General features: G+C 70.4%; 185 protein-coding genes, 5 pseudogenes and 1 riboswitch (1 of these 191 running past the window's edge). Of the genes and pseudogenes, 79 read left to right on the top strand and 111 right to left on the bottom strand.

Going from position 1 to position 230,686, the window contains the following annotated elements; translation table 11 throughout:
* On the top strand, positions 1-1,833 hold the 3' portion of the coding sequence (locus OG798_RS38440) for a S8 family peptidase (protein ID WP_267063028.1). Its footprint begins 1,830 nt before the window's first position; the window shows 1,833 of its 3,663 coding nt (coding positions 1,831-3,663); its start codon lies off the left edge, out of view; the stop codon is at positions 1,831-1,833.
* 68 nt (positions 1,834-1,901) lie between these two features.
* Positions 1,902-2,906 (top strand): LuxR C-terminal-related transcriptional regulator, encoded by a 1,005-nt coding sequence (locus tag OG798_RS38435; protein WP_328758450.1) that lies wholly within the window; start codon positions 1,902-1,904, stop codon positions 2,904-2,906.
* Between the two features lie 78 nt (positions 2,907-2,984).
* Here OG798_RS38435 and acnA read toward each other — a convergent pair whose 3' ends face one another.
* A complete protein-coding gene (gene acnA / locus OG798_RS38430; protein WP_121418281.1) occupies positions 2,985-5,699 on the bottom strand; it encodes an aconitate hydratase AcnA in 2,715 nt (904 codons plus the stop codon).
* Positions 5,700-5,913: 214 nt separating this feature from the next.
* On the bottom strand, positions 5,914-6,417 hold the full coding sequence (locus OG798_RS38425) for a GNAT family N-acetyltransferase (RefSeq protein ID WP_120987405.1): 504 nt from the start codon (positions 6,415-6,417) through the stop codon (positions 5,914-5,916).
* A 154-nt stretch (positions 6,418-6,571) separates the two neighbouring features.
* Between OG798_RS38425 and OG798_RS38420 the strand changes: the two genes are divergently transcribed.
* From OG798_RS38420 to OG798_RS38410, 3 genes are all read left to right on the top strand, one after another.
* Positions 6,572-7,432, top strand: coding sequence for a helix-turn-helix transcriptional regulator (locus OG798_RS38420; protein ID WP_328758449.1), 861 nt, complete (start codon positions 6,572-6,574; stop codon positions 7,430-7,432).
* A 118-nt stretch (positions 7,433-7,550) separates the two neighbouring features.
* Positions 7,551-7,748 (top strand): DUF4236 domain-containing protein, encoded by a 198-nt coding sequence (locus OG798_RS38415; RefSeq protein WP_067375410.1) that lies wholly within the window; start codon positions 7,551-7,553, stop codon positions 7,746-7,748.
* 125 nt (positions 7,749-7,873) lie between these two features.
* Entirely contained in the window at positions 7,874-9,403 is a 1,530-nt protein-coding gene (locus OG798_RS38410; RefSeq protein ID WP_120985539.1) for a helix-turn-helix domain-containing protein, read from the top strand.
* A gap of 94 nt (positions 9,404-9,497) precedes the next feature.
* On the opposite strand, the gene OG798_RS38405 is transcribed toward OG798_RS38410, so the two are convergent.
* Complete coding sequence (locus OG798_RS38405; RefSeq protein WP_121414774.1) at positions 9,498-9,944, bottom strand: DUF6299 family protein; 447 nt, start codon at positions 9,942-9,944, stop codon at positions 9,498-9,500.
* Positions 9,945-10,218: 274 nt separating this feature from the next.
* Between OG798_RS38405 and OG798_RS38400 the strand changes: the two genes are divergently transcribed.
* On the top strand, positions 10,219-10,413 hold the full coding sequence (locus OG798_RS38400; protein ID WP_095852133.1) for a DUF5999 family protein: 195 nt from the start codon (positions 10,219-10,221) through the stop codon (positions 10,411-10,413).
* Positions 10,414-10,459: 46 nt separating this feature from the next.
* Here the strand turns inward: OG798_RS38400 and OG798_RS38395 are convergent, their stop codons facing one another.
* Together OG798_RS38395 and OG798_RS38390 are read right to left on the bottom strand one after the other, a co-directional pair.
* On the bottom strand, positions 10,460-10,858 hold the full coding sequence (locus tag OG798_RS38395; protein ID WP_054234033.1) for a RidA family protein: 399 nt from the start codon (positions 10,856-10,858) through the stop codon (positions 10,460-10,462).
* Positions 10,859-10,880: 22 nt separating this feature from the next.
* Positions 10,881-12,251 (bottom strand): acyl-CoA dehydrogenase family protein, encoded by a 1,371-nt coding sequence (locus tag OG798_RS38390; RefSeq protein ID WP_121414775.1) that lies wholly within the window; start codon positions 12,249-12,251, stop codon positions 10,881-10,883.
* A gap of 177 nt (positions 12,252-12,428) precedes the next feature.
* Between OG798_RS38390 and OG798_RS38385 the strand changes: the two genes are divergently transcribed.
* The 4 genes from OG798_RS38385 (at position 12,429) to OG798_RS56635 (ending at position 16,008) form a co-directional block, all read left to right on the top strand.
* Positions 12,429-14,111, top strand: a complete 1,683-nt coding sequence (locus tag OG798_RS38385) for an AMP-binding protein (protein ID WP_328758448.1) — start codon at positions 12,429-12,431, stop codon at positions 14,109-14,111.
* A gap of 15 nt (positions 14,112-14,126) precedes the next feature.
* Positions 14,127-14,948, top strand: a complete 822-nt coding sequence (locus tag OG798_RS38380; RefSeq protein ID WP_121414777.1) for a PaaX family transcriptional regulator — start codon at positions 14,127-14,129, stop codon at positions 14,946-14,948.
* A 113-nt stretch (positions 14,949-15,061) separates the two neighbouring features.
* Positions 15,062-15,613: an adenylyl-sulfate kinase gene (gene cysC, locus OG798_RS38375; protein ID WP_328758446.1), complete on the top strand. Its 552-nt coding sequence runs from the start codon at positions 15,062-15,064 to the stop codon at positions 15,611-15,613.
* Positions 15,610-16,008 carry an elongation factor 1-alpha C-terminal domain-related protein gene (locus OG798_RS56635; protein WP_443053953.1) on the top strand — a complete coding sequence of 133 codons (399 nt, stop codon included), beginning with the start codon at positions 15,610-15,612 and terminating at the stop codon, positions 16,006-16,008. The genes cysC and OG798_RS56635 overlap by 4 nt, the downstream gene beginning before the upstream one ends.
* On the opposite strand, the gene OG798_RS38365 is transcribed toward OG798_RS56635, so the two are convergent.
* Both OG798_RS38365 and OG798_RS38360 read right to left on the bottom strand, forming a co-directional pair.
* The gene (locus OG798_RS38365) at positions 15,994-18,303 is read right to left on the bottom strand and encodes a bifunctional salicylyl-CoA 5-hydroxylase/oxidoreductase (protein WP_443053952.1); all 2,310 of its coding nucleotides are present in this window, start codon (positions 18,301-18,303) and stop codon (positions 15,994-15,996) included. The two genes, OG798_RS56635 and OG798_RS38365, sit on opposite strands and share 15 nt — an antisense overlap.
* Positions 18,288-19,115 (bottom strand): enoyl-CoA hydratase family protein, encoded by an 828-nt coding sequence (locus OG798_RS38360; RefSeq protein ID WP_067375395.1) that lies wholly within the window; start codon positions 19,113-19,115, stop codon positions 18,288-18,290. The genes OG798_RS38365 and OG798_RS38360 overlap by 16 nt, the downstream gene beginning before the upstream one ends.
* Before the next feature lie 342 nt (positions 19,116-19,457).
* Between OG798_RS38360 and OG798_RS38355 the strand changes: the two genes are divergently transcribed.
* A complete protein-coding gene (locus OG798_RS38355) occupies positions 19,458-19,910 on the top strand; it encodes an ATP-binding protein (RefSeq protein WP_097224550.1) in 453 nt (150 codons plus the stop codon).
* On the opposite strand, the gene OG798_RS38350 is transcribed toward OG798_RS38355, so the two are convergent.
* The 3 genes from OG798_RS38350 to OG798_RS38340 form a co-directional block, all read right to left on the bottom strand.
* The gene (locus OG798_RS38350) at positions 19,870-21,339 is read right to left on the bottom strand and encodes an amino acid permease (protein ID WP_328758445.1); all 1,470 of its coding nucleotides are present in this window, start codon (positions 21,337-21,339) and stop codon (positions 19,870-19,872) included. The two genes, OG798_RS38355 and OG798_RS38350, sit on opposite strands and share 41 nt — an antisense overlap.
* Before the next feature lie 112 nt (positions 21,340-21,451).
* Positions 21,452-22,486 (bottom strand): ornithine carbamoyltransferase, encoded by a 1,035-nt coding sequence (gene argF, locus OG798_RS38345; protein WP_095852141.1) that lies wholly within the window; start codon positions 22,484-22,486, stop codon positions 21,452-21,454.
* A gap of 171 nt (positions 22,487-22,657) precedes the next feature.
* Positions 22,658-23,887, bottom strand: coding sequence for an arginine deiminase (locus OG798_RS38340; RefSeq protein WP_183127135.1), 1,230 nt, complete (start codon positions 23,885-23,887; stop codon positions 22,658-22,660).
* Between the two features lie 167 nt (positions 23,888-24,054).
* Between OG798_RS38340 and OG798_RS38335 the strand changes: the two genes are divergently transcribed.
* Both OG798_RS38335 and OG798_RS38330 read left to right on the top strand, forming a co-directional pair.
* A complete protein-coding gene (locus tag OG798_RS38335) occupies positions 24,055-25,104 on the top strand; it encodes an SPFH domain-containing protein (RefSeq protein ID WP_121414781.1) in 1,050 nt (349 codons plus the stop codon).
* Complete coding sequence (locus OG798_RS38330; protein ID WP_121414782.1) at positions 25,101-25,994, top strand: hypothetical protein; 894 nt, start codon at positions 25,101-25,103, stop codon at positions 25,992-25,994. The genes OG798_RS38335 and OG798_RS38330 overlap by 4 nt, the downstream gene beginning before the upstream one ends.
* A 212-nt stretch (positions 25,995-26,206) precedes the next feature.
* On the opposite strand, the gene OG798_RS38325 is transcribed toward OG798_RS38330, so the two are convergent.
* Positions 26,207-28,753, bottom strand: coding sequence for a polynucleotide kinase-phosphatase (locus tag OG798_RS38325; protein ID WP_328758443.1), 2,547 nt, complete (start codon positions 28,751-28,753; stop codon positions 26,207-26,209).
* Positions 28,750-30,231 carry a 3' terminal RNA ribose 2'-O-methyltransferase Hen1 gene (locus OG798_RS38320; RefSeq protein WP_267063023.1) on the bottom strand — a complete coding sequence of 494 codons (1,482 nt, stop codon included), beginning with the start codon at positions 30,229-30,231 and terminating at the stop codon, positions 28,750-28,752. Before OG798_RS38320 ends, OG798_RS38325 begins: the two co-directional genes overlap by 4 nt.
* 231 nt (positions 30,232-30,462) lie before the next feature.
* On the opposite strand from OG798_RS38320, the gene OG798_RS38315 reads away from it, so the two are divergent.
* Positions 30,463-31,386, top strand: a complete 924-nt coding sequence (locus tag OG798_RS38315; RefSeq protein WP_095852147.1) for an LLM class F420-dependent oxidoreductase — start codon at positions 30,463-30,465, stop codon at positions 31,384-31,386.
* A gap of 179 nt (positions 31,387-31,565) precedes the next feature.
* Here the strand turns inward: OG798_RS38315 and OG798_RS38310 are convergent, their stop codons facing one another.
* The 4 genes from OG798_RS38310 to OG798_RS38295 all read right to left on the bottom strand — a co-directional run bounded on the left by OG798_RS38310 (position 31,566) and on the right by OG798_RS38295 (position 34,383).
* Positions 31,566-32,042 (bottom strand): DUF6099 family protein, encoded by a 477-nt coding sequence (locus OG798_RS38310; RefSeq protein WP_095852148.1) that lies wholly within the window; start codon positions 32,040-32,042, stop codon positions 31,566-31,568.
* 305 nt (positions 32,043-32,347) lie between these two features.
* Positions 32,348-32,686: a nucleotide pyrophosphohydrolase gene (locus tag OG798_RS38305; RefSeq protein WP_183127137.1), complete on the bottom strand. Its 339-nt coding sequence runs from the start codon at positions 32,684-32,686 to the stop codon at positions 32,348-32,350.
* Positions 32,683-33,840: an ATP-binding protein gene (locus OG798_RS38300; protein ID WP_121414785.1), complete on the bottom strand. Its 1,158-nt coding sequence runs from the start codon at positions 33,838-33,840 to the stop codon at positions 32,683-32,685. Before OG798_RS38300 ends, OG798_RS38305 begins: the two co-directional genes overlap by 4 nt.
* A gap of 153 nt (positions 33,841-33,993) precedes the next feature.
* Positions 33,994-34,383: a cell division protein SepF gene (locus OG798_RS38295; RefSeq protein WP_095852150.1), complete on the bottom strand. Its 390-nt coding sequence runs from the start codon at positions 34,381-34,383 to the stop codon at positions 33,994-33,996.
* A 193-nt stretch (positions 34,384-34,576) separates the two neighbouring features.
* Between OG798_RS38295 and OG798_RS38290 the strand changes: the two genes are divergently transcribed.
* The 4 genes from OG798_RS38290 to OG798_RS38275 all read left to right on the top strand — a co-directional run bounded on the left by OG798_RS38290 (position 34,577) and on the right by OG798_RS38275 (position 43,570).
* Entirely contained in the window at positions 34,577-38,722 is a 4,146-nt protein-coding gene (locus OG798_RS38290; RefSeq protein WP_328758440.1) for a bifunctional nitrate reductase/sulfite reductase flavoprotein subunit alpha, read from the top strand.
* Between the two features lie 133 nt (positions 38,723-38,855).
* Positions 38,856-39,275: a TOBE domain-containing protein gene (locus OG798_RS38285; protein ID WP_121414787.1), complete on the top strand. Its 420-nt coding sequence runs from the start codon at positions 38,856-38,858 to the stop codon at positions 39,273-39,275.
* A gap of 178 nt (positions 39,276-39,453) precedes the next feature.
* On the top strand, positions 39,454-41,169 hold the full coding sequence (locus tag OG798_RS38280; RefSeq protein ID WP_267063931.1) for a hypothetical protein: 1,716 nt from the start codon (positions 39,454-39,456) through the stop codon (positions 41,167-41,169).
* A gap of 187 nt (positions 41,170-41,356) precedes the next feature.
* Positions 41,357-43,570, top strand: a complete 2,214-nt coding sequence (locus OG798_RS38275) for an MMPL family transporter (protein ID WP_328758437.1) — start codon at positions 41,357-41,359, stop codon at positions 43,568-43,570.
* A gap of 110 nt (positions 43,571-43,680) precedes the next feature.
* Here the strand turns inward: OG798_RS38275 and OG798_RS38270 are convergent, their stop codons facing one another.
* Positions 43,681-45,147: a WGR domain-containing protein gene (locus tag OG798_RS38270; RefSeq protein WP_120985514.1), complete on the bottom strand. Its 1,467-nt coding sequence runs from the start codon at positions 45,145-45,147 to the stop codon at positions 43,681-43,683.
* A gap of 276 nt (positions 45,148-45,423) precedes the next feature.
* Here OG798_RS38270 and OG798_RS38265 point away from each other — a divergent pair, with 276 nt between their 5' ends.
* The gene (locus OG798_RS38265; protein ID WP_257016551.1) at positions 45,424-45,552 is read left to right on the top strand and encodes a hypothetical protein; all 129 of its coding nucleotides are present in this window, start codon (positions 45,424-45,426) and stop codon (positions 45,550-45,552) included.
* Between the two features lie 386 nt (positions 45,553-45,938).
* Here OG798_RS38265 and OG798_RS38260 read toward each other — a convergent pair whose 3' ends face one another.
* Complete coding sequence (locus tag OG798_RS38260; protein WP_095852156.1) at positions 45,939-46,610, bottom strand: enoyl-CoA hydratase-related protein; 672 nt, start codon at positions 46,608-46,610, stop codon at positions 45,939-45,941.
* A 277-nt stretch (positions 46,611-46,887) separates the two neighbouring features.
* Here OG798_RS38260 and OG798_RS38255 point away from each other — a divergent pair.
* Positions 46,888-47,022, top strand: a pseudogene (locus OG798_RS38255) (IS256 family transposase); the annotation flags it as partial.
* A gap of 445 nt (positions 47,023-47,467) precedes the next feature.
* Here OG798_RS38255 and OG798_RS38250 read toward each other — a convergent pair.
* From OG798_RS38250 to OG798_RS38220, 7 genes are all read right to left on the bottom strand, one after another.
* Positions 47,468-48,697 carry a CaiB/BaiF CoA transferase family protein gene (locus OG798_RS38250; RefSeq protein ID WP_267063020.1) on the bottom strand — a complete coding sequence of 410 codons (1,230 nt, stop codon included), beginning with the start codon at positions 48,695-48,697 and terminating at the stop codon, positions 47,468-47,470.
* Between the two features lie 5 nt (positions 48,698-48,702).
* Positions 48,703-49,917: an acyl-CoA dehydrogenase family protein gene (locus OG798_RS38245; RefSeq protein WP_267063019.1), complete on the bottom strand. Its 1,215-nt coding sequence runs from the start codon at positions 49,915-49,917 to the stop codon at positions 48,703-48,705.
* 1 nt (position 49,918) lies between these two features.
* On the bottom strand, positions 49,919-50,899 hold the full coding sequence (locus tag OG798_RS38240; protein ID WP_267063018.1) for a 3-hydroxyacyl-CoA dehydrogenase NAD-binding domain-containing protein: 981 nt from the start codon (positions 50,897-50,899) through the stop codon (positions 49,919-49,921).
* Positions 50,896-51,642 carry an acetoacetate decarboxylase gene (locus tag OG798_RS38235; protein WP_095852161.1) on the bottom strand — a complete coding sequence of 249 codons (747 nt, stop codon included), beginning with the start codon at positions 51,640-51,642 and terminating at the stop codon, positions 50,896-50,898. The genes OG798_RS38240 and OG798_RS38235 overlap by 4 nt, the downstream gene beginning before the upstream one ends.
* Position 51,643: 1 nt before the next feature.
* Positions 51,644-52,411, bottom strand: coding sequence for a crotonase/enoyl-CoA hydratase family protein (locus OG798_RS38230; RefSeq protein WP_328758430.1), 768 nt, complete (start codon positions 52,409-52,411; stop codon positions 51,644-51,646).
* A 31-nt stretch (positions 52,412-52,442) separates the two neighbouring features.
* Positions 52,443-53,603 (bottom strand): CaiB/BaiF CoA transferase family protein, encoded by a 1,161-nt coding sequence (locus OG798_RS38225; RefSeq protein WP_328758428.1) that lies wholly within the window; start codon positions 53,601-53,603, stop codon positions 52,443-52,445.
* A 256-nt stretch (positions 53,604-53,859) separates the two neighbouring features.
* Positions 53,860-54,768: a LysR family transcriptional regulator gene (locus tag OG798_RS38220; protein ID WP_328758426.1), complete on the bottom strand. Its 909-nt coding sequence runs from the start codon at positions 54,766-54,768 to the stop codon at positions 53,860-53,862.
* A gap of 888 nt (positions 54,769-55,656) precedes the next feature.
* Between OG798_RS38220 and OG798_RS38215 the strand changes: the two genes are divergently transcribed.
* The 9 genes and pseudogenes from OG798_RS38215 to OG798_RS38175 form a co-directional block, all read left to right on the top strand.
* Positions 55,657-57,507 carry a dynamin family protein gene (locus OG798_RS38215; RefSeq protein WP_328760126.1) on the top strand — a complete coding sequence of 617 codons (1,851 nt, stop codon included), beginning with the start codon at positions 55,657-55,659 and terminating at the stop codon, positions 57,505-57,507.
* Positions 57,504-59,132 carry a dynamin family protein gene (locus OG798_RS38210; RefSeq protein WP_097224565.1) on the top strand — a complete coding sequence of 543 codons (1,629 nt, stop codon included), beginning with the start codon at positions 57,504-57,506 and terminating at the stop codon, positions 59,130-59,132. Before OG798_RS38215 ends, OG798_RS38210 begins: the two co-directional genes overlap by 4 nt.
* Positions 59,129-61,429, top strand: coding sequence for an Hsp70 family protein (locus OG798_RS38205; protein WP_328758423.1), 2,301 nt, complete (start codon positions 59,129-59,131; stop codon positions 61,427-61,429). The genes OG798_RS38210 and OG798_RS38205 overlap by 4 nt, the downstream gene beginning before the upstream one ends.
* Positions 61,426-62,385 (top strand): hypothetical protein, encoded by a 960-nt coding sequence (locus OG798_RS38200; protein ID WP_328758421.1) that lies wholly within the window; start codon positions 61,426-61,428, stop codon positions 62,383-62,385. The genes OG798_RS38205 and OG798_RS38200 overlap by 4 nt, the downstream gene beginning before the upstream one ends.
* A complete protein-coding gene (locus tag OG798_RS38195) occupies positions 62,382-64,451 on the top strand; it encodes an Hsp70 family protein (RefSeq protein WP_121414799.1) in 2,070 nt (689 codons plus the stop codon). The genes OG798_RS38200 and OG798_RS38195 overlap by 4 nt, the downstream gene beginning before the upstream one ends.
* Complete coding sequence (locus OG798_RS38190) at positions 64,444-68,133, top strand: CHAT domain-containing protein (RefSeq protein WP_328758419.1); 3,690 nt, start codon at positions 64,444-64,446, stop codon at positions 68,131-68,133. The genes OG798_RS38195 and OG798_RS38190 overlap by 8 nt, the downstream gene beginning before the upstream one ends.
* A 7-nt stretch (positions 68,134-68,140) precedes the next feature.
* Complete coding sequence (locus OG798_RS38185) at positions 68,141-68,908, top strand: hypothetical protein (RefSeq protein ID WP_121414801.1); 768 nt, start codon at positions 68,141-68,143, stop codon at positions 68,906-68,908.
* 540 nt (positions 68,909-69,448) lie between these two features.
* Positions 69,449-69,769: a hypothetical protein gene (locus OG798_RS38180; RefSeq protein WP_413253659.1), complete on the top strand. Its 321-nt coding sequence runs from the start codon at positions 69,449-69,451 to the stop codon at positions 69,767-69,769.
* A gap of 157 nt (positions 69,770-69,926) precedes the next feature.
* Positions 69,927-70,076 (top strand): annotated as a pseudogene (locus OG798_RS38175) (IS256 family transposase); the annotation flags it as partial.
* A gap of 63 nt (positions 70,077-70,139) precedes the next feature.
* On the opposite strand, the gene OG798_RS38170 reads toward OG798_RS38175, so the two are convergent.
* The gene (locus tag OG798_RS38170; protein WP_099920251.1) at positions 70,140-71,054 is read right to left on the bottom strand and encodes a LysR family transcriptional regulator; all 915 of its coding nucleotides are present in this window, start codon (positions 71,052-71,054) and stop codon (positions 70,140-70,142) included.
* Positions 71,055-71,224: 170 nt separating this feature from the next.
* Between OG798_RS38170 and OG798_RS38165 the strand changes: the two genes are divergently transcribed.
* Together OG798_RS38165 and dctA are read left to right on the top strand one after the other, a co-directional pair.
* Entirely contained in the window at positions 71,225-72,343 is a 1,119-nt protein-coding gene (locus tag OG798_RS38165) for a PrpF domain-containing protein (protein WP_099920252.1), read from the top strand.
* Positions 72,340-73,725 (top strand): C4-dicarboxylate transporter DctA, encoded by a 1,386-nt coding sequence (gene dctA, locus OG798_RS38160; protein ID WP_121414802.1) that lies wholly within the window; start codon positions 72,340-72,342, stop codon positions 73,723-73,725. Before OG798_RS38165 ends, dctA begins: the two co-directional genes overlap by 4 nt.
* Positions 73,726-73,896: 171 nt before the next feature.
* Here dctA and OG798_RS38155 read toward each other — a convergent pair.
* The 5 genes and pseudogenes from OG798_RS38155 to OG798_RS38135 all read right to left on the bottom strand — a co-directional run.
* Positions 73,897-74,055: pseudogene (locus OG798_RS38155) on the bottom strand (transposase); the annotation flags it as partial.
* A gap of 360 nt (positions 74,056-74,415) precedes the next feature.
* Positions 74,416-74,814 (bottom strand): PIN domain-containing protein, encoded by a 399-nt coding sequence (locus tag OG798_RS38150; protein WP_099920255.1) that lies wholly within the window; start codon positions 74,812-74,814, stop codon positions 74,416-74,418.
* The gene (locus OG798_RS38145) at positions 74,811-75,086 is read right to left on the bottom strand and encodes a hypothetical protein (protein ID WP_099920256.1); all 276 of its coding nucleotides are present in this window, start codon (positions 75,084-75,086) and stop codon (positions 74,811-74,813) included. The genes OG798_RS38150 and OG798_RS38145 overlap by 4 nt, the downstream gene beginning before the upstream one ends.
* Positions 75,087-75,383: 297 nt before the next feature.
* On the bottom strand, positions 75,384-76,712 hold the full coding sequence (locus OG798_RS38140) for a class I SAM-dependent RNA methyltransferase (protein ID WP_267063011.1): 1,329 nt from the start codon (positions 76,710-76,712) through the stop codon (positions 75,384-75,386).
* A gap of 139 nt (positions 76,713-76,851) precedes the next feature.
* The gene (locus OG798_RS38135) at positions 76,852-78,903 is read right to left on the bottom strand and encodes an APC family permease (RefSeq protein WP_095852169.1); all 2,052 of its coding nucleotides are present in this window, start codon (positions 78,901-78,903) and stop codon (positions 76,852-76,854) included.
* Between the two features lie 400 nt (positions 78,904-79,303).
* On the opposite strand from OG798_RS38135, the gene OG798_RS38130 reads away from it, so the two are divergent.
* A complete protein-coding gene (locus OG798_RS38130) occupies positions 79,304-79,975 on the top strand; it encodes a potassium channel family protein (protein ID WP_095852170.1) in 672 nt (223 codons plus the stop codon).
* A complete protein-coding gene (locus OG798_RS38125; protein WP_054237132.1) occupies positions 79,975-80,652 on the top strand; it encodes a potassium channel family protein in 678 nt (225 codons plus the stop codon). The genes OG798_RS38130 and OG798_RS38125 overlap by 1 nt, the downstream gene beginning before the upstream one ends.
* 111 nt (positions 80,653-80,763) lie before the next feature.
* Here the strand turns inward: OG798_RS38125 and OG798_RS38120 are convergent, their stop codons facing one another.
* The 9 genes from OG798_RS38120 to OG798_RS38080 form a co-directional block, all read right to left on the bottom strand.
* Complete coding sequence (locus tag OG798_RS38120) at positions 80,764-81,531, bottom strand: DUF3159 domain-containing protein (RefSeq protein WP_095852171.1); 768 nt, start codon at positions 81,529-81,531, stop codon at positions 80,764-80,766.
* Positions 81,532-81,534: 3 nt separating this feature from the next.
* Complete coding sequence (locus tag OG798_RS38115; protein ID WP_095852172.1) at positions 81,535-81,933, bottom strand: OB-fold nucleic acid binding domain-containing protein; 399 nt, start codon at positions 81,931-81,933, stop codon at positions 81,535-81,537.
* A 117-nt stretch (positions 81,934-82,050) separates the two neighbouring features.
* Complete coding sequence (locus OG798_RS38110; protein WP_054237129.1) at positions 82,051-82,734, bottom strand: response regulator; 684 nt, start codon at positions 82,732-82,734, stop codon at positions 82,051-82,053.
* The gene (locus tag OG798_RS38105) at positions 82,731-85,268 is read right to left on the bottom strand and encodes an ATP-binding protein (RefSeq protein ID WP_120985504.1); all 2,538 of its coding nucleotides are present in this window, start codon (positions 85,266-85,268) and stop codon (positions 82,731-82,733) included. Before OG798_RS38105 ends, OG798_RS38110 begins: the two co-directional genes overlap by 4 nt.
* A gap of 193 nt (positions 85,269-85,461) precedes the next feature.
* Positions 85,462-86,160, bottom strand: coding sequence for an ABC transporter ATP-binding protein (locus OG798_RS38100; RefSeq protein ID WP_328758415.1), 699 nt, complete (start codon positions 86,158-86,160; stop codon positions 85,462-85,464).
* An 86-nt stretch (positions 86,161-86,246) separates the two neighbouring features.
* Complete coding sequence (locus OG798_RS38095) at positions 86,247-87,425, bottom strand: alginate lyase family protein (protein WP_095852175.1); 1,179 nt, start codon at positions 87,423-87,425, stop codon at positions 86,247-86,249.
* A 192-nt stretch (positions 87,426-87,617) separates the two neighbouring features.
* Positions 87,618-88,379 (bottom strand): DUF3710 domain-containing protein, encoded by a 762-nt coding sequence (locus OG798_RS38090; protein WP_054229932.1) that lies wholly within the window; start codon positions 88,377-88,379, stop codon positions 87,618-87,620.
* A 1-nt stretch (position 88,380) separates the two neighbouring features.
* Positions 88,381-88,905 (bottom strand): dUTP diphosphatase, encoded by a 525-nt coding sequence (gene dut / locus OG798_RS38085; protein WP_095852176.1) that lies wholly within the window; start codon positions 88,903-88,905, stop codon positions 88,381-88,383.
* On the bottom strand, positions 88,902-89,486 hold the full coding sequence (locus tag OG798_RS38080) for a PaaI family thioesterase (RefSeq protein ID WP_267063009.1): 585 nt from the start codon (positions 89,484-89,486) through the stop codon (positions 88,902-88,904). The genes dut and OG798_RS38080 overlap by 4 nt, the downstream gene beginning before the upstream one ends.
* A gap of 58 nt (positions 89,487-89,544) precedes the next feature.
* On the opposite strand from OG798_RS38080, the gene OG798_RS38075 reads away from it, so the two are divergent.
* Positions 89,545-90,006, top strand: coding sequence for a DUF3093 domain-containing protein (locus tag OG798_RS38075; protein ID WP_328758414.1), 462 nt, complete (start codon positions 89,545-89,547; stop codon positions 90,004-90,006).
* Positions 90,007-90,220: 214 nt separating this feature from the next.
* Here OG798_RS38075 and OG798_RS38070 read toward each other — a convergent pair whose 3' ends face one another.
* From OG798_RS38070 to OG798_RS38055, 4 genes are all read right to left on the bottom strand, one after another.
* Positions 90,221-91,192: a hypothetical protein gene (locus OG798_RS38070; protein WP_267063008.1), complete on the bottom strand. Its 972-nt coding sequence runs from the start codon at positions 91,190-91,192 to the stop codon at positions 90,221-90,223.
* Positions 91,193-91,205: 13 nt separating this feature from the next.
* Complete coding sequence (locus OG798_RS38065; RefSeq protein ID WP_003997302.1) at positions 91,206-91,502, bottom strand: DUF4193 domain-containing protein; 297 nt, start codon at positions 91,500-91,502, stop codon at positions 91,206-91,208.
* Between the two features lie 392 nt (positions 91,503-91,894).
* Positions 91,895-93,139: a sensor histidine kinase gene (locus OG798_RS38060; protein WP_095852179.1), complete on the bottom strand. Its 1,245-nt coding sequence runs from the start codon at positions 93,137-93,139 to the stop codon at positions 91,895-91,897.
* 6 nt (positions 93,140-93,145) lie between these two features.
* Positions 93,146-93,799 carry a response regulator transcription factor gene (locus OG798_RS38055; RefSeq protein WP_010983842.1) on the bottom strand — a complete coding sequence of 218 codons (654 nt, stop codon included), beginning with the start codon at positions 93,797-93,799 and terminating at the stop codon, positions 93,146-93,148.
* Between the two features lie 416 nt (positions 93,800-94,215).
* On the opposite strand from OG798_RS38055, the gene OG798_RS38050 reads away from it, so the two are divergent.
* Positions 94,216-94,389: a hypothetical protein gene (locus tag OG798_RS38050; protein WP_165854003.1), complete on the top strand. Its 174-nt coding sequence runs from the start codon at positions 94,216-94,218 to the stop codon at positions 94,387-94,389.
* Between the two features lie 137 nt (positions 94,390-94,526).
* On the opposite strand, the gene OG798_RS38045 is transcribed toward OG798_RS38050, so the two are convergent.
* Together OG798_RS38045 and OG798_RS38040 are read right to left on the bottom strand one after the other, a co-directional pair.
* The gene (locus OG798_RS38045; protein ID WP_095852180.1) at positions 94,527-95,342 is read right to left on the bottom strand and encodes an inositol monophosphatase family protein; all 816 of its coding nucleotides are present in this window, start codon (positions 95,340-95,342) and stop codon (positions 94,527-94,529) included.
* 8 nt (positions 95,343-95,350) lie between these two features.
* Positions 95,351-96,478 carry a ferrochelatase gene (locus tag OG798_RS38040; protein WP_120985502.1) on the bottom strand — a complete coding sequence of 376 codons (1,128 nt, stop codon included), beginning with the start codon at positions 96,476-96,478 and terminating at the stop codon, positions 95,351-95,353.
* A 197-nt stretch (positions 96,479-96,675) separates the two neighbouring features.
* Here OG798_RS38040 and OG798_RS38035 point away from each other — a divergent pair, with 197 nt between their 5' ends.
* On the top strand, positions 96,676-97,914 hold the full coding sequence (locus OG798_RS38035; protein ID WP_097224575.1) for an MFS transporter: 1,239 nt from the start codon (positions 96,676-96,678) through the stop codon (positions 97,912-97,914).
* Positions 97,874-99,193, top strand: coding sequence for a D-arabinono-1,4-lactone oxidase (locus OG798_RS38030; protein WP_267063007.1), 1,320 nt, complete (start codon positions 97,874-97,876; stop codon positions 99,191-99,193). Before OG798_RS38035 ends, OG798_RS38030 begins: the two co-directional genes overlap by 41 nt.
* Here OG798_RS38030 and OG798_RS38025 read toward each other — a convergent pair.
* Entirely contained in the window at positions 99,117-99,884 is a 768-nt protein-coding gene (locus tag OG798_RS38025) for a hypothetical protein (protein WP_097224577.1), read from the bottom strand. The two genes, OG798_RS38030 and OG798_RS38025, sit on opposite strands and share 77 nt — an antisense overlap.
* A gap of 438 nt (positions 99,885-100,322) precedes the next feature.
* Between OG798_RS38025 and sepH the strand changes: the two genes are divergently transcribed.
* Positions 100,323-101,411: a septation protein SepH gene (gene sepH, locus OG798_RS38020; RefSeq protein WP_095852185.1), complete on the top strand. Its 1,089-nt coding sequence runs from the start codon at positions 100,323-100,325 to the stop codon at positions 101,409-101,411.
* Between the two features lie 151 nt (positions 101,412-101,562).
* Here sepH and OG798_RS38015 read toward each other — a convergent pair whose 3' ends face one another.
* Positions 101,563-102,414, bottom strand: a complete 852-nt coding sequence (locus OG798_RS38015; RefSeq protein ID WP_121414810.1) for a sulfurtransferase — start codon at positions 102,412-102,414, stop codon at positions 101,563-101,565.
* Positions 102,415-102,738: 324 nt separating this feature from the next.
* Between OG798_RS38015 and OG798_RS38010 the strand changes: the two genes are divergently transcribed.
* Positions 102,739-103,542: a VOC family protein gene (locus OG798_RS38010; protein ID WP_095852188.1), complete on the top strand. Its 804-nt coding sequence runs from the start codon at positions 102,739-102,741 to the stop codon at positions 103,540-103,542.
* A gap of 20 nt (positions 103,543-103,562) precedes the next feature.
* Here the strand turns inward: OG798_RS38010 and OG798_RS38005 are convergent, their stop codons facing one another.
* The 4 genes from OG798_RS38005 to OG798_RS37990 form a co-directional block, all read right to left on the bottom strand.
* A complete protein-coding gene (locus OG798_RS38005) occupies positions 103,563-104,210 on the bottom strand; it encodes a thymidine kinase (RefSeq protein WP_095852189.1) in 648 nt (215 codons plus the stop codon).
* A 62-nt stretch (positions 104,211-104,272) separates the two neighbouring features.
* Positions 104,273-105,460 carry an alkaline phosphatase family protein gene (locus tag OG798_RS38000; protein WP_097224581.1) on the bottom strand — a complete coding sequence of 396 codons (1,188 nt, stop codon included), beginning with the start codon at positions 105,458-105,460 and terminating at the stop codon, positions 104,273-104,275.
* Positions 105,460-106,047: a DUF5998 family protein gene (locus OG798_RS37995; RefSeq protein ID WP_179436417.1), complete on the bottom strand. Its 588-nt coding sequence runs from the start codon at positions 106,045-106,047 to the stop codon at positions 105,460-105,462. The genes OG798_RS38000 and OG798_RS37995 overlap by 1 nt, the downstream gene beginning before the upstream one ends.
* 149 nt (positions 106,048-106,196) lie before the next feature.
* Positions 106,197-109,016 carry a bifunctional acetate--CoA ligase family protein/GNAT family N-acetyltransferase gene (locus tag OG798_RS37990; protein WP_328758411.1) on the bottom strand — a complete coding sequence of 940 codons (2,820 nt, stop codon included), beginning with the start codon at positions 109,014-109,016 and terminating at the stop codon, positions 106,197-106,199.
* A 178-nt stretch (positions 109,017-109,194) separates the two neighbouring features.
* On the opposite strand from OG798_RS37990, the gene OG798_RS37985 reads away from it, so the two are divergent.
* The gene (locus OG798_RS37985; protein WP_054229914.1) at positions 109,195-109,476 is read left to right on the top strand and encodes an HPr family phosphocarrier protein; all 282 of its coding nucleotides are present in this window, start codon (positions 109,195-109,197) and stop codon (positions 109,474-109,476) included.
* A gap of 183 nt (positions 109,477-109,659) precedes the next feature.
* Here the strand turns inward: OG798_RS37985 and OG798_RS37980 are convergent, their stop codons facing one another.
* The 4 genes from OG798_RS37980 to OG798_RS37965 form a co-directional block, all read right to left on the bottom strand.
* On the bottom strand, positions 109,660-110,355 hold the full coding sequence (locus tag OG798_RS37980; RefSeq protein ID WP_095852192.1) for a GntR family transcriptional regulator: 696 nt from the start codon (positions 110,353-110,355) through the stop codon (positions 109,660-109,662).
* A 212-nt stretch (positions 110,356-110,567) separates the two neighbouring features.
* Entirely contained in the window at positions 110,568-111,332 is a 765-nt protein-coding gene (locus OG798_RS37975) for a M23 family metallopeptidase (protein ID WP_097224582.1), read from the bottom strand.
* Between the two features lie 12 nt (positions 111,333-111,344).
* A riboswitch (cyclic di-AMP (ydaO/yuaA leader) is annotated at positions 111,345-111,505 on the bottom strand.
* A 246-nt stretch (positions 111,506-111,751) separates the two neighbouring features.
* Positions 111,752-113,140 (bottom strand): M16 family metallopeptidase, encoded by a 1,389-nt coding sequence (locus OG798_RS37970; RefSeq protein ID WP_095852194.1) that lies wholly within the window; start codon positions 113,138-113,140, stop codon positions 111,752-111,754.
* The gene (locus OG798_RS37965) at positions 113,137-114,477 is read right to left on the bottom strand and encodes a M16 family metallopeptidase (RefSeq protein ID WP_095852195.1); all 1,341 of its coding nucleotides are present in this window, start codon (positions 114,475-114,477) and stop codon (positions 113,137-113,139) included. Before OG798_RS37965 ends, OG798_RS37970 begins: the two co-directional genes overlap by 4 nt.
* Positions 114,478-114,756: 279 nt before the next feature.
* Between OG798_RS37965 and OG798_RS37960 the strand changes: the two genes are divergently transcribed.
* Positions 114,757-117,216, top strand: a complete 2,460-nt coding sequence (locus tag OG798_RS37960) for a DNA gyrase/topoisomerase IV subunit A (protein ID WP_095852196.1) — start codon at positions 114,757-114,759, stop codon at positions 117,214-117,216.
* A 1-nt stretch (position 117,217) separates the two neighbouring features.
* Here the strand turns inward: OG798_RS37960 and OG798_RS37955 are convergent, their stop codons facing one another.
* On the bottom strand, positions 117,218-118,357 hold the full coding sequence (locus OG798_RS37955) for a CobW family GTP-binding protein (protein WP_328760125.1): 1,140 nt from the start codon (positions 118,355-118,357) through the stop codon (positions 117,218-117,220).
* A 410-nt stretch (positions 118,358-118,767) separates the two neighbouring features.
* Here OG798_RS37955 and OG798_RS37950 point away from each other — a divergent pair, with 410 nt between their 5' ends.
* The 3 genes from OG798_RS37950 to OG798_RS37940 all read left to right on the top strand — a co-directional run bounded on the left by OG798_RS37950 (position 118,768) and on the right by OG798_RS37940 (position 120,297).
* Entirely contained in the window at positions 118,768-119,274 is a 507-nt protein-coding gene (locus tag OG798_RS37950) for a DUF6082 family protein (RefSeq protein WP_095852198.1), read from the top strand.
* A gap of 302 nt (positions 119,275-119,576) precedes the next feature.
* Positions 119,577-119,717 (top strand): hypothetical protein, encoded by a 141-nt coding sequence (locus OG798_RS37945; protein ID WP_179436418.1) that lies wholly within the window; start codon positions 119,577-119,579, stop codon positions 119,715-119,717.
* Positions 119,718-120,060: 343 nt separating this feature from the next.
* Entirely contained in the window at positions 120,061-120,297 is a 237-nt protein-coding gene (locus tag OG798_RS37940) for a hypothetical protein (RefSeq protein WP_054229908.1), read from the top strand.
* A gap of 180 nt (positions 120,298-120,477) precedes the next feature.
* Here the strand turns inward: OG798_RS37940 and OG798_RS37935 are convergent, their stop codons facing one another.
* Entirely contained in the window at positions 120,478-121,656 is a 1,179-nt protein-coding gene (locus tag OG798_RS37935; protein WP_095852199.1) for a citrate synthase/methylcitrate synthase, read from the bottom strand.
* A gap of 98 nt (positions 121,657-121,754) precedes the next feature.
* Here OG798_RS37935 and OG798_RS37930 point away from each other — a divergent pair, with 98 nt between their 5' ends.
* From OG798_RS37930 to OG798_RS37915, 4 genes are all read left to right on the top strand, one after another.
* Complete coding sequence (locus OG798_RS37930; protein ID WP_443053948.1) at positions 121,755-123,068, top strand: citrate synthase; 1,314 nt, start codon at positions 121,755-121,757, stop codon at positions 123,066-123,068.
* A 98-nt stretch (positions 123,069-123,166) separates the two neighbouring features.
* Complete coding sequence (locus OG798_RS37925) at positions 123,167-124,111, top strand: sucrase ferredoxin (protein ID WP_328758409.1); 945 nt, start codon at positions 123,167-123,169, stop codon at positions 124,109-124,111.
* Between the two features lie 119 nt (positions 124,112-124,230).
* Entirely contained in the window at positions 124,231-126,099 is a 1,869-nt protein-coding gene (locus OG798_RS37920; protein ID WP_328758408.1) for a sensor histidine kinase, read from the top strand.
* Positions 126,096-126,776, top strand: coding sequence for a response regulator (locus OG798_RS37915; RefSeq protein ID WP_095857726.1), 681 nt, complete (start codon positions 126,096-126,098; stop codon positions 126,774-126,776). The genes OG798_RS37920 and OG798_RS37915 overlap by 4 nt, the downstream gene beginning before the upstream one ends.
* Before the next feature lie 156 nt (positions 126,777-126,932).
* Here the strand turns inward: OG798_RS37915 and OG798_RS37910 are convergent, their stop codons facing one another.
* The 3 genes from OG798_RS37910 to OG798_RS37900 all read right to left on the bottom strand — a co-directional run bounded on the left by OG798_RS37910 (position 126,933) and on the right by OG798_RS37900 (position 129,836).
* Positions 126,933-127,997: an ABC transporter substrate-binding protein gene (locus OG798_RS37910; RefSeq protein ID WP_095852202.1), complete on the bottom strand. Its 1,065-nt coding sequence runs from the start codon at positions 127,995-127,997 to the stop codon at positions 126,933-126,935.
* Between the two features lie 158 nt (positions 127,998-128,155).
* Complete coding sequence (locus OG798_RS37905; protein ID WP_121414816.1) at positions 128,156-129,031, bottom strand: ABC transporter permease; 876 nt, start codon at positions 129,029-129,031, stop codon at positions 128,156-128,158.
* On the bottom strand, positions 129,021-129,836 hold the full coding sequence (locus OG798_RS37900; protein ID WP_054229902.1) for an ABC transporter ATP-binding protein: 816 nt from the start codon (positions 129,834-129,836) through the stop codon (positions 129,021-129,023). The genes OG798_RS37905 and OG798_RS37900 overlap by 11 nt, the downstream gene beginning before the upstream one ends.
* A gap of 161 nt (positions 129,837-129,997) precedes the next feature.
* Between OG798_RS37900 and OG798_RS37895 the strand changes: the two genes are divergently transcribed.
* Positions 129,998-130,690, top strand: a complete 693-nt coding sequence (locus OG798_RS37895; RefSeq protein WP_054229901.1) for a response regulator — start codon at positions 129,998-130,000, stop codon at positions 130,688-130,690.
* A gap of 123 nt (positions 130,691-130,813) precedes the next feature.
* Here the strand turns inward: OG798_RS37895 and OG798_RS37890 are convergent, their stop codons facing one another.
* The 6 genes from OG798_RS37890 to OG798_RS37865 all read right to left on the bottom strand — a co-directional run bounded on the left by OG798_RS37890 (position 130,814) and on the right by OG798_RS37865 (position 137,874).
* Positions 130,814-132,406 carry a solute symporter family protein gene (locus tag OG798_RS37890; protein ID WP_121414817.1) on the bottom strand — a complete coding sequence of 531 codons (1,593 nt, stop codon included), beginning with the start codon at positions 132,404-132,406 and terminating at the stop codon, positions 130,814-130,816.
* The gene (locus tag OG798_RS37885; RefSeq protein ID WP_257016552.1) at positions 132,403-132,891 is read right to left on the bottom strand and encodes a DUF485 domain-containing protein; all 489 of its coding nucleotides are present in this window, start codon (positions 132,889-132,891) and stop codon (positions 132,403-132,405) included. The genes OG798_RS37890 and OG798_RS37885 overlap by 4 nt, the downstream gene beginning before the upstream one ends.
* A 104-nt stretch (positions 132,892-132,995) precedes the next feature.
* Entirely contained in the window at positions 132,996-133,679 is a 684-nt protein-coding gene (locus OG798_RS37880; RefSeq protein ID WP_097224585.1) for a response regulator transcription factor, read from the bottom strand.
* Complete coding sequence (locus OG798_RS37875) at positions 133,676-134,827, bottom strand: sensor histidine kinase (RefSeq protein ID WP_328758407.1); 1,152 nt, start codon at positions 134,825-134,827, stop codon at positions 133,676-133,678. Before OG798_RS37875 ends, OG798_RS37880 begins: the two co-directional genes overlap by 4 nt.
* Entirely contained in the window at positions 134,824-135,348 is a 525-nt protein-coding gene (locus OG798_RS37870; RefSeq protein ID WP_121414819.1) for a DUF1453 family protein, read from the bottom strand. The genes OG798_RS37875 and OG798_RS37870 overlap by 4 nt, the downstream gene beginning before the upstream one ends.
* A gap of 402 nt (positions 135,349-135,750) precedes the next feature.
* Entirely contained in the window at positions 135,751-137,874 is a 2,124-nt protein-coding gene (locus tag OG798_RS37865; RefSeq protein ID WP_095852209.1) for a DNA gyrase/topoisomerase IV subunit B, read from the bottom strand.
* A 441-nt stretch (positions 137,875-138,315) separates the two neighbouring features.
* Here OG798_RS37865 and OG798_RS37860 point away from each other — a divergent pair, with 441 nt between their 5' ends.
* A complete protein-coding gene (locus tag OG798_RS37860; protein ID WP_075030622.1) occupies positions 138,316-138,546 on the top strand; it encodes a DUF7455 domain-containing protein in 231 nt (76 codons plus the stop codon).
* A gap of 400 nt (positions 138,547-138,946) precedes the next feature.
* Here OG798_RS37860 and OG798_RS37855 read toward each other — a convergent pair whose 3' ends face one another.
* The 7 genes from OG798_RS37855 to OG798_RS37825 all read right to left on the bottom strand — a co-directional run bounded on the left by OG798_RS37855 (position 138,947) and on the right by OG798_RS37825 (position 149,892).
* Positions 138,947-139,765, bottom strand: coding sequence for a serine protease (locus OG798_RS37855; RefSeq protein WP_267063002.1), 819 nt, complete (start codon positions 139,763-139,765; stop codon positions 138,947-138,949).
* Positions 139,766-139,898: 133 nt separating this feature from the next.
* Positions 139,899-141,434: an RNA polymerase sigma factor gene (locus tag OG798_RS37850; protein ID WP_060894398.1), complete on the bottom strand. Its 1,536-nt coding sequence runs from the start codon at positions 141,432-141,434 to the stop codon at positions 139,899-139,901.
* A gap of 453 nt (positions 141,435-141,887) precedes the next feature.
* A complete protein-coding gene (locus tag OG798_RS37845; RefSeq protein WP_159064415.1) occupies positions 141,888-142,775 on the bottom strand; it encodes a FadR/GntR family transcriptional regulator in 888 nt (295 codons plus the stop codon).
* A gap of 162 nt (positions 142,776-142,937) precedes the next feature.
* Positions 142,938-144,851: an ATP-binding cassette domain-containing protein gene (locus OG798_RS37840; RefSeq protein WP_328758405.1), complete on the bottom strand. Its 1,914-nt coding sequence runs from the start codon at positions 144,849-144,851 to the stop codon at positions 142,938-142,940.
* Between the two features lie 111 nt (positions 144,852-144,962).
* Positions 144,963-145,721: an NUDIX hydrolase gene (locus OG798_RS37835; protein WP_067375254.1), complete on the bottom strand. Its 759-nt coding sequence runs from the start codon at positions 145,719-145,721 to the stop codon at positions 144,963-144,965.
* Between the two features lie 131 nt (positions 145,722-145,852).
* Positions 145,853-147,988 (bottom strand): glycogen debranching N-terminal domain-containing protein, encoded by a 2,136-nt coding sequence (locus OG798_RS37830; RefSeq protein ID WP_328758403.1) that lies wholly within the window; start codon positions 147,986-147,988, stop codon positions 145,853-145,855.
* 377 nt (positions 147,989-148,365) lie between these two features.
* Positions 148,366-149,892 (bottom strand): DUF4192 domain-containing protein, encoded by a 1,527-nt coding sequence (locus OG798_RS37825; RefSeq protein WP_328758402.1) that lies wholly within the window; start codon positions 149,890-149,892, stop codon positions 148,366-148,368.
* Positions 149,893-150,025: 133 nt separating this feature from the next.
* Here OG798_RS37825 and OG798_RS37820 point away from each other — a divergent pair, with 133 nt between their 5' ends.
* Entirely contained in the window at positions 150,026-152,224 is a 2,199-nt protein-coding gene (locus OG798_RS37820; RefSeq protein ID WP_267063000.1) for a RecQ family ATP-dependent DNA helicase, read from the top strand.
* Positions 152,225-152,447: 223 nt separating this feature from the next.
* Positions 152,448-153,083, top strand: a complete 636-nt coding sequence (locus OG798_RS37815; protein WP_095852214.1) for a hypothetical protein — start codon at positions 152,448-152,450, stop codon at positions 153,081-153,083.
* A gap of 472 nt (positions 153,084-153,555) precedes the next feature.
* Here OG798_RS37815 and OG798_RS37810 read toward each other — a convergent pair whose 3' ends face one another.
* The 3 genes from OG798_RS37810 to OG798_RS37800 all read right to left on the bottom strand — a co-directional run bounded on the left by OG798_RS37810 (position 153,556) and on the right by OG798_RS37800 (position 155,817).
* Positions 153,556-154,182: a hypothetical protein gene (locus OG798_RS37810; protein WP_095852216.1), complete on the bottom strand. Its 627-nt coding sequence runs from the start codon at positions 154,180-154,182 to the stop codon at positions 153,556-153,558.
* A gap of 68 nt (positions 154,183-154,250) precedes the next feature.
* The gene (locus OG798_RS37805; RefSeq protein ID WP_054229885.1) at positions 154,251-154,952 is read right to left on the bottom strand and encodes a ribonuclease HII; all 702 of its coding nucleotides are present in this window, start codon (positions 154,950-154,952) and stop codon (positions 154,251-154,253) included.
* Between the two features lie 220 nt (positions 154,953-155,172).
* Positions 155,173-155,817 carry a TetR/AcrR family transcriptional regulator gene (locus OG798_RS37800; RefSeq protein ID WP_079065350.1) on the bottom strand — a complete coding sequence of 215 codons (645 nt, stop codon included), beginning with the start codon at positions 155,815-155,817 and terminating at the stop codon, positions 155,173-155,175.
* A 196-nt stretch (positions 155,818-156,013) separates the two neighbouring features.
* Between OG798_RS37800 and OG798_RS37795 the strand changes: the two genes are divergently transcribed.
* A complete protein-coding gene (locus tag OG798_RS37795; protein ID WP_177324199.1) occupies positions 156,014-157,546 on the top strand; it encodes an MFS transporter in 1,533 nt (510 codons plus the stop codon).
* 536 nt (positions 157,547-158,082) lie between these two features.
* Here OG798_RS37795 and OG798_RS37790 read toward each other — a convergent pair.
* From OG798_RS37790 to OG798_RS37780, 3 genes are all read right to left on the bottom strand, one after another.
* Positions 158,083-158,988 carry an ADP-ribosylglycohydrolase family protein gene (locus OG798_RS37790; protein ID WP_095852217.1) on the bottom strand — a complete coding sequence of 302 codons (906 nt, stop codon included), beginning with the start codon at positions 158,986-158,988 and terminating at the stop codon, positions 158,083-158,085.
* Complete coding sequence (locus tag OG798_RS37785) at positions 158,978-159,661, bottom strand: histidine phosphatase family protein (RefSeq protein WP_095852218.1); 684 nt, start codon at positions 159,659-159,661, stop codon at positions 158,978-158,980. Before OG798_RS37785 ends, OG798_RS37790 begins: the two co-directional genes overlap by 11 nt.
* A gap of 106 nt (positions 159,662-159,767) precedes the next feature.
* Positions 159,768-160,373, bottom strand: a complete 606-nt coding sequence (locus tag OG798_RS37780; protein ID WP_267062999.1) for a YdbC family protein — start codon at positions 160,371-160,373, stop codon at positions 159,768-159,770.
* A gap of 156 nt (positions 160,374-160,529) precedes the next feature.
* On the opposite strand from OG798_RS37780, the gene OG798_RS37775 reads away from it, so the two are divergent.
* The gene (locus tag OG798_RS37775) at positions 160,530-161,063 is read left to right on the top strand and encodes a TerD family protein (RefSeq protein WP_097224591.1); all 534 of its coding nucleotides are present in this window, start codon (positions 160,530-160,532) and stop codon (positions 161,061-161,063) included.
* Positions 161,064-161,189: 126 nt separating this feature from the next.
* On the opposite strand, the gene OG798_RS37770 is transcribed toward OG798_RS37775, so the two are convergent.
* Complete coding sequence (locus tag OG798_RS37770) at positions 161,190-164,087, bottom strand: vitamin B12-dependent ribonucleotide reductase (protein ID WP_097224592.1); 2,898 nt, start codon at positions 164,085-164,087, stop codon at positions 161,190-161,192.
* A gap of 152 nt (positions 164,088-164,239) precedes the next feature.
* Positions 164,240-164,824: a transcriptional regulator NrdR gene (nrdR, locus tag OG798_RS37765; protein ID WP_095852222.1), complete on the bottom strand. Its 585-nt coding sequence runs from the start codon at positions 164,822-164,824 to the stop codon at positions 164,240-164,242.
* A gap of 517 nt (positions 164,825-165,341) precedes the next feature.
* Here nrdR and lexA point away from each other — a divergent pair.
* Positions 165,342-166,118 carry a transcriptional repressor LexA gene (gene lexA / locus OG798_RS37760; protein ID WP_054229877.1) on the top strand — a complete coding sequence of 259 codons (777 nt, stop codon included), beginning with the start codon at positions 165,342-165,344 and terminating at the stop codon, positions 166,116-166,118.
* An 823-nt stretch (positions 166,119-166,941) separates the two neighbouring features.
* Here the strand turns inward: lexA and OG798_RS37755 are convergent.
* The 5 genes from OG798_RS37755 to OG798_RS37735 all read right to left on the bottom strand — a co-directional run bounded on the left by OG798_RS37755 (position 166,942) and on the right by OG798_RS37735 (position 175,672).
* Positions 166,942-168,945 carry an ATP-dependent DNA helicase gene (locus OG798_RS37755; RefSeq protein WP_095852223.1) on the bottom strand — a complete coding sequence of 668 codons (2,004 nt, stop codon included), beginning with the start codon at positions 168,943-168,945 and terminating at the stop codon, positions 166,942-166,944.
* Positions 168,946-169,039: 94 nt separating this feature from the next.
* Entirely contained in the window at positions 169,040-170,995 is a 1,956-nt protein-coding gene (locus OG798_RS37750; protein ID WP_413253658.1) for an IucA/IucC family protein, read from the bottom strand.
* Positions 170,996-171,162: 167 nt separating this feature from the next.
* Entirely contained in the window at positions 171,163-171,900 is a 738-nt protein-coding gene (locus OG798_RS37745) for a GNAT family N-acetyltransferase (RefSeq protein WP_095852224.1), read from the bottom strand.
* A gap of 109 nt (positions 171,901-172,009) precedes the next feature.
* Positions 172,010-173,974: an IucA/IucC family protein gene (locus tag OG798_RS37740; RefSeq protein WP_328758399.1), complete on the bottom strand. Its 1,965-nt coding sequence runs from the start codon at positions 173,972-173,974 to the stop codon at positions 172,010-172,012.
* Positions 173,975-174,202: 228 nt separating this feature from the next.
* Entirely contained in the window at positions 174,203-175,672 is a 1,470-nt protein-coding gene (locus OG798_RS37735) for a diaminobutyrate--2-oxoglutarate transaminase family protein (RefSeq protein WP_435863977.1), read from the bottom strand.
* A 284-nt stretch (positions 175,673-175,956) separates the two neighbouring features.
* Here OG798_RS37735 and OG798_RS37730 point away from each other — a divergent pair, with 284 nt between their 5' ends.
* Both OG798_RS37730 and OG798_RS37725 read left to right on the top strand, forming a co-directional pair.
* A complete protein-coding gene (locus OG798_RS37730; protein WP_328758398.1) occupies positions 175,957-177,186 on the top strand; it encodes a trypsin-like serine peptidase in 1,230 nt (409 codons plus the stop codon).
* Positions 177,187-177,386: 200 nt separating this feature from the next.
* Positions 177,387-177,722 (top strand): annotated as a pseudogene (locus tag OG798_RS37725) (hypothetical protein); the annotation flags it as partial.
* Between the two features lie 88 nt (positions 177,723-177,810).
* On the opposite strand, the gene hflX reads toward OG798_RS37725, so the two are convergent.
* From hflX to miaA, 6 genes are all read right to left on the bottom strand, one after another.
* The gene (gene hflX, locus OG798_RS37720; RefSeq protein WP_328758397.1) at positions 177,811-179,307 is read right to left on the bottom strand and encodes a GTPase HflX; all 1,497 of its coding nucleotides are present in this window, start codon (positions 179,305-179,307) and stop codon (positions 177,811-177,813) included.
* Between the two features lie 214 nt (positions 179,308-179,521).
* Positions 179,522-181,003, bottom strand: coding sequence for a M1 family metallopeptidase (locus OG798_RS37715; RefSeq protein ID WP_328758395.1), 1,482 nt, complete (start codon positions 181,001-181,003; stop codon positions 179,522-179,524).
* Between the two features lie 67 nt (positions 181,004-181,070).
* Complete coding sequence (locus tag OG798_RS37710; RefSeq protein WP_328758394.1) at positions 181,071-183,383, bottom strand: RelA/SpoT family protein; 2,313 nt, start codon at positions 183,381-183,383, stop codon at positions 181,071-181,073.
* Positions 183,384-183,634: 251 nt separating this feature from the next.
* On the bottom strand, positions 183,635-184,504 hold the full coding sequence (gene dapF, locus OG798_RS37705) for a diaminopimelate epimerase (RefSeq protein ID WP_328758393.1): 870 nt from the start codon (positions 184,502-184,504) through the stop codon (positions 183,635-183,637).
* Positions 184,505-184,568: 64 nt separating this feature from the next.
* On the bottom strand, positions 184,569-185,162 hold the full coding sequence (locus OG798_RS37700) for a hypothetical protein (protein ID WP_267063927.1): 594 nt from the start codon (positions 185,160-185,162) through the stop codon (positions 184,569-184,571).
* Between the two features lie 108 nt (positions 185,163-185,270).
* Entirely contained in the window at positions 185,271-186,209 is a 939-nt protein-coding gene (gene miaA, locus OG798_RS37695) for a tRNA (adenosine(37)-N6)-dimethylallyltransferase MiaA (protein WP_097224602.1), read from the bottom strand.
* A 285-nt stretch (positions 186,210-186,494) separates the two neighbouring features.
* Here miaA and OG798_RS37690 point away from each other — a divergent pair, with 285 nt between their 5' ends.
* Positions 186,495-186,686, top strand: coding sequence for a gliding motility protein (locus OG798_RS37690; RefSeq protein WP_328758392.1), 192 nt, complete (start codon positions 186,495-186,497; stop codon positions 186,684-186,686).
* A gap of 24 nt (positions 186,687-186,710) precedes the next feature.
* Positions 186,711-186,974, top strand: a complete 264-nt coding sequence (locus OG798_RS37685; protein ID WP_095852235.1) for an antitoxin — start codon at positions 186,711-186,713, stop codon at positions 186,972-186,974.
* Between the two features lie 236 nt (positions 186,975-187,210).
* Here OG798_RS37685 and OG798_RS37680 read toward each other — a convergent pair whose 3' ends face one another.
* Positions 187,211-187,930: a class III extradiol dioxygenase subunit B-like domain-containing protein gene (locus tag OG798_RS37680; RefSeq protein WP_267062992.1), complete on the bottom strand. Its 720-nt coding sequence runs from the start codon at positions 187,928-187,930 to the stop codon at positions 187,211-187,213.
* A gap of 51 nt (positions 187,931-187,981) precedes the next feature.
* Complete coding sequence (gene miaB, locus OG798_RS37675) at positions 187,982-189,511, bottom strand: tRNA (N6-isopentenyl adenosine(37)-C2)-methylthiotransferase MiaB (RefSeq protein ID WP_079089595.1); 1,530 nt, start codon at positions 189,509-189,511, stop codon at positions 187,982-187,984.
* Between the two features lie 179 nt (positions 189,512-189,690).
* Between miaB and OG798_RS37670 the strand changes: the two genes are divergently transcribed.
* On the top strand, positions 189,691-191,640 hold the full coding sequence (locus OG798_RS37670) for a protein kinase domain-containing protein (protein ID WP_328758390.1): 1,950 nt from the start codon (positions 189,691-189,693) through the stop codon (positions 191,638-191,640).
* Here the strand turns inward: OG798_RS37670 and OG798_RS37665 are convergent.
* Complete coding sequence (locus tag OG798_RS37665) at positions 191,637-192,131, bottom strand: GNAT family N-acetyltransferase (protein ID WP_095852238.1); 495 nt, start codon at positions 192,129-192,131, stop codon at positions 191,637-191,639. The two genes, OG798_RS37670 and OG798_RS37665, sit on opposite strands and share 4 nt — an antisense overlap.
* A gap of 151 nt (positions 192,132-192,282) precedes the next feature.
* Here OG798_RS37665 and OG798_RS37660 point away from each other — a divergent pair, with 151 nt between their 5' ends.
* On the top strand, positions 192,283-192,897 hold the full coding sequence (locus tag OG798_RS37660) for a DUF6817 domain-containing protein (protein ID WP_097227427.1): 615 nt from the start codon (positions 192,283-192,285) through the stop codon (positions 192,895-192,897).
* Between the two features lie 332 nt (positions 192,898-193,229).
* Entirely contained in the window at positions 193,230-195,089 is a 1,860-nt protein-coding gene (locus OG798_RS37655) for a M1 family metallopeptidase (RefSeq protein WP_267062990.1), read from the top strand.
* A 137-nt stretch (positions 195,090-195,226) separates the two neighbouring features.
* Here the strand turns inward: OG798_RS37655 and OG798_RS37650 are convergent, their stop codons facing one another.
* Positions 195,227-196,234: a LysR family transcriptional regulator gene (locus OG798_RS37650; RefSeq protein WP_121418290.1), complete on the bottom strand. Its 1,008-nt coding sequence runs from the start codon at positions 196,232-196,234 to the stop codon at positions 195,227-195,229.
* Positions 196,235-196,278: 44 nt separating this feature from the next.
* On the opposite strand from OG798_RS37650, the gene OG798_RS37645 reads away from it, so the two are divergent.
* The 3 genes from OG798_RS37645 to OG798_RS37635 all read left to right on the top strand — a co-directional run bounded on the left by OG798_RS37645 (position 196,279) and on the right by OG798_RS37635 (position 198,980).
* Positions 196,279-197,178 (top strand): serine hydrolase, encoded by a 900-nt coding sequence (locus OG798_RS37645; RefSeq protein WP_267062989.1) that lies wholly within the window; start codon positions 196,279-196,281, stop codon positions 197,176-197,178.
* An 83-nt stretch (positions 197,179-197,261) separates the two neighbouring features.
* Positions 197,262-198,266 (top strand): MBL fold metallo-hydrolase, encoded by a 1,005-nt coding sequence (locus OG798_RS37640; protein ID WP_267062988.1) that lies wholly within the window; start codon positions 197,262-197,264, stop codon positions 198,264-198,266.
* A 237-nt stretch (positions 198,267-198,503) separates the two neighbouring features.
* On the top strand, positions 198,504-198,980 hold the full coding sequence (locus OG798_RS37635; protein ID WP_120985462.1) for a hypothetical protein: 477 nt from the start codon (positions 198,504-198,506) through the stop codon (positions 198,978-198,980).
* A 66-nt stretch (positions 198,981-199,046) separates the two neighbouring features.
* Here the strand turns inward: OG798_RS37635 and OG798_RS37630 are convergent, their stop codons facing one another.
* Positions 199,047-199,739, bottom strand: coding sequence for a response regulator (locus tag OG798_RS37630; protein WP_267062987.1), 693 nt, complete (start codon positions 199,737-199,739; stop codon positions 199,047-199,049).
* A 35-nt stretch (positions 199,740-199,774) separates the two neighbouring features.
* Positions 199,775-200,830: a HAMP domain-containing sensor histidine kinase gene (locus OG798_RS37625; protein WP_328758389.1), complete on the bottom strand. Its 1,056-nt coding sequence runs from the start codon at positions 200,828-200,830 to the stop codon at positions 199,775-199,777.
* 244 nt (positions 200,831-201,074) lie between these two features.
* On the opposite strand from OG798_RS37625, the gene OG798_RS37620 reads away from it, so the two are divergent.
* Entirely contained in the window at positions 201,075-201,560 is a 486-nt protein-coding gene (locus OG798_RS37620; protein WP_121414837.1) for a cation:proton antiporter regulatory subunit, read from the top strand.
* A 4-nt stretch (positions 201,561-201,564) separates the two neighbouring features.
* On the top strand, positions 201,565-202,824 hold the full coding sequence (locus tag OG798_RS37615; RefSeq protein ID WP_121414838.1) for a cation:proton antiporter: 1,260 nt from the start codon (positions 201,565-201,567) through the stop codon (positions 202,822-202,824).
* Between the two features lie 24 nt (positions 202,825-202,848).
* On the opposite strand, the gene OG798_RS37610 is transcribed toward OG798_RS37615, so the two are convergent.
* The gene (locus OG798_RS37610) at positions 202,849-203,310 is read right to left on the bottom strand and encodes a MazG nucleotide pyrophosphohydrolase domain-containing protein (protein ID WP_267062984.1); all 462 of its coding nucleotides are present in this window, start codon (positions 203,308-203,310) and stop codon (positions 202,849-202,851) included.
* Positions 203,311-203,597: 287 nt separating this feature from the next.
* Here OG798_RS37610 and OG798_RS37605 point away from each other — a divergent pair, with 287 nt between their 5' ends.
* Positions 203,598-204,596, top strand: coding sequence for a TAXI family TRAP transporter solute-binding subunit (locus OG798_RS37605; RefSeq protein ID WP_095852247.1), 999 nt, complete (start codon positions 203,598-203,600; stop codon positions 204,594-204,596).
* Positions 204,597-204,665: 69 nt separating this feature from the next.
* On the opposite strand, the gene OG798_RS37600 is transcribed toward OG798_RS37605, so the two are convergent.
* Positions 204,666-206,075, bottom strand: a complete 1,410-nt coding sequence (locus tag OG798_RS37600; protein ID WP_067375181.1) for a sensor histidine kinase — start codon at positions 206,073-206,075, stop codon at positions 204,666-204,668.
* A gap of 9 nt (positions 206,076-206,084) precedes the next feature.
* Positions 206,085-206,771 carry a response regulator transcription factor gene (locus tag OG798_RS37595; protein ID WP_267062983.1) on the bottom strand — a complete coding sequence of 229 codons (687 nt, stop codon included), beginning with the start codon at positions 206,769-206,771 and terminating at the stop codon, positions 206,085-206,087.
* 297 nt (positions 206,772-207,068) lie between these two features.
* Between OG798_RS37595 and OG798_RS37590 the strand changes: the two genes are divergently transcribed.
* From OG798_RS37590 to OG798_RS37560, 8 genes are all read left to right on the top strand, one after another.
* Positions 207,069-207,845 carry an amino acid ABC transporter ATP-binding protein gene (locus OG798_RS37590; RefSeq protein ID WP_121414840.1) on the top strand — a complete coding sequence of 259 codons (777 nt, stop codon included), beginning with the start codon at positions 207,069-207,071 and terminating at the stop codon, positions 207,843-207,845.
* Positions 207,846-208,068: 223 nt separating this feature from the next.
* Positions 208,069-208,905: a glutamate ABC transporter substrate-binding protein gene (locus tag OG798_RS37585; RefSeq protein ID WP_121414841.1), complete on the top strand. Its 837-nt coding sequence runs from the start codon at positions 208,069-208,071 to the stop codon at positions 208,903-208,905.
* 74 nt (positions 208,906-208,979) lie between these two features.
* A complete protein-coding gene (locus OG798_RS37580) occupies positions 208,980-209,645 on the top strand; it encodes an amino acid ABC transporter permease (RefSeq protein ID WP_095852251.1) in 666 nt (221 codons plus the stop codon).
* Entirely contained in the window at positions 209,642-210,544 is a 903-nt protein-coding gene (locus tag OG798_RS37575; protein WP_267062982.1) for an amino acid ABC transporter permease, read from the top strand. The genes OG798_RS37580 and OG798_RS37575 overlap by 4 nt, the downstream gene beginning before the upstream one ends.
* Positions 210,545-210,720: 176 nt before the next feature.
* Entirely contained in the window at positions 210,721-212,589 is a 1,869-nt protein-coding gene (locus OG798_RS37570; RefSeq protein WP_267062981.1) for an FAD-dependent monooxygenase, read from the top strand.
* 8 nt (positions 212,590-212,597) lie between these two features.
* Positions 212,598-212,849: a putative leader peptide gene (locus tag OG798_RS56630; RefSeq protein ID WP_413253590.1), complete on the top strand. Its 252-nt coding sequence runs from the start codon at positions 212,598-212,600 to the stop codon at positions 212,847-212,849.
* Positions 212,850-212,937: 88 nt separating this feature from the next.
* Complete coding sequence (locus tag OG798_RS37565) at positions 212,938-213,474, top strand: cysteine dioxygenase (RefSeq protein ID WP_095852254.1); 537 nt, start codon at positions 212,938-212,940, stop codon at positions 213,472-213,474.
* Positions 213,471-213,866 (top strand): rhodanese-like domain-containing protein, encoded by a 396-nt coding sequence (locus OG798_RS37560; protein ID WP_443053942.1) that lies wholly within the window; start codon positions 213,471-213,473, stop codon positions 213,864-213,866. Before OG798_RS37565 ends, OG798_RS37560 begins: the two co-directional genes overlap by 4 nt.
* A gap of 102 nt (positions 213,867-213,968) precedes the next feature.
* Here OG798_RS37560 and OG798_RS37555 read toward each other — a convergent pair whose 3' ends face one another.
* From OG798_RS37555 to recA, 4 genes are all read right to left on the bottom strand, one after another.
* Positions 213,969-216,521: an FtsX-like permease family protein gene (locus OG798_RS37555; RefSeq protein ID WP_267062980.1), complete on the bottom strand. Its 2,553-nt coding sequence runs from the start codon at positions 216,519-216,521 to the stop codon at positions 213,969-213,971.
* On the bottom strand, positions 216,518-217,249 hold the full coding sequence (locus OG798_RS37550; protein WP_267062979.1) for a winged helix-turn-helix domain-containing protein: 732 nt from the start codon (positions 217,247-217,249) through the stop codon (positions 216,518-216,520). Before OG798_RS37550 ends, OG798_RS37555 begins: the two co-directional genes overlap by 4 nt.
* A gap of 471 nt (positions 217,250-217,720) precedes the next feature.
* On the bottom strand, positions 217,721-218,644 hold the full coding sequence (gene recX / locus OG798_RS37545; RefSeq protein ID WP_121414846.1) for a recombination regulator RecX: 924 nt from the start codon (positions 218,642-218,644) through the stop codon (positions 217,721-217,723).
* Positions 218,645-218,647: 3 nt separating this feature from the next.
* The gene (recA, locus tag OG798_RS37540) at positions 218,648-219,772 is read right to left on the bottom strand and encodes a recombinase RecA (RefSeq protein ID WP_060897132.1); all 1,125 of its coding nucleotides are present in this window, start codon (positions 219,770-219,772) and stop codon (positions 218,648-218,650) included.
* Positions 219,773-220,098: 326 nt separating this feature from the next.
* Between recA and OG798_RS37535 the strand changes: the two are divergent.
* Positions 220,099-220,939 (top strand): annotated as a pseudogene (locus OG798_RS37535) (hypothetical protein).
* Between the two features lie 22 nt (positions 220,940-220,961).
* On the opposite strand, the gene OG798_RS37530 reads toward OG798_RS37535, so the two are convergent.
* Both OG798_RS37530 and OG798_RS37525 read right to left on the bottom strand, forming a co-directional pair.
* Positions 220,962-222,176: an AI-2E family transporter gene (locus tag OG798_RS37530; protein WP_095852260.1), complete on the bottom strand. Its 1,215-nt coding sequence runs from the start codon at positions 222,174-222,176 to the stop codon at positions 220,962-220,964.
* A 60-nt stretch (positions 222,177-222,236) separates the two neighbouring features.
* Positions 222,237-222,431, bottom strand: a complete 195-nt coding sequence (locus OG798_RS37525) for a DUF3046 domain-containing protein (protein ID WP_095852261.1) — start codon at positions 222,429-222,431, stop codon at positions 222,237-222,239.
* Between the two features lie 80 nt (positions 222,432-222,511).
* Between OG798_RS37525 and OG798_RS37520 the strand changes: the two genes are divergently transcribed.
* Positions 222,512-223,465, top strand: coding sequence for a hypothetical protein (locus tag OG798_RS37520; RefSeq protein WP_095852262.1), 954 nt, complete (start codon positions 222,512-222,514; stop codon positions 223,463-223,465).
* A 59-nt stretch (positions 223,466-223,524) separates the two neighbouring features.
* On the opposite strand, the gene OG798_RS37515 is transcribed toward OG798_RS37520, so the two are convergent.
* The 3 genes from OG798_RS37515 to OG798_RS37505 are packed head-to-tail and all read right to left on the bottom strand — an operon-like array spanning position 223,525 to position 225,463.
* Complete coding sequence (locus OG798_RS37515) at positions 223,525-223,833, bottom strand: AzlD domain-containing protein (RefSeq protein ID WP_095852263.1); 309 nt, start codon at positions 223,831-223,833, stop codon at positions 223,525-223,527.
* Entirely contained in the window at positions 223,830-224,570 is a 741-nt protein-coding gene (locus OG798_RS37510) for an AzlC family ABC transporter permease (RefSeq protein WP_257017275.1), read from the bottom strand. The genes OG798_RS37515 and OG798_RS37510 overlap by 4 nt, the downstream gene beginning before the upstream one ends.
* Positions 224,468-225,463, bottom strand: a complete 996-nt coding sequence (locus OG798_RS37505) for an AraC family transcriptional regulator (RefSeq protein WP_257037911.1) — start codon at positions 225,461-225,463, stop codon at positions 224,468-224,470. Before OG798_RS37505 ends, OG798_RS37510 begins: the two co-directional genes overlap by 103 nt.
* A gap of 280 nt (positions 225,464-225,743) precedes the next feature.
* On the opposite strand from OG798_RS37505, the gene OG798_RS37500 reads away from it, so the two are divergent.
* A complete protein-coding gene (locus tag OG798_RS37500; protein ID WP_267062977.1) occupies positions 225,744-230,681 on the top strand; it encodes an ATP-dependent helicase in 4,938 nt (1,645 codons plus the stop codon).
* Positions 230,682-230,686: the final 5 nt, after the last annotated feature.

Below are 230,686 nucleotides of genomic sequence, written 5' to 3'. Positions count from 1 at the left end.
GGCAAGCCGACCAAGTCTTCGTCGATCTTCATGCTGCAGGAGCTGAACGGCGCGTATCCCGACACCTACGGGTTCATCGGCAGCGGCTACATCTTCAAGGTGCCGGCCGGTACGTACTCCACGGCGTCCTGGATCTCGCAGCGGGACGCGGCCGGACTGGAGGTCAACACCTCGGTCGTCGGCGATCCGGAGATCAAGGTCGACCGTGACACCGAGGTCGTCCTCGACGCCCGCAAGGCGGTCGAGATCAAGCCGAAGACCAAGGAGGACTCCGAGTTCCAGGGCTTCAGCACCAACTGGCACCGGGAAGGCCCGGGCACTGCCTTCGGGGTGACCTACAGCCAGGGCTGGTGGACCGACCACATCTATGTGGCGCCCACCGAGAAGGTCACCCAGGGCATGTTCGAGTTCTCCTCGAAGTTCCGGCTGTACGCCAAGGAGCTGACGGCGAGCGTCACCGGCCCGGAGAAGTACGCGCTGCCCCTCGACTACGCGCAGACGTACAGCGGCCTCCCCGTGAAGGTCAGCGGTGATCACACGGTGCGGGCGGTGGACGCGGGCGCCGGAACCGCTGCCGACTTCAAGGGACTCGACGTCAAGGGCAAGGTGGCGGTCGTCCGGGTGGGCGCCGGTGCGACGGCGGACGAGGCGCTGGCCAACGCGACCGCGGCCGGGGCCGGTTACGTCCTCGCCTACCGCGAGACGCCCGGATACTGGCTCGGCTCCGTGCAGAGCATGACTGTCCCGCTGATGCTCGCCACCGGCGAGGACGGCGCGAAGCTCGGCGCCCTGCTGAAGAGCGGGAAGAAGGTCAAGCTGAAGCTGGCCGGCACTCCGGTCAGTCCGTATGTGTACAACGTGATGTTCCCGCAGGTGGGAGCCGTCTCGGCGAACCAGACGTACAACCTGGACAGCTCCAACACGGTGAAGCAGACGGTTCGTTACCGCGGGACCGGGGCCGGGGATGTCGGCAAGGACGCCGTGTACCGGTACCGCCCCTGGCAGAGTGCCGACATCGCGACCACCACCAACGTGCGGCTCGGCACGGAGCGCACCGAGTACTACAACGTCTCCGACAACCGGATCTGGCACGCCGTCTATCCCAACTGGAAGGCGAACCAGCCTCAGTGGGGTCCCGTGCGGACCTTCGACAAGGCGGGCAAGCAGCCCACCGAGGACTGGCTGGGCCAGGTCGTCCGCCCGGCAACCGCTCAGCAGTCCGGCCTCTCCCAACGCACCGGTGACAAACTCACCTTCCGTATCCCGGAGTTGAGCGATGCCACACCGGGCCACTACGGATACGCGGACAACGTTCTGGACACCGCGAAGGGCAAGCTGTACGCGGACGGGCAACTGATCGGCGACACCGCACTCGGCGGCTACGGCACGTTCACCGCGCCGGCGGCGAAGTCCTCGTACCGCCTCGTGGTCGACACGCAGCGCACGGCCGACTGGGCGACGTACTCCACCGCCACCCACACCGAATGGACCTTCGCCTCGGCGCACACGGACCAGCAGACGGCGCTCGGGCTGCTCTCGGTCGACTACGACGTGGCCGGGCTCGACCTTCTCAACAGCGCTGAGGCCGGACACACGTCGAAGCTCGGCCTCTCCGTCCGGAACCAGTCGGGCGGCGTCACCGCCAGCTCCCTGAAGGCCTGGGTCTCGTACGACGACGGCACCTCGTGGAAGGAAGTGAAGGTCAAGCACGGCAAGGCGGAGCTGAAGCACCCGAAGAAGGGCGCCCGGTTCGTGTCGCTGCGGGTGCTGGCCTCCGACACCGCCGGAAACCAGGTCGACCAGACCGTGCTGCGGGCGTATGGCCTGAAGTAGGCCTGAAACAGGATCACTGCTCACAGCGGTGCAACAGGCTTAACAAAGATCCTCTACCGTGCCGGGCCATGGCGAACACGGCTTATGAACCGGCACTCGGACGGACCCCTGTCGCGAGCCCCTGGGCCGCGGTGGGGGTTTCCGCCTTCGACGAACGCCTCTACCGGGCGGTCCTGCACCAGCCCGACGCGGGTACGGCGGGCTGGGCTCTGCTGACCGGCGGCTCCCGGTCCCAGGTCCGGGACGCCTGCGAACGGCTGCTGGCTCTGGGTCTGCTGCAGCCGCCGGACTCGGTCGGCGGACTGCGGGCCGTCGACCCACGGGTGGCGATCCGTGCCTTGATCCGGCGCCGCGAGACCGAGTCCGAGCTGCTGGCCGCCACCGCGCAGGAGATGTCCACGGCGTACGACGCGGGGCTGCTGCGCGAGCGGCCCGCCCGGCTGGTCGAGGTGGTGGACGGCGAGGGCGCCAACGCCGCGCGGCTGGAGGAACTGTACGCCCGCGCCGAACACGAGGTGTGTGTCTTCGACTCCCCGCCCTATCTCGCCCCGCGCACCCCGCAGTTGGACCTGCAGGCCGATCTGCTGAGCCGCGGCGTGTCCTACCGCGCGGTCTACGCGGCCACCGCGCTGGAGGATCCGGACGTCCTGTGGCACGCGTTACGGATGGTCGAACTCGGCGAACAGGCACGGGTGTTGCCCACCGTGCCGGTGAAGCTGCTGGTGGTCGACGGACACACCGCGATGCTGCCGCTCACCGCCGCGGACGCGGGCGGCTACTGCGCGGTACTCATCCGGCACTCGGCGGTGACCGACGCCTTGCAGCGGCTCTTCGAGCTGGCCTGGCAGCAGGCGACGCCGCTCGGCCAACCGGTCTCCGACGGTGAACTCACCGAGGGGGAGCGGACATTGACCCGGCTACTGGCCGCCGGGATGAAGGACGAGGCGGTCGCCCGTCACCTGGGGGTGAGCCTGCGGACACTGCGCCGCCGGGTGAGCGATCTGCAGGAGCGGCTGGGCGCGGCGAGCCGTTTCCAGCTGGGGATGCGGGCGGCTCAGCGCGGCTGGGTGTAGGCACGCGGACGTGCCGTCGCATGCGAAGGGCCGCACACCTCCAAGGAGGAGTGCGGCCCGGCCGCCGTACCGGATCGCCTACTTGCGGATCAGGCTGCGCAGCACGTACTGCATGATGCCGCCGTTGCGGTAGTAGTCCGCCTCGCCGGGGGTGTCGATGCGGACGACCGCGTCGAACTCGACGCCGGTGTCGGTGGTGACCTTCACCGTGCGCGGGGTGGTGCCGTTGTTGAGCTCCTCGACGCCGGTGAAGGAGAAGGTCTCCTCGCCGGTGAGGCCGAGGGTCTCGGCGGTGGCGCCCTCCGGGAACTGGAGCGGCAGGACGCCCATGCCGATGAGGTTCGAGCGGTGGATGCGCTCGTACGACTCGGCGATGACGGCCTTGACGCCGAGGAGCGCGGTGCCCTTGGCGGCCCAGTCGCGGGACGAGCCGGAGCCGTACTCCTTGCCGGCCAGGATGACCAGCGGGGTGCCCTGCGCGATGTAGTTGCGCGAGGCGTCGTAGATGAACGCGACGGGCGCGCCCTCGACGGTGAAGTCGCGGGTGTAGCCGCCCTCCGTGCCCGGCGCGATCTGGTTGCGCAGGCGGATGTTGGCGAACGTGCCGCGGATCATGACCTCGTGGTTGCCTCGGCGCGAGCCGTAGGAGTTGAAGTCACGACGCTCCACACCGTGCTCGGTGAGGTACTTGCCGGCCGGGGTGTCGGCCTTGATGGCGCCGGCCGGGGAGATGTGGTCGGTGGTGACCGAGTCGCCCAGCTTGGCCAGTACACGGGCACCGGCGATGTCGGTGACCGGGGACGGCTCGTGCGCCATGCCCTCGAAGTACGGGGGCTTGCGGACGTAGGTGGACTGCGGGTCCCACTCGAAGGTGTTGCCGGTCGGGATCGGCAGCGCCTGCCACTGGGCGTCGCCCGCGAAGACGTCCTGGTAGGACTTGTTGAACATGTCCTCGCCGATGGCGTTCGCCACGACGTCGTTGACCTCGGCCTCGGAGGGCCAGATGTCGGCCAGGTAGACGGGCTTGCCGTCCTGGTCGATGCCCAGCGCGTCCTTGGTGATGTCCACCTTCATGGAGCCCGCGAGCGCGTACGCGACGACCAGCGGCGGGGAGGCCAGGTAGTTCATCTTGACGTCGGGGTTGATGCGGCCCTCGAAGTTCCGGTTGCCGGAGAGGACCGAGGTGACCGCGAGGTCGTGGTCGTTGACGGCCTTGGAGACCTCCTCCGGCAGCGGGCCGGAGTTGCCGATGCAGGTGGTGCAGCCGTAGCCGACGAGGTTGAAGCCGACCTTGTCGAGGTAGGGGGTGAGCCCCGCCTTGTCGAAGTAGTCGGTGACGACCTTGGAGCCCGGGGCGAGGGTGGTCTTGACCCACGGCTTGCGGGTCAGGCCCTTCTCCACGGCCTTCTTCGCGACGAGCGCGGCGGCGACCATGACGTACGGGTTCGAGGTGTTGGTGCAGGAGGTGATGGCCGCGACCGTCACCGCGCCGTGGTCGATCTCGTAGGTCGAGCCGTCGGGGGCGGTGACCGTGGTCGGACGGGTCGGTACGCCGTTGGTGGTGGCCGGGGAGTCGGAGGCCGGGAAGGACTCCTTGCCCGCCTCGTCGTCCTCGTCCACGTAGTTGCGGACGTCCTGGGCGAACTGCTGCGCGGCGTTCGCGAGGACGATGCGGTCCTGCGGGCGCTTCGGGCCGGCGATCGACGGGACGACCGTCGAGAGGTCCAGCTCCAGCTTCTCGGAGAAGTCGGGCTCGGCGGCCGGGTCGAGCCAGAGGCCCTGCTCCTTGGCATACGCCTCGACGAGCGCGAGCTGCTGCTCGCTGCGGCCGGTCAGCTTGAGGTACTTGATCGTTTCTGCGTCGATCGGGAAGATCGCGGCCGTCGAGCCGAACTCCGGCGACATGTTGCCGATGGTGGCGCGGTTGGCCAGCGAGGTGGCGGCGACGCCCTCGCCGTAGAACTCGACGAACTTGCCGACGACGCCGTGCTTGCGCAGCATCTCGGTGATCGTGAGCACCAGGTCGGTGGCGGTGGTGCCGGGGGTGAGCTCACCGGTCAGCTTGAAGCCGACGACGCGCGGGATGAGCATGGAGACCGGCTGGCCGAGCATCGCGGCCTCGGCCTCGATGCCGCCGACGCCCCAGCCGAGCACACCGAGGCCATTGACCATCGTGGTGTGCGAGTCGGTGCCGACGAGCGTGTCGGGGTACGCCTGGCCGTTACGGACCATGACCGTGCGCGCCAGGTGCTCGATGTTCACCTGGTGGACGATGCCGGTGCCCGGCGGGACGACCTTGAACTCGTCGAAGGCGGTCTGACCCCAGCGCAGGAACTGGTAGCGCTCCTTGTTGCGGCCGTACTCCAGCTCGACGTTCTGCGCGAACGCGTCGTTGGTGCCGAACTTGTCGGCGATGACGGAGTGGTCGATGACCAGCTCGGCCGGGGCCAGCGGGTTGATCTTCGCCGGGTCGCCGCCGAGCTCCTTGACGGCCTCACGCATGGTGGCGAGGTCGACGACACAGGGCACGCCGGTGAAGTCCTGCATGATCACGCGGGCGGGCGTGAACTGGATCTCCTGGCTGGGCTGCGCCTGGGAGTCCCAGTTTCCGATGGACCGGATGTGGTCGGCGGTGATGTTCGCGCCGTCCTCGGTGCGGAGCAGGTTCTCCAGCAGCACCTTCAGGCTGTACGGAAGGCGAGCCGAGCCTTCCACCTTGTCCAGCCGGAAGATCTCGTACGACTCGTCGCCCACCTGCAGCGTGCTGCGGGCGTCGAAGCTGTTCGCCGACACGACAGTCTCCTTCATTGATGTGCGCGTTCCCACCGCATCCTGCCGCCACGACGTCTTGGCCGATCCGCTAAGGTAAGGCTAACTTAGGTAAGCCTTACTGCCAGACCTGATGACAACGTGCGGCTGCGGTGCACCTCGGCAGATATCTCGATGTCGAGATAACTCTAGTACATGGGCGCCCCCGGGTCATGCCCGGCATGCTGTCGACCTGCCGTCAGTGACTCCGGCGTGCCCGGGGCAGCGCGCGCGTGAGCCACACCAGCTCGCCGCGGTCGTCGGCCGAGACGTGGTCGCGCTCGAACCCGAGCTTTTCGAGGACACGGAACGACGGAGCGTTCCAGGTGCGCACGGTCGCCCAGACCCGCCCGCGCCCGGTCGTGCTCGCGGCGGCGAGCACCGCGGAGGCCGCCTCGGTCGCATAGCCGTGCCCGTGCGCGCCGCGGAACAACTCGTACGCGATCTCGGGTTCGTCGAGGGAGGCCCGGCCGACGAGGAGCCCGCAGTAGCCGATGAAGGTGCCCGTGTCGCGGCGGTCGACGGGCAGCAGAGCGATGCCGGTCGACGCCGCCGCGGCGAGCTGGGTCGCGATGATCTCGCGGCTCCGTTCGACCGGGAGCGGCCCGTCGCCCCGTTCCGCGAAGAGCGCGCTGTGACTCTCGGCATCGGAGTCGGACCACGGCCGCAGCGTCAGCCGGGCGGTCTCTAGGCGTGACGGCATCGGCGGATACGCGGGCACGGCGACACCCTATCGACGGCGCCCGGAGCGGGGAACACAGCACTCGGGGCGGGGTGGGCGGTCACGGGTCCGCCCCGCCTGTTCCTGGCACTGCCAGTACCAGGCACGGACGCGCGGACCGGTGCACAGTGGGGGGATGGCGAGTACGGAGTTCGGACGGACGGTCCGGCGCTGGCGGGACCGGGTCTCCCCCGAGGCGGCCGGGCTCCCCGTCGGTGGGCACCGGCGGGCGGCCGGACTGCGCCGCGAGGAGCTGGCTCTACTGGCCGGGATCTCGGTCGACTATGTGACCCGTCTCGAACAGGGGCGGGCGAGCAACCCCTCGGAGCAGATCGTCGAGGCGCTCGGCCGGGCGCTGCGCCTGTCCGGCACCGAGCGCGAACACCTCTTCCATCTCGCCGGACTGGCCCCGCCGGGACGCGGCACCGTGCCCGCCCACATCACTCCCGGCGTGCACCGGATGCTGGACCGGCTGACCGGAACGCCCGTCGCGGTCTTCAACGCGGCGTGGAACCTGCTGCTGGCCAACCCGCTGTACGCGGCCCTGATGGGTGACCCGTCCGGATGGCGCGGCAACGAGCGCAACGCGGTGTGGCGCAACCTCGTGGGCCCGGGCACCCACGTCCGCCACACCCCCGAGGCCCGACGCGAGTTCGAGATCACCGTCGTCGCCGACCTGCGCGCGACCGCGCGCCGGTATCCGGCGGACCAGCGGCTGCGGCGCCTGGTCGAGGAGTTGCGCGCGCGCAGCGACCGGTTCGCCGAGCTGTGGGAGTCCGAGGCCGTGGGCCACCACGAGACCTCGCGGAAGACCATCGACCATCCGCAGCTGGGTCCCCTGACACTCGACTGCGACGTACTCAACGTCGCGGGCAGCGACCTGCGCATCATGGTCTACACGGCCGAGCCGGGAACGCGGGACGCCGAACAGGTCGCCCTCCTCGGGGTCATCGGCACCCAGACACTCGTGGAGCACGGGGCGGCCGAACGAGGCTGAACGCGCCCGGAGTTCACAGGCAACCATCGCCCGCTTCGGGGTACTCGGAACGGGACGCGCCACAGTCGGCGCCGCGAAACGACAGGAATGCCGTGAACTGCCCCAAGGGGGACCAACCATGCCTCTCACGTTCCGCAAGAGCTTCCGCATCCTTCCCGGGGTGCGGCTGAACATCAACCGGCGCTCGTGGTCGATCACCACGGGCGGCCGGCACGGACCGCACCACACCCGCAGCAGCAACGGGCGCCGCACCACGTCGATGGATCTACCGGGTCCCTTCGGCTGGCGGCGCACGACGCGTCGGCGGGAGCGCTGACCGAAGTCGCCGTGCCGCCACGGCGCCGCACCCGAACTCCCCTGCGGGTGCGGTGTGCTGTAGCCCACTACCCGGACGGATGCGCTCCGTTTCTCTTTATCTCACATCAGATATACGGTCGCGCCATGGCAGACGACTACCTCGTACGCATCGGCAAGCTCATCCGTGACGCCCGGCAACACCGGGGCTGGACACAGTCGCAGCTCGCCGAGGCACTCGGCACAAGTCAGAGCGCCGTCAATCGCATCGAGCGCGGCAACCAAAACATCAGCCTTGAGATGATCGCTCGAATCGGTGAAGCCCTGGACAGCGAAATCGTCTCTCTGGGCTACGCGGGTCCGATGCATCTGCGCGTGGTCGGCGGACGTCGTCTGTCCGGCTCGATCGATGTCAAGACCAGTAAGAACGCGTGTGTCGCGCTGCTGTGCGCGACGCTCCTGAACAAGGGGCGCACGGTGCTGCGCCGGGTGGCCAGGATCGAGGAGGTCTACCGCCTTCTGGAGGTGCTCGGCTCGATCGGCGTCCGCACCCGCTGGATCAACGACGGGGTCGACCTCGAGATCGTCCCCCCGAGCGAGCTGGACATGGAGGCGATCGACGCCGAGGCCGCCCGCCGGACGCGGTCGATCATCATGTTCCTCGGCCCGCTGCTGCACCGTATGGACACCTTCAAGCTGCCGTACGCGGGCGGTTGTGACCTCGGCACCAGGACCATCGAGCCGCACATGATCGCGCTGCGGCGGTTCGGGCTCGACATCGCCGCCACCGAGGGGCTCTACCACGCCCAGGTCGACCGGGCCGTCTCCCCCGGCCGGCCCATCGTGCTGACCGAGCGCGGGGACACCGTCACCGAGAACGCGCTGCTCGCCGCCGCCCGCCACGACGGCGTGACCGTCATCCGCAACGCCTCCTCCAACTACATGGTCCAAGACCTGTGCTTCTTCCTGGAGGCGCTCGGCGTACGGGTGGAGGGCGTCGGCACGACCACGCTCACCGTCCACGGCGTGCCGAACATCGACGTGGACGTGGACTACTCGCCGTCCGAGGACCCGGTCGAGGCGATGAGCCTGCTCGCCGCCGCGGTGGTCACCGAGTCGGAGCTGACGGTGCGCCGGGTGCCGATCGAGTTCCTGGAGATCGAGCTCGCGGTACTGGAGGAGATGGGCCTCGACCACGACCGCACGCCGGAGTACTTCGCCGACAACGGCCGTACGCGGCTGGTGGACCTGACCGTACGGCCCTCCAAGCTCGAGGCGCCGATCGACAAGATCCACCCGATGCCGTTCCCGGGCCTGAACATCGACAACGTGCCGTTCTTCGCGGCCATCGCGGCCTCCGCCCAGGGCAAGACCCTCATCCACGACTGGGTCTACGACAACCGGGCCATCTACCTGACCGACCTCAACCGGCTCGGCGGCCGGCTGCAGCTCCTCGACCCGCACCGCGTGCTGGTCGAGGGCCCGACCCGCTGGCGCGCCGCCGAGATGATGTGCCCGCCCGCGCTGCGCCCGGCCGTGGTCGTGCTGCTGGCGATGATGGCGGCCGACGGCACGTCCGTGCTGCGCAATGTGTACGTCATCAACCGCGGCTACGAGGACCTGGCCGAGCGGCTCAACTCGATCGGAGCACAGATCGATACGTTCCGGGACATCTAGGGCGCCTGAAAGGTAGTGGGGCTCGCTGGGGACGACTTCGCGTCGTCCTCCGGCGAGCCCGCCGTGTGCCGTCCCGTCCCGCCCGTGCGCCGGCTCAGCCCTCCATGAGGGTGATGTCCTGCTGCTGCAGCGCGTGGAACAGCGGCAGCGGCAGACCGCCCAGGGCCGGGCTCAGTTCCATCAGGGTGGCCTCGACATGGGCGGCGCCCGGGGCGAGGGTGCCGGGTGTGCGCTTCTCCGAGTTGGTCCAGCGGTGCTCCGCCCCGTCGCAGACCGCCGCGCTGCCGCCGATGCCGTAGCGGATCCGGGAGTCGCCCTGCGACACCGACGAGGAGACGAGCACCGGCCCCGTACCGCTCAGACAGCGGTAGGTGCCGGAGAGGGTGACGGTTCCGTCGGCGGCGAGGTGACCGGTCGGGTCGACGGTGACCGTCTCGGACGGGGTCGACAGGGCGCCGACGGACACGGCGACGGCGGACGGGGCGAACAGCAGCAGGAGCACGGCGCCGGTGGCCGCGCCGAAGACCTGGCGCAAGGGCATGAGGTACCTCCTGGAACGTGGGGGGCTCCACAGGTACCGGGCGCACGGGCCCGAGGCGGTGACCCTCACCCCTTTGGTGGCGAGTCCGCCACATGGCGGGTCCGGTCCGTCGGGGGTCGAGTCCGTGCGTCATGGGAACGTTCGAGAGTTGTCCGCGTGTTGTCACGCTTCTCGACCGGCGGTTCCGATGAGTTCGCCGCGGGAGCATGGTCTTACGTATGCGAGGCGGCGACAGCGCCGTCGACACTCATCGCATCCGACGTGGAGGTGCGTCATGTGTTCCCACCAAACTCTGTGCCCGTCCGCGGACTCCAACGCTCCGCACATCGTGTCGGCCCACCCCGAGCAGGGCTGGAGCCTGCTGTGCAACGGCGCGATCGTCTTCGACGACAGCGGTGAACTGCTTCCCGACGGCAGCGTGGTCGCTCCGCACCGGGTGTTCGCCGAGCGGCTGGCAGTCGCCGCCTAGTCCCTCCGGGAGTTCAGGGAGTTCCGGAAGTTCCGGGGGCGGGGTGCTACGGCAGCACCGCGAAGCCGTCGAGTTCGACCAGGGCCTGTTCGTCCCAGAGGCGGGCGGCGCCGACGACGGCCATCGCGGGATAGTCCCGTCCCGCCAACCGCCGCCAGACGCGGCCGAGTTCGGGGGCCCGCGCACGGTAGTCCGCGACATCGGTGGCGTAGACCGTGACCCGCGCGAGGTCGGCCGGGGTGCCGCCCGCGGCCCGCAACGCCGTCAGCAGATTGGTCAGCGCCTTCTCGAACTGCTCCGGGAGGGTCGCGCCGACCACCTTCCCGTCCGTGTCCAGCGCGGTCTGGCCCGCCAGGAAGACCACGCGGGTGCCGGTGGCGACGACGGCGTGCGAGAAGCCGGTGGGCGGGGAGAGCTCGGGCGGGTTGACGCGCTCGGTGCTCACAAAACCTCCAGGCTCTCGACGCTCACGGGGCCTCCACCGACGCGTACAGCTCCTTGGCGATGACCGCCCGCTGGACCTCGCTGGCGCCTTCGTAGATACGGGGCGCGCGGACCTCCCGGTAGAGGTGTTCGAGGAGATGGCCGCGGCGCAGGGCACGGGCGCCGTGCAGTTGGACGGCCGCGTCGACCACGTACTGGGCCGTCTCGGTCGCCAGCAGCTTCGCCATCGCCGCGCGCCGGGGCACGTCCGGGGCCCCTTCGTCGTACGCCGCTGCCGCCGCGTAGACCATCAGGCGGGCCGCCTCCGTACGCAGCGCCATCTCGGCGACCTGGTGAGCCACCGTCTGCAGGTCCTTCAGCCTGCCGCCGAACGCCTCACGCCCGGCCGTGTGCGTGAGCGTCGCCGCGAGGGCCGCCTCCGCCATGCCGACCGCGAAGGCGCCCACGCTCGGGCGGAAGAGGTTGAGGGTGTGCATCGCGACCCGGAAACCGCGGTCGGGCTCGCCGAGCACGTCGTCCGCGGTCACCGGTACGGCGTCGAAGGCGAGGGCGCCGATGGGGTGCGGGGAGAGCATGTCGAGCGGGGTGCCGGTGAGGCCCGGACGGTCGGCGGGCACCAGGAAGGCGGTGACGCCCCGGGCTCCGGCGCCCTGGGTGGTCCGCGCGAAGACGGTGTAGAAGTCGGCCTCGGGCGCGTTGGAGATCCAGCACTTCTCCCCACTGAGCCGCCAGCTCCCCCAGCCGTCACGCTCGGCAACGGGCGTCCCCTGCCCCTCGGCGACGGACGGCACGGGGTCCGCGGGCACGGCTCCGGCGGCCCCGGGAGCGACCCCAGAGGCCGCAGGCGAGGAACCAAGGTCGGCGGGCAAGCCTCCGGGGGCCGCAGGCGCGACTCCGGGCGCCGCTCCAGAGGCCGCGGATGAGGCCCCGCTGGCCGCGGGCGCCGCTTCGCCGGGCGCCGGTGCGGAAGTGGGCGCCCGGGAGGCGTCTCGGTCCGCGCGGAGCGCCAGCGCCGCCGCGTCCGAGCCCGCGCCCGGCTCGCTCAGCGCGAACGCGGCCACCGCACTGCCGTCCGCGACCCGGGGCAGCCAGCGCTCGCGTTGCGCCCGGGTGCCGTACGCGTGCACCGGATGCGCACCGAGGCCCTGCAGGGCGAGTGCCGTCTCGGCCTCGGTGCAACCGTGCGCCAAGGACTCCCGCATCAGGCACAGATCGAGCGCGCCCGAGGTGAACAGGCGGGCGAGCAGCCCGAGCCGGCCCAACTCGGCGACAAGGGCACGGTTGACGTGACCCGGCTCGCCCTTCTCCGCCAGCGGGCGCAACCGCTCCTCGGCCAGCGCGCGCAGCTCGGCACACCAGGCGGTCTGTGCCGGATCGAGCGAGAATGCGGGCATTGCCGGTTCCCTCTCCGCCGTCGGACTGCGGGACCCCAGGCTATCGCGGGACGTTGACTGTCGTCACCAACACGATACGCTCCTTGTGCGAGACGCGAGCCCAGAGCACCGAGAGCTGAGCACCGAGAGTCACGAGCTGAGCGCTGCGAGCCCACCACGACAAGGGGGCGAACCTCCATGGACGGCGACACCCTGGAGCCGACGACCTCGGCCCACGTCGACACCTTCGCCCGCGACCACCTCCCGCCCCCCGAGCAGTGGCCCGAACTCCCCTTCGACCTGCCCGAGCTGCACTACCCCGAACGGCTGAACTGCGCCGCCGAACTCCTCGGCGGCAAGCCACCGCAGCGCCCCGCCTTCCGCACGCCGTCCGGCGACCTGTGGACGTACGGGCACCTCCTCACCCGGGTGGACCGGATCGCCCACGTCCTGACCACCGAACTGGGCGTCGTGCCCGGCAACCGGGTGCTGCTGCGCGGGCCCACCACACCCTGGCTCGCCGCGTGCTGGTTGGCGGTCCTGAAGGCGGGCGGGGTCGCCGTCACGGTGCTCGCCCAGCAGCGCCCGCACGAGCTGACCACCATGTGCGCCATCGCCCACGTCACCCACGCGCTGTGCGACGTACGGTCGGTCGACGACCTGGCGAAGGCGGAGATCCCGGGGCTGCGGATCACGACGTACGGCGGGGACGCGCCCGACGACCTGCTGCTGCGCATCACGGGCGCCCCGGACGAGCCGTTCACGGCGGTCGACACGGCCGCAGACGACGTCGCGCTGATCGCGTTCACCTCCGGCACCACCGGCCGCCCCAAGGGCTGTGTGCACTTCCACCGCGATGTGCTGGCCATAGCGGACACCTTCTCGAAGCACGTGCTGCGGCCGCACGAGGACGACGTCTTCACCGGCAGTCCCCCGCTGGGCTTCACGTTCGGGCTCGGCGGCCTCGTCGTCTTCCCGATGCGCGCCGGCGCCTGCTCCCTGCTGCTCGAACAGGCGGGCCCCAAGCAACTGTTGCCCGCGATCACCGAGCACCGCGTCTCGGTGCTGTTCACCGCACCCACCGCCTACCGGGCGATGCTGGCGGACCTGGACGAGTACGACACGACCTCGCTGCGGCGCTGTGTGTCCGCGGGCGAGAACCTGCCCGCCGCGACCTGGCGGGCCTGGCACCACCGCACCGGACTGCGCATCATCAACGGCATCGGCGCCACCGAGCTGCTGCACATCTTCATCTCCGCGGCCGACGAGCACATCCGCCCCGGGACGACGGGCGTCCCCGTACCGGGCTGGCAGGCGCGGGTGGTCGACGCCGAGGGGACGCCGGTGCCGGACGGCGAGCCCGGACTGCTCGCGGTGCGTGGCCCGGTCGGCTGCCGCTATCTCGCCGACCCACGGCAGCGGGAGTACGTGCGCGGCGGCTGGAACATCACCGGCGACACCTATGTGCGCGACCCCGACGGCTACTTCCGCTATGTCGCCCGCGCCGACGACATGATCGTCTCGGCGGGGTACAACATCGCCGGGCCCGAGGTCGAGGACGCCCTGCTGCGCCACCCGGACGTGGTCGAGACGGCGGTCGTGGGGCGGCCCGACGAGGCACGCGGGCAGGTGGTGGTGGCGTACATGGTCCTCAGAGAGGGGGCACGCAAGGACACCGAGGCGCTGCGCGCCTTCCTCAAGTCCGAGCTGGCGCCGTACAAGTGCCCTCGCGAGTTCGTCTTCCTGGACTCGCTGCCGCGCACGGCGACCGGAAAGCTGCAACGCTTCCGGCTGCGCGCGGACGCCCCGCCGGCGAGCGGGCAGACCCCGTCGCCGCCCGCGCCGGAGGGTGAGTTGTCCACCGGCAGCGGTCCCAAGTGATCTTCGCGCACTAGAGTGATCAACGTGTCAGAGCAGCACGCCCCCCGGTCCCTCATCGTCACGTTCTACGGCGCGTACGGCCGTTTCATGCCCGGCCCCGTGCCGGTGGCCGAGTTGATCCGGCTCCTCGCCGCGGTCGGCGTCGACGCGCCCTCCGTACGCTCGTCGGTGTCCCGGCTCAAGCGCCGCGGACTGCTCGAACCGGCCCGTACGGCGGCGGGCGGCGCGGGGTACGCGCTGTCGCCGGACGCCCGCCAACTGCTGGAGGACGGCGACCGGCGGGTGTACGCGACGGCGCCTCCCGAGGAAGAGGGCTGGGTGCTCGCCGTCTTCTCCGTGCCGGAGTCCGAGCGGCAGAAGCGGCACGTACTGCGCTCGCGCCTCGCCGGTCTCGGCTTCGGGACGGCGGCCCCCGGCGTCTGGCTCGCCCCCGCGCGGCTCTACGAGGAGACCCGGCACACCCTGGCGCGGCTGCGGCTCGACCCTTACGTGGAGCTGTTCCGCGGGGAGCACCTGGGCTTCGCGGCGACGGCGGAAGCGGTCGCGCGCTGGTGGGACCTGGCGGCGATCGCCAAGCAGCACGAGGCCTTCCTCGACCAGCACGCGACCGTGCTGCGCGACTGGCGGCGGCGCGCGGACACCCCGCCCGAGGAGGCGTACCGCGACTATCTGCTCGCCCTGGACACCTGGCGCCACCTCCCGTACGCCGACCCGGGGCTGCCCGCCGCGTTGCTGCCCGAGGACTGGCCGGGCGCCCGCTCGGCCGCCGTGTTCCGGGCGCTGCACGAGCGGCTGCGGGACGCGGGGGCGAGATTCACCGAACCCACTGACGTGTGACCTCGGTTACATCATGAGGCGCTAAGGGAACCCTCAGCCCCTTCCGTCCCTCTTCTCATGCTTCTTACCTAGCGTCGTGAGCCGCACGCCAGGACAGGAAGAGGACCGCACGTATGACCACCACGGCAAGGGCTCAGGGAGCCACCGTCTGGCTCACGGGTCTGCCGAGCGCGGGCAAGACGACCATCGCCCGGATACTCGGGACCCGTCTGAAGGCGGAGGGGCACCGGGTGGAGGTCCTCGACGGCGACGAGGTCCGCCGGTTCCTCTCCGCGGGTCTCGGCTTCTCGCGCGAGGACCGCAACACCAACGTGCAGCGCATCGGCCTGGTCGCCGAGGTGCTCGCGCGCAACGGCGTCCTCGCCGTGGTGCCCGTCATCGCGCCGTACGCCGACAGCCGCGACGCCGTCCGGGAGCGGCACGAGGCGAGCGGGACGCCGTACATCGAGGTGCATGTCGCCACCCCCGTCGAGGTGTGCAGCGAGCGCGACGTGAAGGGGCTGTACGCCCGGCAGGCCGCGGGCCGGCTGACCGGGCTCACCGGCGTCGACGACCCCTACGAGCCGCCGTTGGACCCGGCGCTCACGCTGGAGACGCATCTGCAGACCCCGCAGGAGTCCGCGGACTCGGTGCACGCGGTGCTCGCGGCGCGGGGGCTCGTATGACCTCCACGGCGGTCGAACAGGACTTCACGCTGTCGCACTTGGACGCCCTGGAGTCGGAGGCCGTCCACATCTTCCGTGAGGTCGCTGGCGAGTTCGAACACACGGACTGGTACGAGGGTCCGGCGCTCCTGGAGTTCCTGGAGACCGTGCCGCGAGATCGCCGGCATCGACGTGCTCGGCAGGGACGCCGGACTCGCGTACGCGCCGCAGTGACGAACGACCTCGGGCGCATCACCCTGCGCACCGCCGAGCCGCTCGCGCTCGACGACTACGCGGACGTACGCCGCACCGGCGCTTTCCTCCTCGTCGACCCGGCGGACGGCTCGACACTGACGGCGGGCATGGCCGGCCTCTCCCGTCAGGACCGCTGTCCCGCGCCCTCAAGTCCCCAGTGAGAGACGGGGCTTGGGGGCGTCGATGCGTCCGGTCTGCGGGCGGCGGCTGCCCGCGCGGTACGGCTTGGGCCAGGCGACGCCCGGACCCTCGTACCCCTGCTCGGCCGCCGCGTGCAGCGTCCAGTGCGGGTCGTAGAGATGCGGCCGGGCGAGTGCGCACAGGTCCGTACGCCCGGCCAGGATCAGGGAGTTGACGTCGTCCCAGGAGGAGATCGCGCCGACGGCGATCACGGGGAGGCCGGTCTCGTGGCGGATCCGGTCGGCGAACGGGGTCTGATACGAGCGGCCGTACTCCGGCTGTTCGTCGGCGACCACCTGCCCGGTCGACACATCGACCGCGTCGGCGCCGTGCGCCGCGAAGGCCCGAGCGATCGCCACGCCCTCGTCCCCGGTGTTGCCGCCCTCGGCCCAGTCGGTGGCGGAGATGCGGACGGTCATGGGCCGCTCCTCCGGCCACACGGCCCGTACGGCGTCGAAGACCTCCAGCGGGAAGCGCAGTCTGCGTTCCAGCGAGCCGCCGTAGACGTCGGTGCGCCGGTTGGTGAGCGGTGAGAGGAAGCCGGACAGCAGGTAGCCGTGGGCGCAGTGCAGTTCGAGGAGATCGAAGCCGCAGCGGGCGGCACGCCAGGCGGCGGCCGCGAACTGCTCGCGGATGTCGGTGAGTTGGGCGCGGCACAGCTGCCGGGGGGTCTGGCTGCGCGGTCCGTACGGGATCGGGGAGGGGGCCACGAGCGGCCAGTTGCCCTCCTCCAGCGGCTCGTCCATGCCCTCCCACATCAGCTTCGTGGAGCCCTTGCGGCCGGAGTGTCCGAGCTGGACGCCGATCGCGGTGCCGGGTGACTGGGCGTGCACGAAACGGATGATCCGCCGCCAGGAGTCGGCCTGCCGGTGTGAGTAGAGGCCCGCGCAGCCGGGTGTGATGCGGCCCTCGGCGCTCACGCACACCATCTCGGTCATCACCAGGCCCGCGCCGCCGAGCGCCCGTGCGCCCAGGTGGACGAGGTGGAAGTCGCCGGGGACGCCGTCCACGGCCGAGTACATGTCCATCGGTGAGACCACGACCCGGTTGCGCAGGGTCATACCGCGCAGCCGGAACGGGGTGAACATCGGCGGTGTGCCGGGCGGGCAGCCGAACTCGCGCTCGACCGCCGCCGTGAAGTGCGCGTCCCGCAGCCGCAGGTTGTCGTGTGTGACGCGGCGGCTGCGCGTGAGGAGGTTGAAGGCGAACTGCCGGGCGGGCTGGTGGAGATACAGCCCCAGGTTCTCGAACCACTCCAGGCTGGCCCGCGCCGCCCGCTGGGTGGACGCGACGACGGGGCGCCGCTCCTCCTCGTACGCGGCGAGTGCCTCGTCGAGGGTGGGCCGCTCCTCCAGGCAGGCGGCCAGCGCGAGCGCGTCCTCGACGGCGAGCTTGGTGCCGGAGCCGATGGAGAAGTGGGCGGTGTGCGCGGCGTCGCCGAGGAGGACCAGATTGCCGTGGGACCAGCGGTCGTTGACCACCGTACGGAAGGTGGTCCACGTCGACTTGTTGGACCGCAGCTGCCGTCCGCCGAGCGCGTCCGTGAAGATCTTGCCGCAGAGCTCGACGGACCCCTGTTCGTCGAGGTCCGCGAAACCGGCCGCCCGCCACACCTCTTCGCGCATCTCGACGATGACGGTGGAGGCGTCGGCCGCGTACGGGTAGCCGTGCAGCTGCATCACGCCGTGCTCGGTCTCGGCGATCTCGAAGCGGAAGGAGTCGAAGGCGAAGTCGGCGGCGAGCCAGATGTAACGGCACCGGTGCTCCTCGACCGACGGTCCGAAGACCTCCGCGTACGCCGCCCGGGTCGGGCTGTGCACCCCGTCGGCGGCGACGACCAGGTCGTACGCCGTCATCAGTTCGGCGACCGGCGGGGCCTCGGCCCGGAAGCGCAGCTCGACGCCGAGCGAGCGGCAGCGCTCGTGCAGGATCTCCAGGAGTCGGCGCCGGCCGAGCGCCGCGAAGCCGTGGCCTCCGGAGGTGTTGCGTACGCCCCGGTGCACGATGTCGATGTCGTCCCAGCGCACGAACTCGTCCTGGAGCGCCGCGTACACGACCGGGTCGGCGTGCTCGATCCCACCGAGCGTCTCGTCGGAGAGCACGACACCGAAGCCGAAGGTGTCGTCGGGGGCGTTGCGCTCCCAGACGGTGACCTCGCGGCCCGGGTCGAGGCGCTTGAGGAGCGCGGCGGCGTACAGTCCGCCGGGACCGCCGCCGATGACGGCGACACGCACAGACGCGCCCGTCCGCGTCGCCACGGCTATCGCCCCCGCCACTTCGGCGCGCGCTTCTCCGTGAACGCCGCATGGAACTCGGCGTAGTCCTCGCCGGTCATCAGGAGGGCCTGGGTCGAGGCGTCGAGCTCGACGGAGGCGGCGAGGGGCATGTCCAGTTCGGCGGTGAGCAGGGCCTTGGTCTGGGCGTACGCGAGAGCCGGGCCCTCGGCCAGGCGGCGGGCCAGCCGCTGGGCGGCCTCGTCCGCGCTGCCCTCGTCGGCCAGCTCGCTGATCAGGCCGATCCGCTCGGCCTCGGGCGCGCGCACCGGTTCGCCGAGCATCAGCAGCCGGGTCGCGTGACCGAGCCCGACGACCCGGGGCAGCAGATAGGCGGCGCCCATGTCGCCGCCGGACAGTCCGACGCGGGTGAAGAGGAAGGCGAACCGGGCGCTCGGGTCGGCCACCCGGAAGTCGGCGGCCAGGGCGAGGACGGCTCCGGCGCCCGCCGCGACCCCGTGCACCGCCGCGATCACCGGGAACGGGCACTCCCGTACGGCCCGCACGACCTGCCCGGTCATCCGGTTGAAGTCGAGGAGCTGGGCGGTGTCCATGGACAGGGTCGCGCCGATGATCTCGTCGACGTCGCCGCCGGAGCAGAAGCCGCGCCCCTCCCCCGCCAGCACCAGCGCCCGCACCGACCGCTCACGGGAGAGCTCGGCGAGCAGATCGCGCAGGTCGGCGTAGGCGCCGAAGGTGAGGGCGTTGAGTTTCTCGGGGCGGGCCAGGGTGACCGTGGCGACCCCGTCGGCGACCGCGCACCTCAGGTGCTGCCAGTCGGAGGTGCGGGCGGCGGAGCCGGTGAAGGGACTCATGACGGGCGGCCTCCTCGGACGGGGGCGGCGGTCCGCGCGGGGCGCCGGACAGCGGGCGTCGTTACTCCACGAAGTTATCACCATTCTGTGACTGTCGTCACGACCACGCAATAGACCGGTCGTGAAGTGACCGTTTCCCGTCATCTAGTCACGGGTTCTCGATAGCCCCGTAACGGCGGGAGCACCTCGCGGGAGACCAGGTGTTGAGCTGGGTACGGGGCCTCATGCCGAGCCGAACGTCCTGGGAGGGCGCCCACCGAATGTCCTGGAACGCGCCCGCCCGACGTCTGCGCCCGGCCGCGCCGTACCATTCCTCACGTTGAAAGCAGGACAGCCTGCTCCATGAACGGACCCGCCTTGCACGACACCCCCGCCCCCGCCTCCTGGCGCATCGCGCTGCCGCACACCGCCGCGGCCGTGCCGGTCGCCCGCGCCCTGGTCCGCACCGCGCTGGCCGAGCTGAAGCACGCGGCCGACAGCGACACCGCGGAACTGCTCACCGCGGAACTGGTCGCCAACGCCGTGGAGCACACCGCGGGGGACGGTCCCATAGAGCTGGTCGTGGAGCTCATGCCGACCGGCTGTCAGGTCGAGGTGCACGACCCGGACCCGGAGCCGCCCGGCAACCTCACGGTCCCGGAACCGCCCGGCGAGCCCGACCCCTGGCAGGAGCACGGGCGCGGCCTCCTCCTGATCCGCACCCTCAGCTCCTCCTGCGGCCACCGCCCCACCGGTTCCGGCAAGGCGGTCTGGTTCAGACTGCCTGTGGTGCCCGCTCAGCGGCGTCCGGTGTGACCTCGGCGCCGGAAACGGCTCCGGGAACGGCCGCGGCCGCGGCCAGCCGGGAGTTGCGGCGCCCGTAGAACACGTACACGAGGAAGCCGGCCGCCAGGAAGCACACGAACTGGATCCAGGTCGTCCAGCCCGTCTCGTACATCAGGTACAGACAGAAGCCGATGCCGAGCAGCGGCACCACGGGGTAGAGCGGCACCCGGAACGTCCTGGCGAGACCCGGTTGGCGGCGCCGCAGCGCGATCACCGCGACGTTGACGGCGGCCATGGTGGCGAGCGTGCCGATCGTCGTCAGGTTGACGACGGCGTCGAGCGGGGCGAAGGCCGCCGGGACGGCGAAGACGATGGCGACGATCAGGGTCCCCGCGACCGGGGTCGAGGTCTTCGGCGAGATCTTCTCGAAGACCCGCGGCACGAGCCCGTCGCGGGACATGGACATGAGGATGCGGGTCTGTCCGTACATCACCGCGAGCACGACCGAGGCGATGGCGACGACCGCTCCGAACGCGACGACCCCGGCGCCGACCGTGGAGCCGGTGACCACGTTGACGACGTACGACAGCGCGGCGGGCCGCCCGGCGACCGCGTCGCCGCCGACGGCGCCGATCGCCGCGAGGGCCACCGCGCAGTACAGCAGGGTGACCAGACCGATGCAGACCAGGATGGCGATCGGGATGTTGCGGCGGGGGTCCTTGGCCTCCTCGCCGGCCGTGGTGATCGCGTCGAAGCCGATGTACGAGAAGAAGGCCGCCGTGGTGCCCGCGCCGATACCGCCCAGGCCGGCCGGGGAGAACGGCGTGAGGTTGCCGTGCTGGAAGGCGCTGAACCCGATCGCGCAGAAGGCGACGAGCACGACGAGCTTCAGCACGGCCATGGCCGCGGTCGCCCGGGCGCTCTCGCGCACCCCGCGGATCAGCAGGACCGAGGCCAGCGCGATCACGATGACCGCGGGAAGGTTGACGATCCCGCCGTCGGACGGGCCGGCCGAGAGCGCGGCGGGCAGCTGCACGCCCGTGAGGCTGTGCAGCAGCTCGTTGACGTACTGGCTCCAGCCGACCGCCACGGCCGACACGGAGACGCCGTACTCCAGGAGCAGACACCAGCCGACGAGGAAGGCCGTGCCCTCGCCCAGTCCCGCGTAGGCGAAGGAGTACGAGGATCCGGAGACCGGGATCGCGCCGCCGAGCTCGGCGAAGGAGAACGCGGTGAAGACGCAGGTGATCGCCGCGAGGATGAACGACACGACCACGGCGGGTCCGGCCTGGGCGACCGAGTCGGAGAGTCCGACGAAGATTCCGGTGCCGACGATCGCGCCGACGCCGAAGCAGATGAGCTGGAAGAGACCCATGGTCCGCTTGAGGCCATGGCCTTCGCGGTCGGCGCCTGATTCGGCCATCAGCAGCTGGGGGGACTTGATGCGTGGAGCGGACATGCGGGTGGTGCTCATTTCCGGTGGTGCGGGGTGCGACGGTGTCGGTCGCACGGCGGTCGCGGAAGGGGTGGCTCCGGACCGCCGGTCAGGATAAGGCCCGCGGGGACCTCCGTCAGGCCAGGACCTCGGGGATTCCCGCTCGGCCCAGGGTGGCGACCATGATCGCCTTGATGGTGTGCAGCCGGTTCTCGGCCTCGTCGAAGACGACCGAGTGCGCCGACTCGAACACCTCGTCGGTGACCTCCAGCGAGTCGAGGCCGTGGGTCTCGTGGATCTCGCGACCGACCTTGGTGCCCAGGTCGTGGAAGGCCGGCAGGCAGTGCAGGAACTTCACGTCCGGGTTGCCGGTGGCGCGCAGCACGTCCATGGTCACGGCGTACGGGGACAGCGCGGCGATGCGCTCGTCCCACACCTCCTTGGGCTCGCCCATCGAGACCCATACGTCGGTGGCGACGAAGTCGGCACCGTGGACGCCCTCGCCGAGGTGCTCGGTGAGGGTGACGCGCCCGCCGTTGCTCTCGGCGAGCTTGCGGGCCTCGGCGACGATCTCCGCGGCGGGCCAGTAGGCCTCCGGAGCGACGATCCGGACGTCCATGCCGAGGAGCGCGCCGGTGATCAGGTAGGAGTTGCCCATGTTGAAACGGGCGTCACCCAGGTAGGCGAAGGCGATCTCGCCGAGCGGCTTGTCGCAGTGCTCGGTCATGGTGAGCACGTCGGCGAGCATCTGGGTGGGGTGCCAGTCGTCGGTCAGACCGTTGTAGACGGGCACTCCGGCGTACGCGGCCAGCTCCTCGACGGAGGCCTGGCTGTCACCCCGGTACTCGATCGCGTCGAACATCCGGCCGAGCACACGCGCGGTGTCCTTCACGGACTCCTTGTGGCCTATCTGCGAACCGGACGGGTCCAGATACGTCGTCGACGCGCCCTGGTCCGCGGCGGCGACCTCGAACGCGCAGCGCGTACGGGTCGAGGTCTTCTCGAAGATCAGCGCGATGTTCCTGCCCCGCAGGTACTGCGTCTCTGCCCCGGCCTTCTTGGCCGCCTTGAGCTCGGCGGCCAGCTCGATCAGACCGCGAAACTCCTCCTCGGTGAAGTCCAGCTCCTTGAGGAAGTGGCGTCCGGCGAGGGCGGTCGGGACTGTCGCCATGGGGGCGCTCCAGGGATGCGAGAACGGGGACGAACAAAGGGGCGAGTGGAAGTCTATACGATGCTCCACATTTCTATACGGGACCTCTTTGCGGACCTCGGGGACAGCGCGCCTTCGCCGGCGCGGGGAACTGCGCGCCCAGCCACACACAACCCGCACCCGACACCCCGATCAAACCCCCACCCCGTCCCTCTCCACCGGACAGCTCATACACCGAGGCCCTCCCCGCCCCCGTCCCAGCTCACTCCCCGGAATCTCGATCACCTCGATACCCTGCTTGCGCAGATGCGTATTGGTGGTCACATTCCGCTCATAGGCGACGACGACCCCAGGCTCCACCGCGAGGACGTTGCACCCGTCGTCCCACTGCTCCCGCTCCGCCGCGTGCACATCCTGCGTCGCGGTCAGCACCCGGATCTCGCTCAACCCCAGCGCCGCCGCGATCGCCCGGTGCATGTGCTCCGGCGGATGGTCGGTGACCTTCAGCTCCTTGTCCCCCGAGCCCGGTTCGATGGTGTACGAGCGGAGCATGCCGAGCCCCGCGTACTGGGTGAAGGTGTCGCCGTCGACCATCGTCATCACGGTGTCGAGGTGCATGAGGGCCCGCCGCTTGGGCATGTCGAGCGCCACGATCGTACGGGCCGACCCGGCGGCGAACAGCTTGTGCGCGAGCATCTCGACGGCCTGCGGCGTCGTCCGCTCGCTCATGCCGATGAGCACCGCGCCATTGCCGATGACGAGCACGTCACCGCCCTCGATGGTGGACGGGTAGTCCGCCTGCCCCTCCGACCAGAGATTGAAGCCCTCGTCGCGGAAGAGCGGATGGTGCCGGTAGATCGCCTCGAAGTGCACGGTCTCCCGCTGCCGCGCGGGCCAGCGCATGGCGTTGATGGAGACCCCGTCGTAGATCCAGGCGGAGGTGTCCCGGGTGAAGAGGTGATTGGGGAGCGGGCCGAGAAGGAAGTCGTCGAGGTCCATGACATGGAAGCGCACGGAGGTCGGCTCCATGTGCGCGTCCAGGAACTCCCGCTTGGTCATCCCGCCGACCAGCGCGGCCGCCAGTTCCGGGGCGGGCAGGGTCTCGAAGGCCGCCCGGAGGTGGTCGGTGGCGAGCGGCCCGTACTCCTTCTCGTCGAAGACCCGGTCCAGGACGAGCGATCTGGCCACCGGGATCTCCAGGGCCTCGGTGAGCAGGTCGCCGAAGAGATGGACGGTGACCCCGCGGTCGCGCAACACGTCCGCGAACCCGTCGTGCTCCGCCCGGGCCCGGCGCACCCACAGCACGTCGTCGAAGAGCAGCGCGTCCTTGTTGCTGGGGGTGAGCCTCTTGAGCTCGAGGTCGGGTCTGTGCAGGATGACGCGGCGCAGCCGCCCGGCCTCGGAGTCGACGTGGAATCCCATGCCTCCATCCTGACCATCCGGACGCCTGTTCACCCGTGGATCGACGGGAGACGGGCGAGTTGATTTCGTCCTCTTGACGATAAGGGCGCCTCTTCGTTATCGTCACTGCGACGACAAAAGCGCATCACAGCGGGCCGCCGGGATCGCCCGGCGGCGAGGGGGTACCCATGGCCGACATCACCCGGCGTCTCGGCTGGCGCCATCTGCGCGGGGCGCCGACCGCCCATGTCCGGCACCACCGGTCGGGCCGACTGGCGCACGACGGCCCCGGACTCAGTTTCTGGTACCGCTCCCTGACCGCCACGCTCTCCGAAGTCCCGGTCGACGACCGCGAGTTGGCGATGACCTTCCACGCCCGCACGTCCGACTTCCAGGACGTCGCGGTGCAGGCGACCGTCACTTACCGGATCGTCGATCCCGGGGTTGCGGCCACGCGGCTCGACTTCTCCATCGACCCCGACACCGGCTCCTGGCGCGGCACGCCCCTCGAACAACTGGGCTCGCTGCTGACCGAGACGGCCCAGCAGCACGCGCTGGACGTACTGGCCCGTACGACGCTGGCGGCGGCCCTGGTGGACGGCGTCGCGTCGGTACGGGAGCGGATCGCCGGCGGGCTCGCCGCCGAACCCCGGCTGCCCGCGACGGGGATCGAGGTGGTGGCCGTACGGGTCGTCGCACTGCGCCCGGAACCCGAGGTGGAGCGGGCGCTGCGCACTCCCGCCCGCGAGCAGATCCAGCAGGAGGCGGACAAGGCGACGTACGAACGCCGGGCCGTCGCCGTCGAGCGGGAGCGCGCGATCGCCGAGAACGAGCTCGCCAGCCAGATCGAACTCGCCCGGCGGGAGGAGCAGTTGGTCGACCAGCGCGGTACCAACGCGCGGCGCGAGGCGGAGGAGCACGCGGCGGCGGACGCGGTGCGGGCCGGGGCGGAGGCGGCGCGGACCGTGCGGCTCGCGGAGGCGGAGGGCAGCCGGGTCGTACAGCTCGCCAAGGCCGAGGCCATGGCCGCGCGCGAGGTCGGCGAGGCGCGGGCTGCGGCGCAGGCCGCCTGGCTGCGGGTCCACGAAGAGGTGGACGTCGCCACGCTGCACGCCCTGACGGGCACACGGCTCGCGGAGAACCTGCCGCGCATCGACAGTGTCACGGTGTCGCCGGACGTCCTGACGGGCCTGCTCGCACGGCTGGGCAACGGGGCCGCCGGGGGGCCGGAGCAGTGAGTCTCGCGCCCCGGGTCGTCCTCGTCCATCGCACCACGGAGTACGAGGAGTTGGTGGCCCGGCACGGGACGCACGGGCAGGCGGCGTTCTTCCTCTCCTCCCGGGGGCGGGACATCGCGGAGGTGGCCGAGCGGCACCGGCGGGCGCGGGAGGCGCTGGCGGAGGTGGTCTCGGCGGTGCCGCTGACCTGGCGTCAGGCGCGCGTCGAGCGGGGCGACCTGGACCGCTTCCTCTTCGCTCCGGAGGATGTGGTGGTCGTGGTCGGGCAGGACGGGCTGGTGGCGAACGTGGCCAAGTACCTGACCGGACAGCCGGTGGTGGGGATCGACACCGACCCCGGACGGAACCCGGGGGTGCTCGTCCGGCACCGGCCGCGCGACGCGGGCGCGCTGCTCGCCTCGGCGCGCGGGGGCCGGGCCGACGCGCTGACCATGGTCGAGGCGGTCGCGGACGACACGCAGCGGCTCCTCGCACTCAACGAGATCTATCTCGGAACCGCGAGCCATCAGACGGCCCGCTATCGGCTGGGGCTCGACGAGTACGGGGGTGCCGTCGAGCCCCAGGCCTCCTCCGGGGTCCTGGTGGGTACCGGAACGGGCGCCAGCGGGTGGCTCCGCTCGGTGTGGCAGGAGCGGGGCGGTGAGCTGCCGCTGCCCGGACCCGCGGAGGAACGCCTTCTCTGGTTCGTCCGCGAGGCCTGGCCGTCGCCGGCCACCGGCACGTCCCTCGTCGCCGGCTCCCTCACCGCCTCCGACCACCTCTCCCTCACCGTCGAGTCCGACCGCCTCATCGCGTTCGGCGACGGCATGGAGAGCGACGCGGTGGAGCTGGTGTGGGGGCAGACGGTACGGGTGGGGGTGGCGGGGGTGAGGCTGCGCCTGGTGGGCTGAGGGTTGTCTCGCCCCCGCCGCCCCTACCCGTCCCCTCCCCACTTGGGAGCTCCGCCCCCAAACCCCCGACCGACCTGAACGGCCTCGCCCTCAAACGCCGGACGGGCTGAAGATGCGCGCAGCGCCCCTCCAGGGGCGCGGGGAACTGCGCGACCAGCCCCCACCCACCCGCAGCCGAAGAACGCACCCCGGGGATCTGGGGGCGAAGAACGCTACAGACGTGGGTCCACCGGCTCCGACTCCAGCGCCAGCACCCCGAACACCGCCTCATGCACCCGCCACAACGGCTCCCCCTCCGCCAGCCGGTCCAACGCCTCCAGCCCGAGCGCGTACTCCCGAAGCGCGAGCGACCGCTTGTGGTTCAGGAAACGCCCCCGCAGCCGGGCGAGGTTCTCAGGACGCGTGTACTCCGGGCCGTAGATGATCCGCAGATACTCACGGCCCCGGCACTTGATGCCGGGTTGGACAAGACGCCCCTGCCCGCTCCGCACCACCGCCCCGACCGGCTTGACGACCATGCCCTCACCCCCGCGCCCGGTCATCTCCAGCCACCAGTCCACCCCGCCCCGCACGGACTCCGCGTCCCCGGTGTCCACGAACAACCGCCGAGTCGTCTGCAGCAGCCCGCTCCCGTCGTGCTCGACCAGCCGGTCGATGAGCGCGAGCTGTTCGTCGTGCGGCACCGCGGCGAGACTGCGGCCCTGGACCGCGAGGATCTGGAAGGGAGCGAGCCGCACCCCCTCCAACCCCTCCGTCGGCCAGCAGTACCGCCGGTACGCCTCGGTGAACGCCGCCGCGTCGGCGGCCCGCTCCCGCTGCTTGCCGAGCAGCTCCCGGATGTCGACCCCACGCTCCGCGACCCCTTCGAGCGCGGCCAGCACCCCCGGGAACGCCGCCCCGGCCGCGGCGCCGACCGCCGCGTACTGGCTGCGCAGCAACCCGGACGCCTTGAGCGACCACGGCATCAGCTCGGCGTCGAGCAGCAGCCAGTCCGTACCCAGTTCCTCCCACAGACCGGCCGCCGTCACCGCTTCCCGCACTCGCCCGAGGATCTCCTCGGTGACGGCGGAGTCGTCGAAGAAGGGCCGGCCGGTACGGGTGTACAGCGCCCCCGTGGGCCCCTCCGCGACACCGAACCGCTCCCGCGCCACCCCCGCGTCCCGGCAGACCAGCGCCACCGCCCGCGACCCCATGTGCTTCTCCTCGCACACGACGCGGGCGACGCCGTCCTCCTTGTACTGGGCGAAAGCCTCGGCAGGGTGTTCGAGGTAGCCCTCGACCTGGGAGGTCGCCGTGGGCGCCATCGTCGGCGGGAGGTAGGGCAGCAGGCGCGGGTCGACCGCGAACCGGCTCATGACCTCGAGGGCCGCCGCCGCGTTCTCCTCGCGCACCGCCACCCGCCCGGCGTACCGCGTCTCGACGACCCGCCGCCCGTGCACGTCGGCGAGGTCGAGCGGCCGCCCCTCGTGTCCGCCGGGAGCCTCGGAGGCCAGCGGCTTCGTCGGCTCGTACCAGACCCGTTCGGCCGGTACGTCGACGAGCTCGCGCTCCGGCCAGCGCAGCGCGGTGAGCTTGCCGCCGAACACGGCACCGGTGTCGAGGCAGATGGTGTTGTTCAGCCAGGTGGCCGTGGGGACCGGGGTGTGACCGTAGACGACGGCCGCCCGGCCCCGGTAGTCCTCCGCCCACGGATAGCGCACCGGCAGGCCGAACTCGTCCGTCTCTCCGGTCGTGTCGCCGTACAGCGCGTGCGAGCGCACCCGGCCCGACGTACGGCCGTGGTACTTCTCGGGCAGTCCGGCGTGGCAGACGACGAGCCGCCCGCCGTCCAGGACGTAGTGGCTGACCAGCCCGTCGACGAACTCCCGCACCCGCGCGTGGAATTCTTCGCTCTCGCCGTCCAGCTGCTCGATGGTCTCGGCCAGTCCGTGGGAGTGCTGGACCTTGCGGCCCTTGAGGTAGCGGCCGAGCTTGTTCTCGTGGTTGCCCGGCACGCACAGCGCGTCACCGGCCGCGACCATGGACATCACGCGGCGCAGAACTCCGGGCGTGTCCGGGCCGCGGTCGACGAGGTCGCCGACGAAGACGGCCGTACGGCCCTGAGGGTGCGCGCCATCGACGTAACCGAGCTTGCCGAGCAGGGTCTCCAGCTCCGAGGCGCAGCCGTGGATGTCACCGATGATGTCGAAGGGGCCGGTGAGGTGGGTCAGGTCGTTGAACCGCTTCTCCGTCCGCACCTCGGCGCTCTCGATCTCCGCCACGCCCCGCAGGACGTGCACCTTGCGGAAGCCCTCGCGCTCCAAGTGCCGCAGCGAACGGCGCAGTTCACGGATGTGGCGCTGGATGACGCGGCGCGGCATGTCGGCGCGGTCGGTGCGCGAGGCGTTGCGTTCGGCGCACACCTCCTCCGGCACGTCGAGCACGATCGCGATGGGCAGCACGTCGTGCTTCTTGGCGAGTTCGATCAGCTGGCGGCGGCTCTCCTGCTGCACGTTCGTGGCGTCCACGACGGTGCGGCGGCCGGCCGCGAGCCGCTTGCCCGCGATGTAGTGGAGGACGTCGAAGGCGTCGCCGCTGGCGCTCTGGTCGTTCTCGTCGTCGGCGACCAGGCCGCGGCAGAAGTCGCTGGAGATGACCTCGGTCGGCTTGAAGTGCCGGCGGGCGAAGGTGGACTTGCCCGAGCCGGACGCGCCGATCAGGACGACGAGGGAGAGGTCGGTGACGGGCAGGGTGCGCCCCTGGGTGGTGTCGCCGGTCATGCGGCCTTCTCCTCCTTCGTGGTGGTCGGGGTGGCGGTGGTGGCGAGGGTGAAGGCGGCCATCTGGGTCGGCGGACCGACCTCCGGGTCGTCGGGGCCGACAGGCGTGAACTCCACGTCGTATCCGTGCCGCCCGGCCACCTGACGAGCCCAGGTCCGGAACTCCTCCCGGGTCCACTCGAACCGGTGGTCGCCATGGCGGGAGTGTCCGGCCGGGAGGGTCTCCCAGCGGACGTTGTACTCGACGTTCGGCGTCGTCACCAGGACCGTACGGGGGCGGGCCGAGCCGAAGACGGCGTACTCCAGGGCGGGCAGCCGGGGCAGGTCGAGGTGCTCGACGACCTCGCTGAGCACGGCGGCGTCATACCCCTTGAGGCGGTTGTCGGTGTACGCGAGCGAGCCCTGGAAGAGCCGCACGCGCGCGGCCTGCCGCTCGCCCATCCGGTCCAGCTTGAGCCGCCGCGAGGCGATGGTGAGCGCGCGTATCGACACATCGACACCGACGATCTCGGTGAACCGCACGTCCTTGAGCAGCGCCTGCACCAGCTGCCCCTGACCGCAGCCGAGGTCGAGCACGCGGGCCGCGCCCGACGCGTGCAGCGCGGCGAGGATCGCGTCCCGGCGCTGGACAGCGAGCGGGATCGGCTTCTCCTCCGTGTCCGCCTCCTCGTCGACCGCGTTGTCGATCTCCTCGACCTCGGTGTCGTCGGCCTCCGCGAGCCGTACGAGCTCCAGCCGCTCCATCGCCTCCCGCGTCAGCGACCACCGGCGCGAGAGGTACCGGTCGGCGATCAGCCTCTGCTCGGGGTGGTCCGGCAGCCAGCCCTCGCCCGCCCGCAGCAGCTTGTCGACCTCGTCGGACGACACCCAGTAGTGCTTGGCGTCGTCGAGCACCGGAAGCAGGACGTAGAGGTGGCGCAGGGCTTCGGCGACGGTCAGGCCCGACGCCTCCAGTTCCAGGCGTACGTAGCGGGAGTCGCCCCACTCGGGGAACTCCGCGTCCAGCGCCACGGCCTCGACCGTCACCGTCCACCCGAGCGGCTCGAACAGCTTGCGTACGAGGTCGGCGCCGCCCCTGGCGGGAAGCGCGGGCACCTCGATCCGGAGCGGCAGCGGCCGCGCCGGCAGGTCCGGCTTCGCGGCGCACTGGCCCTTCATCGCGCTGGAGAACACCGCGCTCAGCGCCACGGCGAGCAGGGACGAGGCGGCGTACGGGCGGTCGTTGACGTACTGCGCGAGCGCGGCGTCGGGTGCGCCGCCGCGGCCCTTGCCCTTGCCGCGCCGGACCAGCGCCACCGCATCGACCTCCAGCAACAGTGCGGCCGTGCACCGCTCGACGGACGCCTCGGGGTAGAGGACGTGCGCCGTGCCGTAGGAGGTCGAGAACGCCTGCGCCTTGTCGGGATGCTTGTGCAGCAGGAAGCCGAGATCGGTGGCGGGGCGCTCTGGGGTACCGGTGGTACTGATCGTCAGGAACACTGGAATCTGCCTCGAAACGTCTTCTGAGCTGTGCATACCTCACCTGCGCCGAGCGCCGGTGAACCACAGCGGGGGGAGAGCGCGCCGGGGGATCACTGCTCCCGGCCTGTCGTCGGCGCGCCCGCCCCAACGTATAGCGAACGCCCCTGGCAGACCCGAGAATTTTCCCGCCGAGCTCCGCGGCAGCGGTTCCCGGTGGGGCGGCTGATGTGACCGGTGCATGATGGATGCATGGATCTTCGAGTCTTCACAGAACCGCAGCAGGGAGCGACCTACGAGACGCTGCTCCGCGTCGCCAAGGCCGCCGAAGACCTCAACTACGGAGCCTTCTTCCGTTCTGACCACTACCTGCACATGGGATCCGTCGACGGGCTTCCCGGGCCCACCGACGCCTGGATCACGCTGGCCGGTCTCGCCCGTGAGACGAGCCGGATCCGCCTCGGCACGCTCATGACGGCCGGCACCTTCCGTCTCCCCGGCGTCCTCGCCATCCAGGTCGCGCAGGTCGACCAGATGTCGGGCGGGCGGGTGGAACTCGGTCTGGGCTCCGGCTGGTACGAGGCCGAGCACGAGGCGTACGGGATTCCGTTCCCCAAGGAGAAGTTCGGGCGGCTGGAGGAACAACTCGCCATCGTCACGGGCCTGTGGGAGACGCCCGTCGGTGAACGGTTCAACTTCGAGGGGAAGTACTACCAGCTCAAGGACTCCCCCGCGCTTCCCAAGCCCGCGCAGCCGAAGGTGCCGGTCCTGATCGGTGGCCACGGTGCCAAGCGGACGCCCGAGCTCACGGCGCGGTACGCCGACGAGTTCAACATCCCCTTCGCCTCCCTCGCGGACACGGAGCAGCAGTTCCAGCGGGTGCGGGCGGCGGCCGAACGGGCCGGGCGCAAGGGTGACGACCTCGTGTACTCGAACGCGCTCGTCGCCTGTGTCGGCAGGAACGACGGCGAGGTGAAGCGGCGCGCGGACGCCATCGGGCGGGACGTCGACGAGCTCAAGGCGAACGGACTCGCGGGCTCTCCGGCGGAGGTCGTCGAGAGGATCGCCCAGTACCAGGCTGTCGGGTCGCAGCGGATGTACCTGCAGATGCTGGACCTCGATGACCTGGACCACCTGGAGTTGATCGCCGCGGAGGTCATGCCGCAGCTCGGCTGAGATCGCGTTCCTCGGGCCCGCCGCCCCTACCCAAGACGCGCAGCGCCCCTTGAGGGGCGCGGGGAACTGCGCGACCAGCCCCCACCGGCCCGCAGCCGCAAGACCACCCCGCGAGGTCCGGGGCGGAACCCCAGGAGGATGGGACGGGTAGGGGCGGCGGGGGCGAGGGAAGGCCCCGTCTACCCGGCCGCCCGCCCCCGCTCCACCACCCCCTGATCCCGCGCCGCCAACCGTCTCAGCATCTCCAGGACCCGGTCCCGGGACTCGTCCGCCGCGTCGATCGCCTCCATGCACTGCCAGTACGTCCCCTGATCGTCCGCCGCGCAGGCGATACCGACGAGGGCGATACCGACCTCGCCGAGGAGACCCCCGAGGCACAGCAGGGACTCTCGCGCATCTCCCAACTCGGTGAGCTGAGCGGCGCGCAGGTCGGCCATGTCGGGGGGCGGCGCGTCCAGCACACCGCAGCCCCGACCCGCCAGCTCCGTCAGTCCAAGCGCCTCGCCCCGCAGTTCCGGCGGCCCCGAGACGGCGAAGCGACTCCCTATGGCCTGAGCCAAGGCCTGCGCCTGCCACGCCTCCGCCACCACCTCGATCGTGTCCCCGCTCCCCGCGAGAGCGCGCCTGCTCGCCCCGATGAGCCGCACCGCGTCCATGCGCTGCCCCCGTCTGTCCCGACGCGCTCGTCGCACGTCCGCCCGAACTCCCCTGTTCACTACCCAGAGTGATAGCCCGTGAGCCGAAAAGCCAGAGGAAGACCGAAATCTGTGGACACAGAGTTGAATGTGGACAACTCAACGACCCCGGAGAGTGACAATCGGACTCGCCGCTTCCCCGTCACCCTCACCACGCCCCCTCCGCGAGGCACCGCGCACCCCACCACGGGGCCCGCCCGTCCCCGTCCCCCGCGCCACAGCGCACCCCGCACCGCGGCACCCCACACCGCCGGGCCCCGCCCCCCTTACGCCCCCTCCCCCACCGGAAACCTCCGCTCGTTCCGGTCGATCTTCGCGTCGAGCGCCGCCAGCGCGTCGATGCCGAGCACCTCGCACAGCTGGAGCAGATACGCCAGCACGTCCGCCACCTCGTCCGTGACGCGGTGCGCGGTGTCCGCGTCGTCCATGACCCGCGCCGACTCCTCGGGCGTCAGCCACTGGAAGATCTCGACCAGTTCGGACGCCTCCACGCTGAGCGCGGCGACCAGGTTCTTCGGCGTGTGGTACTGCCGCCAGTTCCGCGCGGCCGCGAACTCGGCCAGCCTGCGCTGCAACTTCGCCACATCCAGTTCACTTTCACTCACGGCGTCAGGTCTACCACCGTGACCCCCGGCACCTCGCACACCCGGACGGCGTCGCCCACCGCACCCACCAGCCGGATGTGCCCCCGCTCGCACATCCGCGCCGCCAGCCGCACCAACTCCCCGGCCTGCCGCGCGTCCAGCCCCCGGTCGAGGCCGTCGGCCAGCACCGTCAGCGTCTGCAGCGCGGCCGGGACCTCCCCCGCCGGGTCGACCTCCAGCACGCCGGGCCCGGTGAGCAGCACCAGGGCCAGCGCCAGATACCTCAACTCGCCGTCCCCGAGCAGCCCCAGGTGCGTACGGACGCCGTCCCCGCGGTCGAGGAGCGCGCGGACGGTGCCGTCGCCGAGCGGCTCGGCCAGGACGTCCGTGACGGGGCCCGCGCAGCCGGCCCGTACCGCCGTGACCAGGTGCGCGTAGCGGTGGCCGCACTCCGACCGGGTACGCCACAGCACCTCGGCGAGGTTGTCGCAGCCCCGGAGCAGCCGCCCCGCGCCGAGCGGGGCGGCGGCGCGCATCCGTCGGGGGCTCGGGTCGCAGGCGTACACGGACCGCAGGGCGACCACCATCTGCTCGGCCGCGGCGAGGACCCGGCGCTCGCCGTCCGTCCGGCCGGAGACGCGCAGCGGCAGCAGCGCGGTGCCGAGGCGGTCGTCGGGGAGCGGGCCCCGGGTCACCGGCGACGAGCCCGCCGTGTGCCAGGCCGCCTGGACCACACGGCGGCCGGGGTCCCGTAGCGCGGTCTCCAGGAGGGTCAGCCCGCCCGCGGTCAACCGCTCGCCGACGATGCGCAGTTCGGGCTCGGCCTGGACGGCGACGTCGAGCCGTACGGGTCCCTCGGGGCCGTCGGCCGTGCAGCCGATGCGGAACCCGCGCCGTCGCTGGGCGTCGGGCAGGGCCCGCTCGGGCACACAGGCGTCCGGGTCCGGGAACACCTCGTCCAGCGCGGCGCCGCCGCCGAGCCGCGCCAGCGCCTCGTACGCCCGCAGGGCAGTGGTCTTGCCGCTGCCGCTGGGGCCGGTGAAGAGGGTGAGCGGTCCGAGCGGGAACCGGGCGCGCCGGTGTGCGGCGAAGGCGGCGAGCCTGAGCTCGGTGGCGCCGGGCCGGTCGGGGCGCGCCTCGGCCTGCGCGGGGGCCGCCAGAGATGACACGGTCATATGTGGACGGTAAGGGCCCCCCGCCGGGCGAACCGCAGGCGAACCGTTACACCCTGTTGACCTTCCTACGATCGGGGGACCGGCGCGCGCCCGCGCACGGGGCCCGGTCCTGGCCGCCCCGGTCGGATCCCAAGAACCCCCGCCCTCCCCCGGTCAGATCCCCGGCACCCCCGCTCCCTCCATCAGCCCTTGCACCTGGGTGCCGCGCGGTGTCAGCAGGAACACGTTCCGGTCGACCCGGTGCATGCCGCTCGCCAGACCGAAGACCACCCCCGTGCTGAAGTCCAGCACCCGCTTGGCGACCTCGGTCTCCGCGCTGGTCAGGTCGAGCAGGACGGGGATGCCCGACATCAGCGTCTCGGCGACGTCGCGGGCGTCCGCGAACACATTGACCCGCAGGACCACGAAGCGGCGCCGCGCCTCGGTCACGGCCTCGGGTATCGACCGGTGATTCACCGCCGAGGGCCAGGCGTCCCGGCCCCGGAGCGGAACGACCTGGGCGAGCCCTTCCCACTGCTCGTCGGTGACGTCGTGGCTGTTCACTGGCCCACCCCGTCCTGGCTCGCACTCATTGTCTGCACCGGCCAATTCTTACGCATGGTCACCCGTTCGGCCCAACAGCGACACGGTCCGCGACACCCTCACATCGCCCGCCGGCCGGTTGTGCAGCGGGCGTAACCCTCCAAGATCAGACCATGTGACATCCGCGTAACGGGCAATTCGTACTGTCGTCAGCATGACCACGACCCCCCGCCCGGAGCAGGTCCGGACCGTCTGCTCGTACTGCGGTGTGGGCTGCGGCATGGTCCTCGACATCGGCCGGGGACCGGACGGACGGCGTACGGTCCTGAAGGCGTCCGGGGACAAGCGGCACCCCGCCAACTCCGGCCGGCTGTGCACGAAGGGCGCGACCACGGCCGACATGCTCGCCGCGCCCGGCCGGCTGACCACGGCGCTCGTGCGCGAGGACCGCGGCGAGGAGCCACGTCCCGTGCCCGTCGACGCGGCCCTCGCCGAGACCGCCCGGCGTCTGCGCGCGATCATCGACGAGCACGGACCGGACGCCGTCGCCTTCTACGTCTCCGGGCAGATGACCCTCGAAGCGCAGTACCTCGCCAACAAGCTGGCCAAGGGCTTCGTCAGGACGAACCAGATCGAGTCGAACTCACGGCTGTGCATGGCGAGCGCGGGCACCGGATACAAGCTGTCGCTCGGCGCCGACGGACCGCCGGGGTCGTACGACGATCTCGACCGCGCGGACGTGTTCCTCGTCATCGGGTCCAATATGGCCGACTGCCATCCGATCCTCTTCCTGCGGCTCATGGAGCGGGTGAAGGCCGGGGCCAAGCTGATCGTCGTCGATCCGCGGCGCACCGCGACGGCGGCGAAGGCCGATCTGTTCCTGCAGATCAGGCCCGGCACCGACCTCGCGCTGCTCAACGGACTGCTGCACCTGCTGCACGAAGGCGGCTACACGGACCCGGACTTCATCGCCCGGCACACCGAGGGCTGGGAGGCGATGCCCGCGTTCCTCGCGGACTATCCGCCCGCGGCCGTCGCCGAGATCACCGGCATCCCGGAGGACGACCTCCGGGCGGCGGCGCGGCTGATCGGTGAGGCCGGGGAGTGGACGAGCTGCTGGACCATGGGGCTCAACCAGTCCACGCACGGCACCTGGAACACCAACGCGCTCGTCAATCTCCATCTCGCCACGGGCGCCATCTGCCGGCCCGGCAGCGGACCGTTCTCCCTCACCGGTCAGCCCAACGCCATGGGCGGGCGCGAGATGGGGTACATGGGTCCCGGGCTGCCCGGGCAGCGGTCGGTGCTGGTGGACGAGGAGCGTGCCTTCGTAGAGGAGTTGTGGGGGCTGCCGGTCGGGAGCATCCGCAAGGACGGGGTGGGGCACGGCACCGTCGAGATGTTCCGGAAGATGGCCGAGGGGGACATCAAGGCCTGCTGGATCATCTGCACCAACCCCGTCGCCTCGGTCGCCAACCGCCGGACCGTCATCGAAGGGCTCGAAGCCGCCGAGTTCGTCATCACCCAGGACGTCTTCGCCGAGACCGAGACCAACGCGTACGCCGATGTCGTGCTCCCCGGCGCGCTGTGGACGGAGGCCGAGGGCGTCCTGGTCAACAGCGAGCGGACGCTGACCCTGGCACGGGCCGTCGTCGACCCGCCCGGGGAGGCGCGGGCGGACTGGCGGATCATCGCGGCCGTCGCCCGCGCCATGGGATACGAGAAGGAGTTCTCGTACGACAGTGCCGAGCAGATCTTCGAGGAGATCAAGGAGGCGTGGAACCCGAAGACCGGGTGGGATCTACGGGGTGCCTCCTACGAGCGGCTGCGGGGCGGACCCGTGCAGTGGCCCGTCGCGCGGGAGGACGGGCCCGCGCGGAATCCGATCCGGTACGTGAAGTCGGCGGGCGACGGTGAGCTGTCGTTTCCCACCGCGAGCGGGCGGGCCGTCTTCTACGCACGGCCCCATCTGCCGCCCGCCGAGATGCCCGACGACGACTTTCCGTTCGTGCTCAACACCGGGCGTCTGCAGCACCAGTGGCACACGCTGACCAAGACGGGGAAGGTGGCCAAGCTCAACAAGCTCAACCCCGGGCCGTTCGTGGAGCTGTATCCGCAGGACGCGGCCGCGCTCGGGATCGCGGAGGGGGACTCGGTGGAGGTCGCCTCCCGGCGGGGGCGGGCCGTGTTGCCGGCGGTGGTGACGGACCGGGTGCGGGTGGGGTGCGTGTTCGCGCCCTTTCACTGGAACGACCTGTTCGGGGAGTATCTGAGCATCAACGCGGTGACCAGTGACGCGGTGGATCCGGTGTCGTTCCAGCCGGAGTTCAAGGTGTGCGCGGTGTCGCTGGCGCGCGTTGCCGCCCGAAGGGCTCTTCCGGAGACGCCCGACGGGTCGAAGGCGCCCGGCGGGTCGCAGATGCCAGACGGGTCGCAGATCCCAGACGGGTCGAAGATGCCCACCCGAGTCGCGACGGCGCCCGAAGGCTTCGGTCTGGAGCCCGCTCCCCCGCCCGTGCTCTCCTCCGTCGAGCGGCAGTACCTCAGCGGCTTTCTCGCCGGGCTCCCCTCCGGGCTCCCGGGCGTGCCCGTCCTCCCTCCGGACGCCCCCTTCGACCCCGAGCACGCCCTCTGGGTGAACGGCGTGCTCGCCGGGATGTACTCGCGCTCCGCGCCCCCGGCGGCTCCCGCGCCGGAGTCCGCGGGCCGTGAGGTGGTGGTGCTGTGGGCCTCGCAGACCGGGAACGCGGAGGAGTTCGCGACGGCCACCGCCGAGCGGCTCGCCGCCACCGGGCACCGGGCGCGACTGGTCGGCATGGACGAGGCGGACGTCGGCGCGCTCGCCCGCAGCGCCGATCTGCTCTTCATCACCAGCACCTTCGGGGACGGTGACGCGCCCGACAACGGGTCCGGCCTGTGGGACACCCTGTCCGGGCAGGAGGCCCCGCGGCTGGACGGCGTGCGCTATGCCGTGCTGGCCTTCGGCGACTCCTCGTACGACGACTTCTGCGGACACGGGCGTCGGCTGGACGCGCGCCTGGACGAGTTGGGCGCCGTACGCCTGGCTCCTCGTACGGACTGCGAACCGGACTACGAGCCGAACGCGGACGCCTGGCTGGAGCTGATCCTCACCGCGCTCGGCGGACGGACCGAGACACCCAGGGCACCCGATACACCCGATGCACCCGAGACATCCAGGGCGTCCGAGTCGCACCGGACCGCCAAGCCCGCCAGGCCCGCGCCGGCCGCCGCCACCGCCCGTCTCACCGGCAACCGGCTGCTCAGCCTGCCCGGCGCCGGCAAGGAGGTGCGCCGGTTCACCTTCGACACCCGGGACAGCGAGAGCCCGCTGCCGTACGAGGTGGGAGACGCGCTCGGCGTACGGCCCGTCAACTCGCCCGCTCTGGTGGCCGAATGGCTGGATACGGTCGGTGTCGACGACTCAGCGGCCGTCGATGTGACGGGTGTTGGTGAGGTCGCCTTCGGCGAGGCCCTGCTTCGGCACTTCGACATCACGCGGATCACCCCGGATCTGCTGCGCTTCGTCGGCGAACGGACCCGTGACGGACGCGAGTTGAGGAAGCTGCTGCGTCCGGACAACAAGGGAGAGCTGGCGCGCTGGTCGTGGGGGCGGCAGGCCGTGGACGTCGTGGCCGAGCATCCGGTCCGCGCGTCGGCGGTGGAGTGGGCCGAGGTGTTCAAGCGGTTGCAGCCCCGGCTGTACTCGATCTCGTCGAGTCCGCTCGTCGACCCGTACCTCGTCTCGCTGACCGTCTCCGTGGTGCGGTACGAGAATCCGGGCGGCCGGACGAGGGGCGGGGTCTGTTCGCCCTTCCTCGCCGATGCCGAGCCGGAGGCGGAGGTTCCGGTCTTCGTGCAGCGGTCGCCGCACTTCAGGCCCCCGGCGGACGCGACGACACCCATGGTGATGGTGGGGCCGGGTACCGGAGTCGCGCCGTTCGTCGGATTCCTCGAGGAGCGCCGGGCGCTCGGCCATCGGGCGCCGAACTGGCTGTTCTTCGGCGAGCAGCACCGCGCCACCGACTTCTACTACGAGGACGAGCTGACCGGCCTGCTCGACGACGGCACGCTCACCCGGCTCGACACGGCGTTCTCACGCGACCAGCGCGCCAAGGTCTACGTCCAGGACCGGATGCGTGAGCACGGGCCCGAGCTGTGGCACTGGCTCCAGGACGGCGCCCGCTTCTATGTGTGCGGAGACGCCTCGCGGATGGCCAAGGACGTCGACCGGGCGCTGCGGGACATCGCCGTCACGCACGGCGGTCTGGGCGAGACGGAGGCCACCGCCTACGTCAAACAGCTGGCGGCGGAGAAGCGGTATGTACGGGACGTGTACTGAGACACGGGAGACACGGGGTGTGGTGAGCCCTCCGAGAGCCGCGAGTTGCACATAATTGGCGAAACTCGGCTATTCGTAGCGCACCGGCATCCGTCGTTCGCTGTCCCACCGCACCGCACATTGAGGCGTACCCATGAGCCTGAGCATCCGCAACCAGCTCCCCGGAACCGTCACTTCCGTCACCCCGGGCGAGGCGATGGCGACGGTCAAGGTCCGCCTCGACGGCGGTCAGGACCTCACCGCGGCCATCACCACGGAGGCGGTCGAGGATCTGGGTCTCGCCACGGGCTCCTCGGTCCGCGCCCTGGTCAAGTCGACGGAGGTGTCCCTGGCCACCGGGCCGGTCGACGGGGTGAGCATCCGCAACCAGTTCCCCGGCACGGTGACGGAGGTCTCCACGGGCGGGGCCATGGCCCGCGTCAAGGTCGAGGTCCCGGGCGGTGAGCTGACCTCCGCGATCACCAAGGACGCGGTGACGGAGCTCGGCCTTGCGGCGGGATCGACGGTCGTCGCGCTCATCAAGTCCACCGAGGTGTCCCTCTCCAACGCCTGAGACACCCCCGTATATCCCGTCAAAGCATGAGACACACTTATATGAGATGCTCCCGCACGACACGCCCCCACATCGGCCGTAAACACTCTTCTTACCACCCTCATACCGGACTCTTCACGTCCGGCATCACGGCCTTCATCTGCGGGAATTACCGTCCAATCCCGTGTACTTGGCAGAAATGAGGCCGTCGACCACCGGCCAGAAGGCCCTCACGAAGGCGTCGCCCGACGAGACGCCCGCACAGTGGCACCGCGTCCTGACCCTGCTCGCCGACATCAGCCTCTTCGTCGGTACGCGTCCTATGTGGACGGCGGCCGCGAGCCACCGGCTCGCCGTCGCGGCGGTGATCTCGGTCTGCTACGCCTCGATCCTGGTGACGGGCGTCCTGACGCTGACCGTGCGCCGGACCCGCTCGCTGGCCCGCCTCGATCTCGTGATCCTGGTGACGGCCGTGACGCTCGCGGTGTGCGGGTTCGCCATGTACCACGACGGCGGTGACGAGTCGGTCCTCACCGCACAGGCCGCCCGTGAGTTCGTCGCCGGGCACCAGGTCTACGACCAGCCGTGGCCCTGGCTCTTCGGGCAGCACGGGGTCGCCCTCACCCCGACGATGACCGGCGGCTACGACTACACGTACGGCTATCCGCCGCTGCCCCTACTGCTCACCGCGCCGCTGCTGTGGGTCGGACACGGGGCCGCCCCCGCGGTCCTCGCCGCCACCGGCGCCCTGATCGTGGGCACGATCGTGATGTGGCGGATGCTGCCGACGCAGTGGCGGTCCGCGGCCACGCTGGTCTGCCTCGGCTTCGGCCTGCTGACCGCGTACGCCCGGCTCGGCTATCCGGCCATCGTCGCCTGCGCCTTCCTCATCCCGGTGGTGGTGGGCTGGCCTCGGATGGGCTACGGCGGGTGGAGCGACTGGGCGCGGGCGGCGTGCCTGGGCGCGGCCTGCGCCTCGCAGCAGCTGCCGTGGTTCCTCACGCCGTTCCTGCTGGCCGGGGTCTACGCCCTGCGCCGCGGCGACCTCGGAGCGCGCGCGGCGGCGGCCGCCGTGGGCCGGATCGTGGGGGTGGCCACCCTGACCTGGCTGCTGATCAACGCGTACTTCATCGTGAGTGAGCCACGCAGCTGGCTCTCCGGGATCGCGCTCCCGCTCACCCAGAAGGCGAACCTGCACGGCCAGGGCCTGGTCGGTATCTCGCTGTACTTCACCGACGGCAGCGACCGGCTGTCCTGGTACTCGCACGCGAGCATGCTGCTGGCCGCGGGGCTGCTCGTGCTCTTCGTGTTGTTCGTGCGGCTGCTGGGACCGGCCGCGGTGGTCCTGCCGTGGTGCGCGTTCTTCCTGGCGACGCGTTCGCAGGACGGCTACTACCTGATGATGACGCCGCTCTGGCTGGCCTCTGCCGTGACCGCGCCGCCATCGGCCTTCACCACGGCATGGCAGCCCCGGCCCGCCTTCCTGCGCGGCCCGCACCGGCAGCGGGCGCGCATCGCCACGGGCGTGCTGCTGATCGTCCCCGCCCTGGTCGCGTCGACCCTGGCGGTGACGGGCTCGCCGCCCCTGAGGATGCAGCTGGTCGGCGAGACCCGGACCACCACCGCCAAGGCCGTGACCGCGCTCACCGTCCGCGTCACCAACCTCGGCGACACGGCCCTCACCCCGCACTTCACCCTGACCACGGGCCAGGGCATGGGCCGCTACTGGTCCATCAGGTCCGGCCCCGCCACACTCGGCCGGCGCGCCTCGGCCAGCTACGAACTCCTGCCGCCCTCCGGCAAGTTCACCCTTCCCCGTGCCGGAGTACGCATCCGGCTGCGGGCCGTCTCGGCCACGCCGATGACGCTGTCCAGCACGGATCTGCACCTGAAGGCCCCGGCAAGCACCCGCTAGGCCCCCGTGACGTACGCCGCCGGTCGCGGTTCTCCGCGGCCGGCGGTAGACGTCAGGAGGATGATCCGGCAGCGGCGTACTGCGTTCTCAGTAGTCGGAAATGTCGGCACGTGCACGACGACGGGAGGGGTCTGCCACGGGGAACCTGATGGGGTTCCCGAGATCGGACGAGTGGAGACCTCAGCCCGTGGCTACTTTCCTTTATCGACTGGGCCGTACGGCCTTCCGGCGACGTTGGTACGTCGCCTTGATCTGGGTGGCGGTGCTCGGCGCTGTCGGCTTCGGTGCGGCCACGGCTCCCGCCGCTCCTGATCCGAACAACTCCATGCCGGGGATCGAGTCCCAGAAGGCGTTCGACCTCATGGAGCAGCGCTTCCCCGGGGCGAAGGCCGACGGGGCGAACGCCCGGATCGTCTTCGTCGCCCCCGACGGCCAGAAGATCACTGCCGCCGAGAACAAGAAGACCATCGACAAGCTGGTGGACCAGGCGGCCGACGGCGCGCAGGTCGCGAGCGCGGTCAGCCCCTTCCAGGCGAACGCGATCAGCAAGGACGCGACGACGGCGTACGCGACCGTCACCTACAAGGTGAAGGCCGACGACCTCACCGACACCAGCAAGAACTCCCTGAAGGACGCGATAGCGCAGGCCAAGAAGTCCGGCCTGACGGTCGAGGTCGGCGGCACGGCGCTGGCGACCCAGCCCGCCGCGGGCAGAGCGGCAGAGGGGATCGGCATCGCCATCGCCGCGCTCGTCCTGATCATCACCTTCGGTTCACTGACCGCCGCCGGGCTGCCGCTGCTCACCGCGCTCATCGGCGTGGGCGTCTCGATGGCCGCGATCATGGCCCTGTCCAGCGCGTTCGGTCTCTCCTCGACCACCGGCACGCTCGCCACCATGCTCGGCCTCGCCTGCGGCATCGACTACGCCGTCTTCATCGTCTCCCGCTACCGCGAGGAACGCGCCAAGGGCCACACCCCGCAGGAAGCCGCGGGCCTCGCCACCGGAACCGCCGGATCCGCCGTCGTCTTCGCCGGCCTCACCGTCGTCATCGCCCTCGCCGGCCTGTCCGTCGTCGGCATCCCCATGCTCACCAAGATGGGCCTCGCCGCCGCCGGAGCTGTCATGGTCGGCGTCTTCATCGCACTGACGCTCGTCCCGGCCCTCCTCGGCTTCTGGCCCAACGCCGTACTCTCCCGCCGCTCCCGCAAGCGCGGAGAGATCAAGGAAGGCGGCAAGAACAACGGCGGCAGCCGCTGGGCACGCTTCGTCCTGCGCCGCCCCCTCCCGGTGCTCCTGCTGTCGGTCGTGGGCCTGGGAACGCTCGCCGTACCGGCGATGGACCTCCAGCTGGGCATGCCCGGAGACGAGGCCAAGCCCACCTCCACCACCGAGCGCCGCGCCTACGACGACCTCGCCAACGGCTTCGGCCCCGGCTTCAACGGCCCCTTGTCGATCGTGGTGGACGCCAAGGGCGCCGCGAACCCCAAGGCCGCGGTCACGACCATCGAGAAGAAGATCAAGGCCACCGACGGAGTCGTCTCCGTCTCCCCCGCCCGGTTCAACCCCGCGGGTGACACCGCGGTCTTCTCCGCCGTCCCCTCCACGGCGCCCACCGACAAGAAGACCCAGGACCTCGTCAAGACCATCCGGAACGAGCGCCCCGCCACCGAGGCCTCGACCGACGGCGCGAGCTTCGAGGTCACCGGCACCACCGCCCTGAACATCGACATGGCGGAGAAGACCCAGAAGGCCCTGATCCCCTACCTGATCGTGGTGGTCGGCCTGGCCATCCTGCTCCTGATGGTGGTCTTCCGCTCGATCCTGGTCCCGATCAAGGCGGCCGTCGGCTTCCTCCTGTCGGTGCTCGCCGCGCTCGGCTCCGTCGTCGCCGTCTTCCAGTGGGGCTGGCTGGCCTCACTCCTCGGCGTGGAGACCACCGGTCCGATCATGAGCATGATGCCGATCTTCCTGGTGGGCATCGTCTTCGGCCTCGCGATGGACTACGAGGTGTTCCTCGTCGCCCGGACGCGGGAGGCGTACGTCCATGGCGACGACCCGCGCCAAGCGGTCGAGAGCGGCTTCCGCCACAGCGCCCGCGTCGTGGTCGCCGCCGCGCTGATCATGATGGCCGTGTTCTCCGGGTTCATCGGAGCGAGCGAGTCCATGATCAAGATGATCGGCTTCGGCCTCGCGATCGCCGTCCTGTTCGACGCGTTCGTCGTCCGCATGGCCTTCGTACCGGCGGTCCTGGCCCTGCTCGACAAGGCCGCCTGGTGGATGCCGCGCTGGCTGGACCGGATCCTGCCCAAGGTCGACGTGGAGGGCGAGGGTCTCGTCCACCACTCCGCCGTAGCCCCGGCGCAGAACGACCCGGCCGCACGGGAACCGTCCCGCGTCTGACCGTCCCGCGTGCCGGAGTGCCGCCCGTGCCGAGCACGGGCGGCCCTCCGGGCCGTTCGTCGCCCTGGTCGCGGGCGGACCGGCAGCCGCGCCGCTCTGGTCGGTGAGCGTCACACCAGACGTCTGATCTCTCCGCGCACCCGGTAGAAGCCACCCACCGAGGAGTGCAGCGCGTCCACCACATAGCGGGCGCCGGGCTGGCGTATCGCACGCGGGAACTGGACGTTCCAACTCGGCTCATAGCCCTCGGAGACCACGTGCACGCGCACTCGGCCTCCTTCCTGAGTGCACTCCACGACGACCCCGCTCCCCGGCGCGGGGACGGCGCTGACCGTGGCGACGGAGGCGGCGGTGGTCAGCGGTGCGTACGTCGGCAGGGCGGCCGCCAGTTTGACGTCCGCGGCGACCGGGACGGTGCCCGACTGGGCGGCGTTGATCGCGGCCTCGCTCGCGTCGATGCAGGCGAGCGAGCCGTCCGTGGAGACGATGTACAGCCTTTCGTCGTGGTACTGCATGGACAACGCCGAACCGCCGCCCGTGCCGAGCTTCCACAGCCGGGAGCCGTCGGCGGTGAAGCAGTAGACGGAGGAAGCGGAGTCGCCCGCGAAGACGTACCGCCCGCCGGGGGACGTGGCGCACGAGTACACCGCGGCGTCGCACGAGTAGGAGGCCTCGATCCGCCCGTCGGACTTGGCGAGCCGCTGGACGACCCGCCGCCCCGTCCCGGCGTAGACGGCGTTCTCCTCCTGCCATCCGAAGAGCACATTGCCGTTGGTCGCGGTGTGCCAGAGCTGGCGGGTGCCGTCCGCCGCGTACGCCGTCACACCGCGGCTGTGCCCGTGGTACACGGCGTGGTCGTCGGCCCGCACCATCCACGCGTTGTCCCCGGACGAGTTGCGCGACCACTGGAGCTCGTCCTCGTGGTCGATGACCGTCAGACCGCCGTTGCGGTCGGAGACGTTCAGCACGCCCGCATGAATGTCCAGCCAGAAGATGTCCACCTCGGCCGCTATCTCGTAGGCCGCGAACGGTACCTTCGAGGAGAGGTCGTACACCCGGCCGTCGTCACAGCCCGCATAGATCCAGAAGTCGTCCGCCACCAGGCACTTCACACCGTCCGGCAGGGAGTAGTGCGCCAACACCTCACCGTCGTGGCTCAGGTTGTAGACGCTGCCGTGCTGGTTGCCCACCCAGCAGCGGTCCTCGTCGACATGGATGCCGAACGCCGAGGCGCCCGTACGGAACCGCCACAGCACCGGCGCCGTCGCCCGCGCCGTGGACGGGGCGGACGTCACCTGACGGCGCGTCACAGGCCGGGCCGCGCGCTGCCCCTGGACGGCGGGCGCATACCCCTTGCGCACCTTCTCCGCTATCTTCTTCGCCGCCGCCGCGTTCGCCTTCTCGACGGTCGGAAACGCGGAGGTCTGACGCTGCCCGTCCACACCGATCCGTCCGTACCGCACGGAGACGGTGGTCCCCTCGACGGTCACCTCGTAGAACTTGTGGGCACCGCCGCTCTCCTGGGACAGCTCCAGATACGTCGTGTTCCCCGACTGTCGTGCCTGCGCAGCGGACACAGCACACCCCTCCCCAATGGCCCGGTCGGCCGCTTCGGCCGTCTTCCAGTGACTCCAAACTAATGGCCACCACTGACAACGACCGGCCGGGCCAGGACCGATGAGACTGACCTTCGACAACGCGTGGCGCGCGACGGTGACGGACGATCCGCTGCGCATCACCCCCCGCTTCACAAGCGACTCTGTGGACGTGGGGCAGTACGCGGACGCGAAGGAATGTGAGCCGGCCGGAAGCTGGTCGGGGTCGAATTCCAACTACCGGGAGAATCCGCTTCGGTGGAGGACTCCGCCCGTGTTCCCGACACCCCCGCGGTACGCCCGGCTGGGCTTCGCGCCGACGAGGTCCAGGACTTCCGGCTGGAGATGTGCGCGGTGCTGTGCCGCACCCCGGGGATGCCGTGCTGACCGGCCTGCGCGATCTCGACGTCCTCGATGAGCCGTTGGAGGACCGCGTCGGCATCGCGCCCGATGTGGCGCTCCTCGTCAAGCACGGCGCAGTCGTCGGGTGGAGCCTCACGGATCCCGCGCGCTATCTCACCATCGGATTCGCCGCCCCCGATGCCGACCCGCCGTCCGACGCCACCCGACGGCTGCTCACCGAGGGCCTGGATCTGGTCACCCAGCCGGTGATCCTCGACGTGGAGGACTGCGAGCCGACCGCCCTCGCCCGACTAGTGGCCGCAGCCTGCGCTGGCGTGTCCGGGGTCAACGGGCCCGGTATTGACGTAGCGCTTGGGGGTTGCTGGAGGCCCTGGGGGCGCCGCCGGGGTGGTCTTCGTGAGCGTCCTGGGTCAGTCAGCCAGGCTGTCCGTGCGGGGCAGGGTGGCCAGGACCGAGGCGTACATGCGTGCCTTGATGGTGCCGAGGGTGTCGCCGGCCTTGCTCAGCTGTGCCTCGGCGATCGCCATGGCCGTGGAGCGCACGGCGTCCTCGGCGACCGCCTGGTCGACGATGCCCACGGCGGCGGCATCCGACCCGCCGTAGCGGCGAGCAGTGACCATGGCCTCGTGCGCGGTCTGCGGCGCCAGGCGGGACTGGATCAGGGCGCACATGCCGGGAGTGAAGGGGATCTTGATGTCGGCCTCGGGCAGACACCAGAAGCCGCGGTCCGCGCGCATGACACGGAAGTCGTGCGCGAGGGAGAGCATCGCACCGGCGGCGAAGGTGTGCCCCTGCAGGGCGGCCACGGTGATCACCGGCAGAGACAGCACGCGGGCGAAGAGCTTGTGGACAGAGGTGGTGTAGCTCTCGTGCTGGTCGGGGTGGGCGCTCAGCCACTCCAGGTCCAGGCCGTTGGAGTAGAACTTGCCAGTCGCGGCGGTCACCAGGGCCCGTGGCCCTTCTGCCTTGTCAACCTCGTCCAGAGCGGCGTCGACGGCGGTGAGCCAGTCGGGGTGGAAGCGATTCTCGCCGTCTCCGAGATCGAGTACGAAGACGTTTTCCTGACGGTGGAGGGTAGGCATGCGCTGCTCCTGGGGGTAGTGCCGACCCCACGGCGAAGTCGGACTCGATGACTCCACCCTGCGCGCTTCCCGCGCGGGACGGAATTACCGAATCGCTTCCACCGGTATGACCGCAGCAGTCAAACCCATGCCCTCGGTCACCTGCCTGGTTGTGCCGGGGTGCACGGGAGCTCTGGTTCGGCGGTATGGGGAGAGGTCGGCTTCGCCGACGGGCTGCAACACCCTCAGCCCGGACGCCGGCCTGATCCGGGGGTTTGCTCCGGCGTCAGGGTGCGGTGTGCCCCTGCACGCCCTCGTCGAGGACAACCTCGCCGTGGCGAGTCCCGGTCCGCTCCGCGCGATGGTCAAGACGTTCACCGATGCGCTGATGTCCGCCGAGGCCGACGCCGTCTGCGGTGCCGAATACGGGCAGGCAGGTGCCGCCGCGGCCGTCGCGGCTTTCGGTGCGCGGTCATGGGGGTGCGAGGCGTCGGTGCCCACGACGGACCTCCGGTGCGCTGTTGGCGGCCTGCAGCCGAACGTACGGACCCCGGAACCCATCCGCCCAATGCACAAAAGCACAGCGATCGTTCCACTGGTGCATCAGTGGAGCTGAGCAACAGGGCACCGCCCGTCCACGTGCTCGCACTTGGTGCCGCGAGCCCTTACGCTCGGCGTGAGCACGGCAACGGCACCTCGCCGCCTCATCGTGCGGGGAGGTGCCGTTGGCTCTTCCTGCCGGCCTTGTTGGTCAGCTGAGTCTCGTGCGCCGCCCGGCCGAGGAGCCATGGGCGGCTACCGGGCGGTGCCGGTGTTCGTCGGCAGGCCATCGCGGCGCTGGTGGCGCGTGACACCGGCCGCTTCGGGCGCCGTGCTCGTCACGCGGCTTCCGCTTCCGGCCTCCCGGGGACCGCTCCCTTGGCGCGCAGCAGAGCGATGTCGGCGGGAGCGAATCCCAGCTCGGCGAGGATCTCGTCGTTGTGCTCGCCCAGCTCCGGGGCCCGCTTGGCCGGGACCTTCGGCACCCCTCGGAGGCTGACCGGGTTGCTGACGGTGTACTCCAGCCCGCTGACCCCTTCCAGCGGTACGACGATGTCGTTGGCGCGCAGCTGCGGGTCCCGCGCGGCCTCTTCCGGTGTCTGGATGAGGCTGTAGGTGATGCGTTCCCGGGCCAGGGCGTCCTCCCAGTCGGCAAAGGGGCGGGAGCGGAACTCCGCGTCGAGCAGCTCGCTGAGCGCGGCGGCGTTCTTTACGGCACCCTCGACATCCTTGAAGCGGGGATCCTCGATCAGCTCGGGGCGTTCGATGGCCCGCGCCAGTGCCGGCCAGTGCACGGCTGAGGTCGCCAGCATGATCCACCGGCCGTCCGCGGTCCGGTAGGGGTTGGTCAGCGCGTTCACTGGGGCCTTGCGGTCGTGCAGCTCGAACGGCGTGCCGCCGGCGAGGGCGCCGGCCACCAGTGTCCCCGTGGCCCAGACGCCCGTGGCGAGCAGCGACGTGCCGACATTGGCCCCTTGTCCGGTCCGCTCGCGGTGGTAGAGGGCGGTGACGATCGCTGCGTAGATGGCGACCGCCGTCGTGTAGTCGCCGCTGCCCCAGACCGGCACCGTCGGCGGGGCTCCCGCGTCCCGGGTGGAGGCCAGCAGCCCGCTGCGTGACCAGAAGGCGGTCAGGTCGAAGCCCGGCTGCCGGGCGTCGGGGCCGGCATCACCGAAGCCGGTGATGTCCGCGTAGACGACCCGCGGGTTCCAGCCCGCGACCTCCTCGTAGCCGAGGTGCAGCTTCTCGCGTGTGCCGTGCGGGAAGTTGGTGATCACCACGTCGGCCCACTGGACGAGCCGCTTGAGGACCTCGGTGGTGGCCGGGGACTTCAGGTCGAGCACCATGCCCCGCTTGTTGCGGTTGGCGAGGTGCCAGCCGTAGTTGGCCTCGGCCCGGGGGCTGGGCGGCACGAAGCTCAGCCGCCGCTGGGGGTCGCCCGTCCCCGGCGGCTCGATCTTGATGACGTCCGCGCCGAAGTCGGAGAGCATGGTGGCCGCGGCGGGCGCCGCGATGAAGGTCGACGCGTCGAGGACCTTCAGGCCGGTGAAGACGGATTCGGTGGTCATATGCGTCACCCCACGAAGGCGCTGTGGCCGGTGATGGACTTGCCGACAATGAGCGTCTGCATCTGGTGGGTGCCCTCGTAGGAGTAGAGGGCCTCGGCGTCGGAGAAGAACCGGGCGATGTCGTACTCGACGACGATGCCGTTGCCGCCGAAGAGTTCGCGGCTCCAGGCGACGACCTCCCGCATGCGGGCCGCGACGAACTCCTTGGCGAGCGCGGAGTGTTCATCGCGGAAGATGCCCTGGTCCTGCAGCCGGGCGAGCTGCACCAGCATGCCCCAGCAGGAGGTGATGTTGCCGAGGCTCTTCACCAGCAGGTCCTGGACCAGCTGGAACTTGGCGATCGGACGGCCGAAGGCGACGCGCTCCTTGGCGTAGTCGAGGGCGAGTTCGTAGGCGCCGATCATGACACCCAGGGCCTGCCAGGCCACCCCGCTGCGCGTCTGGCGCAGGACCTCACCGACGTCCCGGAAGCCCTTCATGTTCTGGAGCCGGTTCGCCTCCGGCACGCGGACGTCGGTCAGGGTGATCTCGGCGTTCTGGACGATCCGCAGCGCGATCTTGCCCTCGATCTTCACCGGCTCGAAGCCGGGGGTGCCCTTCTCGACGACGAAGGCCTTGACCTTGTTGTCCGCCACGTCGCGCGCGAAGACCACCACGTAGTCGGCGAAGGTGGCGTTGCCGATCCACTTCTTGGCGCCGTTGAGGACCCAGGTGTCGCCCTCGCGCCTGGCGGTGGTGCGCATGCCGCCGGAGACGTCGGATCCGCCGTCGGGTTCGGTCAGGGCGAACGCGCCGATCTTCTCCATCGTGGCCATGGCGGGCAGGAACCGGTCGCGCTGTTCCTGGTCGCCGCCGTAGTAGATGGAGTAGAAGCCCAGCCCGTTGTGGACACCGAAGAAGGTGGCGCACGAGGCATCGACGCGGCCCAGCTCCATGGCGAGCATCCCGCTGAGCAGGTGGCTGACGGCCGGCTGGTGCTCGCCGTAGCCCTCGTAGGCCAGGGCGACCAGTCCGCTGCCGCGGAACTTCTCGATCAGTTGCTGGGGCAACTCGGCCTTGCTCCAGGCGTCGTTGACCAGCGGCTTGACCTCCTCACGCATGAACGTGCGGGCCTTGAGCAGTATCTTGCGCTCCTCATCCGGCAGCAGCGACTCGTACAGGTAGAAGTCGGCGGTGAGCTGGTCGTCCAGCTGAGCAACGGGTGCGGCGGTGGTGGTCATCTCAGTTCTCCTTGTCCTTACGGTTCTTGTGCTGGTTCTGGTTCTGGTTCTCGTTCTGGCGGATGTCTTCCAGAGCGGACAGGACGGCGAGTTGCCGGCGGTCGCGGGCTTCGGCGAGGTCGGTGTACGGCGTGGAGGCGTATGCCTTCTCCACGGCTTGGATGACTCGCTCCTGGTCCTCGGGGTCCTGCGAGGGCTCACCGAGGGTCATCTGCTGCATGGACTTGCCGATGTGCTCGGTGATGTGGCGGTAGCCGCCGGGCCCGCCGCCCAGGTGCCCGCCGAGGAACGGACCGACCGTCGCCCAGCGGATGCCGAGCGAGTGGGTCACGACGGTGTCCAAGTCCTCGGGGGTCACCACGCCCTGCTGGACGAGGTGGACGGCCTCGCGGTTGAGCGCGCTCTGGAGGCGGTTGCCCACGAAGCCGGGCATCTCCCGGCGTTCGACGACGGGGGTGCGGCCGACGGCGGTGTAGAAGTCGACGGCCGCCTGCACGGCCTCCTCGGCGGTGCGTTCGCCGGGTACGACCTCGACGAGCGGCAGCAGGTGGGGCGGGTTGAAGGGGTGTCCGATCAGGACACGGTCGGCGCCCTCGAGATCCGTCGTGAAAGCGGTCGCCGGGATCGCCGACGACGAGCTCAGCAGCAGTGCGTGTCCGGGGGTCTCCCGGACCAGCTGGGCGAACAGCTCCTTCTTGAACTCGACGCGCTCGGGCCCGTTCTCCTGGACGATGTCCGCGTCCCGGACGGCTTCGGTGACGTCGGCCTCGAGGTGGACGCGGTCGGCGAGGCCTTCGGTGTCCAGGCCCTGGGTGGCCAGGTGCGGACCGAACGCGGCGAGCGCCTCGGCGACCGCCTCCGGCAGGTCGGGGCGGGGATCGCTGACACGGACGGTCAGACCATGTGCGGCGAACAGCGCCGTCCAGGAAAGTCCGATGGTGCCCGCGCCGATCACCGCGGCGGTACGGAACGGGTGCGTCATCGCGCGTCTCCCTCGAGGTAGTCGAAGACCGGCTTGACCGGAGCGAGGGTCAGGTCGGTGAGGATGTGGCTGGCGGAGACGATCTCCAGGACGGGCAGGTCGGCCAGCGGAGCGAGCACGTGCTGGAACAGCTGCAGCCTGGCCGGGCCGGTGTAGGCGGCCTTGACGACCACGTCGGTGATCTCGGTGCGGACCAGCTCCAGGACGCGCGGGGCGCCGTCGTAGCCGGGGATGGCCTTGACCATGAAGGTCGGCACGGTGATCTGCTGTTCGGCGTCGTACGTGTCGCATGCGTGGTGCTTGTAGCCCATGGTCGCGGTGGCGACCCGCAGCGTGCCGTAGTCGAGGGTGCCGACCAGCACGTCGTTGTCGACGTACAGCTTCGGTGTGCCGAGAACCTTCGGGTAGGCGCTGACCTCGCGTCCGGCCGCGGTCGCCGGGAAGTTGTCGAGGTACATCGCGTGCAGGTACTCGCCCTGCTCGCCGTCGAAGCCGACCTGGATCGCCTGGCCGCCCTCGGTGTAGGGGCCGAACCCGGTGACGTCGTTCATCTTCATGATCTCGAACCGGACCAGGGGCTCCTCGATCCGCAGCGGCTCGGGAACGACGGCCCGCAGCGCCTCGGGGTCGGTGCGGTAGACGATATTGAGGTACTCGCGGTCGGTGAACCTGGCGGTGGAGCGAGGAAACGCCGGGCGGGTCAGCGGGGTGGTGGCCTGACGGCGCACGTCTTCGATCCTCAAGTCACTTCCCCGTCCACTGCGGGGCACGGCGCTCGGCGAAGGCGGTCATGCCCTCGCGTGCGTCGGCCGAGGCCATCAGCGTCCCCATCGCCTTGCGCTGTACGTCGAACGCGTCCGACTCCGGCACGCCTTCGGCGGCCTTCACCACGCTCTTCACCGTGGCCAGCGCGAGCGGCGCGTTGGCGGCGAGCTTCTCGGCGAGTTCGAGGGCGACGGCCACTGCCTCGCCCGGCGGGGTGACCCGGTTCGCCAGGCCCAGCTCTCCGGCACGGCCACCGCTCACCGGCTCACCGGTCAGCAGGAACTCCATCGCCAGGTGGTACGGGATGCGCTTGGGCAGCCGGATGACGCCACCACCGCCGGCGATCAGACCGCGCTTGACCTCCGGCACGCCGAACCGCGCGTCCTCGGCGGCGACGATCAGGTCGCAGGCCAGGGCCAGTTCGAAACCGCCGCCCATGGCCCAGCCCTCGACGGCGGCGATCAGCGGCTTCGTCAGTTCGGCTTCGGTCAGGCCGCCGAACCCGCGGCCCGGGATCGCGGGCGACTCGCCGATCAGGGCGGCCTTGAGGTCCATACCGGCACTGAAGGTGCCCTTCGCTCCGGTCAGGACACCGGCCCGCAGCGCGGGATCGGCCTCCAGTTGGTCCAGTGCCGCGGCGAGTCCCGCCGCGACCGCGGCGTTCACCGCGTTACGCGCCTGGGGGCGGTCGATCGTGATCAGCAAAGTAGAGCCCACCTGCTGGACACGCACTTCCTTGGTGCTCATGACTGTGTTTCTCCTGATGCTTGGTGAGGGCTCAGCGGGTTGCTGCCAGCTCGGCGAGGACCTCCGCGGTGTCCTGGCCCGGCACGGGAGCCAGGCGGCGGATCGAGGCGGGGGTGGCGGAGAACCTCACCGGGATCCCGGTGGTGCGGACCGGACCCTCGGTCCGGTGCACGACGGTCTCGATCAGGTGGCCCTCGCGGACGTAGGGATCCTCGTGCGCATGGTTCAGCTCCAGCACCGGTCCCATCGCGATGCTGTGCTTCGCGCATGTCTCGGCCCACTCGGCCGTCGTCAGCGCCGGGGCGCACTCGTCGACCAGGACGGACAGGTCGTCGGCGTCGAGCGGGTCGACGACGGTGCCGTTGACCCGTGGGTCCGCGACCAGGTCGGGACGGCCGGCGGCGGCGAAGAGGTCGCGGTAGTTCTGCGGGCTGGACGGGATCAGGGCGGCCACGCCGTCCTTGGTGCGTCGCGGTGTGTGGTGCTCCGCCAGCGACCGCAAATAGCCAGTGGGTCCCGACGCCGGCTCGAACGTGTGCCCTGCGAGATGCTCGACCAGGTTGAAGGCGATCATCGTGTCGGTCATCGGGATCTCGATCTGCTGGCCATGGCCGGTGTTGTTCCGGTGCACCAGGGCGGCGAGCACGCTGTAGGCGATGGTCAGGCCGCAGACCTTGTCGGCGAGGATGGTCGGCAGGTAGAGCGGCGTGCCCAGCGTGCGGTTGACGATGTCCACCAGCCCGGAGGCGGCCTGCACGGTCTCGTCGTAGGCGGCGATGTCGGCCCGGTCCGAGTCGCTGCGGAACCCCGCTGCGTGCGCGTAGACGAGGCCGGGGTTGGCGGCGGCGAGGTCTTCATAGGTCAGACCCAGTCGGGCGAGCGCGCGGGGGCGCATGTTGGTGATCAGCACATCGGCGGTGTGGATGAGCCGCACGGCCTGGGCGTGCTCGCTGTCGTCCTTCAGGTCGAGGTTCACGCTGCGCTTGTTGCGGTTGACGTTGAGGTGCAGCGGGGTCATGCCCGGGGTGTTGCGGTACTCACCCACCCGAAGGGAGTCCGCAGGGGATTCGATCTTGATGACATCGGCGCCCAGATCTCCGAGGATCCGGGCGGCGTACGGACCCATCACCACGGTCGAGAGGTCGATGACCCGCACGCCGGCGAGCGGCCCGGAGGTCTCTGTGTCCGCCATTTTCGCGTCCTTTCGTGCCTTGGTTGGCCATGGCAAAGAACGCTAGCCGCGAATAACGGATCACGGAATTATCGAGTTGCTAATATCGGTGTGACCGCAGCGGTCACACCGATTTTGGTGGCCACTGGGGTGCGATTCGAGGCGACCTGGCGGAGATCGTCTCAACCGTGAAAGGCGGCGCAGATCCCCGGCGTTCGAGGGTTATTCCTGGGCGACGAGCGCGGAAACGGTGCCTCACGTGCGCAGGCCACTCGGTTCAGAGGTGAAGCGGGGCGCCGAAGACCTCGCGGGCCGTTTCGACGAGTTCATCGAGGTCGCCGCCGCGGGCCCGGTCGCGGCGCCAGATCAGGGCGGTCTCCAGTCGCGGCTCGAAATCTGTCAACGGCAGAACCTTCGTGTTCGCCTTCGCGTAGCCGTGCATAGGACTTTCCGCGTCGATTATCGTGAAGTAGAAGGCAATCCCGCTGGAAACAATTTCAGCGACTCCACCGTACCCGGTATCGGTCAAGGTGATGCGTTTTTTGATACCCAGCTCGGCCATTTCCCGGTCGAGCTGATCGAAATAGGCGAGGCCGATCTCCTTGGGCGGGACGACGAAACGAAGGTCGGCCAGTTCGGTCAACGCCACGGAGTCCCGCCCGGCGAACCGATCGGCCGGTACCAACGCTCCCAGCCGCTCCGACAGGACGGAGAGCTGTTCCAGTGCCGGATCACTGATCGGCAGATGGACCAGCGCGAACGGGAGTCTGCCCTCGCGCACACCGACGACCAGGGCCTTGGAGCTGCCGGGCCAGCGCAGGAGCTCGCACGTCTGGCTGACGCGCTCGGCGAGCGTGTCGACGAGCGACCTGAGTGCGGGGTGCACCCCGGGCGGGATGCCCACGAACATGGTGCTGCGCTCGGTCCGGGTCACCTCGCGCAGCCGCCACGGAATGGAGTTGATCTCATCCAGTACGTTCCGGGCGATCGGCAGCAGCGCCTCACCCACGGGCGTGAGCGAGACGCGATGCGTGTCGCGCTCGAACAGCCGCTGGTCGAGCTCCCGCTCGAGGTCCCTGATCCGCTGGCTCAGTGGCGAGGTGGCCATGTGCAGTCGGCGGGCCGCCGCGGAGAAATTCAACTCCTCGGCAACCGCCACGAAATATCGCAAATGGAACAGCTCCACCCAGTCACGTTACCCCCTATCGCCGGTCCGTTTCCGGGGGTAGCACTTCGAGGCGGCGGTCCGTGCGGTGCGCACTGTTTCCGGGCGCCGGCTGCCGAACGGCTCAAGCCGTGAGGACCGGAAGAGGCAGGCCCCGTCGGCAACGACGGCAAAATCGACCTCTACACCCACATCAACAGCACCAGCGGAACCGCCGCCCTGGTTGTGGACCTCACCGGCCACTTCACCAACGACGCACCCTTCACCGGAGGCCAGACCTACACACCGCTGACCAGCGCGGTCCGTGCCCTGGACACCCGATTGAACGTCGCCCACACCCCCTCGCCGCGGAACGCGTCCGAGGCCGTGGCTGCCCCACCGAAAGCACGCGAACGGTCCTGCGCTGGAGAGCGAGGGCTGATCAAGAGACGTGACGCGGCAGCAGACACGTCGCGATCGTCAGGCGGACGGCCCTACCTCAAGCAGGCGAACACCTCAGGAGGTCCCCAGTGCGACCACGAGTGAAGCTGGTGTCAGCGTGGGCACAAGCGACGTTCCACATGTGGATGACTCCCCCACCTCACCGAGGCCCGCAAACCCAGCGTCGACCGACCAGTCATGTCACAGAATGCCACCCTTTGGCCTTTCATTGGCGATTTCTCGTAATGGTCGTATATTCCCCTGGCAGGTAAGAGTCGACCGTGGGTAGCCCATGTGACTGCGCCGCGGCCGACCTGGGGGGCCAAGGGGGGCCGGTCGGTGGTCAGCCATGACGAGCGCGAGCGGGAGATCTTGGCGCTCTTTCCGGAAGTCGTTGGGGCAGCGCTGAGCGTGGGGTCCCAAGCGAGCGTTGAGCGCCTGCACGAGGCGGAGCGCGGGCTGCACGAGAAACAGACGACTCTCGTGGTGATGGGTGAGTTCTGCCGGGGAAAGTCCTCATTGATCAATGCATTGCTGGAGGAACCAGGGCTGCTTCCGGTCGACTCCTACATGTCCACGCGGGCCGTCACGACCCTTCGCCGTGGTGCCGAGGAAGTCATCACCGTCAACCTCGCCACGCGCGGGGAACGCCGTGCCGAGGAGCGCCGCATCAGCCGGGAGGAGCTCCGCTCCCATCTCTGCGAATCCGTGGTGGCGGACGGATACGGGGCACCGGACGCGGACCGCGTGTCCGCGGTGTCCATCGAGCTGCCGAACCCCAAACTCGAGAACGGAATGCTGCTCGTCGACACGCCAGGCGTCGGCGGGGTGTACCGGAGTCACAGCACCGCGGCCCTGGGCGTGCTGCCCATGGCCGATGTCGTGCTGTACGTCACGGACGCACTCCAACCCCTTCTCGCGTCAGAGCTGGCGTTCATCGATGTGATCGCACGTGCAGTGGACACATCGACCCACGCGGACCGACTGCTTTTCGTCGTCACGAAGTGCGATCAGTCGTCCGACGCGGAAGCGGCCGTACTCGACCTTCGGACACGGCTGCGGGTGGTACCGCGACTTGACCCCGAGCGGCTGACCGTCGTGCCGGTCTCCAGCCATCTACGCCTGGCCCACCTGGCGGAGGGCGACCCGGAGGACTTCAAGCTGAGCAACTTCGGCTCCCTGGAGGAAAAGCTCTGGCCGACGCTGACGCGGTCCGGCGCCCGGCTGCTCCAGGAGGCGGCTCTCGCCGAACTGGATCGAGTGACAACGTCGCTGCTGGCACCGGTGGAAGCGGCCCTGAGGGTGATGAACACCGAGGACCGCTCCGCGAACGAGAGGCTCGCCGCGGCCGCCGAAGCCCAGGGAAAGGAAGCTGCCGCCCTGACCGACGGCTCCGCCGTGTGGCCGGATCGACTCGCCGAGGAAATGAACGCTGTAACCGTCGAGCTGAAGCAGCGGGTGGACACCGATCTAGCCGAGATGTGGCGAACGCTCCGTCACGCGTACCGCGGCCGACAGGAGCTGCTCGACGACCCTCAACTGCTTCTCGACCGTGTGGCGCAGGGGCTGGCCCTGCTGACCGCTGAGTGGAGCCAGCTCGTACGGAAACGGGCGGCCGAAGTTCACAAGGCGCTCGAAGCGCAGACCAGGGTTCAGCTGAGGGACACTGCGCCGGGCGGTCTGACCACGCCACCGCTGCCCACGGCGCCGGCTGACGTACGGACCCGGCGGCCGGAACCCTCCTCCCCCTTGCTCACCGAGTTGCTTGTCGCCCTGGACGCAGCGGCGGAGGGAGCCCGGCGGGGCGCGGAAGCGGGTGGGCGGCTCGGACAGGTGGCCTGGGATGTGGCTCTACGGAAAGCCCTACCGGCCGAGCAAGCCGAACGGGGCGTCACCCGAGTCCTGAAGGCGGGCGAGGGGCCGTACGAATCACCTGCGGCACTGGTAGGACGGGTGGTCGGCGGCGTCGTGGGCGCCACGCTGTCCTTCACCGGGCAGCTGCGATGGCTCCGTGAACTCGCCCACAGCGAACGGGTCCACGCCTTTGACCAGGCGTTCGAGTCCTGGGAACCGGAGCAGAAGGAGTTCCTCCAAACGGCTCTCGCGGAGGTCGTCGAGGCCCACACGCGCCAAGTGACGGAGGACTTGCGTCGTCGCATCGAGGAGCGCCGTACGGAATGCGCCGCCACGGCGAGGGCAATCGCGGCCGCACGCGCAGCCGTCGGTCAGGACAGGGCAGTTGAACGCGCCGCAGCCGAGCAGCGCCGCACCGCACTGCTGACGCTGCAGGAGCGCATCCACCGACTGGCCGAAGACTTGCGGACGCAGGGAGCCTCTTGAGCTCGGACTCCGTGCGGACCGAGTTTTCAGTACCCATCGGTCCGCAGACGACCGGGTCCCCCCTTCGGCTGCGAGCCGAGCGGGCGCTCGACCTCGCCCTGCACCGCATACCGCCGGACCCCGACACCGATCACGTCCGCCACGTGCTGGAACAGGCCAGGCGCGCACTGCATACGCCGATGCGCATAGCAGTGGCGGGAGTCGTCAGTTCCGGAAAGTCGACGCTGGTCAACGCTTTGGTCGGCGGCGAACTGATGGTGACCGGCCTCAATCCCGTCACCTTCACCGTCAGCGTCCTTCGCTACGCGGACGAACAAGCCGTCACGGTCCACTTCCGGGACGGCCGGCCCTCCGAGCACCACCCGATGACGTCACTGGCACGGTTCACCGCCCGCACGCCCGACGGCCGTGGCTGCGTGGATGCCGCGTGGGTGGATGTCCACGGCCCCTTCCCGTACCTGCGGTGGTTCGACCTGGTGGACACCCCGGGGTTCGGCTCGCAGTTCGAGGCGGACGCACTGGCGGCCCTCACGGCTCTCGGGCTCACCGCCGAAGGCGTCAGTGCCGCGACCGCCGCCCAACTCAGCCGTGCCGACGCGGTACTCGCCGTCCTGAACGCAGGCGTGTCCCGCAGTGACGCGGATCTGCTGGCCCGCTTCCGGGGCAACGACCTCACTCTGTCCCCGGTCACCTGCGTCGGGGTGATCACCAAGGTCGAACTGGCCTGGCTGGGGGAAGCCGGCCGTCCCGTGGGCGATCCGCTGGTGGCGGCACGGAAAACCGCCGAGCGGATCATCGCTAACCCGGACATGTCCCGTCTGTTCCACGATGTGCACCCGGTGTGCAGCAAGGTCGCTGCAGCGGCCGCCGGCATGGGCGACGAGGAGTACGCCGATCTGGTCTCACTCGCCCGAACCGATCGCAGACTGCTGGAGAAGCGCCTCCGCGTGCACCGTGCCTTCGCCACCAGCCCCTACGGCGACCTGCCGCTACCCCCGGAGCGGCGGGCACCGCTCGTGCGGCGGTTCAGCCCGTACGGGATCTTCCTGGCCACCGCTCTGATCCGGGAAGGCGTCGACAAGCCGGACGACCTGAGGGCCGAGCTCGACCGACGCAGCGGGATGGCAGCGCTGCGCCAGGCGCTCGTTCGGCATTTCGGCCGCCGCCGCGACCTGATCAAACTGGGCCGCATCCTCGACTCGGTCCACGCCGTGGACGTCGACGGGCCGGACGTCTGCGGCAATGATCCCCGAACCCGCGCCGCCGTCCGGGACGCCCTGCGACAGATCACCGATCTCGAACGAGACGAACTCGCCTTCGTGGAGCTGCGCACGCTGAGGCGTTGGTACGAGGGTGAGATCGCCCTGTCCGAGGCGGAGGCGGCGGAGCTGCGCACGGCGATGGGCGAACGGGGCGCATCCGTCGCCGAACGTCTCGGGCTGCCCCCGGTCACCGTGCTGGCGGAGATGGAGCGGACGGCGCTGGAGCGGCTGGGTCACTGGCGTACATCTCCGGTTGCGAACCAGCCGGGCGGGCGTGCCCTGGCCCAGGTGATGGAGCGCCGGTACGAGCAGCTGTGTCATCGAGTCCGCACCGCCCGGGCGTTGCTGGAGGAGCAGGAGTGACCCCGCCTCCGGAGCCCGCCGGGCGACCGCCTGCGCAAGCCGTACTCGTCGTGGACCTGGGAACGACCACCTCGTCGTCGATCCTGCTGGCCGGAGGAGAACGGCGTCTGGTGAAGGACCCTTCGACGGGCCGGGACTGGTGGCCCACCAGCGTCTTCGACGACGGGGGACGGTTAGTCGTCGGCTCGGCGGCCGAGGACCGCAAGAGTGACAACCCCCGTGCGTACCTCACAGAGTTCAAGCCCCGTCTGGGCAGCGACGCGCCCGTCCTCCTGGACGGACGGTCCTATCCGGTGGTGGAACTGGCCGCGGCGGTACTCCGAGAACTGCGCTCCGCCGCACGCCAGCTCGGCTTCGACCCGGACCGACTGCTGATCACGGTCCCGGTCTCCGCCGACGAGAAGCAGCGGGCCGCGACACTCGACGCGGGCCGACTGGCCGGATTCATCGATGTGGAGGTCCTGGAAGAGCCCATTGCGGCCGCCCACTCCCAGACAGTGGGCAGCCACTGGGCCGACGGCGACGTCGTGCTCGTCTACGACCTCGGCGGCGGCACTTTCGACGCGGCACTGGTCCGCATGGCGGACGCCGAGCAGCCCAAGGTACTGGCCCAAGGGGGACTGGCCGAGAACCACGGCGCCCGGGAGGTGGACGCGGCGCTGGTCCAGGACTTCCGCCCCCGAGCGAGGGCGTGGCTTGCCGGGCATCAGGGCCGAGCTGACGAACGCGACCTGATGGACCAGGCCATGGCCCAGGCCGCTGTCACCCTCAAACACCGCCTGACCGCGGCCGAGAGCGCTCGCGCGTACGTCTCACTGGGGCTGCCGCCCATGGCAGCCGACCGCGACCGGCTGCGGCAGATCACCGAACCTCTGTTGCGCGGAACGGTTGACTGCTGCCTGACCCTGCTCGACGAGGCGCATCTCACCCTGGACGACATCACCGGCATACTCCTGGTCGGCGGCGGCAGCAGAATGCCCGTGGTCGCCCCGTACCTCGCCAACCGCATGGGGAGGCCGCTGCATCCGGCGGCCGATGCGGTCCTCGCCGTGGTCGAGGGCGCAGCGCGGTGGGCGGCCGGGATGGCGGCGCGGCGCACACCGTCGGACGTACCGCCCGATCTGGTAAGGCCCCTGCGCTGGACGCTGCCGCGCGGTGACCGGGCAGTCCTCGGCCGCTGGCTCGTGGAGCCCGGTGACGCCTACTCGGCAGGCTCCACGCTGGCCAGGGTCCGGCTGGTCGACGGCGCGCTGCACGACCTGTCCGCCCGGGAGCCGGGACGGGTGGTCCAGCGGCACCTGAGCGAGGACCAGGAATTCTTCACCGGCGACTGGATCCTCACGTCCCTGCGCCCGCCGACACCTGCCGAGGTGCACGGCAGTCCCCGTATGGTGCGTTCCTGGGCCGCTCGGGTCACCGCACTCGCCTGCAGCCCCAACGGCCGCAGACTGGCAGTTGCGGAACAGGAGTCGCCAGACCGCTGCACCGTACGCGTCGTGGACGCGCACTCCACGAGGGAGATCTGCCGCCGTCCGGAGAGGGGACGGGTCCGCGCCCTTGCCTGGACTCGGGACAGCGCGCACCTGGCTTTCGGGCTCTCGTCGCGGGAACAGTCCGTGCAGCTCCTGGATCCGGAGAATCCGGCGATCGCCGCATGGACGTCTCGGCTCCCGGGAGCCGCGCAGGCACTGGAATTCCTGCCCGGAGGCCAGTACCTGGCCATCGCGTGCGGCCAGGGATCACTGCGGCTGATCGACGCCGGCACGGGCCGGACACATACGGCCACCGAGATTCCGGCGTGGGCAGCGGCGTTGTCCGTGCATCCGGACGGCCGAACACTCGCGGTCGGTGGTGACGACGGCGAGTCCGGCTCGGGTGTCACACACGTCATCGACCTCGACGACGAGCAGAGGTCCCGCACCCTCACCCACACCGCGCCTGTCCGCGCCGTGCGGTTCAGCCCGGACGGCCGGTCACTGGCCGTGGCCGGTGGCGAAGCCGGAGGCCGGGGTTACCTGCACGTGTACGACACCTCCGTATGGTCCGTGATCCTCGCCTCCACTCATCGGCCCAGCATGCGTGCCGTGGCCCTCTCACCCGACGGCGCCCTGGTGGCCGCGGCGGGCAGCGATGCGAGTGTGCGGGTGTGGAGCGTCCATGACCGGGGGCTGCGGGCCCAGGCGACAACGGCCGGAGATCCCACGGCCGTCGCCCTCACATCAGACGGGCACCGGCTCGTCGTAGGGGCGCAAGCAGGGGTCCACGTATGGGCTCTGACACATGAGGGGGAAGCATGACGGAACATGACTCCGGGCGGAGCGGTCGCACCGGCCCTCCCAGGGACCGCGCAGAACCACGGGTCGCGCCGCAGCCACCGATGATCGGCAAGGGGCAACTGGTCAGGCTCCTCGACGACTGCGAGCCGGCCGGCAGGGACTTGCGGGGCTGCGGGCCGAACGAGGTCGCAACGGCGGTCGATTCCGTGTTGTGGGCCCTGCGGACCAAGGCAGTCCAGGAGATGCGAGCCGGCCGGCAGGCTCGGGAGCAGCTCCTGGACGTACTCGACGTCCTCATCGTCGCTGTCAAGAAGATGCTCGAAGGGGTGTCGCCCTCCGTCTTCCCGCAGGCGGTGACGCACGCCCCCGGAAAACAGCTGGACGACCGCCGAAGCCAGCACCCCGGCCTCATCGGCAAGGCACTGGGAGACGTAAGGGATCGGCTGAGGCCTCACGGCAGCCACCCGGCCGCCGATTCCGAGCCCCCGCCGGTCAAGGACACGCGTGCCGCCCAACTGTACGAAGCCGCGATGATGGCGGCACGCGCGGCACTCGGGCCCGTAGAGGATGCCTTCAGCCGATCGCCGCAGCCCCCGGAGGCGCCGGCCCGGCCCTTGCACAAGGACACATCGCTGATGAGGCTCGCCCAGGACCTGGCCGGGGCTGCCCGGCAACGCGATGAGGCACTGGCCTGGGAAGCGATCGACCGGTTGTGCTCGGAACTGGAGACGCGAGGTATCCGGGTCATCCACTTCGACCCGGAACTCGAACCCGAGCGACAGACCCACCTCTTCAAATTTCACGGCGCAGGCGACGACCCGTCCCCGCAGCTCGAGGAACTCAGGCCCGCGATCGCGGTGGAGGTGACGACCGGGGCACACCGCAGCGTCCTGGCCGGCGAGGTGCGCTGTTTCTCCTCGGCCGGCGCGCGGGGTGACGAGGCCGACGAAGAGGAAGAAGGTGACACGCCTTCATGACCAGCCACGCATCGGGTGACGGGCGGGTACTGCTGATCGGCTTCGATCTGGGGCACGGCGAGACAGCCATCTGCGCCGCCTGGTCCGAGTCCAGGGACGAGCCGCGAGTAGCAGAACTGCCACACAGCGGTAAGTCCTACCCCACGGCGGTCGCGCTGCTCACCGACTCGTCGCGGCAACATCCCACCCGCACAGTGATCGGTGGTCGCTGCTTCGCCCCCCGGCCCAGGAAAAGGGTGCTGGAGTTCCACTCCACGTTCAAGAGCGCCGACCTCGAAGACGGTGGCCGTACCCGACGAGCGATTGAGCTCTTCGTGAGCCAGGTCGTGCGGGAACTCATCGGCATGCCCGAGACGGACGACGCACCACACGACGTGATCGTCATCTCGGCTGATACGCCCACCCGTTGGCTCTTCGGTACACCGTCGGGCTGGAGCACGCTGCAGCGGGAGGCGTACCGCGATCTGCTGGCCGGTCTGTGTCCGGGCGAGGTGGAGGTCCTTCCGGAGTCGCGGGCGGCCCTGCTGTACGGGCGTGAGTCGCGTGACCTGCCCAACCCGCTGGGTCTGCTGGAGGGCGACACGGTCGCATGCCTCACCTCCGTGGTCATCGACCTCGGGTCGTCGACGGCGGACTACACCATCGTGACCGGACTCTCCGCGCGCCCGCTGGACACGGGCAACAACACGCTCGGCGCTTCCCTGATCGACAAGGAGCTGATGCGGCGAACGGTCGAGGGCCACAACGACCGGGATCGCCTGCTGGAGGCCCTGGAGGAGCCCGGTTCCCGAGCGCATCTGGAGTTCCGCTGCAGGCTCTTGAAGGAGCAGTTCTTCACCGAGGTGGACCCGCTCGAACCCGACCTCACCATCGCGCGGAGGACGGAAGAGGTCCGGACATCCGCGGGCGAGCGCATCGATGTGGATATCCGGCTCACGTCCGATGTGCTGGACGACATCACGAACGCTCCGCTGTCCGCGCTGAACGGGGCGTCGTGGCGCGAAGCGTTCCGCGACGACCTCGAGAGGGTGAAGGCCGCGCTCGGCGACGACGGTCCGGACCTCGTCATGATGACCGGCGGGGCTTCCCGGATGCACTTCGCACAGGACATCGCCCGCGAGGTCTTCGGCGAGAGCCGGGTGGTCCTCGGCGCCGAGCCCCAGTACGCCATCGCCAAGGGACTGGTGATCGCGGGCAGGACCCGGACACGTGTAGAGGGTTTCCGGAAGGACCTCAAGGACTTCGCGGCTTCCGGGCGGATCGAAAGCATCGTCGACGAGAAGCTTCCGGAACTCGCCAAGACGCTCGGCACGATCATGACCGAGAACCTCGTCGAGGAACACGTCATCCCCGCCGTCCTGCGCTGGCGCAACGGAGAGCTTGATCTGGTGTCGGACATCGAGACGGAGGTGGCGCGTACCCGGGAGAAGTACCTGTCCTCGCGCGCCTTCCGCAGCCGCGTCGAGTCCGAAGCGGAAGACTGGAGCAAGCGTGTCAGTGCCCTGGTGGACACCCGGACCGCCGAGATCTGCCGCACATGGGACATCCCGCCTGGGGCCCTGAGCCTGTCCCGGCCGTTCGTCCCGCGCAGCGCCTCGCCCGTGGGCTCGTACTCCGACCTGGCCGTGGAGAATCTCAACACCATCGGGAAGGCAGCCGTCGGTGCGGTCGCCTACGTGGCGGGAGTCATCGGCATGGTGGCCGTCGGGGTCTCGCTCAACCCGGTGGGAGCCGCCGTGGCCGCCGTCGTCGGCGTCGTCGTCCTCGTCATCGCCGCGGTACGCGGCAAGGAAGAGGCGATGAGGTACGCCAGGACCCGCAGGATGCCGGGCCCCTTGCGCAAGCTTGTCAGCGAACGGCATCTGCTCGGCAAGATCCGTGCCAAGACGGCGGAGGACTCCACGGAGGAGACCGCCGCGGCGGAGTTCGCCAGGACGTTCCTCTCCGAGCAGCGTGACGAGATCATCCGACTCGTCGGCGCGACGGTCCGCGAGCATCTGGAAGCGGCGGCACGGTACACGGAACTGCTGATCCAGCCGGAGGAGGGTCCGGTCGCTCATGAGTGACGAGCTCTCCGCGCTGGTTCGGGCCGTCCTGGCCGTCCGCGGCCCCGATGAGTGGAACGGCACGCTGGAGCGGTTCGGAGCACGGCTGATGGCCGATCCGCACCTGAGGCAGCGGCTTGCCGCGCTGATCCCCAAGATCCACGGTTTGGGCCGTGAGGACGAAGCGCGCACCCTGCAGCGGTGGTACGACGAGATGACGTCCCACCGCGTCGAGACGGAACGGTTCGGGCAGGCTCTTCGGGACGCGGAGAGCGACGCGGACATCGACCGGGTCCTGGGGAACCACCCTTCTTACGTGACCCCGCAGCTCGTGGACGAAAGCCTCACCGAGATCCGCCGCCTGCTCTCCGATGAGACCCCCATCCCCCCTGACATCGCCGTTCCGGCAGTCCGGCGCCTCCTGGGCGTGAGTCTTCGTATCGCCGTGTTCCTTCGGGACGAGGAGCTCGAAGCCCGGTGCCGGCTGGAGAGTTGTCGTCTCGCCTTCGCTCTGCGGCAGCCGGAAACGGCTGCGACGGAACTGCGCGCCGCGGCCCGCCTGTGGCGGTCGGTCGGCAACATGGTCGAGCTGGGCCGCTGTCTCAGTCTTGTCGGAGACGCCATGGTGCGTCTGGACCGCAGGGACGAGGCGCTCACCGCCCTCAAGGAAGCCGTCGAGGTGCTCCGTGAAGCAGGTGAGGGCGGCGACGCGCTGCTCGGTCCCACCTGCCAGGACATCGCGACCCTCCTCAGCGCCCGGGGAGACATGGATCAGGCGCTGGAGTTCTTCGACAAGGCGATCCGGCACCGCCTCAGCGCAGGCCAAATCGAGCGTGCGCTTCCCCTGCTCCCGCTCGTGATAAGCACCTATGCCGCCCGTGGAGACACCGGCAGCGCCCTGCCGCACGCGGAGATCCTGATCGATCTCCTGCCGTCGAGGACATCGGGCGACGAAGTCGTCGTTTCCGACCTCGTCACCCTGTCCCGCGCCTGCCTGGCGACGAAAGTCAGCCACGCACTGGCCGAGGGGGCATTCCTGAGCACGGACCGAAGCGTCGGTCCGCGGGGCGACAAGGCAGAGCCGGGAGCGCTCACGCTGCCGTCTGCGGGCGGGGCCCGGTACGAGGAGTACATCGACCGGGATGCGCTGGCCGAGGCGGAACGCTGGTACGCCGTCGCGGACCGCGCACACGCCCTCGCGCCGACGGCGGAGGGCTCCGCCGCCCTCGACCTGCTGGGAGCCCATCTCGGCGTACTGACGGGCAACGTCGACAGAGCGGCCGGACAAGCCCGTGCTGCTCTGCGCCACTTCGAACAGCGGAACCTGCGGGCGGAGACCGCCTCCGCGCTGTCCGCGCTCGCCCAGGCCGAACGCGGGCGGGGACGCCTCGAGTCGGCTGTCGCAGCGTGCGACCGCGCCTTACGCCATACAAGCCCTGACTCCGAGTGGGGCCGACGGCCCACCTGGCTCATCACGCGCGCCGAGTACCAACTGCTGCTCGGCAGGCCCGAGCAGGCCCTGGAGTCGCTGCGCGAGGCGATTCGGCTCTGCGAGGGCGGGACGAGCCGGGAGCAACAGGCCGACTGCGGCTCGGCCCATCACATGCTCGGCATGACATACGCGTATCTCGGCGACGTACAAGCGGCACTCACCAACCACCATCAGGCCTGGGCGTACTGCCGGTTGCTGGGGCACCGGCGCGGTGAGGCCGCGACACTGCACGCCCTGGGCGTTCTCCTCGGCCGCCTCGGACAAGGCCGGTTCGGCAAGCCCCGTGCGGAAGACCTGGTCGCGCTCCAGCACACGTTCGTCTCCATGGACCCCACGTTCGCCTCCACGCCGATCGACGGTTGGATCTCCAGCACGGCAACCCGCCTTCTCCACCGCGCGGAGACGACGTACCAGGAGATCAACGGCCAGCTGGGCCGGACGAAGGTCATGACGGACCTCGCCAACTTCCTGCCCCCCGAGGAGAACCCCCGCCGGATCGACATCCTCACCGAGGTACTGGCCCGCAAAAAAGCGGTGGGCGACGAACTCGGTACGGCCGTGGTGCTCGCCAATCTGGGGTCGTTGTACCACGCTCTTGACCTGCAGGACGAAGCCGCGCAGGCCTTCGAGGACAGCCTGCGCGTCTCCCGCGGAGCCGAGTTCTTCGAGTCCGCAGCCGACGCGTCGTACAAGCTCGGGCTGTTGCGGCAGGAACAGAACCACCCGGCCGTCGCGGAAGCCTGCTACTCCGAATCGGTCCGCATGATCGAGGCAGCGCGGTGCGACGTGCCGCTCACCGATCGGTACCGGGTCAACTTCGTCCGCGACAAAGCCCGGCCCTATGGCAGGCTCGTCGACATTCTCGTCGCCAGGGAATGCTACGACGAGGCGTTCGAGCTCGTTCAGCGAGCCAAATCCCGTGCCCTGCTGGAGATGGCGGGAACGACGACCCTGCAACCGGTGGCTCCGCGCACCGGCAGGTTCGCCGAACTCCTCGGCGAGGAAGAGGAGTGCTTGTCGCGCCTACGAGCCGACCGGTTCCGCAGCACGTCCCGCGCCCCCGGCTCCTTCCCGGCCACGACCGCCTCGGTACGCAACCGGCTCGACGCCCTGTACACGGAAATGACGGCATTCGACCCGGACTATGTGTCGCTGCGTCGCGGAACACCGTCGACGGTGGCGGAAGTGCGTACGTGGCTGGCGGCCCAGCGCCGGCCCATCCTGCTCGTCGACTATTTCCTCAGCGACGAACGGCTGACCCTCTTCTTCCTGCGAGCCGAGTGGGACAGCGTCCGCGTCGCGACCCCGCCCATGACGCCCGGGCAACTGAGCGAGGGCTGCTGTGACTTCCAGCGCCAAGTCGTGGACTACCGCAACACGGGAAGTGCGAGCTGGACCAGGTTGTCCACCTCCCTCACCGAGCCGCTCGCCCCACATGTCCGCTCCGGCGACCTCGTCTATCTGGTACCCCATGGGCCCCTGCACGGCCTGCCGCTGCATGCCCTGCCCTTCGGCTCCGCCCCAGCTCTAGCCGCTGCCCACCCTGTCGCCTACACCCCGACCGCCGGTCTGCTCCCGCTCGCCCAGAACCCGGCCAAAGGGACGGGCAAACTGGAGTCCTGTGCCGCCTTCGGCGTCGTCTTCGAACAGGAGGCACGGGAAGTAGCGCGCCTGTTCGGCGCGGAGGCGATCGTGTCCGACGCTCTCCGGGTGGATGACGTTCCCCGGCTGTGCCGAGGAAAGGACATCTGCCACTTCTCCTGCCATGGCTATTTCAACAGCCTCGACCCGCTCTCCTCCGGTCTGTTGCTCGCCGACGAGGACCCCGGATCCGCATCCGGGCCCATGGCAGACGTCATGACGGCCCGCCACATCATGAACATGGAGCTGCGGGCGGAGCTGGTGTGCCTGAGCGCCTGCCAGAGCGCGGTGAGCGACATCAGTACGGGCGACGAGCTGGTGGGGCTGATCCGTGCCGTCCTCTACGCCGGGGCCGCGTCGATCGTCGCCAGTCTCTGGTCCGTCGACGCGCACACCACCCGGGAAATGATGACGGTCTTCTACCGGCATCTGCGGGACCACTACCGCCACACCGGCACGATCGACAAAGCGAGCGCGCTCCAACAGGCGCAGCGGGAGATGATCCGTCAGGTGGGGCCGCGGTCGTCCTTCCAATGGGCACCGTTCGTACTCATCGGAGACTGGCGATAGGGAGCCAATGACCAGCGCCGACGACCTGGACAGCACCACCGTCGAACTCGCACCGATCGCACTGGGCGGCCGCCCCGTCAAGGCGCCTGGAGAGGATCAGGCCGACCTCGTGACCGTGCTGGGAAAGCGCAACCGCGTCCGCCTCGGCGCGCCACGGTACGGCGACTACGTGGCCGAGCTTCTCTCCCGTTCCTCCACACTGCCCCGCGAGATCGAGGAGCTGGTACAGCAGGGCTTTGACCTCCATCGGGTACGGCCGAGCTTGACGCTTCTCCCTGATCTCGACTGCGTTTTCGTCACTGCCGAGCTCAGCCTCGAACTCCTCACCACCCCCCGGGTGGACGACGGCGCCCACGTGGCGCCGCCGATCGCCTACGAGGTGAAGCCCACCGTTGTCCTGCAGGAGGCGTACAACGAGACCTCCACCACCAGCAGCGAGTTCGGCACCGACATCGGCAAGCTGCTCGCCAAAGTCACACAGGCGAACGTAGAGGAACGAAACGGCGTACGTCACATCCAGCGAATCACCGGACACGGAGTGAACTACTCGGAAGTGGGGTGGCGCCTACGGGCGACTCCGGACCACGAACTACTCGGAGACGTATTGGGCCTGGAGGCCATCATCCGAACCCCTGCGGGTGCACAACTTTCTGGGCAGTTCCGCATCACTGCCGACATCGCCGTGAAGACGGGCCTCGACAAGTGGCTGACCCAGCACTTCGGCCCCCGCGGCAACACACCAGCACTCAGCGTGACCTACCCCCTTTCGGGTTGACGCTTGGCGCTGCCGGATGCCGACCACAATCGGGTCCCACCGGCCCATGTGGGCGCATCGTCTGGCGAACTCGCAGGTCAAGCCACTTCGCAGCCATGCCGTCCGCCTGACCCGTTGCTTGCCCGGAAACAGGTCGAGCAGGCCGACAACATACCCAGAAGTGCAGGTCAGACGCCCTTCTCCGCAGGCTCCAGAATCGCCACGCACTCCACATGATGCGTCATCGGGAAGATGTCGGCCTGAGCGAGTCACGGAAAAGCCCAGGTCGCAGCCGTTTTCTCGTCTCACGGCCTTGCGTGCGGGCGCCCAGAGCGTCAATCGAGCGTCACGGCCGCAGTCCGTCCCTCTCGCTCAGGGCAGAACAGGCTGCGACAACCAGCTCACCCGGCAGGATCTGCCTCCGCACACTCCGGACGTCAGCTCGCAACATCGTGCCCCGCAGCACTTCTCCGGCCGCCCTAATAAAGCCAGCCCTCCAACCCCAAGCGCCGCGCACCCACGCCGAGGGACCTCTCGGGAGCGGTCGCCGAGGACCTCGCGCTGTACCGGGAGAAGTCCCGGCGACGCCTACCGAAGTCGCTGGACGAGTTGCAGGGCCCCACTCAGGCGGTCGTGGAGCTGCCGCTGCACATGGACTGGTCCGGGATGGCCTCGTACGACATGGCCAAGCCTCGCCAGCGCATGGGCCTGTACCGCACCGTCCGGCACGAGGGCCTGCACGACGATCTGCCTTGCTACCTCAACCGGGGCCTGCTCCTCCAGATGTGGCCGGTGCTGTGCACTCTCGTCGGTCGCACCGTGCGCGCCGTGTGGGAAGACGCCTTCCCCCAGCTCGCCTCCCGCACCCGGGCAGCCGCGTGACGGACATGCCGGAGCTGCACACGCGGCTCCTGGCGGATGTGATCGCGCTCGGCTCCCCGTATCCCCTGGTCCTCACCGGCGGGTACGCACTGCGGGCGCACCGCCTCGTGAACGCCCCAGCCAGGATCTCGACGTCGCCACCGAGAACCCGGCACCCGAAGCCGCCGCCCTCAAGTGCGTCTACATGGCGCTGATGAGCATGGACCCGACAGGGAAGGGCCACAAGAGGTGGACCATGCGCTGGAGGGCCCCCTTGAACGCCTTCCAGATCGCCTTTGAAGGCCGCCTCACTCCCACCAACCACTGACCGCTTCAACAACCAAGATCAGCCTTTGAATTGACACACCCTTCACCGGGAGTCAGCGCATTGTCAGCGGGTGGGTTCGAGCCGGGCCGCGGTGGTGTCGAGCAGGAGTTCGGTGAAGGTGCTGGCGGCGGGGGTGAGTGCGTGGTCGGCCATGCGGACCAGGAGGATACGGCGCACCGGAGCGGGCGGCAGCAAGGGCAGGACGCTGACGCCGGGGCGGATGCCTTCCAGGGCGAGAGTGGGGGCGAGGGCGACGCCGATGCCGGCGGCGACCATGGCCTGAGCCTCCTGGTAGTCGTGGGCCTCGTAGGCGATCTGGGGTTCGAAGCCGGCGGCGCGGCAACTGCGGTCGAGGGCCTCGGCCACGGGGTGGTGCTCGGCTCGCGTGATCCACGGGTCGTCCGCCAGGTCGGCGAGCGTGGCCGAGTCGCGCCCGGCGAACGGGTGCTGGTCGCTGACGAGGAGGGCCGGCGGGTCGTCGAGGAGTGGCGTGACGACGACGTCCTCGCGGTCGATGCGGCTCCAGTCGTAGTCCCACATCAGGGAGAGTTCGATCTCCCGGTTCTCCAGCATCGACCACAGGCCGGCGATGCGGGCGCTGCGCACCGTGAGCCGTACGTCGGGATGCGCCGCCCGGAAGGCGATGACGGCCCGGGGAAGCAGTGAGGCGCCGACGGTGGGAAAGGTGCCGATACGCAGGGTGCCCGCGCGCAGGCCGGCGAAGTCGGCGAGCTCGTTCTCCGCGGCCGTCAGTTCGCGTTCGATCCGGACCGCCCGGTCGGCCAGGGCGCGCCCCGCGCCGGTCAGCGTGACCCCTCGCGCGTGACGCTCCAGAAGGGGCTGGCCCGCCTCCGCCTCCAGGCGGCTGACCTGCTGCGACACCGCCGACGGGCTGTAGTTGAGGGCACGTGCGGTCGCGGTCACCGAACCGCGGCGGGCAACCTCCGCGAAGAGCAGAATACGCCGGACGTCGAGCACTGCCTCACCTCAAGACTTAACCCCAGCTTAATGCCTGTATAGATTTTTGAGATTGTACTTCACGCCGACGTAACTCACCGTGGATCCCACCACCGGGAAGAGAAGCCTCCGGCGGATCCGGAGTTCCCGGCCATTTTCACGTCTATGTCCGCATTCATGGGGAGTTTGTTGTGTTGCGTCTGCAGGGCGAGATGATCCGCGGAGGAACCAGCAAGTGCTGGATCTTCGCCCACCACGACGTGGCGGCGACCGGCGTGGACGTCGACTCCGTCCTGCTGGCCGCCTTCAATGCCGCCGACCCTCGCCAGATCGACGGCGTCGGCGGCGCCACCTCCACCACGTCGAAGGCCGCGATCGTCCAGATCTCGGCCGAGGCCGACGTCGACATCGAGTACGCCTTCGCCCAGGTCGGCGTCGGTGACGAACGCGTGGAGTGGGCGAGCAACTGCGGTAACTGCGCCACCGCGGTCGCCCTCTACGCCGTTCACCACGGCCTGGTGCCGATCGCCTCGGACACCACCACCGTGCGCATGCGCAACGTCAACACCGGGGCCCGGCTCACCGGCACCATCTCCACCCCGTGCGGTATCGCCCCGGACGAGGGCATGGCGCTGGTGCCTGGCACGGCCGCGCCTGGTGTGCCGGTCCTGCTCGGCTTCGAGGACCCGGCGGGCTCCACCACCGGGCGGGCGCTGCCCACCGGCCACGCCGTGGACACCCTGACCGGCCCCGAAGGTCCCGTCGAGGCGACCCTCGTCGACGCCGGCGCCCCCGCCGCGCTCTTCGAGGCCAAGGCTTTCGGCCTCGACGGCACCGAGTCCCTCACTCAGTTCGCCGCCGCCGTCCCCGCGCTCACCGTGCTGCGCCGCCAGGCGGCCCTCGCGATGGGCCTGGCCAAGGAGAACGACCCGGTCAGCCACGCGGTCCCGAAGGTCGGCATCGTCGCCCGTCCCGCCTCGTACCGCACCACCCATGGCATTCTGGTCGATCAGGACGAGTACGACCTGGCCGTCCGGATGGTCTCCATGCACGCACCCCACCCGGCGATCGGCCTCACCTCCGCCGTCGCCCTGGCCACCGCCGCCGCCACCCCCGGCACCCTTGCCCACCGTGTCGCCCGGCAGACCGCCGACGGAACGCTGCGCCTGGGCACCCCCGCGGGCGTGATCACCGCCCAAGCCGTCCCCGCACCGGACGGCGCGTCCCCCACGGTGCTGCTGCACCGCGCCGCCCGGCGTATCGCCCGAGCCGAACTCCTCGTTCCCGTCCTGGAAGGACGCCCCGCATGAGCCGCAACGACGCTGCCCCGGGTACCGTCACCGCTCCACCGAGCCGCCTGCGCCGGCTGCTCTCCCACCTCTACATCCAGTGCCTGATCGGCATCATGGCCGGCGCCGTGGTGGGCTGGCTGTGGCCCACCTTCGGCGCCGAGCTCAAACCCCTGGGCGACGGGTTCATCGCACTGGTCAGAATGATGATCGCGCCGATCATCTTCTGCACGGTCGTACACGGCATCGCCTCCATGGACAACCTGCGCGCGGTCGGCCGGGTCAGCCTCAAGGCGCTGATCTACTTCGAGGTTCTCACCACCGTCGCCATGGTGATCGGCCTCGTCGTCGTCAACATCGTCAAGCCCGGCAGCGGACTGCACATCGACGTCGCGTCGCTCTCCACCAAGGGCCTGCCACCGGCCGCGACGGAGCATGAGGGCTTCGTCGAGTTCGTCCTGGCGATGATCCCGGCCACGCTGGTCAGCGCCTTCACCGGCAACGACATCTTGCCGGTGCTCCTCGTCTCGGCGCTGTTCGGCTTCGGCCTGCACGCCAGCGGCGAGGCCGGCCTGAGCATCGCCCGCGGTATCGAGAAGTTCTCCACGGTGCTCTTCACGCTGATCCGCTGGATCATGCGGCTCGCCCCGATCGGCGCATTCGGCTCGATGGCCTACACCATCGGCAACTACGGCCTGGACACACTGAGCCATCTCGCCCTGCTCGTCGGCTCGTTCTGGCTCACGGCGCTCTTCTTCGTCCTGGTCGTCCTCGGCGCGGTCATGCGCCTCAACGGCCTGCGCATCCTCCCCTTCCTGCGCTACATCAAGGAGGAGCTGCTGATCGTCCTGGGCACCTCGTCCACCGAGCCCGTTCTGCCGCGCATGATGGCCAAGCTACAACACGTGGGCGCCTCGAAGCCGGTCGTCGGCATCACAGTGCCCGCCGGCTACTCCTTCAACCTCGACGGCACCGCGATCTACCTGACCATGGGCTCGGTGTTCCTCGCCCAGGCCCTCGGCATCGACCTCAGCCTCACCCAGCAGCTGTCCATGCTCGCGATCATGCTGCTCACCTCCAAGGGCGCGGCCGGCGTCACCGGCTCCGGATTCATCGCCCTCGCCGCCACCCTCAGCGCCGTCCCGCACGTTCCGGTCGCCGCCCTCGCCCTGATCTTCGGCATCGACCGCTTCATGTCCGAGGCCCGCGCCCTCACGAGCCTCGTCGGCAACGGCGTCGCCACCCTGGCCGTCGCCCGATGGGAGGGTCAGCTCGACGAGGACCGCGCCAAGGCCGTCCTGCGCGGCGAGATCCCCTACGTCCCCGTCCCGGTGACGCCCGCGCCCAAGCCGAAGGCCGTGACGCCCGAACCGGCCCTGGAGCCGGTGCCCTCCATCGGCTGACACAGCCGCGGATCCAGGAGGCCGGTCCGGAGCACCCGCTCCGGACCGGCCCTTTCCCACGACAGGAGTGTGTACGTATACGACCGGGCCCGGGGACGTCATCGCGGTCGGCGGCAAAAGCGCCGGCTTCAGCGCCGCACAGTCCGCCCGCGGGCAGGGCGTACGCTTCCTGACCTGGGAATTCGGCGGCTGGGTGACGCCGAGGGACTCCGCGAGTTCCTCGCCCCTGCGGGTGGACACACTCAGCGGACAAGCAGTGGCCACCACACCGATCAGGGCTTGCGCGGCCCGGCGGCGCCGTTCCAGGAGCCAGTGGGGGAAGTACCGCCCTGCCGCAGCTCACGCACACCGGGTGGCGGGTCGTGGTCATCCCACGCCGCTGCCATAGCTCGTCAGCTGGGCCGGGTAGGCCGTGGGAGAGGCTCAGTGGGTGCTTCCCGCAGCGCAGCTGAGGCAGACCTGTCTTACCAGCGACCTCGGCAGCCCGCTGGACGACGAGGCGGCGCTGAACCTGTGGCACACGGCGTGTACGGAGGAGGGGGGCTACGACTTCGACGCGGAGCTCCTGGACTCCGAGTTCAAGCACGTGATCCTGGCCCAGGGGTGCGGCTCGAGAGAACAGTACCCCGCACGAGAGTGGGCGCCTCAGCGCCCACGTGCACTTCTTTCCTGCGAGGTCGCGAGGAGCTGCTAGACCTTCTCAGCCACCACCCGGGCGTGCTCGACCGTAAGCATCTCGACGTCCTCTACGTCAGAGGTCAGGATCGTCACCCGACCTGGTTGCGCCAGCGCCGTCGCACACAGCATGGCGTCAATGGCGTACTTGTGCCCGTGCAGCCCGGCACCCCGCAGTAGGACTGCCGCCGACTGCGCGACAGCCTGGGTGACCGGCTCGACGCGGAGGCGGGAAAGGGTCCACTTCAGCGCGGCGTCATTGATCCTCGGGTGGATGACCTCGACCAGTACCGCGGCCGAGGTGATCACAGGGAGATCCGCGTCACGAGCTGCCGTCAGCCACTCGTGAACCTCTTGATCCCGCTGGACGGCCTTGGCCAGACCCTCACTGTCCAGAACCAGGGCTCCACTCACGCAGCAGCCCCGGACTCGGGCGCAGAGCCGGTGAGCTTGGCCCGCTTGGCAGCCACGGCCTCCGCATCTGCCGGACCGTGGGCCTCTTCGAAGTCTGCGATGAGCTCGTCCAGGTTGTCGCGCTCGATCTGGCGCTGCGCAGCCCGCTCTAGATACGCGGAGACACCACGCCTACCCACCCGCTCGCGGATCGCCTGCAGAGTGCCGGCGGTCAGCGACACGGAGATACCGCTACTCGGACCGTCTCCCGGGAGGAAGTCATCATCAGCCATGGAACTATTTTGGCATTCGAAATGCCAAAATGCCACCCGCCTACGGCGCGGCACGACTCCCGGAATCAACGGACCCAGTCACGCACGCATACGCGTCCCGGGAGTGTGATACGGCGTCAGAACGTGCGTCGTTTGAGCGTCAGCAATCCAAGGACTGCGCCGCTGCCGCTGACGCAGCAGTCGACGCCCCTGCCTGATGCCGCAGGTAAGACGGTATGCGGGCAGCAAATCCAACGATTCACCCGTTGGATAGACGGAAACAGGTCGAGCTGACGCACCGACCCAAGAAGATGCAGGTCAGTGCGCCTTCGCCACCGGCTCCAGGACCGCCACGCACTCCACATGATGCGTCATCGGGAAGAGATCGAACGCCCGCAGCGTCCGCACCTTGTACCCGCCGTCGCGGAAGTACCCGAGGTCGCGGGCGAGCGCCGCCGGGTCGCAGGCGACGTACGCGATGCGGCGGGCGCCCAGGGAGGAGAGGTGCTCGACCGTCTTCTTGCCCGCGCCGGCGCGAGGCGGGTCGAGGACGATGAGGTCGACCTCGGTGATGCCGGTGCGCGGGAGGACCGACTCGACCTTGCCCTGTTCGATGCGGACCCGCTCGAAGGCGGTGAGGTTGTGCCGGGCGTCCTCGACCGCGCGCTTGCCCGACTCGATGCCGAGGACCGCGCCCTTGTCGCCGAGGCGGTCCGCGAGGGCGCCCGCGAAGAGGCCGACGCCGCAGTACAGGTCGAGCGCCATCTCGCCCTTGCGCGGCATCAGGCCCTGCATGACGGCCTTGACCAGGGTGTCGGCCGCCATCGGGTGGACCTGCCAGAAGCCGCCGCTGCCGACGCGGTACGTACGGCCGTCGGCCCGCTCGCGCACGAACGCGCGGCCGTGGACGCGGTGGATGCCGCCGTCGTGCTCCTCGACGCGCATCACGGAGACGGGCTTGTCGAGTTCCACGAGGGGCAGGCGGGCGCCGGGGCGGGGCTCCAGGATGACCATGCGGTCCTGGGAGCCGGTCGCGGCGATCGCGTCGACCGAGGCCATGCCGGACCAGTCGCGCTCCTCGATGCCGAGTTCGCTCACGCCCGGCGCCGCGATCATGCAGTGCTCGATCGGCTCGACCTCGTGCGAGCGGTGGCGGCGCAGTCCGGCGTTGCCGTCCGCGTCCACGGCGTACTGGACGCGCGTGCGCCAGGCCGGGACCTCGCCGGCGGGCAGCTTGTCGCCCTCGGCGGGCATCACCGTGCCGTCCCAGCCCGCCTCCTCGGGCGTGAGGCCCGCGAGCCGCTGCAGCTGCTCGGCGATGACCTCCCCCTTGAGGCGGCGCTGCGCGCCCGGCTTGGCGTGCTGCCAGTCGCAGCCGCCGCAGCGGCCGGGGCCGGCGTAGGGGCAGGGCGCTTCGACGCGGTCCTTGGACGCCGAGAGGATCGTCACCGCGTCCGCGCGCAGGAAGCGCGCGCCCTCCTCGCCCTCCGTGACACGCGCGACGACGCGCTCGCCGGGCAGGGCGTGCCGGACGAAGAGGACCTGGCCCTCGGCCGTACGGGCGATGCAGTGCCCGCCATGGGCCACGGGGCCGATCTCGACCTCGTACTCCTCCCCCACCAGCGATTTCTTCGGTTCTGCCTGCATGGCGGGGTGACTCCAGATGCGAAAGGGGATGAGAAAGGGGTCGCGGAACCGCGAACGGCCGGACAACAGCCCACCAGTCTACGTGGACGTTGCCCGGCCGCTCACCACGAAGCCGTCAGCCCCTGCGGTCGCAGGGCGGTCAGCCCTTGGTGTTCGAGGACTCCTTCGGGCGCTCCTCCGCCGGACCCCGGCGCACCGCACCCGGCGCGTTCCACTCCTGCCGCTTGCGGGCCCGGTTCCTCGCGGCCTCCGAGGACTCCAGCTGGTAGGGCACGGAGGTGACCATCACACCGGGCGTGAACAACAGCCGGCCCTTGAGCCGCAGCGCGCTCTGGTTGTGCAGCAGATGCTCGTACCAGTGGCCGACCACGTACTCGGGGATGATGACCGACACCGCGTCGCGCGGGGAATCCCGGCGCAGGCCCTTCACGTACTCGATGACGGGCCGGGTGATCTCGCGGTACGGCGAGTCGAGGACCTTCAGCGGTACGTCGATGCCGCGCCGCTCCCACTCCTCCCGCAGGGCCTTGGTCTCGGCCGGGTCGACGTTGACGCTGAGCGCTTCGAGGGTGTCGGAGCGCATCAGCTTGGCGTAGGCGAGGGCGCGCAGGGTCGGGCGGTGGATCTTGGAGATCAGGACCACCGAGTGGACCCGGGAGGGGCGGACGCTGTCGTCGGAGGGGCCCTCGGGTGCGGCGATCTCCTCCGCGACGCGGTCGTAGTGCTTACGGATCGCGCTCATCGTCGCGTAGAAGATCACCATGCCGAGCAGGGCCACCCAGGCGCCGTGCGTGAACTTGGTGACGAGGACGACGACCAGCACCAGGCCGGTGAAGAAGGCACCGAAAGCGTTGATCGCGCGGGAGCGGATCATGTGGCTGCGCTTGGCCGGGTCCTTCTCGAGGCTCAGGTGGCGGTTCCAGTGCCGGACCATGCCGGTCTGGCTGAGCGTGAAGGAGACGAAGACACCGACGATGTAGAGCTGGATCAGCCGGGTCGAGTCGGCGCCGTAGATGACGACCAGGAGTGTGGCGGCGCCCGCGAGCAGGACGATGCCGTTCGAGAAGGCGAGGCGGTCGCCGCGGGTGTGCAGCTGGCGCGGCAGATAGCGGTCCTGGGCGAGGATCGAGCCGAGCAACGGGAAGCCGTTGTAGGCGGTGTTGGCCGCGAGGAACAGGACCAGCGCGGTGGCGGCGGCGAGCACGATGAACAGGAAGCTGCCCTTGCCGAAGACCGCCTCGGCGACCTGCGAGATCACCGGGTTCTGGACGTAACCGGAGCCGATCGGAACGCCGTTGTGGATCAGGTCGGTGGCCGGGTTCTCGGCCATCCGGACCTTGGTCGACATGGCCAGGGCGATGATGCCGCAGAACATGGTGACGGCGAGCAGGCCCATCGCCGCGAGAGTGCTCGCGGCGTTCTTCGACTTGGGCTTGCGGAAGGCGGGGACGCCGTTGGAGATCGCCTCGACGCCGGTCAGCGCCGCACAGCCGGAGGAGAAGGCACGCAGCAGCAGGAAGACGAGCGCGAAGCCCGCGAGCCCCTGGTGCTCGGCCTTGATGTGGTAGTCGGCGGTCGGCGCGCGCATGGTGTCGTTCAGGACGAGCCCGCGGAAGGCGCCCCACGCGATCATGATGAAGACGCCCGCGACGAAGACGTACGTCGGAATCGCGAAGAGCTTTCCGGACTCCTTGACTCCGCGCAGGTTCATCAGCGTGAGCAGCACGATGACGACGACGGCGCACAGCACCTTGTGCTCGACCACGAAGGGGATGGCGGAGCCGAGGTTCTCGATGCCGGACGAGATCGACACGGCGACGGTGAGGACGTAGTCGACGAGCAGCGCGCTGGCGACGGTGAGGCCGGCCCTGGGGCCGAGGTTGGTGTTGGCCACCTCGTAGTCGCCGCCACCACTGGGGTAGGCGTGCACGTTCTGCCGGTAGGAAGCGACCACCGTGAACATCAGCACGACGACCGCTAGCGCGATCCAGGGGCTGAAGTGGTAGGCCGACACGCCCGCGATGGAGAGAACCAGGAGCACTTCCCCGGGTGCGTAGGCCACGGAGGAGAGCGGGTCGGATGCGAAGACGGGGAGTGCGATGCGCTTCGGCAGGAGGGTTTCCCCGAGCCGGTCACTGCGCAGTGCGCGCCCGATCAAGATCCGTTTGGGCACGTCGGTCAGTTTGGACACGCAGAGGATCGTAAGCGTTCGAACGGGGGGTCGCCCACCCGCCGCTCGACATCTGCTCTCCGAGTGAAAACGGGGAGGGGCTCCGTTGCGGATTCCGCGGCCTCGGACGTCCGCATGCCTATATGACAAAGCCCTCGTTCATCCCACTATGCCCTGTTGATCCCACCATGGAGGTTCCATGCACGTGACCGCTGAACTCATCGGCGCCACCGCAGGACTCGTCAGCCTCGGAATCCTGACTCTTCTCAGCGTGCGCAGCTTCAATCGCCACTGATCCGCGAGAACGCACAGGCGAACGTGCACAAGGGTGCCCCTGATCGACCGCGCGTGTGTAGCTTGGGCGGCGGTCTGAGACCCTGTTTAGCCTGAGCCGTAACCATTTACATTCGGAAGGACGGTCGTGCACATCGTCATCATGGGCTGCGGAAGAGTGGGTTCCGCTCTGGCCCAGACCCTGGAGCAACAGGGGCACACGGTCGCTGTGATCGATCAGGACCCCACCGCCTTCCGACGACTGGGCTCCGGCTTCGGCGGCCGTCGTGTCACCGGAGTCGGCTTCGACCAGGACACCCTGCGCGAAGCGGGCATCGAGGAGGCAGGCGCCTTCGCCGCCGTCTCCAGCGGTGACAACTCGAACATCATCGCCGCCCGGGTGGCCCGCGAGATGTTCGGCATCGAGAACGTCGCGGCGCGCATCTACGACCCGCGCCGCGCCGAGGTCTACCAGCGCCTGGGCATCCCGACCGTCGCCACCGTCCGTTGGACGGCCGATCAGATGCTGCGGCGGCTGCTCCCCTCGGGTGCCGAGCCCCTGTGGCGCGACCCCACCGGCGGGGTGCAGCTCGCCGAGGTGCACGCCTCCTCCGCCTGGGTCGGCCACAAGATCAGCCGTCTCCAGGACGAGACCGGAGTGCGTGTGGCCTTCCTCACGCGGCTGGGCGAGGCGATCCTGCCCACCTCGCAGACGGTGCTGCAGGAGGGCGACCTGGTGCACGTGATGATGCGCACGGACGACGTCGAGAAGGTCGAGGCGTCGTTCGCCGAGGGCCCCGAAGAGGAGAGCGGTCACTGATGAGGGTCGCCATTGCCGGTGCCGGTGCCGTCGGTCGCTCCATCGCGGGCGAGCTCTTGGAGAACGGGCACGAGATTCTGCTGATCGACAAGGCGCCGACCGCCATCTCGGTCGAGCGCGTCCCGCAGGCGGAGTGGCTGCTCGCCGACGCCTGCGAGATCACCTCGCTGGACGAGGCGGCGCTGCAGCGCTGCAACGTGGTCATCGCGGCCACCGGTGACGACAAGGTCAACCTGGTCGTCTCACTGCTCGCGAAGACGGAGTACGGCGTCCCGCGCGTCGTCGCCCGTGTGAACAACCCGAAGAACGAGTGGCTGTTCAACGAGGCCTGGGGCGTGGACGTGGCGGTCTCCACCCCGCGTCTGATGTCGGCCCTGGTCGAGGAGGCCGTGAGCGTCGGTGACCTGGTCCGGCTGCTGCGCTTCAGCCACGGCGACGCGAACCTGGTCGAGCTGACCCTCCCGCCGGAGTCGGCGCTGGCCGGCACGCAGGTCGGCGACGTGGAGTGGCCCGAGGACACCTCCCTGGTCACGATCATCCGCGGCACCCGCGTCCTCACGCCCTCCCAGGAGGACTCGCTGGAGGCGGGCGACGAACTTCTCTTCGTCGCCGCCCAGGCCCGCGAGGAACAGCTCGAGGACCTGCTCTCGGTCCGCCGCGACGACGCGACGAGCTAGTCGGCTCCGACAGCTCCGATACGACGTCGGGGGCGCCCGGAGATCTCCGGGCGCCCCCGACGTCGTACGGGGAACTGCGTGGTGCGGGAAAGTACGTCGTACGGGAAACCGCTACGCGTCGCGGCGGTGACGGCCGGCCGTGGCCTCGTCGCCGGACTCGTTCCCGAGGGCGGCCTTGCGCTCCTTCTCGGCCTGCTCCTCCGCCTCCATCTCGGCGAACACGTCGATGGGGGCGGGAGCCTTGGCCAGGAACACCCAGGTCAACCAGACGGCGAGGAGGAAGGGCGGGATCTTCAGCGCGATCAGGACCCAGCCCAGTTGCGCGGTGTTGGCCCACCAGTAGAGCGGGAAGAGGATCGCGCACTTGGCGAGCAGGATCAGGCCCCAGGCCCAACTGGCCTTCGCGTACGCCTTCTTGCGGCCGGGGTTGCGGGTGCGCCAGGAGAGGTTCTCCTTGAAGACCGGGCCGAGGATCAGACCGATCAGAGGCACGCCCGCGAGGGTCGTGACGATGTAGGCGATGGCCAGGCCGAGCGTGTAGAGCATGCCCGGCAGATAGAAGTCCTTGGCGTTGCCCGTCATCATCGCGAAGACCACGCCGAAGGCGACACCGAAGACGCCACTGAAGGCGTGCTTGACGGTGTCCCGCATCGCGAGGCGGACCACGACCAGCAGCAGGGACACCCCGAGGGCGGCGATCGCCGACCAGTGCAGGTTCTTGTTGATCGTGAAGATGGTGACGAAGAGCAGGCCGGGCACCACCGTCTCGACCATGCCCCGCACGCCGCCGAACGCCTCGAAGAGTGCGGCCTCGGTCACCGCCCGCGCATCCTGCTGGGCGGCCTGGGCGTCTTCGGTCGGCTTGTCGAGCGACGTCACCGGCTACTCCCGTCCAAGGGGTCTGAGTTCGTACTTCGGATTGAACAGCACCCTACGGCCCCGGCTCATCGAGATCCGGCCCGAGGCGATCAACTTGCGTCCCGGTTCTATGCCCACGATGGAGCGTCTGCCGAGCCAGACCACGTCCAGGGCGGCCGAACCGTCGAACAGTTCGGCCTCCAGGGCCGGGACTCCGGCCCGTGGGCGCAGAGTGACCGTGCGCAAGGTACCAGTAACCGTGACGATCTGTCGGTCGTGGCAGTCACCGATCCGCGTACAGCCCGCGGTCTCGGAGTCCTCGCGCAGCTCCTCGGACTCCAGGTCCTCCTGGGACGAGGAAAGCCGGCCGATCATGCGCCGGAACCGGCCCGCCGGCTTTTCGGAACGAGGAACAGCACTCATACCGAAAGCGTACCGGGGAGCACTGACGTCGGATGAACGTGTGCGCCCACCAGTGCTCTTTCGCGCAGCTGTGCCCTTCCTGCATCCCTACCCGCTCTGTACCCCTTCCCGCTGGGACTACTTCTCGAACCGGTATCCCATCCCCGGCTCCGTGATGAAGTGCCGAGGATGCGAGGGGTCCACCTCCAGCTTGCGGCGCAGCTGCGCCATGTAGACCCGCAGGTAGTTCGTCTCGGTGCCGTACGACGGTCCCCACACCTCCTGGAGCAGCTGCTTCTGGCTGACCAGGCGGCCGGTGTTGCGCACCAGCACCTCCAGCAGATGCCACTCCGTGGGGGTGAGCCGTACGTCCCGTCCCTCCCGGTTGACCTTCTTGGCGGCCAGGTCGACCGTGAAGTCCTCGGTGTCGACGACGACGTCGTCCTCGCCGCCCCCGGTCGGCTCCGCGCGGCGCACGGCGGCGCGCAGCCGGGCCAGCAGTTCGTCCATGCCGAAGGGCTTGGTGACGTAGTCGTCGGCGCCCGCGTCGAGCGCCTCGACCTTCTCGTCCGAGGAGTGCCGGGCCGAGAGCACCAGGATCGGCACCCGGGTCCAGCCACGCAGCCCCTTGATCACCTCTACGCCGTCCATGTCGGGCAGCCCGAGGTCGAGAACGACGACATCGGGATGGCGGGCGGCGGCGAGCTGGAGCGCGCCGGCGCCGTCGGCGGCCGCGTCGACCTCGTAGTGCCGTGCCTTCAGGTTGATCACGAGGGCACGTACGATCTGCGGCTCGTCGTCGACCACGAGCACCCTGGTCATGAAGCCTGCCTTTCCGCTGTTGCTGTGGCCAGGTCGGGCAGCCTGTCCACCGCCCGGACCGTGAGCACCATGGTGAGTCCGCCGCCAGGCGTGTCCTCGGCGTTCAGTGTGCCGCCCATCGCCTCGGCGAACCCGCGGGCGACCGCGAGGCCGAGGCCGACGCCCGCGCCGCGGGGAGCGTCGCCGTAGCGCTGGAAGGGCGCGAATATGCGGTCCTTGGCCTCGTCCGGGACGCCGGGGCCGCGGTCCACCACCCGTACCTCCACCCGGTTCGCCATGGCGCTCGCGGACACCAGGACCGGTTCGTCGGTGGGGCTGTACTTGACGGCGTTCTCGACGAGGTTGGCGACCGCGCGCTCCAGCAGACCGGGGTCGACGGCGACCATGGGCAGCGTCTCGGGGATGTCCAGCTCGGCACTGCCCTCGGGTACGCCGCCCAGCGCCATCGGGACCACCTCGTCGAGGTCGATCTCGCGGATCAGCGGGGTGACCGTGCCGGTCTGCAGGCGGGACATGTCGAGCAGGTTGCCCACGAGGTGGTCGAGCCGGTCGGCGCCCTCCTCGATCGCCTCCAGGAGTTCCGCCTGGTCCTCTTCCGACCAGGCCACGTCGTCGGAGCGCAGCGAGGACACGGCGGCCTTGATCGCGGCCAGCGGGGTCCGCAGGTCGTGGCTCACGGCGGCCAGCAGCGCGGTGCGGATGCGGTTGCCCTCGGCCAGCTCCTTGGCCTGGTCGGCCTCGTGCTGGAGGCGCTGGCGGTCCAGGACGACCGCGGCCTGGGCGGCGAAGGCGGCGAGCACCCGGCGGTCGGAGGCGGGCAGGACGCGTCCGGAGAGCGCGAGCGCCATGTGGTCGCCGACCGGCATGTCCACGTCCGCGTCCTCGGGCCGCTTCGGCGACTGGGGGCCCACGCTGCCCGCGCACGTCCACGGGTCGACGTCGCCGGCCCGCTCCAGCAGGGCGACCGACTCCATGCCGAAGGTCTCCCGGACCCGTTCCAGCAGAGCTTCCAGGCTGGTCTCGCCGCGCAGCACGCTGCCCGCGAGGAAGGAGAGGATCTCCGACTCGGCGCGCAGCCGGGCCGCCTGGTGCGTACGCCGGGCGGCGAGGTCCACGACGGAGGCCACGGAGACGGCGACCCCGACGAAGATCGCGATGGCGACGATGTTCTTCGGGTCGGCGATCGTCAGCCGGTGCAGCGGCGGCGTGTAGTAGTAGTTCAGCAGCAGCGAGCCGAAGGCCGCCGAGGCGAGGGCCGGCAAGAGCCCGCCGAGCAGCGCCGCCGCGACCGTCACGGTCAGGAACAGCAGCATGTCGTTGGCGAGGCCGAGGTCGACGGTGTTCAGCAGGACGGCCAGCACCACCGGGCCGCCGACTCCGACCAGCCAGCCCCAGATGATCCGGGACCGGCCGAGCCGCGCGCCCCGGGCGACCGGCAGTCCGCGCCCCTTGGCGACCTCGCCGTGGGTGACGATGTGGACGTCGAGGTCGGGGCCCGACTCCCGGGCGACGGTGGCGCCGACGCCGGGCCCGAAGACGTACTGCCAGGTCTTGCGGCGCGAGGAGCCGAGCACGATCTGGGTGGCGTTCACCCCGCGCGCGAAGTCGAGCAGCGCGACCGGTATGTCTTCCCCGATGACGTGGTGGAAGGTGCCGCCCAGGTCCTCCACCAGCGTGCGCTGGACCGCCAGTTCCTTGGGCGAGGCGGAGGTCAGGCCGTCGCTGCGGGCTATGTAGACGGCCATGACCTCGCCGCCCGCGCCCTTCTCCGCGAGCCGGGCGGCCCGACGGATCAGTGTGCGCCCCTCCGGACCACCGGTCAGCCCCACCACGATCCGCTCCCGCGAACCCCAGATCTTCGAGACCCGGTGCTCGCTGCGGTACTCGGTCAGGTACTCGTCGACCCGGTCGGCCACCCACAGCAGGGCGAGCTCGCGCAGCGCGGTCAGATTGCCGGGCCGGAAGTAGTTGGACAGGGCCGCGTCGACCTTGTCGGACTTGTAGATGTTGCCGTGCGCCATACGGCGCCGCAGCGCCTGCGGCGACATGTCGACCAGCTCGATCTGGTCCGCCCGCCGTACGACCTCGTCCGGGACGGTCTCGCGCTGCCGTACGCCCGTGATGGACTCCACGACGTCGCCCAGTGACTCCAGGTGCTGGATGTTGACGGTCGAGACGACGTCGATCCCGGCGGCGAGGAGTTCCTCGACGTCCTGCCAGCGCTTGGCGTTGCGGGAGCCGGGGACATTGGTGTGCGCGAGTTCGTCCACCAGGGCGACGGCCGGGGCGCGCAGCAGTACGGCGTCCACGTCCATCTCGGTGAAGACGGAGCCGCGGTAGTCGAGCTGCTTGCGCGGAATCTGCTCCAGGCCGTGCAGCATCACCTCGGTGCGCGCCCGGTTGTGGTGCTCCACGAAGGCGACGACGCAGTCGGTGCCCCGCTCCACCCGGCGGTGCGCCTCGGAGAGCATCGCGTACGTCTTGCCGACGCCCGGTGCCGCACCGAGGTAGATCCGAAGCTTGCCGCGTCCCATGGCCCCATTGTCTTCCTGTCACCGCTGTATACGCAGCGTCGACCTTACGGCCAACAATCTCGACAAATGGGGCGGTGAGTCGGTCGACGGCCGTCTTTGACGCAACTCTGATGCATCAGTTGACACAACCCGGATGCGCTGGTCGACACAACCCTGATGTGCTGGTCCGGGCCCTGCTCGGCCCGACAACGGCTCAGTGCTCGACGATCCCTCCCTCGCACAGCTCCAGGACCCGATCGGCCGGGTCGAGCGGGATCGCCCTGGAGGGGGCGACCAGGGCCGTCACCTGTTCGCCGCGGACGAGCGTGTGCAGCAGCTCCATCAGGGCACGGCCGGTCCCCGCGTCGAGTCCGGCCGCGAAGTCGTCGGCGACGAGGAGCACGGGGTCGCCCGCGAGGGCGCGCGCGATCGCCACGCGCTGTTGCTGCCCGCCCGTCAGCTCCCCGGGCCGGCGCGCCGCGTCGTCGGTGAGCCCGACGAGGGAGAGCAGCCGCGCGATCCGCTCCTCGCGCACGTGCTCCGCGATCCCGCGCAGCCGCAGCGGCACACCGACGTTCTCGGCGACGGTGAGCAGCGGGATGAGCCCGAGGGGCTGGAAGACGAAGCCGATCCGGTCCCGGCGGAGCTCCAGCAGGCCGTCCTCGCCGAGCCCCTCCAGTGCGAGCCCGTCGACGGTGATCCGCCCCGCGTCCGGTTCGTCGAGCCCGCCGACCAGGTTGAGGAGTGTGGTCCTGCCGGACCCGGGGCGGCCGGTGAGGGCGACGAGTTCGCCGCGTGGCACGTCGAAGGAGACTCCGCGCAGGACTGGTACGACGGCGGCTCCACCGCCGTACCAGCGATGCACGTTCTCGACGCGCACCATGGTCTTCGTGGCGACCTCGACCTGGCTCATGTCCCTCCCCGGTCCGCCGGGCGATTGCCTCCCCCGCCGTTCGGGCGCCCCGGTGACGGCACCGGGGCGCCCGGCCGGAGAGGGTGTCAGTTGGGGTTGTCCCCGTCGGTGAGAGTCTCCCAGGCGACGAAGAGGTTGTTGCTGCCGGACGGCCGGTTCTGCTCGGTCAGCTTCTGGGTGTTGGTCATGGCGATGCCCAGGCGGTTGTGCAGGGCGTTGTAGCCGGTCTCGGTCACCGGACCCAGCCCGAGGGTGAGGGAACCACCGCACAGCCAGCTCGGCACCGCCTCGCCCAGCTGGTACTTCGACTGGAATCCGAGCGCCTGCCGCAGCCGCTCGCCGACGTCGGTGCCGTACAGGTCCTCGCCCTGGATCCGGCTGGTCTCGGCGATGTGCGAGATGGCCGAGATGCCGTACCCGGTGTGCGTGAAGTCGCGGCAGGTCTCCTGAGTGAGCCCGGTGACGAAGGTGGACTGCCCCTGCCAGTAGTTGACGATCTTCGCGGTGGTGTCGAGGTTCTGGCTCGGCACTGTCTTGGGCAGCGCGCCGTCGGAGGAGAGGTAGATGTACGCGGCCGTACGGGTCCGGAACTTCGCGATGGCCTTGTCGTACGACGTCCGGTCCTCGAGGAAGACGGAGATGCCGACGGCGGCCTCCATCATCGACAGTTCCCAGTTCCCGTTGGAGTTGGAGCCGTTGATGACCTCGGGGAGGTAGACGGTGCGCAGCATGGTCGCGAAGCGGCCGGAGTTGGCCCAGGTGCCGGTGTAGGTGTACTTGATGAGCTCGGCGGCCTTGGGCCAGGAGGAGCCGGCCCAGCCGGTCTGCAGGGGCGCGTTGCTGTTGGTGTGCTCCTTGATCACGGCCGACCAGGCGTCCATCAGGGCGATCGACTTCTTCGCGTACCGGTCGTCGCGGGTGATGTACCAGGCGAGGGCGTCGGTGTACGCGGCTATCGCGTCCTCGCGCTCGTCCGTGCAGCCGTAGTTGGGGTTGGAGTAGGAGCCGCACTCCACGGTCGCGCGGGGCTTCGGGACGCGGTTCAGGTCGGCGTACTTGCTCGCCATCATCTGGTCGTACGCGGCCTTCCAGGGCTGGGCCCCGGCGTTGACCTTGGTGCGGATGAAGTCCAGCTGGCTCTTGGAGACCGTGACTCCGGGGTGCGCGAAGGTGACGGGAGCGGCGTCGGCCTGTCGGGCTGCGGGCCAGACGAGGGCGCCCGCGACGAGGGCGGTGACGGTGGCGAGGAGTGCGGTACGGCGCATGGTGGGGGGCCATCCGTTCTCGTATGTGAACGATGAACGCCTGCATGAACATAGGCGCTGGGCCGAGACCATAGGTACAGACCAACTGCTCGTCAAGGGATCGCGCACGAGGAAGGGCCGCACCCCGTCGAGGGGTGCGACCCTTTGAATCCGTACGGTTGTTCTGCCCGCGGAGCGTCCGGCGAGCGGCGGCTAACGGACCTCGGTGATCTCCGGTCCGCGCTGCAGTTGTCCCATGCCTCCGGAGAAGCGGGAACCGCTCTGCTCCTCCTGCTGGACACCCTCGGGCACCATCTGCGCGTCGTTCGGCAGCTTCAGGACGATCGGGTCGCGCGGGGCCATCGGGCCCTCACCACGTACGACGACCGTGTCCCGGAAGATCTGCTCCAGCAGGCCCGCGGCCTGCGGCTGCACGGCGCCCTGCCCGGAGATCACTCCACGCAGGAACCAGCGGGGCCCGTCCACGCCGACGAACCGCACGACCTGGAAACCACCCGTGCCGTCCGGCAGCTGCACCGGCACCTGCGCCCGCAGCTCCCAGCCCAGCGGGCCCTCGACCTCGTCGATGACACCGCCCTGCTGGGTGATGCCGGTGGCGATCTCCTCGCGCACCTCGCCCCAGATGCCCTCACGCTTGGGGGCGGCGAAGGCCTGCAGCTGGATGGCGCTGTCCTTGAGGACGACGGTGGCCGCGACGATCGCGTCGCCCGCGACCTCGACCCGCAGCTCCATGCCGTCGACTCCGGGCACGAAGAGACCACCCAGGTCCACGCGGCCCTCGGCGGGGTCCCGCACCTCCGAGTCGTCCCAGGGTCCGTCGGGCCGCGGCTCCGGCTCGAGCCTCACGCGCTCCCGCTCCGCCTCGTCCGCCTCAGTGTCGACACTGTCGACGACCTGCTCGGCCTCGCCCGCCGCGTCCTCGGCGGCACTGCCCTTCTTGCGACGTCCGAACACGTCACTGTCCTTCCCGGTCGGATACGACCGAAGCGTATCGATTCCCACCCGTTGTGCCGCCCACGGCGGCATGACCGCCAGTGGACCCGAAGCCCCCTGCGGCCCGCGCCGAGTCGGGAAGTTCCGCGACCTCCTGGAAGCGGACCTTCTCGACCTGCTGGACGACCAGTTGAGCAATCCGGTCGAAGCGCTCGAACCGCACCGACTCGTGCGGGTCGAGATTCACCACGATCACCTTGATCTCCCCACGGTACCCGGCATCAACCGTCCCCGGGGCATTCACGAGGGCGACACCGCAGCGGGCGGCAAGCCCGGAACGCGGGTGCACGAAGGCCGCGTACCCCTCGGGCAGCGCGATGGACACACCCGTGGGCAGTACGGCGCGCTCGCCCGGCTTCAGTTCACGGCTCTCGGTGGTGCGCAGATCGGCTCCCGCGTCACCGGGCTGCGCGTACTCGGGAAGCGGTACGTCCGGGTCGACGCGGCGGATCAGCACGGCGAGTTCTTGACGGGGCTCGCGGGTCACGGGTTCACCTCGAAGGCACGGACACGGCGGATCTGGTCCGGTTCGTTCATGGCGGCCCGGATCTCCTCCGGGCGGCCGTTGTCGATGAAGTGGTCGACCTTGACCTCGACGAAGAGGGCGTCCGCGCGAACGGCGACGGGCCCGTCGGGGCCACCGATCCGCCCGGTGGCGGTCGAGTAGATCTTGCGGCCGGCCACCGCCGTGACCTCGGCCTCCAGGTACAACACCGTGTCCACGGGGACGGGCAGGACGAAGTCGGTCTCCAGGCGGCCGGTGACCGCGATGGTGCGCAGCAGCCAGTTCAGCGAGCCGAGCGTCTCGTCGAGGGCGGTCGCGAGCACTCCGCCGTGAGCGAGGCCCGGGGCACCCTGATGGGCGGGCCGTACCGTGAACTCCGCCGCGACGGTGACGCCCTCTCCCGCGCGGGCCTCCAGGTGCAGTCCGTGCGACTGCTCCCCGCCACACCCGAAACACTGTTCGTAGTGGGCGCCGAGAAGCTCGCCGGGGGCGGGCGCGTCGGGGTGCCGCACCGGCGCCACGGCGTCGGCGGGAGGCTTCAGAGCTGCGGAAGTACCACTCACAGCCGCAGACCTTACCCGCGCGTCCACCAAGTCTTCGCACCGTGCCAAGCTTGGCTTCATGCAGCTCTCCGCCTCCCTGTACGAAGAACGCCTCACCGCCCCCCGCAGCTGGTGGGCGATCTGCTTCCTGATCGGGATAGCGATGGCCCTCGTTTTCCTCCCCTTCGGCACGCTTCCGCTGCTGGGCGCGCTGGTCGGCGGTACCGCGGTCTCGGCGGTCGTGGCGAGCGCGTACGGGTCGATCCGCATCCGGGTCGTCGGTGACTCCCTGATCGCGGGCGAGGCGAAGATCCCGGTCGCGGCCCTGGGCGACGCGGAGATCATGGACCAGGAGGAGGCGCGCGCCTGGCGCACGTACAAGGCGGACCCGCGCGCCTTCATGCTCCTGCGCGCCTACATCCCCACGGCCCTCCGCGTCCAGGTCACCGACCCGGCCGACCCCACGCCGTACCTGTACCTGTCCACGAGGGAGCCGGAGCGCCTGATCGCGGCGCTCGAGGCGGCTCGGGCCACGGCCTAGCCCCCTGCGAAGAAGGAGGCGCGCGCCGCACCAGCACGGCGCGCGACGGTGCGCCTTCGTGTAGCGGTTACGCACCGGCGCACACCGCTCCACGGGCAGTGCGCCTCCGCATCCGGTGCTCCCGGCCCACCACGAGCCGGTGACTCCCACGAGCCAGTGAACCCCTGCCCCGCCGCTCGTCTCGACTCGGCGGGCGGCCGGTGCCGGGCGGGGCTCAGTGCCCCAGTTCCTTGGGGATCTCCCCGATCCGCAGGGGATCCGCCGGCTTCTCCAGGGGCGGCAGCTCCGCAAGCGCGTCCCACGGCACCTGGGACTTGCGCAGGTCCTTGCGGATACGCGCCGCCAGGCGCTTGGTGTCCCGGCGGTTCATGACCGCCCCCACCGCCGCGCCCACCATGAACGGCATCAGGTTCGGCAGATCCCGGACCATGCGTTTCATGATCTGCTGGCGCAGCTCACGCTTCATCTGGCCGCCCAACGCGGCGTTGATCGTCGACGGTTTGGTCACGTCGATCCCGCGCTCGGAGGACCAGGAGTTCAGATACCCGGTACTGCGCTGTTTGAGGTTGCCCGGCGGCCGCAGGCCGTAGACCTCGTGGAGCTCGGCGATCAGCTTCAGCTCGATCGCAGCGACGCCGGTGATCTCCGCGGCCAGCTCGGTCGGCATCGCGGGCGGCACCGGCAGCATCGCGGCGGCACCGATCCCGGCGCCCACCGTGGACGTCGCGTTGGCGGCACCCACGACGAGCTTGTCCGCGAGTTGTTCGGGGGTGAGTCCCGGGAACTGCCTGCGGAGGGTCGCGAGGTCCCGCACGGGGACGCGCGGCGCGATGTCGATGATCCGGTCGGCGAGGTGGGTCAGGCCCGCCTTGGCCCTGCTGCCGCCCTTCTGGACGCCCTTTCTGACCCCGTCCCGAAGGCCGGCCGCACGGCGGCCGGTGGCGGGAACGGCGACGTCCGCCGGAACCGAACCGTCGGACGGTTCCGGATCGTCGGCCGGCTTCACCTCGCCGGCCCGCTCGAAGGCGCCTGTCGGCGCTGTGGCGGGCGCCCGCTCGAGCGAGGCTGATCCTGGTCGGGAAGAGCCCCGCTCGTCGTCACGCACGCCTTCAGGGCCGTCTGAGGGCCCTTCGTCCGCTGCCCGTGAAGGGAAGCGGCGCTTCCAAGGTGGGGTCGAGCCAGTCACGGCCGACCCTGCCTCAGTCGCAGTCGCGGCAGATCGGCTGACCGTTCTTCTCGCGGGCCAGCTGGCTGCGGTGGTGCACCAGGAAGCAGCTCATGCAAGTGAACTCGTCCTGCTGCTTGGGCAGCACCCGGACGGCCAGCTCCTCGTTCGAGAGGTCGGCTCCGGGCAGCTCCAGGCCTTCTGCGGCCTCGAACTCGTCTACGTCGACCGACGACGTCGACTTGTCGTTCCGGCGAGCCTTCAGTTCTTCAAGGCTGTCCGAGTCGACGTCGTCGTCGGTCTTGCGTGGGGTGTCGTAATCCGTTGCCATGTCGCTCTCCCCCTCTGGGTGTCTGCGGTGTCTCAGCGCACGTAACGCGTGAGAGGCCGGACTTGTGCCCGACCTGAGGCGGAGATTTTGCCTCACATCAAGGTCTGTTACTCAATCGACACCCAACCGGACTCCTCATGAGTGATCGGCTTGGATGGCGATGCGGACCGTACACGGTCCGAAGGGCCCACTTCAAAGGCGTCCCACCGTGTACTTCCCGTGATCTAGACCCCCGAAAACCCGGATTTTCCCGGCTTTACGACAGCCTGCGTGACCACGGAGAGTAGATGGCCGGAAATTCGCCCTTGTGATCGATCACACACGAGTCTCCCGGATGGGCGACCAGAAAATTCCGCGCAAAGCGAACATCGCCGCGTGTCCGCGACATGGTCTCAGATCGGCAGGGTGACGCGCATCACGAGCCCACCCCCCTCGCGCGGCTCTGCCGCGATATGGCCCCCGTGTGCGCGGGCCACCGACCGGGCGATGGAAAGGCCGAGGCCCACGCCCTTGTCACTGCCGGTGCGCTCCGTGCGCAGCCGCCGAAAAGGCTCAAAAAGATTGTCGATCTCGTACGCGGGAACCACCGGACCCGTGTTCGTGACCACCAGTACCGCCTGGCCGTGCTGGACCTGTGTCGTGACCTCGACCCAGCCGTCCTCCGGCACGTTGTACCGCACCGCGTTCTGGACGAGGTTCAGGGCGATCCGCTCCAGCAGGACGCCGTTGCCCTGGACGACCGCCGCGGCGCGCTCCCCGCGGATCGCCACGCCCTTGGCCGCGGCCTCGGCGTGCACCTGGTCGACGGCCTGTGTGGCGACCTCGGCGAGATCCACGGGCTTGCGCTCGACGATCTGGTTGTCGCTGCGCGCGAGCAGCAGCAGGCCCTCGACGAGCTGCTCGCTGCGCTCGTTGGTGGCGAGCAGCGTCTTGCCGAGCTGCTGGAGCTCCACCGGGGCTCCGGGGTCGGACAGGTGTACCTCGAGGAGCGTGCGGTTGATCGCGAGCGGGGTGCGCAGTTCGTGCGAGGCGTTGCCGACGAAACGCTGCTGGGCGGTGAAGGCCCGCTGCAGCCGCTCCAGCATGTCGTCGAAGGTGTCCGCCAGCTCCTTCAGCTCGTCGTCGGGGCCGTCCAGCTCGATCCGCCGGGACAGGTCCGAGCCCGCCACCGCGCGCGCGGTGCGGGTGATCCGGCCGAGCGGCGACAGGACGCGGCCCGCCATCGCGTAGCCGAAGGCGAAGGCGATGATCGCGAGGCCGAGCAGGGCGAGCAGGGAGCGGCTGAGCAGGTTGTCCAGGGCGGACTGGCGCTGGAGGTCGATGCAGTGGCTGATCGCGGCGTTGAAGGCGTCGAGCGACAGGCCCGAGTTGACCGCGGGGCAGTTGTCGCTGGTGACCTTGATGTCGGTGCCGCCGGCGATCCTGAAGAGCGGCTCTGCGCCCGTGTTCAGGGCCTGCGCCGCGAGCAGATAGATGATCGACAGCAGCATGATGCCGGCGATCAGGAACATGCCGCCGTACAGCAGCGTGAGCCGTATGCGGATGGTCGGGCGCAGCCAGGGGAACGGAGGCTCCGCCCTTCTGGGGTCCCAGGTCGGCTTCGGAGGCGCTGTGGGGGGCGCGGGAGTCGTGGCCACCGCGGGTCAGATCCGGTAGCCGGAGCCGGGCACGGTGACGATGACCGGGGGCTCCCCGAGCTTGCGGCGCAGGGTCATGACGGTGACGCGGACGACATTGGTGAAGGGGTCCGTGTTCTCGTCCCAGGCCTTCTCCAGGAGCTGTTCGGCGGAGACGACGGCGCCCTCGCTGCGCAGCAGCACCTCCAGGACGGCGAACTCCTTGGGCGCGAGCTGGACCTCCTTGCCGTCGCGGAAGACCTCGCGCCGGTTGGGGTCGAGCTTGATCCCGGCGCGCTCCAGGACGGGCGGCAACGGCACGCTCGTACGACGCCCGAGAGCACGCACGCGTGCCGTCAGCTCGCTGAACGCGAACGGCTTGGGGAGGTAGTCGTCGGCGCCGATCTCCAGGCCCTCGACACGGTCGCTGACGTCGCCGGAGGCGGTGAGCATCAGCACGCGCGTGGGCATGCCGAGCTCGACGATCTTGCGGCAGACGTCGTCGCCATGCACGAGCGGGAGGTCGCGGTCGAGGACGACCACGTCGTAGTCGTTGACGCCGATGCGCTCCAGGGCGGCCGCACCGTCGTACACGACGTCGACGGCCATGGCCTCCCGGCGCAGTCCGGTGGCCACCGCATCGGCGAGCAGCTGCTCGTCCTCGACGACGAGTACGCGCACGTCGCTTGTCCTTCCTCTGTCCACCCGCGTAGCGCCTCTTCGGCACACGTGGGCAGGGGGGTCTGTCATGGGTATGGCCTCCATCCTGCCCTTTTCGGCCATAAACCGGCTGTAAGACGGGTGAGAGGCGACCGGTACGACGGTCTCCGGGCCCGGGAATACGAGATTTTCTCGTCGGGTTGAGGTTTCCACGGAAGGGAGCGGGGGGAGGACGGCTTTACACCCCGCGATCACGCTCTGCATGTGGCAAGCCACCTTGTGGTACGTCCAACCGCTTCCGCAGAGCGGGCGTGGGTGTCCGGCACCGTCGCCGCCCAGCCCGGGCAGCGCTGGGCACCCTCTGGAGACGTGATCGCCCCTTCCCAACGGCACACCCCCGTGCCACCGACCCACGACCCAGGACGAGGGGGCGCAGCATGGACGCATTCACCGCAGGACTTCTGCAGCGCATAAGGGCGACCGAGTCCGACCTGACGCGGGCTCGCGAAACAGGCGACGACTTCCTCGCGGAGGTCGAGCAGGCCGAGCTCGAGGACCTGCGCCGCCTTGCCGCCGAGCACGGTGTGGAGGTCGGCGCGTCGCGCGTCTGAGCAGTTCGTACGAGAGCGGGGCCCCGGCATCGATCCAGTGCCGGGGCCCCGCTCCGTTGTTGTGCGTACCGAATTCCGTAGCCGCTGTACGCACCGGGAACAGCCGGTGCCGTACGTACCAAGAACGGTGGGTGTCCTCAGTCGTGCCAGGCGCCGAACTCCTCCAGAAGCCGCTGGAGGGGCTCGAAGACGCCCGGGGAGGCCGCGACAGCCAGATCGCCCCCGGGGCGCTCTCCGGGGCGTCCACCGGTCAGGGCACCCGCCTCACGGGCGATCAGGTCGCCCGCCGCGAGGTCCCAGGGGTGCAGACCGCGCTCGTAGTAGCCGTCGAGGCGGCCCGCGGCGACGTCGCACAGGTCGACGGCCGCCGAACCGCTGCGCCGGATGTCGCGCAGCAGGGGGATCAGCCGGTGGGCGACCTCGGCCTGGTGGACTTTGACCTCGGTCACGTAGTTGAAGCCGGTCGAGACCAGGGCCTGGTCCAGGGGCGGCGACGGGCGGCAGGCCAGCCGGCGCTCGCCGACCCAGGCCCCGGTGGCCCGGGCTCCCCTGCCGCGCACGGCGCTGTAGGTCTCGCCGCGCATCGGTGCCGCGACGACTCCGACGACGGTCTCGCCGTTCTGTTCGGCCGCGATGGACACCGCCCAGGTCGGGAGCCCGTAGAGGTAGTTCACCGTGCCGTCGAGCGGGTCGACGACCCAGCGGATACCACTGGTGCCTTCGCTGGAGGCGCCCTCCTCGCCGAGGAAGCCGTCGTGGGGGCGGTGCTGGGAGATCAGGTCGGTGATCAGCTTCTCGGCGGCGATGTCCATCTCGGTGACGATGTCGATCGGGCTGGACTTGGTGGCGGCGACCGTGAGGTCCGCCGGGCGGCCGTCCCGCAGCAGCTCGCCTGCGCGGCGGGCGGCGTCGTGGGCGAGCTGGAGCAGTTCGGTGTGCAGGGGCTCGATCAAGGGGCTCCTCAGGCGTACGGGCTGTCGGCGCCCGCGGCGGCGGGCTTGGGGGCGCGGGCCGGGCAGCAGCCCACAGGGCACAGGCCGTGGCTCGCGCCGAGCGCGCCCAGGGCGCAGGGTGTCACCTGCAGCCCGTTCTCTGTCGCGGCGCGCTCCAGGACGAGGTCGCGGATCGCCGCGGCGAAGCGGGGGTCGGCGCCCACGGTGGCCGAGCGGCGCACGGGCAGCCCCAGCTCCTCCGCCTTGGCCGTCGCCTCCGTGTCGAGGTCGTACAGCACCTCCATGTGGTCCGAGACGAACCCGATGGGGGCCATCACGACGGCCGGGACCCCGGCCCCGTGCAGCTCCTCCAGGTGGTCGCAGATGTCGGGCTCGAGCCACGGGATGTGCGGGGCTCCGGAGCGCGACTGGTACACGAGCTGCCAGGGGTGCTCGATCCCGGTCTCCTCGCGCACGGCGTCGGCGATCAGCTTCGCCACGTCCAGGTGCTGCTTGACGTAGGCGCCGCCGTCGCCGTGGTCCTCGGCCGGGCCGGAGGTGTCGGCGGCGGCGGTGGGGATGGAGTGCGTGGTGAAGGCGAGGTGCGCACCCGCCCGTACGTCCTCGGGGAGCTGGGCGAGGGACTTCAGGACGCCCTCGATCATGGGCTCGACGAAGCCGGGGTGGTTGAAGTAGTGCCGCAGCTTGTCGATCTTCGGCAGCTCCAGGCCCTCGGCCTCCAGGGCCGCCAGGGCACCGGCGAGGTCCTCGCGGTACTGCCGGCAGCCCGAGTACGAGGCGTACGCGCTGGTGGCGAGGACGAGGACGCGGCGGCGGCCGTCGGTGACCATCTCGCGCAGGGTGTCGGTGAGGTACGGCGCCCAGTTGCGGTTGCCCCAGTACACGGGCAGGTCCAGGCCGTGGTCCGCGAAGTCCTTGCGGAGGGCGTCGAGCAGGGCACGGTTCTGGTCGTTGATCGGGCTGACCCCGCCGAACAGGAAGTAGTGCTGCCCCACTTCCTTCAGCCGTTCCTTGGGGATGCCTCTCCCCCGCGTCACGTTCTCCAGGAACGGAACCACGTCGTCCGGGCCTTCGGGGCCGCCGAACGAGAGCAGGAGCAGGGCGTCGTAGGGGGTGGCATCGAGCACATCTGGCATGTGTCCGATCCTGCCACCCGTCGCTGACAGCCGGACAACGGACACATGACACACCTGACAAGCGGGATCGGGGAGCACGCGAGGGAGTGCGTTAGGGTCCCCTAACCTGTAAGCTGTATCGGCCATCTACACGCCTTACCGGAGTCCGGCCGCACGCGGTGACCGTGCGGCCGGGCCGAGCCCACCGGAGACCCTTCGTGCCCAGCCCGTACCGCGCCCTGTTCGCCGCCCCCGGCTCCAAGGGCTTCTCCGCCGCGGGCTTCCTCGGCCGGATGCCCCTGTCGATGATGGGCATCGGCGTGGTGACGATGATCTCCCAGCTCACCGGGCGGTACGGGCTCGCGGGCGCGCTGTCGGCGACCATGGCACTCGCGGCCGCGGTGATGGGCCCCCAGGTCTCCCGGATGGTGGACCGGCACGGCCAGCGGCGGGTGCTGCGCCCCGTCACCCTGTTCGCGCTCGCGGCGGCCGCCGGGCTGCTGCTGGCCGCGCGCTTCGAGTGGCCGGACTGGGTGCTGTTCGTCTGCGCGGCCGGGATCGGCTGTGTCCCGAGCATCGGCGCGATGATCCGGGCCCGCTGGGCGGCCCTCTACGGAGGCACCCCGCAGTTGCACACCGCGTACTCGTTCGAGTCCGTGGTGGACGAGATCTGCTTCATCTTCGGGCCGATCTTCTCCATCGGCCTGTCCACGGTGTGGTTCCCGGAAGCCGGGCCCCTGCTCGCCGCCTGCTTCCTGGCGGTGGGCGTCTTCTGGCTGACCTCCCAGCGCGCGACCGAGCCCGTGCCGCACCCGCGTGAGGACCACACCAGCGGTTCGGCGCTGCGCGCGGCCGGACTCCAGGTCCTGGTGGCCACGTTCGTGGCGACCGGAGCGATCTTCGGGGCCGTGGACGTGGTCACCGTGGCCTTCGCGGAGGAGCAGGGTCACAAGGGCGCCGCGAGCGTGGTTCTGGCCCTCTATGCGGCGGGTTCATGCGCGGCGGGAGCCGTGTTCGGACTGCTGCATTTCAAGGGGACGCCCGAACGTCGGTGGCTGCTGGGCATATGCGCCATGGCCGTGAGTATGATCCCCCTGCTACTGGTCGGAAACTTGCCGTTTCTGGCCGTGGCGCTGTTCGTTGCGGGCCTGTCCATCGCTCCCACGATGATCACGACGATGTCCCTCATCGAACAGCACGTACCACGCGCGAAACTGACCGAGGGCATGACCTGGGTGAGCACCGGACTCGCGGTCGGGGTCGCGCTCGGCTCCTCCGTGGCCGGCTGGGTGATCGACGCCGCCGGTGCGAAGGCCGGGTACGGGGTTCCGGCGGTGTCCGGAGCCGTCGCGGTCGCGGTCGGATTCCTCGGGTATCGCCGGCTGAGCAGGCCGGTTCCGCAGCGGGAGGGGACCCATGAGCACCACAGTGAGCGGGAAGAGCGGCACGTGGCGTAACTGGGCGGGGAACGTCACCGCCCGTCCCGTACGGGAAGTCGTCCCCGCTTCGGTCGAGGAGCTCTCCGCGGCCGTACGCAAGGCGGCCGACGATGGTCTGAGGGTCAAGGCCGTCGGCACCGGGCACTCCTTCACCGCCGCCGCCGCGACCGACGGCGTATTGATCCGCCCTCAACTGTTGACCGGCATCCGCAAGATCGACCGCGAGGCCGGGACCGTCACCGTTGAGGCGGGCACCCCGCTCAAGCGTCTCAATGTGGCTCTCGCGCGCGAGGGGCTGTCGCTCACGAACATGGGCGACATCATGGAACAGACGGTGTCGGGCGCGACCAGCACCGGAACGCACGGCACGGGCCGCGACTCTGCCTCGATCGCCGCGCAGATCAAGGGACTTGAGCTGGTCACCGCGGACGGTTCGCTCCTCACCTGCTCCGAGGAGGAGAATCCCGATGTCTTCGCGGCGGCCCGGGTGGGCATCGGCGCCCTGGGGATCGTCACCGCGATCACCTTCTCCGTAGAACCCATTTTTCTGCTCACGGCCCGCGAGGAGCCGATGACCTTCGACAAGGTCACCGCCGACTTCGACGAACTCTTCACCGAGAACGAGCACTTCGAGTTCTACTGGTTCCCGCACACCGGCAACTGCAACACCAAGCGCAACAACCGCAGCGCCGGCCCCGAGAAGCCGATCGGGCAGATCGGCGGCTGGATCGAGGACGAGTTCCTCTCCAACGGGGTCTTCCAGGTGGCGAATCTGGTCGGCCGCGCCGCGCCCGTCACCATTCCGACGATCGCCAAGATCTCCAGCCGGGCGCTGTCCGCGCGGACCTACACCGACATTCCCTACAAGGTCTTCACTTCTCCGCGCCGGGTGCGCTTCGTGGAGATGGAGTACGCCGTTCCGCGCGAGGCGCTCGTCGAGACGCTGCGCGAGCTGAAGACGATGGTCGACCGCTCGTCCCTGCGGGTCAGCTTCCCCGTCGAGGTGCGCACGGCCCCCGCCGACGACATCACGCTCTCCACGGCGTCCGGGCGGGAGAGCGCCTACATCGCCGTCCACATGTTCAGGGGTACGCCCTATCAGGCGTACTTCACCGCGGCCGAGCGGATCTTCACGGCGCACGAGGGCCGCCCGCACTGGGGCAAGGTGCACACCCGCGACGCGGAGTACTTCTCGAAGGTGTATCCGCGCTTCGGCGAGTTCACGGCGCTGCGGGACCGTCTTGACCCGGATCGCCGCTTTGGGAACGACTACTTGCGTCGGGTGCTGGGCTCGTAGGCGAACCGTCCGTGGGCGCCGGGGTGTCGGCCGGCGCCTGCGAAGCGGCACTGGAACTCGGCGTCGGCGTAGGGGATGTGGCACGGCCGTCACCCCGAGTGGCGCCGGCGCCGAAGCCGTCTTCGGTGCCGGGAGTGCTGTCGGTGGCCGACGGCTCCCTCGACGAGGACCCGCTCGAAGGCGTCGTATCGGGCCTCAAGTGGGAGCCGGAGCCGCTGCCCTTGAGGGCGTCACCGACGGTGGTGCTCGTGCCGTCGCCGCTGAAGCTCTGCCCCGACACCAGCTCGTACGTCGTGATCCCCGCCATCGTGACGCCGAAGACGAGCGCCGCCGCAACCACCGGCCGCTTCCAGCTCTTGACCCGGGCGCGATAGACGGTGCCCTCGGTGAACGCCCCTGGTACCAGGGCCTGCTCGGGCCTCGGCTTCGCCTGGACCGTGACGTCGCGGAGCTGTTCGCCGGTGCGCTTGAAGAAGTGCTGGAAGACGGTGCCTCCACAGGTGGCGATCGCGCTGACCACTCCGGCGCCCAGGATCGTCCCGTACACCCCGAAGTAGGAGGCGAGTTTGGCCGCCACCACCGCGGCCACGGCGCTGCCCGCCACTTGCGGAAGGCTCAGGTCAACCCGCTTCCTCCTCGGTGCCCCCTCCTTCGCCCCCGATTCCTCGCCCGTATCCGACTTCTCACGCATCCCCGGACCTTGCCTGCCTTTCCCGTACTTCTCGACCGCTTGCACGAGAAAGGGACGGACGGGCGAAACGTTTAGTTCCGTTTCTGGCGATTACGTGAAGTACAACACGTTTCAAGGTCACGAATACGGCACAGTGGACGGCCAACTACCACCCCTCACTAGAAGTTGGGCGGCGCGCCGATCCACGCACATGGCCCGAATGGAGTACTGTTGCGAGCCCTGGGTCCGGACTCCCGCCAGGGTGTCCGGGGCCTGACAGGACCGCCGGGAGGGGGCTCGTTGCACAGGGTGATGGAGTTCGTCACTTAGCGTTGCGAATAGGTAACCGTGCCATAACGGCAACCCCGGGCCCGTGCCCGACACGCCGGGCAACTCGGCAAGGTTGTGGCAGGCTGCACCCGGGCAGGCCACACTCGACTAGCGGAAGCAGCGACGCACGTGACGTCGGCAGGCACCACCCGGGAGGTCCCCATGCCCGAACTGCGTGTCGTGGCCGTCTCTAACGACGGCACACGGCTGGTGCTGAAGGCTGCGGACAGCACGGAGTACACGCTTCCGATTGACGAGCGTCTGCGCGCCGCTGTTCGCGGCGACCGTCCCCGCCTCGGCCAGATCGAGATCGAGGTGGAGAGCCATCTCCGCCCCCGAGACATCCAGGCGCGGATACGTGCCGGCGCCTCCGCGGAGGAAGTCGCCCAGCTCGCGGGAATTCCCGTCGACCGGGTGCGTCGCTTCGAAGGCCCCGTGCTCGCCGAGCGTGCCTTCATGGCCGAGCGAGCCCGGAAGACTCCTGTCCGCCGCCCCGGTGAGAACGCCGGACCCCAACTCGGTGAGGCCGTCCAGGAACGGCTGCTGATCCGGGGCGCCGAGAAGGACACCGTCCAGTGGGACTCGTGGCGTCGTGACGACGGCACGTGGGAAGTGCTGTTGGTCTACCGGGTCGCGGGCGAGCCGCACTCGGCGAGCTGGACGTACGACCCACCCCGGCGGCTCGTCCAGGCCGTGGACGACGAGGCGCGCTCGCTGATCGGCGAGTCCGACGACCTCGCGGCGCCCGAGCCGAGCTTCCCGTTCGTCCCACGGATCGCACGGCTGCCGCGCGACCGCCCGCTGGACCGTGCCCTGGACCGGCAGATGGAGCGCCCGAGCCTGCCCGGGCCATCCCCGGATCCGATCGAGGAGAGTGTGAGCGACCGCGACTCGCTCACCAGCCTCCTGGAAGCGGTGCCCAGCTTCCGGGGCGACATGGTGGTGCCCGAGCGACCCGCCACCGCGGAACTCCCGGCGACGGAGGAGCCACCGACCGAGCCCGAGGCGGAGGAGCCACCGGCCCCCGCGGCCTCGGCCGGCGCCGGATCCGCCTACGCGGACGTGCTCATGCCCCGCTCGGTCGGCAGCCACCGCGACCGTCTCGTCGGTGCGACCGACCGCCAGGCCGAGGCCGACGGCGTCCGCCCGGGCCGCAGAGCGGCGGTCCCGAGCTGGGACGAGATCGTCTTCGGGACGCGACGAAAGAAGCAGGACTAGTCAGTTGTACGACATCGGGGCCCGCGCCACGCTGGAGCGGGCCCCTTTGCCGTTGCTCGGGGGCGGGGCCTACCGCGACTTGCCGTTACTCGGGATCGGGGCCCACCACGACTTGCCGTTACTCGGGATCGGGGCCCACCACGACTTGCCGTTACTGGGGGTCGGGGCCCACCGCGACCGGACGGCCGCGGTCCCTCGACCACTCCGACCAGGAACCCACGTACAGCGCGGCCGGGATGCCCGCGACGGCGAGTGCCAGTACCTCGTGAGCGGCGGACACGCCCGAACCGCAGTAGACGCCGACCTCCGAAGTGCCGGTCACACCGAGGGACTTGAAGCGCTCCGCGAGCTCGCCCGATGGCCGGAACTCGCCGGTTTCCGTGACGTTCTCCGTGGTCGGCGCCGAGACCGCGCCCGGGATGTGCCCGCCCACGGGGTCGATCGGCTCGACCTCGCCCCGATAGCGCTCCCCGGCCCGGGCGTCGAGCAGCAGCCCCGTACGAGCGAGCGCGGCGGCCCCGTCCGCGTCCAGCAGCGGCCGGGCGCCCGCGACCGGCTCGAAGGTTCCGGGGGCGGGCTCGGCGACCTCCGAGGACACCGGCCCGCTCCAGGCGGCCAGCCCGCCGTCCAGCACGCGCACCGACGGATGCCCCGTCCAGCCCAGCAGCCACCAGGCCCGCGCGGCGGCCCACCCCACGCCACCGTCGTACACGACGACATCCCGGTCCGCCGACACCCCGGCGGCCCGCATCGCCTCGCCGAAGACCTCCAGGTCGGGCAGCGGATGGCGGCCGCCCTCGCCCGGCTCCCCGGCGAGTTCGGCATCCAGGTCGACGAAGACCGCGCCGGGGATGTGCCCTGCCGCGTAGGCGGCCCGGCCGTCGAAGGGGGCGGCCCCGGCGGCCGTCGCCATGGAGAGCTGCCAGCGGATGTCGAGCACGACCGGCGGGTTCGGTCCCACCAGGTCACTCGCGAGTTCGGATGCGGAGATGATGGCGTTCATGGCCACCATCCTCGCGTACGGGGTGGCCCCGGCGTCCAGGTCCGGCTACTCTGCTCGGCCGGACAGGTCCGATCACCGGGCGTACGGGTTCGGGCACATGCTGTACAGCCGATGGACACTCCCCGGCAATCACGCGGAAACGGATGGGAAACGGCTCATCGGGCATTCTCCGGCAGTGGACCACTACACGATGACGCCGCCGGGGCGCGCAGGGTGACGGGTGGTGCGAGCATCGGCACGGGGCGTGCACGCGCGCGATTGCGGTACGCGTGTTCGTAGGCGGAAGGTGAACGGCCACCGCGAGGGGCCGAGAAGAGAGTGACGATGACCGAGGCACGGGAGTCGGCCGGCCCGAACGGCACCACGAACGCTCGGCACGCACCCGGCGTGCCCTGCTGGGTGAGCCTGATGGTGCACGGGATGGCCACGACCCAGGAGTTCTACGGAGAGCTGTTCGGCTGGGAGTTCCAGCCGGGCCCGCGGCAGCTCGGCCCGTATGCGCGGGCGCTGCTCGACGGCCACGAGGTGGCGGGAATCGGACAGATGCCACCCGACCGGCATCTGCCGATCGCCTGGACGCCGTACTTCGCCTCGGAGGACGTGAACCACACCGCCGAGTCGGTACGGCACTGCGGCGGCACCGTGGGCGTGGGTCCCCTGGACGCCGGAGAGGCCGGGCGGCTGCTGATCGCCTCGGACCCCACGGGCGCCGTCTTCGGGGTCTGGCAGGCGGCGGCCCATCTGGGAACGGCGCTCCACGGGGTGCACGGCACCCCCGCCTGGATCGAGTTGGTGACCCGCGACACCGAAAGCGTCGTCAAGTTCTACCAGGGGGTCTTCGGACACGAGCCGGAGCCGGTCGTCTCGGCCGACTTCGACTACATGACCCTGCACATCGACGGCCGCCCGGTGGCAGGCATGCACGGCGTCGGCCACGGCCTGCCCCGCGACCGCGGCGCGCACTGGCTGACGTATTTCGAGGTCGCGGACGTGGACGAGGCCGTCGCCCAGGCCACCGATCTCGGCGGACACCTCCTCAAGGCGGCCCACGACTCGCCCTACGGACGGGTGGCCACGGTGGCGGACCCGGAGGGCGCGGTGTTCTCGGTGATCCGCACCGAGCGATGACGCACGCAGCGCGCTGAGAGTCAGGCGGAGGCGATCGGCAGTACGTCGGGCGAGAGGGCGCCCGCGCGGGCCGTCGCCGCCGTCATCCGGCGCCGGTGGTGTCGACGGCACAGAACCTCGTAGCCGATGTCCTCCGCCTGATTGACGTCGCCTACGACCACCTGGGCGCCCTCGACGACCATTTCGCCGCCTATCGTGCGGGCGTTGTGGGTGGCACGGGCGCCGCACCAGCACAGAGCCTCGACCTGGAGGACCTCGACCCGGTCGGCGAGCTCGACGAGGCGCTGGGAGCCGGGGAAGAGCTTGGAGCGGAAGTCGGTGGTGATGCCGAACGCGAAGACGTCGATCCCCAGGTCGTCGACCGTCCGGGCCAGTTGGTCGATCTGGCCGGGGGCCAGGAACTGCGCCTCGTCCGCGATCACGTAGTCCGCCCGGCCGCCCTGGGAGAGGTGGTCGACGAGGTACGCGTAGAGGTCCTGGTCGTCCGCGACCTCCACGGCATCCGTGACCAGGCCGAGGCGCGAGGAGAGCTTGCCCTCCCCCGCGCGGTCGTCGCGCGTGAAGATCATGCCCTGCAGGCCCCGGGCCGAGCGGTTGTGCTCGATCTGGAGAGCCAGCGTCGACTTCCCGCAGTCCATCGTTCCGGAGAAGAACACCAGCTCGGGCATAGGGAGTTGAGCACCTTTCGGCAAGAAGGGAGGCGGGCGGAGCAGAGACGGGCGGGGAGGGGTCAGGTACGTACTTCCAGAAGCGGAACGTGCTGCTCCACCGGTGCCATCGAACCGTGGTTGCCGACCATCGCCGACTCCTTCGGCTCCCGCTCGGTCGCGACGATCAGGACGTCGTCGCAGGCCGCCGCCACGACGTCGCCGATCCGGGCGTACACCCGTTCGTCGACCTGCGGTCCGAACCAGCCCGCCGCGATCGCCTCGTCGCGTGAAGCCACCCAGAACTGCTCGCCGAGGACCTCGCGCCAGCAGGTCAGGACGTCCGCCTCGGCACCCGGGACGGCGTACACATGCCGGGCCCGGGCCTCGCCGCCCAGCAGGGCGACTCCCGCGCGCAGCTCCCAGTCCTCATCGAAGTCGATGCGGTGCTGCTCGTCGAAGGGGATGTCGATCATGCCGTGGTCGGCGGTGATGTACAGCGCCGCGCGCGGGGGCAGTTGCTCCGCGAGGCGCTGGACCAGGCGGTCGACGTACATCAACTGACCGCGCCAGGGGTCCGAGTCGATGCCGAAGCGGTGGCCCTTGCCGTCCACCTCGGCGTAGTAGGTGTACACCAACGAGCGGTCGCCGGCGGCCAGTTGTTCGGCCGCGAGGTCCATGCGCTCCTCGCCGGACAGCCGCCCGTGGAACGTTCCGCCGCTCAGGGCGATCTTCGTGAGCGGGGTGTTCTGGAAAGTGGGGGACGAGACCTGGGCCGTGTGCACACCCGCCGCGTCCGCGAGCTGGAAGACGGTGGGATACGGCTGCCAGGCGCGGGGTTCCGTCCAGGGACTCCAGCGCAGCTGGTTCATCAGCTCGCCGGTCCTCGGGTTGCGCACGGTGTAGCCGGGCAGGCCGTGCGCGCCGGGCGGCAGGCCCGTGCCGACGGAGGCCAGGGAACTCGCGGTGGTCGCCGGGTAGCCGGCGGTGATCGGGCGGCCGGTGCCGCCGCGCGAGCTGCCCAGGAGGGAGCTCATGAAGGGGGCCTCGTCCGGGTGCGCCTTCAGTTGCTCCCAGCCGAGGCCGTCGATCAGGAAGACGCAGTTCCGGTCGGCCTCGGTCAGTTCCGGTATGGCGGTGGTCATGCCGGGGACGCCCATGCCGGCGGCGAGCGTGGGCAGCAGATCGGCGAGCGAGCCCGCGCCGTATTCGGGGACGGGCGCGGAATCGATGGCCAGCGGTTCCGGGTGGTCCCAGGTGGGCAGCGCCATCAGCGGGTGATGTCCGCGGTCGCCTCGGAGAGGGACTGCGCGAAGGCGAGGGCCTGGCGCACCGTCTCCGGGCCGTCCCCGGCCTCGCTGACGCGCAGGCTCAGGTCGTCCGCCGTCGAGTTGCCCGTGTAGCCGTGGTCCGCCTCGCAGTTGGGGTCGCCGCAGGCCGCGGGCTCCAGGTCGATGCGGGAGACCGCGCCCCAGCCGATGGTCAGGACGACCTCGCGGGGCAGCGCGCCCGGCGTGTACGACTCGGGGTTGGCGACGACCCGGCTGACGACGACCGACGAGATCCGGCCGAGTTTCACGGACTCGGTCGAGGTCGTGGCGTACGGCGTCGGTGAGGTCGTGTCCGCGTTCTGCTCGTCGGTGTGGCTCACGATGAAGCGGTTGCCGGTGAGGACGAGCACGGTCACGTGCCGGCGCACCTCGTTGGCGTCGAACGTGGTCTCCTGGTGGACCAGGTACGACCGGATGGTGTCGCCGCCGATCGCGGCCTCCACCGCCTCGGCCACGAGGGCCGGGTAGTAGCCGCTGCGCTCGATCGCCGCTCGCAGCCCCTGGGTCGTCGTACTGGTCTTGGCCATGACGTCCATCCTACGGTGGCCCACTGACTGCGAGGCACCGCTCGCGGGTGTCTGTCGTGGACGGATCAGAACGAATCGTCGACGGCGGCGGGTGCCGGTACGGCTCGGACGACGGGCCGGCACGGTACGGGCCACCGGACCGGCAGGGCTCAGACGACGGGAAGCGTGCGGGGGCCGAGGTCGTCGCGAACGGGGGCGCGGGCCAGCCGCACGGTGGCGCCGAGCACGCTCAGGCCGCGCGGGGCGACCACCACCGGCTCCAGGGAGACGGCGACGACCTCCGGGTGGTCGTCGACCAGCCGCGAGACGCGCAGCATCAGCTCTTCGAGGGCCAAGGTGTCGACCGGCGCCGAGCCACGCCAGCCGAACAGGAGCGGCGCCGTCCGGATCGACCGGACCAGCGAGCTCGCGTCCCGGTCGGTGACCGGAACCAGCCGGTGTGCCGTGTCCCCGAGCAGCTCCGACGCAGCTCCGGCCAGGCCGAACGAGAGCACCGCTCCGGCCGCCGGGTCGATGACGGCGCGTACGACCGTGTCGACCCCGCGCGGCGCCATGCCCTGCACGACCGGGCGCAGCACTTCCGGCGTTCCGAAGAGGTCGGTCAACTCCGTGTACGCCCTCCTCAGTTGCGTCTCGTCCGTCAGGTCCAGGCGTACGCCGCCCAGGTCGGCGCGGTGTCTCAGGTGCGGTGCGGTGGTCTTGAGGGCCACGGGGTAACCGAGGGTGCGCGCGGCCGCCGCGGCCTCGTCGGGTGTCGGCGCGGGCAGTGCCCGGTGTACGTCGATGCCGTACCGCCCGAGCAGCACGCAGGCGTCCTCGGGGGCGAGCGTCAGTCCCGAGCCCCGGGAGAGCAGCTCGTCGATCTGCTCGGCGGCGCCCTTCTCGTCGATGTCCTCGTACTCGGGGACCTTGCCGGGGTCGGCCGCCTCGCGCCGCCACTGGGCGTACTTCACGGCCTCGCCGAGGGCGCGGACGGCGCGCTCGGCGGCGGGGTAGGCGGGGATGAGCCGGGGGCTCGCCTCCGAGGGGCCGCCGACCGTGGTGGCCGGGCGTTCGGCGGGACGGGGTGCCTGGCCCGCGCCGGGTGCCGTGGACGCCGCCTGTGGTGCGGTGCTGGCCGCCGCCGACAGGGCCTCCGCGAGCCCGCCGAGCTCGACGTGCACCACGAGCACCGGCTTCGCCGGGGCCGAGGCCGAGGCCGATCGCAGGGCCTCCGCCAGGGCCGCGTCCTGGGCCGACGTCTCCCCCACCGCCGGTATGGCGGTCACCACCACGGCGTCGCACCTGTCATCGGCGAGGGCTTTCGTCAGCGCCCGGTGGAAGTCCTCCGCCGAGGCCGCCGTGGTCAGATCCAGCGGAGGAAGCGGTCGCAGTCCTTCGGCGAGGCACGCGTCGAAGGTCAGCAGCCCCAGGGACTCCGAGTTGCCGAGGATGGCCACCCGGGGTCCGGCGGGGAGCGGCTGGCGGGCCAGCAGAAGCCCCGCGTCGACCAGCTCGGTGATCGTGTCGACCCGGATCACCCCGGCCTGCCGCAGCAGCGCGGACACGGTGGCGTGCGGCAGCCGGGTGGCCCGTACGGCATGCCCCTGGGGAGCGGCGGCGTGCCGCGCGCCCTGGACCACGACCAGCGGCTTGGCGGCCGCCGTCCGCCGGGCGAGCCGGGTGAACTTGCGCGGGTTGCCGATGGATTCGAGGTACATCAGGGCGACGTCGGTGTCCGGGTCGTCGTACCAGTACTGGAGTACGTCGTTACCGGACACGTCCGCCCGGTTCCCGGAGGAGACGAAGGTGGACACTCCGGTCACGCCGGTGACGCCGCCGCCGCGCCGGTGCAGCCGGGAGAGCAGCGCGATCCCGATCGCGCCGGACTGGGCGAACAGGCCTATCCGCCCGGGGCGCGGCATCTCGGGCGCGAGCGAGGCGTTGAGGCGCACTTTGGGGGAGGTATTGATCACCCCGAAGGCGTTCGGTCCGATGATGCGCATCCCGTACGTGCGCGCCTGGCGGACGAGTGCGCGCTGGCGCTCGCGTCCGGCGGGGCCGCTCTCGGCGTACCCGGCAGAGACGACCACGAGGCCCTGCACCCCGTGCTCGCCGCACTCCGCGACGACTTCGGGGACGTACGGCGCGGGCACGGCGACGACCGCGAGGTCGACGGGCTCGGCGATGTCGCGGACGGAGCGGTGGGCCGGGACGCCGCCGAGCTCCTTCTCCTGGAGTGCCTTGTTCACGGCGTACAGCCGCCCGGTGAACCCGGCCTCGCGCAGGTTGTCGAGGACGCTGCGTCCCACCCCGCCAGGGGTGCGGCCCGCTCCGATGACGGCGACCGAGCCGGGCGCGAGCAGTCGCTGCACGGACCGCGCCTCGGCGCGCTGCTCCCGCGCGCGCTGCACGGCGAGCGAGCGGTCGGTGGGTTCGAGGTCGAACTCCAGGCGTACGACGCCGTCCTCGAAGTGCCGCTTCTGCTGGTAACCGGCGTCCGTGAACACCTTGATCATCTTGCTGTTGGCGGGCAGTACCTCGGCGGCGAAACGGCGGATCTCGCGCTCTCTGGCGACGGCCGCGATGTGCTCCAGGAGGGCCGAGGCGACGCCGCGGCCCTGGTGGGCGTCCTGCACGAGGAAAGCGACCTCGGCCTCGTCCGCGGGCAGCGAGGCGGGCCGACCATCAGCATTAATACGGTCATAGCGTACGGTGGCGATGAACTCGCCGCCGACCGTGGCCGCGAGTCCCACCCTGTCCACAAAGTCGTGGTGCGTGAAGCGGTGGACATCCTTGGCGGACAGGCGCGGGTAGGGCGCGAAGAAGCGGTAGTACTTCGACTCGTCCGAGACCTGCTCGTAGAAGCTCACCAGCCGCTCGGCGTCGTCGACGGTGATGGGCCTGATGCGGGCGGTGCCGCCGTCGCGCAGCACCACGTCGGCCTCCCAGTGGGAGGGGTACTCGTGCCGGTCCGACGAGGTCTGCATGGGCCCCAGAGTACGGCTCGCGTCCGACAACGGCGCGAGGCAGGCTAGGGGCACCGAAGTCGGATCCAGGCCGGGATCCGACGCGGAGTTCGGGACGGGAACAACACCCTGCCCGGACTCGCTTCACGTTGTGGAACACTGGTCTAGACAACCCTGAACACCTGAAGGGCAGCATCACATGGCTGAGCGCCGCGTCAACGTCGGCTGGGCCGAGGGCCTCCACGCCCGTCCCGCCTCCATCTTCGTCCGGGCGGCCACGGCCTCCGGTATCCCCGTGACGATCGCCAAGGCGGAGGGCAACCCCGTCAACGCGGCCTCCATGCTGGCGGTCCTCGGCCTGGGCGCCCAGGGCGGCGAGGAGATCGTCCTCGCCTCGGACGCCGAGGGCGCGGACGCCGCGCTCGACCGGCTGGCGAAGCTGGTGGCGGAGGGTCTCGAGGAGCTCCCCGAGACCGTCTGAGTAAGAGCCCTCGATCGGGGTTCCTCAATTGATGGCGGGAGTGGTCTTCGCACCAAAAGACCCCGCCCCGCACGCATTCGAAGGGCTCGCCCGAAAACATCGGGCGGGCCCTTCGCTTTTTCTAATTGCGGGCAGCAGAAATAATCCCCCGCGAATTACCCCTCTTTGTATACGGTGCCGGTGTTAATGACGCACGCCCGTCATGTTTACGGGATGTTGCGAAGTCCTCACACGCTCCGGACGATCTCCCACGCCGGGAAAACGCAGCCGGTGCGCGACCGTCGCACGCTCGGCGTGCAGCGCCGTGACGGCCCGCGCCCGCTCGCTGTCGCCGCGCGCCACCGCGTCCACGATCCCGCCGTGCTCCGCCCAGGACTCCGCCGGATTGGCCGGCGCCTCGACCGCGTACATCCAGGCGATCTTGTGCCGCAGCTGGGCCAGCGTGGAGGTCAGCGCGGGGCTCCCGGAGGCCTGCGCGAGGGTCTCGTGGAACCAGCCGCCGAGCGAGCGCAGATCCTCGCTGTTCCCCTTCCTGGCCCGCTCCTGCCCCAGTCTGACCAGGCCTCGAAGCACCTTGAGGTGGGCCTCGGTACGCCGCTGCGCGGCCCTCGCGGCGCCCAGCGGCTCCAGGAGCATGCGCATCTCGAGCAGGTCCGCGGCCTCCTGCTCGGTGGGCTCCGCGACGCACGCGCCCGCGTGCCGACGGGTGACGACGAAGCCCTCGGCCTCCAGCGTGCGCAAGGCCTCGCGCACGGGGACCCGCGAGACGCCGTAGCGTCGCGCGAGCAGTTCCTCGGTGAGCCGGCTGCCGCGCTCGTAGACACCCGCGACGATGTCGTCACGGATCGCCGTGCATACCGAGTGCGCGGGAATGCGCATGACCGGACCTCCGCCTTAATCCCCGCGAAACGCGGTCGATTGACGCTTGTTCAGCGACTCTATTGCAGAGAACTGGAATTTCCGATGGCGGGCCGGAATCCATGGATATTTTTTGGACAGACAGCCGTTCGAAACGACGAAGCCCCGGCTGAGGGGAGCCGGGGCTTCGGAAGTGTTGACGCCGGTCGTCAGGCGTTCGGGGTGTGCGAGCGTCAGACGTTCACGCCGTGCGAGCGGAGGTAGGCGACCGGGTCCATGTCGGAGCCGTACTCCGCCGTCGTACGGGCCTCGAAGTGGAGGTGCGGCCCGGTGGTGTTCCCGGTGGCGCCGGAGAGGCCGATCTGCTGGCCCGGGGTGACCGTCTGCCCCACGGAGACGCCGATGGACGACAGGTGGCCGTACATCGTGTAGGTGCCGTCGTGCATCTTCAGGACGATCTGGTTGCCGTACGCGCCACCCCAGCCGGCCGTGACGACCGTGCCGGAGCCGACCGCGTGGACCGAGGTGCCGGAGGCGGCGTGGAAGTCGACGCCCGTGTGACTGCCGGAGGACCAGAGGCTGCCGCCGGTCTTGTAGCCGGTGGAGATGTACGAGCCGGTGATCGGCAGGACGAAGGTGTTGAGGCGCTTGCGCTCGGCGGCGCGGGCGGCACGCTCCTTGGCCTCGCGCTCCTTCTTCGCCTCCTCGGCGGCCTTCTTGCGCGCGGCTTCTTCGGCCTTCTTGCGCGCGGCGGCCTCGTCGGCGGCGCGCTGCTGGGCGGCGGCCTGCGCGTCGATCTGGGCGGCGACGCTGTCACCGAGGGTGACGGCCTGGGTCAGCCCGGTCTGCTCGACGGAGGCGTCCGCGGCGAGTGCCGGAGCGGCCAGGGTTCCGATGACACCGGTGGTGGTGAGCGCGGCGACGCCGACGGCGTTCGTGGTGGAGCGCTTCACGCGGCTCGGACGGCGGTGTTTCCCGGGGCCACAGGTGAACGCCATGTAGGGGCTGATCCTTTCCTTCCCTCTCGCCTACCGGGTTAGCTGACGGGTTCGGAGCAGGAAGGTCTCCTACGGACTCCCTCCAGGGAGGGCGTCCGATTCACCCCAGGGACTACGTGTGGGTCCCCGGCTCCCCTGGCTCGCGCCGTACGGGGACTCGGCGATGACTGTCCGGTGCCGCGGGCGCGGCGCACTGCCTGACGAACAGCCGCACCGACGCTAGACGGGGCGTCTTTCAATCAACAAACGGATCACGGCTTTTGTAGTGCATGCCACAGGGCAGACGGGCAACCTCCCTACCAATACGGACATCTTGGGGATGAAGTCCGCGCGAAGACCCGAGCGGAAATCCGATCAAAAAGGGGCCCGGGCGACTCTTCAGTCACCCGGGCCCTACGGAGTCACGCTCCGTTGAACCTCTACTCCGCCGGAACGACGGTCACTTCACCGATTCCGAGGGCCTTGACGGGCTCCTGGATCTGCGCGGCGTCGCCGACGAGGACGGTCACCAGACGGTCCACCGGGAAGGCGCTCACGGCGGCCGCGGTGGCCTCCACGGTGCCGGTCGCGGCGAGCTGCTGGTACAGCGTCGCCTGGTAGTCGTCCGGCAGGTACTGCTCGACCTGGTCCGCGAGCGTGCCCGCGACGGCCGCCGCGGTCTCGAACTTGAGGGGCGCCACCCCCACCAGGTTCTGTACGGCGATGTCGCGCTCGGCGTCCGTCAGGCCCTCGGCGGCGAGGGTGCGCAGCACCTTCCAGAGGTCGTCGAGCGCCGGGCCGGTGTTCGGGGTGTCCACGGAGCCGCTGATGGCGAGCATCGCGATACCGGTTCCGTCCGGCGCGGCGCGCAGGACCTGGCCGAACGCCCGCACACCGTAGGTGTAGCCCTTTTCCTCGCGCAGGACGCGGTCCAGGCGCGAGGTGAGGGTGCCACCGAGGCAGTACGTGCCGAGCACCTGGGCGGGCCACACACGGTCGTGCCGGTCGGCGCCGACGCGGCCGATGAGCAGCTGCGTCTGGACCGCGCCGGGGCGGTCCACGATGATCACACGGCCGGTGTCGTCGGCGGCCACCGACGGCACGGGGCGCGGCTCGGCGGACGAACCGGTCCAGTCGCCGAGCGTCTCGGCGAGCAGCGCGTCGAGGTCGACGCCGGTCAGGTCGCCGACGATCACAGCGGTGGACGTGGCGGGACGTACGTGCTTGTCGAAGAAGGCGCGTACGGCCGCCGAGTCGATCTTCTGGACGGTCTCCTCGGTGCCCTGGCGCGGGCGCGACATGCGCGAGGTCGCCGGGAACAGCTCCTTGGAGAGCTCCTTGGCGGCCCGCCGGGCCGGGTTGGCCGTCTCGTGCGGGATCTCGTCGAGCCGGTTGCGCACCAGCCGCTCGACCTCGCTGTCCGCGAACGCCGGTGCCCTCAGGGCGTCGGCGAGCAGCCCGAGCGCCTTGGGCAGGCGCGAGACGGGCACTTCGAGCGACAGCCGCACGCCGGGGTGGTCGGCGTGCGCGTCGAGGGTGGCGCCGCAGCGCTCCAGCTCGGCGGCGAACTCCTCGGCGGAGAGCTTGTCGGTGCCCTCGGAGAAGGCGCGCGCCATGATCGTGGCGACGCCGTCGAGGCCCGCGGGCTCGGCCTCGAGCGGCGCGGCGAGCAACACCTCGACGGCGACGACCTGCTGGCCGGGGCGGTGGCAGCGCAGCACGGTCAGGCCGTTGTCCAGCGTGCCGCGCTCGGGCGCCGGGAAGGCCCAGGGCTTGGGCTGACCCGCCTGGGGCTGCGGGTGGAAGTCCATGGTGGCGAGCTCGGTCACTTCGCCGCCTCCTCGTCCTCTTCGGTGGTGCCGGCAGCGACCGGCTCGTACACGAGCACCGCGCGGTTGTCGGGGCGCAGGCGGGCCTTCGCGACCTCCTGGACCTCCTCGGCCGTGATGTCCAGGACGCGCTGTACGGCCGTCAGGGCGAGCTGCGGGTCGCCGAACAGGACGGCGTACCGGCACAGTTCGTCGGCGCGGCCCGCGACCGTGCCGAGCCGGTCCAGCCACTCGCGCTCCAACTGGGCCTGGGCGCGCTCCATCTCCTCGTCCGTGGGGCCCTCCTCGGCGAACCGGGCGAGCTCCGCGTCGACGGCGGACTCGATCACCGGGACCTCGACGTCACCGGACGTCTTCACGTCCAGCCAGCCCAGGGAGGGCGCTCCGGCGAGCCGCAGCACGCCGAACCCTGCCGCGACGGCGGTGCGGTCGCGGCGTACGAGCCGGTTGTAGAGCCGGGACGACTCGCCACCGCCGAGGATGGTGAGCGCCACGTCAGCCGCGTCGGCCGCGCGCGTGCCGTCCTCCGGGAGCCGGTAGGCGGCCATCAGAGCGCGCGCCGGGACCTCCTCCTCGACGACCTCGCGCAGCTGCCCGCCGATGACCTCGGGCAGCGAGCCGTCGCGCGGGGCGGGCTTTCCGTCGTGCCCGGGGATGGAGCCGAAGTACTTCTCGATCCACGCGAGCGTCTGCCGCGGGTCGATGTCCCCGACCACGGAGATCACCGCGTTGTTCGGCGCGTAGTAGGTGCGGAAGAAGGCGCGGGCGTCCTCCAGGGTCGCCGCGTCCAGGTCCGCCATCGACCCGATCGGGGTGTGGTGGTACGGGTGGCCCTCGGGGTAGGCGAGCGCGGTCAGCTTCTCGAAGGCGGTGCCGTAGGGCACGTTGTCGTAACGCTGGCGGCGCTCGTTCTTGACGACGTCCCGCTGGTTCTCCATGGACTCGTCGTCGAGTGCGGCCAGCAGCGAGCCCATGCGGTCGGCCTCCAGCCAGAGGGCGAGCTCCAGCTGGTGGGCGGGCATCGTCTCGAAGTAGTTGGTGCGCTCGAAACTGGTCGTTCCGTTGAGGGAGCCGCCCGCGCCCTGCACCAGTTCGAAGTGGCCGTTGCCCTTCACCTGGCCGGAGCCCTGGAACATCAGGTGCTCGAAAAGGTGAGCAAGGCCGGTACGGCCCTTGACCTCGTGCCGTGAGCCGACGTCGTACCAGAGGCACACCGCCGCGACCGGGGTCAGATGGTCCTCGGAGAGCACCACGCGCAGGCCGTTGGCCAGGCGGTGCTCGGTCGCTGTCAGGCCGCCGGAGCCTGCCTCAGCTGTGGCCGTGTGACCCATGGGCATGTACGTCCCTTCGATCGCGGAAACTGCAGAATTCCTGCCGGTCCTGCCACTGTATGCAAGCGCGCCGACAGGTGGCGAAGTTCCCGCACCTCGTACGCCGAGAGCGAGAATTCCTGAGGTGGGAGGCCGGACTTCCGGTCACCGTGAGCGAGCGGAACCGGGCTCCGCGGAGCCTCTATGGACGGGTCGCGGTCGGCGTTGTCAGTGCGGCGGTCCACAATGGTGCGCGTCAGAACCCGTTCATGCCCCGGCAGAGACTGTGAAGGAGCCGCAGCAGCGATGGCCCGCCGCAGCACGAAGACCCCGCCGCCCGACGACTCGTACGAGGAGAAGATCCTCGACATCGACGTCGTGGACGAGATGCAGGGCTCCTTCCTCGAATACGCGTACTCGGTCATCTATTCGCGAGCCCTGCCGGACGCCCGTGACGGCCTCAAGCCCGTGCACCGCCGCATCGTGTACCAGATGAACGAGATGGGGCTGCGCCCCGACCGCGGCTATGTGAAGTGCGCCCGCGTCGTCGGCGAGGTCATGGGTAAGCTCCACCCGCACGGCGACGCGTCGATCTACGACGCGTTGGTGCGCCTGGCCCAGCCGTTCTCCATGCGCCTGCCGCTGGTCGACGGCCACGGCAACTTCGGCTCGCTCGGCAATGACGACCCGCCGGCCGCCATGCGTTACACCGAGTGCCGGATGGCCGACGCCACGTCACTGATGACCGAGTCCATCGACGAGGACACGGTCGATTTCGCGCCGAACTACGACGGCCAGGAGCAGGAGCCGGACGTCCTCCCGGCGGCGTACCCGAACCTGCTGGTCAACGGCTCGTCCGGGATCGCCGTCGGTATGGCGACGAACATGCCGCCGCACAACCTCGGCGAGGTCATCGCGGCCGCCCGCCACCTGATCCGCTATCCGGGCGCCGACCTGGACACGCTGATGAAGTACGTGCCGGGCCCCGACCTGCCCACGGGCGGCCGGATCGTCGGCCTGACCGGGATCAGGGACGCCTACGAGTCGGGCCGCGGCACCTTCAAGATCCGCGCCACGGTGTCGGTGGAGGACGTCACGGCGCGCCGCAAGGGCCTCGTCGTCACCGAACTGCCCTTCACCGTCGGCCCGGAGAAGGTGATCAGCAAGATCAAGGACCTGGTCAACGCCAAGAAGCTCCAGGGCATCGCCGACGTCAAGGACCTCACCGACCGCTCGCACGGACTGCGCCTGGTCATCGAGATCAAGAACGGCTTCGTGCCGGAAGCGGTCCTGGAGCAGCTCTACAAGCTGACGCCGATGGAAGAGTCCTTCGGCATCAACAACGTGGCGTTGGTGGACGGTCAGCCGCTCACCCTGGGCCTCAAGGAGCTCCTCGAGGTCTATCTCGACCACCGCTTCAACGTCGTGCGCCGCCGCAGTGAGTTCCGCCGCGGCAAGAAGCGCGACCGTCTCCACCTGGTCGAGGGCCTCCTCGTCGCCCTCCTGGACATCGACGAGGTCATCCGCCTCATCCGCTCCAGCGACAACTCGGCGCAGGCGAAGGAGCGCCTGATCGAGCACTTCTCCCTCTCCGAGATCCAGACGCAGTACATCCTGGACACGCCGCTGCGCCGCCTGACCAGGTTCGACCGCATCGAGCTGGAGTCGGAGCGCGACCGGCTCAACGGCGAGATCGACGAGCTGACCGGCATCCTCGACTCGGACGCCGAGCTGCGCAAGCTGGTCTCCGGAGAACTGGCCGCGGTCGCCAAGAAGTTCGGCACCGACCGGCGCACGGTGCTTCTGGAGTCCGCGGGCACCCCCGCCGCGACGGTCTCGCTCCAGGTGGCCGACGACCCGTGCCGGGTGCTGCTGTCCTCGACGGGCCTGCTGGCTCGTACGGCCAACGGCGACCCCTTCGGGGAGGCCGAGGACGCCAAGCGCACCAAGCACGACCTGATCGTCTCCGCGGTGCCGGCGACGGCCCGCGGCGAGATCGGGGCGGTCACGTCCTCGGGCCGACTGCTCCGGCTGAACGTGATCGACCTGCCGCAGCTGCCGGAGACGGCGTCGGCGCCCAACCTCTCCGGAGGCGCGCCGATCACGGAGTTCCTGTCCTCCCTGGAGCCGGACGAGACGGTGGTCTGTCTGACGACGCTCGACGAGTCCTCGCCCGGTCTGGCGATCGGCACCGAGCAGGGCGTCGTGAAGCGTGTGGTCCCCGACTACCCCTCGAACAAGGAGGAGTTGGAGGTCATCACCCTCAAGGACGGCGACCGGATCGTCGGCGCGGTCGAACTGCGCACCGGCGAGGAGGACCTGGTCTTCATCACCGACGACGCCCAGCTGCTGCGCTACCAGGCCTCGCAGGTCCGCCCGCAGGGCCGGGCGGCGGGCGGCATGACGGGCATCAAGCTCACCGAGGGCGCGAAGGTGATCTCCTTCACCGCGGTCGACCCGGCGGTGGACGCGGTGGTCTTCACGGTGGCGGGCTCACGCGGCACGCTGGACGACTCCGTCCAGACCACGGCCAAGCTGACGCCCTTCGACCAGTACCCGCGCAAGGGCCGCGCCACGGGTGGCGTGCGCTGCCAGCGGTTCCTGAAGGGCGAGGACTGCCTGTCGCTGGCCTGGGCGGGCGCGGTTCCGGCCCGGGCCGCGCAGAAGAACGGCACACCGGCCGAGCTGCCGGAGATCGACCCGCGCCGTGACGGCTCGGGGGTGTCGCTGGCGAAGACGGTGTCGGTGGTGGCGGGCCCGGTGTAGATCAACCGGTCTCTTCGAGACCGTCGGGCTCCTCGTCCTGTACGTGGCTGTCCTGCACGTAGCGGTCTTGTACGTGGCTGTCCTGCACGTAGCGGAGGACGCCCCACATGCTGTGTTCGTCGGCGTGTGGGACGTCCTCTTGGCACGCCTCCAACTCCTTGGCCAGAGCCGCGGTGTCGATGCCGGAGCCGATCAGCACGAGCTGGGTGAGGCGCGGCTCGGCCAAGGCCCAGGGCTCCGGGTAGAAGCGCAGAAACCGCCCGACGGCATGCACGGCGTACCGGTTGTCCCGGTCCTGGACGCCGAAATCGACGTAGCCCTTGATGCGGTAGAGCCCCTCGGGCCTACTGTCGAGGAAGTTCATCAACTCCCGCGGACCGAGCGGCACTTCGGAGCTGAAGGAGAGGGATTCGTAGGCGGAGTGCAGGTGGTCGTGGTGCCCCTGGGGACCGCTCTCGTCGTGCCGGTGGAGGTCGTCGAAGGACAGCTGCCCGATGCGCTCCTCGCTCGGCCTGCAGTCGAAGAGGAACTCGGGATCGACGCGGCCGTAGGTGGCGGGCACGACGGCGGCCCGGTCGACAAGCCCGCGTACGGTGCGCAGCACGCGCTCGCCGTCCTCGGCTCGGTCGATCTTGTTGACGACGACGAGGTCGGCGAGGGCGAGGTGCCGGTCGATCTCGGGATGCTTCTCGCGCGCAGCGTCGAACTCGGCCGCGTCGACCACCTCGACGAGCCCTCCGTAGACGATCCGCGGATGCTCGCTGGCCAGCACCATCCGCACGAGCTCCTGCGGCTCGGCGAGGCCGCTCGCCTCGATGACGATGACGTCGATACGAGCCGAGGGCCTGGTCAGCCGACCGAGATACTCGTCGAGCTCGCTGGCGTCAACGGCGCAGCACAGGCATCCGTTCCCCAGCGAGACGGTGGAGTCCCCCAGCGCCCCGGCCACGGCCATCGCATCGATCTCGATCGCCCCGAAGTCGTTGACGACGGCGCCGATGCGGCTGCCTCCGCTGCGGTGCAGGAGGTGGTTGAGCAGGGTGGTCTTGCCTGAGCCGAGGAAGCCGGCGAGGACGACGACCGGGATCTGCCGGGCGGAAGCTCCGTCGCCGTGGACCTGGTCACCTGAGGTCTGGTCGATCAGGACCTGACCTGAGGTCTGATCGATCGGGACCTGCTGCGGGCTGGGCTGGCTCAACGGGCGACCTCTTTCACACCGACGCGTGCTCCGGCTCATGAACCGGCTCGTGGACGAGGACGGCTCGTGGACCGGCGCTCGTACGGGTAATGGCTGCCGACCAAGGATACGAGCGGGAGGAATCCCCGCGAAGTGAACGATTGTTAGCGGCGCTCGCGGGGCACACGTTGGGCATGGCGCCGGGAAACGCGACCCGCACTTCCCTCCGTGCGCCTCCTCTCCGCCTCCCCGCCGATCAGAGCCGCTCGGCAAAACTGGGAGACGGCAAGCGCGCCGCCCACCGCTCGCCGGTCCGCTCCCTGTCGCCCCACAACCGACGACCGGCGGAACGGTCGCCTGATTCGGGGGTTGACATGGCCACACAGAATTCCGCGATACGGAGGCTTGGCTCAGGTGCCTGGGCCAAGCTCGCCCTCGCAGCCAACGCCGTCGCGGAACGCAGCTCACGGCAGCGCAGGCGCGCCGTGCTCACCGAGCAGCACCGGCTCCATTTCGATCTGTTGTGCAAGGCCATGGACGATCCCGCCCTCGCCGCCGTCCTGAACACGTACGAGACGGAGATCAGCTCCGAGGAGCAGCGGCAGTACCTCTTCGCCAACGCGCTCTACATCAACGCCCTGTATTTCCACCGGATCGGGGCTCTGACGCGTGCGGAGCTGCACGGCCACTTCCGCATCATGTGTCAGAACCAGATCTTCCGGGCGTACTGGGTGGCGACGGAACACCACCGCAAGAGCCTGCCCGACTCCTCCGAAGAGGCCGAACTGGGCCGGATGATGGACAGCCTGATCCAGGATCAGACTGATTCCGACACCGACGAATGGTGGGTCGTGGGGGAGCCGGACGAAGAGACGCCCTGACCCCTGGTGCGCCCTGCACACGGCCCTCGCGTGCCGTCAACGGAAGATGCCGAGGTGCACTCCGCTGCCCATTGTCTCCTTGCGCACCACGGGCACCAGGAGCCGATAAATTGTCGCCCGTCCGGACCTCCGGGCACTCCGACGAACACCCTTGCGCTCGGAGACAGACCTCTTGCATCCGACGAACATCTCGGCTCGGAGTCAGCCACGCTCCGAGGACCCCGCGACTCGGAGCCACCCATCACTCCGAGCCATAAGGTCGGTATCACCCCGTGGAGATCACGACATATGCCGTGGCAGTCGTGGCTGCCATCCTGCTTCCCGTCCTGATAGCCGTACTGGTCGCCTGTCTCAGCCCCAACGCCGACCAACGCGGCGACGCGTACCGCGTCCTGGCGCGCATATGCAGCACCGTGGAAAAGGTGTTCCGGCGTGGGACATGACGCCGCAGGTCACCACGCATCCACTGGCGGCGTGAGCCGGACGCCCCGCACGCGCGGGAGTGCGCCGCCAGTGACCTCGACGCGTACGTATCACCCCAATGCTACTTTTCGTCAAGGGAAGATGCCAAAGTTCACTCGACTGCTTGGTTGCTTTGCGCACCATGGGCAACAAGAAGCGCTAAATTGTCGCCTGCCCGGTCTACGGGCACTCCGACGAACACCCCTGCGCTCGGAGACAGATCTCTTGCCTCCGACGAACATCTCCGCTCGGAGTCAGTCACGCTCCGAGGACCCGCGGCTCGGAGGCACCCATCAGTCCGAGCCATAAGGTTGGTACCACTCCGTGAAAATCGTGCGACGTGTCGGGGCTACACCACGCGAGCGCGGCAGCGCCACTGGCCAGTCGTGCCCCGACATCTTCGAGCTCAGCGACGGCAGCTTCGCTGTCATTGGGCGCGAGGCCACCAAGGAACTCGACCCCGAGCTTCCGCCCGACGCCGCACGAGCCGACTACGAGCGGATCGTCATCATCACGCGCGAGACCCTGCTCCGCGCGAAGAAGGACATCCCTGATGCTTGACGTCACCGCCGCCAGGAACTGAACCAGGATCCGATCCGGGAACCGATCCAGGCACGGCTCCAGGAACCGATCACGGGCAACTGAAGGTCGGAGTTCCGTCCGGTACCCCTCGGCCCACGACGTCCAGGCCCGGCATCGACGTGATGCCGGGCCCTTCACGTGTCACGCCACTGGGTCGCGTCAGCCGGCCATCGGCACCGCCACCGGCGGAACCGGCCCCACATACCGCGCCGCCGGACGGATGATCTTCGGGTCCTCCGCCTGTTCCAGGATGTTGGCGCTCCAGCCGACGACGCGGGCCGCGGCGAAGGTGGGAGTGAACATCTCCCGTGGGAGACCGCACAGTTCCATGACCACGCCCGCGTAGAACTCCACGTTGGTGTGGAGTTCGCGGCCGGGCTTCAGCTCGGCCAGGATCGCCTCCACCCGGTGTTCGACCTCGACGGCGAAATCGACCAGAGAACCGCCGAACTGCCGGGCGATACCGCGGAGCATGCGGGAGCGGGGGTCCTCGGTGCGGTACACCGCATGTCCGAAGCCCATGATGCGATCGCCCGCGAGGACTCGTTCACGGATCCAGGAGTCGATGCGGTCGGAAGTACCGATCGCGTCGAGGGTGTCCAGGGCCCGGCTCGGCGCACCACCGTGCAGCGGGCCCGACAGCGCCCCGACCGCGCCCACCAGGCACGCGGCCACGTCCGCCCCCGTGGACGCGATCACCCGCGCGGTGAAGGTTGACGCATTGAATCCGTGATCAATGGTTGATATCAAGTACTGCTCGACCGCCCGGGCCCGCGCCGGGTCCGGCTCCGAGCCCGTCAGCATGTAGAGGTAGTTCGCTGCGTACGGCAGGTCGTCACGCGGTTCCACCGGCTCCAGCCCCCGCCCGAGCCGATACAGCGCGGTGAGCAGCGTCGGCACGGCCGCACACGCCGCGAGCGTGTCCGCGCGACGCCGGTCGACGTCGACGTCGTACACAGGGCGGAACCCCAACGACGCGCCGAGCAGTGACAACGCGGTCCGCAGTCCCGCGAGCGGTCCGGACGGTCCGGTCGCCGCGGCGATCGCCGGCAGCGCCACGCGCACCTCCTCCGGCAGCCCACGCAGTGCCGCGGTCCGGGCGGCGAAGGCGGCACCGCGCGCCGCGTCCGGCAGTTCACCGTGGACCAGTAGATGCCAGACGTCCTCGAACCCGCGGGTCTGCGCGAGTTCGACGGCCGAGTACTGGCGGTAGTGGTAAAAGCCCTCCCGCCCCCTGACGTCACCCAGTGCGGTGTCGGTGACGACGACGCCCGAGAGTCCTCTCGGTACGTCGACAGGAGTGAAGGACGGTGCGGTCGCGGCCCGGTTGTTCGGCATGCTTTCCTCCCTGAACTTGATTCAACTGTCCATGCTTGACTGGATCGATGTCAATATTGATTGAATCAATATGCCGATACACAGATACGGTGGCGTCCATGAGGGATCACGGACCGGCAGGGTCGACGCACGAGGGACACGAAGGACCTGGAGGGCCTGAAGGGCCTGGAGGGCGCGGAGGCCACGAAGGCCGGCGGCTCAGCACCAGGGAGACCGCCGAGCTGCTCGGCGTGAAGCCCGAGACCGTGTACGCGTATGTGAGTCGCGGTCAGCTCGGCAGCCGACGCGACCCCGGAGGCCGCGGCAGCACCTTCGACGCCAAGGAGGTGGAGGCACTCGCCCGGCGCAACAGGCGTGATTCCAGCGGGAGTTCGAGCACCGGCGGCGAACTGTCCGTCCGTACCCGCATCACGCTCATCGACAAGGACCGGTACTACTACCGCGGCGTCGACGCGACCGAACTGGCCGCGCGTCACTCCTACGAAGAGATCGCCGAATGGCTGTGGACCGGAGAGCTGCGCCCCGGCGTCACGTTCACCGCCCCGGAGGCGTCCGTCACCGCCGCCCGCCGCGCCGTGGACGCGCTGCCCGAGCACAGCGGCCCCACGGACCGGCTCCGGGTCGCCGCGATCGCCGCCTCGGCCGCCGATCCACTGCGCTTCGACCTCTCGGAGAGCGCCGTCCTCGGCACCGCGCGCACCCTCATCCCCACCCTCGTCGCCGCCCTCCCGACCCTGCGTCACGACCACCGCGACGAAGGCCCGCTGGCCCACAGACTGTGGGGACGCCTCACCGGCCGGACTCCCGACGAGGCGTCACTGCGCGTGCTGGACACGGCACTCGGCCTGCTCGTCGACCACGACCTGGCCGCCTCGACACTCGCGGTGCGGGTCGCCGCCTCGGCACGGGCGCACCCGTACGCCGCCGTCTCGGCGGGCCTCGGCGTGCTCGAAGGCCCCCTGCACGGCGCGGCCAGCGGCCTCGCCCACCGGCTGCTCCTCGACGTCCTCGACCAGGGCACCGCGGCCCCCGTGGTCGCCGACGAACTGCGCGCCGGGCGCCGTGTCCCCGGGCTCGGCCACCGGCTCTACCCCGGCGAGGACCCACGCGCGCGTGCCCTGTTCGCCCTCCTGGAGGAGGTCCCGGGCGCGGCGCCCGCCCTGACGGCGGCCCAGGACATCGTGACCACCACCGCCCGGCACACTCCCCTGCACGCCAATGTCGACCTGGCGCTGGCCGTCCTCACGGTCTCCTCCGGCATGTCCGCCTCCGCCGGAGAGACGGTTTTCGCCGTCGCCCGAACAGCAGGATGGATCGCCCACACCCTGGAGGAGTACGAGGCACGCCCACTGCGCATGCGCCCGAGCGGCCACTACGTAGGAGCGCGACCGCCGCAGCCGCTCCCCGAGTGAGCCCCGGAGCGCCCCACAGCGCTCCGAATGCGCCCAAAGTGCGCCCCATACTCACGGTCGGAAGTCGCCCTGGACGAAGTCAGGTTAGGCTCACCTCTGTGAGTACGTGCACGACCGCGTCCCGGGACCTCGACGAGCCCCTCGCAGGAACCGCGGCGACCGCGAGGACATGGCTGCTCCTCGAACAGCCGGGCCCCTGGGGTGCCAAGGCGCTCACGTCGAGCCACCTGGACCCGGCGCTCGGCCGCGCGCTCGAAGCCGCGGCCCAGGGCACCGGGGTGCGGATCGCACTCATCCGCCGCCCCGGGCGGCACGCCGACTGCGGTACGCCCGCCGAGCGCCAGGTGTACGCGGCTCACACCACCCCGGGCAACGTGTGGCTGCACAGCGCCACGACGTGCGCTCCTGAGCGGTTGCTCGACCTGGACTTCACCGCGCTCGGCACGGGAGACCCGCGCACCTTCGACGCGGCTCTCCAGGGTCGGCTCCACACGGGCGACCCGCTCGCGCTCGTCTGCACCAACGGCAAGCGCGACCGCTGCTGCGCGCTCCTGGGCCGCCCCCTCGCGGCGGAACTCGCCGCCTCGGGCGTGGCGGGCGCGTGGGAGGTCACCCATCTCGGCGGCCACCGCTTCTCGCCCACCCTGCTCGTCCTGCCGTACGGATACGCCTATGGGCGGGCCGAGGCCCACGCGGTCAAGGAGATCCTCGAAGGCGTGCGGGACGGCCGCGTCGTCACGGAGGGCTGCCGTGGCAACTCGGCGTGGGAGCGGCCCGGGCAGGCGGCGGAGCTGGCCGTGCGCAGGGCCTGCGGGGAGCACGCCGCGGAAGCCCTCGGCGTGGTCCGCACGCAGGGCGCGGCGCCGCGCTGGGAGGTGACCGTCGCCCACACCGACGGGCGCCTGTGGCGCGTCATCGTCGCGCAGGGCGCCTCACTGCCGCCCCGCCCGGAGAGCTGCGGTTCGGCGCTGGGTTCCCCGGCCCGGATGGACGTGGTGGCCGTACGGGAGATGCCCCGGGCCACGATCCCCGTAGCCTGCTGACCAGGACTCCTGAGCAGGCCGGCCCCTACCCGCCGACCACAGCTTCCGCACACGCCACTCAAGAGATCCACGCCACACTCCCTTCGGCCCGGTGCGCGCTCCCCCGTACCGTCATGGGTATGAGCCCCACTCCCCCCGCACGACGACTGCGCCTCGGTCTGCCGCGGCGGGCGTTCTCACAGGTGCTGCTGATGCAGGTGGCGATAGCCGCCGGGGTCGCCGTACTCGCGACCGGGCTGTTCCTCGCCCCGCTCAGTGCCCAGCTCGACGACGAGGCCATGCACCGAGCACTCGCGATCGCGCAGACCACGGCGGCCCAGCCGCAGATCGCCAGGGACCTGCAGACGACCCTGCCGTCCGTGAACGGCCCCGTACAGGTCGCCGCGGAACGGATCCGCAAGGCCAGCAAGGCCGAGTACGTCGTGGTGATGAACACGCACTGGGTGCGCTGGTCGCACAAGGACACCTCGCAGATCGGCAGGGTCGTCTCGACCTCTCCCAAGAAGGCCCTGGCCGGCGAGGACGTCATGGAGATCGACAGCGGCACGCTGGGGCGCTCGGCCCGCGGCAAGGTACCGCTGCGCGACGCCGACGGGCACATCATCGGCGCGGTCTCCGTGGGCATCGAGTATGACAGTGTGCGCGCCCGGCTGATCCACTCGATCCCGGGACTCCTCGCGTACGCGGGCGGGGCCCTGGCCGTCGGCGCGTTCGCCGCGTACCTGCTCTCCCGTCGGGTCCAGCGACAGACCCGTGACCTGGCGTTCTCCGACATCTCGGCGTTGCTCGCGGAGCGCGAGGCGATGCTGCACGGCATTCGGGAGGGCGTCATCGCCCTGGACCGTGTCGGCCGCGTACGGCTCCTCAACGACGAGGCGCAGCGCCTGCTCGGGCTCGACGCGGAGGCCATCGGGCAGCCGCTCGACGACGTGCTCGGGCCGGGCCGCACGACCGATGTGCTGGCCGGACGGGTCACCGGCACGGATCTGCTGACGGTGCGCGGTCAGCGCGTCCTGGTCGCCAACCGCATGCCGACCGACGACGGCGGCGCCGTGGCCACCCTGCGCGACCGCACGGAACTGGAGCAACTGGGCCGTGAACTCGACTCGACCCACGGTCTGATCGACGCCCTGCGCGCGCAGGACCATGAGCACGCCAACCGGATGCACACGGTCCTTGGGCTGCTGGAGCTGGAGATGTACGACGACGCCGTGGAGTTCGTCGGCGAGGTGGTCGGCGACCACAGGGTCACCGCGGAACAGGTCACCGAGAAGATCCACGATCCGCTGCTGGCCGCCCTGCTGGTCGGCAAGGCCACGGTGGCGGCCGAGCGCGGGGTGGCTCTCTGGGTCGCGGACGGGACCCGGCTGCCCGACCGGCTGGTCGACCCGCGGGGGCTGGTCACCGTCGTGGGCAACCTGGTCGACAACGCACTCGACGCCGTCGCGGGCACCCCGCACGCGCGCGTAGAGGTCGAATTGCGCGCCGAGGGACGCACGGCCGTGCTGCGCGTACGGGACACCGGGCCCGGAATTCCGGCGGAGCGGCGGGAGCTGATCTTCACGGACGGGTGGTCCACCAAGAAGCCACCGGCGCACGGCAAACGCGGACTCGGGCTCTCCCTGGTGCGCCGGCTCGCCGAGCGGCAAGGAGGCAGCGCGGAGGCGGCGGAGGCCGACGGAGGGGGCGCGGAGTTCACGGTCGTACTGCCGGAAGCGCTCACGGAGGCCGGTCTCGGGCCGACGGAAAGCCTGGTGCCGACGGAAGGCCTGGTGCCGACGGAAGGCCTGGTGCAGGCGGAAGGTCTGATGCCGGCGGAAGGTCTGATGCCGGCGAAAGGTCTGGTGCCGGCGGAAGGCCTCATGCCGGGCCCGGAGGGCGAACCCAGCCGCGGGCCCGCACCGGAACTCGTACGACAGCCGGACACGTTCTCCCAGAACACCACCGGCGCCACCGCCGCCACGACCGCCGAGGAGGAGTCGCGATGATCGAGGTCCTGGTCGTGGACGACGACACGCGGGTCGCGCGGGTCAATGCCGCGTACGTCGACAAGGTGCCCGGCTTCCGTGTCGCCGGCGAGGCGCACAACGCCGCCGAGGCGCTGCACGGGATAGAGACGCTGCCCCACCTGGACCTGGTCCTGATGGACCACTACCTGCCCGACGAGACGGGCCTCGCGGTCGTCCAGGAGATGCGGCGGCGCGGCCACCAGACCGACGTCATCATGGTGACCGCGGCCCGCGACATCTCGACCGTCCAGGCAGCCATGCGGCAGGGCGCCCTGCAGTACCTGGTCAAACCGTTCGCCTTCGCGGGCCTGCGGGCCAAGCTGGAGGCGTACGCGGGTCTGCGCCGCACGCTCGACGTCGGCGGCGAGGCCGAACAGGCCCAGGTGGACCGGATTTTCGGCGCCCTGTCGGCGAGTGCGGAGCCGGACCTGCCCAAAGGGCACTCCCCCACGACCGCGGAGCTCGTCCGGCGGGCCCTGGTGACCGCCGAGGGGCCGCTGTCGGCCCAGGAGATCGCCGAGGAGACCGGACTGAGCCGACAGACCGCCCAGCGCTATCTGAAGCTCCTGGAGCGCACGGGACGGGCCAGGCTGACCCTCAAATACGGCGACGCGGGCCGCCCGGAGCATCGCTACGTCTGGGCGACCCGCGCCTGAGGGCACGGCCGAAGAGGGGGAGATCCCGAAGGCGGGGCCACGGGGCGGGGGAAGAGGCCGCGCCCCGCTCTGGACCAGGACCTGGACCTGGACCTGGAGCAGGACCAGTGGCGGCCTTCATTTCTCCGCCAGCGGTGTCCTTGGTGGCCTTCTTCCTCAGCCAGTGACGGCCTTCTTCACGAACTCCGTGGTGTACGTCTTGCTCAGGTCCACCTTGGCGTTCTTGATGTTGGGGTTGAACGCCTTAAGTACCTTCTCGACGGTCTCGGGGCCGTCCACGGGCATCACGCCATCCTTGGTGAACATCGGCAGCGTGCTCTGGATGGCGGTCGCGTAGAGCGTCTTGTTGCCCTGGGAGTAGTCGGCAGGCATCTTGGCGGCGATCTCGGAGGCGCTGTGCGTGGACATCCACTTGAGGGTCTTCACGAAGGCGTTGGCCAGCTTCTGGACCGTCTCCTTGTGGCCGTTCACCCAGTCCGTCTGCATGTAGAGGCTGGACGAGGGATACGGACCGCCGAGCGCCTCCTGTGATCCACTCGGCGTACGCATGTCGACGAGCACCTTGCCGAGGCCCTTCTGCAGGACGGTGGCGACGGTCGGGTCCGTCGTCATGCCGCCGTCGATGGCCCCCTTCTGGAGCGCCGAGACGAAGGTCGGACCCGCGCCGACGGCGACCGGCGCGAACTCGCTGACCTTCACACCATTCTTGACCGCGAGGTACTTGGTGAGGAAGTCGGTGGAGGAACCGAGCCCGGTGACGCCGAGCTTCTTGCCCTTGAAGTCCTTGGGCGAGGTGATGTCCTCCGCTCGCTTGTTGGAGACGATCTCCACCTCGCCGGGCGCGTGCGAGAACTGCACGACGGACTCCACGGCCTTGCCCTTGGTCTGCAGGTCGAGAGTGTGGTCGTAGAAGCCGACGGCTCCCTGGACCTGTCCGGACACGAGTGCGGTCTCCGCCTGCACACCGGCCGGCTCACTCAGGAGTTCGACATCCAAACCCTCGTCGTTGAAGTAGCCGAGCCGCTGCGTGAGCATCGCCGGCATGTAGATGACCTTGTCCAGGCCACCGACCATGATCTTGACGTGCTCCCCCTTGCCGCCGCCCCCGTTGCTGCCGGAGTCGGCGGTGGTGGAGGCCGCGTCGTTGGCGCAGGCGGTGAGCGAGGAGAGGGCGAGCAGACCGGCGGCTGCCAGCGCGGAGTATCTGGCGGTCTTGCGCATGATGGGTCACGTCCTTGTGAGAGGGCAGTGCGGGAAAAGGGGTGCCCTGGGGAGCGTTGAGCGGAAAGGGAGCACCCTGGAGAGCGTGGAGAGGAAGTCGGGCGCCTTGGAGAGCCCTGAGAGGAAAACGGGCACCCTGGGCGGGTGTTGCCTGCCGATCAGCTCTCGGAGTCCGACGGCTTCCAGCGGAAGATGCGGCGCTCGGCGAAGGTGAGCAGCCCTTCGGCCAGCAGGGCGACGACGGCGAGGATGACCATCGCGGCGTACACACCGGCCGCGTTGAAGGTGCCCTGGGACTGGGCGACGAGCAGGCCGATGCCCTTGGTGGCGCCGATGTACTCGCCGACGATCGCACCGATGAGGGCGAAGCCGAAGCTGACGTGGAGGCTGGTGAAGATCCACGAGGTGGCGGAGGGGATGACGACCTGAAGCGTCACCCTGCGGTCGCTCGCCCCCAGGATCCGGGCGTTGGCGACGAGGTTCCGGTCGACCTCGCGGGCACCCTGGAACGCGTTGAAGAAGACCGGGAAGAAGACCAGGACCACGGCCGAGGCGACCTTGGAGGCCGGCCCGAGCCCGAACCAGATCACGAAGATCGGCGCGAGGACGATCCTGGGTATGGAGTTGAGCACCTTGATGTATGGACCAAGGACATCGGCGAGGAAGGCGATGCGGCCCAGCGCGATACCGAAGACCACGCCGGCCACGACTCCGATGACCCAGCCGAGCAGTGCCTCTTGGAGCGTGTACCAGACCTGCTCGCCGAGTGAGCCGAGCGCCGTCCCATGGGTCACCCAGGTGTAGACCTGGTCCCAGATCTTCGACGGCATGGAGAAGTTGAACGGGTCGATGATCTTGGCGCGCGCGAACACCTCCCACAGGCCGAGCACGGCGACCAGGAGCACCGCACGGGCGGCGGCGACGATCATCCTGCGTCTGCGGGCGGCACGAGCACGGTTGTGGGCGCGTCCCGGCTTGGCGAGCTCGGTGGCGGTCGCCGCGACGACGGTCTCGGGCATGACGTCAGGCGACATTCGCGGCGCCCCTCTCTCGGGTGATGCGGACCTCTTCACCGAGGGACTCCCAGATCTCACGGTAGATCTCGATGAACCGCGGCTCCAGGCGCACCGATTCGACCTTGCGCGGCCTCGGCAGATCGATGTCGAAGACCTGCTTCACGGTGGCGGGGCCCGCGGTCATCACGACGACCTTGTCGGCGAGCGCGATGGACTCCTCCAGGTCGTGGGTGACGAAGACGACCGAGGCGCCCGTGCCCTCCCACAGCTCCAGCAGCTCGTCCGACATCAGGGCCCTGGTCTGCACGTCGAGCGCCGAGAACGGCTCGTCCATCAGCAGGATCTCGGGGTCGTTGACGAAGGTCGCGGCGAGGGCGACGCGCTTGCGCTGACCACCGGAGAGCTGGTGGGGATAGCGGTCCTCGAAGGCCGACAGACCGACCCTGGCCAGCCATTCGCGGGCCCGCTGCTTGGCCTCCGTCTTCGGAACACCGCGAAAACGCGGGCCCGCCATGACATTGGACAGGACCGTCCGCCAGGGGAAGGTGGCGTCCTGCTGGAAGACGAAACCGACCTTGTCGCCGACGCCCGCGACCGGCTCACCGGCCACCAGGACCTCGCCCTCGGTGGGCTCCTCCAGACCGCTCACCAGGGTCAGGGTCGTGGACTTCCCGCAGCCGGTGGGGCCGACGACGGCCACGAACTCGCCACGGCCGATGGTCAGATCGAGCTCCCTGACCGCCGTGTGCAGACCCCCTGACGGGGTCTTGAAGATCTTGCTCGCGCCCCGCAGCTCAATGGCGGGGCTGGTGTCTGCGCTCATGGCCCGGGACCGTAGATGTGGCGCGGGCCACAGCATCAGTCTTCTGGGCGCAAGGCTTTCTTATGCTTGCAAGAGTCTGTTGTGCTCGTTTTGCTCGCGCTACAACAGCGGAGCCGAAACACGGGCTTAACGCTCGCCAGGCCTTGAGAGAAAGAGGCCCGATGATTGACGTCCTGGTCGTGGACGACGACTTCCGCGTCGCTGAGATCAACGCGAAGTACGTGGGGAAGGTTCCCGGGTTCCGGGTGGCCGCCCGCGCGCACAGCGCTGCCCAGGCCCTGGCCGCCGTGGAGCGCGCGCCCGTCGACCTGGTCCTGCTCGACCACTATCTGCCCGACCAGACGGGCCTCGAACTGGTGCACCGCATGCGCGAACGCGGCCACGGCACCGACGTCATCATGATCACCGCGGCCAGCGATGTGACGACCGTGCAGGCCGCGATGCGCCTGGGCGCCCTGCACTATCTGGTCAAGCCGTTCACCTTCGCCGCGCTGCGCACCCGCCTCGACTCGTACGCGGCCCTGCGGCGCACCGTCGACCGGGTCGGCGGGCGCGGCGTGGCGGGTCAGGAGCAGGTCGACCGGATCTTCAGCGCCCTGCGCACCACGCCCGTCCCGTCGTCGCCGGGGCTGCCCAGCGGCCACTCGGAACCCACCACGGACCTGATCTGCGGTGTCCTCCACCGCGCGAACCAGCCGCTGTCGGCCCACGAGGTCGCGGCCGAGACCGGGCTCAGCCGTTCCACCGCGCAGCGCTATCTGCGCCACCTCGAACAGGCGGGACGGCTGCGCCTCTCGCTCAAGTACGGCGACACGGGCCGCCCGGAACACCGGTACGCCTGGGTGGCGCCCTAGCCCCACGCCGTACGTCGTACACCGAGCCCATGACACCCACCCGGCGCACGACGTACGTCGTTGGGCCGTACGTCGCTGACCCCCGCTGCTGGAGGCGCCCCCGGACACACCCTTGAGGCCGCCTCAGACCGCGCCGGCACCCGTCAGCGACCGCACCTCGGTCTCGGCATGCTTGGCCTCGTCCGGCGGCTCCGCGGACGTCACCGTGCCCAGCCAGCCCGACAGGAAGCCGAGCGGAATCGACACCAGGCCGGGGTTCTGCAACGGGAAGTACTGGAAGTCCACGCTCGGGAACAGCGAATCGGGACTCCCCGACACCACCGGCGACAGCAGGACGAGCAGCAGCGCGGGCACCAGGCCGCCGTATACGGCCCACACGGCGCCGCGGGTCGTGAAACTCCGCCAGAACAGCGAGTACAACAGCACCGGCAGGTTCGCGGACGCGGCGACCGCGAAGGCAAGGCCCACCAGGAAGGCCACGTTCAGATCGCGGGCCAGCAGCCCGAGCGCGATCGCGACCACCCCGATGCCCACCGCCGCCGTACGCGCCACGGCGACCTCGCTGCGGGGCTTCGCATGCCGGCGGCGCATCGAGGCGTAGAGGTCGTGGGCCACGGACGCCGAGGACGCCAAAGTGATCCCGGCGACGACCGCGAGGATCGTAGCGAAGGCGATGGCCGCGACGACCGCAAAAAGTACCGTTCCTCCGGCGGAGTCCGCGCCGCCGCCCAGATCGAGCGCGAGCAGCGGAACCGCCGTGTTGCCCGCCGCGTTCGCTCCCCGCACCGCCTCCGGGCCGACGATCGCCGCCGCGCCGAAGCCCAGCACGATCGTCATCAGGTAGAAGCCCCCAATGAGCCCGATCGACCAGACCACCGAGCGCCGCGCTGCCCGTGCCGTGGGCACGGTGTAGAAACGCGACAGGATGTGCGGCAGCCCGGCCGTTCCGAGCACCAGCGCGAGACCGAGGCTGATGAAGTCGAAGCGCGCCGTCCAGTCCCCGCCGTACTTCAACCCGGGTGCGAGAAACGCGTCACCATGGCCGCTGCGCTCCGCCGCCGAACGCAGCAACTCGTTCACGTCCCCGTGGAACCGCACCAGGACGAGCACGGTCAAGGCGATGGAACCGCTCAGCAACAGGACCGCCTTGACGATCTGAATCCACGTGGTGGCCCGCATCCCTCCCAGCGACACATAGATCACCATGAGCGCGCCGACGCCGATCACCGTCCAGTTACGCGCCGCCTCACTCGAACCTCCCAGCAATAGCGCGACCAGACTGCCCGCGCCCACCATCTGCGCCACCAGATACAGAACGGACACGGTCACCGAAGAGGTTCCCGCCGCGATCCGCACCGGCCGTTCGTTCATCCGGGCCGCGACGACGTCGGCGAGCGTGAACCGCCCGCAGTTGCGCACCAGTTCGGCGATCAGGAACAGGACGACCAACCAAGCGACGAGAAACCCGACGACGTACAGCAGCCCGTCGTAGCCGTAGAGCGAGATGAGCCCCGTGACCCCCAGGAACGACGCCGCCGACATGTAGTCGCCCGAAATGGCAAAACCATTCTCCATCGGCGAGAACAACCGCCCGCCGGCATAGAACTCCTCGGCCGACCCGTGCCGGTTTCGACTCACCCACGTCGTGATCCCCAGCGTCACCGCCACGAACGCGCTGAACAGCAGCAACGCCAGTGTCTGATGGTTGCCGGTCACCGCTCACCACCTCTGACGCTCCGGGTCAGCTCCTGGGTGTCCCAGCGCAGATCCAGCGCGGCCCGGTCCCTGCGCAGCCGCGCATGCCGCGCGTACGCCCACGTGAACAGAAACGTGCTGAGGAACTGCCCGAGCCCCGCCACCATCGCCACGTTCACCGCGCCGGCGACGGGCCGGGCCATGAACCCGGGCGCCGTCGTCGCGGTCACCACATAGCTCACGTACCAGGTGAAGAACACGGCGACGCCCGGCACCACGAACCTCCGGTACCGACCGCGCACCTCCTGGAAGGCCGCGCTGCGCTGCACCTCCAGATAGACGTCGGCCGTCCCGCCCGTGCGACCTTCGTGCTCCGGGCGCGCGGACGGTACGGCGGGAGCGGGCGCGCCCGTGCCGTCCAACTCACCCCAGCCGGAGCCGAGCGCGTCGTACCAGGGGTCATCGAACCGGGCCTCCCCGGTATCGCGACCGTCGTGCTTCTCCACCGAACTCTCCTTGTCCGCGGCCCTTTTTCGCCGCGTGCCCAAGGATGGACAGATCGGGAAGATCCCGGACTCTTCTCTCCGCGCTCTTCACCCCATCAGGTGACTCATCCCGTCGGTGGCCGTACGAGACCTTTCCCAAAGGCGTAGCGCACTGCCTGAGCACGATCCTTGAGGCCCGTCTTGGCGAAGAGGTTGTTGATGTGGGTCTTCACGGTGGCGGGGGAGACATGCAGCCTGCGGGCGATCTCCTGATTGGTGAGTCCCTCGGCGATGAGCAGCAGCACCTCGGTCTCCCGCGTGGTGAGCCCATCGGGCGGCTCCACGGGCGCAACGGCCGCGGGCGCCGGCTCCGACAGCCGCTCCAGCAGTCGTCGTTGGATGCTCGGCGAGAGTCCCGCGTCACCGGACAGCACGCTTTCCACCGCGCGCACGATCTCGTCGCCACCCGCGTCCTTCGTGAGATAGCCACGGGCTCCCGCTCTGAGCGCGGGGAACAGCGACTCGTCGTCCGCGTACGTGGTGAGCACGACGACCTGTGTCCCCGGATGCTCAGCGCGAATGCGCCGGGTCGCCTCGACGCCGTCGCAGCGCGGCATGCGCAGGTCCATCAGCACGACGTCCGGGGCGAGCTCGGCCACCAGCGCCACGGCCTCGTGGCCGTCCCCGGCCGCACCCACGACCTCGATCCCCGGCAGCAGGCCCAGCAGCATCACAATGCCTTCGCGCACCACGGTCTGGTCGTCCGCCACCACGACCCGAGCCGGCTTCCTGGTCTCCTCCTCCGTCATACGGGCACCCTCAGCGTCACCACGAACCCCTCCTCGTCCGGCCCGGCCTCCAACGAGCCGCCCAGCAGCTCAGCACGCTCCCGCATGCCCAGCAGACCGTACCCGGCCCCCGCACCGCTGAGTTCGCCCGGCGGCCCTCCCGAGTCCCGTACGCCGAGGGTCACTTCGTGCTCGCCGTACTCGAGCCGCATGTGGACCTTGGCGCCCGGCGCATGCTTGCGGACGTTCGTCAGGGCTTCCTGCGCCACTCTGCGCACCGCCTGCGAGGCCTCGGCGGGCAGCGGCTGCCGTTCACCCGCGACGGTGATGTCGGCGCCGTCCGCCGTGGCGACCAGCTCGCTCAGGAAGTCCTCCACCGGGGACATCTCCCCGCGAAGGGCGGAGAGCGCCTGCCGGGTCTCGGCGAGCCCCTCACGGGCCATCCTCCGTGCCGCCACGACCCGCTCGAGGATCTGCTCCTGGTCGCCGCCCCGCTCGATCAGCAGCCGAGCCGCCTCCAGATGCACCATCTGCGCCGAGAGACTGTGCGCCAGGACGTCATGGATCTCCCGAGCGATCCTGGCCCGCTCCGCGAGCGCCGCGGATTCCGCCTCGGCCACACGAGCCGCCCGCTCCTGAGCGAGCAACCGCTGGGCACTGCCGCGGGCCTCCGCGTCGAGGCGCAGCACGTATCCGGCCAGGGCGAGCCCTCCGGCGGTGGCCGCCGTGGTCAGCCAGACGTCGTTGTTGACCGCCGCGAACGCGCTCAGTGCCACGGAGGTCGCAGGTAGTGCCGCCACTAGAGGCAGCCTCTCCATGGCGCTGATGGCGCACCCGCACCACAGGACGATGGCCGGCACCCGGAAGCCCGTGCTCACTCCCACCGTCGCTATCGCGAGCAGCAGGGCGAGCAGCGCCAGAGACGGCAGCAGACGGTGTTCGAGCGTGGTCCGCCAGAAGGCCCACGCCGCCAGCCCGCAGACGAGGACCCCCAGAGCGCCCGCCGCGATCTTCCAGGCGCCCAGATGGCTGCTCGCGAAGGTCGTCCACAGGAGCAGGCCGAGGGCGAAGAGGCGCACGGTCCAGGCGAGCGCGCGCCTGGACTTGACCATTCCCGCTCGGGACAGCGCCTCGCGGGAGGGCCAGCGCTTCAAGGCGTTCTCCGTCACACGCGCTCCTTCCACGAGCCCTGGGGCACGTCGTCACCGTACGCCGTCGCCTGCGCGACGGCCGGGTGCAGAGACTGAGAGCGCCAGGCCAGGATCCCGGAGCGGACCAGCAGAGTGGCCGCGAGGGCGAGCAACAGGGCGGAGCTGTCCTGATGGACGTCCAACAGGGTGCCGATGCCGAACAGTCCCAGCCGCAGGGCTATGCCCACGCCCCAGACGGCCGCGCTGGCCTTGGTGCTCTTGCTCCACACCGAGCCGTCCGGCTCCGCCCATATCCGTGTCGTCCACCCCCACGCGACTCCGGTGGCCAGCCCGATGAACAGCTCCGCCCCCAGCAGCAGAATCGCCTCGGTCCGATGGTGGATGTCGATCAGGCCCGGCTCCCGCAGAGCGATCACGGCCAGGACGACGGGCACGATCCACCAGCGCCTGTCCGTGCTGATCCGGCGCGTACGGAACTGGCGCGCGATGACCAGCACAACAACGGCGAGGATCACCAAGGCATTGACGAGCCCGGACATCACGACCTCCGTGGGCGAGGAAGAGCGGGTTCCGACAGCGAGCGCTGTCGACGCCTTCGACGCTACGGAAATCGGCAGCTCAGCAGATCGGAGCCGGGGTGGATCGCGGGTGGATCCGCACCCACCCCATCTCTCCACCCACGGGTGGAGCCCCCACGGCCCGCGACCCACCAACCGCGCTTCTCGCCCCCGCCGCCCCTACCCGACCCATCCCAGGGGCTGCGCCCCCAGACCCCCCTTTCGGCCTGAAGGGCCTCGTCCTCCAACGCCGGACGGGCTGAAAGACGGGCGCCAAGCGCTTCTCGCAGGCGCGGGGAACAGCACGCCCAGCCCCGCCCACCCGCTGCCGGCCCTCCCACGGCCCCGACCCACCGCCGGCGCCCGGTGCCGCCGGCGCAGCGCCTACGCGTCGATACGTGACCGATCCAGCGTCGCCGCAGAGCTGGAGATGAACTCCTTACGGGGAGCGACATCGTTCCCCATCAGCAGGTCAAACACCTGTTCGGACGCCTCCAGGTCGGAGATGTTGATCCGCCGCAGCGTCCGGTGGCGCGGGTCCATCGTCGTCTCCGCCAGCTGATCGGCGTCCATCTCGCCAAGACCCTTGTAACGCTGGATCGAGTCCTTGTAGCGCACGTTCTTGCGCTGCAGCTCCAGCAGCGTCTCGCGCAGCTCACGGTCCGAGTACGTGTAGATGTACTTGTCCTGGCCCTTCTTGGGCTGGCTCAGCTCGATGCGGTGCAGCGGCGGCACCGCCGCGAACACCCGCCCCGCCTCGACCATCGGCCGCATGTACCGCTGGAACAGCGTCAGCAGCAGAATCCGGATGTGCGCACCGTCGACGTCGGCATCCACGAGCAGGATGATCTTCCCGTACCGCGCCGCGTCGATGTCGAACGTCCGCCCGGACCCGGCCCCTATGACCTGGATGATCGCGCCGCACTCGGCGTTCTTGAGCATGTCCGTGACGGACGCCTTCTGGACGTTGAGGATCTTGCCGCGAATCGGCAGCAGCGCCTGGAACTCGGAGTTCCTGGCCAGCTTGGCGGTGCCGAGCGCGGAGTCCCCCTCGACGATGAACAGCTCGCTGCGCTCGACGTCGTCGCTGCGGCAGTCCGCGAGCTTGGCGGGCAGCGAGGAGGACTCGAGGGCCGTCTTGCGACGCTGCGCGTCCTTGTGCTGGCGGGCCGCGATCCGCGTACGCGCGGCAGCCACGGCCTTCTCCATCACGACCCGGGCCTGCGCGGCCGCGTCCCGCTTCGTGGTGGTCAGGAAGGCCTTGAGTTCGTTGGAGACCACGTTCGTCACGATCCGGCGGGCCGCCGAGGTGCCGAGGACCTCCTTGGTCTGCCCCTCGAACTGCGGCTCCGCTAGGCGCACGGTGACGACGGCGGTCAGTCCCTCCAGTGCGTCGTCCTTGACGATGTCGTCCTCGGCGACCCGCAGCAGCTTCTTGGCCCGCAGCACCTCGTTCATCGTCTTGGCGACGGCCTGCTCGAAGCCGGCGACGTGGGTGCCGCCCTTGGGGGTGGCGATGATGTTCACGAACGACTTGAGGTTCGTGTCGTAGCCGGTGCCCCAGCGCAGCGCCACATCGACGCCGAGCTCACGAGTGACCTCGGTGGGCGTCATCTGTCCGTGGTCGTCAAGGACCGGGACGGTCTCCTTGAAGGTGCCCTGCCCGGAGAAGCGGAGGACGTCGCAGACGGGCTTGTCGGTGGCCAGGTACTCGCAGAATTCGCTGATGCCGCCGTCGAAGCGGAAGGACTCCTCGCCCTTGCTACCGCCCTCGCCGAGCCCGTACTCGTCACGGACGACGATGGTCAGGCCGGGCACCAGGAACGCGGTCTGGCGGGCGCGCTGGTGCAGGTTCTCCAGGGAGAGCTTGGCGTCCTTGAGGAAGATCTGGCGGTCGGCCCAGTAGCGCACGCGCGTGCCGGTGCGGGTCTTGGGGATCCGCTTCAGCTTGCGCAGCCCGCTGGTCGCGTCGAAGGCGGCTTCGGAACCGTCCGCCTTGAACACTCCCGGGGTGCCGCGCCGGAAGCTCACCGCATGGGTGTGGCCACCACGGTCCACCTCGACGTCCAGACGGGCGGAGAGCGCGTTCACCACGGAGGCACCCACGCCGTGCAGACCGCCGGAGGCGGCGTACGAACCGCCCCCGAACTTGCCGCCCGCGTGCAGCTTGGTCATCACGACCTCGACGCCCGACATGCCGGTCTTGGGCTCCACGTCGACCGGGATGCCGCGGCCGTTGTCCCGCACCTCCACCGAGGCGTCGTCGTGCAGGATCACCTCGATGTGGTCACAGTAGCCCCCAAGGGCCTCGTCCACGGAGTTGTCGATGATCTCCCACAGGCAGTGCATCAGACCGCGGCTGTCGGTCGAGCCGATGTACATGCCGGGGCGCTTGCGTACGGCCTCGAGCCCCTCGAGGACGAGCAGGTGCCGCGCGGTGTAGTTGGAACCGTCCCGGTCTGCTCCGGTCAGCAACGCTGTGGACGGCACGGACGTGTCGGCGGTCACGCGGTTCGCTCCTCGCTGAATTTCAGATGGGACCCTTTTGGGTAAGGGGTCGGCTTCGGTCTCCGCTCAGAGGGTACCGAGGCCTGGTAGAGCCGTTGTAACGCCACCCTCGCATGAACTCAGACTAGTCCAGGCTCGCATGAGTGTTCGATCCCTCGATGGAGTGAAGTACATATCACGTTCCCTTCCAGGCATGAACCATTTAGGCTCCGGGCACGTCCTCATGAACAACCGGCAAGCCAGCCGGGGAGGACTTGACCCTGACAGACAGCGCGAACCCGTAAGACACAAAGACACGTAATACGGCTCATTCGCCGCCACCCGGCAGCAGACAGCCGCCCCGGAAGAATTTTTCGAGGAAAAGCCACGAGCGGGAACGTTTTCGGCCTGGTTGGATGTTGACCCTGGTACGACAGCTCGTCGAGCTAGAGAAGAGGCGACGTGACTACTGTTCTGACCCCCGCGAGCCCGCTGACGGCCGCTGACCGCTGCGACCGTTGCGGCGCCCAGGCATATCTGCGCGTCGTCCTCCTCAGCGGCGGTGAACTGCTCTTCTGCGCCCACCACGGGCGCAAGTTTGAGCCGGAACTCAAGAAGATCGCCGCTGAGATACAGGACGAGACGGAGCGACTCACGTCGGTCCCGGCAACGTCCAACGACGAAGAGCGCTGACACTTCGCGTCAACGACGACGAGCCAGCTCTGGCAATAGGCCGGTGTACGGGCGGTCACCCCTGCTACTCGGGGTGGCCGCCCGTATGCGTACCGCTTCCCGGCGGTACGGTGCGCCACCGCCCGGAGCGTCACGGCCCCGTGCGTACGTGACGCGCACCGGGCTCACGCACTTCACCGCGTCACCGGTCCACACCCTTGCCGCGCACCTTGACGCGCCAGCGGCCCGTACCGCTCCGGCACGCCTTCACGCACCACCGGCCCATACGGCTCCGGCACACCTCCACACGTCACCGGCCCGAATCGCTCCCGCGCACTCCCACGCGCCGCCTGGTTCACTTCCCCCGGCGCCCCGTGAGCCGCGATCCGCCGCGTTCCGCACCGCTTCCGCCCGTACGCCCTCAGTGGCTCGTGCCGAGCGCCTTGACGACGTCCGAGACCCGTGTGTAGACCCCGGGGCTTCCTGCCTGCCCACAGCCGTTACCCCACGACACAAGGCCGATCAGCCGCCCCTGGGCCACCAGCGGGCCACCGCTGTCCCCCTGACAGGCATCCCGCCCACCCGCGACCTCCCCGGCGCACACCATGGAAGTGGCTTGATAGGTTCCGTCTTCGCTCCCCGGGTACGCCTGCGCGCAGACGGAGTCGGACAGTACGTTCACGCTCGCGGACCGCAGACCGAGCGCGTAATTACCGGTGCCTGTCGTATCGCCCCAGCCGTAGACCGCGGCGGCCGTGCCGGGCGCGTACGCGGGATCCCCTGAGGGGGCCATACGGATGACCGAGCTCTGGGGCAGCGGGGAGGCGAGGGTGATTACGGCGAAATCCCCGGCGTTCGTGGCGGCGTTGTACTGCGGATTGACCCAGGTGTCGCGAACCGAGATCTCCTTCCCCTTGCTGGACAGCAGGTCGGTACGGTCCGCGATGACCTTCAAGTCGTGCATCTGCTGCGGTGGCGCCCCCAGCACGAGCGGGCTCAGGCAGTGAGCCGCGGTCAGCACGAGCGTCGGGCCGATCACGGCGCCCCCGCAGAATTGCCCGGCCCGCGTTCCCCCGAACCGGTCACGGCTGGACAGTGCCACCGTCCACGGACTCTGAGCGATGTCGACCGGATGGCCCCCGATGACGACGTCGTCGGTCGCGGCCGGGGCGGGGGATGCCAGCGGTATGAGGGCCGCGGCAGCCGCAAGGGCCAGTACTGGGGCGAAAGGACGGCGCATGCGCGTTCCTCACTCTGGGATGGTCATGGAAAACCCAGAGTGATCCAGCGGACGGCGGCGCGCACTCCATGGATGCGCCGAGGGCCCGGCTCCCCATCGGGAGTCGGGCCCTCGGCGACAGTACGGTCGAGACCTAGTCGAGGTAGTCGCGCAGCACCTGCGAACGCGACGGGTGGCGCAGCTTCGACATCGTCTTGGACTCGATCTGACGGATCCGCTCACGCGTGACGCCGTACACCTTGCCGATCTCGTCGAGGGTCTTCGGCTGACCGTCGGTGAGACCGAAACGCATGGAGACGACGCCCGCCTCGCGCTCGGACAGGGTGTCGAGGACGGAGTGCAGCTGCTCCTGGAGGAGCGTGAAACTGACCGCGTCGGCCGGGACGACGGCCTCGGAGTCCTCGATGAGGTCACCGAACTCGCTGTCGCCGTCCTCGCCCAGCGGGGTGTGCAGCGAGATGGGCTCGCGGCCGTACTTCTGGACCTCGATGACCTTCTCAGGGGTCATGTCGAGTTCCTTCGCCAGCTCCTCCGGGGTGGGCTCGCGGCCCAGGTCCTGGAGCATCTGGCGCTGCACGCGCGCGAGCTTGTTGATGACCTCGACCATGTGCACCGGGATACGGATGGTGCGGGCTTGGTCGGCCATCGCGCGGGTGATCGCCTGACGGATCCACCAGGTGGCGTACGTGGAGAACTTGTAGCCCTTGGTGTAGTCGAACTTCTCCACCGCGCGGATCAGACCGAGGTTGCCCTCCTGGATGAGGTCCAGGAAGAGCATGCCGCGGCCGGTGTAGCGCTTGGCCAGGGAGACCACCAGACGGAGGTTGGCCTCCAGGAGGTGGTTCTTGGCCCGACGGCCGTCCTCGGCGATGATCTCCAGCTCGCGCTTGAGCTTCGGGGCGAGCTTGTCGGCGTTGGCCAGCTTGTCCTCGGCGAAGAGGCCCGCCTCAATGCGCTTGGCGAGCTCGACCTCCTGCTCGGCGTTGAGCAGGGGGACCTTGCCGATCTGCTTGAGGTAGTCCTTGACCGGGTCGGCGGTGGCGCCGGCCGCGGCGACCTGCTGGGCGGGCGCGTCGTCCTCGTCCTCGTCGGACAGGACGAAGCCCTGGGCGCCGTCCTCGGCGGGCTCCTCGGCACCGGGCTTGCCCGGAGTCTCCTCGACCGCCTCGTCGTCGATCAGCTCGACGTCGTCCTTCTTGGCGGTGGTCTTCTTCGCGACGGCCTTCTTGGCGACCGTCTTCTTCGCGACGGCCTTCTTGGCGACCGTCTTCTTGGCAGCGACCTTCTTGGCGGACGCGTCCTCAGCCGGATCGTCGGCCATGGGCACCGCCGGGGCGGTGGTGGCGGTGGCCTTCTTGGTGGTCACCGTCTTCGCCGCGACCGTCTTGGTGGCGGTGCGCTTGGCCGGACTCTTCGCTGCGACGCTCTTTCGGGTGCGCTTGGGCTCCGCGGCACTGACCATCAGCGTCACACCCTCTTCCTCGAGGATCTGGTTGAGGCTGCGCAGTACGTTCTTCCACTGAGTGGCCGGAATCTGGTCAGCTTCGAAGGCCCGACGCACGTCATCGCCGGCGATCTGCCCCTCAGCCTTTCCCCGCTCAATGAGCGCCATGACAGAGACGGACTCGGCGATCTCCGGCGGGAGCGTACGGGATGTGCTGGCCGACACGAACAACCTCTCGGAACGTTGGAAAACGGCTTCCGGCCCCGTCCACTGCGGACAGGAGCCGACGACCGCCGACTTGGGGATGGGTCGACGGCGCGGGCGGGAGCCGGGAGGATGCACAGCGCCGTAAACGGCGTCCGTATTCCCTCCTCGGCTGTCACCTCTTAGGTCATCGCGCAGTTCCGAAGAGCGTTACGCCCAATCTGCGTGGCCCGAGTCACACCCCGTAAGTGCACAAAAGCGGCCAGATACGGTCAGAGGAGGTCAGCCGATGGACTCATCACCCCAAACCGATGGGTTCATCACCTCAACCGATGGCTTGATCACCTTCATCACATCGCCGGATCCCGCCGGATCCCGGAAGGATCCGACGGGGTCCGGCGGGGGATGTTCCGCCGACCAAGCGATGCCACGAGAGGGCACACGCCCCCCGACCGCGCCGCCCTCGGGGCGCGATCAGTGCTCGCGCGGCGCGGGCACCACGCGCTCCACCTCGGGGTGAACGGCGAGCAACTGCCGCATGGCCGCCTCGGCCGCCGCGCCGTCCGCCTCGGCCAAGGCGTCGACGATCCGGCCGTGGTGCGTCAAGGAGGTCTCGTTCGGCCGGTCACAGCCGGTGACAGGGCCGCCGGAGACCTGGAGCGCGGCCGAGACGATCCCGGAAAGGTGCTCCAGCATGCGATTGCCCGATACCTGGATGAGCAGCGAATGGAACTCCGCGTCGGCCCGCGAGAAGGTGAGCGAGTCACCCTGCGCCATGGCGTGGCCCATGATCTCGACCATGTCCCCGAGACGCTGCTGGACCTCCTCGCGCCCGTGCCCGGCGGCCAGACGCGCGGCGAGCGGCTCGATCGTCCAGCGCAGCTCGCTCAGCTCGCGCCGCTGATCGTCGCGCTGCGGTCCGAAGGCCCGCCATTCGATGATGTCCGGGTCGAGAAGATTCCAGTCACTGACGGGACGCACGCGCGTGCCGACGTTGGGGCGGGCGCTGACCAGCCCCTTCGCCTCCAGGACGCGGAGCGACTCACGGACGACGGTACGGGAGACCTCGAACCGCTGTCCGATCTCCTCGGGGACGAGCGGGCGGTCCGCGCCCAGGTCACCGGAGACGATCATCTGACCCAGCTGCTGAACGAGTTGGCCGTGCAGTCCGCGTCCGCGGCTGCCCGCGGCGCGCCGGCCGACGCGGCCCAGTTCCGGGTCCGCGCCCTCCCACGCGGAGGCGCCGACGCGTTCGGCACCAGGGCCCTCGGCGTAGGGGTAGCGGTCGAGTCCGCCCGGGCCGGCCAGGCCGGAGTCTGAGGAGCGGGCGGCGGTCATCATGGTGTGCGCAAGGGTACTCACGGATCATTTGTCGGCGCTGTCTCCAACTCCCTTGAGGTCTTTGGTGAAAAGCACACGAAAGGGTGATCGCTCACCGCGTCGCAATTGACGCCTTATCGGAAAGAAATGGGCGTTCTCCGGGGAGTTGTGCGCACGGCGGGAACGGAAGGGTAAGGACGGTCGTCATCGCACTCTGCTTCGCAGGGTCGTGAGCAGATACGCGCAGAGCAGAGCGGTCAGCGACAACATCAGGGCACCGCCCACGGGTTGGGCGACAAGGCGCGCCCCGGCCGCGATATAGCGCGCTCCCCCGAACGGCCATTGCATCAGCAGGAGCTCGCGCAGCCGCTCGGAAAACCCGGCCGCCTTCCGCACGGACGGTCCCGCCAAGGTCTTTTGTACGAGTGGTACGACCACGACCGGGACGGCGAGCACCGCCGCGAGCCCGGCGGTGGTGGACCGGAAGATGCCCGCCGCCAGCACTCCCGCCCAGGCGCAGCCCACCGTGAGGCCGATCCAACTCGCGCTCAGCGGAAGCCAGTCCGCGGGAACTCCGACGAGCTCTCGTCCGTAGACGAGATAGAGGATTTCGAGGTCGCAGCCCACCGTGAGGACGGCCAGCGCCAGCGCGGTGACCGAGGCGACGAGCAGTTTGGCGGCGAGCAGTCCCAGGCGGCGTGGGACAGTGCCGCGGTCCGTGGCCAGGGCGGGGTGGCGGAATTCCTCGCCGAAGGCGAGCGCCCCGAGCAGTCCCGCACCGAGCGCCGCGGGTGGCAGGGGGCATTCCCGCGGCCAGGCGGCCAGGAGTCGCGGCTGAGGTGTGTGACCGATTCTGGCCAGGAGTACGGACAGCAGGGCGGACGTGACCAGCACGGTGATCGCGGTGAGGTAGCCGGTGCCCACTCCGGTGGCGCGCCGCAGTTCGTAGCGCAGCGGACGCAGTGGGCTCGGGGCCTGGCGTACGGCGATGGGGGGCGGGAGCTGGGGCAGGTTCCGCGCGCCCGGCAAAGCGGCCGAACGGGTCCGCGCCTCGGTCGCCGGCCCCGGCTCGTCGGGCGTGTGCGCCCCGGTCGCGGCTACGGCGGTCGCGGGTTCGTCGGTCGCGGGTTCGTCGGTCGCGGGGGCGTCGTCCGTGGGGGTGGAGGTCGCGGAGGCAGAGGCCAGGAGGGCAGAGGTGACTACGGTCGCGGAGGCGAGGCCCTCGGCAGGGAGCGTGGCACGTGGCCCCATGTCGCCGGTCTCGTCGGCGAGTCGGTGTACGAGGATGCCGTGCCGGAAGGCGGTCTCACCGATGTCGGCGCAGGTGCTGCCGTACACCGAGAGCCGGTTGCCGTCCTCGCGCACGATCTCGACGGAACGCTGCGCGGCGCGCGCCTCCTTGGCGAGCAGGGCTCCGAGGCGGGCGGCGTGCGGACTGCGGACGGCGACCCGGGGGCGGAGCCGGGTGCGGGCGAAGTCCGCCGCCTCCTGGTCGGCGACGAGCCGGCCTCCCTCCAGCGTGATGACCCGGTCGGCTGTCCGAGCTGCCTCCTTGGGGTCGTCCGTGCTGAACAGAACGGTGCCTCCGTGGGCCGCGTGCGCCCGCAGAATCCCGTGCAGCCAACGACCTTCGGTGACGGAGAGACCGCCGGCGGGATCGTCGAGGACGAGGGTGTGCGGATCGGACAGCAGCGCACAGGCCAGGCCCAGACGGCGATCCATACCGCGCGACAGGGTGCCCAGGCGTTCGTCGCGCAGGCTCACGAGCCCGACGACCTCGATCACTTCGTCGACGCGCCGAATCGGGACACCGACGGCCGCGCACACCATGCCGAGCTGTCCGCGGATCGTACGCGCGGGATGGCCCGGCACCTCGCTCAGGAGCACACCGACTTCACGCGAGGGATGGGCGATCCGGTGCAGTGGACGGCCTCTGAAGTAGGTGATTCCACGGCCCCGCTGGAGTTCGAGCATGAGCCTCAGCGTCGTCGTCTTGCCCGCGCCCGGAACTCCGAGGAGCGCTGTGACACGACCCGGGCGCGCCTCGAAGGACACGTCGTCGACGGCGGGAGGAAGCTCCTTGCGGGGGTTGCTGGTCAATCCGATGGCCTGGATCACTCACAGCAAGATAGCGCGACATTTACGGTTTTTCGGGCACCTTGCGGCTCATCCGAGGCAGCTCTCTCCACTCTTTCGGCGCGAAGCGTCCCGTGAGTCGATCCGCTCTCGTCAGACTTCAGGGCGCAGCATCGGCGGATTGAGCAACGTGGCGCCGCCGGCACGGAACAGCTGCGCGGGCCGGCCGCCCTGGCGCGTGGTCGTGCCGCCCGTTGGCACGAGGAACCCCGGAGTGCCCGTCACCTTGCGGTGGAAGTTGCGCGGGTCGAGTGCCACCCCCCACACAGCCTCGTACACGCGGCGCAGCTCTCCGACGGTGAACTCGGACGGGCAGAAGGCGGTGGCCAGCGACGAGTACTCAATCTTGGACCGGGCGCGTTCCACCCCGTCCGAGAGGATCTGGGCGTGGTCGAAGGCGAGGGGTGCCGCCTGCTCTCCGTCGCGGCCGTAACCGCCCTGTTGCAGCAACTCCTCCACGGGCGCCCAGCGCGCGCTGTTGGCGTCGCCTCCGGCTCTGGGCGCGGGCAGATCGGGGGCCAGCGCGAGATGGGCGACGCTGACCACCCTCATCCGCGGGTCGCGCTTGGGGTCGCCGTAGGTCGCCAGCTGTTCCAGGTGCGCGCCGTTGTCCTGTGCCGGGGCCGAGGGGTCGTGAGCGCGCAGCCCGGTCTCCTCGACCAGCTCGCGCGCGGCCGCCTGTCCCAGGTCCTCGTCGGGCCGTACGAAGCCGCCCGGGAGCGCCCACCGTCCCTGGAAAGGCTGTTCCCCCCTCCGTACCGCCAGCGCACACAGGGCATGGCGACGCACGGTCAGCACGACCAGGTCCACGGTCACGGCAAAGGGCGGAAAGGCCGACGGGTCGTAGGGCATGCCGCGATCATAGTCGTCTGCCTGACGATAAACACGCCCTTCGTCAGTCGCTTCCACTGATGATCCACTCCCGTCCTGTACGGGCCCCACCGGCCGCTGCCGGCCGCCGTCCGAGGACGCGTCGCGCGAGGTCACACTCCCAACTGCAGTCCGTCGGCCGCCTCCTCCACCATCGCGAGACCGAGTCTGCTGACGCGCACGGAGAACGCGGCGCCCGCGATCCGCAGTCCCGTCAGTCCGACCTCGCCCAGCGGCGCGCTACTGACCGGGCGCAGTGTCACCGTCCGGGCCGGGGCGTCGGGGCGGATGCCCGCGAGGGAGGTGAGGAGCAGTACCCCGGCGGCCGCCGCCGTGGCCGCAGGCCGACAGGCAGCGGGGTGCGGGAGCGGGGCGCCGCCTTCCGTGCGCTGCTCTCCCGCGTACATCTCGGGCAGCCTGTTTCCGAAGGTCTCGGCGGCCGCCAGCAGCCCCCGGAGCAGGGCGCTCGCCTCCTTCTCGTAGCCGGCGGTGACCAGGCCGATGACGGCGGTCACGGTCTCCTGGACGCGCACGGCGCCACCGCGGTGTCCGAAGGGGTTGTACGCCGCCTCCTTGGCACCCAGGCTGCGCAGACCCCAACCGGAGTCCATGGCCGGGCCGCCGAACAGCCGTGCGAGCTGCTCGGTCTGCACCTTGTCGAGGAGGCAGGGGGCGAATACGCCGGAGCCGAGCAGTCCCGTGTCGAGGAGGTGGGCGGTGCTCGCGCCGAGGTGGGGTACGAGGCGCCCGTCCGGGGCCCGGGCGGCCGCCGGTCTGCCGCCTCCCCGGTCCTCGGCCCAGAAGTCGCCGCGGAACGCGGTCCGCAGTTCCTGGGCCCACTGCACCAGTCCCTCACCACCCGGCCGGCCGTACGTGTCGAGCAGATCGGCGCCCAGCAGTGCCGCGCGGTGGGCGTGCGCCTGCGTTTCGCATCGGAACGGACCGCCGGGGTGCCGGTCGGGCAGATAGGTGCCGTCACCGACGGTGGTCCGCAGCCATGCGAGGCACCGCTCGGCCGCGGGCAGCAGTTCCTCGGTCTCCTGCTCCGGAAGTCCCCAGCGCCTGGCCTCCGCGAGCAGTACGGGGAACAGCAGGGTCGCCTCGGTGGCCGTGCAGCCCGGAGGCAGGTGCGGGCCGGCGTCCCGGCGCGGGCCGGGGATCAGGCCGGACTGCGCACCGGGGCCCGCGATTTGGGTGCGGGCGAGGATCCGCAGCGTGCCCGCGGCGAGCCGGGTGCCGAGTGGCAGTGTCATCCGGGCCGCGACCAGTGCCTCGGCCGGCGCCAGGCCGCATCGCCACGGCGCCCCCGCCGCGAGGTGCGTGTCCGACGGGTGGGCGGCATCGCGCAGCAGTAGCGCTTGGAGGTCCTCGAGGCAGGTGTCCATGAGTGCCTGGACCCTGGGGTCGTCGCCGGTGGCCCGGGCGGCGGAGAACGGGCTCGTGGCGCCGCGGCCGACGACTCTGGCCGGCCCCGCACCGCCCGGTCGCACCCTCAACTCCACGCTGCGGGCGCCACCGGGTGGCAGTTCGAGCTCCCAGCGGAGCAGTCCCGCGGAGGCCAGGGCATCGGCAGGTGGTGGGTCGGCGGTGACGATCGAGCTGCCGGTGGCACAGGACCATCGCAGGCCCGAGTCGTGGACGCTGGCGGGCAGTTCGGGCCCGGCTCGGCCCGAGGCGACGGAGCCGAGCTCCGCGAGATCCGTAGCGAGCGCGACCTCGACGGGCACGCGCAGGACGCGGGGGGAGGCGCTGCGCAGCGTGATCCGCTCCGTGCCGTCCGCGTCGCGCGTCCGCTCCACGACCACGTCGGGATCCGGGCCGCCGTCGGCGGAGGCGCGCACCGTCCCGACAAAGCGGGCTCGGTCGGCGGCGACCATCCGGGCCTGCACGGCGAGCGGTTCGCGACCCGCCACTCGCACCTGGCAGCGGGACAGCGTCCGGCGGCCCGCGCGGTAGAACCCCTCCAGCCCGCGGCCGGTCAGCTGCCCATGGTCCGCGGAGATCACCAGTCCCGGCAGGGCGACGCAGATCAGGGCGTTGTGCACGGGTGGCAGGTCCGTGGTCCGGCGCGGCCCGGGAAGCGGGGTGTGACGAGCCGCCGGACCGCCCAGCCGTGCGAAGGGGCTCAAAGCGCTCTCGACCCCTGCGAACGGGGCCTGCGAACCGGCGCGACGCGGGAAGGGCTGAGCGGGCCCGCGCACCGGCGGGCGGACGCCGTCGGAATCGGAGGGGGGAATGGGCAGGTGCATGTGGCTTCCTCGGTCAGTGCGCCTGGGGCCCGCTCGGCGCCGGGTTGGGGGCTCCGGAGGGGCGAGGGCGTTCGGCGGCGCGGCCCGGCCACGGGTACCGCCGCACAGGTGAACGGAACGGCCCCGTCCGGGGTCACGCCTGGGCCGGGCAAGCAGACCGGATGGCGGTGGGATGGTCGGTGGGGCATACCGCGGACGGCTGGTACGGGTGCGGTGGGGGGCCAAGGGTTCGGGCTTGGAAATCGTGGGCGCGCGCCGTCCGCCCGTGCCGCGCGGGCTGGGGCGTGCCGCCGCCTCGGGTGGAGTGACATCCGGTGCCCGGGGCACCTCATGTGTCGCCCGACCCGATAACCGGCGGTCCGCCACGCTCCCCACACTCACGTCTCCTCCCCCACAACCCGCCGACCGCCCTTGCGGCGGGCGCGAGCCCTTTCGCTCGCCGCCTCAGGCTCGCGCCCAGGTCCCTTCCCGCCGGGCGCGGCCTCATCGGTGGGCCGACGCCGGCGGAGGCTACTCGCCCCGGGGGGACGCCCGCCTCCGCGCGGTGCCCCGATCCCCGCCGTGCGTGCCCTGCGCCGGCGTCGGTTCGAGGTGCCCGGCGGCTCGGCGACATCGCGCGGCGTCGAGCGATCGGGACCCGCTGGCTGTTCCGCTTCCACCCCGGTCCGGTCGGTGCGCTCCGCGCGCAGGCAGCGGCGGATCGACTCCGGGTCGAGGCCCTCGTTGCACGCCTGGTGCAGGAGACGGGCGAAGAGGTAGTCGGGATCGGCTCCGAGTGCCATCGCCAGGGCCTCGCGAGCCTCCAGTTCGTCACCGGTCGACCAGGCGACCCACCCGGCGAGGGTGAGGGGTGCCGCCGCGTGCTCGCCGTAGGAGCCGACGCAGCGGCGGGCCAGCGCCCGCCAGAGGCGCAGGGCAGCGCCGGCCTCGTCGCCCTCCATCCACTCGGCGGCGCGGTCGCGGGTTGCGCGGTCCTGGAGTCCGAGAATCAGGGTGGCGGCCTCGTCGTGCTCCAGGAGGCCGTCATCGCGCAGGTCCGCCGGGCGTGTGCCGGACACGGGCGGGGCGTCGGCGAACCGCTTCATGATCCGCCGGGCCAGTCCGAGGGTCTCCTCGGCCACCTCCGCACGGCCCTCGCCGTCGAGGATCCTGGGAACCAGGGCCATGCTCGCCGTGTCGAGCGCGATCTGCTGCTCCGGTGCGGCCGCGCCTTCCCACGGAATGAACCGAGCGGTGAATTCCCTCAGCGATCCGCGCACTTGGAGGCCGGCGTAGGTCGCGGCGGCGGCAAGGACGGAGGTGCCGGGCAGTCCCATCGGATGCCCCTCGGACGAACAGCACCCCTGGCCGGGGCAGCAGTACGACCAGAAGCGGCCGTCGGAGATGCACAGGGCCTCAATGACGGGGACGTCGAGGCGACCGCAGGCCGTGCGCAGAAACTGCGCGAGGGGCCGCAGACGTTCCATGACGTCCCGTCCCGACTCTCCGGTCCCCGGCTCCTGGCAGAGGTAGGCGACCATGCTCTCGGGCCGTGCCCCTCTGCGCTCGCTTCCCTTCACCAGTCCTTGCGCCAGCTGATCGGCGACGGACGGCCAGTCGTCCGCGTGGGCAGGGATGCCGAGCCGTGCCCGCCCGCCGAAGCGGCCGCGCCTCTCCCCGTCGTGCAGGGCTACCAGCACGATGCTGTCCTCGGGCCGGTAGCCGAGCAGGTAGGGCAGGGCATCGGCCAGTTCGGCCGGTGTGCGCAGGGTCACCTGATGCTGCCCGGGCAGGTCGTGCCCATCGTGCGCGCCCCGTCCGCTGCGCGCGCTCGGCGCGTGGGCCGCGCTGTCTCCCCCGTGCCGACCGCGCCCGCTGATGTCACTGTCACCGGACATGCCGGCCGCTTCGCTGTGATTCGTCATGCCGTGACCATCCCGCGGATCCTGAAGTTCCGCTTTGCCCTGTGGATAACCCTGGCCATGACCACGACATGACTTGTCCACAACCCGGCGGCCTCGTTCGCGCGATGTCCGACCCATCGGGTTGCATGGGGCCATGAGCAACGACGACCCACGCCCCCCGACCCACAGAGACCTGCCCAACGCCGACCTGCGCGCCGCGGCCGACGCCGTACTCGCCCGCCTTGTCGGCGCCCCGGCGGGCGAGGCCCGGCTGCGCGAGGACCAGTGGCGCGCCATCGAGGCCCTGGTGGCCGACAAGCGCAGAGCCCTCGTCGTGCAGCGCACGGGCTGGGGCAAGTCCGCCGTGTACTTCGTCGCCACCGCGCTGCTGCGCGAGCGGGGCGCCGGGCCCACGGTCATCGTCTCGCCGCTCCTCGCTCTCATGCGCAACCAGGTGGAGGCGGCCGCCCGCGCCGGTATCCACGCGCGGAGCATCAATTCGTCGAACACGGAGGAGTGGGAGACGATCCAGGCCGAGGTGGCCGCGAGCGAGGTCGACGTGCTCCTGGTGAGCCCGGAGCGGCTCAACAATCCCGACTTCCGCGACCAGGTGCTGCCCAAGCTGGCCGCGGCGACCGGCCTGCTCGTGGTCGACGAGGCACACTGCATCTCCGACTGGGGACACGACTTCCGGCCGGACTACCGCAGGCTGCGCACGATGCTCGCCGATCTCCCGCCGGGCGTCCCCGTCCTGGCCACCACCGCGACCGCCAACGCGCGCGTGACGGCCGATGTGGCCGAGCAGTTGGGCACCGGCGCCAGCACCGACGCACTCGTCCTGCGCGGGCCGCTGGACCGGGAGAGCCTGAGCCTCGGTGTGCTTCGGATGCCGGACGCCGCCCACCGGATGGCCTGGCTCGCCGAGCACCTGAGCGACCTACCGGGCTCGGGCATCATCTACACACTCACCGTGGCCGCCGCCGAGGAGGTCACCGCGTTCCTGCGCCAGAGCGGGCACACCGTCACCTCGTACACCGGAAAGACGGAGAACGCGGACCGCCAGCAGGCCGAGGAGGATCTCCTCGCCAACCGTGTCAAGGCCCTGGTCGCCACCTCCGCGCTGGGCATGGGCTTCGACAAGCCCGACCTCGGATTCGTGGTGCACCTGGGCTCCCCCTCCTCCCCCATCGCGTACTACCAGCAGGTGGGGCGCGCGGGCCGCGGGGTGAAGCATGCCGAGGTGCTTCTCCTGCCGGGCAAGGAGGACCAGGCGATCTGGGAGTACTTCGCGTCGATCGCCTTCCCTCCGGAGGAGCAGGTGCGCCGGACCCTGGACGTCCTGGCCCGCGCCGGGAGGCCGCTCTCGCTGCCCGCCCTCGAACCCCTGGTGGAGCTGCGCAGGTCCCGTCTGGAGACGATGCTCAAAGTGCTCGACGTGGACGGCGCCGTGCGGCGTGTCCAGGGCGGCTGGATCTCCACGGGCGCGCCCTGGACGTACGACACCGAGCGCTACGCCTGGGTCGCCAAGCAGCGGGCCGCCGAACAGCAGGCGATGCGCGACTACGTGTCGACCACCGGCTGCCGGATGGAGTTTCTGCGGCGCCAGCTCGACGACGAGCTGGCAAAGGCGTGCGGGCGCTGCGACACCTGTGCGGGAGCCCGGTTCGAGGCGTCCGTGTCCCCCGCCGCGCTCGACGCGGCCAACGGCGAGCTGGGCCGCGCCGGTGTCGACGTCGACCCCCGCAAGATGTGGCCTACGGGCCTGCCGGCGGTCGGCGTCGACCTGAAGGGGCGAATCCCGGCGGGCGAACAGGCCGCACCGGGGCGCGCCTTGGGGCGGCTCTCGGACATCGGCTGGGGCAACCGGCTGCGGCCGATGCTCACACCCCAGGCACCGGACGGGCCCGTGCCGGACGATGTGGCGAAGGCCGTGGTCGGCGTCCTGACCGACTGGGCGAAGGGGCCCGGCGGCTGGGCCTCCGGGCAGCCCGACGCGCAGCCGCGCCCGGTCGGCGTCGTCACCATGGCCTCGCGCAGGCGTCCACAGTTGATCCAGTCGCTGGGCGCGCGGATCGCGGAGGTCGGCCGACTGCCGCTGCTGGGGTCCGTGGAGTACGTTGGCGAGGCCGTCTCACAGGTCTCCCGGAGCAACAGCGCCCAGCGGCTCAAGGCACTTGACGGGGCGCTGGCCGTGCCACCCGCGCTGGCAGCCGCCCTCAAGGAAGCAGGCGGTCCCGTGCTGCTGGTGGACGACGCCACCGAGACGGGCTGGACGCTCGCGGTCGCCGCGCGCATGCTGCGACGATCCGGGGCACAGGCGGTGTTGCCGCTGGTCCTGGCCGTACAGGCGTGACCCGTGTGTCGCAAACAAGACCAGCGGGCAGGGATATACACGACGTATAGCCGGAAAACGGTCGGTGGCCCCAATTGCTCGTTGCCGCAACCAAGTTCGACAGGAAGAATTGAAGTCCGCTCCCCGCACGGCTCGCCCGTGATCCGGTAGGGCTCTGCTGCGGCGTGCGCTCCCCCAAGTCCGACCCCGCCCGCTGTGTGGGCGCGTAGCCGAAGGGAGGACCGTGACCTTCGGATTCGCTCCGTCCTCGGCGGCATCCGTGTCGACGTCTGCCGATCTGTCCGCCGCTTCCGCCAACCCACTGACCCGTATGCTCGAACCCGCCGAATGGGCCGCTGCGGGGATTCCGCTGTTGCGCAGTCCGCGGGAGGTCGTCAGCGGATTGCACGCACGGCACCGGCCGAGACCCACGACCGCCATCGTGGCCGTCCTCGACGCGGACGAACGGCTACAGGCGAGCGCCTCGTTCACCCGGCGGTCGGCGCCGGCCGACGGCTGGATGTTCCGCAACTCCCTGCTGGCACAGCTGCGCCGGGTGATCCCGCACGACCTGCGGCGCCGCACCCCGGTACGCACGGCGGTGCTGCTCTACTGCCGCGAGGGCGACGCACGGTGGACCGAGGAGGACGGGGCGTGGATGTGGGGGCTGCGGGACGCTTGCACCCTCCACGGGCTGCGCTGCGGGGCCTACATCACGCTGACGCACGACGGCTGGCAGGTACTCGGCGAGGGCCGTGGCGGACGCCGTCCGAGCGCGGACTCCCCACCGGAGTCCTTCGCCCTGACCGAGGCGCCGCCGCCGCTCCCACGCACCGGGGGCGCCGCGTCGGAGGTGCTTCGCCGGGCGGCCGCCCGCTGAGTCGCCTGCGGCCGTGAGGCGTCGGCGTCCGCCCAGGTGCCGACCCGCCTTGCAGGGTCCTGAGGGGCACTCGTCCCCGTGGCCCGGGCGCGTCCGCCCGCACCGTGGTGGTCCCGCGGCGCGTGGGACCGGGCAGGGGCAGTGCCGTAGTGCTTGCGCCCGCTCCGGCGGCGTACGCGCCCCTCCGGAACATGCGGACGGCCACCAGGCCGTCCGACGTCGGCGCGCACCGAGGGGACACCCCGTCGTCAGAGACGCGCACCGCCGCCATCATGGCCTCGGCGAGCAAGCACTCACTACGGGCCACGAACCACAGGCACATGAACCACAGGCACATGAACCACAGGCACACTTACTACAGGCACGCCGAAAAGACCGCCGTACAGGTGGTGCCGCAGTGGCACCACCATCACGCCCTGGACATCGCCCCAAGCATCGTCCGAGCGAATCCCGGACGGTGTCCGGGATTCGTTCAGACCCCGGCGCCCAGTACCGAGTTGATCTGCTGCGGGTCGCCGCAGACGATCAGCAGGGCGCCGGCCCGGCCGAGAGCCAGGGGCAGGGCGGTGGCGGCGGCAGCGTCGGGACCGCCGTTGACGGCGACCACGACCACGGGACGGGACGCGGCCCGGCCCGCGACGGAGGCGTCGGCGTAGAAGACGTCGTCGCCCGCGTCGTGCTGCGCCCAGTAGGCGGCTTCGCCGAAGGAGAGTTCGTGCGCGGCCCACGGATGCGGTTCGCCGGTGGTGATCACCAGCACCTCACCGGGGGCTCGGCCCGACTCCAACAGCAGGTCGACCGCTTCTTCGGCGGCGTCCAGCGCACCCTCGGCCGAGGCCGGGATCAGCTGGATCTGTGGGGTGGCGGCAGCGGGCGCGGCCGCCGGGGCGGATGACCCCGGCGTGGCCACGACCGGCTCACGCGGGGTGCGTTGGGCCGGCATCGGCCGGACAGGTCCCGGACGTCCGGGACGCGGCGGAGCCGCGGGACGGGGACCGGGTACGGGACGGGGGGTCGGCGCGGTGCGGCCACTGGCCGGAGTCGCGCGGGGACCCTGGGCACTCTCGTGAATCTGAGGCTCCTCGGGAATGAGAGGCATGAGCTGATATTTATCAAACGCCGGTGCGACTCGCGTCGGCGGGTGGCACATGAGTGCGAGCGGAACCGTCAGAAATCGAAGCCGAGCTGACCTTCGATCTCCGGACCGCTTCCGTCCGCCCAGCTGCGGACCTTCTTGAGGTGCCGCCACTGGGGCAGCGCATCAAGATACGCCCATGACAGCCGGTGGTACGGAGTGGGGCCCCGTTCCTCCAGTGCGGCCTTGTGCACCGGAGACGGATACCCGGCGTTGGCCGCAAAACCGAAGTCTGCATGGTCGACACCCAGTTCGGCCATCATTTTGTCGCGCTGAACCTTGGCGATCACCGAGGCCGCCGCGACGGCCACGCAGGACTGGTCACCCTTGATCACCGTGCGAACCCGCCACGGCGACCCGAGGTAGTCGTGCTTCCCATCGAGGATGACCGCGTCGGGGCGGACGGGCAAGGCCTCCAGGGCCCGCACCGCGGCAAGGCGCAGCGCGGCCGTCATCCCCAGGTCGTCGATCTCCTCAGGAGAGGCATGCCCCAGGGCGTACGACGTCACCCATTTCTCCAACTCCGCGGCCATCACGGTACGGCGCTTGACGGTGAGGAGTTTGGAGTCGGTGAGGCCCTCGGGTGGACGGCGTAGTCCCGTGACGGCGGCGCAGACGGTGACCGGGCCGGCCCACGCACCACGGCCCACCTCGTCGACACCGGCAATGATCTTCGCTCCGGTCGTGGCGCGGAGGGAGCGCTCGACGGTGTGAGTCGGTGGTTCGTACGGCATGGCGCCCTCAGCCTACGCCGCCCCGAGCCCCTCGCGACACCCAGGTTTCCCTGAGCGACCACAGCCCCGCCACCAGCACGAACCAGTCACCCGACGATCCACCCATCAGACACCGGACCACCCCGAACCAGACACCCGACCACGCACGGACCAACGACCCGACGGCCCACGGACCAACGAGCCGACGGCCCACGAACCTGCGACGCGACGGTCCACGGAGTCAGGCTCCGGCCGCCCGCGGATCAGCCCCCGCCCGTCGCAGCAGCGGGACCATCAGCTGGTCGATCATCTCCTCCAGATCCCGTTCACTCCATTCGCTCGCGCACACCTTCGAGCGATACATCATCATCGCCGGAATGACGTCGAAGACGTAGGAATTCGCGGCGTCCGGTCGCACCTCTTCCCGCTCGATTCCGCGGTGCACGATCTCTCGCAGCAGATGCTTGGTCGGCTCGATGACCCCTCCGACGATCAGACTCTGAAAGCGTTCCGCCTGTGCCACATCGCATTCGTGAAGCACTGAGCGCAGCGCGAATCCGGGCTGCGAGTACATCGCCTCACGCACCTGCCGGCACAGTTCCAGCAGGTCGTCCCGGACGCTTCCGAGGTCGGGGGCCTCCGTCAGGCTCGGCAGTCCGGCCTTCAGCGCGTCCGCGACGAGGTCCTCCTTGGACGGCCAGCGGCGGTAGACCGCGGCCTTGCCGGTCTGGGCCCGGGCGGCGACACCCTCCATCGTGAGGCCGTTCCAGCCGACCGTACTGAGCTGCTCGAGCGCGGCGTCGAGGATCGCGCGTTCGAGCACGGCACCGCGTCGGCGCAGGGAGGCCGCCTGAGCGGGAGCGGCCGTCCAACGCGAAGTAACCATCTGAGTGTCTCCGTTGTGCATGGGGGAGCGGGGAGTTCGGGGAGGGTGAGCGGTCAAGTGACGACACGCGGGAGCGACTTCAGTGAACGCTTGCGTTCACTGTCGGGGACTCACTACCGTTGCCGCAACAGTGAACGCGAGCGTTCACTAACGCACTTGTGGGGGAACCATAGTGACAACCTCTCAAACCTCTCAGTTGATCCAGGATCCAAAGCCAGGAGCGGCCCGCCGGGAGGGACACCCCGGCATCGCACTCGCCGTCATCGCGGCCTGCCAACTCATGGTGGTACTCGACTCGACGATTGTGAACATCGCCCTCCCGCACATTCAAGACGCGCTCAAATTCAGCACGACCGACCTGACCTGGGTGATCAGCGCGTACACCCTCACCTTCGGTGGCCTGCTCCTTCTCGGCGGCCGCGCGGGTGACATCCTCGGTCGGCGCCGGGTCTTCATGACCGGCATCATGCTGTTCACGCTCGCCTCGCTGCTCGGTGGACTCGCCCAGGAGCCCTGGCAGTTGCTGGCCGCGCGGGCCCTCCAGGGCGTGGGTGGCGCGATAGCGTCGCCCACCGCGCTGGCGCTCATCACCACCACCTTCCCCGAGGGCCCGGAACGGAACCGGGCCTTCGCCGTCTTCGCCGCGGTCTCCGCGGGCGGCGGCGCCATCGGGCTGCTTGCGGGCGGCATGCTCACCGAGTGGCTCGACTGGCGCTGGGTGCTCTTCGTCAACGTGCCCATCGGTGTGCTGATCACCGTGCTCGCCCCGATGTACATCAACGAGTCCGAGCGCCATCCGGGGCGCTTCGACGTCGCGGGCGCACTCACCTCGACGGCCGGTATGGCCTCCCTGGTGTACGGGTTCATCCGCGCCTCGGAGGAGGGCTGGCGCGACAGCCTCACGATCGGGTCGTTCGCCACGGCACTGGTCCTTTTGCTGGGCTTCGCGTTCATCGAGACCCGGGCGAAGGAACCGATCACCCCGCTGAAGATGTTCGGCGACCGCAACCGCTCCGGCACGTACGTGATCATGCTCAGTCTGGCCGCGGCGATGTTCGGGATGTTCTTCTTCATCGTCCTGTTCGTACAGAACGTGCTGGGGTACAGCCCGATCCAGGCCGGTCTGGCGTTCCTGCCCGTGACGGCGGCGATCGGCATCGGAGCGGGGCTGTCGCAGCGGTTCCTGCCGGTCCTCGGGCCCAAGCCGTTCATGGTCGTCGGCTCCGCCCTCGTCGCGCTCGGGCTCGGCTGGCTGACCTTCATGAGCCCCGACAGCACGTACGTCGGCGGGGTGCTCGGCCCGATGCTGCTCTTCGCCTTCGGCATGGGCCTGAACTTCGTGACACTGACCCTGACCGCGGTCTCCGGCGTCGCCCAGCACGAGGCGGGCGCCGCGTCCGGACTCCTCAACGTCACCCAGCAGGTGGGCGGTTCGCTCGGCCTGTCCATCCTGACCACGGTCTTCGGCTCGGCCAGCCGGGACGAGGCGGAGAAGCAGCTGCCGAAGTTCCTGGCGAACGGCTCGCCCGAGCAGAAGGCGGAGTTCGCCAAGACCCACCAGCTGCCCGCTCCGTGGGGCCACGACGTGCTCGCCCAGGGCATCTCGACCGCCTTCGTCCCGGCCGTCGCGATGGCGGTACTGGCCCTGGCCACCGCCGCGCTGGTGATCCGGGTCCGCAAGAGCGACCTGGAGGCCCTCTCGGGCACGGCGGGGCCCGCCGCCGGCTGAGGCCGGGCCCGCCGAAGCTTGGCGGGACTGCGGAGGCCGGTCCCCGGTCCGGGAAACGGACGGCGAGGACCACGGTCCGGCCATCCGCAGCGGAACGGCACCCCGGGGCCTGGCCAGGCAAGCAGCTGTACGGCACCGGGGGCGGCCTTCGAGGACTTACGGCACCGAGGGCGGCCCCTGCCGGAGGTACGGCACTGGGTCGGGCCTCGCAGCCAGCGGTACGGCAGCATGTGCGGCCCCGCGAGCGGCACCACAGCGCCGGGGTGAGGCCTATGGGTCGCGACGCGGCACCAAGGACGAGCCGTGCTGCGCGCGGGCCGACACCAAGGAGGGACCGTCAGGCCGATGTACGGCATCGCAGGCGGCCCAGCAGCCCAACGCTGTACGGCGCCGACGGCCAACCCCGTGCGACGCGCCACCCCACGAGCCTCCGGGCGCCCGAAGCCGCACCCGTGCCGCGCGACACCCACCCGGCCCCCGCCCGGGCATCGCGTTCCGCAGCGGACTCCCCGGCGTCACCGAACCGTCCCCGCGGCCTACGCCCCCGCCCGCACCCAACCCGGCAGGCTCTCCGTCCGCTCCACCCACTCCCCCGGCGGCGCCCCCGCCTTGCCCGCGGCGATCACACCGCCGACGATGGCGCAGGTCGTGTCCATGTCGCCGCCCACTTGGGCGGTCGACCAGAAGCCCTCTTCGTAGTCGCCGAGGGCCCGGGCCGCGGACCAGAGCGCGAACGGCACCGTGTCGTGCGCCGTCGTACGCCGCCCGCAGCCCAGTACGGCGGCGACCGTCGCGGTGTCCCCGTAGTCGAGCATGTCGCGAGCGCGCCGCAGGCCGGCTCCCACGGCGCTGCGCGGGACGAGCGCGACGACGCCGTCGAGCAGTGCCTCGGCACTCGGCGGGCTCGCCGGGTCGGCCGCCAGGGCGGCGGCCGCGGCGACGGCCATGGCACCCACGACGGCCTCGCGGTGCTGGTGGGTGGTGTACGCCGAGATCTCCGCCTGGTGGACAGCCTGCTCCGGGTCGTCCGCGTACCAGGCCCCCAGGGGGGCGATCCGCATCGCGGCGCCGTTGCCCCACGAGCCCTGTCCCTTGAAGAGGGCGGACGCCAGCGCCCGCCAGTCGCCCCCCTCCCGGATCTGCCCCAGCAGCCGGTTGACCGCGGGACCGTAGCCCCGGTCGACATCGTGGTGCTCGGCGAAGGAGCCGGCCAGCGCGTCCTGGTCGATGCGGCGGTGCCGGGCCAAAACGGCCACTACGGAGGAGGCCATTTCGGTGTCGTCCGTCCACCGCCAGGGACCGGACGGCAGCTCGCGTCGCTTGAGCAGCTGGTAGTTCACGGGCACGAAGAACCGCGAGCCCAGCGCGTCCCCCACCGCGAGTCCACGCAGGCTGGCCAGGGCGCGGTCCAGGCGTCCGCCGGGAGAGGAATCAGAGGTCATCGCCCTGCCACTCTATCCCGGGGTCCCCGTACGACTCGGGTACACACCAGCGTTCGAACGGACGGTCAAGCGTGTACCTCCCGTCGTCGCCGAGGACGAGCATCCGCATCTCGGCGTTCCCCGGATTCGACAGTGATTCGAACTCCGCGACCGTCCAGTGGAACCAGCGCATGCAGAACAGCCGCATGGCAAGACCATGGGTCACGAGGAGCACGTTCGACGGGTGGTCGGGGGCCTCGAAGCTCCGGTAGAGGCTCTCCAGGAAGCCACCGACCCGGTCGTAGACGTCGGCGCCGGACTCGCCCTGGGCGAAGCGGTAGAAGAAATGCCCGTACGCGTCCCGATAGGCCTTCTGGAGGCGCACGTCGTCGCGGTCCTGCCAGTTGCCCCAGTCCTGCTCGCGCAGCCGCGGCTCCTCGCGCACCCGTATGAGCTCGGGGTCGAGGTGGAAGGCGCGGAGCGTCTCGTGCGTACGGCGGTACGGCGACACGTAAACGCTTACGCGCTCTCGCCCGAAGATCTCCCGCAGCCGTTTGCCCGTCTCCTCCGCCTGCTGCCACCCCTTCTCGGTGAGCGCCAGAGCGTGGTCGGGCTCGCGTTCATAAACGGTGTCATCGGCGTTGCCCGCTGACTCGCCGTGCCGGACAAGGACGATACGCCGTGGTCGAACCATGCCAAGACCCTAAAACGGCTGACGGCCGATCGAGCACTCGTACGGGCTCCATACGGCGTAGGTCACATGTTCTCCGCGCAGATCACACCCGCGGACGGCACCCCGATCAGACCGTCCACAAGGGCTCCAGCGCCACTATGTCGCCGGTCAGGGCCGCGACATCGGCCTCCGTCTGGGCGCGCAGCGCGAGCCGTTCCACCCGCTCGGCCCGGTATTTACCGTGTTCGGCGGCCGACTGCCACATGGACAGGATCAGGAACTCATGGTGCGGCGCCTCGCCGAACAGGCCGCGCACCATGCCGGGCGAGCCCGCCATCGCGGGATTCCAGACCTTCTCCTGCATCAGCGCGAAGTGTTCGGCCCGTTCCTCGTGGATGCGGCAGTGGGCCACCCGCAGCAGGTCGGCGTCCGTGAAGCGCGGCTCGAAGCCGGTCTTCACATCGAACCGGTGATCGAAGAGTTTGACCTGCGAGTCCTTGAAGGTCCCCGACTGGGCAGCCGCGAGCCGGTCGTGCGAACGGGCCATGAAGGAGTCGTAGAAGGCACGGCTCTCCCAGAAGGCGAAGATGTGCGCCACCCCGGGCCGCCCTCGGCTCCAGCCCCCGCCCTGCCCCCGGAATCCCGGCTCACCCAGCAGCCCCGCCCACTTTCGCTGCCCCCGCTCGAAACCGCGGCGGTCCACCACGGTGCAGCGAATCCACTTGACCAGCACCGCGCCATCGTAAGGCCACGGAGCGTGGCGTTGGTCACGCTCCGGCGGAGTGCACCCGCGCGAGCGCCCCCGCGCGCGTGGCACGATGGACAACCGGCCTTGACAACAGAGCAGTTGGGGGCTGAAGAAGATAGGAAACGGGGAGGGGGAGATCCAATGACCGGTCTCAACAAGGGCATCCGCAAGGTCGAGCTCGCGGTGAAGTGGGACCCGAGTCCCGTCGGCGAGCCCGCGACCGATCTCGACATCATCGCGGCGACGTACGTGGCCGCCGATCCGTACGGAAGTCCCGCCTATGTGGTGCACTTCGACAGCCGCTCCCCGGACGGCACCATCTACCTCAACCGGGACAGCAAGGACGGCAAGGGCTTCGGCTGGGACGAGGTCATGACGCTGGAACTCGACCGCCTCAACAGCGGCTACACGCGTGTGGTGGTGGGCGTACTCATCCAGCAGGGTTCCGGCCACAAGTCGTTCGTGGGCGTCCTCAACCCGGGTCTGCGCATGCGGGAGGGCTACACCGTGCTGGCGGAGGACAACTTCGGCGGCGTCCTGGGGGCCACGGCCGCGACCGTCGGCGAGTTCGTACGCGACGTCTCCGGAGAGTGGACCTTCCATCCGGGGATCCACGGCTACGACACCGACCCGGCCGAGTTCCCGCGCGTCATGGGCACGCGCCACGACGCTTGAAACGGCCCTCTCCGTAAGTCCGTAAGAGACGCCTGAAACGGTTTTCTCCGTAGCTTTCTCCGTACCAGCGAGAAAACGCCGAAGGGCGGCACGACCGGTGGTCGTGCCGCCCTTCGGCGTTTCAGGTCAGCTGCAACCGCTGGTCGAGCCGCAGCCCTCGCAGATGTAGCAGGAACCGGCCCGCTGCATCTTCGTACCGCAGGAGAAGCACAGGGGGGCGTCCGCCTGGATGCCCAGCTGCATCTCCACCAGTTCGGCACTGGTGTGGGCCTGCCTCGGGGCGGGCTTCGCCACCTCGACCTCGGCCTTCGGGGTGACCACGGCCTTCAGCTCCTGCGCACGGGGCGCGGACTGGGCCAGACCCTCGACGTCCATCTCGTCGTCGGACGGCTCGTACGAACCGGTCTCCAGGTGACGCTGACGCTCCTCGGCGGAGTGGATGCCGAGCGCGGAGCGCGTCTCGAAGGGAAGGAAGTCCAGCGCCAGGCGACGGAAGATGTAGTCGACGATCGACTGCGCCATCCGCACGTCCGGGTCGTCCGTCATGCCGGCCGGCTCGAAGCGCATGTTCGTGAACTTCGAGACGTACGTCTCGAGGGGCACGCCGTACTGCAGACCCACGGAGACCGCGATCGAGAAGGCGTCCATCATGCCCGCGAGGGTGGAGCCCTGCTTCGACATCTTCAGGAAGACCTCGCCGAGACCGTCGTCCGGGTAGGAGTTGGCGGTCATGTAGCCCTCGGCGCCGCCCACCGTGAAGGAGGTGGTGATGCCGGGACGACCCTTGGGGAGGCGCTTGCGGACCGGGCGGTACTCGACGACCTTCTCGACCGCGGCGCGGATGGTCTCCTCGGCCTTCGCCGTGACCTCGGTCTTCTCCTTCTCCTTGGTCTTGGCGGAGAGGGGCTGGCCGACCTTGCAGTTGTCGCGGTAGATCGCGAGCGCCTTGACGCCCATCTTCCACGCCTCGAAGTAGACCTCTTCGACGTCCTCGACGGTCGCCGTCTCCGGCAGGTTGACCGTCTTGGAGAGCGCGCCGGAGATCCAGGGCTGGATCGCGGCCATCATGCGGACGTGGCCCATCGCGGAGATGGAGCGCTCGCCCATGGCGCAGTCGAAGACCTCGTAGTGCTCGTGCTTGAGGCTCGGGGCGTCGACGACATTGCCGTTCTCGGCGATGTGGGCGACGATCGCCTCGATCTGCTCCTCCTGGTAGCCCAGGCGGCGCAGGGCCTGCGGAACGGTGCCGTTGACGATCTGCATCGAGCCGCCGCCGACCAGCTTCTTGAACTTGACCAGCGCGAGGTCGGGCTCGAGGCCGGTGGTGTCGCAGGACATCGCGAGACCGATGGTGCCGGTCGGGGCGATGACCGAGGCCTGCGCGTTGCGGAATCCGTTCTTCTCACCGAGGTGCAGCACGTCCTGCCAGGCCTCTGTGGCGGCGGCCCAGATCGGCGTGTCCAGGTCGTCCACACGGACGGCCACGCCGTTGGCGTCGGAGTGCTGCTTCATGACGCGCTGGTGCGGCTGCGCGTTGCGGGCGTAGCCGTCGTACGGGCCGACGACCGCGGCGAGCTCGGCGGAACGCCGGTACGAGGTGCCGGTCATCAGCGAGGTGATGGCACCGGCGAGGGCGCGACCGCCGTCGGAGTCGTACGCGTGACCGGTCGCCATCAGGAGGGCGCCCAGGTTGGCGTAGCCGATGCCCAGCTGACGGAAGGCGCGGGTGTTCTCGCCGATCTTCTGGGTCGGGAAGTCCGCGAAGCAGATCGAGATGTCCATCGCGGTGATGACCAGCTCGACGACCTTGGCGAAGCGCTCGACCTCGAAGGACTGGTGGCCCTTGCCGTCGTCCTTGAGGAACTTCATCAGGTTCAGCGAGGCGAGGTTGCAGGACGTGTTGTCCAGGTGCATGTACTCGCTGCACGGGTTCGAGCCGTTGATACGACCGGACTCCGGGCACGTGTGCCAGTGGTTGATCGTGTCGTCGTACTGGATGCCCGGGTCGGCGCAGGCCCAGGCGGCCTCGGCCATCTTGCGGAAGAGCGTCTTGGCGTCGACCTCCTCGATGACCTCGCCGGTCATACGGGAGGTGAGACCGAACTTGCCGCCCGCCTCGACCGCCTTCATGAACGTGTCGTTCACACGGACCGAGTTGTTGGCGTTCTGGTACTGGACGGACGTGATGTCGTCGCCGCCCAGGTCCATGTCGAAGCCCGCGTCACGGAGGGCGCGGATCTTCTCCTCCTCCTTGACCTTGGTCTCGATGAAGTCCTCGATGTCGGGGTGGTCGACGTCGAGGATGACCATCTTGGCCGCGCGGCGGGTGGCGCCACCCGACTTGATCGTTCCTGCGGAGGCGTCGGCACCGCGCATGAAGGAGACGGGACCCGAGGCGTTGCCGCCCGAGGAGAGGAGCTCCTTGGAGGAGCGGATACGGGAGAGGTTCAGGCCGGCGCCGGAGCCGCCCTTGAAGATCATGCCCTCTTCCTTGTACCAGTCGAGGATCGACTCCATGGAGTCGTCCACGGACAGGATGAAGCAGGCCGAGACCTGCTGGGGCTGAGGCGTCCCGACGTTGAACCAGACCGGGCTGTTGAAGCTGAAGATCTGGTGCAGGAGGGCGTACGCCAGCTCGTGCTCGAAGATCTCGGCGTCGGCGGGCGAGGCGAAGTACTTGTAGTCCTCGCCGGCCTTCCGGTACGTCTTCACGATGCGGTCGATGAGCTGCCTGAGGCTCACCTCGCGCTGCGGGGTGCCCACGGCACCCCGGAAGTACTTGCTGGTGACGATGTTGACCGCGTTCACCGACCAGAAGCCGGGGAACTCGACGCCACGCTGCTCGAAGTTGATCGAGCCGTCGCGCCAGTTGGTCATGACGACGTCACGGCGCTCCCATTCCACCTCGTCGTACGGGTGCACGCCGGGGGTGGTGTGGATGCGCTCGATGCGCAGTCCCTTGCTGGCCTTGGTTCCGCCCTTGGCGCGGGAACCTCGTGCCGGACCGCTCGCCGTCTCTGTCATGCCGCCTCCCTGTATCGGGCTAAAACGCCCTGAAGTGCCACGTTCTTCCCATGGCAAGGTGTGTGTCTGGTGCTGCGGGCGCCGCTACGCGGCCGCCCGCAACAGGTCTTTGGTCGCCACCGATGGGGGGCCGATCCGAGTCGGCCCTTCCGTCAGTCGGCGGCGTTGGCGGGTACGGGGACCTGGACGGTCCCTCCGGACCCGCGGTCGCTTTCCGGGCGCCCCGCGTTCGCGGCTGCCACGCCCGCATCCGCCACGCCCGCGTCATCCTCGTCCGCGGCGGGGCGCTGCTTCGTCTCTTCCCTGAGTTCCACGATGGCGGCCTCGAAGTCCTCGAGCGAGTCGAACGCCCGGTACACGGACGCGAAGCGCAGATAGGCGACGAGGTCGAGTTCCTGCAACGGGCCGAGTATGGCCAGACCCACGTCGTGGGTGGTCAGCTCGGCGCTCCCGGTGGCCCGCACCGCCTCCTCGACCCGCTGGCCGAGCTGGGCGAGCGCGTCCTCGGTGACCGGCCGCCCCTGGCACGCCTTGCGCACGCCGTTGATGACCTTGGTACGACTGAAGGGTTCGGTGACGCCGGACCGCTTGACCACCATCAGCGAGCACGTCTCCACCGTCGTGAAACGACGGGAGCAGTCGGGGCACTGGCGGCGCCTGCGGATCGACGTGCCGTCATCGGTCGTACGGCTGTCGACGACACGGCTGTCGGGGTGCCTGCAGAAGGGGCAGTGCATGGCTCCAACCCTCCTTCACAGCACGACTCATAGACCTCGCGGGACCTCTCGGGCCCCTCGAAGCAGCCCCAAGCATAGGCGATGACCGGAGGCTCGAAGACCCGGGGGACCACAACTTCTGGGCTGCTGCAGCAATCCAACCACTAGATGTGGGGATCGACCCGAAAATTCACCCAGGACACGCGTGTCGCGCACGTAATGGCATGTGCCGCACGGCCATACCGATCCCGGACACACGGAGATACCGTGGTCAGCGCGCGGAAGGGGGCCGGTACCCGACTTACGGGGTGCCGGATGGCAGACTGGGCTGCGGCCCACATCTGTCGGCACGGTCATCGCCCCGGCGGTGAAGAGTACAGCAATGAGCCCTTTTGTCCGCCGGATGCAGCGTTGGCTATACACCCAGACACATGATCACGACAGACAATCCGCGATTTTTCACTCGAACGTGTGTTTGGCGCAACCTTTCGAAAGCAACTACCGTTGTCCAGCAGGGAGACCATCGAGAGGGGCCGACGTGACCACCACCGCAGACAGTGCCACCATCACTGCCCAGGACCGCTCCCAGGGCCGACTCGAGCCGGTGCATGCGATGAACGAAGCCACGAATCATGAGGGGCCCAAGCGCTCCCTGCCAGGGCGACCTCCAGGCATCCGCGCCGACAGCTCGGGACTCACCGACAGGCAGCGCCGGGTGATCGAGGTCATCCGGGACTCCGTGCAGCGGCGCGGCTACCCGCCGTCGATGCGGGAGATCGGACAGGCGGTCGGCCTTTCCAGCACCTCGTCGGTCGCCCACCAGCTGATGGCACTGGAGCGCAAGGGCTTCCTGCGCCGCGATCCGCACCGGCCGCGAGCGTACGAGGTCCGGGGCTCCGACCAGTCCTCGGCACAGCCCACCGACACGGCGGGCAAGCCGGCCGCGTCGTACGTGCCGCTCGTCGGCCGTATCGCCGCCGGTGGCCCGATCCTGGCCGAGGAGTCGGTGGAGGATGTCTTCCCCCTCCCCCGGCAGTTGGTCGGTGACGGCGAGCTGTTCGTCCTGAAGGTCGTGGGTGACTCGATGATCGAGGCCGCCATCTGCGACGGGGACTGGGTGACGGTCCGACGCCAGCCGGTCGCGGAGAACGGCGACATCGTGGCCGCGATGCTGGACGGCGAGGCCACGGTGAAGCGGTTCAAGCGCGAGGACGGCCATGTGTGGCTCCTCCCGCACAACGCCGCGTACCAGCCGATTCCCGGCGACGAGGCGACCATCCTGGGCAAGGTGGTGGCGGTGCTGCGGCGCGTGTGACGGCACACGCCGGGCGGGACACCCCGCCCCGCCCTTGACCGGGCCCCGGGACCACCTGCGCCGGTTCCGGGGCCCCGTGCGTTGCCCTCCGGGGGTCGGGCGCGGGAGTTGGCGGCGGGCGCGGCATCCAGAGATGCCCCGCCCGCCCCGACGAGACGCACCCCTGAGGGGCTCCTGCTCGCGGGGGGCAGAAGGATCGTCCACAGGCACCGAGCGATATGCGCAGGCCCAGGGCGACACGCGCGCGCGTCGGGCGACATGCCGGGTGCCGGACAACGTGCGCGGGCGCCGAGCGATATGCGTAGACGCCGGACGCCATGCACGGGGCCGGACGACCATGCCGGGCGCCCAGCGCCATGCGCAGGCCCCGGGCGACATGCGAGGCTCTGGACGACGTGCGCGGCGTCGGACGACGTGCGTGGACGCCGAGCGATATGCCTAGACGCCGGACGACGTGCGCGGCGCCGGGCGGCATACGCGGACGCCGGACGACATACGCCAGGCCCAAGCGGCATACGCGTGCATGGCGCGACATCCGCAGGCATGAGCGACATACGCGGGCACCGGGCGGCATACGCGGGTGCCGCGCGGGATGCTCGGGTGGCGGGAGGATCCGTGGTGGGCCCGGGACGGAGATCCCGGGCCTGAGAGCGCGCACGGCACCTGGGGGTGTCCACAGGGCGGGTGGTACGCGGGGGCCGTGTGGGTGGTGTTGTTTGGCCGGAAGGGCATCCGAGGCGGAGCAACTCCGCCCGTAGGGGCACCCGGGCAGGCCCGCCTCGGGCCAGGTGCGCGGGTTCCCTCAGCCTGCCGCGGGGAAGACCTACGCCTCCTGCGTCTCGCCCGCCTCCACCGTCTCCTCCGCCTTCCGGGCCGTCGCGTCGATCGCGGTGAGCGACCTGCGTACCTGGTTACGGTCCGTGGTGTACCAGAAGTCGGGGAGGGACGCCTTGAGGTAACTGCCGTAGCGCGCCGTCGCAAGGCGCTGGTCCAGTACGGCCACCACACCCCGGTCGCCCGTGGCCCGTACGAGGCGGCCGGCGCCCTGGGCCATCAGCAGCGCCGCGTGGGTCGCGGCGACGGCCATGAAGCCGTTGCCGCCGTTCTCCTCGACGGCCTTCTGGCGGGCGCTCATCAGCGGGTCGTCGGGACGCGGGAAGGGGATCTTGTCCATGACGACGAGCTGGCAGCTGGCCCCGGGGACGTCGACGCCCTGCCAGAGCGAGAGCGTGCCGAAGAGGCAGGTCTTGGGGTCGGCCGCGAAGTTCTTGATCAGCTCGCCGAGCGTCTCCTCGCCCTGCAGCAGGATGGGGTACTCGGGGATGCGCGAGCGCAGCTCCTCCGCCGCGAGCTGGGCGGCCCGCATCGAGGAGAACAACCCCAACGTGCGACCCCCCGCGGCCTGGATCAGCTCGGTGAGCTCGTCCAGCATGTCCGCACGGTCGCCGTCGCGCGCGGGGCGCGACAGGTGCTTGGCCACGTACAGAATGCCCTGCTTGGGGTAGTCGAAGGGCGAGCCGACATCCACGCCCTTCCACTGCGGGAGGTCGTCGCCCTCGGTGCCCTCCGGGGCGAGTCCCAGCGACGCCCCCACTCCGTTGAAGTCACCGCCTAGCTTCAGGGTGGCGGACGTCAGGACGACGGAACGGTCCGCGAAGAGCTTCTCCCTGAGGAGGCCGGAGACGGACATGGGGGCGACGCGGAGCGAGGCGCCGAAGCGGTCATGTCGCTCGTACCAGACGACGTCCCACTCGGAGCCGTTGGTGATCCGCTCCGCCACGTCGTGCACCGACTCCACCGAGGCGAGAGCCTGCTTGCGGACGGAATCCTCGTCCTGGACGGACTTGTCGCGGGTGGAGCCGATCGCCGAGATCACCGTACGAGCGGCGTCGCGCAGTGCCATCAGCGCGTATCCGAGATCCTCCGGGATCTCCTCCAGGCGGCCCGGAAGCGCCAGCTCCATCAGCCGCTCGAAGCCCTCGGCGGCGGTCTGGAGCTGATCGGCCGCCTTCTCGTTGACGAGCTTCGCGGCGCGGCGCACCGCGCGGTTGACCTGGCCTGGCGTGAGCTCGCCGGTCGCGACACCGGTGACCCGGGAGACCAGCTCATGGGCCTCGTCGACGATCAGCACCTCGTGCTGCGGGAGGACCGGCGCGCCCTCGATGGCGTCGATCGCGAGCAGCGCGTGATTGGTGACGACGACCTCGGCGAGCTTGGCGCGCTCGCGGGCCATCTCGGCGAAGCACTCCGCTCCGTAGGCGCATTTGGTGGCGCCCAGGCACTCGCGGGACGAAACGGACACCTGAGCCCACGCGCGGTCGGAGACGCCGGGCGTGAGGTCGTCGCGGTCGCCGGTCTCGGTCTCGTCCGACCAGTCCCGCAGTCGCAGCAGGTCCTGGCCCAGCTTGCTGGTGGGCGCGGCCGCCTCGAACTGGTCGAAAAGGCCGTCCTCCTCGTCCTGCGGCACGCCCTCGTGCAGCCGATGCAGACACAGGTAGTTCGACCGGCCCTTGAGCATCGCGAACTCCGGGCGGCGGCGCAGCAGCGGGTGCAGCGCGTCGACGGTCCGCGGAAGATCGCGCTCCACGAGCTGCCGCTGGAGCGCCAGGGTGGCGGTCGCCACGACGACCCGCTCCCCGTGGGCGAGCGCGGGCACGAGGTAGCCGAGCGACTTTCCGGTGCCGGTGCCCGCCTGGACCAGCAGGTGGGAGCTGTCGTCGATGGCACCCGCGACGGCTTCGGCCATGGTCACCTGGCCAGGGCGCTCCGTGCCGCCGACGGCAGTGACGGCAGCATGCAGGAGTTCGGGGAGTGAGGGCTCTGTCATAGCGTTGCCAGCCTACGGGGCGCCACTGACAATCGGGCGATCAAGGCCCGGCCTGCGGACGCGATCAGGACGAGAACGAGTACGGGGCGGATGATCAAGGCCGATGGAGGGGGTTCGGGACCGTGCCGTGCACCGCGGCGTGCGGGCGCTCGGGACGGTCGCGGTAGCCGTCGAGGTGCAGTCGGTTGCGGTTGAGGCACAGGCGCTCGATACGCGGAGTGAGCAGGTCGAACATCTCGTAGCGCTCCTTGAGCTCGGGAAAGCGCGCCTGGTGGCGGACGATCTCCGCCCGGACGAGCGCCCAGAACTCGGCCTCCGGAACGCCCAGTTGTTCCTCGCAAAGCGGTGCGAGATAGCGGAAGACCCCCACGAAGAGCCCGGAGTGGATGAACTGGGTCAGGAACGCCGGCGGCTCGGTCAGCAGTACGTTCCGTACGTCGTCCGGCATGGTCGTGTGCTCGGGCAGGGGATCCGCGCTCACGTTGACGTCGTCCACGAAGTCCTTCACCGCGAGGCGGACGGGGACGTCATGGTCGTCGTAGACGACGATCGCGTTCTCTCCGTGGGGGCTGAACACCGTGCCGTACCGATAGAGGAAGTGCAGCAGCGGCGGCAGGAGCGCGGCGAAGAGGCGGCGCAGCCAGACATTGGGGGCGAGGCCCGAGCGGGCGACGAGCTCCGCCGTGAAGGCGCGGCCGTCCGGGTCGGTGTGCAGGAGCGCCGCCAGGGTGCGCGCGCGTTCACCGGGCGCCAGATGGCGCGAGACCGGCTCGCGCCAGATCGCGCCGAGCAACTCCTTGTACTGATAGGGCACTTCGGGGAGGGCGTCGTACACGGGGTGGTTCACCGTCACCGAGGCGACCTCGCCGAGCAGAATCACCCCGCAGGTGTCCCGCAGAAACGGGTCGGCGTCTCTCAGGGCGTGCATCCAGGCGGTGACGGCGGGTGCCGCGAGCGTGCGTTCCGTCGGCAGGCCGCGCCAGACCAGGGTGTTGAGCACGGACAGCGGCAGTTTCACCGTGTGCCGGTCCGGGCGCGAGACATTGAGGAACGTACGGATCGACTGCTGCGGGAGCCGCAGGTCGCCGTCGGAGGGCAGCGGCACGATCGCTCCCGCTGCTACGGAGGGCGCGAACAGCGGCAGCACGACGTCGTCCCACTGCCAGGGGTGCACGGGCAGATAGAGGTACGACTCCGGAGTGAGCCCCCGCGCGCGTAGTACCCCCTCGAAGGACTCCCTCGTGGCGGGGGCGAGTTCGCGCGCGTAGAGCTGTTCGGCGGAGTGGAGGCTCGGGACGCCTCGGTAGGTCGCGAGCGCGGTGTGCACCGCGATCCAGGGAATCGGCGTCGCTCTGCGGGCCTCCGGCGCCCAGTCGGCGGCGTCCGTCGCGGAGAAGCCGAGGCGGCCCTTGTTCAGCACGATCCAGGGGTGGCCGGTCTGGTGGCCCTCCAGTTCGGCGTAGCCGAGGTCGGCCAGTTCGGCCGCCGTACGGGCGTCGCGGTGGAGGCGGGCGTCCGCGGCGAGCGTCGTGCTCAGTTCACGGACCACGTGGCCGAGCGTCGCGCCGTCGATCTCCAGCGTGCCGCGGGCCCGGGTGAGGAAGCCGAGCGGGTCGGTGAAAGGGCACGGCTCCGCCCCCTCCTCGGTGAGGGTGAGTGAGGCGGGGTCGACGCGCCAGCTGTCGTACGAGGCGCGGCGGGCGCGGAAGGAGAGGCTGCCGCCGGCGTCGAGGCGCAGGGCGTAGGGGCGGAGGGTGTCGGTGTGCCCGGTGTCCTCGTGCCCGGTGATCGCGTGCGGGGTGTTCTGGTGCGCGGTGTCGTGGTGCGGGGTGTCGTGGTGGGGGGAGGTGGGGCGTGGTGAGGTCGCTCCGGCGGAGGAATCGAGGCCGGTCGCCGGATGGTGCTCACGGCGGAGGGGGGCGACTTTTCCCTCCGCGCCCCGCCGAGCCTCCGAACCCGGCTCCGGCCCCGGACCCGGCTCCGACCCCAAACCCAGATCGGACTCCGGTTCCGGTCTGACGATCTCCTCGTGGGCGAACTCGCCGATCATTTTCGCGAGCAGTCGGCGGCCGACCTGGTCCCATCGGTCTTTGCGCAGCTCGGGCGGATCGTACAAGGCGGGCAGCTCTCCGGATGCCGGGGTGGCGGATGGATGCGGCACGGGGACTCCTTGACAGGGAACCGGATCGGAACGAGCGGTGCGGTGAGGGCAGGGCGCTACAACAGGTCGCGCAGGCTCCGGTCCCGGACCATGAGGGCTGCCCGTTTGCCGGGCAGGTCGACCTCGGCGGAGAACCGGAAGCCCGCGCTCAGGAAGGCGGAGACGGAGGGGGTGTTACGGAGGTCGGGTTCCGCGACGACGCGGGCACAGGCCGGGCGCTTGTCCAGTACGAGGTCGGCGACGGCGCGGAGCAGGGCGGAGCCGAGGCCTCGTCCGCGGTTGGCGACACCGCCGATGAGCAGGTGCAGGCCGGTGTCGTGCGGGCGGGCGGGATAGTGACGGGCCAGGAGGTCGAGGTCCGCGCGGTAGATCTCCCAGTAGCTCATCGGGGTGCCGTCCAGCACGCCGAGGCAGGGCACACTGCGGCCGTCGCCGTCGAGCTGGCGGCACAGATGTTCTTCTGCGACCGACTCGGGTCCTGCCAGCTCCCAGAACTCCGCGACGGCGGGGTCGTTCATCCAGCGGGAGACGAGCGGGAGATCACGCTCCACACGGACGGGGACCAGGTGGAAGGCGCCCACCGGAGTGGCGATCGGGCCCCAGCCACCGATGCGGTCGAGCAGGTCGTCTCCCCCGGCCGACTCGACCTCGGATCCGAGGAGCGCGAGGAGCTCGTCGGGTAGGCGCAGGTCGAGGGTGTCCTCGTTGTCCGTGCCCGGCCCGGGGCCCGGGTCGGCTCCGAGGTCGGTGACGGGGGTGATACCGGCGTCGGTGCTCGCATCGGTGGGAGGCACGGCGACGCTCCTCTCAGGAGACGGGGTGGGACATGTTCCTCAGGGCCGGCAGGGGGTTGGCGAGGATGACTTCGTCAGGAATGGCAGGGGGTTGGCGAGGGCGGCTTCGTCAGGAATGGAGCGGGTTGGCGAGGGTGACGTAGACGGACTGGGTGTCGACCGGGCCGACGAGTTCGTCGAGGCCGTGCAGCCGGGTCAGCAGGTTGGCCTTGCAGCGCAGGACGGGCGAGTCGAGGAGGTGCGCGGGCAGGGGCGTACGCAGTCGGGCCGGGCCGTGGGCCACGTCGGTGAGGAAGCGGCGGAAGGCGGCGAGCAGCAGTTGTTCGTCGGCGAGGTGCTGGGAGCCGAACGCGCCGATGACGCCGAGCACGTTGTTGATCGCCAGGTAGTAGGCGAAGCGTTCGTCGGTGACCTCGTCGGAGACGAAGGTGTCGCTGTGTTCGCCGATGCCGGGCAGCCGGGCGTCCAGCTCGGCGCGCCGGGACGCGCGGAAGTAGTAGCCCTGGTTGTCGCGGTAGCGGCCGCCCGTGGGCCAGCCCTCGGGGTCCAGCAGGAGCAGGGTGTTCTGCTGGTGTGCTTCCAGCGCGATTCCCGCCTCGCTGTCGAGCCAGAGCACGGGGCGTACGACGTGCTCGAGGTAGCGCAGGAACCACTCGGCGGCGACGGCGCCACGGGGCCTGCTGGTGCGACCGGCGAGGCGGGTGACGATCTCGGCGAGCCGGGATCGCATGACGGGCCGGTCCTCGGATCCGCCGCGTGCGCCGGGTCGGGCGTGGGGCCGGGGAGAGACGAGCCCCGCGACACAGATGGCGTCGTCGGTCGGCCCGAACGGGTTGTGGCGGATCATCACGTCGAGCCCGGCCAGGGGGGTGCCGTCCGGGGCGTTGACGGCGAGCCAGGCCGGGTCGCGGACGATGTCGAAGCCCGGGTGGGCGGACTGCCACTGCTTGGACAGGCCGCTGCGCAGCAGACGGTGGACCTCCACGCCGCGGTGGAGCTCCTTGCGGAGGTTCTCACGGCGGGAGTTGGTGATGCGCAGGCCCAGCGACAGTTTGAGCATCGCGGGGGCGCTGGAGCGGTAGAGGGTGCGGACGGAGGAGGTCGGGTGCCAGGCGGAGCCGTGCGGGCCGAGGTCCCGGAGCAGTCCGGCGTCGAGCAGGGCCGCGGTCTCGGGCCGGTGCCGGACGTCGGCCAGCTGCCAGGGGTGCAGCGGCAGGGCGGCGTACCCGTCGGGCAGGGACAGCCCGGCTCCGGCCAGCCGCGCGGTGAGCTGCTGCGCGAGGACGGGCCGGCCGCGCTCCGTCCACGCCGAGTCGGCCGCCAGGACCGCGGGGGCGACCGCCATCCAGTGCAGCGGGAAGGAGCCGCGCAACTCGGGTGAGTACAGTCGCGCTTCGGCCTCGGAGAGCCCTTCCCGGCTCTTCGGGGTGGGGTGCCACGGGTGCCCCAGCACCAGTGCTTGTTCGGCGGCGAGGAAGAAGTCGGGGGTGTCGGCGGGCCGTTCCCTGCGGTCGCTGATGAACACGACGGTCCGCCGGACCGAGTCGGCGACACGGCCGACCAGGTCGGCACCGTCCCCGGCGGGGCCGGTTTCGGAAACGGGCGTCGACGTCGCCTCGGCCGTGCTCGTCGTCCCGTCGCCCGTCGCCGCCTGGCGCGCCAGCAGCGCCGCCACGGTGACGGCGTCGGCGGGCGGTGCTCCCTCGGGAGCGTCGGCGAGGTGCGGGAGGCCGAAGCGGTGCCAGCCGGTCGGGGACCAGTAGTGGACCGGCGTCAGGAGGGAGGTGCCGCTGGCGGGGAGGGGGATGCGGAGGGTGCCGTCGGTGGGGGCGGGCAGGTTGTTCTCCCGTACCCAGCAGCGCAACAGGTTCTCGACCGCTGCCGCCTGGGCCGCGGTGTGGGCGGCGGGGTGCTCCAGCAGATCGGCGGTGGCGCCGCGCAGCCGCTCGGTCTCCAGGGCCCCTCTCTTCTGCCGGGGGACCGCGTCGGCTCCCAGAGCCGGCGGGGTCTGCGTGCCACAGGCCGCTCGCTCGTGGGTGTCGGGACGGCCGTCGGGTGTGGGGGTGGCGTTCAAGAGAGTTCCTCGGGGTCGTTCAGGCTCGTGCGGCGACGAACCGGGGCGGTACTGGCGTGCGTGGGGCGTGGGGCGTTCCTGGTCGGTCCGGGTGGGCGGACGGTGGTCCGGGTCGGGGGGCGAGTGCGGTGTTCCGAGTGGGGTGGTCCGAGTGAGGTCTGCGTCCCGACCGGGCGCTGGAGCCCGTCGGGGGGACCGCCGTACGGGCCGCCGCGGCGGTTGCAGGTCCTATCCGGCGTGCTCACCGGACGCGGAACCCCGACCGTGCCCGGCCGGCCCGCCCAGTCCCGCTCGCGCCGCCGCAGCCACCGCCGCCACCGCGTCCGCCAGGCGATCGAGCACCGCGGTCGCCTGTTCGTCGCTGATCGTCAGGGGCGGCAGAAGTCGCACCACGCTGGCGCGGCGCCCGCCCAGCTCCACGATCAGACCGCGGCGCAGGCACTCGCGCTGCACGGCGGCGGCGAGTTCGGGGGCGGCGGGCCGGGGGCCGTCGGTGGTGGTGTCCGGGGCCGTCTCGGGATCCACCAGCTCGACGCCGATCATCAGCCCACGGCCCCGTACGTCACCGATGCACGGGAACTCCTCGGCGAGTGCGCGGAGTTGAGTGAGTATGCGGGAGCCCAGGGTCGCCGCGCGCTCGGCCAGTCCGTTCTCGCGGACGTAGGCGAGGGTCGCCGTGCCCGCGGCCATGGCCAGCTGGTTGCCGCGGAACGTGCCCGCGTGGGCGCCCGGTTGCCAGACGTCGAGGTCGTCGCGGTAGACGACGACGGCCAGCGGCAGGCTGCCTCCGATGGCCTTGGACAGGACCATCACGTCCGGGGTGATCCCGCTGTGTTCCACGGCCCAGAAGGTTCCGGTGCGCCCGACGCCGGTCTGGACCTCGTCCACGATCAGGGGAATGGAGCGCGCCGCGGTGATCTCGCGCATCCGCCGCATCCAGTCGTCGGGCGCGGGAATCACCCCGCCCTCGCCCTGGACGGGTTCGAGGATCATCCCGGCGGGGCGTGGCACGCCGGACTTGGTGTCGTCGAGCAGGGACTCGGTCCAGCGCGCGGCGAGTTCGGCACCCCGCTCACCGCCGATGCCGAACGGGCAGCGGTAGTCCTGGGGGTAGGGCAGGCGCGCGACCCGTACCTCGGTCGCGCCCCCGGATGCTTCGAGCGCCCCCGCGGTCATCCCGTGATAGGCACCGGTGAACGCGAGCATTCCGGTGCGCCCGGTCGCCGCGCGCACCAGTTTGAACGCGGCCTCGACGGCGTCCGTCCCGGCGGGTCCGCAGAACTGCACCCGCGCGCGGGCGGCGAACTCCGGGGGCAGCGTGCCGAACAGCTCGGTGGTGAAGGCGTCCTTGACGGGTGTGGCCAGGTCGAGGACGTGCAGTGGCGCCCCGGAGTCGAGGACTTTTCTGATCGCTTCCAGGACCACCGGGTGGTTGTGTCCCAGGGCCAGGGTGCCCGCGCCGGAGAGACAGTCGAGGTAACGGCGCCCGTCCGCGCCCTCGATGGTCAGGCCCCGCGCCCGCACGGGGACGATCGGCAGGGCGCGCGCGTAGGTGCGGGCCGCCGACTCGCGCGCCGACTGACGCCGCAGAATCCCCTCGTGCGCCGCGCGCGCCCCCTCGGACACTCCGGGCACCCTCTCCCGCGACTCCTCGGGCTCGCGCCCCACCGGTACCACCGCAGACTCGGTCACGGCCACGACTTCAGGTCCTCCCGCTGTCCAGGGGCGAGTTGGCAGGGAGCTCCGAGCACAGGCGGCAGGCCCCCCGTACGTACCAACGACGTGACCGGCTCGGGGAAGCGGGTGAGTCGAAGATCCTTGCCGTGACGGAACCGTTGCGGTTCCGTGGGATGTCCCCCACAGCGAGCGCATAGTGTGTGGTGCCGTTCAGAGACACCGAACGATGCACCTGTGTCCCGTACCGAGGGACTCCGGATCGGCGGATCCTGACAGGTTCTCTTACGTCCAGGGGGAGTTACACCATGCGATCCATACGCCCGCTCTTCGCCGCTCGTCGAGGGAGGAGCGCGCGCCGCACAACCTCCCCCGTACTGGCCGCCGTCGGCCTGACGGCGGTGCTGGCGCTGACCGCCACCGGCTGCGACTCGGGCGACAGCAACGCGAGCGGCCAGGCCGGCGCGTCGGCGTCCCAGAGCGGCGACGACAAGATCAAGATCCCGGACGACATCAAGAACAAGCTCAAAGAGCACGGGATCGACATCGACAAGTGGAAGAACGGCGCCTGGAAGAACTGGAACAAGGACGACTGGCTGCGCGAGGCCAACGACTTCGTCAACCCCATCATCAAGGGGCTGTGGGACCCGGACCGGATGCGCGGCGCCGACGACCCGGACAAGAACAAGGGCGTCGACGAGAACGACCTCTCCGGTGACCAGGGTGTCACCGACGCCACTCCGGCGCCCGTGGCGGCGAAGGCCGTGAGCGCCGCCTACCACGACAGCGTGCCCGAGGCGGGCAAGGTCTTCTTCGACTCCCCCGAGGGCACGATGGTCTGCTCGGCGACCGTGGTCGAGGACCCCGCGCACCCGGGCAAGTCGAACCTCGTGTGGACCGCGGGCCACTGCGTGCACGCCGGCAAGAAGGGCGGCTGGTACCGCAACATCGCCTTCGTGCCCTCGTACAACAACGCCGGCAGGACGTCCGCCCAGCTGCAGAACGCCGCGCGGACGGAGGTCGCTCCGTACGGTGTCTGGTGGAGCGACTGGGCGCAGACCTCGGACCAGTGGATCGCGCAGGGCGGCTCCACCGGCGGTCAGGGCGCGTCGTACGACTACGCGGTCCTGCATGTGACGCCGGAGAAGGGCAGCACCGGCAAGTCCCTTGAGGAGACGGTCGGTTCGGCGCTCCCGGTGAACTTCGACGCTCCGGCCGTACCCAAGGTCGCGAGCATCACGGCGACCGGATACCCGGCGGCGGCGCCGTTCGACGGGCAGAAGCTGTATCAGTGCACCGACAGGCCCGGCCGTCTGTCGATCGCCGAGGCGGACCCGACGATGTACCGCATCGGGTGCACCATGACCGGCGGTTCGTCCGGCGGCGGCTGGGTGGCGACCGGGTCGGACGGCAAGCCCGCCCTGGTGTCCAACACCTCGATCGGCCCGGTCAGCGCGGGCTGGCTGGCGGGTCCGCACCTGGGTGCGGTCGCCAAGGGTGTGTACGACTCGGTGAGCAAGAAGTTCGCGAGCCAGTGAGACAAGGGGCAGGGGTCAGTGGGACAACGGGCCCGTGAGACGACGATGCGCAGGCCAGTGACCCGACGGGCCTGACAGGAATCGCACACGGGCCGCACGGGCGGTGGTGGGGTGGCGCACGGAAACCTTCACCACTCCACCGCCGTTCGCCCCCAATGGCCCGGCAACATCGCCTTCGTGCCCGCGTACAACGACCAGGGGTGGACTTCTCGGCGCCCTCCGCCCGGGACGTCGGCACGATGGGCGCCTGGGGTTACCCGGCCGCGCCGCCGTACAACGGTCTGAAGATGTTCGAGTGCGTCGACCGGCCGGGGCGGCTGTCGCTGAACCCGAGCCTGCCGACGATGTACCGCATCGGCTGCACGATGACCGGCGGTTCCTCCGGCGGCGGCTGGTTCCGGGTCGTCGGCGGCAAGACCGAGCTGGTCTCGAACACCTCGATCGGTCCGGCCGGCAACACCTGGCTCGCGGGGCCGCAGCTCGGCAGGGGCGCGCAGGCGCTCTGCGAGAACATGAGCAAGCGGTACGGCGGACGGTCGGCGCCGTGCTCACCCGGCCACGGCGAAGGCCCGCCCCTGCGAGAGGGTGCGGGCCTTCGTACGTCGTCCCTGCGGAAGCGGGCGGCTAGAGCGCGACGGGCGCCGGAACGTACGGCGCGAGGTCGGCCGCCAGTTCCTCGTGCACCCGCACCTTGAGCAGGGTGCCCTCCGGGGTGTGCTCCTCGGAGATCACCTCGCCCTCGGAGTGGGCGCGCGCGACCAGCCTGCCGTGCGTGTACGGCACGAGCGCCTCGATCTCGACCGAGGGGCGGGGCAGCTCGTTGTCGATGAGCGCGAGCAGCTGGTCGATGTTCATCCCGGTGCGGGCCGAGACCGCGATGGAGCGCTTCTCGATCCGCATCAGCCGCTGGAGGACCAGCGGGTCGGCCGCGTCCGCCTTGTTGATCACCACGATCTCGGGCACGTCGGTCGCGCCGACTTCGCGGATGACCTCGCGCACGGCGGCCAGCTGCTCCTCCGGCGCCGGGTGCGAGCCGTCCACCACGTGCAGGATCAGGTCGGAGTCGCCGACCTCTTCCATCGTGGAGCGGAACGCCTCGACGAGGTGGTGCGGGAGGTGGCGTACGAACCCGACCGTGTCGGCCAGGGTGTACAGCCGCCCGCTCGGGGTCTCGGCCCGGCGCACGGTCGGGTCGAGGGTCGCGAACAGCGCGTTCTCGACCAGCACGCCGGCGCCCGTGAGGCGGTTGAGCAGGGAGGACTTGCCCGCGTTGGTGTAACCGGCGATGGCGACCGAGGGCACCTTGTTCCTGCGGCGCTCCTGGCGCTTGATCTCGCGGCCGGTCTTCATGTCCGCGATCTCCCGGCGCATCTTCGCCATCTTCTCGCGGATACGACGCCGGTCCGTCTCGATCTTGGTCTCACCGGGACCACGGGTGGCGAGGCCGCCGCCCTTGCCGCCGCCCATCTGACGGGACAGCGACTGGCCCCAGCCGCGCAGCCTCGGCAGCATGTACTGCATCTGCGCGAGCGCGACCTGCGCCTTGCCCTCTCGGGACTTGGCGTGCTGGGCGAAGATGTCGAGGATCAGGGCCGTACGGTCGATGACCTTGACCTTGACGACGTCCTCGAGGTGGATCAGCTGGCCGGGGCTCAGCTCACCATCGCAGATCACGGTGTCGGCGCCGGTCTCCAGGACGATGTCCCGCAGCTCGTTGGCCTTGCCGGATCCGATGTATGTGGCCGCGTCGGGCTTGTCCCGGCGCTGGACGACGCCGTCGAGCACGAGCGCGCCCGCGGTCTCCGCGAGGGCTGCCAGCTCGGCGAGCGAGTTGTCCGCGTCCTGAATCGTTCCCGTGGTCCACACACCGACGAGGACGACGCGCTCCAGACGGAGCTGTCGGTACTCGACCTCGGTGACGTCCTCGAGCTCGGTGGAGAGGCCCACCACACGGCGCAGGGCCGCGCGCTCGGAGCGATCGAACTGCTCGCCGTCCCGCTCTCCGTCGACCTCGTGGCTCCAGGCGACGTCCTCTTCCATCAGGGCATCGGCCCGAAGACCTTCGGGGTAGTTCTGCGCGAGGCTCTGCGCGTCCTGGGAAGGGGAAGAAGAGGAGGTCATTGGATCCTTACGTCGATGGGGACACCGATACGTCACTGGTGGTATCGATGGCGTCACTGGTGAAGCCTGTTCGGCGACGGACACCGCCCGTCACAAGGAAGAACGTCCGGGACCACCGGGAGATTCCCGAATTCCGCCGGGCCAACCCTCCGCGGGGCCGCGCCGCCGACCTGATGATGGTCGCACGGCACGTCCCGTCTCGTCATCCGAGTTCTCAGGCGCCCTTGCGTGCCTTCGGGGCATCGCTCTTCCAGTCCGGGTGCCCTGGCATCGGCGGCGTCTTCGTGCCGTAGAGCCAGGCCTGGAAGAACGCGCTCAGGTCACGGTTCGCGAGGGCGGACGCGAGCCGCTCGAAGTCCGCGGTCGTGGCCGTGCCGTCCCGGTGAAGGGCGACCCAGCTGCGCTCCAGGCGCTCGAAGGCGGAGTGTCCGATCTCCTGGCGCAGCGCGTACAGGACGAGCGCGGCCCCGTCGTAGACGCTCGGCCGGAAGATGCTGATCTTCTGTCCCGGGGCGGGCTCCTTGGGGGCCGCGGGCGGCCCTCCGGCGGCCCGCCAGGAGTCGGAGGCGCGGTAGGCCGTCTTCATCCGGGTCTCCATGGGCTTGTCCGCCTTCTCCTCGGCGTACAGGGCCTCGTACCAGGTCGCGTGGCCCTCGTTGAGCCACAGGTCGGACCAGACGCGGGGGCTGACGCTGTCGCCGAACCACTGGTGCGACAGCTCGTGCACCATGATCGACTCGACGTACCACTTGGGCAGCGCGGGCTCGGTGAAGAGTTCTCTCTCGAAGAGAGAGAGTGTCTGTGTCTCCAGTTCGAAGCCGGTCTGCGCCTGGACCATCAGCAGCCCATAGGTCTCGAAGGGGTACGGGCCGACCTTGCTCTCCATCCAGGCGATCTGGTCGGGCGTCTTCTTGAGCCACGGTTCGAGCAGCTCGCTGTCCTTGGTGGGCACGACGTCACGGACCGGCAGGCCGTGCGGGCCCTCGCGGTGCACCACGCTGGAGCGGCCGATGGACACCTGGGTGAGTTCCGTGGCCATGGGGTGCGTGGTGCGGTACGTCCACGTGGTGGACTTGCCGGCCCGGTCGACCCCGGTGGGCAGGCCGTTGGCCACGGCGGTGTACCCGTCGGGCGCGGTGACGTGGATGGTGAACATCGCCTTGTCCGAGGGGTGGTCGTTGCACGGGAAGACCATGTGCCCGGCGTCGGCCTGGTTGGCCATGGCGAGGCCGTCCTTCGTCCGCACCCAGCCGCCGTCCCCGTTCCCGGTGGTGACCGGATCGCTCGAGTGCCGCACGGTGATCCGCATCCAGCCGCCCGCGGGCACCGGCTCCCCGGGCGTCACCACCAGGTCCTCCCCGGCGCTCGTGAACGTCGCCGGCGCGCCGTTGACCTCGACCGATTCCACCGTGCCGTGCGTGTAGTCCAGATTGACGCGCTCGAGCCGCTCGGACGTCACGGCGTCGATCGTGGTGACGGCCGCCAGCGGTTTGTCGTTGACGCCCGGGTAGGTGAAGGAGAGGTCGTAGGACTTGACGTCGTACCCGGGATTGCCCAGGTGCGGGAAGAGGCGGTCACCGATGCCGAGGGGCGTGCCCGGGGACGGGGCGCTCGCGGCGACGAGACAGACCGAGACGGCGGAGGCGAGGAGCGCCCCCTGGATACGACGGTTCCTGGTGTGGGGGGTGAGCAGCATGGACCACGGCTACCAGCGCGCACCCGCCCCGCGGCGACGACTCGCGCCGGGCCCACCCGATCGGGTGCTACTGCGTGGCAGCCGCCGCGTGCTGCGCCCGGCTCACGTCGTACACGCCCGGCACGTTGCGCATCGCGCGCATCAGTCCGGGAAGGTGCGCCGCGTCCGGGAGTTGCAGCGTGTACGTGTGGCGTACCCGCTGCTGGCTGGGGGGTTCGACGGTCGCCGAGACGATCGCGACGCCCTCCAGGGCGATGGCTTCGGTGAGGTCGGCGAGCAGATGCGGGCGTCCGAAGGACTCGGCGACCAGCGTGACCCGGCACTCGGTGGTGTCGCCCCAGCGCACTTCCACCTCCGCGCGCCCCGAGCTCTTCATGCGCGCCACTCCTGCGCACTCCACGCGGTGGACGGTCACCACTCCCCCGCGTACGGCGAAGCCGGTCACCTCGTCGGGCGGTACGGGCGTACAGCAGCCCGCGAGGCGTACGGAGGCGCCGGGCTGGTCGACGACGGCGTTCGCGGCGGCGGGGCGGGCGGAAGGCCCGTCGGTGGGGCGGGCGGCGGACGCGTCCGTGGGGCGGGCCGCGGTTGTCTCGGCGGACGGCCTGCGGGCCGCGGCCGGGGTCTCGGCGGTTTCCGGGGCTTCCCGGGCCGCCGGGTCCTGCGTGGCGACGGGTGAGGGGTGTGCGGCCAGCCAGCGCTGGATGGCGATCCGCGCGGCGGGCGTGTGCGCGTGCTCCAGCCACTCCCTGGAGGGCTCCGAGGCGGGGTCCTGGCCCATGAGGAGCTGCACGGTGTCGCCGTCCTTCAGGACCGTACTGAGGGTCGCCAGGCGGCCGTTGACGCGGGCGCCGATGCAGGCGTGCGCGTCCTCGCCGTACTGCGCGTACGCGGCGTCCACACAACTGGCGCCCTCCGGAAGGCCCAACGCGCCGCCGTCGGCGCGGAAGACGGTGATCTCGCGGTCCTGGGCGAGGTCTTCGCGCAGCGTGGACCAGAACGTGTCCGGGTCCGGGGCGCCCTCCTGCCAGTCGAGGAGCCGGGAGAGCCAGCCGGGGCGGGTGGGGTCCACCCGCTCGCCGTCCACCGGGCGTCCACCGACGCCAGGCCGGCCCTCGGACTGCTCGTCCGACTGCTCCTCCGAAGGAGGAGCGTAGGGATTGCCGAGTGCGATGACCCCGGCCTCGGCGACCTTGTGCATCTGGTGGGTGCGGATGAGGACTTCGGCGATCTCGCCGTCGCCGCTCGCGACGGCTGTGTGCAGCGACTGGTACAGGTTGAACTTGGGGACCGCGATGAAGTCCTTGAACTCCGAGACGACCGGGGTGAGACAGGTGTGCAGTTCGCCGAGGACCCCGTAGCAGTCCGCGTCCTCGTTCACGAGCACCAGGAGACGTCCGAAGTCGGCGCCGCGCATGGGCCCGCGTTTGCGTGACACGCGATGCACGGAGACGAAGTGCCTTGGCCTGATGAGGACTTCGGCCGGGATCCCGGCCTCGCGCAGGACCGTGCGCACCTCCTCGGCGATCTCGGCGAGCGGGTCGCTCGCGCGCGAGGCGTTGTCGACGATCAGTTCCCTGGTGTGCTCGTACTCCTCGGGGTGCAGGATCGCGAAGACGAGGTCCTCCAGCTCGGTCTTGAGCGCCTGGACGCCGAGCCGTTCGGCGAGCGGGATCAGCACGTCCCTGGTGACCTTGGCGATGCGCGCCTGTTTCTCGGGGCGCATGACGCCGAGCGTGCGCATGTTGTGCAGCCGGTCGGCGAGTTTGATCGACATCACGCGGACGTCGTTGCCGGTGGCGACGAGCATCTTGCGGAACGTCTCGGGTTCGGCGGCCGCTCCGTAGTCCACCTTTTCCAGCTTGGTGACGCCGTCGACGAGATAGCAGACCTCGTCGCCGAACTCCTCGCGTACCTGATCGAGCGTCACTTCCGTGTCCTCGACGGTGTCGTGGAGAAGGGAGGCGGTCAACGTCGTGGTCTCCGCGCCGAGTTCGGCGAGGATCAGGGTCACGGCGAGCGGGTGGGTGATGTACGGCTCACCGCTCTTGCGCATCTGGCCGCGGTGCGAGGACTCCGCCAGCACATAGGCCCGGCGCAGCGGTTCCATGTTCGCGTCGGGGTGGTGCGCGCGATGTGCCTCGGCCACGTGACCGATCGCGTCGGGCAGCCGGTCGCGGGACGTCGTGCCGAGCAGCGCGGCGCGGCCGAGGCGGCGCAGATCGATCCGAGGACGGCTCTTCCTGCGGTGCGATGGGGGTACCCCCTGCTCATGGGGGTCCCCCCGCTCGAGCGAAGTCGAGAGTGGGGGAGAGGCCGAGAGCTCGGGGGAGGGCGTTGCAGGGGCTGGCGTCGCGGGGTTCGTCGCCTCCGCACTCATGGGCACCTCCGGCTGCGTAGACCGGCGGACGGGGTGCCCCATGGCGTACACGGCTCAGGGGTTGGTCTCGATTCCCCCGTCCGGGCCGGTGCTTGATGCTACCGAGCCCACCACGCCCCGCTGACCGCCTCTCGCCGAGCGTGAAACGGATCACCCATTCGAGCGAAGGTTCAGGGGGTTTACGGACGCGAGGTTTTGGAAGGAACCAGGGTTACGACATCGCCCGGGACGTCCGTTCAGAAGACGTCCGTTCAGAACTGCACGGTGTCCAGCCACTCCGCGTCGAGCTCGCCCTCGGCGACGATCACCGCGGGGCCGGTCATCTCGATCTCGCCGTCCGGGTGCTCGGTGATCACCAGGCGGCCGCCGGGCACGTCGACGGTGTACGTCGACGGAGTCCCCGTCACGGCCGGGTCGGCTCCGTCACGGCGGGCCGCCGCGACGGCCACGGCGCACGCGCCCGTACCGCACGAACGGGTCTCCCCGGAGCCGCGCTCGTGGACGCGCAGGGCGACGTGCCGCGGTCCCCGGTCGACCACGAATTCGACGTTCACCCCGTCCGGGTAGGCCGCGGCCGGAGCGAACGGCGGCGGCGTGAACAGGTTGCCGGCGTGTGCGAGGTCGTCCACGAAGGCGACGGCGTGCGGGTTGCCCATATTGACGTTGCGCGCGGGCCAGCTGCGCTCGCCGACGCTCACGGTGACATCCCCTTCGGGGAGGACCGCCTTGCCCATGCCGACGGTGACGGCGCCGTCCTTGGCGAGGTGCACGCTCTTCACGCCCCCGCGTGTGGCGACCGCGATGTCTCCCTCGGCCACGTGTCCGGCACGCTGGAGGTAGCGCGCGAACACCCGCACTCCGTTGCCGCACATCTCCGCGACCGAGCCGTCGCCGTTGCGGTAGTCCATGAACCACTCCGCTTCGGCCGCCATCTCCATGGCCTCGGGGTGCGCGGCGGACCGAACGACATGCAGCAGACCGTCGCCGCCGATGCCCGCGCGGCGGTCGCACAGGGCGGCCACGGCGGTCGGGGGCAGGTCGATGGCGTTCTCCGGGTCCGGGACGATCACGAAGTCGTTCTCGGTCCCGTGACCCTTGAGGAAGGCGATCCGCGTGCTCATTCCTCGATCCTACGGGGTCGGTCCGACACCCCGTTCCGGGCGGGGACCCAGGTGAAGGGGGACCTCAGCGGAGGCGGGCGACGCGCCAGACGGCGAGTACCGCCACCGCCGCGACCACCACGACGTACGCGAGCACGACGCGCCAGTCCAGACGGCGGCCGGTGCCCCGCGGCGGCAGGCCCGGCCACACGTAGCCGACCCGGCGGGCGGCCATCATGCCCCAGCCCGCGGCGCACGAGCAGATCAGCAGGCCGAGCATGGCGACCACCGCACCGCCGTCACCGAACTCGAAGGCGAGCGGGAAGGCGAACATCAGGGAGCCCGTCGCGGCCAGGATCACGATCGGCGCGAGCTGCCAGATCCGCAGTCGACGCTGTGGGCGCAGCTCGACCTCGACCTCGGCCGGCACCATCTCGTCCGGGGTCGGCCCGTCGGCGCTCACACCGCCGGAAGCCTCGTCGGGCCCGTCGGAGCTCAGCGGAGCACCGTCGACACCGAGCCGCTCACCGTCGCCGCCCAGCAGGTCCCCGTCAGGGCCCGGTCGATCTGCGACGAAATCCTGAGGTTCCAGCGGTTCCAGCCGTTGCTGCGGTTTCTGCTGCTCCTGCGCGGTGTCGTGCTCCGCGTCCTGTGCGGTGTCGCGAGGGCCGGCCTCCATCGCCACGCGCCCTCCCAACTCGGACTCCACTTGGTCGATCGAAGCTCGATGATGGCACGGCGCCGAAGGCCCGGACGGCGGCCGGAGCGTCCCGATGCCATGACGTGATCAGGCTGTGACCGGTCGTTCGACCAACGCCAGGGCGAGCTGCGGGAGTTCTGTGAGATCCGCCGCAGCGCCGCTCAGCCAGTGCACCCGGGGATCGCGCCGGAACCAGGAGTCCTGACGCCGCGCGAAGCGTTTGGTGGCGCGTACGGTCTCGGCGCGCGCCTCCGCGTCGGTGCACTCCCCGGCGAGCGCCGCGAGCACCTGCTGGTATCCGAGCGCACGGGATGCCGTACGCCCCTCCCGCAATCCGTGCGCCTCCAGCGCACGCACCTCGTCGACGAGCCCCGCGTCCCACATCCGGTCGACGCGGCGCGCGATGCGGTCGTCGAGCTCGGGGCGCGTGACGTCGACGCCGATCTGCAGGGTGTCGTAGACGGAGTCGTGGCCGGGGAGGTTGGCGGTGAAGGGCTTCCCGGTGATCTCGATGACCTCGAGGGCGCGGACGATACGGCGGCCGTTGCTGGGCAGGATCGCGTGCGCGGCCTCCGGATCGGCCGTGGCCAGACGCGCGTGCAGCGCTCCGGAGCCACGCAGCGTGAGCTCCTCCTCCAGCCGGGCCCGCACCTCGGGGTCGGTGCCGGGGAACTCCAGATTGTCGACGGCCCCACGGACGTACAGCCCGGAGCCGCCCACCAGGATCGGCCAGCGGCCGTCGGCGAGCAGCGCGTCGATGCGGGCGCGGGCGAGCCGCTGGTACTCGGCGACGCTGGCCGTGACGGTCACGTCCCAGATGTCCAGGAGGTGGTGCGGGATCCCACCGCGCTCCTGCGGCGTCAGTTTGGCGGTACCGATGTCCATCCCTCGGTACAACTGCATGGAGTCGGAGTTGACGACCTCGCCGCCGAGCCGTTGGGCGAGGTACACGCCCAGATCGGACTTTCCTGCGGCGGTCGGTCCTACGACGGCGATGACCCGGGGGGCGGGGGGTGCGCTACTCACCGCCCCAGTCTCGCAAACCTCGGGGCCTCTTCTCGAACGAGCTACGTGACGCCACGGGCCCGGGGTCGTTGCCTGTTGCGAGGTTCCAGCCGCCGGTTTTCGAGAGCCGGTGACCCGTGCGACGCAATGGGACGCACCGGGTGACGCGGAATTTCGCTCTCACGAGTAACGTATGGAGTGGATATGGGCGTTTTTGCACGACTTCTTGGAAGGTCGAAGGCTACGGAGGAGGCGTCAACCGCCGCGGTGCAGGCCGACACACCAACGGCCGATACCGAGGCGGAGGTGACGGAGGAGGCGAAGGATTCGTCCGAGAAGTCCGAAGGCTCCGAGAGCCCGGGAGGCTCCGAGAGCGAAGGCGGGGCCGCGGCGAGCGAGCCCGCGGAGGCCACCGCCAAGGATGACGTCGAGATCCCCCAGCAGCAGACCGCCGAAAAGGCCGCGGACAACGAGGCCGGCGAAAGCGCCCGCACGTAACTGTCCCGCGAGGGAAGGTGGACCATGAGTCTCCTGGACAATTTGAAAGCCAAGCTGGCACCCGCCAAGGACAAGGTCTCGGACCTCGCGCAACAGCACGGGGACAAGGTCACTCACGGTCTCGACAAGGCCGCGAAGGTGGTCGACGAAAAGACCAAGCACAAGTACAGCGACAAGATCCAGACGGGCACGGGCAAGGCCAAGGGCGCCATGGACCGACTCGCGCACAAGGAAACCGACGGCGCCACGCCGCCGCCGGACATGCCCCCACCGCCCCCGACGCCCTGACGGGCGCGCATCAGTAGATATCAGTACACATCGGCGGACGGCCGCGGAGCACACCGGGCTCCCGGCCGTCCGCCGTGTCCGGGCCGCCGGGTCCGGGCCACCCTGTCCGCGCCGCGGGGTCCGGGCCACCGTGTCCAGCCGGCCGTATCGAGGCTCGGCTCTGTCGGCCGACGGCCTTCTCGGGCGGAGTCCCAGGACCGCTAGGACGCCCTGGATCCCCAGGACCTCGAGGGCCCCTAGGACCAGGCCGCCACCATGTACCCCACCCCGTACGGTGCGTCCTCGTACAGCAGGGCGCCGCCGAGGTCCGCGCCCTCGGCCGCGCCCGCGAGGACCTGCCAGGGGGCCCGCCCGGAGACCTTCAGTTCGTACGCCAGCTCGGCGTCCAGCGCCTTCAGGGCCGCCACGTCCGCCGCACCCAGCGCCCGCGCGACCTCAGCGTCGAAGCCCGCCGCGCGTTCGTCGAGATAGCCGGGCGCCTTGAGCGTCCGGCACGCGCTGGCGTCGCCCATCACCAGCAGGGCCACCCGGTCGGCCCGCGCGACGATCCCCGCCCCGGTCCGGACGCAGCGCTCCGCCTCGAGGGGTTCTCCCACCCCAAGGCCTTCGACGGGGGCGTCGGACCAGCCCGTGCGTTCCAGCAGCCAGGCGGCGACGGCGAGCGAGGGCGGAAGCGGACGCTCCGGCGCTCCGGAGAGCGACGCCCCGCCCCCGAGGCGTACGTCGAGGTCCACACCGAACCCGCGGAACGAGCCCGGCGCCCCCTCCGGGAACGACCCGCGCCCGCTCTCGTCGGCGGGGCCGACGACGACCAGCAGGTCGGGGCGCGAGGCGGCCAGCACCCCCAGTGCGTCCGTGCAGGCCGCGCGCGCGGCGGCCAGTTCCGGTGCCGCACCGGCGGCGACCTCGGGGACGAGCAGCGGCGGACAGGGGCAGACTGCGGCGGCTACAAGCATGATCGGCAGCGTAACCCCGCGCGACCCGTCCAGGAGCCCCCCGTCGCGAGGTCAGTCGCAGCCGCACCCGCTGCCGGTGGCGACCGGCAGCGGCTCCGGGGCACCGATCTTCGGCAGCCCCAGCATCACGCCGGCGGGCTTCGGCGCCTCGGCCGCGTTGCGCTTCTCCCAGGCGTCCCCCGCGCGCGTGCGGCGCACGTCCAGGACGGCGCCCTCGGCGAGCAGGTGGTGCGGGGCGGCGTAGGTGACCTCGACGGTGACCACGTCACCGGGCCGTACTTCCTGGTCGGGCTTGGTGAAGTGGACCAGGCGGTTGTCGGGGGCACGGCCGGAGAGGCGGTGGGTGGCGCCGTCCTTGCGGCCCTCGCCCTCGGCGACCATCAGCTCCAGGGTGCGGCCGACCTGCTTCTTGTTCTCGTCCCAGGAAATCTGCTCCTGGAGGGCGACGAGACGCTCGTAGCGCGCCTGGACGACCTCCTTGGGGACCTGGTTCTCCATGGTGGCGGCCGGGGTGCCGGGACGCTTGGAGTACTGGAACGTGAACGCCGCCGAGAAGCGGGCCTCCCGCGCCACGTGCATGGTCTGCTCGAAGTCCTCCTCGGTCTCGCCGGGGAAGCCCACGATGATGTCGGTGGTGATGGCGGCGTGCGGAATGGCGGCGCGCACCTTCTCGATGATCCCGAGGTAGCGGTCCTGCCGGTAGGACCGGCGCATCGCCTTCAGGACCGGGTCCGAACCGGACTGCAGCGGCATGTGCAGCTGCGGCATCACGTTCGGAGTCTCGGCCATGGCGGCGATGACGTCGTCGGTGAAGTCCCGGGGGTGCGGGGAGGTGAACCGGACCCGCTCCAGGCCCTCGATCTGCCCGCAGGCCCGCAGCAGCTTGCTGAACGCCTCGCGGTCGCCGATGTCGCTGCCGTACGCGTTGACGTTCTGCCCGAGCAGTGTGATCTCGGAGACGCCCTCGCCGACCAGTGCCTCGATCTCGGCGAGGATGTCGCCGGTCCTGCGGTCCTTCTCCTTGCCGCGCAGCGCCGGGACGATGCAGAAGGTGCAGGTGTTGTTGCAGCCCACGGAGATGGACACCCAGGCCGCGTACGCGCTCTCGCGGCGGGTCGGCAGCGTGGACGGGAACGCCTCCAGCGACTCGGCGATCTCGACCTGCGCCTCTTCCTGCACGCGGGCGCGCTCCAGGAGGACCGGCAGCTTGCCGATGTTGTGCGTACCGAAGACGACGTCCACCCAGGGCGCCTTCTTCACGATGGTGTCGCGGTCCTTCTGGGCCAGGCAGCCGCCGACGGCGATCTGCATCCCGGGGCGCTTCGTCTTCATCGGCGCGAGGCGGCCGAGGTTGCCGTACAGCCTGTTGTCGGCGTTCTCCCGGACGGCGCAGGTGTTGAAGACGACGACGTCCGCGTCGCCGTCGGACCCTTCGGGCGCGCGCACGTAACCGGCGCCTTCGAGGAGCCCGGAGAGCCGTTCGGAGTCGTGGACGTTCATCTGGCACCCGTAGGTGCGCACCTCGTAGGTCTTGGGTTCCTGAACGTCCACTGCCTGACTCCGGTCGCTGCTGCTGGTCATGCCTCCAAGGGTAGGCGGTTCCGGGAGAGCCCCCGTCCGAGGGTTTCGAGGAGCGGGCGGGGCCCGGCCACGAGGTAGGTGGCCGTCCCCACCGGGCCGAGTGGGCCCGTGATGCAATGGGGCACCACAGAACGGATCTCGGGGTGGAGTGGGGCGTGTTGAGCGACGGTGGGGCCGATATGGAGAGCTTCCAGCCTCTGGAGGACGGCGATCCTCGGGTCGTCGGCGGCTACCGGCTGGTGGCACGGCTCGGGTCCGGGGGCATGGGACGGGTCTATCTCTCACACACGCCGGGCGGGCGGGCCGTCGCGGTCAAGGTGATCCGGCCGGAGCTGGCCGAGAACGCCGAGTTCCGCAAGCGGTTCCAGGCCGAGGTGGCCGCCGCGAGCCGGGTGCACGGGCTCTACACGGCTCCGGTCGTCGACAGCGACACCGGGGGGTCGATGCCGTGGTGCGCGACCGCCTATGTGCCGGGGCCTTCCCTCGCCGACGCGGTACGCGATCACGGGCCGCTGCCCCTCGACACCGTGCTGCGGCTGATCGCCGGTGTCGCGGAGGCCCTGCAGGCGGTGCACCGCGAAGGCATCGTGCACCGGGACCTCAAGCCGTCGAACGTACTGCTCGCCGCCGACGGCCCGCGGGTCATCGACTTCGGTGTCGCGCGGGCCGCGGACGCCACGTCGGTGACGATGAGCGGCACGGCCCTCGGAACCGTCGCCTACATGGCGCCGGAGCAGGTGCTCGGCGGGGATGCCATGCCGTCGGCCGACGTGTTCGCGCTCGGGCAGACCGCGGTGTTCGCGGCGACGGGCCACGCCGCCTTCGGGGACGGGGATCCGCACGCGGTGCTCTACCGGGTGGTGCACGAGGAACCCGATCTCAGCCGCGTGCCGGGGGAGATACGGGAGCTGGTGGCACGGTGTCTGCGCAAGCCCGCCGCCGAGCGGCCTTCCGTCGAGGAGGTCATACGCTCCGTCCAGACGATCCAGGCGGATCTCGGTGCCGAAGCGCGGTCCGCGTCGGGGGCGTGGCTGTCGGGTGAGCTGGCGGCGGGTATCGCGGCTCGGGCCGAAGGCGCCGATCGGGCCCGGGCGGAGGCGGTTCCGGACGCCCACGCTTCGGGGCCTTCGGGGACCTCCCGGGCTTCGGGGACTTCGGGGACTTTCGGACCTGCTGGATCCGGCACCTTTGGTCACGCCGGTCACGCCGGTCCCGCCGGTCCCGCCGGTCACGCCGGTCACGCCGGTCCCGGCGCTTTCGGGCCTCCGATGGCCTACTCCCCCACCGCGCCGTCCCATGCCTCGCTGCCCGGGCCCTTCGTGATGGGGCCAGGGGCCGCGCCCGGTCCGTACGCTCCGCATCCCTGGCCGCAGTCGCAGGAGCCGGACGCCACGCAGACCTCCTCGGTGGGCACGGGCGGCAAGGGACGCAGGGCCCGGAGCTGGGTATGGGCGGCAGCCGCGGTCGTACTCGTCGCCGGTGGGGCGGCCGCCGCGCTGCTGCTCGTCCCTGGGGACGGCGACAAGAAGGACAGCCGTGCACAGGACGTGGCCGCGTCGCAGTCGGCCACGTCCGTCGAGGCTTCGCCGTCGGCGTCCGGCTCCCCGTCGCCCCGGGCCTCGAAGAAGCCCAAGACCGCCAAGTCCGCTCTGCCGCCCAGCCCTTCGGGGCCCCCGACGCCCACGCGGACCGCTACCTCTGCTCCCCCGACCGCCGCGTCCAGCAAGCCCGCGGCCCCGACGGCCCCCGTCCCGGTGACGTACTCCGGGATCCGGATGACCGCGAGCCACGACCTGTATCTCGCGGACACCCCGGTGCGGTCCAAGGCGGACACCGGGACCTCCGACGAGGATCTGACGTACGCCGTCTACTCCTCGGGGGCGGTCCTCGCCCCCGGCACCGACTCCGGCAGCTCCCTCGCCCTGCTGCCCGTGGGGCGGCAGGGAAGCCTGGACGCGTGCAAGGCGGCGACCGGCTACAAGAGCTACATCTGGGTCAAGGACCTCGCCGTCGGCCAGCAGATGTGCGTGGTCAGCGGGACGGGGCACGTGGGGCTCGTGACGTATCGGGGTTCGTCCGGGACGACGTACGCCACCTTGGACGTGAAGGTCTGGCGCAACGCGGCCTAGGAACAGACCTCTTCATCTCTCATGGGCCTCTCCCCTCCTAGGGCGAGGATGCCCGCACCCGGTCGTCGCACCATGAAGACGTCGACCGGGTCCTGAACCTCCACGGCGAACCCGTGGCGCTCGTACAGTCGCCGGGCGGCGCTGCCCTGCAGGACATTCAGACGGACGGGCAGACCGTCGGCGTCGGTGCGCTCCAGCAGGGTGCGCAGAACCGCCGAACCGAGCCCCCGGCCCTGCAGGTCCGGGACGAGATAGAAGTGCTCCAGCCACAGCCCGTCCTCGGCCGGCCTCAGCGTGACGCAGCCCGCGAAGTCGCCCTCGGCGATGACGACCGACGTGTGCCCCGGGGAGAAGGACTCCCGCAGCCGTCGGCGGACCCGGCGCTCGTCGAACCGGCCCAACCGCTCCAGGTCCGGGCGCATCACCGTCGCCCGCAGCTCGGCGATCACCTCGACATCCGCCTGTTCGGCGGAGCGCAGCGCCCATTCCATGGAACGGCCCGCCCCTCGGCCCGACCCGTTCCCGGGCAGCGCCCGCCCCGGCGTTGTCCGGTCCGCCCCCGCACTCGTCTCCATGGTGGGAGTCTCTCAGTGGCCTGCCGAGACGTTGAATCCCCATCCAGAAGGGGCTGAAGTGACCGAAATGCCTGAAGCACCCGACGTACGCGAAGTTCCCGAAGAGACCGGCGACGGTGACGCGTCCCGGTGGTCGCGTGCCGAAGCCTTCCTGCGTGCGCGGGGAACCGCCGAGATGCCGCATCCGGGCGGCACGCTGCTGGAGCACCTCGGCCGTGTCCGGCGGCTCCTGGCCGACTGGGGCGGTGACCCCACGGTCCAGGCGGCGGGGCTGTGCCATGCCGCGTACGGGACCGACGGCTTCGACACGTACCTGCTGCCGGTCGCCGAGCGGGCGACCCTGGCGGAGCTGATCGGCGACCGGGCCGAGGCGCTGGTGTACCTGTACGCGAGTTGCGACCGCGGCGCCGTCCTTCCCCGGATCGGGGGCGATCGGCCCGTGGTCTTCCGTGATCGCTTCACCGGCCGCGAGCACATCCCCGCGGACGACGACCTGCGCGCGTTCTTGGAGATCACCGCCGCCAACGAGCTCGACGTACTGGCCCACAACGCGGAACTGGCCGAGCGGTACGGCCCGTCCCTGTACCGGCTGTTCACCGGAGCGGGCGACCTGCTGTCCGCCCCGGCCCGGGACGCCTGCACCCGGCAACTCGGCCCGCACGCCACGCTCCCGGATCACTGAGCACTCAACGCTCAGTACTCAGCTCTGAACACTCAGCTCTCAACACGCAGCACTGATCACCGAGTTCGACCCATTCGTACCGACCACGACCGCGGGCGGAGCCCGAACCCTTCAGGTCAGCGAACACTTTTACCCGTCACTGATGGCATGCCCCGGTCAAATCTGCCAGGCTTCCCGCAGCCGTTGCCCTGACCACAGGGAGACGCAACGGAAATCTCACCCCAGCGATCGCGCAAGCGATGCGCGCAGCCCCCGGCTGCCCCCGGCGCACCCCGGCCGTCAGGGCGGCCACCGAGCAGGCCGGAATCCCGGCCGCCTCAAAGGAGTTTCGTGTGAGACCGACCCCCCACAAGGCCCTCGCCGCGAGCGCACTGGGCATCGCCGCGTTGGCCGCCGCCCTGCTCCCCGTCACCCCGGCGGCAGCCGCGCCGCCCACGGCACCACTGGCCGCCGACTGCACTCCGGCCCAGGTGGTCACCAACGGTGGTTTCGAGAGCGGGACTTCGTCCTGGACCCAGTCGTCGTCGACCGTGATCACCAGCCGTTCCGGTCAGAGCGCCCACGGCGGCACCAGCTTCGCCTGGCTGAACGGTGTCGGCAGTACGCACACCGACAGCCTCTCGCAGAGCGTCACGATCCCGTCCGGGTGCAGTAGCGCCACGCTCACCTTCTGGCTGCACATCGACACCGCCGAGACGACCTCGTCGACCGCGTACGACAAGCTGACGGCGAAGATCGGCAGTACGACCCTGGCGACGTACTCGAACCTCAACAAGGCCACCGGCTACGTACAGAAGTCGTTCGACGTGTCGGCGTTCGCGGGCCAGACCGTGAGCCTCGCCTTCACCGGGACCGAGGACTCCAGCCTCCAGACGAGCTTCGTCCTCGACGACATCGCCCTCGCCACCTCCGGCGGCACGACCCCGCCGGCGGACTCCACGCGCACGCCGGCCGCCCCCTCGTACACCGTCAGCCTGAGCAGCAACACGAGCGGCACGGTCTGGACGGGCCACGAGAGCGCGACGTTCACCAACGCCTCCTCCACCGCGCTCAGCGAGGTGTACCTGAGGCTGTGGGACAACTACCACGGCACCTGCTCCGCGATGCCGATCGCGGTCAGCAACGTCACCGGGGGCACCGCGGGCGCCCTGTCGGTCGGCTGCACGGCCCTCCAGATCGCGCTCCCGACCCCGCTGGCGCAGGGTCAGTCGGCCACGATCGGCTTCGACCTGGGGATCACCGTCCCCAGCGGCGCCGACCGCTTCGGCTACGACGGCGCGTTCAGCATGATCGGCAACGCGCTGCCGGTTCTCGCCATCAAGGACGGCTCGGGCTGGCACCTGGACCCGTACACCAACAACGGCGAGTCGTTCTACTCACTGGCCGCCGACTTCAAGGTGACCCTCGACCACCCGACCACCCTGCTGGTTCCGGCCACGGGCGCCTCGGTGGACACCCCCGGCTCCAGCGGACGCACGGTCACCACGGCCACCGCCTCCAAGGTCCGTGACTTCGCGTGGGCGGCGGGCCCGTTCACCAAGATCTCGGGGACGTCGACGGCGGGCACCCCGATCAACATCTACTCGGTCTCGGGGATCAGTTCGTCCAGCGCACAGTCCATGCTCACCACCGCGAAGACCGCGGTGGACGCCCACGCGGGCCGCTTCGGCGCCTACCCGTACGGCGAGTTGGACGCCGTGATCGACAACAACTTCTGGTTCGGCGGCATGGAGTACCCGGGGTTCGTCCTCGACCTGGTCTCCACCACGGCGCTCACCCATGAGATCGGCCACCAGTGGTTCTACGGGATCGTCGGCGACGACGAGTACAACAGCCCGTGGCTGGACGAGGCGTTCACCGACTACGCCACCGACCTGGCGCTGGGCAGTACCGGCACGAACTGCTGGAACAGCGTCTCCTGGGCCTCGACGGCGGAGAAGATCACCAACTCGATGGCCTACTGGGACGCCCACTCGTCCCGGTACTCCACCGTCGTCTACGGCTACGGCAAGTGCGCCCTGCACGATCTGCGGCGCGTCCTCGGTGACACCGCCATGGCGAAGTTGCTGAAGGACTACGCCACTTCGCACTGGTACGGCGTCTCGACCACGGCCGAGTTCAAGGCGGCCGCCCAGGCCGCCACGACCACGGACCTGACCTCGTTCTGGACCCAGCACCGCATCGACGGCTGATTCGGCGCCGGTTCGCCGCGGTCGACCCCTCGGGATGTCATCCGCGGCGAACCGACGACCGGACGTGCGTGCGTGATCAGGGTCGTGACATCGACCCACGCCCACCGGTCGACCCACGCCCACCGATTGACCCACGCCTACGGGCCGAAGCCCTCGCCGTACACGACCGACCACGGGCGGGTCGGTCCGTCCGCCGGGCGGTCCCCGTCCGCACTCCCCGGTGCCGCGGGGCGCGCCCGGTCGTCTCGGCTCGAGGTCGCGGTGCGGTCGCGGGTCAGTACGTCGGCCGCGAGTTCCGCGAAGGGGCGCGCGGCCGGGTGGACGGCGCGGCCGGCGGGCCACGCGCCACTCAGCCGCTGGGTGAGGGGACGGCCCGCCAGGGGGCGCCAGGCGACGCGGGGCTCCTTGCGGGCCATCGACCCCTGGTCGAAGGCGATTCCGTGCCCCGCCGTCACCAGGGCCAGCAGGAACTCGGAGTTCGACGCGTGCCGCAGCCGACCGGGCACGAAGCCCGCGCCGCGGCAGACGTCGAGAATCCGGTCGTACCAACCGGGGGCGTGGGCCCGCGGAAAGAGCACGAGATCGTGGCCAGCCAGCTCGCCGAGCGCCACCTCGGGCAGCCCGGCCAGCGGTGAGGTGCGGGGCAGGACGACTCCGAGATCCATCGGGACCTCGGGACCGAGCCGCAGTTCGGTGGCGTCCACGGGCTGATGGACGAGCCCGACGTCGAGTCCGCCGGAGGCCAGCAGCCGCACCTGCTCCTCCGTGGTGACCTCCTGCAGGTCGACGGACAGCCCCGGAGAGCGCTCCGCACAGGCGGCGAGCAGCGCGGACAGCACCGCGGCCGTGGTGTCGGGCGGCACGCCCGCGCGCAGGGTCCCCAGGGCGCCGTCCCCGGCACGCCGGGCCAGCACCCGCAACCGCTCCTCACGGGCGAGGAGTTCACGGGCCTCGTCCAGGATGACCGCTCCGGCGGCGGTCAGCCGGATCCGGCGGTGCGCCCGGTCGAACAGCTCGGCACCGAGCTCCTTCTCCAGCCTCCGTACGGCCTGGCTGAGCGGCGGCTGGGCCATGCCCAGCCGGTCGGCGGCCCGGCTGAAGTGCAGTTCCTCGGCTACGGTGACGAAAAGACGCAGGTGGCGCAAGAGATCCACGGTGAGGGACCTTACGCGAGGGGGCGGGCGAACGAGTGGTCGAGGAGCGGATCCGCGAGGTTTTCGCGAGAGCGGGCGCCGAGGGTCTCCTGCACGCGGTCCCCGTCGGCACCCGGCCACCGGGGGAGGCGCGGGAGGTGGCCGTCGGCGCGGACGAGCCCGTCGTGATCGCGTCGATCTTCAAGGTGCTGCTGGTCCTGGAGTTCGCCCGGCAGGCGGCGGCCGGACAGCTCGACCCCCGGGAACGGGTACGGGTGACGGCGGCCGACCGGCTCGGCGGCTGGGGCACGGCGGGCTGCGCGGACGACGTCGAGCTGTCGCTGCGCGATCTGGCCTTCTTCGCGATGTCGGTCAGTGACAACGCGGCGGCGGATCTGCTGCTGGACCGGGTCGGGCTGGACACCGTACGGCTGCTCGCCAAGGAGCTCGGGCTCGACCGGACCAGGATCGTGGGCGGCCCGCGTGACGTGCTCGAGTCGATGCTCGCCGAGGTCGGGGCGGGCGACGAGCGGGAGTTCGCCGTCCGGTACCCCGCCCTGCCGGACGACCGCAAGAGACGGCTGGCCGTGCTGGATCCCCTGCGCACCAACGCGAGCACGCCCCGCGAGACCAGCGAACTGCTGCGTCTGATCTGGCGCGACGAAGCGGGCGCTCCGGAAGCCTGTTCCCACTTACGAGACTTGATGAGCCGTCAGGTCTTTCGGCACCGGCTGGTGTCGGGGTTCCCGGACGACGTGACGATCGCGGCCAAGACCGGGACCCTGCCGGGGCTGCACATGGAGACGGGAGTCGTCCGGTATCCCGACGGCGGGTGCTACGCGGTGTCCGTCTTCGCCCGTACCCGTGAGCTGACCGCCACCCGGCCGAGGGTGGACGCCGCGATCGGCGCCGCGGCCGCAATGGCCGTCGACTTCCTGCGGAGCGCGGGCGTCTGACCAGGTCTCATATGCCCTCGCGTATCGCGAGGACACCGTTTCGATCTTGGACGCGGGAGGTCGATCCCTGATCTGCTGACGCCATGAGCGACACCGCAGACACGCAGAGAGACCCGATGCTTGGCCGACGCAGCCTGCTGCGAGGTGCCGCGCTCGGCGCGGCCGCCCCACTCCTTCCCGCCGCCACCGCCACCGCCACCGCCACTGCCACCGCATCGGCGTCGGCGTCGGCATCGGCGTCTTTACGCTGGCTCGGCACCTCCGGCTGGCGCATCGACGTCGACGGCCGGACCGTACTCTTCGACCCGTACCTCACCCGGTTCAAGACCGGCCTCTTCGACGGCGCCTTCCGCGCGGACACGGAGCTGAGCACCGACTCCGAGGTGGTTCGGGAACACATCGGAGCCCCCGAACTCGTCCTGGTCAGCCACTCCCACTGGGACCACCTCGCCGACGTGCCGTACATCGCGAAGTCGACCGGCGCCCGCGTCGTCGGCACGGAGACCACCTACCACCTGCTGGTCGCGTTCGGCGTCGACCCTGGCCAGATCTCCGTGGTGAAGGGGGGCGAGGTGCTGGACTTCGACGGCATCATCGTCGAGGTCGCGGCCGGGCTGCACAGCCGCAACAAGAAGTACGCCTACTTCGCCCCCGGCACGCTCGACACCCCGCCCGCGGCGCCTCCGAGGACCATCGCGGAGCTGCCGGAGGGCGACACGCTCGCCTTCCAGGTGACGGCCGGCAGCGGTGGACCCTCGGCGTTCCTCATGGGGGCCAGCGACTTCTCCGAGCGGGCGGTCCAGGGACTCCGCCCCGATCTCGCCATGGTCGCCGTGCCCTCCAGCACCGCCACCTACCACTACGTACCCCGGCTGCTGCGCGCCCTGGGCAACCCCGGCGTCGTCGTACCCGTCCACTGGGACAACTTCGAGGAGCCCCTGAGCGAGCCACCGCGCCGCGACCCGTCGATGGACCTGGACGGCTTCCTCGCCCAGGTGCACCGGGAGTCCCCGGCGAGCCGGATCGTCGTACCGGACTACCGCACGGTGTACGGCGCGGACATGCGTCCCCGCCTCCAGACCTCCTGACCTCCGCGGACCGCGACGACACAATGGACGCTGGGTAAGAAGTTGATAACCCTCCGCGAACGCCGCCGACCAGGCGTTTTTGTCCGATACTGAGGGTTTTTTGATGCTTTTCGCACAGGGATGGAACACTCGTCCGGTCGCAGGCTCGGCCCTCACGTGGATAACCTCAAAAGCGAACATTTCGCCCATATGGGCGTGATCCGTTTGTGGGGGGACCCGTCACGTCAGGAGTCACACGTGAATTCCACACTCCGCAGCCGCTGTGCCAAGGCGATCGGCGCCGGCGCGCTCTCCGTCGCTCTGCTGTCGGCCGGGACGGCGGGCGCCTTCGCCGCGTCCCCGAGCGCGGCCTCACCGCGTCCGAAGCCGATCATGACCAGCAGCGCGAAGCCGACCGGGACCAGCACCGCGAAGCCGAGCAAGTCCGGCTCGCCCATGGCCAACGGTTCGATCACTGCCAGGGTGAGCAAGGTCCAGGTGAAGCCCGGCCAGTCGGTGACGTTCACCGGACGCGCCAAGGGAGTGAAGGTCGGCACCAAGGTGGTGCTGCTGCACATGCACAACGGTAAGTGGACTCCTCTGAAGTCCAGCACCGTGCTCAAGAACGGCAGCAGCTACTCCCTGGTCACCAAGTTCAACAACAAGGGCAAGGAGCAGCTTCGGGTCATGGCGGGCAAGATCGTCTCGCCCACCGTCGTCGTGACGGTGAAGTGATCCGGCGGCACCGCCAAGAGAGGGCCGACCCGTGCACGGGTCGGCCCTTTCCCTGTCCGGCCCGGGTCATGGCTCGATGAGCCCGGCCCGGATCGCGTACCGGGTGAGTTCGAGGCGGTCGCGCAGGCCGAGCTTCTGCAGCAGGTTCGCCCGGTGGCTCTCCACGGTCTTGGCGCTGATGTAGAGCAGTTCGGCGATCTCCTTCGTCGTATGGCCCTCGGCGACCAGCTTGAGTACCTCCTCCTCGCGGTCGGTGACGGTCCGCACGGGCAGTGCCTCGCCGCGCCGCATCCGCTCCAGATAGGTGCGTACGAGCGCGGTCTCGGCGCCGGGATAGATGAACGGCTCGTCGCGCATCGCCGCACGGCACGCCTCGACCAGGTCGCGGTCGGCGACCGACTTCAGTACGTATCCGCAGGCCCCCGCCTTGAGCGCCTCGAAGAAGTACTGCTCGTTGTCGTACATCGTCAGGATGAGGATGCGCAGGTCGGGAAGGCGGCGGGAGAGTTCGCGGGCCGCCTGGAGCCCGGTCATCCGGGGCATCGAGATGTCGAGGACGGCGAGGTCCACGTCCGTGTCGCGGGCCCGCGCGACCGCTTCGGCTCCGTCCCCGGCCTCGGCCACGACGTTCAGATCCGGTTCGCCGTCCAGGATGAGCCGTACGCCACGGCGCACGAGTGTGTGGTCGTCGGCGAGCAGAACCCGAGTGGGCCGGCCCCCGCCGGGCTGCCGGTCGGGCACGGACGACATGGACGACATGGACGGAACGGACGACCTGGGCGGCACGGACGACGTCATCGGTCTCCCTCGAAAGCGGTCGCGGCGCGGAACTGCGGCGGTACGCCGGTCTCCGATGCGCCTGTCGTCGATACGCCGGTCTCCGACGCGCCTGACTTCGTCGAGATGCACAGCCGTACGTCGGTCCCCGCCCCCGGCCCGGCCCCGACCAAGAGCGCGGCGCCGATCAGCAGGGCGCGCTCCCGCATACCGCTGATCCCCGCCCCCTCCCGCAGCCGGCCGGGGCCCTTGCCGTTGTCCCGTACGAGGAGCTCGACGCCGTCGCCGCCGTCATCACCGTCCGCGCCGACGACCCGCCGCAACCGCAGTTCGGCGCGATCGGCGCCCGCGTGCCGGGCCGTGTTGGTGAGCCCTTCCTGAGCCACCCGGTAGACCACGAGTTCCGTCTCCTCGGTCAGCGGCGGCAAATCTCCGTCGAGGTGGTGGCGTATGGACAGGCCGTGCGTGGTGAACTCGGCCGCCAGCGACCGCAGCGCGCTGTGCAGACCGAGTTCCTCCAGGACCCCGGGGCGCAGCCGGCGGGCGATACGGCGGATCTCGTCCAGGCTGCCGCGGGTCGCCTCCTGTGCCTGCCGCACCTCCTCCCGCAGTTCCCCGGGCACCTGGTCGGCGACCCGTTTGAGCTGCAGCAGCACGGCGGTCAGGGTCTGGCCCACCTCGTCGTGGAGCTCCTGGGAGATACGCCGGCGCTCGCCCTCCTGCGCGGAGAGCGCGCGGGCCGAGCTGGTGGCGCGCTCGGTCTCCAGCCGGTCGAGCATGGTGTTGTACGTGGTGATCAGCCCGGCGACCTCCGCGGGCCCGGTGACGGGTGCCCGGGCCCCGGGATGCAGCAGGTCGGCGGTGGCCATGGCCCGGCCGAGCCGTTGCAGCGGGGCCAGTCCTATCCGCAGCACGAGCGCGTTGACGACGAGCAGCACCGCGAGTCCCGCGACGACGACCAGCACCTCGCCCGGCAGTATCGGCGTCGACACGGTGACCGGGCCCAGCAGCAGCGCGGTGGCCACGGTCAGGCCCGCGGCATTGAGCAGGAAGATCCGCCGGAACAGCGACACGTTCTTCTGTCCGTCCCTTCCTGTCCCTCCGGCCCTTCCGAGCTGCGGCGACGCCGCTGTCCCGGTCAGCTTCGCGCCTGTCGAGCGGTCGTGTCCATCCGTGCCAACACCCATGTCGCCACCGTACGGGGGATGGCAGCATGACCGTTTTGCACGGGAACGCAGGACCGCCACTCGACGAGCGACACGACGCGACGCGACGACCAACCGACTCGATGAACAACTCGATGAACAAGGGGAGACCATGTCCACGCCACGCCTTCGGGCGACGCCACTGCCGGGCATCGGGGTCCAGTACGACCTCATGACGCGCGAACAGCGCCACCTGTCGGTGGTGGCGCACCGCGACGGCGCCCGCACCGTGAGCGTGTACCGCGCCGACGACCCCGACTCCTGCGCCCAGTCGCTGCGGCTGACGAGCGGCGAGGCGGCCTCGCTGATCGACGCGCTGAAGCCCTCCCACCACAGCCCGAGCCTGCTCTACACCACCGACCTCGGGCTGATCGCCGAGCGCATCGAGATCGCCGCGACCTCCCGTTGGAACGGCCGGGTGCTGGGCGAGACCCGGATGCGGACCGAGACCGGCGCTTCGGTGGTGGCGGTGCTGCGCCGCGCCGAGGCCATCCCCTCGCCGGCCCCGGACTTCCGGCTGGCGGGCGGGGACACCCTGATCGTCGTCGGCACCCGAGAAGGCGTCGACGGCGCCGCGACGATACTCGGACGGGAGTGAGCGCGTGCACTCTGCTGTTCTGCTGATCGAGTTCGGCGCCATCATCCTCTGTCTCGGGCTGCTGGGGCGGGCCGCCGCCCGGCTGCGGTTCTCCCCCATCCCGCTGTATCTGCTGGCCGGTCTGGCCTTCGGCGAGGGCGGGCTGCTCCCGCTCGGCGCGAGCGAGGAGTTCGTCGCCACCGGCGCCGAGATCGGCGTCATCCTGCTCCTGCTGATGCTCGGCCTGGAGTACACGGCCAGCGATCTGGTCTCCAACCTCAAGGCCCACTACCCCTCGGGCCTGGTCGACTGCGCCCTCAACGCCCTGCCCGGCGCGGCCGCCGCGCTGCTGCTCGGCTGGGGTCCGGTGGCCGCCGTGGTCCTGGCGGGCGTCACCTGGATCTCCTCGTCCGGTGTCATCGCCAAGGTGCTGGGCGACCTGGGGCGGGTGGGCAACCGGGAGACACCGGTGATCCTCAGCATCCTCGTCCTGGAGGACCTGGCGATGGCGGTCTACCTGCCCATCGTCACCGCGCTGGTGGCCGGGGTCGGGCTGGCCGCGGGCAGTGTGACGCTCGCGATCGCCCTGGGAGCCGCCGGACTCGTCCTGTTCGTGGCCGTCCGCTACGGCCGTGTCATCTCCCGCTTCGTCTCCAGCGACGACCCCGAGAAGCTGCTGCTCGTCGTGCTGGGCCTGACGATCCTCGTCGCGGGCCTCGCACAGCAGCTCCAGGTCTCCGCCGCCGTCGGGGCGTTCCTGGTCGGCATCGCCCTGTCCGGGGAGGTCGCGGAGGGCGCGCACACGCTGCTCAGCCCGTTGCGGGATCTCTTCGCGGCGATCTTCTTCGTCTTCTTCGGGCTGCACACCGACCCGGCGAGCATTCCGCCGGTGCTGCTGCCCGCGCTCGCGCTGGCCGTCGTCACGGCTCTGACGAAGATCGCCACCGGGTACTGGGCGGCGCGCCGGGCCGGTATCTCCGTGGGTGGCCGGTGGCGAGCGGGCGGCGCGCTGGTCGCGCGCGGCGAGTTCTCCATCGTCATCGCCGGGCTCGCGGTCACGGCCGGCATCGAACCCTCACTCGGCCCGCTGGCCACGGCGTACGTGCTGATCCTGGTCGTACTCGGCCCGCTCACCGCCCGCTACACCCAGCCGCTGGCCGATCGGCTCACGGCCCGGTTCGGTCTCCCCGAGCGCCGGGGCCCCGCGGCACGGCCCGAGGAGGCCGAACCGGAACAGCCCGAGGCGGAGGGCGAGGCACGACAGCAGACCGCCGTCGGGGACTGAGCCAGGCCGATCGGGCAGAGGAGCCTACGCGTCCGCGCCCCTCCACCCCTGCCCCCGCAGTACCTCCGACACGTCCGGCGCCCGGTAGTGCTCCCCCTTGAGGACCTTGCCGTCGGCCCGGCGGGCGACGCGGCCGTCGGGGCCCAGCTTCGTCATGTTGGAGCGGTGGACCTCGGCGATCACCGCGTCGAGGTCGATGCCATGGACGAGCGCGGTGCCGTACGCCACGTACACGACGTCGGCCAGCTCGTGCGCCAGCCGGTCCAGCGGGCCCGAGACCGAGACCTCGGCGACTTCGGCGGCCTCCTCGGCGAGCAGTTCACCACGGTGGGCGGCGAGCGCCGGGGAGACCTCCGTCGGTGTGCTGCGCGCGTCGAGCCCGAAGGCGAGGTGGAACTCACGGACCAGGGAAGCGGGGGAAGGAGACGCGGGGGAGAGATCGGGAGACGCGGAAGAAGTGACCGGGGACTCGGGCGAGGTCTGCATCCGCCGACCATACCGAGCCCGATTCCCCGCCCTCGTCGAGCATTCCGAGCCCGATTCCCCGCCCTCGTCGAGCATTCCGAGCCCGGCTCCCCTCCCTCGTCGAGCATTCCGAGTCCGATTCCCTGCCCTCACCGACCATTTCGAGCCCGGTCCCCCTCCCCCGTCGACCGTGCCGAGCCCGGTGCCCCGCCCCCGCCGGCCCGCTGCCGCACCTCTCCCGCCCCCCTCTCGCCCTCTCTCGGCCCCGCCCTGGTCAGGACGGCCCCCCGGCTGGCAGGATCGCGCGCATGTTCCTGCCACTCCCCCGTATCGACCGGCGCCGCGCGCTGTTCGGCTCGGCCGCCGCGCTCGTGGTGTTCGGGCTGCTGTTGTGGTGGCTGCTGCCGCTGGGCGAGGAGTCGCCGGGCGGCAGGATCACGTTCAGCACGGGCACCCCGACCGGGGTGTATCAGAAGTACGGCACGCTCCTGCAGACCGCGCTCGCCAAGGACATGCCGCGCCTGGACGTCCGGCTGAAGAACAGCGACGGCTCGCAGGAGAACGTCCGCCGGGTGGCCACGGGCCAGGCCGACTTCACCATCGCGGCGGCCGACGCGGTGGAGACGTACATCCTGGAGAACAAGCCGGGATCGGGCCAACTGCGCGGCTGCGCCCGGCTGTACGACGACTATGTGCACCTGGTCGTCCCGCGCTCCTCGTCCGTGCAGTCGGTGGCGGACCTGCGGGGCAAAAGGGTCGCCGTGGGGCCGGACGGTTCCGGGGTACGGCTGATAGCGGAGCATGTCCTGCAGGCGGCCGGGCTCGACTCCGCGAAGGACATCAAGCCGTTTCCGGACGGCATCGGCACCATGCCGGACCTGCTCGTACACCACAAGATCGACGCCTTCTTCTGGTCGGGCGGTCTGCCGACGAGCGCGGTGCAGCAGCTCTCGAAGCGCTTCGCCGTCAGGCTGGTGCCGATCGCCGGCGACCTCGTCGCGAAGCTGCACGAGCAGGGCGGCGCGTCCCGCTACTACCGGTCCGCGGTGATGCCCGCCGACGCCTACCCCGAGGCCCAGCAGGGCTCGTCCGTGCAGACGCTGGCGGTGGCGAACTTCCTGATCACCCGGGAGGACTCGGACGCCCGGCTCACCGAGGAACTCACCCGTACGGTGATCAACAGCCGCGACGGCATCGGCCGTCAGGTGCACGCGGCCCAGCTGGTGGACCTGCGCACGGCCATCTACACGGACCCGCTGCCCCTGCACGAGGGCGCTCGGCGCTACTACCGATCGGTCAAGCCGTAGCGAGGGCCGCCTCCCGGCCGCACCACCCTGCCGCGCCCCGGCCGCAACCCCCGGTCGTGGCCGCCCCGCTCACGACTCGGGCCGCGACCTGGGCACCGTCACCGTCACCTTGAGGCCGTGCGGCTCGTGACGGGCGTACGCGATGGAGCCGCCGCCCGCCGACAGCAGCACCCGCGAGATGGACAGGCCGAGGCCCGAGCCCTTGATGTTCTGGTGCCCCGCGCTGCGCCAGAAGCGGTCGCCGATGCGGGCCAGTTCCTCGTCGCTGAGGCCCGGACCGCGGTCGGTGACGACCACCGTCGAGACCTCGCCGTTCGACGCGACCGCCACCTCGACGTCCTCGCCCTCGGGCGTGAACTTCAGCGCGTTGTCGATCACCGCGTCCAGAGCGCTGGACAGGGTGACCGGGTCGGCCCAGGCGGTGGTGGCCGGGCAGGTGCCGGTGAGGCGTACACCCCTGCTGTCGGCCAGTGGTGACCAGGACGCGACGCGCTCGGCCGCCAGCTCACCGATGTCGGTCAGCCGCAGGTCCGCCTCGGCGTGCTCGGCGAGCGCCAGGTCGAGCAGGTCGTCAAGGACCTCGGCGAGGCGCTTGCCCTCGGTGCGGACCGACGCGATCTCCTCATTGTCCTCCGGCAGTTCGAGCGCGAGCAGTTCAATGCGCAGCAGCAGCGCCGAGAGCGGGTTGCGCAACTGGTGGGAGGCGTCGGCGACGAAGGCGCGCTGCTGCTCCAGGACGTCTTCGACGTTGTCCGCCATCTCGTTGAACGACCGGGCCAGGCGCCTGAGTTCCGGCGGACCGCCCGCGACCGCGACCCGCGACTTCAGCCGCCCGGTCGCGATGTCGTGGGTGGTGGCGTCGAGGACGCGTACGGGCTTGAGCACCCAGCCGGTCAGCCGCAGCGCCGCGCCGAGGGCGAGGAGCATCGCGGCGACCTCGCCCGCGCCGATGATCACCCAGCCGTGCAGGATCTTCGAACGCATCTGTCCGGTGGGCGAGTCGGTGACCACGACCGCGATGACGTCACCGTCCCGGATGACCGGCGAGGCGACGACGAGCCGGTCGCGCTGCCACGGCCAGACCTGCTCCGGGTCGTGGCTGCGGCGGCCCAGGAGCGCCTCGTTGAAGGCCTCGCGCCCCTCGCCCTTCGCGACCATGTACCAGTTCTCGGGCGCGTTGGCCATGGGGGCCAGGTCGCGGTAGAAGACGCCGACACGGATGCCGTACACCTCGTAGTACGCGACGAGTTCCTTGCGCAGGGTCTCCCCGCGCTCGTCCGTCGTGCCCACTCGGGAGCCGCCGGCCGGCTGCTCGGTGACGAACTGCGCGAGGGCGGCGAAGCGTGCCGTGTCGTCGATGCGGTCGACGACCACACGCTGTTGCTCGGCGGCCGCGACGCTCACGGCGAGCGGAATGCCGAGCGCGAGCAGCACGGCTGCCATCAGGACGATGAGCAGCGGAAGGAGGCGGGTGCGCACCGGTGCACGCTACGCCGTGGGAGCGACGAGCCGGTACCCCACGCCGCGCACGGTCTCGATCAGCGCCGGCATGCGCAGCTTGGAACGCAGGGACGCGACATGCACCTCCAGGGTGCGCCCGGTCCCCTCCCAACTGGTCCGCCACACCTCACTGATGATCTGTTCCCGGCGGAAGACCACCCCGGGCCGCTGGGCGAGCAGCGCGAGCAGGTCGAACTCCTTGCGGGTCAGTTGGACCACCGAACCGTCGACGCTGACCTGGCGGGTGGGCAGTTCGATGCGGACCGGCCCGAGCCGCAGCGCGGTGTCCCCGGAGCCGCCGGTGTCGTCGGGGACGCTGCGCCGACTGACGGCGTGGATACGGGCGAGCAGTTCCCCGGTGTCGTAGGGCTTCACCACGTAGTCGTCGGCGCCGAGGTTGAGGCCGTGGATCCGGGACCGTACGTCGGAGCGGGCGGTGACCATGATCACCGGAGTGCTGGTGCGTTTGCGGATCTTGCCGCAGACCTCGTAGCCGTCCTGGTCCGGCAGGCCCAGGTCGAGCAGGACCACACCGAAGCCGTCGCTCTCCGGAACCAGCGCCTGCAGGGCCTCCTCGCCGCTGCGGGCGTGCGTGACGTCGAAGCCGTGTCGCGCCAGCACCGCGGACAGGGCCGCCGCGACGTGGTTGTCGTCCTCGACGAGCAGCAGTCTCATTCCGGCCCCCTCCGGTTCATCGGTCGTACGGTCCGATCCTGTTGGATCGCGGCGCACACGCGTGTGCACCAAGGAAGTCACGCCGATGGATCACGACCGCGTCAAGAGGCTTCGGGTCGCGGAGGGCTTCCGTTACCCACCCGGTACGCGGCCGGCACGGGGCCGCGCGACAACTGCTACGACACGTGTCCGATTGCTACCGGATCGTGATGCTCAAGTTCCCCTCAGATGTAATGACGCTGGTCGCACGGGGTCACTACTGTCCACCGAAACCGAGGAGGACGGAGCCCCAGAGCGATGACCGAAGTATCGGTGGCCAAGGATGCCGTGGCCGCGACCGAGGACCTGGTCGTCCTGAAGAGCGTCAACAAGCACTTCGGCGCGTTGCACGTGCTCCAGGACATCGACCTGACGATCGCGCGCGGCGAGGTCGTCGTGGTCATCGGGCCCTCAGGGTCCGGGAAGTCCACCCTGTGCCGCACCATCAACCGCCTGGAGACGATCGATTCGGGCGACATCACCATCGACGGCAAGCCGCTGCCCGACGAGGGCAAGGCACTGGCCCGGCTGCGGGCCGACGTGGGCATGGTCTTCCAGTCCTTCAACCTCTTCGCGCACAAGACGGTGCTCGAGAACGTGATGCTGGGTCAGATCAAGGTCCGCAAGGCCGACAAGAAGGCGGCCGAGGAGAAGGCCCGCGGACTGCTCGACCGGGTGGGTGTGGGCACCCAGGCGGACAAGTACCCCGCGCAGTTGTCGGGCGGCCAGCAGCAACGGGTCGCGATCGCCCGGGCGTTGGCGATGGACCCCAAGGTCATGCTCTTCGACGAGCCGACCTCGGCGCTCGACCCCGAGATGATCAACGAGGTCCTGGAGGTCATGCAGCAGCTCGCGCGCGACGGCATGACGATGATCGTCGTCACTCATGAGATGGGCTTCGCTCGTTCGGCTGCCAACCGCGTGGTCTTCATGGCCGACGGTCGCATCGTCGAAGAGGCCGTGCCGGAGCAGTTCTTCAGCAATCCCCGCAGCGACCGCGCCAAGGACTTCCTGTCGAAGATCCTTCACCACTGACGGCCTGCGCTTCTTCCTCACTGAAGTGCGTTCCTGAACTGACGTCCATCGCTTGCGTTCCTGAACTGACGCCATCGCTTGCGTTCCTGAACTGACGCCATCGCTTGCGTTCCTGAACTGACGCCATCGCTTGCGTTCCTGAACTGACGTCCATCGCTTGCGTTCATCACTGAAGCCCATGCCTGAAGACCTGCATCTCCTCCCCACCCAAAGGATGTTCACCATGAAGCTCCGTAAGGTCACCGCCGCCTCGGCCGTCGTGCTCGCGCTCGCCGTGACCGCCACGGCGTGCGGTTCGGACGACAAGAAGGACAGCGACTCCTCCGGCGGCGACAAGAAGATCACCGTCGGCATCAAGTTCGACCAGCCGGGCATCGGCCAGAAGACCCCGCAGGGCTACGCGGGCTTCGACGTCGACGTCGCCACCTACGTCGCCGGAAAGCTCGGCTACAAGCCCGACCAGATCCAGTGGAGGGAAACGAAGAGCGCCGACCGCGAGAACGCGCTCTCGCGCGGTGACGTCGACTTCATCGCCGCCTCCTACTCGATCACCCCCAAGCGCCAGCAGAAGGTCGACTTCGCCGGCCCCTACCTGCTCGCCCACCAGGACGTGCTGATCCGCGCCGACGACGCCACCATCAAGTCGCCGTCGGACCTCAACAGCAAGAAGCTGTGTTCCGTGACCGGTTCGACCTCGGCGCAGAACGTGCACGACACGCTGGCGCCCAAGGCCCAGCTCCAGAATCTCCCGACGTACTCGGCCTGCCTGACGGGTCTGCAGAACAAGGCGATCGACGCCCTGACGACGGACGACTCGATCCTCGCCGGTTACGCCTCACAGGCCGCCTTCAAGGGCAAGTTCAAGCTCGGCGGCTTCAAGATGACCAACGAGAACTACGGCATCGGCGTCAAGAAGGGCAGCGACCTCAAGGCCAAGATCAACACGGCGCTCGAGGCGATGGTCTCCGACGGTTCCTGGCAGAAGGCCGTGGACAAGAACTTCGGTCCGGCGCAGTACAAGAACGAGCCCGCTCCGAAGATCGGCAACATCGTCAGCTGATGTAGGGCCCGCCGGTGCGCCGCCCTCGGGGGCGGCGCACCCGGGCATCACCACACGCGGAAGCGCGGGAAATCGTGTTCGACTTTCTTCAAGGTTACGACCTGCTGGGAGCGTTCTGGATGACGGTGAAGCTCACCGTCCTCTCAGCCGTCGGCTCCCTCATATGGGGAACCCTGCTGGCCGGTATGCGGGTCGGTCCGGTGCCTCTCATGCGCGGTTTCGGCACCGCCTACGTGAACATCGTGCGGAACATCCCGCTGACCGTGATCATCCTGTTCACCTCGCTGGGCCTCAACCAGACCCTCGGGGTCAGTCTCGGCGCGGACAAGTTCGATACGATCAACTTCCGGCTGGCCGTGCTCGGTCTGATCGCGTACACCTCGGCCTTCGTCTGTGAGGCGCTGCGCTCTGGCATCAACACCGTGCCCGTCGGGCAGGCGGAGGCGGCCCGCGCCATCGGTCTGAACTTCACCCAGGTCCTCACCCTGATCGTGCTTCCCCAGGCGTTCCGTTCGGTCGTCGGTCCGCTGACGAACGTGCTGATCGCCCTGACGAAGAACACCACGGTGGCGGCCGCGATCGGTGTCGCCGAAGCGGCCACCCTGATGAAGTCCATGATCGAGAACGAGGCCCAACTCATCGCGATCTCCGCCGTCTTCGCCTTCGGGTTCATGTGTCTGACGCTGCCGACCGGCCTCCTCCTCGGCTGGGTGGGCAAGAAGGTGGCGGTGAAGCGATGACGTCCGTCCTGTACGACGCCCAGGGCCCTCGCGCCAAGCGGCGCAACATCCTCTACTCGGCGCTGTTCCTGGTCGCCTTCGCGGCCCTGTTGTGGTGGGTGATCACCAGCCTCAATGACAAGGACCAGCTCGCCTGGGAGAAGTGGAAGCCCTTCGTCCATGGCGAGGCCTGGAGCACGTACCTCTGGCCGGGCCTGCAGAACACCCTGAAGGCCGCGGCCCTCGCCATGGTCATCGCCCTGCCGCTCGGCGCCTTCTTCGGCATAGCCCGGCTCTCCGACCACGCCTGGATCCGGATACCCGCGGCCGCGATCGTGGAGTTCTTCCGCGCCATCCCGGTGCTGGTCCTGATGATCTTCGCCCTCGCCGCGTACTCCGAGTACACGAACATCGGCCCGGACGACCGTCCGCTCTACGCGGTCTTCACGGGACTGGTGCTCTACAACTCCTCGGTCCTCGCGGAGATCGTCCGCGCGGGCATCCTGTCGCTGCCCAAGGGGCAGTCCGAGGCGGCCATGGCCGTCGGTCTGCGCAAGAACCAGGTCATGCGGTTCATCCTGCTGCCGCAGGCGGTCACCGCGATGCTGCCGGCGATCGTCAGCCAGCTCGTCGTGATCGTGAAGGACACCGCGATCGGCGGCGCGGTCCTCACCTTCCCCGAGCTGCTTGCTTCCGTCGGCCCGATGAGCGCGTACTACGGCGCGAACACCATCGCCAGCTTCACCGTCGTGGCCCTGATCTACATCGCGCTCAACTTCAGCCTCACGAGCTTCGCGAGCTGGCTGGAGGGTCGACTGCGGCGCGGCAAGAAGTCGACGGGCGTGGTGCTCGCGCCGGCCGCGGTCGGGGGCACGGAGTCGACCGGCGCGGGCGGTACGGGCGGCGGCATCTCCATCTGACGGATCCTCACTCTTCGTCGGCGTCAACGGGGGCAGTGGCATGATCGCCACTGCCCCCGTCACTTGACGCAAGCACCGGCAATGGGTTGCATACGTTCTGTGATCGTGCACCCCGTTCCAACTGCCTGTTCCCGACCGTTCCTCAGGACACCGCTCCGGGCAGGGGGCCGCGCGCCGTGGACCCGGTGATCATCGTCGGCGCGGGGCCCGTGGGCCTCACGCTGGCCCTTGCGCTGGCCCGCCAGGAGGTCCCCTGCGTGGTCCTCGACGAGGGGCCGGGCAAGGACGAACAACGGCTCGCGCGGACGGCGGTGCTGCGCGAGGACACGGCCGCGCTCGTCGAGCGCCTGACGGGCCTGCCTCTCGCCGATGCCGGTTTCCGTTGGGCCGGATGGCGGTCGATGCGGCGCAAGCAGGTGATGCGCGAGATCGACTTCGCTGCCCGGGCGTCCGACACGGACTCGCCGGACTTCGAAGCCGATGCGCACGGCCCCGGGGGCGCGGCGCACGGCGCGGTGAGCGGCGCCCGGGCCTTTGGGGGCGGCGCGGTAGGCAGCGCGCAGGCCTCTGGAGGCGGCGCGCACGGCTCGGGGATCGGCGCTCAGCGCATCGAGGGGAGCGCACGCATCCCGAAGGGGAGCGCGCAGAGCCTGAAAAGCGCCGGGCTCGGCCCGACCGCGGTCGCGCAGGACTCCGAGGGCGCCGACGCGGCCGCCCCGTTGCATCTCGCCCAGCACGCGCTGACCGGCGCCCTGCGCGAGGCCATCATCCACGAGCGGCTGATCAAGGTCGCCGTGGGCAGCCGCCTCGACTCGATCGAGCAGGAGTCCTCGGGCGTCACGGCGCACACCCGCGGCCCCAACGGCACGTGGTGGCGCGGCAGTTACCTGGTCGGCTGCGACGGACCGCGCTCGACCGTGCGCAAGCTCCAGGACATCCGCTTCCCCGGACGTACAGCCGTCGAACGATACGCCGTGGCGGCGCTGCGTACGGAACTTCCCTGGCCCGGCCAGGCGTTGCTGCACCGGATGCCTCCGTGGCGGACGTCCGGCCCCGCGAGCGGGGAGGTGACCGCGCGCCCCCTCGCCGACGACGTGTGGCGGCTGGACTGGCTGCTGCCGCCCGGCAAGGACCTGGTCACGCCCGACCTGCTGGTGGCGCGCATCCGGGAGACCCTCGCGGGCTGGAACGCGGGCTCCACACCCCCGTACGAGCTGCTCGACACCGGAGTCCACACCGTCCACCACCGCCTCGCCCGCCGCTGGCGGGCCGGCCGGGTCTTCCTCGCCGGGGACGCCGCGCACCTGCTCGGCGCGCTCGGCACCCAGGGCCTGGACGAGGGCCTGCGGGACGCCGACAACCTCGCCTGGAAGCTGGCGCTCGCCTGGCACCACGGCCCGCACGAGGCGCTGCTCGACAGCTACCAGGCGGAGCGGCGGGCCGTCGTCGCCGCCCGGCTGCGCGCCGCCGACCAGGCGCTGCCATTGCTGCGCAGCGGCGGAGGCCTGCGCTCGTACGTCCCCGGGTCGGGCCGTGGCCACGACGCGCTGCTCACGGACGGCCACCTGGGACGCGGCCCGCTGGGTGCGCCGGGGACGTACGCCGACTCGCCGCTCGCGCCCGCGCACACCGAGTCGCAGACCCCGGTGGACACGGCACCCGGTGCGCCGGTCGTCGACGTACGCGTGACCGCGGAGGACGGCTCGTTCGTACAGCTGCGGGAGCGGCTCGGTCGCGGGGTGCTGCTCGTCGTACTGATCGCTCCGGGTACGGGCGTGTGGGCGCGCAAGCACTGGGTGACGGCCGGGATCATGCCCCGGCTCGCGGCCGCCGTGACCGCGCTGCCGCACCGCGCCGAGCTGCTGGTCGCCGAGAGCTACCCCGGCGCGGCGGCACACACCGTGCTCCTGGTGCGCCCCGACGGTCACCTGGTCACCGCGCTGAGCGGGGTGCGCCCGGCCGACCTGTACGCGGCGGCCGAGACGACACTGGGCGGCCCCGCCACGGCGGAAGCGCAAGCGGAGACCGCGGCGAGTACGACCTGAGGACCCTGGTGGTCCGGCCCGCCCCGGACCACCGGGCTCAGGTCGCCGAACCCGTCCGGCCGAACCCGTCCGGAGGGGCGGAGCCACGGCCATCGCGGCACCCTCGGTCACCGAATGGTCCACATAGTGACAGTGAGTTGACCGGCCCGGACCGCCATGGTGTACTCCGGATCGTGACCGACACCTGTGTGCGCCTGTGGCGGAGGGTCCATATGGACCTCGTCCGCTATGCGGGCTGCGTGTGTCGCCCGTCCTGCTGAATTCGCAGCTCTTCTCTCCCCGCGCGCCGCCTCTGCCTGTCGGCTGCCGCGCGCGCCCACGCGAACGCCCAGGACGGTACCCGTGTCTGTGTCCACCCCCTCCACCACGCCTTCCTCCTCCGCACCGGTCCAGGCCCCCACCCAGGCCGACCTGTTCGACTTCGTGCGCCGCACCGCCGCCGACGCCGAGCTGATCGCTTCCCTCCCCCTCGACCCCGAGGGCCGCACCTGGGTGCGCCTTGAGGGCCCCGGTGGCAGCGAGGCCTGGCTCATCGGCTGGCCCCCCGGCACCGGGACCGGCTGGCACGACCACGCCGACTCGGTCGGTGCCTTCGTCGCCGCCGCGGGCGAGCTCAAGGAATACTCGCTCGCCGCCCGCCTGCCCACCGACGGCTGGAAGACCCTCGAACTCTCCGAGGACGTCGACCGCGAACGTCGGCTGCCGGCCGGCGAGGGCCGCTCCTTCGGCCGCCACCACGTGCACGAGGTGCTCAACGAGTCCACCGAGGAGCACGCGATCTCCGTCCACGCGTACTACCCGCCCCTGCCCCGGATCCGCCGCTACAGCCGCACGGGACAGGTGCTGCGCCTGGAGCACGTCGAGCGTCCGGAGGACTGGCAGTGAGCGCACCCCGCCCGGTGGGCATCGACACGTTGCTGGAACGGGTCCGCGAGGGACTCGACCGGGTGGAGGCCGAGGAGGCGTACTCCGCCGCGCAGGCCGGCGAAGCCCTCCTAGTCGACATCCGGTACGCCGCCCTGCGCGAGCGCGACGGACTGATCCCCGGCGCCCTCGTCGTCGAGCGCAACGAACTGGAGTGGCGGCTCGACCCGCAGGGCAGCCACCACGCCCCGGAGGCCACGAGCCACGATCTGCGGGTCGTGGTGATCTGCAACGAGGGGTACGCGTCCAGCCTCGCCGCCGTCTCCCTCCACCAGCTCGGACTGCACCGGACGACCGACCTGGTCGGCGGCTTCCAGGCGTGGAAGGCGGCCGGTCTCCCGGTGACGGCCTAGCTCTGGGCTCACGATCACCGTGTGGCGGTACGTACTTGGTCGCGGTACGTACTTGATGGGCGCCTCCTGATGTAAGGGGCGCCCACCATTGCGTACCGCCGCTTACTCCTTGGCCGTGGCCACCGTGACCGGGCTCACCCGCAACGCCACCCGGCCCGGCAACGCGGTGGCGACGAGCGCGAGCAGCCCGGCGAGCGCGACCACGGCGACGTACACCAGGGGTGTGACCGCCGGAGCCGCCTCGCCCGTCATGCCGACGCTGAACGCGGTCAGGACGGCGAGCGCGATTCCGCTGCCGAGCGCGGTGGCGAGCAGCAGGACCGAGAGCGCCTCCGTGCGCAGCATCCCCAGCACCTGGCGCCGGGTCGCCCCGGCGAGGCGCAGCAGCGCGAACTCGCGGACACGCTCCGAGACCGACATGGCCAGCGTGTTGACGACGGCGATGGCGGTAAAGGCCAGGACGAGTCCCATGGCGAGGTAGTTGACCTCGGCGTTCGCCTGCTGCCGTGCGGCCTGGATCGAGTCGGCGGCGGCCGGAGCGAGGACGTGGATCCCCGGGAACTCACGGAGAGTAGTCGCGAGTTGTGTCTGTGTACGGGCGGTGCTGACGAGGACGGAGGCCGCGAGCGGGTTGTCCACATGGCGGGCGATCAGGTCATGGGCGAAGGTGAGGTCGCCGAAGCCGAGGCCCTTGGCGTAGACGGCCACCACGGTCGGCGTGGCGGGTGTTCCGTCGCCGAGCGTGAGTTTCAGGGGACTGCCGGGCTTCAGGTGGAGCTGGTCGGCGGCGAGTTGGCTGACGGCGACGGTGTCCTCGGTGAGCTTCTTCAGGGAGCCGGCTGTGACGTCCGGGTCCCAGGTGCGGGTGAGGCCCCCGGGGGTGACGCCCTGCGCCGCGTACTTGTCGAGTCCCACCCGGACGGTCGTGCGGACCACTTCGGTGACGGTGTCGTGCTGCGTACGCAGCCGCCGTGCGGCCTCGGCCGGTACGCCCGGGCCCTGGGCGGCCACCACCCAGTCGGCGCGGATGCCCTCGCGGGCCTGGGCGCGGGCCGCGTTGCCCAGGGTCGGCTGGACGAAGAGAACGGTGCAGGTCATGCCGATGAGGAGGGTCAGAGGGGTGACGACGGAGGCCATCCGGGCGGCATGGCCACGGAGGTTGGCACGCGCCAGCCGACTGCTGGGCCCGGTCAGCGCGAGCGGACCTCCGAGTACGGCCACGGCCGCCCTGACCAGCAGCGGACCGAGCAGCGCGACCGAGGAGGCGAGGACCACGACGGCCAGGAAGGTCACGGGAGTCGAGGCGGGTTCCGTGCGCAGAACACTGAGCACGGCGACGAGGACGGCACCACCGGCGAGCAGGGCGACACCCGCGAGGATCCGTCCCCACGCCGGGCGGGTGCGCTCGGCCCTGGCTTCGGCGAGCGCCTCGGCCGGGCGGATCCGGGCGATCCGGCGCGAGGAGATACGGGCGGCGGCCCAGGCGCCGAGCAGTGTCGCGGCGAGCGCGGCGAACGGCGGGAAGACGCTCACGGTGTGCTGAAGCGTGGCCGGCACGGCGCCCATGGCCACGAACCGGCGGTGCAGCCAACTCCCCAGCGGCAGCCCCGCCAGCGCGCCGGTGGTACCCGCGGCGGCCCCGACGATCAGTGCCTCACGGCCGAGGAGCGCCCGGATCTGGCCCGGCGTGGCGGCGATGGCGCGCAGCAGGGCGAGTTCGCGATGGCGCTGCTGCACGGAGAGCGCGAAGGTCCCGACCACCACGAGGACGGCCACGAGCAGTGAGGTGCCGCCCATCGCACCGCCCATGCTGACCAGCTTCGTACGCGCGGCGGCCGCGTCCAGGAACTCCACGGGCCCTCGGCCGTCACCGGCGCTGACCTGCGCGCTCGTACCGTGCGGCGCCTTGGTTCCGTGCAGCGCCGTGCTGACCGATCGCTTCAGCACGGCCGCGTCCGTGCCCTTGGCGGGAAGCACCCCGAAGGCGGTGACCTGTCCGGGGTGGGCGGCGAGGCGGCGGGCCTCGGCGGTGGAGAAGAAGAGGGCGGTCTGGTGCCGCACCTCGTGAGCGGGGGCGGCTATTCCGGTCACCCGGTAGGTCCGCGGGCTCTGCGTCGACTGGACGGTGAGCCGGTCGCCGGGCTCTAGATGGGCGCGCTCGGCGAGACGGCGGTCGATGACGAGATCACCGTCGGCCTTGGGGACGGTGCCGGTGGTGAGGGTGTACGGGGTCAGCGCGGCGGAGTCCCAGGCGTGCCCGTAGGCGGGCCGGTCCTTGTCGACGGCTCCGCCGGGTGCCAAGGGCTCGGCCAGGAAGGTCAGTTCGGGGACGACCTCACGTACGCCGGGCACCTTCCGGAGCTCGGTGGCGAGGTCGTCCGGGAGCCAGGCCCGTTCGGCGATCGGCTTGGCCTTGTGCTTGACCTTGGTCTTGCCCTTCTTGTGTTTGACGGTGGTCTGGTGGACGTTCTGGTCGGCGGAGACCACGACGGGCGTCGCGGCATACCGTTCGGTGGCGATCGTGCCGCGCAGGCCCGTCTCCAGGAGGGTGCCGCAGGCGGTGATGAGAGCGGCCGCGCACATCAAGGCGAAGAAGGCACCGAGGAAGCCACCTTTGCGGGCTCGGACGGTCCGCAGGGCGTAACGCAGCATCATGAGGGGTCGCTCCCTGGTCTGTCGTGGGGTGCCGGGCGGTTCTCAGGCGCGGTGTCGGGCGCGGCGTCGGGGGCCGGGAAGGCGAGGAACCGGGTGAGCACGGTGCGGGCGCCGGGCGGAGTGTCGGCCTCGGGGCGCTTGTAGCGGTTGAGGAGCGCGATGTACTCCTCGAAGAACGCGCGGAGTTCGGGGAGCGTCAGCCGGATGCTGCCGCGCGAGTAGGGGAAGGCGTCGACCCAGGGATCGGCTTCGCCCACCTCCCCGTCCGCGCCCCGCGTCCGTAGCTGCCTCTGCGCCTGCGTCTGCAGTTGCATCTGCTCGAAGAGTTCGAGGTCGGCGGCGTACGCGTGGTGGTTCAGCTCGTCCATGACGAGCCGCATCTCGGGGCTCTGCCGACTGCGCGGCGGGAAGCGGCGGTCGCCGGGGACGGCCCGCCACCAGCGCTCCCTGCCGTGGCCGCCCGCCTCAGCCGGTCGGTCCACTTCCTCCACGAAGCCGTACCGAGCGAGCTCACGCAGGTGGTAGCTGGTGGCTCCGGTGTTGAGCCCGAGCGCCCGGGCGAGCGTCGCCGAGGTGGCGGGGCCGTGCACGGTGAGGTGCTGAAGCATGCGCTGCCGACGGGGCTGCGCGAGGGCCTTGAGCGTGGCGAGGTCGGAGAGCTCTGTGGGGCCACGCGAAGTCTCCTCGCCCCGCCCCGCCAAGGGTTCCGCGCCGGGTTCCTGTGCCATGCGTACACAGTCCTCTGTGCACAGACACCTGTGCATTGCGGCAACCCGGCGTCTCCCTCCGGGGGTTAACCCCACCCTCACGAAGGGGAGCTGGACAATCCAGGGGCGGGCGGGGGTGGGGAGACGGGAGAAGGGGAGGGTCAGAGGCCGGGTTCAGGGGCCGGGGCGAAACCGGGGGCGGATCGAGGCCGAGCCTGGTTCGAGGCCGGAGTCGGGATCAGGGCCGAAGTTGGAATCGGAATCGCGTTCGAGAGCGCAGGCGAAGACAGGAGACACCTAGCCCGGGGGCCGGGATCAATATCGAGACCTGGGGCCGGACGCTCGCGCAGGTCATCGCCCCGAACAGATGCCGCTCTGCTACCGAGCCGCCCCTCGAGCCCTCCTGAGCCGACCTTCTCCCATCCACGGCCTTACGGACTCAGCCCCTCGGACCGCGCCCCCTCGACCCCGGAAACCCGTCGCCCCCAAGGCTCAAAACCCCTCGTCCCCCAAGCCCTCCGTGTCCTCCCCCTCTTCCTCCAGCGCCTGGCGAACCACGCGCAGCGCCATGCCCTCGGAGTAGCCCTTGCGGGCGAGCATGCCCGCGAGGCGTCGCAGCCGCTTGTCGCGGTCGAGACCGCGCGTGGAGCGGAGCTTGCGCGCGACGAGCTCACGCGCCGTCGTCTCTTCCTGCTCGGAGTCGAGCTGCCCGACGGCCTCGTCGATCAGCGTCGAGTCCACGCCCTTGGTCCGCAGCTCCCGCGCGAGCGCCCGCCGGGCCAGACCTCGGCCGTGGTGCCGGGACTCCACCCAGGCGTCCGCGAAGGCACCGTCGTTGATCAGCCCGACCTCCTCGAACCGTGACAGCACCTCGTCCGCCACATCGTCGGGGATCTCACGCTTGCGCAACGCGTCCGCGAGCTGTTTCCGCGTGCGCGGGGTCCCGGTGAGCAGGCGCAGACAGATCGCCCGCGCCCGCTCAGCCGGGTCCCCTGGGGGCTCCCCCTTCTCGGCCCTCGACGAGGAAGGAGTGCCTCCGTCCTGTGGGTCGTCGGACGGCTCACCGAAACCGCCACGCCTCCGACGCCCTCGTCCACCTCGCGGCCCCCCGTCGCCGCGCCGCCCACCGCCACGGCGCGATCCACCGCCCGGAGAACCGTGACCGTCCGTCAGACCGTCGCCTTCGCCGTGGCCCGCCGGACCGTCACTGCCGTACGGATCCCCGCCGTGGAACCCCTCGGGGCCATACGTATCACCGGAGTACGCGGAGGAGCCGCCATACGTCTCGTCCCCGTACGGCCCGTCCCCGCCGTGCGCTCTTTCACCGTCTCCGGCCGAGTCGCCGTTCCCCCCGTGCCCCTGCCCCCGCGGGGGGACGGGGTAGGCGTACTCGGCCCAGTCGGTTCGTCGCGTCATGGACTAGCTCTTGGCCGCCGCGGCCTTGGACTTGGTGGCCTTGGCCGCCGGAGCGGGCACCGTCTTCGCGGCCTCGTCCGAGGCGGTCGAGACCGCCGCGTCCGCGCCCGGCTCGGCGGTGGGCTCCGTCGGCCTCACACCGACGCCCAGCTTCTCCAGGATCTTCTTCTCGATCTCGTTGGCGAGGTCGGGGTTGTCCTTCAGGAAGTTGCGCGCGTTCTCCTTGCCCTGGCCGAGCTGGTCGCCCTCGTACGTGTACCAGGCGCCGGCCTTGCGGACGAAGCCGTGCTCCACGCCCATGTCGATCAGGCCGCCCTCGCGGCTGATGCCGTGCCCGTAGAGGATGTCGAACTCGGCCTGCTTGAAGGGCGGCGCGACCTTGTTCTTGACGACCTTGACGCGGGTGCGGTTGCCGACCGCGTCGGTGCCGTCCTTCAGCGTCTCGATGCGGCGGATGTCGAGTCGCACCGAGGCGTAGAACTTCAGCGCCCGGCCACCCGTCGTGGTCTCCGGGGACCCGAACATCACGCCGATCTTCTCGCGCAGCTGGTTGATGAAGATCGCGGTGGTCTTCGACTGGTTGAGCGCGCTGGTGATCTTCCGCAGGGCCTGGCTCATCAGACGGGCCTGCAGACCCACGTGCGAGTCGCCCATCTCGCCCTCGATCTCCGCGCGCGGCACCAGGGCGGCGACGGAGTCGATGACGATCAGGTCGAGCGCGCCGGAGCGGACGAGCATGTCCACGATTTCCAGCGCCTGCTCGCCGTTGTCCGGCTGGGACAGGATCAGGTTGTCGATGTCGACACCGAGCTTCTTCGCGTACTCGGGGTCGAGGGCGTGCTCGGCGTCCACGAAGGCCACCTGGCCGCCGGCCTTCTGCGCGTTCGCCACCGCGTGCAGCGTCAGCGTCGTCTTACCGGAGGACTCCGGGCCGTACACCTCCACCACTCGGCCGCGCGGCAGGCCGCCGACACCGAGGGCCACGTCGAGCGCGGTCGATCCGGTGGGGATGACCTCGATGGGCTCGTTCGGCCGCTCGCCCAGGCGCATCACCGCGCCCTTGCCGAATTGCCGTTCAATCTGTGCGAGCGCGGCGTCGAGCGCCTTCTCGCGGTCCGTACCTGCCATGGGTTCCACCCGGTTTGCTTGAGTCGATCGCTTCACGTCAAAGACGCTAACGCCTGCCACTGACAATGCGCCCCGACGCCCGTCCAGCCTGTGGATAACTCGGGTACATCTCCGTGAAAACCCTGCCGAATCCCCGCCGAGAGCCCAGCCGGAGATTCCATAAGAATGGATGTTCGATTTTGGTGTCAAGCGCACCACGCGGCACCTCCGAGCCTACGTTCGCGGACCGACAACGGCCGGGGTCCCCGCCTACTCCACGGGGCGTACCACCGGATTCTTCGGCCGTACGACGACCTCAGGGCCCTGGCCGCCGAAGCTTGGACCTCATGGAGAGCCGCAGCGGAACCCCCGCTCCCGCCGTGACCACCGCCGTCGCCCCACCGGCACGACCGTCTCCGGTGCGCCCCGTGTGGCCTGGGGCGTGGCGCGGAGTGCGTCCCACCGAGCGGTTCTGCCACGTGACCGGCGCCGTGCTGGTGCTCTCCGGGCTGGCGCATCTGGTCGTCTTCGCCGTGGACGGCGGCCCCTGGGACGGCCCCGTCTCCTGGCGCAAGCCCATCACGTTCGGGCTCTCCTTCGGGCTGACACTGATCGCGATCACGTGGGTCACGTCGTATCTGCGGGTCGGAACGCGTCTGCGCTCGGCGCTGCTCGTCGTGTTCGCCGCCGACTGTGTCGTGGAGGTGGGCGGGATCACTCTTCAGGCGTGGCGCCGGGTGCCCTCGCACCTCAACATGGAGACCGGCTTCGACACGGCGGTGTCGATGACACTCGCGGTGGGCGGCGGGGTTCTCGTGATGCTGCTCACCGTGTTCGCGGTGGCCTCCTTCCGGAACCGGCCCACGGGCCCCCCTGGGGATGCCGCTCGCGCTGCGCTCCGGGTTCGCGATCCTGCTCGTCGCGCTGGCGTCGGGCGCCGCGATGATCGCGCGCGGGGTCGTCCTCACCCGCACCGGTCACCAGGAGGCGGCGTACCACTCGACGGCCCCGCTCAAGCCGCTGCATGGAGTGAGCCTGCACGCCGTGCTGGTCCTGCCCGCGCTGGCCTGGCTGCTGTCGCACACGCCATGGAGCGACCGGACACGGCAGCGGGTCATCCATGCGGCGGTCGGCTGCTACGCGGCGGCGGTCCTGGGCGCCGGAGTGTGGGCGGCCCTCACCTGGTGAACCCTGGTGAACCTCATCGGCCTCAGCGGCCGAGCAGCCCCCGCAGACGGGCGCGGAAGGAGGGCGACGTCCTGGTCCGGTGACCGTGCACCCGGGGGTCGTCCGTGACGTCGTACCGCTTCACATAGGCCCCCAGGAAGGCCTGGAGGGTGGCGACCGCGGGGATGGCGATCAGGGCGCCGACGGCCCCGAGGAGGGCGGTGCCCGCGATGACCGAGCCGAAGGCGACCGCGGGGTGGATGTCCACGGTCTTGGCGGTCAGCTTGGGCTGCAGTACGTAGTTCTCGAACTGCTGGTAGACCACGACGAAGATCAGCACCCACAGCGCGTACCAGGGGTCGATGGTGAAGGCGATCAGCATCGGCAGGGCGCCGGCGAGATACGTACCGATGGTGGGGATGAACTGCGAGACCAGACCCACCCAGACGGCGAGCACGGGCGCGTAGGGCACGCCCAGGGCCTGCAGCAGGATGTAGTGCGCGATGCCGGAGATCAGCGCCATCAGACCGCGCGAGTACAGATAGCCACCGGTCTTGTCGACGGCTATCTCCCACGCGCGCAGCACCTCGGCCTGTCGCGCGGGCGGCAGCACGGAGCACAACGCGCGCCGCAGCCGGGGCCCGTCGGCCGCGAAGTAGAACGAGAACAGCGTGATCGTCAGCAGCTTGAAGAGGCCGCCGAGCACCTGCGCGGACACGTCCAGGACGCCGGTCGCGCTGTTCTGCACGTACTTCCGCAGCCAGTCGGAGTGCACCAGGCTGTCCTGGACGTCCACCCGTCTCACGTGGGTGTGGAAACTCGAGTTGATCCAGTTGATCACCGAGTCCAGGTACTCGGGGAAGCCCTCGATCATTTTGATGATCTGGCCCGCGAGCATCGAGCCGAGCAGCGTGATGAATCCGGCCGTCGCGATCAGCAGACCGAAGAAGACGAGGAAGGTGGCCAGCCCTCGGCGCATACCGTACGAGGCCATCCAGCTCACCGCGGGCTCGATGGCGAGCGCCAGGAAGAACGCGATCAGAATGTTGATCAACAGCCCGATGAGCTGGTGGAACGCCCAACTGCCCAGTTGGAACAGGGCGACGAGGGTGAGCGCGAGCACCATCGCGCGCGGCAGCCAGCGCGGCATGCGCGCGCCCTGCCCGGGGGCATCCCCGCCCGGGGGCGGAGTGGGCGGCGTCGTGCCGAAGGGGGATGTCTGCTGGTCGACCTGCGCGGTCTCGTCTGTCGGGGCCACGGAGCAAGTCTCGCCCACTCCACCGACAATCTGTGCCCGGCCCCGGATCTTCGGGGTCCGTCAGCGGTTTTCGTACGGAACGTTCATGGTCGCGCACACCACGCGCCACACGTCCTTGGCCTCCCAGCCGGCGTTCAGCGCCTCGTGCACGGTCCGTCCACCGAGGTCCGTCATCACATGATCGCGCGCGAAGGTGTCGGCGTACGCCTCACCGAAGTGATCCGCCATCCGCTGCCAGAAGACCGTCAACCGCATGACTCCAGTATCCCGCCCCTGAGAGTGGGCCCGAGCCGGGACCCCTTGCCGAGACCGCTTTCCGTCCTACGGTCTGAGACATGGCCGAATCAGGAGCATCCCCACTCCCCCCGACGCCCCCGGCGCACACCCCGCTCTCGCGCGCCGAGCACTTCATCTGGCTCACCGCACGCGTGCTGGAGCAGCGCCGTTTCGCGTACCACTTCCTGAACAGCGACGTCGGTGCCGCCGACGCGGTGGAGACCGCGCTGGCCGCCTACCACAACGACGACGAGGGATACGGTCACGCGCTCGAACCCGATCTCCGCGGCCCGGTCAGCCAGCCGCTGCACACCGGGCACGCGCTGCGCGTCCTCGACTCGATCGGGCGGTGCGGCGGACAGCGCGTGGAGCGTGTGTGCCGCTACTTGACCTCGGTGTCGACGGCGGACGGCGCACTGCCGGCGGTCCATCCCAGTCAGCGTGGCTATCCGCACGCTCCTTTCGTGCCCATCGTCGACGACCCGCCGAGTGAACTCCTCGCCACCGGGCCCGTGGTGGGCCTGCTGCACCGCAATGAGGTGTGGCACGCCTGGCTGTTCCGGGCCACCGACTTCTGCTGGCGGGCGGTCGAGTCCCTGGACAAGTCCCACCCGTACGAGATCGAGGCGGCCGTGGCCTTCCTGGACTCCGCCCCCGACCGCCCGCGCGCGGAGGCAGCCGCCGACCGGCTGGGCCGCCTGGTGCGCGAGCACCGGCTCGCGGCACTGGACCCGGCGCACCTGGAGGCGTTTCCGGTGGCGCCCGGATACGCGCCGGACGAGCACCACTTCCCGCACGACTACGCGAAGACCCCGGGGTCGCTCGCGCGCGCGTGGTTCACCGACGAGGAGATGGCGCGCTCGCTCGACTTCCTGGCGGGCGAGCAGCGTGAGGACGGCGGCTGGCCGATCCGCTGGCGCCAGTGGGCACCGGGTACCGCCCTGGAGTGCCGCCCCATGGTGACGATCGAGGCCCTGCGCACCTTACGGGCGTACGGGCGGCCCATCGGCTGAGCGAGCCCGCCGGTTCGACGGCCCGCACACACGTGTGCGGGCCGTCCGCGTACCGAGCGTCAGCCTGTCAGCGCCCGCGCTCCCGCCGTCACGACCACGGCCGCGCCGATCACGAGCAGGAAGGGGGCGCGCAGGAGCAGGGCGACGGCGGCCGCGGCGAGTCCTGCGACCTTCGCGTCCACGACCAGGACGCGCCCGTCGGCGAAGGTCTGCTGAGCCGTGAGCGCGGCCAGGAGGGCGACGGGCAGCAGGGCGGCGAGGCGCTTGACGAGCGGCCGCTCCAGGACGCCGACGGGGACCAGCAGGCCGATGAGCTTGACGGCGTAGCAGCCGACGGCGGTCGCCCCGATCGCGATCCAGATGTTCAACGGTCGTCCCTTGGTGCGTCGTTGTCGGCCTTCATACGACCGGCGGGCTTCGGAGCGCGTCGGCCCTCTATGTAGAGGGCGGCGGGAGCGGCCAGCGCCGCCACGAGGACGGGGACTCCGGCGGGCAGCACAGGCAGCAGACCGAGCCCCAGAAGAACCGCGGCACCGGCGACCGCGCGCTCCGTGGTGGTCTTCAGCATCGGTGCGAGCAGCGCGAGGAAGACGGCGGGCCCGGCGGCGTCCAGCCCCCACGCGTCGGTGTCCCCGATGGCCTCGGCCCCGACGGCGCCCAGCAGCGTGGTGAGGTTCCACAGCACGTACAGGGTGAGCCCGGTGACGGTGAAGCCGATCCGGACGCTGCGGCGGGTGGGCTGGGCGAGCGCGACGGCCGTGGTCTCGTCGATGACCCACTGCGCGGCGAACGGGCGTACCGCGCGCGGGAGGGCCAGCAGTTGTGACAGCCGCAGTCCGTAGAACGCGTTGCGCACCCCGAGGAAGAACGCGCCCGCGGCCGCCGTGAGCGGATTGCCGCCGCCCGCGAGCGCGCCCACGAGCGCGAACTGCGAGGCACCGGTGAACACCAGGAGGCTGAGCGCGCAGGTCTGCAGCACGGTGAGCCCGCTGCCGGCCGAGGTCACTCCGAAGGCGAAACCGGACAGTCCGACGGCGACCCCGACTCCCAGGGCGTCCCGGACGACGGCCGCGTCGGGTTTTCCGCCGCCTTCTTCACTGCGTATGTCTGCGAGAGCTGTCTGTTCTGCCACACCCCGGACGGTAGGTACGGCTGCCCGTCGGCGTCTTGTACGTTCTTGCGCTCGCGCTGGTAGGCGCCCGGAGGCACGCCCACGATCCGGGTGAAGTGACGGTTGAGATGGGGCTGGTCGGTGAAGCCGACGGCGACGGCCGCCTCGGCGGGCGCTGAACCGGCGTCCAGGAGGTGGCGTGCCCGGCGTACCCGGGCGTCGGTCAGCCAGGTGTGGGGCGGCATGCCGTAGGTCTCGCGGAACGCGCGCAGCAGGGCGAACGGGCTGGTGCCGAGGTCGGCTGCGAGCCGTTCCAGGGTCGGAGGCTCGGCCATCCGCTCCTCCAGCACGGCACGCGCGCGTGCGGCGACACGGGCGCCCGCGGTGTGCACACCCCGCTGCGGCAGCGGACCCCCGTTCAGGCGCAGCAGCCGGGTCACCGCGACCCGTAGCAGCGTGTCGGCCGCGAGCGCGTTGCCCTCCTCGGCGGCCCGAAGCACTTCGTGAACCAGACCCGCCGCGTACGGATCGTCGAGCACGGGGCTGACGAATCCGGGGGTTCCACGAATCGTGGTGGTCTCCGCGGCGATCTCCGCCACCAGCTCGGGCGAGGGGTACACCGCCCCGTACCGCCAGCCTTCGGGAACACCCGCCCGGCCCGTGTGCGGGGTGTCGGGGTTGACCAGCGCGAGCGCGCCCGGACCCGCGTACTGGTCGGCGCCGCCGTGGTGGAAGACCTCGACACCGTCGGAGATGGCGGCGATCACGAAGTTCTCGTGGGTGTGCCGCACAAAGATCTTCTCGACGAACCGCGCCCGCAACAGATCGACACCCGGCAACTCCGCGTACCGCCAGTGCCGCGCCCGTTCCTGCCCTGAACCTGCCACGCCCCCCATTCTCCGCCACGCCCTCGCCGAGGGGCCGCGGGAGGCACCCCCACCAGCCCGCGGCCGCGCACTCGCGGAAGGGGACGGGGCGGGGGTGTCCGTCCGCAGCGGCTGGCGCGTCAACGCCGCCAAGTCGTTTGATCGACCGATTCCGCGCCTGACCGAGGACGGATACCCCCGGCCCGGCCCCGACCCACCACCGCCAGCAGGCGCATCGCCCCTAGCGGACGCGTTCTCGCAGGTCAGAGCAATTGTCAGTGGCCGGGTGCAGGATGGACGCATGGTCAGCTCCGCACACCGAGCCCTGGACGGCTTCTCACCCGCGACCCGCGGCTGGTTCACGGGGGCCTTCTCCGCGCCCACCGCGGCACAGGCCGGCGCGTGGAAGGCCATCGGTGAGGGCTCGGACGTGCTGGTGGTCGCCCCGACCGGCTCCGGCAAGACCCTGGCCGCGTTCCTCGCCGCGCTCGACCAGCTGGCCTCGACCCCGCCCCCGGCCGACCCCAGGAAACGCTGCCGGGTGCTGTACGTATCTCCGCTCAAGGCCCTCGCGGTGGACGTGGAGCGGAATCTGCGCAGCCCGCTGACCGGCATCCGGCAGGAGTCGGTGCGCCTCGGGCTGCCCGAGCCCGAGGTGAAGGTCGGCATCCGCTCCGGCGACACCCCCGCCGCCGAGCGCCGCGCGCTGGCCACCCGCCCCCCGGACATCCTGATCACGACCCCCGAGTCGCTGTTCCTGATGCTGACGTCGGCGACGCGCGACGCGCTGACCGGTATCGAGACGGTGATCCTGGACGAGGTGCACGCGGTCGCGGGCACCAAGCGCGGCGCCCATCTCGCGCTCACCCTGGAGCGCCTGGACGAGCTGCTGCCCAGGCCGGCGCGCCGCATCGGCCTCTCCGCGACGGTGCGTCCGGTGGACGAGGTGGCGCGCTATCTCTCGCCCCGCCGCAAGGTGGAGATCGTCCAACCGCCGTCGGGCAAGGAATTCGACCTCTCCGTGGTCGTCCCGGTCGAGGACCTGGGCGAGCTGGGCGGCTCCCCGGTCGCCGACGGCAGCGAGGGCGCGGAGAAGCCCTCCATCTGGCCTCATGTCGAGGAGCGCATCGCCGACCTCGTCCAGTCCCACCGCTCCACGATCGTGTTCGCCAACTCCCGCCGCCTGGCGGAGCGCCTGTGCAACCGACTGAACGAGATCGCCTACGAGCGGGCGACGGGTGAGCCCCTGGCGGAGGCGCACGCCCCGGCCCAGCTGATGGGGGGCTCCGGCGCGGCCCAGGGGGCGCCGCCCGTCATCGCGCGGGCCCACCACGGCTCGGTGTCCAAGGAGCAGCGGGCGCTGGTCGAGGAGGACCTGAAGGCGGGGCGCCTGCCCGCCGTGGTCGCCACCTCCAGCCTCGAACTCGGCATCGACATGGGCGCGGTCGACCTCGTCGTCCAGGTCGAGTCACCGCCCTCCGTGGCCTCCGGCCTCCAGCGCGTGGGCCGCGCGGGCCACCAGGTCGGCGCGGTGTCCACCGGCGTCGTCTTCCCCAAGTACCGCGGCGACCTCGTCCAGGCGGCGGTGGTCACCGAGCGGATGCGCACCGGCTCCATCGAGTCCCTGCGGGTCCCCGCCAACCCCTTGGACGTGCTGGCGCAGCAGCTCGTGGCCATGACCGCACTCGACACCTGGCAGGTCGACGACCTGCTCGCCACGGTCCGCCGGGCGGCGCCCTTCGCCTCGCTGCCCGAGTCGGCGTTCACGGCCGTGCTCGACATGCTCGCGGGCCGCTATCCGTCCGACGCCTTCGCGGAGCTCAGGCCCCGCGTGGTGTGGGACCGCGTCGCGGGTACGATCACGGGCCGCCCCGGCGCTCAGCGCCTCGCCGTCACCTCTGGCGGGACCATCCCCGACCGCGGGCTGTTCGGGGTCTTCCTCGCGGGATCCGATCCCAAGAAGGGCGGCGGCCGGGTCGGTGAGCTCGACGAGGAGATGGTCTACGAGTCCCGCGTCGGGGACGTCTTCACGCTCGGCACGAGTTCCTGGCGCATCGAGGACATCACCCGCGACCGCGTCCTGGTCTCCCCCGCCCCCGGTGTCCCGGGCCGGCTCCCCTTCTGGAAGGGCGACCAGCTCGGCCGCCCTCTCGAGCTCGGCCGGGCGGTCGGCGCGTTCCTCCGCGAGGTGGGCTCGCTCCCCAAGGACGACGCCCGTCTGCGGCTGCTGGCCGCGGGACTGGACGCCTGGGCCGCCGACAACGTGCTGTCGTACCTCACCGAGCAGCGCGAGGCGTGCGGGCACGTCCCGGACGACCGCACGATCGTCGTCGAGCGGTTCCGTGACGAGCTGGGCGACTGGCGGGTGGTCGTGCACTCCCCCTTCGGCGCCCAGGTGCACGCCCCCTGGGCGCTCGCGCTGGGCGCCCGGCTCTCCGAGCGCTACGGCATGGACGCCCAGGTCATGCATGCCGACGACGGCATCGTGCTGCGCCTGCCCGACGCCGACGTGATGAGCCTGGACCTGCTCGACCAGGAGCCCATGAAGCTGGGCACGGAGTACGACACGGAGCAGGCGCCCGTCGGCGCGGCGGACGTCGCCTTCGACAAGGGCGAGGTCGACCAGATCGTCACCGACCAGGTGGGCGGCTCGGCGCTGTTCGCGGCCCGGTTCCGCGAGTGCGCGGCCCGCGCGCTGCTGCTGCCGCGCCGCAGCCCGGGAAAGCGCACCCCGCTGTGGCAACAGCGGCAGCGCGCCGCCCAACTGCTCCAGGTGGCCAGCGAGTTCGGATCGTTCCCGATCGTCCTGGAGGCGGTCCGCGAATGCCTCCAGGACGTCTTCGACGTCCCCGGGCTCACCGAGCTGATGGGCGACATCGAGTCCCGCAAGGTGCGGCTCGTCGAGGTCACCACGCCCGAGCCCTCCCCCTTCGCCCGCTCTCTCCTGTTCGGATACGTCGCCCAGTTCCTGTACGAGGGCGACTCCCCGCTCGCCGAGCGGCGCGCCGCCGCCCTGTCCCTGGACTCCCACCTGCTGGCCGAGCTCCTGGGCCAGGCCGAGCTGCGCGAGCTGCTCGACGCCGAGGTCCTGGCCGAGCTGGAGCGGGAGCTCCAGTGGCTCACCGAGGACCGCCGGGTCAAGGATGCCGAAGGCGTCGCCGACCTGCTGCGCCTGCTGGGCCCGCTCACGGATGCCGACCTGGCCGAGCGCGGCGCCGAGCCGCGGTGGGCCAAGGAGCTGGCGGCCGCCCGCCGCGCCATCAAGGTCCGTATCGCCGGCGCCGATCACTGGGCGGCCATCGAGGACGCCGGCCGCCTGCGGGACGCTTTGGGCACGGCGCTGCCCGTCGGCGTCCCCGAGGCCTTCACGGAACCGGTCAAGGACCCGCTCGGCGACCTCCTCGCACGCTACGCACGCACCCACGGCCCGTTCACCTCCACCACCGCCGCCGCCCGCTTCGGTCTCGGCACGGCCGTCACGGACGGAGCACTGCAACGCCTCGCGGCGAACGGCCGCGTCGTCCAGGGGGAGTTCCATCCGGCGGGCATCGGCCAGGAGTGGTGCGACGCGGCCGTGCTGCGCAGACTGCGGCGGCGTTCGCTCGCGGCCCTGCGCCACGAGTTGGAGCCGGTGCCGCCCGCCGCGCTCGCGCAGTTCCTGCCGCAGTGGCAGCACGTCGACAGCGGGCACGGGCTGCGCGGCATCGACGGACTGGTGCGCGCCATCGAGCAGTTGCAGGGCGCCTCGGTGCCCGCCTCCGCCCTGGAGAAGCTGGTCCTGCCCTCCCGCGTCTCCGGTTACGCCCCCGCGCTGCTCGACGAACTCACGGCCGCCGGAGAGGTGGTCTGGGCCGGGGCCGGGGCACTGCCAGGCAAGGACGGCTGGGTCTCGCTCTATCTCGCGGACGCGGCTCCGCTGCTCCTCCCGGACCCGCACCCCCTGGAGCTGACCGCCCTGCACCAGTCGGTGCTGGACGCCCTCTCCGGGGGCTATGGCCTGTTCTTCCGCCAGATCGCCGACCAGGTCCGCGCCACCACCCACCCCGACGCCACCGATCCCCAACTCGCCGACACGATCTGGGACCTGGCCTGGTCCGGTCGGCTCACGAACGACACGCTCGCACCGATGCGCGCGCTCCTGGGTTCGGGTCGCACCGCCGGGTCCACGGCGCACCGCGCCAAACGCACGGTCCCGCGCGGCCGCTACGGCTCCCTGACCGGCGCCGCACGCCCCCAGTCCCGTACGGGCCCGCCGACGGTGGCCGGCCGCTGGTCGCTGCTGCCCGCCCGTGAGCCCGACGCCACCGTGCGCGCCCACGCCCTGGCCCGCACACTGCTCGACCGGCACGGCGTGGTGACCCGGGGCGCCGTCGCCGCGGAGGGGGTCGAGGGTGGCTTCTCCGCCGTCTACCGCATCCTGTCCGCGTTCGAGGACAGCGGCCAGGCCCGCCGGGGTTACGTGGTGGAAGGACTGGGCGCCGCCCAGTTCGCGATGGACGGAGCGGTGGACCGCCTGCGCGCCGCGGCGAACGCACGGGACCGGGGCGAATCCCTGACCGCCCAGGACCCCCGGGACTTCCCGGGGGACACCTTCCCGGGGCCGCCCGGTTTCCAAGCCACCCCCGGTTTTCCGAACACCCCCGGCCGCCCCCGCACCAACGGTTTCCCCGACGGCCACGACGACCCCGCGCACACCCACGCCTTCCCCGACGACCTCGACCTCGACGCGACGAGCCCCCTGGGATTCCCCGAGACCGAGGACTCCGCCTTCGCCGACGGCCACGGCTTCGCCAGCGACCCCGCGCTCTCCCCCAACCGGTTCCGCGCCCGTTCCTCGTCCCGGGCCACCTCCCAAGCCGTGATCCTGGCCGCCGCCGACCCCGCGAACGCGTACGGCGCGGCCCTTTCCTGGCCCGAGCCCCCCACCGGCGCCGGGCACAAGCCGGGCCGTAAGGCGGGCTCCCTGGTGGTGCTCGTCGACGGCGAGCTGACGCTGTACATGGAGCGCGGCGGCAAGACCCTGCTGGCCTGGCCCTCGGACCCGGACGGCTCGGTCATGGAGGACGCCCGTCTGCGTGCTGCCGCCGAAGCCCTCGCCGCGGCCGCCCGCGCGGGCTCCCTCGGCACGGTCACCGTGGAGCGCGTCAACGGCGCCTCCGCCCTGACATCCCCGTTCGGCACCCTCCTGGAAAGCGCCGGCTTCATCGCGACCCCCCGCGGCCTGCGCCTGCGCGCCTGAGCACC

The organism is Streptomyces sp. NBC_00271 (assembly GCF_036178845.1).
Lineage (GTDB): Bacteria > Actinomycetota > Actinomycetes > Streptomycetales > Streptomycetaceae > Streptomyces.
This window is presented reverse-complemented; position numbering and strand designations above follow the sequence as displayed.

What these genes read in the sequence shown, in the direction of transcription:
- OG798_RS37585 (WP_121414841.1), top strand. Translation starts at nt 208,069, where the DNA reads ATGAAGCTCCGTAAGGTCACCGCCGCCTCGGCCGTCGTGCTCGCGCTC.
- OG798_RS38325 (WP_328758443.1), bottom strand. Translation starts at nt 28,753, where the DNA reads ATGACCGGCGACACCACCCAGGGGCGCACCCTGCCCGTCACCGACCTC.
- OG798_RS38145 (WP_099920256.1), bottom strand. Translation starts at nt 75,086, where the DNA reads ATGGCTGATGATGACTTCCTCCCGGGAGACGGTCCGAGTAGCGGTATC.
- OG798_RS37980 (WP_095852192.1), bottom strand. Translation starts at nt 110,355, where the DNA reads ATGCGCATTCCCGCGCACTCGGTATGCACGGCGATCCGTGACGACATC.
- OG798_RS37665 (WP_095852238.1), bottom strand. Translation starts at nt 192,131, where the DNA reads ATGGAATGGGCGCTGCGCTCCGCCGAACAGGCGGATGTCGAGGTGATC.
- nrdR (WP_095852222.1), bottom strand. Translation starts at nt 164,824, where the DNA reads ATGCACTGCCCCTTCTGCAGGCACCCCGACAGCCGTGTCGTCGACAGC.
- OG798_RS38435 (WP_328758450.1), top strand. Translation starts at nt 1,902, where the DNA reads ATGGCGAACACGGCTTATGAACCGGCACTCGGACGGACCCCTGTCGCG.
- OG798_RS38390 (WP_121414775.1), bottom strand. Translation starts at nt 12,251, where the DNA reads ATGCCCGCATTCTCGCTCGATCCGGCACAGACCGCCTGGTGTGCCGAG.
- OG798_RS38075 (WP_328758414.1), top strand. Translation starts at nt 89,545, where the DNA reads ATGCAGCTCTCCGCCTCCCTGTACGAAGAACGCCTCACCGCCCCCCGC.
- OG798_RS38285 (WP_121414787.1), top strand. Translation starts at nt 38,856, where the DNA reads ATGAGCCTGAGCATCCGCAACCAGCTCCCCGGAACCGTCACTTCCGTC.
- OG798_RS37680 (WP_267062992.1), bottom strand. Translation starts at nt 187,930, where the DNA reads ATGCTTGTAGCCGCCGCAGTCTGCCCCTGTCCGCCGCTGCTCGTCCCC.
- OG798_RS38315 (WP_095852147.1), top strand. Translation starts at nt 30,463, where the DNA reads ATGGATCTTCGAGTCTTCACAGAACCGCAGCAGGGAGCGACCTACGAG.
- OG798_RS37520 (WP_095852262.1), top strand. Translation starts at nt 222,512, where the DNA reads ATGGCCGAATCAGGAGCATCCCCACTCCCCCCGACGCCCCCGGCGCAC.
- argF (WP_095852141.1), bottom strand. Translation starts at nt 22,486, where the DNA reads ATGGCGACAGTCCCGACCGCCCTCGCCGGACGCCACTTCCTCAAGGAG.
- OG798_RS38410 (WP_120985539.1), top strand. Translation starts at nt 7,874, where the DNA reads ATGGCAGACGACTACCTCGTACGCATCGGCAAGCTCATCCGTGACGCC.
- OG798_RS37525 (WP_095852261.1), bottom strand. Translation starts at nt 222,431, where the DNA reads ATGCGGTTGACGGTCTTCTGGCAGCGGATGGCGGATCACTTCGGTGAG.
- OG798_RS38355 (WP_097224550.1), top strand. Translation starts at nt 19,458, where the DNA reads ATGAACGGACCCGCCTTGCACGACACCCCCGCCCCCGCCTCCTGGCGC.
- OG798_RS38300 (WP_121414785.1), bottom strand. Translation starts at nt 33,840, where the DNA reads ATGACCGTGTCATCTCTGGCGGCCCCCGCGCAGGCCGAGGCGCGCCCC.
- OG798_RS38050 (WP_165854003.1), top strand. Translation starts at nt 94,216, where the DNA reads ATGGACGCATTCACCGCAGGACTTCTGCAGCGCATAAGGGCGACCGAG.
- OG798_RS38310 (WP_095852148.1), bottom strand. Translation starts at nt 32,042, where the DNA reads ATGGACGCGGTGCGGCTCATCGGGGCGAGCAGGCGCGCTCTCGCGGGG.
- OG798_RS37595 (WP_267062983.1), bottom strand. Translation starts at nt 206,771, where the DNA reads ATGAGACTGCTGCTCGTCGAGGACGACAACCACGTCGCGGCGGCCCTG.
- OG798_RS37640 (WP_267062988.1), top strand. Translation starts at nt 197,262, where the DNA reads ATGAGCGACACCGCAGACACGCAGAGAGACCCGATGCTTGGCCGACGC.
- OG798_RS37805 (WP_054229885.1), bottom strand. Translation starts at nt 154,952, where the DNA reads ATGCCGTACGAACCACCGACTCACACCGTCGAGCGCTCCCTCCGCGCC.
- OG798_RS38420 (WP_328758449.1), top strand. Translation starts at nt 6,572, where the DNA reads ATGGCGAGTACGGAGTTCGGACGGACGGTCCGGCGCTGGCGGGACCGG.
- OG798_RS37500 (WP_267062977.1), top strand. Translation starts at nt 225,744, where the DNA reads ATGGTCAGCTCCGCACACCGAGCCCTGGACGGCTTCTCACCCGCGACC.
- OG798_RS38115 (WP_095852172.1), bottom strand. Translation starts at nt 81,933, where the DNA reads ATGAGTGCTGTTCCTCGTTCCGAAAAGCCGGCGGGCCGGTTCCGGCGC.
- OG798_RS37810 (WP_095852216.1), bottom strand. Translation starts at nt 154,182, where the DNA reads ATGCCTCTCATTCCCGAGGAGCCTCAGATTCACGAGAGTGCCCAGGGT.
- OG798_RS37660 (WP_097227427.1), top strand. Translation starts at nt 192,283, where the DNA reads ATGCCTGAAGCACCCGACGTACGCGAAGTTCCCGAAGAGACCGGCGAC.
- OG798_RS38195 (WP_121414799.1), top strand. Translation starts at nt 62,382, where the DNA reads ATGACCAGCCACGCATCGGGTGACGGGCGGGTACTGCTGATCGGCTTC.
- OG798_RS38030 (WP_267063007.1), top strand. Translation starts at nt 97,874, where the DNA reads ATGAGCACCACAGTGAGCGGGAAGAGCGGCACGTGGCGTAACTGGGCG.
- OG798_RS37915 (WP_095857726.1), top strand. Translation starts at nt 126,096, where the DNA reads ATGATCGAGGTCCTGGTCGTGGACGACGACACGCGGGTCGCGCGGGTC.
- OG798_RS37575 (WP_267062982.1), top strand. Translation starts at nt 209,642, where the DNA reads ATGACGTCCGTCCTGTACGACGCCCAGGGCCCTCGCGCCAAGCGGCGC.
- cysC (WP_328758446.1), top strand. Translation starts at nt 15,062, where the DNA reads ATGACCACCACGGCAAGGGCTCAGGGAGCCACCGTCTGGCTCACGGGT.
- OG798_RS38185 (WP_121414801.1), top strand. Translation starts at nt 68,141, where the DNA reads ATGACCAGCGCCGACGACCTGGACAGCACCACCGTCGAACTCGCACCG.
- OG798_RS37905 (WP_121414816.1), bottom strand. Translation starts at nt 129,031, where the DNA reads ATGTCGCCTGACGTCATGCCCGAGACCGTCGTCGCGGCGACCGCCACC.
- OG798_RS38290 (WP_328758440.1), top strand. Translation starts at nt 34,577, where the DNA reads ATGACCACGACCCCCCGCCCGGAGCAGGTCCGGACCGTCTGCTCGTAC.
- OG798_RS38425 (WP_120987405.1), bottom strand. Translation starts at nt 6,417, where the DNA reads ATGCCGTCACGCCTAGAGACCGCCCGGCTGACGCTGCGGCCGTGGTCC.
- OG798_RS38340 (WP_183127135.1), bottom strand. Translation starts at nt 23,887, where the DNA reads ATGGGATTCCACGTCGACTCCGAGGCCGGGCGGCTGCGCCGCGTCATC.
- miaB (WP_079089595.1), bottom strand. Translation starts at nt 189,511, where the DNA reads ATGACCAGCAGCAGCGACCGGAGTCAGGCAGTGGACGTTCAGGAACCC.
- OG798_RS37620 (WP_121414837.1), top strand. Translation starts at nt 201,075, where the DNA reads ATGTCCACGCCACGCCTTCGGGCGACGCCACTGCCGGGCATCGGGGTC.
- OG798_RS38190 (WP_328758419.1), top strand. Translation starts at nt 64,444, where the DNA reads ATGAGTGACGAGCTCTCCGCGCTGGTTCGGGCCGTCCTGGCCGTCCGC.
- hflX (WP_328758397.1), bottom strand. Translation starts at nt 179,307, where the DNA reads ATGACCTCCTCTTCTTCCCCTTCCCAGGACGCGCAGAGCCTCGCGCAG.
- OG798_RS38040 (WP_120985502.1), bottom strand. Translation starts at nt 96,478, where the DNA reads ATGCCAGATGTGCTCGATGCCACCCCCTACGACGCCCTGCTCCTGCTC.
- OG798_RS38095 (WP_095852175.1), bottom strand. Translation starts at nt 87,425, where the DNA reads ATGCGCCGTACCGCACTCCTCGCCACCGTCACCGCCCTCGTCGCGGGC.
- OG798_RS37835 (WP_067375254.1), bottom strand. Translation starts at nt 145,721, where the DNA reads ATGCCCTACGACCCGTCGGCCTTTCCGCCCTTTGCCGTGACCGTGGAC.
- OG798_RS37975 (WP_097224582.1), bottom strand. Translation starts at nt 111,332, where the DNA reads ATGGCGTTCACCTGTGGCCCCGGGAAACACCGCCGTCCGAGCCGCGTG.
- OG798_RS38225 (WP_328758428.1), bottom strand. Translation starts at nt 53,603, where the DNA reads ATGGCGGACACAGAGACCTCCGGGCCGCTCGCCGGCGTGCGGGTCATC.
- OG798_RS38415 (WP_067375410.1), top strand. Translation starts at nt 7,551, where the DNA reads ATGCCTCTCACGTTCCGCAAGAGCTTCCGCATCCTTCCCGGGGTGCGG.
- OG798_RS37960 (WP_095852196.1), top strand. Translation starts at nt 114,757, where the DNA reads ATGGCCCGCCGCAGCACGAAGACCCCGCCGCCCGACGACTCGTACGAG.
- OG798_RS37610 (WP_267062984.1), bottom strand. Translation starts at nt 203,310, where the DNA reads ATGCAGACCTCGCCCGAGTCCCCGGTCACTTCTTCCGCGTCTCCCGAT.
- OG798_RS38000 (WP_097224581.1), bottom strand. Translation starts at nt 105,460, where the DNA reads ATGGCGCTGCCCACCTGGGACCACCCGGAACCGCTGGCCATCGATTCC.
- OG798_RS37775 (WP_097224591.1), top strand. Translation starts at nt 160,530, where the DNA reads ATGACCGGTCTCAACAAGGGCATCCGCAAGGTCGAGCTCGCGGTGAAG.
- OG798_RS37935 (WP_095852199.1), bottom strand. Translation starts at nt 121,656, where the DNA reads ATGCCGAACAACCGGGCCGCGACCGCACCGTCCTTCACTCCTGTCGAC.
- OG798_RS37855 (WP_267063002.1), bottom strand. Translation starts at nt 139,765, where the DNA reads ATGCGCCGTCCTTTCGCCCCAGTACTGGCCCTTGCGGCTGCCGCGGCC.
- OG798_RS37670 (WP_328758390.1), top strand. Translation starts at nt 189,691, where the DNA reads ATGGAGAGCTTCCAGCCTCTGGAGGACGGCGATCCTCGGGTCGTCGGC.
- OG798_RS37590 (WP_121414840.1), top strand. Translation starts at nt 207,069, where the DNA reads ATGACCGAAGTATCGGTGGCCAAGGATGCCGTGGCCGCGACCGAGGAC.
- OG798_RS37550 (WP_267062979.1), bottom strand. Translation starts at nt 217,249, where the DNA reads ATGGCACAGGAACCCGGCGCGGAACCCTTGGCGGGGCGGGGCGAGGAG.
- OG798_RS37700 (WP_267063927.1), bottom strand. Translation starts at nt 185,162, where the DNA reads ATGGAGGCCGGCCCTCGCGACACCGCACAGGACGCGGAGCACGACACC.
- OG798_RS37930 (WP_443053948.1), top strand. Translation starts at nt 121,755, where the DNA reads ATGAGGGATCACGGACCGGCAGGGTCGACGCACGAGGGACACGAAGGA.
- OG798_RS38280 (WP_267063931.1), top strand. Translation starts at nt 39,454, where the DNA reads ATGAGGCCGTCGACCACCGGCCAGAAGGCCCTCACGAAGGCGTCGCCC.
- OG798_RS37750 (WP_413253658.1), bottom strand. Translation starts at nt 170,995, where the DNA reads ATGATCGGCGAGTTCGCCCACGAGGAGATCGTCAGACCGGAACCGGAG.
- OG798_RS38385 (WP_328758448.1), top strand. Translation starts at nt 12,429, where the DNA reads ATGGACGGCGACACCCTGGAGCCGACGACCTCGGCCCACGTCGACACC.
- OG798_RS37830 (WP_328758403.1), bottom strand. Translation starts at nt 147,988, where the DNA reads ATGCACCTGCCCATTCCCCCCTCCGATTCCGACGGCGTCCGCCCGCCG.
- OG798_RS37900 (WP_054229902.1), bottom strand. Translation starts at nt 129,836, where the DNA reads ATGAGCGCAGACACCAGCCCCGCCATTGAGCTGCGGGGCGCGAGCAAG.
- OG798_RS37895 (WP_054229901.1), top strand. Translation starts at nt 129,998, where the DNA reads ATGATTGACGTCCTGGTCGTGGACGACGACTTCCGCGTCGCTGAGATC.
- OG798_RS37755 (WP_095852223.1), bottom strand. Translation starts at nt 168,945, where the DNA reads ATGACAGAGCCCTCACTCCCCGAACTCCTGCATGCTGCCGTCACTGCC.
- OG798_RS37630 (WP_267062987.1), bottom strand. Translation starts at nt 199,739, where the DNA reads ATGTCGTCCATGTCGTCCGTGCCCGACCGGCAGCCCGGCGGGGGCCGG.
- OG798_RS37685 (WP_095852235.1), top strand. Translation starts at nt 186,711, where the DNA reads ATGAGTCTCCTGGACAATTTGAAAGCCAAGCTGGCACCCGCCAAGGAC.
- OG798_RS38350 (WP_328758445.1), bottom strand. Translation starts at nt 21,339, where the DNA reads ATGTCCGCTCCACGCATCAAGTCCCCCCAGCTGCTGATGGCCGAATCA.
- OG798_RS37910 (WP_095852202.1), bottom strand. Translation starts at nt 127,997, where the DNA reads ATGCGCAAGACCGCCAGATACTCCGCGCTGGCAGCCGCCGGTCTGCTC.
- OG798_RS37990 (WP_328758411.1), bottom strand. Translation starts at nt 109,016, where the DNA reads ATGCAGACCTCGTCGGACCGGCACGAGTACCCCTCCCACTGGGAGGCC.
- OG798_RS56635 (WP_443053953.1), top strand. Translation starts at nt 15,610, where the DNA reads ATGACCTCCACGGCGGTCGAACAGGACTTCACGCTGTCGCACTTGGAC.
- OG798_RS38200 (WP_328758421.1), top strand. Translation starts at nt 61,426, where the DNA reads ATGACGGAACATGACTCCGGGCGGAGCGGTCGCACCGGCCCTCCCAGG.
- OG798_RS38245 (WP_267063019.1), bottom strand. Translation starts at nt 49,917, where the DNA reads ATGACCACCACCGCCGCACCCGTTGCTCAGCTGGACGACCAGCTCACC.
- OG798_RS38250 (WP_267063020.1), bottom strand. Translation starts at nt 48,697, where the DNA reads ATGACCACCGAATCCGTCTTCACCGGCCTGAAGGTCCTCGACGCGTCG.
- recX (WP_121414846.1), bottom strand. Translation starts at nt 218,644, where the DNA reads ATGACGCGACGAACCGACTGGGCCGAGTACGCCTACCCCGTCCCCCCG.
- OG798_RS37920 (WP_328758408.1), top strand. Translation starts at nt 124,231, where the DNA reads ATGAGCCCCACTCCCCCCGCACGACGACTGCGCCTCGGTCTGCCGCGG.
- OG798_RS38230 (WP_328758430.1), bottom strand. Translation starts at nt 52,411, where the DNA reads ATGAGCACCAAGGAAGTGCGTGTCCAGCAGGTGGGCTCTACTTTGCTG.
- OG798_RS37710 (WP_328758394.1), bottom strand. Translation starts at nt 183,383, where the DNA reads ATGAGTGCGGAGGCGACGAACCCCGCGACGCCAGCCCCTGCAACGCCC.
- OG798_RS38360 (WP_067375395.1), bottom strand. Translation starts at nt 19,115, where the DNA reads ATGAGTCCCTTCACCGGCTCCGCCGCCCGCACCTCCGACTGGCAGCAC.
- OG798_RS37880 (WP_097224585.1), bottom strand. Translation starts at nt 133,679, where the DNA reads ATGACGGAGGAGGAGACCAGGAAGCCGGCTCGGGTCGTGGTGGCGGAC.
- OG798_RS38025 (WP_097224577.1), bottom strand. Translation starts at nt 99,884, where the DNA reads ATGCGTGAGAAGTCGGATACGGGCGAGGAATCGGGGGCGAAGGAGGGG.
- OG798_RS37870 (WP_121414819.1), bottom strand. Translation starts at nt 135,348, where the DNA reads ATGTCCGGGCTCGTCAATGCCTTGGTGATCCTCGCCGTTGTTGTGCTG.
- OG798_RS38105 (WP_120985504.1), bottom strand. Translation starts at nt 85,268, where the DNA reads ATGGGACGCGGCAAGCTTCGGATCTACCTCGGTGCGGCACCGGGCGTC.
- OG798_RS37995 (WP_179436417.1), bottom strand. Translation starts at nt 106,047, where the DNA reads ATGGCCAAGACCAGTACGACGACCCAGGGGCTGCGAGCGGCGATCGAG.
- OG798_RS37770 (WP_097224592.1), bottom strand. Translation starts at nt 164,087, where the DNA reads ATGACAGAGACGGCGAGCGGTCCGGCACGAGGTTCCCGCGCCAAGGGC.
- OG798_RS38015 (WP_121414810.1), bottom strand. Translation starts at nt 102,414, where the DNA reads ATGAACGCCATCATCTCCGCATCCGAACTCGCGAGTGACCTGGTGGGA.
- OG798_RS37715 (WP_328758395.1), bottom strand. Translation starts at nt 181,003, where the DNA reads ATGCTGCTCACCCCCCACACCAGGAACCGTCGTATCCAGGGGGCGCTC.
- OG798_RS38260 (WP_095852156.1), bottom strand. Translation starts at nt 46,610, where the DNA reads ATGCCTACCCTCCACCGTCAGGAAAACGTCTTCGTACTCGATCTCGGA.
- OG798_RS37985 (WP_054229914.1), top strand. Translation starts at nt 109,195, where the DNA reads ATGGCTGAGCGCCGCGTCAACGTCGGCTGGGCCGAGGGCCTCCACGCC.
- OG798_RS38065 (WP_003997302.1), bottom strand. Translation starts at nt 91,502, where the DNA reads ATGGCAACGGATTACGACACCCCACGCAAGACCGACGACGACGTCGAC.
- OG798_RS37825 (WP_328758402.1), bottom strand. Translation starts at nt 149,892, where the DNA reads ATGACGAATCACAGCGAAGCGGCCGGCATGTCCGGTGACAGTGACATC.
- OG798_RS38405 (WP_121414774.1), bottom strand. Translation starts at nt 9,944, where the DNA reads ATGCCCTTGCGCCAGGTCTTCGGCGCGGCCACCGGCGCCGTGCTCCTG.
- OG798_RS37730 (WP_328758398.1), top strand. Translation starts at nt 175,957, where the DNA reads ATGCGATCCATACGCCCGCTCTTCGCCGCTCGTCGAGGGAGGAGCGCG.
- OG798_RS37800 (WP_079065350.1), bottom strand. Translation starts at nt 155,817, where the DNA reads ATGGTTACTTCGCGTTGGACGGCCGCTCCCGCTCAGGCGGCCTCCCTG.
- OG798_RS38215 (WP_328760126.1), top strand. Translation starts at nt 55,657, where the DNA reads ATGGGTGAGTTCTGCCGGGGAAAGTCCTCATTGATCAATGCATTGCTG.
- OG798_RS37965 (WP_095852195.1), bottom strand. Translation starts at nt 114,477, where the DNA reads ATGCCCATGGGTCACACGGCCACAGCTGAGGCAGGCTCCGGCGGCCTG.
- OG798_RS37790 (WP_095852217.1), bottom strand. Translation starts at nt 158,988, where the DNA reads ATGACCTCTGATTCCTCTCCCGGCGGACGCCTGGACCGCGCCCTGGCC.
- dapF (WP_328758393.1), bottom strand. Translation starts at nt 184,504, where the DNA reads ATGAGCACGCGGATCGCCTTCCTCAAGGGTCACGGGACCGAGAACGAC.
- OG798_RS38005 (WP_095852189.1), bottom strand. Translation starts at nt 104,210, where the DNA reads ATGCCCGAGCTGGTGTTCTTCTCCGGAACGATGGACTGCGGGAAGTCG.
- OG798_RS37785 (WP_095852218.1), bottom strand. Translation starts at nt 159,661, where the DNA reads ATGGTTCGACCACGGCGTATCGTCCTTGTCCGGCACGGCGAGTCAGCG.
- OG798_RS38110 (WP_054237129.1), bottom strand. Translation starts at nt 82,734, where the DNA reads ATGACCAGGGTGCTCGTGGTCGACGACGAGCCGCAGATCGTACGTGCC.
- OG798_RS38335 (WP_121414781.1), top strand. Translation starts at nt 24,055, where the DNA reads ATGGCCGACATCACCCGGCGTCTCGGCTGGCGCCATCTGCGCGGGGCG.
- dctA (WP_121414802.1), top strand. Translation starts at nt 72,340, where the DNA reads ATGAGCCGCAACGACGCTGCCCCGGGTACCGTCACCGCTCCACCGAGC.
- OG798_RS38240 (WP_267063018.1), bottom strand. Translation starts at nt 50,899, where the DNA reads ATGACGCACCCGTTCCGTACCGCCGCGGTGATCGGCGCGGGCACCATC.
- OG798_RS37605 (WP_095852247.1), top strand. Translation starts at nt 203,598, where the DNA reads ATGTTCCTGCCACTCCCCCGTATCGACCGGCGCCGCGCGCTGTTCGGC.
- OG798_RS38010 (WP_095852188.1), top strand. Translation starts at nt 102,739, where the DNA reads ATGACCGAGGCACGGGAGTCGGCCGGCCCGAACGGCACCACGAACGCT.
- OG798_RS38140 (WP_267063011.1), bottom strand. Translation starts at nt 76,712, where the DNA reads ATGCAGGCAGAACCGAAGAAATCGCTGGTGGGGGAGGAGTACGAGGTC.
- recA (WP_060897132.1), bottom strand. Translation starts at nt 219,772, where the DNA reads ATGGCAGGTACGGACCGCGAGAAGGCGCTCGACGCCGCGCTCGCACAG.
- OG798_RS38125 (WP_054237132.1), top strand. Translation starts at nt 79,975, where the DNA reads ATGAGGGTCGCCATTGCCGGTGCCGGTGCCGTCGGTCGCTCCATCGCG.
- OG798_RS37555 (WP_267062980.1), bottom strand. Translation starts at nt 216,521, where the DNA reads ATGATGCTGCGTTACGCCCTGCGGACCGTCCGAGCCCGCAAAGGTGGC.
- OG798_RS37950 (WP_095852198.1), top strand. Translation starts at nt 118,768, where the DNA reads ATGGCCACACAGAATTCCGCGATACGGAGGCTTGGCTCAGGTGCCTGG.
- OG798_RS37820 (WP_267063000.1), top strand. Translation starts at nt 150,026, where the DNA reads ATGAGCAACGACGACCCACGCCCCCCGACCCACAGAGACCTGCCCAAC.
- OG798_RS38400 (WP_095852133.1), top strand. Translation starts at nt 10,219, where the DNA reads ATGTGTTCCCACCAAACTCTGTGCCCGTCCGCGGACTCCAACGCTCCG.
- OG798_RS38100 (WP_328758415.1), bottom strand. Translation starts at nt 86,160, where the DNA reads ATGAGCCAGGTCGAGGTCGCCACGAAGACCATGGTGCGCGTCGAGAAC.